The sequence below is a fragment of the Agromyces sp. NPDC056389 genome (genome assembly GCF_042262385.1).
Classification (GTDB): domain Bacteria; phylum Actinomycetota; class Actinomycetes; order Actinomycetales; family Microbacteriaceae; genus Agromyces.
This window is the reverse complement of the sequence record NZ_JBHJPN010000001.1, coordinates 2,430,008-2,654,641: the sequence shown is the minus strand read 5'-3', so window position 1 is coordinate 2,654,641 and position 224,634 is coordinate 2,430,008. Positions and strand designations below refer to the sequence as shown.

At 71.3% G+C, this 224,634-nt stretch carries 208 protein-coding genes (2 of these 208 only partly in view); 90 read left to right on the top strand and 118 right to left on the bottom strand.

Annotated elements, in window-relative coordinates; genetic code table 11:
* The 4 genes from ACFCVM_RS12415 to ACFCVM_RS12400 form a co-directional block, all read left to right on the top strand.
* Positions 1-75 carry the final stretch of an NYN domain-containing protein gene (locus tag ACFCVM_RS12415; RefSeq protein ID WP_375836496.1) on the top strand. 1,092 nt of this gene lie to the left of the window's left edge, so only the last 75 of its 1,167 coding nucleotides appear in the window; its start codon lies beyond the left edge, outside the window; its stop codon occupies positions 73-75.
* A gap of 103 nt (positions 76-178) precedes the next feature.
* A complete protein-coding gene (locus ACFCVM_RS12410) occupies positions 179-1,213 on the top strand; it encodes an NAD(P)-dependent alcohol dehydrogenase (protein WP_375836495.1) in 1,035 nt (344 codons plus the stop codon).
* Between the two features lie 84 nt (positions 1,214-1,297).
* Positions 1,298-2,053, top strand: a complete 756-nt coding sequence (locus ACFCVM_RS12405) for a FadR/GntR family transcriptional regulator (RefSeq protein WP_375836494.1) — start codon at positions 1,298-1,300, stop codon at positions 2,051-2,053.
* Between the two features lie 75 nt (positions 2,054-2,128).
* A complete protein-coding gene (locus ACFCVM_RS12400) occupies positions 2,129-3,505 on the top strand; it encodes an alpha-hydroxy-acid oxidizing protein (RefSeq protein WP_375836493.1) in 1,377 nt (458 codons plus the stop codon).
* Here the strand turns inward: ACFCVM_RS12400 and ACFCVM_RS12395 are convergent.
* From ACFCVM_RS12395 to ACFCVM_RS12375, 5 genes are all read right to left on the bottom strand, one after another.
* The gene (locus tag ACFCVM_RS12395) at positions 3,495-3,860 is read right to left on the bottom strand and encodes a hypothetical protein (RefSeq protein ID WP_375836491.1); all 366 of its coding nucleotides are present in this window, start codon (positions 3,858-3,860) and stop codon (positions 3,495-3,497) included. The genes ACFCVM_RS12400 and ACFCVM_RS12395 overlap by 11 nt on opposite strands.
* 90 nt (positions 3,861-3,950) lie before the next feature.
* Positions 3,951-5,657, bottom strand: a complete 1,707-nt coding sequence (locus ACFCVM_RS12390; protein WP_375836489.1) for a LuxR C-terminal-related transcriptional regulator — start codon at positions 5,655-5,657, stop codon at positions 3,951-3,953.
* An 83-nt stretch (positions 5,658-5,740) separates the two neighbouring features.
* Positions 5,741-6,664, bottom strand: a complete 924-nt coding sequence (locus ACFCVM_RS12385) for a transglutaminase-like domain-containing protein (protein ID WP_375836488.1) — start codon at positions 6,662-6,664, stop codon at positions 5,741-5,743.
* A 32-nt stretch (positions 6,665-6,696) separates the two neighbouring features.
* On the bottom strand, positions 6,697-7,266 hold the full coding sequence (locus ACFCVM_RS12380) for a hypothetical protein (protein ID WP_375836487.1): 570 nt from the start codon (positions 7,264-7,266) through the stop codon (positions 6,697-6,699).
* Between the two features lie 107 nt (positions 7,267-7,373).
* Positions 7,374-7,958 (bottom strand): dihydrofolate reductase family protein, encoded by a 585-nt coding sequence (locus ACFCVM_RS12375; RefSeq protein WP_375836486.1) that lies wholly within the window; start codon positions 7,956-7,958, stop codon positions 7,374-7,376.
* A gap of 71 nt (positions 7,959-8,029) precedes the next feature.
* On the opposite strand from ACFCVM_RS12375, the gene ACFCVM_RS12370 reads away from it, so the two are divergent.
* Entirely contained in the window at positions 8,030-8,602 is a 573-nt protein-coding gene (locus ACFCVM_RS12370; protein ID WP_375836485.1) for a TetR/AcrR family transcriptional regulator, read from the top strand.
* Positions 8,603-8,606: 4 nt separating this feature from the next.
* On the opposite strand, the gene ACFCVM_RS12365 is transcribed toward ACFCVM_RS12370, so the two are convergent.
* The 4 genes from ACFCVM_RS12365 to ACFCVM_RS12350 all read right to left on the bottom strand — a co-directional run bounded on the left by ACFCVM_RS12365 (position 8,607) and on the right by ACFCVM_RS12350 (position 14,059).
* Positions 8,607-9,599, bottom strand: coding sequence for an endonuclease/exonuclease/phosphatase family protein (locus ACFCVM_RS12365; protein ID WP_375836484.1), 993 nt, complete (start codon positions 9,597-9,599; stop codon positions 8,607-8,609).
* A gap of 107 nt (positions 9,600-9,706) precedes the next feature.
* On the bottom strand, positions 9,707-12,004 hold the full coding sequence (locus ACFCVM_RS12360; RefSeq protein ID WP_375836483.1) for a glycoside hydrolase family 3 C-terminal domain-containing protein: 2,298 nt from the start codon (positions 12,002-12,004) through the stop codon (positions 9,707-9,709).
* On the bottom strand, positions 11,991-12,785 hold the full coding sequence (locus tag ACFCVM_RS12355) for a phosphatase PAP2 family protein (RefSeq protein WP_375836482.1): 795 nt from the start codon (positions 12,783-12,785) through the stop codon (positions 11,991-11,993). The genes ACFCVM_RS12360 and ACFCVM_RS12355 overlap by 14 nt, the downstream gene beginning before the upstream one ends.
* Positions 12,785-14,059: an MFS transporter gene (locus ACFCVM_RS12350; RefSeq protein WP_375836481.1), complete on the bottom strand. Its 1,275-nt coding sequence runs from the start codon at positions 14,057-14,059 to the stop codon at positions 12,785-12,787. Before ACFCVM_RS12350 ends, ACFCVM_RS12355 begins: the two co-directional genes overlap by 1 nt.
* A 98-nt stretch (positions 14,060-14,157) precedes the next feature.
* Between ACFCVM_RS12350 and ACFCVM_RS12345 the strand changes: the two genes are divergently transcribed.
* The 6 genes from ACFCVM_RS12345 (at position 14,158) to ACFCVM_RS12320 (ending at position 21,209) form a co-directional block, all read left to right on the top strand.
* Positions 14,158-14,736, top strand: a complete 579-nt coding sequence (locus ACFCVM_RS12345) for a TetR/AcrR family transcriptional regulator (RefSeq protein ID WP_375836480.1) — start codon at positions 14,158-14,160, stop codon at positions 14,734-14,736.
* A 4-nt stretch (positions 14,737-14,740) separates the two neighbouring features.
* Entirely contained in the window at positions 14,741-15,955 is a 1,215-nt protein-coding gene (locus ACFCVM_RS12340; protein ID WP_375836479.1) for an ROK family protein, read from the top strand.
* Positions 15,956-16,120: 165 nt separating this feature from the next.
* On the top strand, positions 16,121-17,434 hold the full coding sequence (locus ACFCVM_RS12335) for an MFS transporter (RefSeq protein WP_375836477.1): 1,314 nt from the start codon (positions 16,121-16,123) through the stop codon (positions 17,432-17,434).
* A gap of 9 nt (positions 17,435-17,443) precedes the next feature.
* A complete protein-coding gene (locus ACFCVM_RS12330; protein ID WP_375836476.1) occupies positions 17,444-18,934 on the top strand; it encodes a carboxylesterase/lipase family protein in 1,491 nt (496 codons plus the stop codon).
* 85 nt (positions 18,935-19,019) lie between these two features.
* Positions 19,020-20,276: an ROK family protein gene (locus ACFCVM_RS12325; protein WP_375836474.1), complete on the top strand. Its 1,257-nt coding sequence runs from the start codon at positions 19,020-19,022 to the stop codon at positions 20,274-20,276.
* A gap of 84 nt (positions 20,277-20,360) precedes the next feature.
* Positions 20,361-21,209, top strand: coding sequence for an AraC family transcriptional regulator (locus ACFCVM_RS12320; protein ID WP_375836473.1), 849 nt, complete (start codon positions 20,361-20,363; stop codon positions 21,207-21,209).
* 354 nt (positions 21,210-21,563) lie between these two features.
* On the opposite strand, the gene ACFCVM_RS12315 is transcribed toward ACFCVM_RS12320, so the two are convergent.
* From ACFCVM_RS12315 to ACFCVM_RS12305, 3 genes are all read right to left on the bottom strand, one after another.
* The gene (locus ACFCVM_RS12315) at positions 21,564-22,784 is read right to left on the bottom strand and encodes an MFS transporter (protein ID WP_375836472.1); all 1,221 of its coding nucleotides are present in this window, start codon (positions 22,782-22,784) and stop codon (positions 21,564-21,566) included.
* A gap of 120 nt (positions 22,785-22,904) precedes the next feature.
* Complete coding sequence (locus ACFCVM_RS12310; RefSeq protein ID WP_375836471.1) at positions 22,905-23,681, bottom strand: glycosyltransferase; 777 nt, start codon at positions 23,679-23,681, stop codon at positions 22,905-22,907.
* Between the two features lie 73 nt (positions 23,682-23,754).
* Positions 23,755-25,233, bottom strand: a complete 1,479-nt coding sequence (locus ACFCVM_RS12305; RefSeq protein WP_375836470.1) for a peptide MFS transporter — start codon at positions 25,231-25,233, stop codon at positions 23,755-23,757.
* Between the two features lie 101 nt (positions 25,234-25,334).
* Here ACFCVM_RS12305 and ACFCVM_RS12300 point away from each other — a divergent pair, with 101 nt between their 5' ends.
* Both ACFCVM_RS12300 and ACFCVM_RS12295 read left to right on the top strand, forming a co-directional pair.
* The gene (locus ACFCVM_RS12300; RefSeq protein WP_375836469.1) at positions 25,335-26,168 is read left to right on the top strand and encodes an alpha/beta fold hydrolase; all 834 of its coding nucleotides are present in this window, start codon (positions 25,335-25,337) and stop codon (positions 26,166-26,168) included.
* A 99-nt stretch (positions 26,169-26,267) separates the two neighbouring features.
* A complete protein-coding gene (locus ACFCVM_RS12295; RefSeq protein ID WP_375836468.1) occupies positions 26,268-27,014 on the top strand; it encodes a DUF4097 domain-containing protein in 747 nt (248 codons plus the stop codon).
* Between the two features lie 39 nt (positions 27,015-27,053).
* On the opposite strand, the gene ACFCVM_RS12290 is transcribed toward ACFCVM_RS12295, so the two are convergent.
* The 3 genes from ACFCVM_RS12290 to ddaH form a co-directional block, all read right to left on the bottom strand.
* Positions 27,054-27,602: a histidine phosphatase family protein gene (locus tag ACFCVM_RS12290; protein ID WP_375836466.1), complete on the bottom strand. Its 549-nt coding sequence runs from the start codon at positions 27,600-27,602 to the stop codon at positions 27,054-27,056.
* A 117-nt stretch (positions 27,603-27,719) separates the two neighbouring features.
* Complete coding sequence (gene rocD, locus ACFCVM_RS12285; RefSeq protein ID WP_375836465.1) at positions 27,720-28,964, bottom strand: ornithine--oxo-acid transaminase; 1,245 nt, start codon at positions 28,962-28,964, stop codon at positions 27,720-27,722.
* On the bottom strand, positions 28,961-29,746 hold the full coding sequence (ddaH, locus tag ACFCVM_RS12280; protein WP_375836714.1) for a dimethylargininase: 786 nt from the start codon (positions 29,744-29,746) through the stop codon (positions 28,961-28,963). Before ddaH ends, rocD begins: the two co-directional genes overlap by 4 nt.
* Positions 29,747-30,202: 456 nt before the next feature.
* Between ddaH and ACFCVM_RS12275 the strand changes: the two genes are divergently transcribed.
* Together ACFCVM_RS12275 and ACFCVM_RS12270 are read left to right on the top strand one after the other, a co-directional pair.
* The gene (locus ACFCVM_RS12275; RefSeq protein WP_375836464.1) at positions 30,203-31,072 is read left to right on the top strand and encodes a hypothetical protein; all 870 of its coding nucleotides are present in this window, start codon (positions 30,203-30,205) and stop codon (positions 31,070-31,072) included.
* A complete protein-coding gene (locus ACFCVM_RS12270) occupies positions 31,069-31,866 on the top strand; it encodes a hypothetical protein (RefSeq protein WP_375836463.1) in 798 nt (265 codons plus the stop codon). Before ACFCVM_RS12275 ends, ACFCVM_RS12270 begins: the two co-directional genes overlap by 4 nt.
* Here ACFCVM_RS12270 and ACFCVM_RS12265 read toward each other — a convergent pair.
* Complete coding sequence (locus ACFCVM_RS12265; protein ID WP_375836462.1) at positions 31,863-32,663, bottom strand: LLM class F420-dependent oxidoreductase; 801 nt, start codon at positions 32,661-32,663, stop codon at positions 31,863-31,865. The two genes, ACFCVM_RS12270 and ACFCVM_RS12265, sit on opposite strands and share 4 nt — an antisense overlap.
* Positions 32,664-32,753: 90 nt before the next feature.
* On the opposite strand from ACFCVM_RS12265, the gene ACFCVM_RS12260 reads away from it, so the two are divergent.
* From ACFCVM_RS12260 to ACFCVM_RS12250, 3 genes are read left to right on the top strand one after another with little or no spacing between them, the layout of a single operon-like run.
* The gene (locus tag ACFCVM_RS12260) at positions 32,754-33,191 is read left to right on the top strand and encodes an Lrp/AsnC family transcriptional regulator (protein WP_056655238.1); all 438 of its coding nucleotides are present in this window, start codon (positions 32,754-32,756) and stop codon (positions 33,189-33,191) included.
* Positions 33,192-33,246: 55 nt separating this feature from the next.
* Entirely contained in the window at positions 33,247-34,239 is a 993-nt protein-coding gene (locus ACFCVM_RS12255) for a hypothetical protein (RefSeq protein WP_375836461.1), read from the top strand.
* Entirely contained in the window at positions 34,239-34,601 is a 363-nt protein-coding gene (locus ACFCVM_RS12250) for a GntR family transcriptional regulator (protein WP_375836460.1), read from the top strand. Before ACFCVM_RS12255 ends, ACFCVM_RS12250 begins: the two co-directional genes overlap by 1 nt.
* A 22-nt stretch (positions 34,602-34,623) precedes the next feature.
* Here the strand turns inward: ACFCVM_RS12250 and rimK are convergent, their stop codons facing one another.
* Positions 34,624-35,814, bottom strand: a complete 1,191-nt coding sequence (gene rimK, locus ACFCVM_RS12245; RefSeq protein ID WP_056006453.1) for a 30S ribosomal protein S6--L-glutamate ligase — start codon at positions 35,812-35,814, stop codon at positions 34,624-34,626.
* 25 nt (positions 35,815-35,839) lie between these two features.
* On the opposite strand from rimK, the gene ACFCVM_RS12240 reads away from it, so the two are divergent.
* Together ACFCVM_RS12240 and ACFCVM_RS12235 are read left to right on the top strand one after the other, a co-directional pair.
* Positions 35,840-36,331, top strand: a complete 492-nt coding sequence (locus tag ACFCVM_RS12240) for an ATP-dependent zinc protease (protein WP_375836459.1) — start codon at positions 35,840-35,842, stop codon at positions 36,329-36,331.
* Entirely contained in the window at positions 36,328-37,359 is a 1,032-nt protein-coding gene (locus ACFCVM_RS12235; protein WP_375836458.1) for a hypothetical protein, read from the top strand. The genes ACFCVM_RS12240 and ACFCVM_RS12235 overlap by 4 nt, the downstream gene beginning before the upstream one ends.
* Before the next feature lie 22 nt (positions 37,360-37,381).
* Here ACFCVM_RS12235 and ACFCVM_RS12230 read toward each other — a convergent pair whose 3' ends face one another.
* Positions 37,382-40,999, bottom strand: coding sequence for a proline dehydrogenase family protein (locus ACFCVM_RS12230; RefSeq protein WP_375836456.1), 3,618 nt, complete (start codon positions 40,997-40,999; stop codon positions 37,382-37,384).
* A 154-nt stretch (positions 41,000-41,153) separates the two neighbouring features.
* Here ACFCVM_RS12230 and ACFCVM_RS12225 point away from each other — a divergent pair, with 154 nt between their 5' ends.
* Entirely contained in the window at positions 41,154-42,077 is a 924-nt protein-coding gene (locus tag ACFCVM_RS12225) for a LysR family transcriptional regulator (RefSeq protein ID WP_375836454.1), read from the top strand.
* Between the two features lie 25 nt (positions 42,078-42,102).
* Positions 42,103-42,843, top strand: a complete 741-nt coding sequence (locus tag ACFCVM_RS12220; protein ID WP_375836453.1) for an META domain-containing protein — start codon at positions 42,103-42,105, stop codon at positions 42,841-42,843.
* Position 42,844: 1 nt separating this feature from the next.
* Here ACFCVM_RS12220 and ACFCVM_RS12215 read toward each other — a convergent pair whose 3' ends face one another.
* Both ACFCVM_RS12215 and ACFCVM_RS12210 read right to left on the bottom strand, forming a co-directional pair.
* Positions 42,845-43,693: a hypothetical protein gene (locus tag ACFCVM_RS12215; protein ID WP_375836452.1), complete on the bottom strand. Its 849-nt coding sequence runs from the start codon at positions 43,691-43,693 to the stop codon at positions 42,845-42,847.
* A complete protein-coding gene (locus tag ACFCVM_RS12210; RefSeq protein ID WP_375836451.1) occupies positions 43,693-47,025 on the bottom strand; it encodes a DUF5107 domain-containing protein in 3,333 nt (1,110 codons plus the stop codon). The genes ACFCVM_RS12215 and ACFCVM_RS12210 overlap by 1 nt, the downstream gene beginning before the upstream one ends.
* 91 nt (positions 47,026-47,116) lie before the next feature.
* Between ACFCVM_RS12210 and ACFCVM_RS12205 the strand changes: the two genes are divergently transcribed.
* Positions 47,117-47,983 carry a helix-turn-helix domain-containing protein gene (locus ACFCVM_RS12205; protein WP_375836450.1) on the top strand — a complete coding sequence of 289 codons (867 nt, stop codon included), beginning with the start codon at positions 47,117-47,119 and terminating at the stop codon, positions 47,981-47,983.
* A 13-nt stretch (positions 47,984-47,996) separates the two neighbouring features.
* Here the strand turns inward: ACFCVM_RS12205 and ACFCVM_RS12200 are convergent, their stop codons facing one another.
* Positions 47,997-48,989: a helix-turn-helix transcriptional regulator gene (locus tag ACFCVM_RS12200; protein WP_375836449.1), complete on the bottom strand. Its 993-nt coding sequence runs from the start codon at positions 48,987-48,989 to the stop codon at positions 47,997-47,999.
* A gap of 60 nt (positions 48,990-49,049) precedes the next feature.
* Between ACFCVM_RS12200 and ACFCVM_RS12195 the strand changes: the two genes are divergently transcribed.
* Positions 49,050-50,051: an ATP-binding cassette domain-containing protein gene (locus ACFCVM_RS12195; RefSeq protein ID WP_375836448.1), complete on the top strand. Its 1,002-nt coding sequence runs from the start codon at positions 49,050-49,052 to the stop codon at positions 50,049-50,051.
* A gap of 27 nt (positions 50,052-50,078) precedes the next feature.
* On the top strand, positions 50,079-50,861 hold the full coding sequence (locus ACFCVM_RS12190) for an ABC transporter permease (RefSeq protein ID WP_375836447.1): 783 nt from the start codon (positions 50,079-50,081) through the stop codon (positions 50,859-50,861).
* A gap of 70 nt (positions 50,862-50,931) precedes the next feature.
* Here the strand turns inward: ACFCVM_RS12190 and ACFCVM_RS12185 are convergent, their stop codons facing one another.
* Positions 50,932-53,370 (bottom strand): adenylyl cyclase, encoded by a 2,439-nt coding sequence (locus ACFCVM_RS12185; RefSeq protein ID WP_375836446.1) that lies wholly within the window; start codon positions 53,368-53,370, stop codon positions 50,932-50,934.
* Between the two features lie 209 nt (positions 53,371-53,579).
* Between ACFCVM_RS12185 and ACFCVM_RS12180 the strand changes: the two genes are divergently transcribed.
* Both ACFCVM_RS12180 and ACFCVM_RS12175 read left to right on the top strand, forming a co-directional pair.
* Positions 53,580-55,220 carry a phytoene desaturase family protein gene (locus ACFCVM_RS12180; protein WP_375836445.1) on the top strand — a complete coding sequence of 547 codons (1,641 nt, stop codon included), beginning with the start codon at positions 53,580-53,582 and terminating at the stop codon, positions 55,218-55,220.
* Positions 55,221-55,262: 42 nt separating this feature from the next.
* Positions 55,263-55,826: a TetR family transcriptional regulator gene (locus ACFCVM_RS12175; RefSeq protein WP_375836444.1), complete on the top strand. Its 564-nt coding sequence runs from the start codon at positions 55,263-55,265 to the stop codon at positions 55,824-55,826.
* Between the two features lie 13 nt (positions 55,827-55,839).
* Here the strand turns inward: ACFCVM_RS12175 and ACFCVM_RS12170 are convergent, their stop codons facing one another.
* The 3 genes from ACFCVM_RS12170 to ACFCVM_RS12160 form a co-directional block, all read right to left on the bottom strand.
* Entirely contained in the window at positions 55,840-56,199 is a 360-nt protein-coding gene (locus tag ACFCVM_RS12170; protein ID WP_375836443.1) for a DoxX family protein, read from the bottom strand.
* Between the two features lie 60 nt (positions 56,200-56,259).
* Positions 56,260-56,619, bottom strand: coding sequence for a DoxX family protein (locus tag ACFCVM_RS12165; protein WP_375836442.1), 360 nt, complete (start codon positions 56,617-56,619; stop codon positions 56,260-56,262).
* Between the two features lie 129 nt (positions 56,620-56,748).
* Entirely contained in the window at positions 56,749-57,180 is a 432-nt protein-coding gene (locus tag ACFCVM_RS12160) for a hypothetical protein (protein ID WP_375836440.1), read from the bottom strand.
* Positions 57,181-57,263: 83 nt separating this feature from the next.
* Between ACFCVM_RS12160 and ACFCVM_RS12155 the strand changes: the two genes are divergently transcribed.
* Positions 57,264-57,773 carry an SRPBCC domain-containing protein gene (locus ACFCVM_RS12155; RefSeq protein WP_375836439.1) on the top strand — a complete coding sequence of 170 codons (510 nt, stop codon included), beginning with the start codon at positions 57,264-57,266 and terminating at the stop codon, positions 57,771-57,773.
* Positions 57,774-57,848: 75 nt separating this feature from the next.
* Complete coding sequence (locus ACFCVM_RS12150; RefSeq protein ID WP_375836438.1) at positions 57,849-58,946, top strand: AI-2E family transporter; 1,098 nt, start codon at positions 57,849-57,851, stop codon at positions 58,944-58,946.
* A 6-nt stretch (positions 58,947-58,952) separates the two neighbouring features.
* Here the strand turns inward: ACFCVM_RS12150 and ACFCVM_RS12145 are convergent, their stop codons facing one another.
* The 7 genes from ACFCVM_RS12145 to ACFCVM_RS12115 form a co-directional block, all read right to left on the bottom strand.
* A complete protein-coding gene (locus ACFCVM_RS12145; protein ID WP_375836437.1) occupies positions 58,953-59,516 on the bottom strand; it encodes a thioesterase family protein in 564 nt (187 codons plus the stop codon).
* A gap of 103 nt (positions 59,517-59,619) precedes the next feature.
* Positions 59,620-60,264, bottom strand: a complete 645-nt coding sequence (locus ACFCVM_RS12140; RefSeq protein ID WP_375836436.1) for a dihydrofolate reductase family protein — start codon at positions 60,262-60,264, stop codon at positions 59,620-59,622.
* Between the two features lie 4 nt (positions 60,265-60,268).
* On the bottom strand, positions 60,269-61,402 hold the full coding sequence (locus ACFCVM_RS12135) for a bifunctional 2-methylcitrate synthase/citrate synthase (RefSeq protein WP_375836435.1): 1,134 nt from the start codon (positions 61,400-61,402) through the stop codon (positions 60,269-60,271).
* Between the two features lie 67 nt (positions 61,403-61,469).
* Complete coding sequence (gene prpB / locus ACFCVM_RS12130) at positions 61,470-62,381, bottom strand: methylisocitrate lyase (RefSeq protein WP_375836433.1); 912 nt, start codon at positions 62,379-62,381, stop codon at positions 61,470-61,472.
* Positions 62,381-63,919, bottom strand: coding sequence for an MmgE/PrpD family protein (locus ACFCVM_RS12125; RefSeq protein WP_375836432.1), 1,539 nt, complete (start codon positions 63,917-63,919; stop codon positions 62,381-62,383). Before ACFCVM_RS12125 ends, prpB begins: the two co-directional genes overlap by 1 nt.
* A gap of 29 nt (positions 63,920-63,948) precedes the next feature.
* Entirely contained in the window at positions 63,949-64,614 is a 666-nt protein-coding gene (locus tag ACFCVM_RS12120) for a GntR family transcriptional regulator (RefSeq protein ID WP_375836431.1), read from the bottom strand.
* Between the two features lie 83 nt (positions 64,615-64,697).
* Positions 64,698-65,822 (bottom strand): enoyl-CoA hydratase/isomerase family protein, encoded by a 1,125-nt coding sequence (locus ACFCVM_RS12115; RefSeq protein ID WP_375836430.1) that lies wholly within the window; start codon positions 65,820-65,822, stop codon positions 64,698-64,700.
* 101 nt (positions 65,823-65,923) lie between these two features.
* Here ACFCVM_RS12115 and ACFCVM_RS12110 point away from each other — a divergent pair, with 101 nt between their 5' ends.
* Positions 65,924-66,562 carry a LysE family translocator gene (locus ACFCVM_RS12110; RefSeq protein ID WP_375836429.1) on the top strand — a complete coding sequence of 213 codons (639 nt, stop codon included), beginning with the start codon at positions 65,924-65,926 and terminating at the stop codon, positions 66,560-66,562.
* A 148-nt stretch (positions 66,563-66,710) separates the two neighbouring features.
* Positions 66,711-67,139, top strand: a complete 429-nt coding sequence (locus ACFCVM_RS12105; protein ID WP_375836428.1) for an ArsR/SmtB family transcription factor — start codon at positions 66,711-66,713, stop codon at positions 67,137-67,139.
* Positions 67,140-67,638: 499 nt separating this feature from the next.
* On the opposite strand, the gene ACFCVM_RS12100 is transcribed toward ACFCVM_RS12105, so the two are convergent.
* The 6 genes from ACFCVM_RS12100 to ACFCVM_RS12075 form a co-directional block, all read right to left on the bottom strand.
* On the bottom strand, positions 67,639-69,267 hold the full coding sequence (locus ACFCVM_RS12100; RefSeq protein ID WP_375836427.1) for a sodium:solute symporter: 1,629 nt from the start codon (positions 69,265-69,267) through the stop codon (positions 67,639-67,641).
* 89 nt (positions 69,268-69,356) lie between these two features.
* Positions 69,357-71,033: a thiamine pyrophosphate-binding protein gene (locus ACFCVM_RS12095; protein ID WP_375836426.1), complete on the bottom strand. Its 1,677-nt coding sequence runs from the start codon at positions 71,031-71,033 to the stop codon at positions 69,357-69,359.
* Entirely contained in the window at positions 71,026-71,985 is a 960-nt protein-coding gene (gene speB, locus ACFCVM_RS12090) for an agmatinase (RefSeq protein WP_204461645.1), read from the bottom strand. Before speB ends, ACFCVM_RS12095 begins: the two co-directional genes overlap by 8 nt.
* A gap of 211 nt (positions 71,986-72,196) precedes the next feature.
* Complete coding sequence (locus ACFCVM_RS12085; protein ID WP_375836425.1) at positions 72,197-72,775, bottom strand: helix-turn-helix domain-containing protein; 579 nt, start codon at positions 72,773-72,775, stop codon at positions 72,197-72,199.
* 60 nt (positions 72,776-72,835) lie between these two features.
* On the bottom strand, positions 72,836-73,582 hold the full coding sequence (locus tag ACFCVM_RS12080) for a TetR/AcrR family transcriptional regulator (protein WP_375836424.1): 747 nt from the start codon (positions 73,580-73,582) through the stop codon (positions 72,836-72,838).
* A gap of 46 nt (positions 73,583-73,628) precedes the next feature.
* Positions 73,629-74,387 carry an SDR family NAD(P)-dependent oxidoreductase gene (locus ACFCVM_RS12075; protein WP_375836423.1) on the bottom strand — a complete coding sequence of 253 codons (759 nt, stop codon included), beginning with the start codon at positions 74,385-74,387 and terminating at the stop codon, positions 73,629-73,631.
* Between the two features lie 151 nt (positions 74,388-74,538).
* Between ACFCVM_RS12075 and ACFCVM_RS12070 the strand changes: the two genes are divergently transcribed.
* Positions 74,539-75,462: a rhodanese-related sulfurtransferase gene (locus ACFCVM_RS12070; RefSeq protein ID WP_375836421.1), complete on the top strand. Its 924-nt coding sequence runs from the start codon at positions 74,539-74,541 to the stop codon at positions 75,460-75,462.
* On the opposite strand, the gene ACFCVM_RS12065 is transcribed toward ACFCVM_RS12070, so the two are convergent.
* Positions 75,432-76,325, bottom strand: a complete 894-nt coding sequence (locus tag ACFCVM_RS12065) for a serine hydrolase domain-containing protein (protein WP_375836420.1) — start codon at positions 76,323-76,325, stop codon at positions 75,432-75,434. The two genes, ACFCVM_RS12070 and ACFCVM_RS12065, sit on opposite strands and share 31 nt — an antisense overlap.
* A 47-nt stretch (positions 76,326-76,372) precedes the next feature.
* The gene (locus ACFCVM_RS12060) at positions 76,373-76,966 is read right to left on the bottom strand and encodes a TetR/AcrR family transcriptional regulator (RefSeq protein ID WP_375836419.1); all 594 of its coding nucleotides are present in this window, start codon (positions 76,964-76,966) and stop codon (positions 76,373-76,375) included.
* Positions 76,967-77,071: 105 nt separating this feature from the next.
* Between ACFCVM_RS12060 and ACFCVM_RS12055 the strand changes: the two genes are divergently transcribed.
* On the top strand, positions 77,072-78,334 hold the full coding sequence (locus ACFCVM_RS12055) for an FAD-dependent monooxygenase (RefSeq protein ID WP_375836418.1): 1,263 nt from the start codon (positions 77,072-77,074) through the stop codon (positions 78,332-78,334).
* On the opposite strand, the gene ACFCVM_RS12050 is transcribed toward ACFCVM_RS12055, so the two are convergent.
* The 3 genes from ACFCVM_RS12050 to ACFCVM_RS12040 all read right to left on the bottom strand — a co-directional run bounded on the left by ACFCVM_RS12050 (position 78,331) and on the right by ACFCVM_RS12040 (position 82,569).
* Positions 78,331-79,785, bottom strand: a complete 1,455-nt coding sequence (locus tag ACFCVM_RS12050; RefSeq protein WP_375836417.1) for an aminobutyraldehyde dehydrogenase — start codon at positions 79,783-79,785, stop codon at positions 78,331-78,333. The genes ACFCVM_RS12055 and ACFCVM_RS12050 overlap by 4 nt on opposite strands.
* A gap of 70 nt (positions 79,786-79,855) precedes the next feature.
* Positions 79,856-81,271: an NAD(P)/FAD-dependent oxidoreductase gene (locus tag ACFCVM_RS12045; protein ID WP_375836416.1), complete on the bottom strand. Its 1,416-nt coding sequence runs from the start codon at positions 81,269-81,271 to the stop codon at positions 79,856-79,858.
* Complete coding sequence (locus tag ACFCVM_RS12040; protein WP_375836415.1) at positions 81,268-82,569, bottom strand: glycosyltransferase; 1,302 nt, start codon at positions 82,567-82,569, stop codon at positions 81,268-81,270. The genes ACFCVM_RS12045 and ACFCVM_RS12040 overlap by 4 nt, the downstream gene beginning before the upstream one ends.
* A gap of 133 nt (positions 82,570-82,702) precedes the next feature.
* Between ACFCVM_RS12040 and ACFCVM_RS12035 the strand changes: the two genes are divergently transcribed.
* Positions 82,703-83,314, top strand: coding sequence for a TetR/AcrR family transcriptional regulator (locus ACFCVM_RS12035; protein ID WP_375836414.1), 612 nt, complete (start codon positions 82,703-82,705; stop codon positions 83,312-83,314).
* Here ACFCVM_RS12035 and ACFCVM_RS12030 read toward each other — a convergent pair.
* The 4 genes from ACFCVM_RS12030 to ACFCVM_RS12015 are packed head-to-tail and all read right to left on the bottom strand — an operon-like array spanning position 83,293 to position 87,247.
* Positions 83,293-84,411, bottom strand: coding sequence for an ABC transporter ATP-binding protein (locus ACFCVM_RS12030; RefSeq protein ID WP_375836413.1), 1,119 nt, complete (start codon positions 84,409-84,411; stop codon positions 83,293-83,295). The genes ACFCVM_RS12035 and ACFCVM_RS12030 overlap by 22 nt on opposite strands.
* Positions 84,408-85,250 (bottom strand): ABC transporter permease, encoded by an 843-nt coding sequence (locus tag ACFCVM_RS12025; protein ID WP_375836412.1) that lies wholly within the window; start codon positions 85,248-85,250, stop codon positions 84,408-84,410. Before ACFCVM_RS12025 ends, ACFCVM_RS12030 begins: the two co-directional genes overlap by 4 nt.
* Complete coding sequence (locus ACFCVM_RS12020) at positions 85,243-86,139, bottom strand: ABC transporter permease (protein WP_375836411.1); 897 nt, start codon at positions 86,137-86,139, stop codon at positions 85,243-85,245. Before ACFCVM_RS12020 ends, ACFCVM_RS12025 begins: the two co-directional genes overlap by 8 nt.
* A gap of 4 nt (positions 86,140-86,143) precedes the next feature.
* Positions 86,144-87,247, bottom strand: coding sequence for a spermidine/putrescine ABC transporter substrate-binding protein (locus ACFCVM_RS12015; RefSeq protein ID WP_375836410.1), 1,104 nt, complete (start codon positions 87,245-87,247; stop codon positions 86,144-86,146).
* Positions 87,248-87,367: 120 nt separating this feature from the next.
* Here ACFCVM_RS12015 and ACFCVM_RS12010 point away from each other — a divergent pair, with 120 nt between their 5' ends.
* Together ACFCVM_RS12010 and ACFCVM_RS12005 are read left to right on the top strand one after the other, a co-directional pair.
* Positions 87,368-88,543, top strand: coding sequence for a hypothetical protein (locus tag ACFCVM_RS12010; protein ID WP_375836408.1), 1,176 nt, complete (start codon positions 87,368-87,370; stop codon positions 88,541-88,543).
* Positions 88,507-89,475: an SIS domain-containing protein gene (locus ACFCVM_RS12005; protein WP_375836407.1), complete on the top strand. Its 969-nt coding sequence runs from the start codon at positions 88,507-88,509 to the stop codon at positions 89,473-89,475. The genes ACFCVM_RS12010 and ACFCVM_RS12005 overlap by 37 nt, the downstream gene beginning before the upstream one ends.
* Positions 89,476-89,519: 44 nt before the next feature.
* On the opposite strand, the gene ACFCVM_RS12000 is transcribed toward ACFCVM_RS12005, so the two are convergent.
* The 3 genes from ACFCVM_RS12000 to ACFCVM_RS11990 all read right to left on the bottom strand — a co-directional run bounded on the left by ACFCVM_RS12000 (position 89,520) and on the right by ACFCVM_RS11990 (position 91,689).
* On the bottom strand, positions 89,520-90,191 hold the full coding sequence (locus ACFCVM_RS12000; protein ID WP_375836406.1) for a DUF2306 domain-containing protein: 672 nt from the start codon (positions 90,189-90,191) through the stop codon (positions 89,520-89,522).
* 92 nt (positions 90,192-90,283) lie between these two features.
* Positions 90,284-90,793 (bottom strand): hypothetical protein, encoded by a 510-nt coding sequence (locus tag ACFCVM_RS11995; RefSeq protein ID WP_375836405.1) that lies wholly within the window; start codon positions 90,791-90,793, stop codon positions 90,284-90,286.
* The gene (locus tag ACFCVM_RS11990; RefSeq protein WP_375836404.1) at positions 90,790-91,689 is read right to left on the bottom strand and encodes an LssY C-terminal domain-containing protein; all 900 of its coding nucleotides are present in this window, start codon (positions 91,687-91,689) and stop codon (positions 90,790-90,792) included. The genes ACFCVM_RS11995 and ACFCVM_RS11990 overlap by 4 nt, the downstream gene beginning before the upstream one ends.
* A 48-nt stretch (positions 91,690-91,737) precedes the next feature.
* On the opposite strand from ACFCVM_RS11990, the gene ACFCVM_RS11985 reads away from it, so the two are divergent.
* The 5 genes from ACFCVM_RS11985 to ACFCVM_RS11965 all read left to right on the top strand — a co-directional run bounded on the left by ACFCVM_RS11985 (position 91,738) and on the right by ACFCVM_RS11965 (position 96,786).
* Positions 91,738-92,952 carry a cysteine desulfurase-like protein gene (locus tag ACFCVM_RS11985; protein WP_375836403.1) on the top strand — a complete coding sequence of 405 codons (1,215 nt, stop codon included), beginning with the start codon at positions 91,738-91,740 and terminating at the stop codon, positions 92,950-92,952.
* Between the two features lie 35 nt (positions 92,953-92,987).
* Positions 92,988-93,761, top strand: a complete 774-nt coding sequence (locus ACFCVM_RS11980; protein WP_375836402.1) for an isocitrate lyase/phosphoenolpyruvate mutase family protein — start codon at positions 92,988-92,990, stop codon at positions 93,759-93,761.
* A 177-nt stretch (positions 93,762-93,938) separates the two neighbouring features.
* Entirely contained in the window at positions 93,939-94,835 is an 897-nt protein-coding gene (locus tag ACFCVM_RS11975) for an ATP-binding cassette domain-containing protein (RefSeq protein ID WP_375836401.1), read from the top strand.
* Complete coding sequence (locus ACFCVM_RS11970; protein WP_375836400.1) at positions 94,832-95,662, top strand: ABC transporter permease; 831 nt, start codon at positions 94,832-94,834, stop codon at positions 95,660-95,662. Before ACFCVM_RS11975 ends, ACFCVM_RS11970 begins: the two co-directional genes overlap by 4 nt.
* Positions 95,663-95,664: 2 nt before the next feature.
* On the top strand, positions 95,665-96,786 hold the full coding sequence (locus tag ACFCVM_RS11965; protein ID WP_375836399.1) for a winged helix DNA-binding domain-containing protein: 1,122 nt from the start codon (positions 95,665-95,667) through the stop codon (positions 96,784-96,786).
* Positions 96,787-96,807: 21 nt separating this feature from the next.
* Here the strand turns inward: ACFCVM_RS11965 and ACFCVM_RS11960 are convergent, their stop codons facing one another.
* Positions 96,808-97,197: a winged helix-turn-helix transcriptional regulator gene (locus tag ACFCVM_RS11960; protein WP_375836398.1), complete on the bottom strand. Its 390-nt coding sequence runs from the start codon at positions 97,195-97,197 to the stop codon at positions 96,808-96,810.
* 165 nt (positions 97,198-97,362) lie between these two features.
* Between ACFCVM_RS11960 and ACFCVM_RS11955 the strand changes: the two genes are divergently transcribed.
* The gene (locus ACFCVM_RS11955; protein WP_375836397.1) at positions 97,363-98,013 is read left to right on the top strand and encodes an FMN-dependent NADH-azoreductase; all 651 of its coding nucleotides are present in this window, start codon (positions 97,363-97,365) and stop codon (positions 98,011-98,013) included.
* Between the two features lie 40 nt (positions 98,014-98,053).
* The gene (locus ACFCVM_RS11950; RefSeq protein ID WP_375836396.1) at positions 98,054-98,434 is read left to right on the top strand and encodes a DUF1304 domain-containing protein; all 381 of its coding nucleotides are present in this window, start codon (positions 98,054-98,056) and stop codon (positions 98,432-98,434) included.
* A gap of 55 nt (positions 98,435-98,489) precedes the next feature.
* On the opposite strand, the gene ACFCVM_RS11945 is transcribed toward ACFCVM_RS11950, so the two are convergent.
* From ACFCVM_RS11945 to hemB, 3 genes are all read right to left on the bottom strand, one after another.
* Entirely contained in the window at positions 98,490-98,864 is a 375-nt protein-coding gene (locus ACFCVM_RS11945) for a hypothetical protein (protein WP_375836395.1), read from the bottom strand.
* A 98-nt stretch (positions 98,865-98,962) separates the two neighbouring features.
* Positions 98,963-100,288, bottom strand: coding sequence for a glutamate-1-semialdehyde 2,1-aminomutase (hemL, locus tag ACFCVM_RS11940; protein WP_375836394.1), 1,326 nt, complete (start codon positions 100,286-100,288; stop codon positions 98,963-98,965).
* A complete protein-coding gene (hemB, locus tag ACFCVM_RS11935) occupies positions 100,285-101,283 on the bottom strand; it encodes a porphobilinogen synthase (RefSeq protein ID WP_375836393.1) in 999 nt (332 codons plus the stop codon). The genes hemL and hemB overlap by 4 nt, the downstream gene beginning before the upstream one ends.
* 96 nt (positions 101,284-101,379) lie before the next feature.
* Between hemB and ACFCVM_RS11930 the strand changes: the two genes are divergently transcribed.
* Complete coding sequence (locus ACFCVM_RS11930; protein WP_375836391.1) at positions 101,380-102,279, top strand: SDR family NAD(P)-dependent oxidoreductase; 900 nt, start codon at positions 101,380-101,382, stop codon at positions 102,277-102,279.
* Positions 102,280-102,388: 109 nt separating this feature from the next.
* On the opposite strand, the gene ACFCVM_RS11925 is transcribed toward ACFCVM_RS11930, so the two are convergent.
* From ACFCVM_RS11925 to hemQ, 4 genes are read right to left on the bottom strand one after another with little or no spacing between them, the layout of a single operon-like run.
* The gene (locus ACFCVM_RS11925) at positions 102,389-103,183 is read right to left on the bottom strand and encodes a uroporphyrinogen-III synthase (RefSeq protein ID WP_375836713.1); all 795 of its coding nucleotides are present in this window, start codon (positions 103,181-103,183) and stop codon (positions 102,389-102,391) included.
* A gap of 14 nt (positions 103,184-103,197) precedes the next feature.
* Positions 103,198-104,151 (bottom strand): hydroxymethylbilane synthase, encoded by a 954-nt coding sequence (gene hemC, locus ACFCVM_RS11920; RefSeq protein WP_375836390.1) that lies wholly within the window; start codon positions 104,149-104,151, stop codon positions 103,198-103,200.
* A complete protein-coding gene (locus ACFCVM_RS11915) occupies positions 104,148-105,221 on the bottom strand; it encodes a ferrochelatase (protein ID WP_375836389.1) in 1,074 nt (357 codons plus the stop codon). The genes hemC and ACFCVM_RS11915 overlap by 4 nt, the downstream gene beginning before the upstream one ends.
* Positions 105,221-105,958: a hydrogen peroxide-dependent heme synthase gene (gene hemQ, locus ACFCVM_RS11910; protein ID WP_375836387.1), complete on the bottom strand. Its 738-nt coding sequence runs from the start codon at positions 105,956-105,958 to the stop codon at positions 105,221-105,223. The genes ACFCVM_RS11915 and hemQ overlap by 1 nt, the downstream gene beginning before the upstream one ends.
* Before the next feature lie 113 nt (positions 105,959-106,071).
* On the opposite strand from hemQ, the gene ACFCVM_RS11905 reads away from it, so the two are divergent.
* Positions 106,072-106,539 carry a pyrimidine dimer DNA glycosylase/endonuclease V gene (locus tag ACFCVM_RS11905; RefSeq protein ID WP_375836386.1) on the top strand — a complete coding sequence of 156 codons (468 nt, stop codon included), beginning with the start codon at positions 106,072-106,074 and terminating at the stop codon, positions 106,537-106,539.
* Here ACFCVM_RS11905 and ACFCVM_RS11900 read toward each other — a convergent pair.
* A complete protein-coding gene (locus ACFCVM_RS11900) occupies positions 106,530-107,081 on the bottom strand; it encodes a MarR family winged helix-turn-helix transcriptional regulator (protein ID WP_375836385.1) in 552 nt (183 codons plus the stop codon). The genes ACFCVM_RS11905 and ACFCVM_RS11900 overlap by 10 nt on opposite strands.
* A 75-nt stretch (positions 107,082-107,156) precedes the next feature.
* On the opposite strand from ACFCVM_RS11900, the gene idi reads away from it, so the two are divergent.
* Genes idi through ACFCVM_RS11865 form a run of 7 tightly spaced genes read left to right on the top strand, consistent with a single transcriptional unit; the run spans position 107,157 to position 112,795 of the window.
* The gene (gene idi / locus ACFCVM_RS11895) at positions 107,157-107,744 is read left to right on the top strand and encodes an isopentenyl-diphosphate Delta-isomerase (protein ID WP_375836384.1); all 588 of its coding nucleotides are present in this window, start codon (positions 107,157-107,159) and stop codon (positions 107,742-107,744) included.
* Positions 107,741-108,805: a polyprenyl synthetase family protein gene (locus ACFCVM_RS11890; RefSeq protein ID WP_375836383.1), complete on the top strand. Its 1,065-nt coding sequence runs from the start codon at positions 107,741-107,743 to the stop codon at positions 108,803-108,805. The genes idi and ACFCVM_RS11890 overlap by 4 nt, the downstream gene beginning before the upstream one ends.
* A complete protein-coding gene (locus ACFCVM_RS11885; protein ID WP_375836382.1) occupies positions 108,802-109,728 on the top strand; it encodes a phytoene/squalene synthase family protein in 927 nt (308 codons plus the stop codon). The genes ACFCVM_RS11890 and ACFCVM_RS11885 overlap by 4 nt, the downstream gene beginning before the upstream one ends.
* Positions 109,725-111,290: a phytoene desaturase family protein gene (crtI, locus tag ACFCVM_RS11880; RefSeq protein ID WP_375836381.1), complete on the top strand. Its 1,566-nt coding sequence runs from the start codon at positions 109,725-109,727 to the stop codon at positions 111,288-111,290. The genes ACFCVM_RS11885 and crtI overlap by 4 nt, the downstream gene beginning before the upstream one ends.
* Entirely contained in the window at positions 111,287-111,619 is a 333-nt protein-coding gene (locus tag ACFCVM_RS11875) for a lycopene cyclase domain-containing protein (protein ID WP_375836380.1), read from the top strand. The genes crtI and ACFCVM_RS11875 overlap by 4 nt, the downstream gene beginning before the upstream one ends.
* Positions 111,616-111,921, top strand: a complete 306-nt coding sequence (locus ACFCVM_RS11870) for a lycopene cyclase domain-containing protein (protein WP_375836379.1) — start codon at positions 111,616-111,618, stop codon at positions 111,919-111,921. The genes ACFCVM_RS11875 and ACFCVM_RS11870 overlap by 4 nt, the downstream gene beginning before the upstream one ends.
* Complete coding sequence (locus ACFCVM_RS11865) at positions 111,911-112,795, top strand: prenyltransferase (protein WP_375836378.1); 885 nt, start codon at positions 111,911-111,913, stop codon at positions 112,793-112,795. Before ACFCVM_RS11870 ends, ACFCVM_RS11865 begins: the two co-directional genes overlap by 11 nt.
* Positions 112,796-112,818: 23 nt before the next feature.
* Here the strand turns inward: ACFCVM_RS11865 and ACFCVM_RS11860 are convergent, their stop codons facing one another.
* From ACFCVM_RS11860 to ACFCVM_RS11820, 9 genes are all read right to left on the bottom strand, one after another.
* On the bottom strand, positions 112,819-113,931 hold the full coding sequence (locus tag ACFCVM_RS11860; protein WP_375836377.1) for a class I SAM-dependent methyltransferase: 1,113 nt from the start codon (positions 113,929-113,931) through the stop codon (positions 112,819-112,821).
* 35 nt (positions 113,932-113,966) lie between these two features.
* Positions 113,967-114,692 (bottom strand): GntR family transcriptional regulator, encoded by a 726-nt coding sequence (locus ACFCVM_RS11855; RefSeq protein WP_375836376.1) that lies wholly within the window; start codon positions 114,690-114,692, stop codon positions 113,967-113,969.
* A 45-nt stretch (positions 114,693-114,737) separates the two neighbouring features.
* Entirely contained in the window at positions 114,738-115,049 is a 312-nt protein-coding gene (locus ACFCVM_RS11850) for a DUF3618 domain-containing protein (RefSeq protein ID WP_375836375.1), read from the bottom strand.
* A complete protein-coding gene (locus ACFCVM_RS11845; RefSeq protein ID WP_056006637.1) occupies positions 115,033-115,440 on the bottom strand; it encodes a phage holin family protein in 408 nt (135 codons plus the stop codon). The genes ACFCVM_RS11850 and ACFCVM_RS11845 overlap by 17 nt, the downstream gene beginning before the upstream one ends.
* Positions 115,441-115,459: 19 nt before the next feature.
* The gene (locus ACFCVM_RS11840; protein WP_375836374.1) at positions 115,460-115,945 is read right to left on the bottom strand and encodes a hypothetical protein; all 486 of its coding nucleotides are present in this window, start codon (positions 115,943-115,945) and stop codon (positions 115,460-115,462) included.
* Positions 115,946-116,045: 100 nt separating this feature from the next.
* Entirely contained in the window at positions 116,046-117,599 is a 1,554-nt protein-coding gene (locus tag ACFCVM_RS11835) for a protoporphyrinogen/coproporphyrinogen oxidase (protein ID WP_375836373.1), read from the bottom strand.
* Positions 117,596-118,753 carry a uroporphyrinogen decarboxylase gene (hemE, locus tag ACFCVM_RS11830; protein WP_375836372.1) on the bottom strand — a complete coding sequence of 386 codons (1,158 nt, stop codon included), beginning with the start codon at positions 118,751-118,753 and terminating at the stop codon, positions 117,596-117,598. The genes ACFCVM_RS11835 and hemE overlap by 4 nt, the downstream gene beginning before the upstream one ends.
* 83 nt (positions 118,754-118,836) lie before the next feature.
* The gene (locus tag ACFCVM_RS11825; protein ID WP_375836371.1) at positions 118,837-119,661 is read right to left on the bottom strand and encodes an SGNH/GDSL hydrolase family protein; all 825 of its coding nucleotides are present in this window, start codon (positions 119,659-119,661) and stop codon (positions 118,837-118,839) included.
* On the bottom strand, positions 119,658-120,470 hold the full coding sequence (locus ACFCVM_RS11820; RefSeq protein WP_375836370.1) for a hypothetical protein: 813 nt from the start codon (positions 120,468-120,470) through the stop codon (positions 119,658-119,660). The genes ACFCVM_RS11825 and ACFCVM_RS11820 overlap by 4 nt, the downstream gene beginning before the upstream one ends.
* Before the next feature lie 52 nt (positions 120,471-120,522).
* On the opposite strand from ACFCVM_RS11820, the gene ACFCVM_RS11815 reads away from it, so the two are divergent.
* From ACFCVM_RS11815 to ACFCVM_RS11785, 7 genes are all read left to right on the top strand, one after another.
* Positions 120,523-121,014 (top strand): MarR family winged helix-turn-helix transcriptional regulator, encoded by a 492-nt coding sequence (locus ACFCVM_RS11815; protein WP_375836369.1) that lies wholly within the window; start codon positions 120,523-120,525, stop codon positions 121,012-121,014.
* Between the two features lie 133 nt (positions 121,015-121,147).
* Entirely contained in the window at positions 121,148-121,636 is a 489-nt protein-coding gene (locus tag ACFCVM_RS11810) for an ATPase (RefSeq protein WP_375836368.1), read from the top strand.
* A complete protein-coding gene (locus tag ACFCVM_RS11805; protein ID WP_375836367.1) occupies positions 121,633-121,953 on the top strand; it encodes an ArsR/SmtB family transcription factor in 321 nt (106 codons plus the stop codon). Before ACFCVM_RS11810 ends, ACFCVM_RS11805 begins: the two co-directional genes overlap by 4 nt.
* Before the next feature lie 259 nt (positions 121,954-122,212).
* Positions 122,213-122,935 (top strand): hypothetical protein, encoded by a 723-nt coding sequence (locus ACFCVM_RS11800; protein WP_375836366.1) that lies wholly within the window; start codon positions 122,213-122,215, stop codon positions 122,933-122,935.
* Positions 122,936-123,015: 80 nt separating this feature from the next.
* The gene (locus ACFCVM_RS11795) at positions 123,016-124,479 is read left to right on the top strand and encodes a glutamyl-tRNA reductase (RefSeq protein WP_375836365.1); all 1,464 of its coding nucleotides are present in this window, start codon (positions 123,016-123,018) and stop codon (positions 124,477-124,479) included.
* A 66-nt stretch (positions 124,480-124,545) separates the two neighbouring features.
* Positions 124,546-125,238: a GNAT family N-acetyltransferase gene (locus ACFCVM_RS11790; protein WP_375836364.1), complete on the top strand. Its 693-nt coding sequence runs from the start codon at positions 124,546-124,548 to the stop codon at positions 125,236-125,238.
* A gap of 70 nt (positions 125,239-125,308) precedes the next feature.
* A complete protein-coding gene (locus tag ACFCVM_RS11785; protein ID WP_375836363.1) occupies positions 125,309-126,805 on the top strand; it encodes a DUF222 domain-containing protein in 1,497 nt (498 codons plus the stop codon).
* Positions 126,806-126,880: 75 nt separating this feature from the next.
* On the opposite strand, the gene ACFCVM_RS11780 is transcribed toward ACFCVM_RS11785, so the two are convergent.
* On the bottom strand, positions 126,881-128,266 hold the full coding sequence (locus tag ACFCVM_RS11780; RefSeq protein WP_375836362.1) for a glycine--tRNA ligase: 1,386 nt from the start codon (positions 128,264-128,266) through the stop codon (positions 126,881-126,883).
* A gap of 122 nt (positions 128,267-128,388) precedes the next feature.
* Here ACFCVM_RS11780 and ACFCVM_RS11775 point away from each other — a divergent pair, with 122 nt between their 5' ends.
* Both ACFCVM_RS11775 and ACFCVM_RS11770 read left to right on the top strand, forming a co-directional pair.
* Complete coding sequence (locus ACFCVM_RS11775) at positions 128,389-129,723, top strand: alpha/beta hydrolase (RefSeq protein ID WP_375836361.1); 1,335 nt, start codon at positions 128,389-128,391, stop codon at positions 129,721-129,723.
* 5 nt (positions 129,724-129,728) lie between these two features.
* Positions 129,729-132,311: a rhomboid family intramembrane serine protease gene (locus ACFCVM_RS11770; protein ID WP_375836360.1), complete on the top strand. Its 2,583-nt coding sequence runs from the start codon at positions 129,729-129,731 to the stop codon at positions 132,309-132,311.
* A gap of 4 nt (positions 132,312-132,315) precedes the next feature.
* Here the strand turns inward: ACFCVM_RS11770 and ACFCVM_RS11765 are convergent, their stop codons facing one another.
* Entirely contained in the window at positions 132,316-133,629 is a 1,314-nt protein-coding gene (locus ACFCVM_RS11765) for an alpha-hydroxy-acid oxidizing protein (RefSeq protein WP_375836359.1), read from the bottom strand.
* Positions 133,630-133,704: 75 nt separating this feature from the next.
* On the opposite strand from ACFCVM_RS11765, the gene ACFCVM_RS11760 reads away from it, so the two are divergent.
* Entirely contained in the window at positions 133,705-134,112 is a 408-nt protein-coding gene (locus tag ACFCVM_RS11760; protein ID WP_375836358.1) for an NUDIX domain-containing protein, read from the top strand.
* 61 nt (positions 134,113-134,173) lie between these two features.
* Entirely contained in the window at positions 134,174-134,992 is an 819-nt protein-coding gene (locus tag ACFCVM_RS11755) for an esterase/lipase family protein (RefSeq protein WP_375836357.1), read from the top strand.
* Positions 134,993-134,996: 4 nt separating this feature from the next.
* Here the strand turns inward: ACFCVM_RS11755 and ACFCVM_RS11750 are convergent, their stop codons facing one another.
* The 4 genes from ACFCVM_RS11750 to ACFCVM_RS11735 form a co-directional block, all read right to left on the bottom strand.
* A complete protein-coding gene (locus ACFCVM_RS11750; RefSeq protein ID WP_375836356.1) occupies positions 134,997-135,515 on the bottom strand; it encodes a GNAT family N-acetyltransferase in 519 nt (172 codons plus the stop codon).
* A gap of 4 nt (positions 135,516-135,519) precedes the next feature.
* Positions 135,520-136,428, bottom strand: a complete 909-nt coding sequence (locus tag ACFCVM_RS11745) for a serine hydrolase (protein WP_056006693.1) — start codon at positions 136,426-136,428, stop codon at positions 135,520-135,522.
* A gap of 83 nt (positions 136,429-136,511) precedes the next feature.
* Positions 136,512-138,560 (bottom strand): M13 family metallopeptidase, encoded by a 2,049-nt coding sequence (locus ACFCVM_RS11740; protein ID WP_375836355.1) that lies wholly within the window; start codon positions 138,558-138,560, stop codon positions 136,512-136,514.
* Between the two features lie 99 nt (positions 138,561-138,659).
* Entirely contained in the window at positions 138,660-139,862 is a 1,203-nt protein-coding gene (locus ACFCVM_RS11735; protein ID WP_375836354.1) for a D-alanyl-D-alanine carboxypeptidase/D-alanyl-D-alanine-endopeptidase, read from the bottom strand.
* A gap of 201 nt (positions 139,863-140,063) precedes the next feature.
* Here ACFCVM_RS11735 and ACFCVM_RS11730 point away from each other — a divergent pair, with 201 nt between their 5' ends.
* Entirely contained in the window at positions 140,064-141,479 is a 1,416-nt protein-coding gene (locus ACFCVM_RS11730) for an MATE family efflux transporter (protein ID WP_375836353.1), read from the top strand.
* A 36-nt stretch (positions 141,480-141,515) separates the two neighbouring features.
* Here the strand turns inward: ACFCVM_RS11730 and ACFCVM_RS11725 are convergent, their stop codons facing one another.
* The 5 genes from ACFCVM_RS11725 to ACFCVM_RS11705 form a co-directional block, all read right to left on the bottom strand.
* Positions 141,516-142,742 carry an amidohydrolase gene (locus ACFCVM_RS11725; protein WP_375836351.1) on the bottom strand — a complete coding sequence of 409 codons (1,227 nt, stop codon included), beginning with the start codon at positions 142,740-142,742 and terminating at the stop codon, positions 141,516-141,518.
* A 32-nt stretch (positions 142,743-142,774) separates the two neighbouring features.
* On the bottom strand, positions 142,775-143,242 hold the full coding sequence (locus ACFCVM_RS11720) for a GbsR/MarR family transcriptional regulator (protein ID WP_375836350.1): 468 nt from the start codon (positions 143,240-143,242) through the stop codon (positions 142,775-142,777).
* A 55-nt stretch (positions 143,243-143,297) separates the two neighbouring features.
* Positions 143,298-144,944, bottom strand: a complete 1,647-nt coding sequence (locus ACFCVM_RS11715; RefSeq protein WP_375836349.1) for an ABC transporter permease — start codon at positions 144,942-144,944, stop codon at positions 143,298-143,300.
* Positions 144,941-145,882 carry an ATP-binding cassette domain-containing protein gene (locus ACFCVM_RS11710; RefSeq protein ID WP_375836348.1) on the bottom strand — a complete coding sequence of 314 codons (942 nt, stop codon included), beginning with the start codon at positions 145,880-145,882 and terminating at the stop codon, positions 144,941-144,943. The genes ACFCVM_RS11715 and ACFCVM_RS11710 overlap by 4 nt, the downstream gene beginning before the upstream one ends.
* A gap of 109 nt (positions 145,883-145,991) precedes the next feature.
* On the bottom strand, positions 145,992-147,062 hold the full coding sequence (locus tag ACFCVM_RS11705; protein ID WP_375836347.1) for a LacI family DNA-binding transcriptional regulator: 1,071 nt from the start codon (positions 147,060-147,062) through the stop codon (positions 145,992-145,994).
* 86 nt (positions 147,063-147,148) lie between these two features.
* On the opposite strand from ACFCVM_RS11705, the gene ACFCVM_RS11700 reads away from it, so the two are divergent.
* Positions 147,149-147,913 (top strand): SDR family NAD(P)-dependent oxidoreductase, encoded by a 765-nt coding sequence (locus ACFCVM_RS11700; protein ID WP_375836346.1) that lies wholly within the window; start codon positions 147,149-147,151, stop codon positions 147,911-147,913.
* A gap of 12 nt (positions 147,914-147,925) precedes the next feature.
* On the opposite strand, the gene ACFCVM_RS11695 is transcribed toward ACFCVM_RS11700, so the two are convergent.
* Entirely contained in the window at positions 147,926-149,116 is a 1,191-nt protein-coding gene (locus ACFCVM_RS11695; RefSeq protein ID WP_375836345.1) for a glycine C-acetyltransferase, read from the bottom strand.
* 2 nt (positions 149,117-149,118) lie between these two features.
* Positions 149,119-150,162 carry an L-threonine 3-dehydrogenase gene (gene tdh, locus ACFCVM_RS11690; RefSeq protein ID WP_375836711.1) on the bottom strand — a complete coding sequence of 348 codons (1,044 nt, stop codon included), beginning with the start codon at positions 150,160-150,162 and terminating at the stop codon, positions 149,119-149,121.
* A gap of 347 nt (positions 150,163-150,509) precedes the next feature.
* Between tdh and ACFCVM_RS11685 the strand changes: the two genes are divergently transcribed.
* The 4 genes from ACFCVM_RS11685 to ACFCVM_RS11670 all read left to right on the top strand — a co-directional run bounded on the left by ACFCVM_RS11685 (position 150,510) and on the right by ACFCVM_RS11670 (position 156,087).
* Positions 150,510-153,068 (top strand): collagenase, encoded by a 2,559-nt coding sequence (locus ACFCVM_RS11685; protein ID WP_375836344.1) that lies wholly within the window; start codon positions 150,510-150,512, stop codon positions 153,066-153,068.
* A gap of 187 nt (positions 153,069-153,255) precedes the next feature.
* On the top strand, positions 153,256-154,557 hold the full coding sequence (locus tag ACFCVM_RS11680) for an MFS transporter (RefSeq protein ID WP_375836343.1): 1,302 nt from the start codon (positions 153,256-153,258) through the stop codon (positions 154,555-154,557).
* A gap of 58 nt (positions 154,558-154,615) precedes the next feature.
* Positions 154,616-155,311, top strand: a complete 696-nt coding sequence (gene nucS, locus ACFCVM_RS11675; RefSeq protein WP_375836342.1) for an endonuclease NucS — start codon at positions 154,616-154,618, stop codon at positions 155,309-155,311.
* 68 nt (positions 155,312-155,379) lie between these two features.
* Positions 155,380-156,087, top strand: a complete 708-nt coding sequence (locus ACFCVM_RS11670) for an HAD hydrolase-like protein (RefSeq protein WP_375836341.1) — start codon at positions 155,380-155,382, stop codon at positions 156,085-156,087.
* A 20-nt stretch (positions 156,088-156,107) separates the two neighbouring features.
* Here ACFCVM_RS11670 and ACFCVM_RS11665 read toward each other — a convergent pair whose 3' ends face one another.
* Entirely contained in the window at positions 156,108-156,527 is a 420-nt protein-coding gene (locus tag ACFCVM_RS11665; protein WP_375836340.1) for a hypothetical protein, read from the bottom strand.
* A gap of 312 nt (positions 156,528-156,839) precedes the next feature.
* Here ACFCVM_RS11665 and ACFCVM_RS11660 point away from each other — a divergent pair, with 312 nt between their 5' ends.
* On the top strand, positions 156,840-159,722 hold the full coding sequence (locus ACFCVM_RS11660; protein WP_375836339.1) for an immune inhibitor A domain-containing protein: 2,883 nt from the start codon (positions 156,840-156,842) through the stop codon (positions 159,720-159,722).
* A 63-nt stretch (positions 159,723-159,785) separates the two neighbouring features.
* Here ACFCVM_RS11660 and ACFCVM_RS11655 read toward each other — a convergent pair whose 3' ends face one another.
* From ACFCVM_RS11655 to ACFCVM_RS11625, 7 genes are all read right to left on the bottom strand, one after another.
* The gene (locus tag ACFCVM_RS11655; protein ID WP_375836338.1) at positions 159,786-160,910 is read right to left on the bottom strand and encodes a zinc-dependent alcohol dehydrogenase family protein; all 1,125 of its coding nucleotides are present in this window, start codon (positions 160,908-160,910) and stop codon (positions 159,786-159,788) included.
* The gene (locus ACFCVM_RS11650; RefSeq protein WP_375836337.1) at positions 160,903-161,208 is read right to left on the bottom strand and encodes a putative quinol monooxygenase; all 306 of its coding nucleotides are present in this window, start codon (positions 161,206-161,208) and stop codon (positions 160,903-160,905) included. The genes ACFCVM_RS11655 and ACFCVM_RS11650 overlap by 8 nt, the downstream gene beginning before the upstream one ends.
* An 82-nt stretch (positions 161,209-161,290) precedes the next feature.
* The gene (locus ACFCVM_RS11645; protein ID WP_375836336.1) at positions 161,291-161,872 is read right to left on the bottom strand and encodes a glycerol-3-phosphate responsive antiterminator; all 582 of its coding nucleotides are present in this window, start codon (positions 161,870-161,872) and stop codon (positions 161,291-161,293) included.
* Positions 161,873-161,918: 46 nt separating this feature from the next.
* Entirely contained in the window at positions 161,919-163,448 is a 1,530-nt protein-coding gene (locus tag ACFCVM_RS11640) for an FAD-binding oxidoreductase (RefSeq protein WP_375836335.1), read from the bottom strand.
* Positions 163,445-165,118: an FAD-dependent oxidoreductase gene (locus ACFCVM_RS11635; protein WP_375836334.1), complete on the bottom strand. Its 1,674-nt coding sequence runs from the start codon at positions 165,116-165,118 to the stop codon at positions 163,445-163,447. The genes ACFCVM_RS11640 and ACFCVM_RS11635 overlap by 4 nt, the downstream gene beginning before the upstream one ends.
* Positions 165,119-165,131: 13 nt before the next feature.
* Positions 165,132-166,652, bottom strand: coding sequence for an FGGY family carbohydrate kinase (locus ACFCVM_RS11630; RefSeq protein WP_375836332.1), 1,521 nt, complete (start codon positions 166,650-166,652; stop codon positions 165,132-165,134).
* Positions 166,653-166,670: 18 nt separating this feature from the next.
* Entirely contained in the window at positions 166,671-168,125 is a 1,455-nt protein-coding gene (locus ACFCVM_RS11625) for an MFS transporter (RefSeq protein WP_375836331.1), read from the bottom strand.
* A gap of 239 nt (positions 168,126-168,364) precedes the next feature.
* Here ACFCVM_RS11625 and ACFCVM_RS11620 point away from each other — a divergent pair, with 239 nt between their 5' ends.
* Positions 168,365-169,405: a DUF2804 domain-containing protein gene (locus ACFCVM_RS11620; protein WP_375836330.1), complete on the top strand. Its 1,041-nt coding sequence runs from the start codon at positions 168,365-168,367 to the stop codon at positions 169,403-169,405.
* A gap of 44 nt (positions 169,406-169,449) precedes the next feature.
* On the opposite strand, the gene ACFCVM_RS11615 is transcribed toward ACFCVM_RS11620, so the two are convergent.
* Together ACFCVM_RS11615 and ACFCVM_RS11610 are read right to left on the bottom strand one after the other, a co-directional pair.
* A complete protein-coding gene (locus ACFCVM_RS11615; protein WP_375836329.1) occupies positions 169,450-170,409 on the bottom strand; it encodes a DUF389 domain-containing protein in 960 nt (319 codons plus the stop codon).
* Positions 170,410-170,510: 101 nt separating this feature from the next.
* Positions 170,511-171,179 (bottom strand): TetR/AcrR family transcriptional regulator, encoded by a 669-nt coding sequence (locus ACFCVM_RS11610; RefSeq protein WP_375836328.1) that lies wholly within the window; start codon positions 171,177-171,179, stop codon positions 170,511-170,513.
* 88 nt (positions 171,180-171,267) lie between these two features.
* Between ACFCVM_RS11610 and ACFCVM_RS11605 the strand changes: the two genes are divergently transcribed.
* Positions 171,268-172,209 carry a PfkB family carbohydrate kinase gene (locus ACFCVM_RS11605; protein WP_375836327.1) on the top strand — a complete coding sequence of 314 codons (942 nt, stop codon included), beginning with the start codon at positions 171,268-171,270 and terminating at the stop codon, positions 172,207-172,209.
* Positions 172,210-172,225: 16 nt separating this feature from the next.
* Here the strand turns inward: ACFCVM_RS11605 and ACFCVM_RS11600 are convergent, their stop codons facing one another.
* From ACFCVM_RS11600 to ACFCVM_RS11590, 3 genes are read right to left on the bottom strand one after another with little or no spacing between them, the layout of a single operon-like run.
* Positions 172,226-172,759, bottom strand: coding sequence for a GNAT family N-acetyltransferase (locus tag ACFCVM_RS11600; RefSeq protein WP_375836326.1), 534 nt, complete (start codon positions 172,757-172,759; stop codon positions 172,226-172,228).
* A 16-nt stretch (positions 172,760-172,775) separates the two neighbouring features.
* Positions 172,776-174,335, bottom strand: a complete 1,560-nt coding sequence (locus tag ACFCVM_RS11595) for an SLC13 family permease (RefSeq protein ID WP_375836324.1) — start codon at positions 174,333-174,335, stop codon at positions 172,776-172,778.
* Between the two features lie 27 nt (positions 174,336-174,362).
* Positions 174,363-176,093 carry a threonine/serine exporter ThrE family protein gene (locus ACFCVM_RS11590; protein ID WP_375836322.1) on the bottom strand — a complete coding sequence of 577 codons (1,731 nt, stop codon included), beginning with the start codon at positions 176,091-176,093 and terminating at the stop codon, positions 174,363-174,365.
* A 112-nt stretch (positions 176,094-176,205) separates the two neighbouring features.
* Between ACFCVM_RS11590 and ACFCVM_RS11585 the strand changes: the two genes are divergently transcribed.
* Positions 176,206-177,927 (top strand): MFS transporter, encoded by a 1,722-nt coding sequence (locus ACFCVM_RS11585; RefSeq protein WP_375836321.1) that lies wholly within the window; start codon positions 176,206-176,208, stop codon positions 177,925-177,927.
* Positions 177,924-179,447 carry a leucyl aminopeptidase gene (locus ACFCVM_RS11580; RefSeq protein WP_375836320.1) on the top strand — a complete coding sequence of 508 codons (1,524 nt, stop codon included), beginning with the start codon at positions 177,924-177,926 and terminating at the stop codon, positions 179,445-179,447. Before ACFCVM_RS11585 ends, ACFCVM_RS11580 begins: the two co-directional genes overlap by 4 nt.
* Positions 179,448-179,503: 56 nt before the next feature.
* On the opposite strand, the gene ACFCVM_RS11575 is transcribed toward ACFCVM_RS11580, so the two are convergent.
* The 3 genes from ACFCVM_RS11575 to ACFCVM_RS11565 form a co-directional block, all read right to left on the bottom strand.
* Positions 179,504-182,494 carry an AAA family ATPase gene (locus ACFCVM_RS11575; RefSeq protein WP_375836319.1) on the bottom strand — a complete coding sequence of 997 codons (2,991 nt, stop codon included), beginning with the start codon at positions 182,492-182,494 and terminating at the stop codon, positions 179,504-179,506.
* A gap of 116 nt (positions 182,495-182,610) precedes the next feature.
* A complete protein-coding gene (locus tag ACFCVM_RS11570; protein ID WP_375836318.1) occupies positions 182,611-182,793 on the bottom strand; it encodes a hypothetical protein in 183 nt (60 codons plus the stop codon).
* A gap of 326 nt (positions 182,794-183,119) precedes the next feature.
* On the bottom strand, positions 183,120-183,758 hold the full coding sequence (locus tag ACFCVM_RS11565; protein ID WP_375836317.1) for a pyridoxamine 5'-phosphate oxidase family protein: 639 nt from the start codon (positions 183,756-183,758) through the stop codon (positions 183,120-183,122).
* Positions 183,759-183,889: 131 nt separating this feature from the next.
* Here ACFCVM_RS11565 and ACFCVM_RS11560 point away from each other — a divergent pair, with 131 nt between their 5' ends.
* The 3 genes from ACFCVM_RS11560 to ACFCVM_RS11550 are packed head-to-tail and all read left to right on the top strand — an operon-like array spanning position 183,890 to position 186,425.
* Complete coding sequence (locus ACFCVM_RS11560; protein ID WP_375836316.1) at positions 183,890-185,494, top strand: PLP-dependent aminotransferase family protein; 1,605 nt, start codon at positions 183,890-183,892, stop codon at positions 185,492-185,494.
* 50 nt (positions 185,495-185,544) lie between these two features.
* On the top strand, positions 185,545-186,021 hold the full coding sequence (locus tag ACFCVM_RS11555; protein WP_375836315.1) for a LysM peptidoglycan-binding domain-containing protein: 477 nt from the start codon (positions 185,545-185,547) through the stop codon (positions 186,019-186,021).
* The gene (locus ACFCVM_RS11550; RefSeq protein WP_375836314.1) at positions 186,018-186,425 is read left to right on the top strand and encodes a hypothetical protein; all 408 of its coding nucleotides are present in this window, start codon (positions 186,018-186,020) and stop codon (positions 186,423-186,425) included. The genes ACFCVM_RS11555 and ACFCVM_RS11550 overlap by 4 nt, the downstream gene beginning before the upstream one ends.
* Before the next feature lie 17 nt (positions 186,426-186,442).
* Here ACFCVM_RS11550 and efeB read toward each other — a convergent pair whose 3' ends face one another.
* The 3 genes from efeB to efeU are packed head-to-tail and all read right to left on the bottom strand — an operon-like array spanning position 186,443 to position 189,959.
* Positions 186,443-187,837 carry an iron uptake transporter deferrochelatase/peroxidase subunit gene (gene efeB / locus ACFCVM_RS11545; RefSeq protein ID WP_375836312.1) on the bottom strand — a complete coding sequence of 465 codons (1,395 nt, stop codon included), beginning with the start codon at positions 187,835-187,837 and terminating at the stop codon, positions 186,443-186,445.
* Positions 187,837-189,042: an iron uptake system protein EfeO gene (efeO, locus tag ACFCVM_RS11540; protein ID WP_375836311.1), complete on the bottom strand. Its 1,206-nt coding sequence runs from the start codon at positions 189,040-189,042 to the stop codon at positions 187,837-187,839. The genes efeB and efeO overlap by 1 nt, the downstream gene beginning before the upstream one ends.
* Before the next feature lie 47 nt (positions 189,043-189,089).
* Positions 189,090-189,959 (bottom strand): iron uptake transporter permease EfeU, encoded by an 870-nt coding sequence (gene efeU / locus ACFCVM_RS11535; protein ID WP_375836310.1) that lies wholly within the window; start codon positions 189,957-189,959, stop codon positions 189,090-189,092.
* Between the two features lie 153 nt (positions 189,960-190,112).
* Between efeU and ACFCVM_RS11530 the strand changes: the two genes are divergently transcribed.
* Positions 190,113-192,248, top strand: a complete 2,136-nt coding sequence (locus ACFCVM_RS11530; protein WP_375836309.1) for a S9 family peptidase — start codon at positions 190,113-190,115, stop codon at positions 192,246-192,248.
* 42 nt (positions 192,249-192,290) lie between these two features.
* On the opposite strand, the gene ACFCVM_RS11525 is transcribed toward ACFCVM_RS11530, so the two are convergent.
* Positions 192,291-192,896, bottom strand: a complete 606-nt coding sequence (locus ACFCVM_RS11525; RefSeq protein WP_375836308.1) for a dihydrofolate reductase family protein — start codon at positions 192,894-192,896, stop codon at positions 192,291-192,293.
* 113 nt (positions 192,897-193,009) lie between these two features.
* Between ACFCVM_RS11525 and ACFCVM_RS11520 the strand changes: the two genes are divergently transcribed.
* From ACFCVM_RS11520 to iolD, 5 genes are all read left to right on the top strand, one after another.
* Entirely contained in the window at positions 193,010-194,329 is a 1,320-nt protein-coding gene (locus tag ACFCVM_RS11520; protein ID WP_375836307.1) for an FAD-binding oxidoreductase, read from the top strand.
* A gap of 148 nt (positions 194,330-194,477) precedes the next feature.
* Positions 194,478-195,539, top strand: coding sequence for a 5-dehydro-2-deoxygluconokinase (iolC, locus tag ACFCVM_RS11515; protein ID WP_375836306.1), 1,062 nt, complete (start codon positions 194,478-194,480; stop codon positions 195,537-195,539).
* On the top strand, positions 195,529-196,437 hold the full coding sequence (locus ACFCVM_RS11510) for a class I fructose-bisphosphate aldolase (RefSeq protein ID WP_375836305.1): 909 nt from the start codon (positions 195,529-195,531) through the stop codon (positions 196,435-196,437). The genes iolC and ACFCVM_RS11510 overlap by 11 nt, the downstream gene beginning before the upstream one ends.
* A 23-nt stretch (positions 196,438-196,460) precedes the next feature.
* Entirely contained in the window at positions 196,461-197,444 is a 984-nt protein-coding gene (iolB, locus tag ACFCVM_RS11505; RefSeq protein WP_375836303.1) for a 5-deoxy-glucuronate isomerase, read from the top strand.
* An 11-nt stretch (positions 197,445-197,455) separates the two neighbouring features.
* Entirely contained in the window at positions 197,456-199,351 is a 1,896-nt protein-coding gene (gene iolD, locus ACFCVM_RS11500; protein ID WP_375836302.1) for a 3D-(3,5/4)-trihydroxycyclohexane-1,2-dione acylhydrolase (decyclizing), read from the top strand.
* Between the two features lie 54 nt (positions 199,352-199,405).
* Here iolD and ACFCVM_RS11495 read toward each other — a convergent pair whose 3' ends face one another.
* The 10 genes from ACFCVM_RS11495 to ACFCVM_RS11450 form a co-directional block, all read right to left on the bottom strand.
* Positions 199,406-200,167 (bottom strand): GntR family transcriptional regulator, encoded by a 762-nt coding sequence (locus tag ACFCVM_RS11495; RefSeq protein WP_375836301.1) that lies wholly within the window; start codon positions 200,165-200,167, stop codon positions 199,406-199,408.
* 55 nt (positions 200,168-200,222) lie between these two features.
* The gene (locus ACFCVM_RS11490; protein ID WP_375836300.1) at positions 200,223-203,030 is read right to left on the bottom strand and encodes a hypothetical protein; all 2,808 of its coding nucleotides are present in this window, start codon (positions 203,028-203,030) and stop codon (positions 200,223-200,225) included.
* A gap of 64 nt (positions 203,031-203,094) precedes the next feature.
* Entirely contained in the window at positions 203,095-204,351 is a 1,257-nt protein-coding gene (locus ACFCVM_RS11485) for a CehA/McbA family metallohydrolase (RefSeq protein WP_375836299.1), read from the bottom strand.
* Positions 204,352-204,355: 4 nt separating this feature from the next.
* Entirely contained in the window at positions 204,356-205,429 is a 1,074-nt protein-coding gene (locus tag ACFCVM_RS11480) for an ABC transporter ATP-binding protein (RefSeq protein ID WP_375836298.1), read from the bottom strand.
* Entirely contained in the window at positions 205,429-206,286 is an 858-nt protein-coding gene (locus tag ACFCVM_RS11475) for a carbohydrate ABC transporter permease (RefSeq protein WP_375836297.1), read from the bottom strand. The genes ACFCVM_RS11480 and ACFCVM_RS11475 overlap by 1 nt, the downstream gene beginning before the upstream one ends.
* Positions 206,283-207,215 (bottom strand): carbohydrate ABC transporter permease, encoded by a 933-nt coding sequence (locus ACFCVM_RS11470; RefSeq protein WP_375836296.1) that lies wholly within the window; start codon positions 207,213-207,215, stop codon positions 206,283-206,285. Before ACFCVM_RS11470 ends, ACFCVM_RS11475 begins: the two co-directional genes overlap by 4 nt.
* Before the next feature lie 3 nt (positions 207,216-207,218).
* Positions 207,219-208,628: an extracellular solute-binding protein gene (locus ACFCVM_RS11465; RefSeq protein ID WP_375836295.1), complete on the bottom strand. Its 1,410-nt coding sequence runs from the start codon at positions 208,626-208,628 to the stop codon at positions 207,219-207,221.
* 92 nt (positions 208,629-208,720) lie between these two features.
* The gene (locus tag ACFCVM_RS11460) at positions 208,721-209,953 is read right to left on the bottom strand and encodes a Gfo/Idh/MocA family protein (protein WP_375836294.1); all 1,233 of its coding nucleotides are present in this window, start codon (positions 209,951-209,953) and stop codon (positions 208,721-208,723) included.
* Positions 209,950-210,858, bottom strand: coding sequence for a TIM barrel protein (locus ACFCVM_RS11455; protein WP_375836293.1), 909 nt, complete (start codon positions 210,856-210,858; stop codon positions 209,950-209,952). The genes ACFCVM_RS11460 and ACFCVM_RS11455 overlap by 4 nt, the downstream gene beginning before the upstream one ends.
* Positions 210,859-210,967: 109 nt before the next feature.
* Positions 210,968-211,327, bottom strand: coding sequence for a metalloregulator ArsR/SmtB family transcription factor (locus ACFCVM_RS11450; RefSeq protein WP_375836292.1), 360 nt, complete (start codon positions 211,325-211,327; stop codon positions 210,968-210,970).
* A 101-nt stretch (positions 211,328-211,428) separates the two neighbouring features.
* Here ACFCVM_RS11450 and ACFCVM_RS11445 point away from each other — a divergent pair, with 101 nt between their 5' ends.
* From ACFCVM_RS11445 to trxB, 4 genes are all read left to right on the top strand, one after another.
* The gene (locus ACFCVM_RS11445) at positions 211,429-212,769 is read left to right on the top strand and encodes an NAD(P)-binding domain-containing protein (RefSeq protein ID WP_375836291.1); all 1,341 of its coding nucleotides are present in this window, start codon (positions 211,429-211,431) and stop codon (positions 212,767-212,769) included.
* A gap of 61 nt (positions 212,770-212,830) precedes the next feature.
* Complete coding sequence (locus ACFCVM_RS11440) at positions 212,831-213,730, top strand: metalloregulator ArsR/SmtB family transcription factor (protein ID WP_375836290.1); 900 nt, start codon at positions 212,831-212,833, stop codon at positions 213,728-213,730.
* A 90-nt stretch (positions 213,731-213,820) separates the two neighbouring features.
* The gene (locus tag ACFCVM_RS11435) at positions 213,821-214,237 is read left to right on the top strand and encodes an arsenate reductase ArsC (protein WP_375836289.1); all 417 of its coding nucleotides are present in this window, start codon (positions 213,821-213,823) and stop codon (positions 214,235-214,237) included.
* Entirely contained in the window at positions 214,234-215,229 is a 996-nt protein-coding gene (gene trxB, locus ACFCVM_RS11430; protein ID WP_375836288.1) for a thioredoxin-disulfide reductase, read from the top strand. The genes ACFCVM_RS11435 and trxB overlap by 4 nt, the downstream gene beginning before the upstream one ends.
* Before the next feature lie 54 nt (positions 215,230-215,283).
* On the opposite strand, the gene ACFCVM_RS11425 is transcribed toward trxB, so the two are convergent.
* Positions 215,284-216,486: an MFS transporter gene (locus ACFCVM_RS11425; RefSeq protein WP_375836287.1), complete on the bottom strand. Its 1,203-nt coding sequence runs from the start codon at positions 216,484-216,486 to the stop codon at positions 215,284-215,286.
* A gap of 79 nt (positions 216,487-216,565) precedes the next feature.
* On the bottom strand, positions 216,566-217,231 hold the full coding sequence (locus tag ACFCVM_RS11420) for an asparagine synthase (RefSeq protein WP_375836286.1): 666 nt from the start codon (positions 217,229-217,231) through the stop codon (positions 216,566-216,568).
* A gap of 103 nt (positions 217,232-217,334) precedes the next feature.
* Between ACFCVM_RS11420 and ACFCVM_RS11415 the strand changes: the two genes are divergently transcribed.
* On the top strand, positions 217,335-217,913 hold the full coding sequence (locus tag ACFCVM_RS11415) for a GIY-YIG nuclease family protein (RefSeq protein WP_375836285.1): 579 nt from the start codon (positions 217,335-217,337) through the stop codon (positions 217,911-217,913).
* On the opposite strand, the gene ACFCVM_RS11410 is transcribed toward ACFCVM_RS11415, so the two are convergent.
* Genes ACFCVM_RS11410 through ACFCVM_RS11400 form a run of 3 tightly spaced genes read right to left on the bottom strand, consistent with a single transcriptional unit; the run spans position 217,910 to position 219,261 of the window.
* The gene (locus ACFCVM_RS11410; protein WP_375836284.1) at positions 217,910-218,557 is read right to left on the bottom strand and encodes a class I SAM-dependent methyltransferase; all 648 of its coding nucleotides are present in this window, start codon (positions 218,555-218,557) and stop codon (positions 217,910-217,912) included. The genes ACFCVM_RS11415 and ACFCVM_RS11410 overlap by 4 nt on opposite strands.
* An 11-nt stretch (positions 218,558-218,568) precedes the next feature.
* Positions 218,569-218,997 (bottom strand): cupin domain-containing protein, encoded by a 429-nt coding sequence (locus ACFCVM_RS11405; protein ID WP_375836283.1) that lies wholly within the window; start codon positions 218,995-218,997, stop codon positions 218,569-218,571.
* Positions 218,998-219,033: 36 nt separating this feature from the next.
* Complete coding sequence (locus ACFCVM_RS11400; protein WP_375836282.1) at positions 219,034-219,261, bottom strand: hypothetical protein; 228 nt, start codon at positions 219,259-219,261, stop codon at positions 219,034-219,036.
* Positions 219,262-219,308: 47 nt separating this feature from the next.
* On the opposite strand from ACFCVM_RS11400, the gene ACFCVM_RS11395 reads away from it, so the two are divergent.
* Positions 219,309-219,833, top strand: a complete 525-nt coding sequence (locus ACFCVM_RS11395; RefSeq protein WP_375836281.1) for a MarR family winged helix-turn-helix transcriptional regulator — start codon at positions 219,309-219,311, stop codon at positions 219,831-219,833.
* A gap of 29 nt (positions 219,834-219,862) precedes the next feature.
* On the opposite strand, the gene ACFCVM_RS11390 is transcribed toward ACFCVM_RS11395, so the two are convergent.
* Together ACFCVM_RS11390 and ACFCVM_RS11385 are read right to left on the bottom strand one after the other, a co-directional pair.
* Positions 219,863-220,780 (bottom strand): NAD(P)-dependent oxidoreductase, encoded by a 918-nt coding sequence (locus tag ACFCVM_RS11390; RefSeq protein WP_375836280.1) that lies wholly within the window; start codon positions 220,778-220,780, stop codon positions 219,863-219,865.
* A gap of 144 nt (positions 220,781-220,924) precedes the next feature.
* Positions 220,925-224,017, bottom strand: coding sequence for an efflux RND transporter permease subunit (locus ACFCVM_RS11385; RefSeq protein ID WP_375836279.1), 3,093 nt, complete (start codon positions 224,015-224,017; stop codon positions 220,925-220,927).
* Positions 224,018-224,142: 125 nt separating this feature from the next.
* On the opposite strand from ACFCVM_RS11385, the gene ACFCVM_RS11380 reads away from it, so the two are divergent.
* Positions 224,143-224,634, top strand: partial view of a MarR family winged helix-turn-helix transcriptional regulator gene (locus ACFCVM_RS11380; protein ID WP_375836278.1) — the 5' portion only. Its footprint extends 15 nt past the window's final position; 492 of the gene's 507 nt are visible here — the first part of the coding sequence; it begins with the start codon at positions 224,143-224,145; the stop codon falls past the right edge of the window.

Genomic DNA, 224,634 nt, shown 5'->3' with positions numbered 1-224,634 from the left:
AAGTCGCGTGGCGGCGTGGTCGAACTCGATGAGACGGGCCGGGGCCGGGTGCGCATCCGGCCGACGAAGGACTGACCCCGCGGCATCCGCTCGCCGTCGTTCACCGGCACCGCTCAGGCCCGGGGAGAAGACTGGGTGGTCCGACGTACTGGACGCCGGACTCGAACGGGAGGGTGCCATGAAAGCGGTGCAGTATCGGACCATCGGCGGATCACCGGAGGTCGTCGAGATCGACGTTCCCGAACCCGGACCCGGTGAGGTGCGGCTGAAGGTGACCGCCGCCGGCGCGTGCCACTCCGACAGCTTCGTGATGGGCCTGACCGAGGAGCAGTACACCTACGGCCTGCCGCTCACGCTCGGCCACGAGGGCGCCGGCATCGTCGACAAGCTCGGCGACGGCGTGACCGGTGTCGCGGTCGGCGACTCGGTCGCGGTCTACGGCCCGCAGGGCTGCGGGCGCTGCTACCACTGCGCCCAGGGCAAGGAGAACTACTGCGAGCGCGCGGCCGAACTCGGCATCGCCCCTCCCGGGCTCGGCGCCCCCGGCGCGATGGCCGAGTACATGATCGTGCGCAGCGATCGGCACCTGCTGCCGCTCGGCGACCTCGACCCGGTGCAGAACGTCGCGCTCACCGATGCAGGGCTCACGCCGTACCACGCGATCAAGATGTCGCTGCCGAAGCTCGTACCGGGCACGACCGCCGTCGTCATCGGCGCGGGCGGGCTCGGCCATGTCGCGATCCAGATCCTGCGGGCGATCACCCCGTCGACCGTCATCGCGCTCGACCTGGGCGAGGAGAAGCTCGCGCTCGCCCGCGAGGTCGGGGCGCACCACGCCTTCGCCTCCGACGCGGACGCCGCGGAACGGATCCGCGAGGCCACGGGCGGACGACCGGTGACCGCGGTGTTCGACTTCGTCGCGATCCAACCGACGATCGACCTCGGCCGCAGTGTCGCAGGGGTCGAGAGCGATCACGTGATCGTCGGCGTCGGCGCGGGCATGCTGCCGGTCGGCATGCTCGGCGCCCCCTACGACTCGACCGTGCGGGCGCCCTACTGGGGATCGCGCGCCGAGCTCTTCGAGGTGTTCGACCTGGCCCGCGCCGGGCTCGTGAAGGTGGAGACCGAGGTGTTCCCGATCGATGAGGCCCCCGAGGCGTACCGCCGACTGCACGACGGCTCGCTGCGCGGCCGGGCCATCATCGTGCCGTAGCCGCACCGCAGCGGCTGCCTCCCTGTGGTCTGACCACACATGCTACTGTGGTCGGACCACAGGCACGCGGAGAGGACGATCGGCATGGGCGCTGAGACATCCGACACCCCGCGCGCCTGGCGCACCGTGCTCGAGCACATCGAGACGCAACTCCTCGAAGGCGCCCTGCGCCCCGGCGATCGCCTGCCCGGCGAGCGCGCCCTCTCGGCCGAACTCGGCGTCGGCCGCTCGAGCGTGCGCGAGGCGCTGCGCGTGCTCGAGGTGCTCGGCCTCATCCGCACCGCTGCGGGCTCGGGCCCGAGCTCGGGCGCGATCATCATCGCGACCCCCGGCGGCGGCATGTCGGCGCTCATGCGCCTGCAGGTCGCGGCGAGCGGGTTCCCGGTCGCCGACATCGTGCGCACGCGCCTCATCCTCGAGACGTCGGTCGCCGGCGACCTCGCCGAAGCCGAAGCCGCCGCGGGCGCCGACACCAGCGCGACCGGCGCACCCGACCTCGCTCCCGCCGAGCTCCTGCTCGACGCCATGGACTCCCCCGACCTCGCACCGACCGAGTTCCTCGCCCTCGACGCCGCCTTCCACCTCGCCCTCGCCGAGGCCTCCGGCAACCAGGTGATCACCGCGACGATGGCGGGGCTCCGGAGCGGCATCGAGGGGTACGCCCTCGAGGGCGTCGCCGCGATCGCCGACTGGCACGCGACCTCCGCTCGACTGCGCAGCGAGCACCGCGGCATCGTCGAGGCCATCCAGCGGGCGGATGCCGCATCCGCCCGCACCAGAACGCACGACCACATCTCGGGCTACTACGCCGAGACGTTCGTCGATCCCCCACTGAGATGACGTGAATCGACCCTCTCGACACCGGGAAGGTCGATCCTCGTCACCTCGTCGTCACGAAAGAGAGCAGCACCGCCCATGGTCCAGCGCCAGTTCCCGAACCCCAAGGAGCTCGCAGAGCTCATGCGCTTCAAGGCGCCGACGCTGAACGCGAAGCAGCGCCGCCTCGACAAGGCGCTCACGATCGCCGACCTCCGGGACATCGCGAAGCGGCGCACGCCGAAGGCGCCGTTCGACTACACCGAGGGCGCCGCCGAGGGCGAGATCTCCCTCGCCCGCGCCCGCCAGGCGTTCGAGGACATCGAGTTCCACCCGGCGATCCTCCGCAACGTGCCCGAGGTCGACATGAGCCGCGAGGTGCTCGGCGGCCCGACGGCGCTGCCGTTCGGCATCGCGCCCACGGGCTTCACGCGCATGATGCAGACCGAGGGCGAGACCGCCGGCGCCGGCGCAGCGGGCGCGGCCGGCATCCCGTTCACCCTGTCGACCATGGGCACGACCTCGATCGAAGACGTGAAGGCGGCGAACCCCACCGGCCGCAACTGGTTCCAGCTCTACGTGATGCGCGACCGCGAGAAGTCGTACGAGCTCGTGCGCCGTGCCGCCGCCGCCGGTTTCGACACCCTCTTCTTCACCGTCGACACCCCGGTCGCCGGCGCTCGCCTGCGCGACACCCGCAACGGCTTCTCGATCCCGCCGCAGCTGACCCCCGCGACCGTCGTCAACGCGATCCCCCGCCCCGAGTGGTGGATCAACTTCCTCACGACCCCGAAGCTCGAGTTCGCCTCGCTCTCGTCGACCGGCGGCACCGTCGGCGAGCTCATCGACGGCATGTTCGACCCGACCATCTCGTTCGACGACCTCGAGACGATCCGCGCCATGTGGCCCGGCAAGATCGTCGTCAAGGGCGTGCAGACCGTGCAGGACGCGCAGATCCTCGCCGGCAAGGGCGTCGACGGCATCGTGCTCTCCAACCACGGCGGCCGCCAGCTCGACCGCGCGCCGATCCCCTTCCACCTGCTGCCGCACGTCGTGCGCGAGGTCGGCTCCGAGATGGAGGTGCACCTCGACACCGGCATCATGTCGGGCGCCGACATCGTGGCATCCGTCGCCCTCGGCGCCCGCTTCACCCTCATCGGCCGCGCCTACCTCTACGGACTCATGGCGGGCGGGCGCGAGGGCGTCGACAAGACGATCTCGATCCTCGGGGGCCAGATCGCCCGCACGATGAAGCTGCTCGAGGTGTCGACCCTCGACGAGCTCAGCCCACAGCACGTCACGCAGCTCTCGCGCTTCACGGCGCTGCCGAAGCCCATGACGGATGCCGCGGAGCAGGCGGTCGAGGCAAAGCCCAAGACGGTGCGCGCACCGCGGGCCACCGGCTCGACGACGAAGGCCGCCGCCACGAAGGCGTCCGCGGCGAAGCCCGCCGCGCGGAGGACCGTCACGAAGTAGCTCCCGGCGCCATGCGGCGGGGCGGGCCGACGGCCTCGTCCACCCGTTCCGCCGCATGCCCGAGCGAGCCCTCGTGCCGCCCCGATGCGCCACGCAGGCCTCCGCGGTAGCGCAGGAACCACACCAGCATGAGCGCCGAGGCGATCAGATAGAAGCCGTGCAGGACCCAGATCGGTCCGAACGGCAGGCTGAACACGTAGGCCGAGTGCACCGCGTTGCCCACGTTCGTGATCGCGAGGTTGCCGAGACTGTACGACGCGAGATCCTTCGTGCGCGCGGCCTTCACCAGCATGGGCAGGTAGCTCATGGCGAAGAGACCGGTCGACACGACGCCGGCGAACACGGCGAGATCCATGGAACCGACGGTACGGAGCGCGCTCGCTCGCGGCATCGGGAGAATCACCCATTCGCGGCGCCCGAATGGAGCGCCCCGCCCGACCCGTCGCTACCGCGAGATCAGGGTGTGCTCGTAGGCGTACGCCGTGGCAGCCGCGCGCGACGAGATGCCGAGCTTCGCGAACACGTTGCTGAGGTGCCGGTCGACCGTCTTCTCACTGAGGTAGAGCTGACCCGCGATGGCGCGATTCGTCTTGCCCTCTGCCACGAGGCGGACGACCTCGACCTCCCGGGCCGTCAGCGGCGTCGACCCGGCGCGTGACGAGCGGCGTGCCAGCTCGTCCACGCGCAGCACGTCGGGAACGGCGCCGAGCGCGGCGAACACCTCACGTGCCGCCTCCAGGTCCATCGCGGCCGCTGCGTCGTCGCCGAGCGCGAGCGCCGCCCGCGCGGCGAGCACCCGGCATCGGGCAGCCTCGTACGGCGCGTCGAGCTCGTGCCACAACGCCCAGGCGGCGCGGAGCGCTGGGAGTGCACCGAGGGCATCACCCTCTTCGAGGCGCACGGCCGCCTCGCATCCCGCGGCGACCGCCCGCATCATCGGGATCTCCGCGTCGGCGGCGGCCGCCGCGAGTTCGTCGGCGACCTGCCGGGCCGCCGAGTGGTCGCCCACGGCGAGGTCGATCTCGACGAGCGCGGCGAGCAGCGCCCGCCGGGTCGCGGGGTCGGCCGTCGCCACCGCGTCGTCGATGCTCGACCGCGCGAGACGCGCCCTGCCCTGCGCGAGTCGCAGCAGGGCGAGTCCGGGCTGCGCCGGATACCCGGTCTCGGCAGCGCGGTGGAACGCTCGCTCGGCCGCGTCGAACTCGCCGCGCAGGCGATGCACCTCGCCCTCCTGGTACCAGGCACCGAACGACCCGGTCCAGTCGCCGAGTCGCGCCCGATCCTGGGCCACCCGCGCCGCCGTGATGGCGTCGCCCCACGCACCGTGCAGTCGGTAGAGCTCGGCGCGATGCACCTGGCACTGCCCGCTGAACATCACCATCTCGGGCCGGTCGCCGCACCAGCGATCCAACGCGATCGTCCACTGCTGGGCCCGGCGCACGTCGAAGGCCAGGTGACAGGTGGTGATGACCGAGCAGTACACGACGCCGGATGCCACGGGCGAGATCTCGCCCGCAGTGACGGCGACCATCGCCTCGTCGAGGAGCGCGAGCCCGCGGACCGCATCGCCGAGCATCAGTTGCGCCTGGCCCTGCCCGAGTTGCGCCAGCGCGGTCGCATCCCGATCGCGCACGCGTTCGGCGATCGCGAGCGCCTCGGCGAAGGTGCGCGCGGCCCGAGCGGGCTCTCCGGCGTAGAGGTCGTCGAGGGCGGCGGCGACGAGCAGGAGCGCCGCCGACGATTCGGCACCCGTCTCCGTCGTGCCGGCGATCCGCCGCGCGCGGGCGAGCCAGCCGTTGCCGAGGGCGTCGTCGCCCTTGCCCATGAGGTAGATGCCGATCCAGGTCGCGATGCGGGCGGCGCCGGCGGCATCGTCGACCTCGAGGTAGGCCTCGTGCGCTCGAGTGGCGCAGTCGATGCCCTCGGCGTCGCGCCCGAGGAGCAGCGTCGTCGTCGAGAGCCGCTCGAGGTCGGTCGGGGCGAGTCCTCGCTCGTGTTCGACGCGCGTCAGCAGGTCGAACGCTGCGCCCCAGCGGTGTTCGGCGAACGCTGCTCGACCCTGATCGAGCGAAGCGGAGGTCACATGGCCCGTCCAACCCGAGGCTGCGCGGCTCGCACCCGACGGCGCGCCGGCATCCGTCGTCGGAATCACGGTAACCCCGCGCCGCAGCGCCCACAAGGGCGCGCTCGCGTCGCGCTCCGGTCCCGTCATGTCGCGTCGGGCCCCGGCCGCGGTCAGCGGGTGCGGAGCGTCACCCGCCTCGTCGAACCGTCGAGGGGCGAGTGGTTCGTGACGGCCTCCGGCACCGCGAAGCGCGGGTCTTCGGCGAGCGCGCGCACCTCGTCGATCGTGGTCGCCGGGTCGGCGAGCCGAGCGGCGATGCGATCGAGATCGGCGGTGATCGCGGCATCCGGTGCCTCGTGCATGAAGTCGTCGAGCACGCCCCAAGTCTCCCAGAGCAGCGCTTCATGCCCCGCCCGGGAGACGAGGTCGAGCACGAGGTTGTGCGCGAGGTACGGCCACGACCGCAGGGCCGGCAGCTCGAGCTCGGATGCCACGACGCAGCGCTCGGGGTCGATGCGCCCGGCGCGGGCCGCGAGCCAGGCCTCGTCGCCTGTGAGGAAGCGGTCGCGCGGCACGTCGATCAGGTCGAGCGGCGCGCCCGTCGCCGAGTCGACGAACCCCTCCCGAAGCTGCGGCTCGACGAGGCGCCAGCGCTCGGCGTCGGCGTCCCAGACCTCTGCGACGACATGGTCGATCCACCAGCCGTCGTCGAAGTAGCCCGCGAAGCCCACCCGCGACCTGGCGGGGATGCCGGCGCGACGCGCGAGCGAGACGAACAGCAGGGTGAAGTCGCGGCAGCAGCCGAGGATGCGCTCGGTCGGCGTGCGCTGCACCTCGAGCGGGCCGGCGTGCAGCTCGGCGAGGCGCGCGAACTGCTCTTCCGCGTAGCGGAGGTCGATCTCGGCGAATCGGTCGCCGCCGAACCCGTGCCGCGTCAGGTCGCCGTTCGCCCGGTAATGGAACAACAGGCCCGAGACGAGGCGACGCAGCTCGGCGAGGTCGCCGGACTGCTCCCCGATCCACTCGGCCATGCGCCCGGGGTCGCTGCAGACGGTCTGGGCTCGGTACGCGGCGAGTTCGTCATCGAAGGGCACTCGACAGGTCTACCGCCCGGGCCCGGGCGATTTCAAGATCCGGGCGCGGCAGGCGGCGCACTCCCCGGCGGTGCACTCCCCTGCGGCGCACTCCCCTGGGGCGCACTCTCCTGGGGCGCACTCCGCCGCGTGCTGCGCTTCGCCGCTTTCTCGCGATGCTCAGCATCAGTGGGCGTCGTGGCTGCGGCGACCGCCACGTGCGCCGCGACGATCTTCGCCATCTGCTGCGCCTGCTTGGCCTCGGCGCGGCGACGCTTGATCAACTTGGCACGCGCCTTCGCGGCATCCGCCGGGGCCGCGCCCGCACGCCCACTGCCGGTGCCACGGCGCGTGCCACCCGGGATCGCGCGCGCTGCGCGCTCGAGACGGGCCTCCGCACGTCTTGCGCGCCGGCGCGCTCGACGGGGTCGTCGCTCGACGTCACGACCCGCCTTGAGAATCGCCTCGTGCGCCGAGGCGGCGACCACCTGAAGATCAGCGCGCGCCGCAGGCGAAACCGCGCGCGCGAGCTTCTGCGTCTCGCGCTCGGCCGCCTTCGCCTCTGTGACCGCCATTGCGGCGCGGTGCCGACGGTCGCCTCTCATGCGGATTCCCCCGGTCATGTCGTCTCCCTCCGGTGTTCGCCCGGCACGCCTTCGAGCCGAGCCGGGCGAACCACGTCATGACCGGTCTACGCGCGTCGGTGCCGCACGTCAACGGGTTGCGCAGGTCAGCGGCTCCGCACGTACTCCGACACCACGACACCCGAGTCGAACGCCGTCGTGCCGACCTCCGTGAAGGCCTGCGGGCGGTACGCACCCGGCGCGAACAGCGGGATCCCGTCGCCGAAGAGGAGCGGATAGCGCTTCAGCACGAGACGGTCGATCTCGTCGGCGAGCACGGTGGCGAGCGATCCGCCACCGCAGAGCCAGATCGACGCGCCGGGCTCGGCCTTCAGGCGGCGCACGACCTCGACCGGGTCCTCACCGGTGAGGGTGAGACTCGGGTGCTCCCCCGGGATGTCGGCCTCGCTGCGCGTTCGCGAGAACACGAATTGCCGCAGGTGCCGGTACGGACTCGGCGCCATCGGCAGGCCCACCGCATAGGTGTTCCAGCCCATCACGACGGTGTCGAAGGTCTCGCCGTCGTGTTCGATGCCGATGGCCTCCGCGATGTGCGTCGGCACGGCGTCGGCGAATCGCGCGTTGAGGTGATGCATGTGATCGCCCTCGACCGGGAAGGCGTCGAACTCACCGGCGGGGCCGGCGATGTAACCGTCGATGCTGACGGCGGCGTAGTACACGAGTTCTCGCAAGATGCTCCAATCACGACTTCTGTAGTGGTTGGAAGACTACATCACCTGTAGTGGTTCCGCTAGCATGAAGCGTGGCGAAGAACGATGAGCGACGACGATCCCTCGCCGATGCGGGCCTGGGCGTGCTCGCCAGGGAAGGCTCGCGGGGCCTCACCCATCGGGCGATCGACGAGGCCGCGGGCGCGCCGACCGGCACGACGTCGAACTACTTCCGCAGCAGGGAGGCGCTCATCGCCGGCCTGGTCGAACGCATCGGCGAGCGCCTCGCCCCCACCGAGGAGGACCTCGAGCGGCGAGCCGTCGAGACGCCGAGCCGCGCCCTCTTCGCCGACTACCTGCGCGACATCGTGCGACGACTCACCGACGAGCGGGAGGTGACGCTCGCGCTCTTCGAGCTTCGCCTCGAAAGCAGCCGGCGCCCCGAGCTCGCCGCCGTGCTCGGAGCTTGGCAGCGTGCGGGATTCGACGGCGACGTCGCATTCAACACGGCGGCGGGCCTGCCCGGCGGCCGACGCGAGATCGCCCTGTTCCACTACGCGGTCGACGGCCTGCTGCTCGATCGACTCACGACTCCGCTCGACCCCGACACCTCGACCGACGAGGTCGTCGACGCGCTCGTCGACGGTCTCCTGCCGGCCGAGTAGGCCATCACCGCCCGGTCTCCTGCAGGTTCAACGTCGAGACGACCGCGAGGTGGTCGCTGCTCCCGGCCGGCACGGTCGTGTTCGACACGACGTCCATGCCCCGCTGGAACACGTGGTCGAGTCGCACCACCGGCGCGGCGGCCGGCCAGGTGAACCCGAAGCCGCCGTCGCTCTGGCTCGCCTCCGAGAGCTGCGCGGTGACGTCGCCGAGCGCCCGATCCGACGAACCCGCGTTGAAGTCGCCGATCGCGATCACGCGGGTGTTCTCGTCGCGACCGAGGTGGTCGGCGAGGTTCGCCAGCATCGCGTCGCGCTCATCGTGCGCTGCCGGTCGAGCGGATGCCGCGTGCACGACATAGATGCTCACCGGCCCGCTCGGCGTCTCGAGGTCGGCGGCCAGCCCGCGCTTCCAGCCGAGCCCGAGGTCGAGCATCTGGGCGTTCTCGATCGGGAAGACGCTCCAGACGCCGACCGTGCCGACGCCGTAGCGGTGCGGGTACACCTCGTCGAGCACCGAGCCGGCCGCCTCGCGGGACTCTGCGTCCATCTCCTGGAGCGCGACCACCTCGGCCCCGGTGGCGGCCAGCGCCGCGGCCGAGTCCGCGGCCGTGCCCGAACCCGCCTCGACGTTCTGGCTCGCCACGGTGAGCTGCGAGTCCGACGCCGGCCCCGCCGTCCACGACAGCGGAACGACCGACGGCACGAACATGACGCACCAGACGATCGCCGCGAGCACTGCGGAGGCGATCGCCGCCCGGCTCCTCGCTGCGAACGCACCGACGAGCAGCAGCGGCACTGCGAGCCCGAACCACGGCAGGGCCGTGTCGATGATGAGGCCGAGGCCCGCGACATCCGGCACCGTCGTGTGGAACACGAGCACGAGCGCGAGCACCGCGCCGAGCATCGCGGTGACCCGCGCGAGCCCGACCCGGCGACGCCGCACGGGCCTCGGCCGCGGGGAGACGGCGGCACGTTCTGGGGGCGCGATCACGGTCATCGGCCCATCCTCGCCGCCGAGCCTGTGCGATCGCCCATCGCGCCGCCCGCCCGGCATGACGAACGGCCGCCCCCGAGGGGACGGCCGTTCGCAGTCGATACGGTCGACTACGCGCGCTGCGAGTTCGACAGGTCGATCAGCTGCTGGATCTGCTCGGGCGTCACGGGCACGCCCGGGAAGCCGGCGAGCTTGCCGATCGGGAACGACGCCATCATCTTGTCGAGGCCGCCCTCGTCGAAGACATCGGTGTCGGCCATGCCCGACGCGAACGAGCCCATCGCCTGCATCACGATCGGGCCCGCGATCGGGTCCGCAGCGAGCTCGGCGATCGACGACTCGAGCGAGAGCGGGAGGCGCACCTTCTCTCCCTCGACCTCGACGACGGCGCTGAGACGGATGTCGCGGCTCGACGCACCGACCTCGACGCTGTAGGCGCCGGGCTCGACGACCCAGCGGTCGACGCGGATGTCCCAGTACGCGAGATCCTCGCCGCGCACCGCGATCTCGACCTGACGCGACTCGCCGGCGTCGAGGGCGACGTTGGCGAAGGCCTTGATCTCACGCGGCGCGCGCTGCACGCCCGAAGCGGCGAGGCCCGTGTAGACCTGCACGACCTCGCGGCCGGCACGGTCGCCGGTGTTCGTCACCGTGAGGCGCACCGTGAGCCCCGACCCGGCCACCGTGGGCTCAGTCGCTGCGACCGACAGCTCGGAGTACTCGAACGTCGTGTACGACAGTCCGTGGCCGAACGGGTAGCGCACCTCGGCATCGCGCGCGTCGTACCAGCGGTAGCCCACGAAGAGGCCCTCGCCGTAGCGCACGTGGCCGAAGTCGCCCGGGAAGTTCAGGTACGCGGGGGTGTCCGCGAGCTTCACGGGGATGGTCTCCGCGAGGCGACCCGACGGGTTGACGGCGCCGTAGAGCACGTCGGCGATGGCCGAACCGCCCGCCTGGCCGCCGAGCCAGCCCTCGAGGATCGCGGGAACGTCATCGGCGAACGGCAGCTCGACGACGCCGCCGTTGGCGAGCACGACGACCGTGCGCGGGTTCGCCGCGACGACGGCCTCGAGCAGCCCGAGCTGCTCGGCCGGGAGGTGCAGGTCTTCGCGGTCGAAGCCCTCGGACTCGTACGAGCCCGGCAGGCCGAGGAAGAGCACCACGACGTCCTTCGACGCGGCGAGCTCGGCTGCGGGGGCCACGAGTGCGGCGCCGTCGGAGCCGTCGGTCGTGAAGCCGGCGGCGAACGCCACGTTCTCCTGGCCCGCATACGAGACGATGCCGTCGAGTGCGTTGTCGAGCCTCGTCGGGTTGATGAGCGACGAGCCGGCGCCCTGGTAGCGCGGCTTCTCGGCGAACGCGCCGATCACGGCGACGGAGGCCCCGCCGTCGAGCGGCAGGATCGCGTCGTCGTTCTTCAGGAGCACCGCGCCGCGACCCGCGGCCTCGCGGGCGAGGGCGTGGTGCGCGTCGACGTCGTATCCGACGCCAGATGCGCCGGCGACCGCCTTCTGCACGAGCTCGACGACACGGCGTGCGCCGAGGTCGAGCGCCGACTCGTCGAGCGAGCCGTCGGCGACGGCTGCGACGAGCTTCGCCGCCGAGCGGCCGTCGGACGACGGCATCTCGAGGTCGAGTCCTGCGGGGAGGCCCACGACGCGGTCGTTGACGGCTCCCCAGTCGCTGACGACGAGGCCCTCGAAGCCCCAGTCGTCGCGCAGCACGGTGTTCAGCAGCCACGGGTCCTCGCTCGTGTACACGCCGTTCAGGCGGTTGTACGAGCACATGACGGTCCACGGCTGGGCGTCTTCGACGACGCGCTGGAAACCGCGCAGGTAGATCTCGCGCAGCGGCCGCGGGTCGACGTCGCTCGACGACGACATGCGCTCGTGCTCCTGGTTGTTCGCCGCGAAGTGCTTCAGCGAACCGCCGACGCCCTGCGACTGCAGGCCGTTCACGAGGGCTGCGCCGAGCACGCCCGAGACGATCGGGTCCTCGGAGAGGTACTCGAAGTTGCGGCCGCAGAGCGGCGACCGCTTGATGTTGACGCCCGGGCCGAGCAGCACGCCGACGCCTTCGGCGCGGGCCTCCTCACCGAGGGCGGTGCCGACGCGCTCGAGCAGCTCGGAGTCGAAGGTCGAGCCGAGCGCCACGGCCGGCGGGAAGCAGGTGGCCGGCACGCTGTCGCCGATGCCGAGGTGGTCGGCGCTGCCCTTCTGCAGGCGCACGCCGTGCGGGCCGTCGGTGAGCACGATCGACGGGATGCCCGCGCGCTCGACGCCCTGCGTCGTCCAGAAGCTCGCGCCGCTCGTGAGCGCCGCCTTCTCCTCGAGCGTGAGCTGCGCCACGATGTCGGCGGCGGGGGCTTCGAGGCCGGTGCCGGTACTGGTCAGGTCAGTGGTGTCCAAATGATGCTCCTTCGATTGCCGGTGCGTCGATACTCCGCCGGAAGAGTGGCTTTCCGTAGTCCTTCTGCAGCAGGTTCGCGAACGCCCACCAGAGGATGAGGGTCGCGGACGCGCCGCCGATGATGCCGAACAGCGCATCCGAGAGCCAGTGCGCGTTGATGAGAGTGCGCTGCCAGATCATGCCGACCACGAGCAGCGCGCCGATGATCCACCAGACGAGTCGCTTCGCGGGCGGGAACAGGGCGGCGACCGCGACGAGCAGGATGCCGGTGCTCACGGCGTGCCCCGAGGGGAACGAGCCGTGGTCGACCTCGAACAGCGGCCCGAAGAGCCCGTTCGCGAGGTCGTCGGCCGGACGCGGCCGGTCGACGAGGTTCTTCGTGAGCTGCGAGACGCCGAAGTTGCCGACGATCTCGGCGGCGAGGAAGAACAGCGCCGAACGCCAGCGGCGGATCACGAACAGCCAGATCGGGATGAGCAGCAGCGTCAGCACCGCGCCGGGGATCTGGCCGAGGTGCTGGAAGAGCATCGGCAGCGCCCAGGCCTCGCCGCCGGTGCCGGGCTCGAGCCCGACGAGGGAGCGCCAGGCGTCGTCGACGGCCTGCGTGAACGGGCTCGCGGGGTTCGCGGCCACCGCGAACCCGAAGATCACGAACAGCGCCAGGCCGATGAGGCCGGTCACGAGCAGCCAGCGGGGCCTGCGGGCAGCGGATGCCCCCGGCCCGCCCGCCACGGGAGCGGTCGCGTCGATCGAGGTCGAAATGGCGGCGGCATCCGACATCACTTCACCGCCTTGATCGGCCAGACGGCGAACGCGCCGAGGATCGAGAGCACGATCGCGACGGGGAACAGGGCCGCGTAGCCGCCGAACGTGAGCACGATCGCACCGCCGACGGCGGGCGCGAGGGTCTGCGGCAGGGTCGCGGCGATGTTGATGACGCCGAGGTCCTTCGCAAAAGAGTCCTTCGACGGCAGAACCTCGCTCATGAGCGCCTGGTCGACCGACTGGAACATACCGAATCCGATGCCCGAGATGAGCGTGAAGATCATCCAGCCTTCGTAGGTCGGCATCACGAGCGGCACGATGAGGCCGATGCCGACGAGGACCGAGGAGCCGAAGACGAAGATCTTGCGACGACCGACCTTGTCGGAGAGCGGGCCCGAGATGACCATCGCTCCGATCATGCCGACGAGGCTGAGCAGCCCGAAGATCGGGATGGCGCTGGTGGCGCCCTTCTCCCCCAGACCGATGTAGTCGGCGAGGATGAGCAGTTGGAAGCCCGCGACGGCAAAGTAGCCCGTGTAGAGCAGGAGGCGCCCCGTGAACGCCCAGAAGAAGTCGGGGTTCGCGACGGGGTTCACCCAGAACGTGCGCAGGAACGCCCCGAGTGAGAACGGCGGGTTCACCTGATCCTTGCTCGAGTGGTCGGGGTTGAAGACGACGAACAGCACGGTGACCACGAGTGCGAGTCCGGCGAGCAGCAGATACGCCGCCGGGATGGTGCTGCTGAGCGCCGAGCCGATCACCTGTCCCCCGAGCGCACCGAGCATGGCGCCCATGCCCGCGAGTGCGGCGAAGGTTCCGCGGGCGGCACGCGGCACACGATCGGGCAGGATGGCGCTGAGCGGGCCCTGCGCGAAGTTGTAGGCGATCTGCACGATGGTCCAGGCGATCGCGATCTGCACGATGGTGTTCGCGAGGGCCATTCCGACGAGCGCGAGTCCGCCGACCAGCACGCCGCCGACCATCCAGCCCGCGCGGCGGCCGAAGCGGCTGCGCGTGCGGTCGGAGAGCATGCCGGCGAGCGGTTGCGCGATCATGGACGCGAACGCCCCGATCGTGGCCACGATGGTGATGTTGGCGACCTTGTTCGCCGGGTCGATTCCAGTGATCTGCAGCTGGAGCAGCACGGCGGGCACCGCACCCCAGATGACGAAGATCGAGAAGTTCGCCGGGATGATCCAGCCGAGCAGTCGCTTGACCGTGCCCTTGACGAGGGGTCGGGGTTCTTCCGCACCGTCGGGCTCGACGGTGGGCGCGGGGGCAGACGCCATTGTCATGTCTTCGTGATCCTTTCGGGGCCTCGTCGTCGAGGCGAGTGGCAAAACCATACATCGCTCGGTTTTCATCTGCAAGCGACTACCATGCAGATATGGCACGAAGAGGTTCGTACGCGAAGGGCGTCGCGAAACGCGAGGAGATCCTCACGACCGCGCTCGACGTGATCGCTCGCAACGGCTACCGCCGCACGAGCGTCCGCGAGCTCGCCGATGCCGTGGGTCTCAGCCAGGCCGGACTGCTGCACTACTTCTCGTCGAAGGAGGAGCTCTTCCAGGAGATCCTCCGCAAGCGCGACGAGGTCGACTCGGCCGCGTTCGACGTCGAGATCGCGCAGCCGATCGAGGCGTTCTTCGGCGTGATCCGGCACAACAGCGAGGTGCCCGGGCTCGTGCAGCTCTACGCCCAGCTCTCGACCGAGGCCGGCGACCCCGAGCACCCCGCCCACGAGTTCTTCGTCGAGCGGTATGTGCAGTTCCGGGCACTCTTCGGCGGCATGCTGCGCGACGAGCAGGCCGCGGGCCGCATCGACCCCGACATCGACATCGAGCGTGTGGCCAACCTGTTCCTCGCCGCCGCCGACGGCCTGCAGACCCAGTGGATGCTCGATCCCTCGATCGACATGGCCGAGCACGTCGCCTACCTCTGGCAGCTCGTGACGCGCAAGGCCTGAGCGGATGCCTCGCCTGGCCCGCTCGCTCGTCTCCGGCGACGTCCGCCGGCACAACCTCACCCTCGTGCTCGAGCACATCGTGGGTTCCGGGCCGAGCGCTCGCAGCGAGATCGCCGAGGCGACCGGGCTCACCCGGGGCGCGGTGACCGCGCTCGTCGGCGCGCTGACGGGGGCCGGCGTACTGCGCGAGCAGGCACCGGAACCCGGCACGGCGGGCCGCCCGGTCACCCGCCTCGAACTCGACGCAGGCACCGTCGCCATCGTCGTGGCCCAGCTCGACGCCGACGCGGCGACCGCGCTCGTGACGAGCGTCGCGGGCGAAGAGCTGTTCCGCGTCGTCGAGCAGCACGGTCGCCCCATGGGCGACCCCGATCGCGTGCTCGACGTGCTCGCCCTGGTCGTCGCCGAGGCCCTCGAGCACGCGCGGGCCGTCGGGCGACGGGTCACCGAGCTGCCCATCGTGATGTTCGCACCGGTGGGCGGCGAGCCGCCGGTCGTCCTCGCCGACACCGACCTCGGCTGGGGCGTGGTCGACGTCATGAGCGAGCTCCGGGCCCGCCTGCCCCAGCTCGGCGCAGAGGTGCCCATGAGCCTCGTCTCCGACGGCTGGCTCGCCGCACTCGCCGAACGCGCCCTGGTTCCCGGCACCGACGCGATGCTGTACCTGAAGAGCAACTCGGGCATCGGCGGTGCCATCGTCTCGAACGGCCTCGCCCTCGAGGGCGCACACGGCGTCGGCGGCTCGCTCGGGCACCTGCCCGTCGTGCCCGACGGAGCGCCGTGCGAATGCGGCCAGCACGGATGCCTCGTCACGGTCGCGGGCCCCGACCGCCTGCTCGCCCTCGCCGGCCTCGACGACCTCGTCGCCGAGCGCGGGCTCTCGGCGGCGCTCGACGAGCTCTCCGCCCGCATCACCGCAGACGAGCCGCTCGCCGCAGGCGCGTGGCGCGAGGCGCTGCCGTGGATCGCGCGGACGCTGCAGATCCTCTCGCTCGCGACGGACCCCGAGCTCATCGTCATCGGCGGCTTCTGGGCCAGCCACGCCGCGTCGATCGAGGTCGTGTACCGGGCGAACCGCCCGAACATCCCCGCGGCCGCCGGGGGCATCGCGATCCCCCCGCTCGTGGCAGGTCGGCTCGGCGACGACGCCGCCCTGATCGGCGCCGTGCAGGCGGCGCGAGCGCGTCTGCTCGCCGACCCGAGTCGGCTCGGCCGGTAGCGAGCCCGCCCGAGGCACGCGCGCGATCAGGCGCTCGCTTGCCCGCCGCGAGCCGAGTTCAACGGTTGAAGTTCAAACGTCGAACGTGCATACTCATTCCCAAGCGTCGTTCGGTTTTTCGGCGTGCCCCAGATCCCCGGCCAACTCGACGAAGAGGAGCCCCCTGTGTCCCTGCACCCGCCCACCCCCGATCCCGCCAGTGAACTCGCCCCCACCGGCGCCATCTCGGCGATGGAGCCGATCCCCGGCGAGGCCCCGGCGAGCCCGCCGCCCACGAAACGCACGCTCCCCGGCATCCTCGGTGTCGCCCTCGCCCTGTTCGCCACCTATGCGGGCCTCATCGCCATCCTGCTGCCGATCCAGGTCGCGCTCATCGACGAGGCGAACAAGGTCGCGAACCTCGCGATCATCATGACGACCTCGTTCGTGTTCACGCTCTTCGCCCAGCCGATCGTCGGCGCGATCAGCGACCGCACCCGATCGCGCCTCGGCCGTCGGGCTCCGTGGATGGTCGGCGGCGCGCTCATCGGCGGCGTGCTGCTGATCGGCATGGGCTTCCTCGACTCGATCCTCTGGCTCACGGTCTTCTGGGTGCTCATCCAGGTCTCGCTGAACGCCCTGCAGGGCCCGCTGTCGGCGATCACGCCCGACCGCTTCCCGCGCGACAAGCGCGGCGTCGCGAGCGCCATGTTCGGCCTCGGCATGCAGATCGGCGCGACCCTCGGCATCATCGTCGCCGGCCAGTTCGGAACGAACTTCGGCGTCGGCTACTCGGCGTTCGGCGTCATCGTCATCGTCGTGACGATCGCCTACGTGATCGTCGACCGTGACTGGTCGTCGAAGGAGGCGACCGTCGCGCCGTGGAGCTGGAAGCAGTTCTTCGGCGGCTTCTGGATCAACCCGAAGCGGCACCCCGACTTCGCGTGGGCGTTCACGGCCCGGTTCCTCTTCATGCTCGGCTACTTCGTCGTCTCGGCGTACGGGCTGTACATCCTCACCGACTACATCGGCATGTCGCTCGGCGAGGCGGCCGGGGCCCAGGCCATGCTCGCGTTCGCCGCGCTCGTGCCGACGCTCGTGGCGGTCGCGATCTCGGGCTGGTGGAGTGACCGGATCGGGCGCCGCAAGGTATTCATCTACGTCTCGTCTGCAATCATGGTCGCGAGCCTCGCGTTCCCCCTGATCATGCCGAACATGACCGGCATGCTCATCATGAACATCATCATCGGGTTCGGATTCGGGTTCTACATGTCGGTCGACACCGCCCTCATGACCGAGGTGCTGCCCGGCGGCGGCGCAGCGGCCGGCAAGGACCTCGGCATCCTGAACATCGCCACCAACATCCCGCAGGCCATGAGTGCCGCGATCGCCGGTCTCATCATCAGCACGCTCGGCGGGTATCCGATGCTGTTCGTCTTCGCCATGGTCTTCGTCGTCATCGCGGCGATCGCCGTGGCACCCATCAAGAGCGTTCGTTAGGAGAACAGCATGACCCAGACCGGCACCGACACCCTCGTCGAGGTCGCCACCCGCGCCGGCCGAGTCCGCGGCGCGTGGCGCGGCGAGCCCGGAACGGCCGAGGCATCCGCTGCGTTCCTCGGTATTCCCTTCGCCGAGGCGCCCGTCGGCGAACTCCGGTTCGCCGCCCCGGTGCCGAAGGCGCCGTGGGAGGGCGTACGCGATGCGCTCGAGTTCGGCGCGACCGCGCAGCGCGGCGACCCCGGCGTGACGCTCATCCCCGAGCCCAGCGTGCCCGGCGAGTCGACCCTGAACGTCAACGTGTTCACGCCGTCGCCCGAGACGGCCGAAGGCGGCACCGGCCTGCCGGTGCTGGTCTGGATCCACGGCGGAGGCTACTTCGCGGGCTCCCCCGCGAGCCTCTGGTACGACGGCGGGCGCTTCAACCGCGACGGCGTCGTGACCGTGACGCTCTCGTACCGCCTCGGCTTCGACGGCTTCGGCTGGATCGCGGATGCGCCGTCGAACCGCGGCATCCGCGACTGGTTGCTCGCGCTCGAGTGGGTTCAGGAGAACATCGCGCAGTTCGGCGGCGACCCCTCGCGCGTCACCATCGCCGGCCAGTCCGCCGGCGGCGGCGCGGTGCAGACCCTGCTCGGCATGGAGGCGGCGCAGCACCTCTTCCACGCGGTCTACTCCATCTCGGGCGCGACCGCCGATGTCGCGCCCGAACGCGCCGAGAAGTTCGGCCGCGAGCTGGCCGCGACGCTCGGCGTCGCACCCACCCGCGCCGGATTCGGCTCGCTGGGCGAGGACGTGATCCTCGAGGCGCAGAAGAAGGCGACCGAGATGACGCCCGACTCGTTCACGAGCTTCATCGACGAGGGCCTGGGCCTCGGCCCGACCATCGACGGCGAACTCCTGCTGCGCCCGACGAACGAGTCGTTCGCGGCCGGCGTCGGCGCCGACAAGCCGCTCGTGCTCGGCGCGACCGACGACGAGTTCTCGATGATCTTCGCCGACGCCGAGAAGAAGATGCGGTGGATCCCGAAGTCCTTCATCCTGAAGAAACTCGGCATGCCGAAGGCGAAGATGAAGGCGTACCTCACGGCGAACGCCGACGTCGCAGCCAAGGGCACGGCACGCATCGGCGGCCGGTTCCTGACCGACCGCATGTTCCGCACTGCGCTGCTGAAGACCGTCGCCCAGCGCGGGGACGCGCCGACCTGGGTGTACCGGTTCTCGTGGCCGTCGGGCACGTTCGGCTTCGCCGAGCACTGCCTCGACGTGCCGTTCTTCTTCGACTGCCTCGATTCGATCGCGATCGAACCGCTCGCCGGCCCGAACCCGCCGCAGCGGCTCGCCGACGAGGTGCACGGCGGCGCCGTCTCCTTCATCACGACGGGCGAACCCGGCTGGCCCCGATACACCGAGGCCACGCGCGAGACGCGGGTCTACGACACCCCGTCGACCGTCGTGACCGACGGCTACGCGAGCGTGCGTCCGATTCTCGACATCTGAGCCGAGGACCGGAACGGGGCCTCCGGGTCGTGTACCCCGAATGGGGTACGTGACCCGGAGGCCCCGTTGCACGCATGCTTCTCACATGACTACGGCCGGCGAGACCTCAGTTCCCACCACGACCGGCCCGCTCGACGAGGTGCACCGCGAGCAGTCCGCGCGGCTCGTCGATCACCTGGTCGACCACGGTCCGGCGACCCGCAGCGAGCTCGCCGCCGCGACGGGCCTCGGTCGCGGCGCCATCGCGGGGCTCACCTCGCGACTGCTCGACGCCGGCGTGCTGCGACCTGAGGCAGCGGATGCCTCGGGCGATCACCGCACCGCACCGCTGACGCTCGCCGCAGCCGACCACGTGCTCGTCACCGCCCACCTCGGGCCCGACGACGCGGTCGCCACGCTCGCCACGCTCGGCGGCGTCGAACTGGCCCGCTTCACCGCACCGCTCCGCCAGGATGCCGCACCCGACGGCGAGACCGGCATCGCTCCGAGCCCGCTCGAGCTCCTCTCGGTCGTACTGGGCCGCGCCGTCGCCCGCGCCGAACGGGCCGATCGGGCGATCGCCGACGTCACCGTGCTCGTCGACGGGGCTGTCGCCGGAACCCCCTCGATCGTGCTCACCGACGAACGGCTCGGCATCGAACCGGTCGACGTGCTCGGCGAACTGCGCGCGCGCACGCCGGGCCTGGCCGAGGTCGAAGCCGCACTGCCCATGCCGATCACGCTCGTGCCCGCTGCGGTGGCCGCGGCATCCGTCGAACTCGGCGGGGCCACCTCCCGCGACCTGTTCTACATCGCCGGCGACACCGGCATCGTCGCCGCCGCCGTCATCGGCGGGCGGCCGATGCGCGGCGCCCACGGCCTCGCGGCCACATTCGCGCACCTGCCGATCGTGCCGGGCGGCGTGCGCTGCAGTTGCGGGCAGCGCGGATGCCTCGCCACCGTCGCCTCCCCCGAGATCGTGCTCGAGCGGGCGGGCCTCACCGAGTTCGCCGCCTCCCACGGCCGTCTCGCCGCACTCGACGAACTCGTCGTGCTCGTCGACGCCGCCGATGACCGAGCCCGTTGGTCATGGCTCGATGCGGCGCTCTGGATCGGCCGGTCTCTGCAGCTCGTCGCACCGACCCTCGACCCCGCGTACATCGTCGTCGGCGGCTACTGGGCGGCCCTGGTGGGCGACATCGAGACCGCGTTCCGCGACAACCGGCCGACCATCGGCGGCGGCGCGCTCGAGTCGATCCCCACGATCGTGGCCTCGCAACAGGGCGGTGAGGCAGCCGTCGCCGGCGCCCGCCGTCAGGCTCGGGAGCGCTTGGTCTCCGAGCCGTTGCTGCTCGCGGGCTGACGTAGCCCGCCGTCATCGGGGAATGATCGGCGCCTCGAGGCGATTGCACCTCACATGCGCATGATCACGTCGTCGCCACGGGCCATGGTCCGGGTCGACGACGACGCCACGATCGGTCGGTTCCTCGAGCACCTCAGGTGGTCGGTGATCGAGACCACCCGACACGATCTCGCCGCGGGCACGACCCGACGCGACCGGCACGAGACGACCCGGCTCCACGTCGTCCTCTCCGGGACCATCGAACTCGAGCGGGGAGACGAGGTGGTCGACCTCGACCGCGGGGACATCGCGCTCCTGCCTCAGGGCGGACCGACACGACTGACCGCGTCCGCCGACGCTCGCGTGCTCAGCGCGACGATCGAGCTGGTGGTTCCCCACCCGACCATGACCCGGGCGATGCCACCTCTGCTGGCCGCTCGTGGGTTCGGTCGGACTGAGCCCGGGTTCTCGAGCCTGCTCGACACGATGCACCGCGAGGCATCCGACGCCCGACCGGGCTCGAGCACTGTGCTGGCCGGGCTCACCGACGTGGTCACCTCCGCGGCGGTGCGCTTCTGGCTCGAACACGGCTGCGGCACGGCGCGCGCCTGGCTGGCCGCTGCGCAGGATCCGAACGTCGGCGACGCCCTCGCTGCGATCCACGAGAGCCCCGGGTCGCGGTGGACGGTCGCCGCTCTCGCCCGCGTCGCGCGCGCGTCCCGCTCGCAGTTCTCCGAACAGTTCCGCGAGACGGTCGGCGACACCCCGGCCCGGTATGTGACCCGGGTCCGGATGGCGCAGGCCGAGCGGATGCTCCGCAACGGCGAACCGGTCGCGGGCATCGCCTATCGCCTCGGCTACGACAGCGAGGACGGGTTCAGCCGAGCGTTCCGCCGCCACAGCGGTATCGCACCGAGCCGGTGGCGGCGGACCGCCCTCCGGCCCGTCGCCTGACCCCGACTCCCACGGCACCGGTCACGACAGCCCGGCCGACTCGGACGACTCGATCGTCCAGCTCAGCTCCTCGTGCAGTGCGTCGAGGAAGCTCGCCGGATCGAACATCGCGCCGGCCGGCGCGACCCCGTCGTCCACGTCCGCCCGGAGAGGATACGGTCGACGGCTTCGGCTGCGAGCGGACCCGTGATCGCGTAGATGTCCTGCCCTGAGGCGGATGCGCGTCGCTGCTCCGCACCCCGGCGCACCACGACATCGACCACGAAGGTCTGCTCGGATCGGCCGTTCTCATCGACGTGAAGCCGCCCGTGGCGTGCACACGCCGCGGTCGCCTGCGGCATCCGCGGGCTCCCCTCACCGCCGCCGCGCCGTAGCGAGCACCATGCCGCCGAGCACGGCGGAGATCCCGCCGCCGAGGAAGGCGACCTGCACGCCGACCGAATCCACGAGCAGCCCGCCGACGGCCGCACCGATCGTGATCGCGGTCTGGAAGGCGGCCACGATGAGTCCGCCCGCGCTCTCGAGCCGATCGGGGGCGACGCGCGCCATCCAGGTCTGGATCATCGTCGGAACCGCACCGAACCCGGCACCCCACACGCTCACCACGACGACCGCGACCACCGGGTTCGCTCCCCACAGCGCGTACAGCACCATCGAGGCACCCATTGCGGTCGGCGCCGCGACGAGGAGCACCCCCAGTCGCCGATCGGCCAGCGGGCCGGCCGCCAGGTTTCCGACGAACGAGGCGAGCCCGAAGACGGCCAGCAGCAGTGCGAGCGTCCCCGGCGTGACCGCGCCGATCGACTCGAAGGCGGGGCGCAGGTAGGTGAAGCCGGCGAAGTGGCCCCCGGCGATGAGCACGACCGAGAGGATCCCGAGCGCGACGACGGGCCGCGCGGCCGTCCGCACGAGGGTGCCGAAGCCGGGCGCCCCCGTCGGCGGCACTGACGGCAGCGTCACCATCTGCACCGTGAGGGCGATGACGCCCACCGCTGCGGCGCCGAGGAACACCGTGCGCCAGCCGAGGAGGTCGCCGAGGACGGCGCCCGCGGGAACCGCGGCGATCGTCGCGAGCGACAGCCCGGTGTTCACGATCGTCATCGCGCGCCCCAGCCGATCGGCCGGCACGAGCTGCGAGGTCACAGCGAGGGACATGGCCCAGAATCCCGAGATCGCGAGGCCCAGCAGCAGGCGTGAGGCCATCATGAGCCCGAACACCGGAGCGATTGCGACGAGCACGTTCGAGACGACGGCGAGCGTGGTGAGGCCCACCATGACCGTGCGGCGATCGACCCGCGGCAGTGCCGACACGACCAGCGGGCCTCCGACGATGCCGACGATGCTCGTGGCGGTCACGAGCTGTCCGGCGACACCCTCGGTGATGCCGAGGTCGGCCGCGATCGGCGAGAGCAGGCTCGCCGGAAGGAACTCGCTCGCCACGAGCGTGAAGATGCCGAGGCCGAGCGAGACGACGCCGGCCCATGCGGCCCTGCCGGGGGCCGGGGCATCCGCGCCCGGTGCCGCGTCGGCGGGTGAGAGCGAGATGGCACTGGTGCTCGCGGTATTCGTGGACATGTCGCTCCTTCAGGTGGATCTCCACCCTCTCGGAACGACCGCGCCGGCGCCCGACCGTTCGTCGTCGGTACCCGACGGATCGTCCGGTTGAGGCGTCGCGGCCGTCGCCGGCGCCCGCCGTCAGGCTCGGGAGCGCTTGGTCTCCGAGCCGTTGCTGCTCGCGGGCTGAGGCAGCCCGCGACCGATCCTGCTGCGGATCCCCCAGCCGGTCACGCGCATCATCGCTTCGACCACGATGCCGGCGCTCATCTTCGATCGACCGCGCTCGCGTTCGACGAAGGTGACGGGCACCTCGACCACCACGAGGCCGGCCTCACGCGCGTGCCAGAGCATGTCGACCTGGAATCCGTAGCCGCGCGTGTGCACGTCGTCGAGCCGGATGCGTCGCAGGGCATCGGCCCGGAAGGCCCGGTACCCCGCCGTCGCATCACGGGTGGGCAGCCGCAGCACCCAGCGCGCGTAGGCGCTGCCGCCGCGCGAGAGCCACTGACGACGGCGCGGCCAGTTCTCGATCGAGCCGCCGTCGATCCAGCGCGACCCGATGACGAGGTCGACCGGCGGCTCGGCGGTGAGCGCGTCGAGCAACCGTGTGAGCTGTTCGGGCTGGTGCGAGCCGTCGGCGTCCATCTGCACGATCGGGTCGAACCCCTCGGCGAGCGCCCACGCGAACGCGTCGAGGTAGGCGGCGCCGAGGCCGTTCTTCTCAGTGCGGTGCAGCACCTGCACCGAGGCATCCGCCGCCGCGATCTCGTCGGCGATCACGCCGGTGCCGTCGGGAGAGGAGTCGTCGACGACGAGCACGGATGCCGCGGGCACGGCGGCGCGCACGCGCGCCACGATCGCAGCGATGTTCTCGCGCTCGTTGTAGGTGGGAATCACCACCAGGGCTCGGGTCATCACTCGAATCGTAGTCGCCTCGAGCATCGCGCTCGTGCCAGCGGCCCGACGCTGGCGTCGGGGCGGGCCCGCGTCAGCGCACGCCGGCCATGAGCTTCAGCACGCCGCGGCTGCCGACCGCGAGGGCGATGCCGAGCACGATCGCGATGCCGCCGAGCACGCCGAAGTAGACCACCTCGGTGTCGGCCGAGTAGAACGTCGCGAGCTGGCCCGAGATCGCCGTGCCGAGCGACACCGACAGGAAGAAGAGCGCCACCATCTGCGTGTGGAACACCTTCGGCGCGAGCTTCGTCGTCACCGAGAGTCCGACCGGCGACAGCAGCAGCTCGGCCACCGTGAACACGAACAGGATGCCGATGATCGCGAGCAGCGGCGTCGAGTTCGCCGCACCGCCGGCGAACGGGATGAACAGCAGGAACGCCACACCCATGATCGCCGTGCCGAGCGCGAACTTGATCGGCGTCGACGGCTGCCGGTCGCCGAGCTTGGTCCAGATCGCCGCGAACACGCCCGACAGGATGATGATGAAGATCGGGTTGATCGACTGCACCCACGAGACGGGCATCTCCCAGCCGAAGAGGTCGCGGTTCAACTGCTTGTCGGAGTAGATCGTGAGCACCGTGAACTGCTGCTGGTAGAGCGACCAGAAGGCGACGCTCGCGACGAACAGCGGCATGAAGCCGAACACCCGGCTGCGCTCGACGGTCGTGATGCGCTTGCTCGAGAGGATCACCGCGAAGTACGCGACCGCGGCCACGATCACCGAGGCGATGACCCAGGTGACGAGGTTCGTCGCGGTGATGAGGCCGGTCAGGACGAGCACGACGACGGCGACGATGGCCGCCGCTGCGATGCCGATCACGAGGCCGAGCCGGTCACGCGGCAGCGGGTTCGGCACGACGGATGCCTCGGCCGGCAGTCGCTTGCGACCGAACGAGTACTGGATCAGGCCGATCGCCATGCCGACGGCGGCGAGGCCGAAGCCCCAGTGGAAGCCGAGCGTCGACGCGAGCAGTCCCGTGAGGATCGGGCCGAAGAAGGCGCCGAGGTTGATGCCGAGGTAGAAGATCGAGAACCCGGCGTCCCGGCGCGGGTCGTGCTCCGAGTAGAGCGTGCCGACGACGCTCGTCGCATTCGCCTTGAGCCCGCCGGAGCCGAACGCAACGAGGATCAGGCCGACCCCGACGCCGAAGAAGCCGGGGAGGAGCGCGAGCGCGATGTGACCGGCCATGATGACGATGGCGCTGAAGAAGAGCACCTTCTCGCTGCCGAGCACGCGGTCGGCGAGCCACGCACCGAGGATCGTGGAGAGGTACACCCCGCCGCCGTACGCGCCGACGATGCCGGCCGCCGCAGTCTCCTCCATGCCGAGGCCGCCCTCGGCGACCGTGTAGTACAGGTAGATGAGCAGGATGCCCTGCATGCCGTAGAAGCTGAACCGCTCCCACATCTCGACGCCGAAGATGTTCGCGAGCGATCGCGGCTGACCGAAGAATCCGCGGTCGCGCTTGATTTCACTCGGCTCCGAGACCGGCTCGGTGACACTGCCCATGGAGGTTAACCCTACCGGAGCGCCTTGCGGCGGCCCGAGCTGCGGTGGTGGACTGGGCACACGGGCGCACCGCGACATCCGTCAGCCGCATCGGAGGAACCATGGCCTACATCACCGTCGGAGCCGAGAACTCGACGCCCATCGAGCTCTTCTACGAAGACCACGGCTCGGGGCAGCCGGTCGTGCTGATCCACGGCTACCCGCTCGACGGGCACTCATGGGAGAAGCAGTCGCGAGCACTGCTCGACGCCGGGTACCGCGTCATCACGTACGACCGCCGTGGATTCGGTCAGTCGAGCCAACCCACGACCGGGTACGACTACGACACCTTCGCCGCCGACCTGAACACGGTGCTCGAGACCCTCGAGCTCAGCGAGGTCGTGCTCGTCGGGTTCTCGATGGGCACCGGCGAGCTGGGCCGCTACCTCGGCACCTACGGCAGCGCGCGCATCGCGAAGGCCGCGTTCCTCGCCTCGCTCGAGCCCTTCCTGCTGCAGACCGACGACAACCCGACGGGCGTGCCGCGCGAGGTCTTCGACGGCATCGAGCAGGCGGCCACGGGCGACCGCTACCAGTGGTTCGACGACTTCTTCCAGAACTTCTACAACCTCGACGAGACGCTCGGCTCGCGCATCAGCGAGGGGGCGGTCCGCGGCAGCTGGAACGTCGCGGCCGGCTCGTCGTGGTTCGCCTCGTCGGCCGTGGTCGAGACATGGCTCACCGACTTCCGCGCCGACATCGAGAAGATCGACGTGCCCGCGCTCATCCTGCACGGCACCGCCGACCGCATCCTGCCGATCGACGCGACCGGGAGGGAGTTCACGAAGCGCCTCCCCGCCGCCGAGTACGTCGAGATCGAGGGGGCACCGCACGGCCTGCTGTGGACCCACGGCGAGGAGGTCAACCGGGCGCTGCTCGCGTTCCTCGCGAAGTAGGGCGAAGGCGCGCCGCACCCGGGGGCTTGCCCCCGTGCGGGCGCGGCGCCGACCTCGTTAGGGTCGGTGACGGGCGAGAGGGTCGCCCGAGGGGGAATCATGATTCGCACATCACGCACGATCGCCACGGGAGCCGTCGCAGCAACGGCGCTCCTGCTCCTGCTCCTGAGCGGATGCGGCCTGCTCACCCCACCCGAGCGGTTCAGCGACGAGTCGACGCTCGACGATCAGGTGCACACGATCGAGATCGACGAGCCCGCCGGCAGCGTGACGGTGCGCGGCGATGAGGATGCCACCGAGGTCGAGGTGTCGCGAACGGTCTCGTACCACGGCGACCGCGAGGTCGGGTCGACGTTCGAGGTCGACGACGGCGTGCTCGTGCTGAGCGGGTGCGGCAATCGCTGCACGGTCGACTACACGATCGAGCTGCCGCCCGGCGTCGACGTGCGCGGTGCCACCTCGAACGGCGCCATCGAGCTCACCAAGGTGGCCGAGGTCGACGTCTCGACGAACAACGGCAGGATCGAACTCGACGACGTCACCGGCGCGATCGAAGCCGAGACGAGCAACGGGCGCATCGAGGGGCGCGGTCTCGCCGGCACGGGCGTGCGGGCGACGACCTCCAACGGCGCGATCGAGCTGCGCCTGTCGGCAGCGCAAGACGTCGACGCACGCACCTCGAACGGCGGGATCGACCTCGCGGTGCCGACCGACGAGGTCGGGTACCGGGTCACGACCGACACGTCGAACGGCTCGGTCGACGTCGACATCGACGAGGACTCCGACGGCGAGTTCGCACTCGACCTCGCGACCTCGAACGGGTCGATCCGCGTCACCGGTCGCTGATCGGTCGCGACGGGGTTCCGTCGCTGCGGATCGCTCGGCTCAGTTCGATTCGGCGATCAACGCGGGCGCGAGTTCGAGTCGGCCGTCGAGCACCTCGAGTTCGCTGATGGACCCGTTGGCCACGGGGCCCGGGCGCTGATCCCGATGCCGAACAGCGTGGGCGGTGATCGCGTTGATCAGGGCGCCATGGCTCACGACGACCACGTTCCCGCCTTCGTGGATGCTCGCGATGCGCGCCAGCGCGGCTACGGCACGTTCGACCAGTCGTGCGTGCGGCTCGATGCCGGGAATCACGCCGCCCGGAAAGGCCTCCTCGAGCTCCGCCCAGGGCGTGCCCTCCGCCGCACCGAGCTCCTGCTCGACGAGGCCCCCCTCGAGCTCGACACTCGCGAGGCCGAGCTCGGCGGCGATGATCCGCGCGGTCTCAGCGGCTCGGGCCAACGGGCTGCTCACGACGGCCGAGTACCGAAGCCCGTCGAGCCGGCCCGCCGCCGCCAGGGCCTGCTCCCGCCCGACGTCGTTGAGCGGGATGTCCTGTCGGCCCTGGATGAGGCCCTGGGCGTTCCAGTCCGTCTGGCCATGTCGCACGAGTCGCAAGCGAGTGATGAGCGCACCTCCGAAACCGGTCGATCGCCGATTCCGCGATGCGCGGACGATCGGCTCGAAACCAACACTCCCATCGCACGGGCCGGACTGCGAAATCGTTCACGAGCGTGCGGCGAGCTCCTCGAGTACTGCGGCGAGCTGGTCGACCGCCCAGTCGAGATCGGCCTGCTCGACCACGATCGGCGGCGCCAGGCGGATGGTCGAGCCGTGCGTGTCCTTCGCGAGCACCCCGAGGCGCATGAGCACCTCGCAGGCCTCGCGGCCGGTCGCGAGCTCGGGATCGATGTCGATGCCGGCCCAGAGGCCCGCGCCGCGCACCTCCACCACACCGTGCCCGACGAGTGAGCCGAGTCGCGACTGCAAGTGGGCGCCGAGCACGCGTGCCCGCTCCTGCGGCCGACCGCTCGCGAGCATGCGCACCACCTCGAGGCCCACGGAGGCCGCGAGCGGATTGCCGCCGAAGGTGGATCCGTGCTCGCCGGGGCGGAGCACCCCGAGCACGTCCCGGTCGCCGACGACCGCGGAGACCGGCACGATGCCGCCGCCGAGCGCCTTGCCGAGCAGGTAGAGGTCGGGGACGACGCCGACGAGGTCGCACGCGAACGTGGCCCCCACGCGGCCGAGCCCCGACTGGATCTCGTCGGCGATGAGCAGCACCTGCCGCTCGGTGCAGAGCGCGCGGAGCGACGGCAGGAACTCGGCCGGCGGCACGACGATGCCGGCCTCGCCCTGGATCGGCTCGACGAGCACGGCGACCGTGCGATCGTCGATCGCGGCGGCGACGGCAGCCGCGTCGCCGTAGGGCACCGTGCGGAAGCCCGGCGTGTACGGCCCGAAGTCGTCGCGGGCGTCGGGGTCGTCGCTGAACGAGATGATCGTCGTCGTGCGGCCGTGGAAGTTGCCGGCCATCACGACGATGTTCGCGGAATCGGCGGGTACGCCCTTCACCCGGTAGCCCCACGCGCGCGCGACCTTGATGCCCGACTCGACGGCCTCGGCGCCAGTGTTCATCGGCAGCACCATGTCTTTACCGCAGAGCGCGGCGAGCTCGGTGACGAACGGGCCGAGCCGATCGTTGTGGAACGCGCGGCTCGTGAGCGTGATGCGGCCGAGCTGCTCGCGCGCGGCCTCGACGAGGCGCGGGTTGCCGTGGCCGAAGTTCACCGCGGAGTACGCGGCGAGGCAGTCGAGGTACCGGCGCCCCTCGACATCCGTCACCCAGGCGCCCTCGCCCGAGGCGACGACGACCGGCAGCGGGTGGTAGTTGTGCGCGGCGTGCTCGTCTTCGAGCAGGATCGCATCGGCGGTACGGTCCGTGGTCGCGGCGGGTGGGTTCAGGGTCATCGGCGCAGCTCCAGGGTGCAGCATTTGACGCCGCCCCCGCCGAGCAGCAGCTCCGAGAGGTCGACGCCGATCGGGTGGTATCCGTGTTCGCGCAGTTGTCGTTCGAAGTCCGTCGCGCGCGAGGCGATGACCACGTGGTAGCCGTCGCTGAACGAGTTGAGGCCGAGCACCGCGGCATCCGTCTCGTTCACGATGATGGCGTCGGGGAAGCGCGCCCGCAGCACTGCGACGGATGCCTCGTCGAACGCGCTCGGCAGGTAGGCGATGTGCTCCTGGCCCGGGGTCGGGTCGAGCACCGCGACCGCCGTGTCGAGGTGGTAGAAGCTCGGGTTCACGAGTCGCAGGGTCACGACCTCGCGCCCGAAGACCGCGGCGAGCTCCTCGTGCGAGCGCGAGTCGCTGCGGAACCCCGTGCCCGCGAGGATCGCGTCGCCGACGAGCAGGAAGTCGCCTTCGCCCTCGTTGACCTCCACCGGCTCGCGCACGTCGAGGCCCGCACCGCGGAACCACTCCATGTACGCCGGCCCCTCGGGCTGTCGCTCGGGGTAGGTGAACTTCGCGCCGTAGGCGACGCCATCGATCACGAAGCCGCCGTTCGCGGCGTAGACCATGTCGGGGAGGCCTTCGATCGGATCGATGAGCTGCACCTCGTAGCCGAGGCCGACGAAGGTGTCGTGGAGCACTTGCCACTGCGCGAGCGCGAGGGCCGTGTCGGTCGGCTCGGCCGGATTCATCCACGGGTTGATGCGGTAGACGACGGTGAAGTACTCGGGGCGGCACATGAGCACGCTGCGAGCGGTGGGGCGGCGCTCGGGGCGCACGGCCGCCTGCTCGGCGGGGTATTCGCCGGGGTGGCCGTCGGTTGCGATCATCGTCGACATCTCGCTCCTTCGAGAGGGGAGCGGATGCCGCTTGGGGGCCTGCGGCATCCGCTCCGTGCATCGTCGGCGCACCGACCCGCTGTTCGCGAGTCCGGCGGCGGCGTTCGGGTTCGCCGCCGTCGGGTTCGCCTGTTTCAAGTGTGCGGGCAATTGCAGCGCGGTTGGTGGCGTGCTGCGCAATTTTCGTGCTCGTTCAGCGCCGTCGCGCGGCATCCGTGCGTGAACGAGCGAGCGGATGGCGCGTCTGGCGCGTTCGCCCGTCCGGTTGCCGTCGGCGCGTCCCTGAGGCATGCTGAAATCGACCCGGATTCGTGCGACCCGATGCACCCGAGCCGGGGCGGAGCGACGGAGACCGGCATGGCTGACGTGAATGACCGTGCCGGCGCGAACTCCCCCGGACCCGATTCCCGAGCGGCGACCGATGCTGCCGAGACTGCCGCGCGCATCACACGACTTCAGCGCATCGCGTTCGGCGCCGACGCCTCGGAGTCGGAGCGGAATACGGCCGCCGCCGAGCTCGAGACCCTGCAGCGCGCGGAGGCGGACGCCGCAGCGGCGCGCGCCGAACTCGCGGCCGTCGCCGGCCGCACGGCCGGGCAGACGCACGACGACCACCCCGATGACGGGCCGGACTCGTCGACGGCCTTCGCGGCGCCCGCGCCTGCGCCGACGGACGCCCGCGGCATCCGCTGGGCGATCGCGGCCGGCACCGTCGCGCTCGCGCTCGGCCTGGGCGTCGGGTGGCAACTCGGCGGCCGTTCGGTGACACCGTATGCAGACGGGGTGTCGACGGCGGCTCCCGATGTCCTGGCCGCCGTGCCGACCGCTTCAGCCACCACCGTGCAGCTCGCCGAGACCTCGTTGCCGGGTGTGCTCTCCCGTCCGCCGGTCGAGTCCGACGTCCTGGATCCCGCCTGGCAGCGGACGTACGGCATCGACCTGTCGAGCGCGCGCCGACTGCTCAGCCTGCCCGACGGACTCGTGGTCTTCGGGGCGCTCCGAGACGGCGACGTCTGCCTGATCGCGAGCTACTCCGCCGCCGACGGTGCACCGGCCTGTTCCACCTACGGCATCGTCAACAGCGAGGGGCTCCGCACGGCGGTCATGAGCGAGACGACGGCGACGACCGTGCGGTGGCGACCCGACGGCACGGTGGAGCTGACTCCGGCGGGCTACCGGCTCGCCGAGCCCGCCGTCGCGGATGATGACGAGGGGAGCGCGAAATGACCGCCGATCGCGTCGCCGACCTCGAACGGATCGTGTACGGATCCGGCGCGAGCGACGAGGAGCGCGAGCAATCCGCTCGCGAGTTGCTCGAGCTGCGAGCTGCGCTGGCGGCGGCGGAGGAGCGCACCGACGAGGCAGGCACGACGGCCGAGACGGCCGACGTCGAGGCGGCCGATGCCGACTCCGCCCCGGCCCCGCACACGGACGACCCGGTCGCCGCCGCCGATCCGCGACGCCGCCTGCGGCGCGTGATCATCGCCGCGACCGCGGCCCTCGTCATCGGCGTGCTCGCCGGTTGGCAGCTCGGCGCTCGCGAGGCCGAGCAACGGGCCGAACTCGCTTCCGCTGCCGGCTCGGCGTTCCCCGGCCCGCGGACGCAGGCCGAGTACCTGGCGGCACTGCCGCCCGCGGCCGACTCCCCCGCAACCGAGGTGTTCGACCGGCCGGCGACGGCCGCCGATGCACCCGAGGCGTCGTGGATGCCCGATGTCGGAGGAGCGGGCGCCGACTCCCGACTCCTCGCGATCCGCGGCGACGGCACCTCGATCTACGCGGTTCACGACGGCGATGAGTACTGCGTGTACGTCGTCCTCCCCGTGCTGGAGGCCGGCACGATCAGCTGCACCGAGGGGGGCCGTTTCCCAGCGGAGGGCCTGCAGGCCGGCATGAGCGTCGAGGGCTCGCCCGAGGCGACCGTGGGCGTGACATGGCGACCCGATGGGTCGCTCAGCGTGCTCGTGCCCCGCACGGAGCCCGCGACCCTGCCGCTCGACGAGAACCCGGGCCCGCGCTAGCCGTTCTTCGCGTCCCGCCAGGCGAGCCAGCGACGCACCGGGTCCAGGTCGTAGGCCGGACCGCCGATGCCGATCGTGAAGAGGCGCACGCCGCCGGCGAAGAGCGCCTCCGCGTGCTCGACGTCGTGGCCGGCCCGGTCGAGCTCGTTGGAGACCGTGATCTCCGAGACGTCCCGCCCGACCTCGTCGCCCCAGCGGGCGAGCACGTCGAGCTTGTGCCGCAGCTCGTCGGGCGCGACGAAGGAGTGCCAGATGTCGGCGTGCCGGGCGACGATGCGCAGCGTCTTCTGCTCGCCCTTGCCGCCGATCATCACGGGGATCCGCCGGGTCGGCGGCGGGTTCAGCTTCGCCCAGCGGGCCTCGATGCGCGGCAGGGCGCCGGCGAGCGCGTTCAGTCGCGAGCCCCGCGTACCGAAGTCGTAGCCGTACTCGTCGTAGTCGCGCTCGAACCAGCCCGACCCGGTGCCGAAGATGAACCGGCCGGTGCCGCCCTTCGCGCTGATGTGGTCGAGGGTGCGGGCCATGTCGGCCTGCAGGTCGGCGCCGCGGTACGAGTTGCAGTTCACGAGCGTGCCGAACTCGATCCGCTCGGTCTGCTCGGCCCAGGCGCCGAGCATGGTCCACGCCTCGAAGTGCAGCCCGTCAGGGTCGCCCGTGAGCGGGAAGAAGTGATCCCAGTTGAAGACCACGTCGACGCCGAGCTCCTCGAGTCGCAGGACGGTGTCGCGGATGGCGGGATATTCGGCGTGCTGCGGCTGCACCTGCACGGCCAGACGTACGGGGGAATCGAGAGGCATCCCGCCAGCCTAGGGCGGGAATCCGCGCGGGGCGCAGGAAATGTGCGCCATGTCATGCGAGAACGCAAAGGATCGACATACAATCCGAGAATGGACAACCTCGATCGCGCCATCCTCGATCTGCTCCGGCAGAACTCCCGGGCTGGGTACGGCGACATCGGATCGTCGGTCGGCCTCTCCGCCTCGGCCGTCAAGCGACGCGTCGACCGGCTCGTGGCCGACGGGGTCATCCGCTCGTTCACCATCCAGGTCGACCCGACCGTCGACGGCATGTCCACCGAGGCCTACGTCGAGCTCTTCTGCCGCGGCACCGTGGCGCCCGACGAGCTCCAGCGCATCCTGCAGGGTGTGCCCGAGGTCGTCTACGCGGGCACCGTGACCGGCAGCGCCGACGCGATCGTGCACATGCGGGCCCGCGACATCGCCTCGCTCGAAGACGCGCTCGAGCGCGTGCGCATCGCCCCGAACGTCGACCACACCCGCAGCGCGATCGTGCTGTCGCGCCTCGTGAACCGCAACCGGGACTGACCACGACGCGCCGCGGGCGCTTGACGCCATGACTTTGTAGTAATACATTCTTGGCATGTCCCTCGAATGGCCCGAATGGTTCCTGCTCGGCCTGCTCACTGCGTTCGCCGTCCTCATCGCTGTCTCCCCCGCGTGGATGTCGCGGCCGTCGGCGGTCGGACGGTTCGCCCGCGCCGTCGGGCTTCCGCTCGACGGCGACGTCGAGCTCGAGCAGACGATCCGCGAGCGGCTCCGATCGCGCGCCCGCTGGGGTGCACTCGGTTCCATGGTCGGTGCCGTGGCGAGCGCCCTCGTGGTCGTGAGCGGTGCACTGACGACCCACGACGACTGGGGCACGGGCGTCGCACCGTTCGCCGGGCTGGCGCTCGCGTGCCTGCTGCTCACCGGGCGCGGCATCGGCACGGCCATCTCGATCCTGCCCGCCCCGCCCGAGGTGCGACGCAACGGACCGCGACTCGCGCGTCTCCCCCGCCCGGTCGCGAGCGACTACGTCGCGCCGATCGAGCGCGTCGGAGCCCGTGTCCTCGTGGCCGTGAGCTCGGTTCTCGCGCTCGGCACCGTTCTGCTGCCGGTGCCGGTGCCGGTGCCGGTCGGGTCGCGGGTGCTCGTCGGCGCGTCGGCCCTGGGAGCGATCGCGGTGCTCGTCGTCGTGGGGTGGGTGTCGTCGGCGCTCGTCGCTCGGCCCCAACCCGCGGTGAGCGAGCAACTGCTCCGATGGGATGATGCGCTTCGCGCGCAGACGCTGCGCGATCTCGTCTCGGTTCCGCTCATGTTCGGCGCACTCGCCCTGATCACCTCGACCACGACCGGACTCGGCTGGGTCGCGGCGAGCGGCGACCTCGGCTTGATCGTCATGAACGTGGCGATGAACGTGCTCATCCTCGCCGGCATCGTGGTCGTCGCGATCTCGATCGCGGTGAAGCCGGCCCGCTACTACCTCAAGCGGCTCTGGCCCGTGCAGTACTCCGAGACGGAGCCGCCCGCGTACGGCTCTCCGGAGGCGGCCGCCCCGACCGTGGCCGAGAGCGCCGCGGCACGGGGCGCATGATGCTGCTCGAACTCGATCCCGAATCCTCCGTTCCGCCCTACGAGCAACTGCGGCGGGCGGTCATCGACGGCGTCCGCGGCGGCACCCTCGTCGCCGGCACCCGGCTGCCGCCCGTGCGCACGCTCGCCACCGAGCTCGGCCTCGCAGCGAACACGGTCGCCCGCGCCTACCGCGAGCTCGAGCGCGACGGCGTCATCGAGACGCGCGGTCGCAACGGCTCGTTCATCTCGGCGACCGGGGATCCGACCGAGCAGCAGGCGCAGCTCGCGGCATCCGCCTATGCCGATCGCATCGCGCAGCTCGGCCTCGACGCGGAGCAGGCCCTCGCGATCGTGCGGGCCGCCCTGCAGAGCCGCGGCTGACCGACGCCGGGCAGAGCGCGGCTCACTCCTCGGGGATCGGCTGCTTCGGGAGCTTGCGCACCTTGGAGCGGCGACGACGACGCTCGGGGATCATCGAGCGCATCTCCTCCAGCTTGCCGAAGCAGAGCAGGCGGTCTTCGCCCTCGAGCACGACGCCCTTGCGCGGATTCGGGATGACGGTCGTGCCGCGGTGCAGCGTCAGCACCGTGATGTCGCGCTCCCAGAGCCCCGATTCACCGAGCGTGGTGCCGACGAGGTCGGCGCCGCCGTGCACCATGAGCTCGGCCACGCCGTAGCCCGTCGAGACGGTGAGCCGCTGGCGCACGTCGATCTCGGGGAAGGCGACCTGGTTCGCGATGTGGTCGATGATGGCGCCGGCGACGTCGAGCTTCGTGGCCGTCTCGATGCCCTCGAGCCCCGGCGAGGAGTTGACCTCCATCACGAGCGGGCCGTCGTCGCCCTCGAGCATGTCGACGCCCGCGACCCGGAGGCCCATGATCTGCGCCGAGCGCACGGCCGCCTGCTCGTACTCGGGCGTCAGCTCGACCGCCTCGACGGTGCCGCCGCGGTGCACGTTCGAACGGAACTCGTCGCCGCTCGCGCTGCGACGCATCGCCGCGACGACGCGGTCGCCGACGACGAGGGCACGGATGTCGCGGCCCCTGCTCTCCTTGATGAAGCGCTGGATCAAGACGTTCTGCTTCGTCGAGTGCAGCGTCTCGATGATCGCCTCGGCGACCTTCACCTCGGGCGCGAGGATGACGCCGATGCCCTGCGTGCCCTCGAGCAGCTTGATGACGACCGGCGCTCCACCGACGCGTTCGATCGCGGGACGCACGTCGGCGCGGTTGCGCACGAACGCCGTCGCCGGCATGCCGATGTTGTGGCGCGAGAGGATCTGGTTCGCCCGCAGCTTGTCGCGCGAGTTCGTGATGCCGTTCGCGGTGTTCGGCGTGTAGACGTCCATCTGCTCGAACTGGCGTACCACGGCGGTGCCGAAGTACGTGACCGAGTTGCCGATGCGGGGCAGCACGGCGTCGTAGTCGGAGAGCCGACGACCCCGGTACTGCAGGTCGGGCTCGGGCCCCGAGAGGTCGATCGCGAAGCGCAGGGTGTCGAGCACCTTGACCTCGTGACCGCGCTGCTGGGCGGCCGTGCGGAGTCGTTGGGTGGAGTACGCCTGCGGGGCGCGCGAGAGGATCGCCAGTTTCATCGTGTGCCCCTGCGAAGATGGTGGAGTGACAGAGCCCGTCTATTCAAACACCATCGCGGGATGGCGCGAATGGGTGAGCCTGCCCGGAGCCGGAGTTCCCTGGATCAAGGCGAAGCTCGACACGGGTGCGCGCACCTCGTCGTTGCACGCGTTCGACCTCGAAGAGGTACAGCGCGGCGCGGAGTCGATCGTGCGATTCGGGGTGCACCCGTGGCAGAACTCCGATGAAGACGCCGTCATCGTCGAATGCCCCGTGCACGACCGCCGCTCGGTGCGAAGCTCCTCGGGCCACACCGAGGAACGCATCGTCGTGCTCATGGACGTCGTGCTCATGGGCCGCACGATGACGGCCGAGGTGACGCTCACGAACCGCGACGAGATGGGCTTCCGCATGCTCATCGGGCGCGAGGCGCTGCGGCAGGGCTTCATCGTGGACTCCGCGCGCTCCTTCGTCGGCGGTCGTGCGCCACGCGGCATCCGTCGTCGGAATCGCGGCCGCACCGCCGCGCGCGCGTGAGCCGCACACGCCAGGGAATCGATCCGACGGCCGCACCCGTCGCACCGACGACCACCCGTCCCCCGCTCTGGCGGCGGCTCGTGGGCAGCCCCCTCGTGTGGGCGGCCGCCTGCCTCGCGCTGGCCGTGCCGTGGGCGGTGTCCGGTCAGGCGACCGAGATGATCCCGTACCTGCTCATGCTCGTCGGGGGCTGGTTGTGCGGCTTCTCGTTCGTCAACGCGACGTTCCGCATGACGCCGGTTCGGCGCGGGGTCGTCAACCACGTGATCGGCGCGGTCGTCTCGGCGGCGCTCGTCGTGACGGCGGCCGAATTCGACGGCTCGCTGCTGGCCACCGCGCCCGAGCCGGCGCGGATCTCGCTCGCGATCGTGCAGTTCGCCGCGATCCCCGCAGCGGGGTGGATCTGGCTCGCCCTCATCGGGCGCGTCTCCGCCGCCGTGGGCACGCCGAAACAGCCCGCCCCGATCGCGCCGGAGTGGGTGCGCGCCGAGCGCGGCCGCGGCTCGGAGGTGCGATTCGCCGCGGTGCCGATACCCGTGCGCACCCTGACCATCGCCATCATCGTGATCGTCGTCGTGATGAGCGGCGTCGCGACCCTGGCGCTCATCTTCGTCGGCGATCTCGTCTACGCGCTCGGCGCCCGACTCACGATCATCGTCGTCGGCGTCGTCTTCGCCCTGCCCGTATACCTCGCCGGCCGCGCGGTGGCGCGACGACGAACCCTCGCCTGCACCGTCGGCTTCGGGAACGATCGTCTGTGGCTCACCGCGGGGTCGACGACGACGATCGTCCTGTTCCGGGACCTCGAGCTGCTCGTCTGGCGGCGCAAGAGCGACTACGCGCGCGTCGAGGTGCGCGGCGCGGACGTCGAAGCCTCACTCGTCACGGGCATCGCCGCGCCGCCACCCGGCGCCACCGCCGAGCTCCCTGCGCTGCCCCGGCGCGTGCTCGGCCGGCTGCACGACGAGGGGTTCGCGCTCGAGCGTTCGCGACGGGGCGAGGTCCTGACGTTCCGGCGCGCCGGCTGAGCCGACGCGCCGGTCCACGCCGTCAGATCACGCCGTCGGACAGCGTCGTCGGGTTGCCGAAGCGGTGGTTCGTGATCGAGATCGCCTGCTCGTGCAGGAACGGCAGCAGCTCGACGCGGCCCGACGGGGTGACGGGGTGCGACCACACCGCGACATCGGGAGAACCGCCGAGCGCCTCGGCCAGGGCGGTCGCCCCGCCGCCGACGAGACGGACACGCGGCGTCGTGATGCCGCGCTTGGCCGCACGCCCGAGCCATGCCGCGTCGCCCTCGCACACGATCTTCACCTCGCGCGCGGCCAGCAGGGTTCGCACGCCCTTCGGCAGCTCGACCGCGGTCGAGATCGCGAGCGGCGACTTCGCGAGGAGACCGGCCGCGATGACGCGAAGCCCCTCTGCGAGGCTCGCCTGCTCGCCGACGCGCACCGTCACGGGCAGCGGCCGGTAACGGAAGAGGTTGCGCTCGGCGCCGACGCCCGAGACGTCCTTCACGACGCCGTACTCCTCGGCCCATGCGAGCTCGTCGGAGAGCGCCGAGCGGCGCAGCACGTCGAACGAGTCGTAGTCGAGCGCCGGCTGCGATGCCTCGATGAGCTCGGCGACGCGCTTCTCGAGTCCTCGCAGGTGCAGGGTGCTCGAGGAGGTTCCGTGCTGCGGCAGCCACTCGCCGAGGCCGAACAGGTAGTTCGGTCCGCCGGCCTTGGCGCCCGCGCCGACGGCCGAGCGCTTCCAGCCGCCGAAGGGCTGGCGCTGGACGATCGCGCCGGTGATGCCGCGGTTGACGTAGAGGTTGCCGGCCTCGACCCGGTCGAACCACGTGGCGAGCTCATTCGCGTCGAGCGAGTGCAGGCCGGCGGTCAGGCCGTAGTCGACGGCGTTCTGCATGCGGATCGCCTCGTCGAGGTCCTTCGCGTGCATGATGCCGAGCACGGGGCCGAAGAACTCGGTGAGGTGGAAGTACGAGCCGCCCGCGACGCCCGTACGGATGCCGGGCGACCAGAGCCGGCCGGTGTCGTCGAGCTGCTGCGGCTCGACGAGCCATTCCTCGCCGATGCCGAGCTGGGTGAGCGCGTGCAGCAGCTTGCCGTTCGCGGGCTCGACGATCGGGCCCATCTGGCTCGTCGCCTGCTCGGGCCAGCCGACGCGCAGCGAGCGGGTGGCGTCGACGAGCTGGCGGCGGAACCGCTCGGACTTCGCGACCGAGCCGACGAGGATGACGAGCGAGGCCGCCGAGCACTTCTGGCCGGCGTGCCCGAATGCGCTCTTCACGACGTCGGACGCCGCGAGGTCGAGGTCGGCCGACGGCGTCACGATGATCGCGTTCTTGCCGCTCGTCTCCGCGAGCAGCGGCAGGTCGTTCCGGAACGAGCGGAACAGCTGGGCCGTCTCGTAGGCGCCGGTGAGGATGACCCGGTCGACCGCGGGGTGGGAGACGAGCTCCTTGCCGAGTTCGCGCTCGCCGATGTCGACGAGGGTGAGGAGCTCGCGCGGGATGCCGGCCTCCCACAGCGCCTCGACCATGACCGCGCCCGAGCGCTGCGCGAGCTTCGCGGGCTTGATGATGACGCCCGAGCCCGCGGCGAGCGCGGAGAGCACGCCGCCGGCCGGGATCGCGACCGGGAAGTTCCACGGCGGCGTGATGACGGTGAGCTTCGATGGCACGAAGACGGCGCCCTGCACGTGGTCGAGCTCGCGGGCGCGCTCGGCGTAGTAGTGCGCGAAGTCGATCGCCTCGCTGATCTCGGGGTCGGCCTCCGCGATGGTCTTGCCGGTCTCGGCGGCCATGACCTCGATCAGGCGGTCGCGGTTCGCGGCGAGCGCGTAGCCGGCGCGGTGCAGCACCGCGGCGCGCTCGGCGCCGGGCAGCTCGCCCCATGCCCGGCCTCGGGCGGCGACGGTCTGGATGATGCGCTCGAGCGTCGCCGCGTCATCGACGCGGGCTCCGGCGATCGTCGCGACGCCGAGGGTCGAGCCGGGCACCCGCTCGAGGATCCGGCGGCCCCACTCGCGGTTCGGCGCGAGGGCGGGGTCGGTGTCGGGCTCGTTGCGGAAGCCCGGCGTGACGCCGGAGCCGGCAGGGGCGGCGGATGCCGCGGCATCCGTCAGCTCGGAGCCGTCGATGCCCGCGGACCCGCGGGTGATGCCGAGCACGACGCCCGTGAGCGACGGGTCGAGCTCGTGCTCGGTTCCGGGCGCCGGAGCCGCGGGCACCGTCATCGCGGCGGCGAGGGTCTCGTCGGTCCACTCGGTGTGGCGGTTCTGGGTGCGGTTCGGCGCGGGTGCCGCCGCGACCGACGGCTCGAGTGCGGCGAGCGAGGCCAGGTAACGTGCCTGCTCGCGCTGGAACAGCGGCTCGCTCGAGGTGAGCTCGAACACGGCCGACATGAAGTTCTCCTGGCTCGCGTTCTCTTCGAGACGGCGGATCAGGTAGGCGATGGCGACGTCGAACTCGCTGGGGTTCACGACCGGCGTGTAGAGCAGCAGGTTGCCGACGTCGCGGCGCACCGCCTCGGCCTGGCCGGTCGCCATGCCGAGCAGCATCTCGAACTCGACGCGCGCGTCGACGCCGCGCTCGCGGGCGGTGAGCCACGCGTGGGCCACGTCGAACAGGTTGTGGCCGGCGACGCCGAGCTTGACCGCGTCGGTGCGCTCGGGGGTCATCGACCAGTCGAGCACGCGCTTGTAGTTCGTGTCGGAGTCCTGCTTGGAGTCGTAGGTCGCGAGCGGCCAGCCGTGCACGGCCGCGTCGACGTGCTCCATCGCGAGGTTCGCGCCCTTGACGACGCGCACCTTGATGGGGGCGCCGCCCTGCGCGCGACGGTCCTTCGCCCAGGCCGTGAGCTCCTGCATCGCGCCGAGCGCGTCGGGCAGGTAGGTCTGCAGCACGATGCCGGCCTCGAGGCCGCGCAACTGCGGCTGGTCGAGCAGGGTCGTGAAGACCGCGATCGTCAGGTCGAGGTCGCGGTACTCCTCCATGTCGAGGTTGATGAACTTCGGCGTGCGGCTCTTCGCTGCGAGCTCGTACAGCGGGGTGAGCTTCGCGACGACCTTCGCGACGGCCTCGTCGAACGACCACATCGAGAGCTGGCTGACGACGCTCGAGACCTTGATCGACACGTAGTCGACATCGTCGCGCGCGAGGAACTCGTAGGTGCCAGAGAGACGGCGGTCCGCCTCCTCCTCGCCGAGCACGGCCTCGCCGAGCAGGTTCAGGTTCAGACGATTGCCCGACTCGCGCAGGGTCGCGATGGCCGGGCCGAGCTTCTCGGGCGTGGCGTCGAGCACGAGGTGGCCGACCATGGCGCGCAGCACCCGGCGGGCGATCGGGATGACGATCCAGGGCAGCACGGGCGCGACGACACCGCCGACGCGGATGGCGGCCTTCAAGTACCAGGGCAGGAACTTCGGCGTGAGCCTGGCGACCTGCTCGAGGTTGCGGCCCGCGACGCCGAGGTCTTCGGGGCGCATGACACCGTCGACGAAGCCGACGGTGAAGTCGAGGCCGCGCGGGTCCTTCAGCACGCCGGCGAGACGCTCGGCGGCGGGGTCTGCGGGGTGCTCCGAGCTCTCGGCGAGCCAGCGGCGCACGAGGGCGACGACGTGATCGGTGTTCGGCCGGGCGTCCGTGGCGGCGTTCGACATGGTCACGAGGGTACTGTCCTTTGCTTCGGGCGTGCCGGGGGTCGCCCGCCTGTCGGGTTCAGTATGCGCTGCGGCATCCGTTCGGTAAAGCGAATGAATCTGAACGATACTGTTCGGAAGAACCGAATGATCAGCGGATGTCCCGGAGGTGCACATGCTCGACGTGCGACGGCTGCGCCTGCTCGTGGAACTCAGCGACCGCGGCACGCTCTCCGCAGTCGCCGAAGCCCTGTCGTACAGCCCCTCCTCGGTGTCGCAGCAGCTCAGCCAGCTCGAGCGCGAGGCCGGAGTGCCGCTGCTCGTGCAGGTCGGGCGCCGCGTGCAGCTGACGCCGCAGGCCCAAGTGCTCGTGGGCCACGCCCGCGCCGTGCTCGACCGGCTCGAGGAGGCCGAGGCCGAGGTCGCTCGCTCGCTCACCGCGGTCGGAGGCACCGTGCGCATCGCGGTGTTCCAGTCGGCGGCGCACGCCGTGGTGCCGCAGGCGCTCACCCTCCTGCGCGCCGAGCACCCGGCCCTCAGGGTCGAGGTCACCGAACGCGAGCCCGACGTCGGGCTCTTCGAGGTCTCGGCGCGCGACTTCGACCTCGTGATCGCCGAGCAGTACCCGGGCCACACGCGCGCCCACCGCGAGGAGCTCGACCGCGTGCACCTCGTCGCCGACGCGATCCGGCTCGCGCTGCCGCCGCACCCCGCCTCACGTCGCGTCGCGGCATCCGATCGCTCGCTGCTCGCCGCGGCGACCATGCCGTGGGTGCTCGAACCCGAGGGCACGGCCTCCCGCGACTGGGCGGAGCAGCTGTGCCGCGAGGCGGGGTTCGAGCCCGACGTGCGGTTCGAGACCGCCGACCTGATGGCCCACATCCGCCTGATCCGCTCGGGCAACGCCGTCGGGCTCCTGCCCGACCTCGTGTGGGCGGGCGAGGCGCCGAGCGTGACCATCGTCGACCTGCCCGGGCATCCCGAGCGCGAGGTGTTCACCTCCACGCGGCACGCCGCCGCCGCCCGGCCCGCGGTCGTCGCGTGCCGCGACGCCCTTGCGCGTGCCGCACGCGCGACGGCGACGCCTTCGGCTCGCTGAAGCGTCCGCTCGATACGCTGTGCCCATGTCACGAACGCTGCAGCGCCTCGCCCTGTCCGGCACGATCCTGCTCGCGGCGACGGTGCTGACCGCATGCGCCGGAAACCCCGCCGAACCGGCGGAGACCGTCGACCCCGTCGGCACCTGGGGCGATGTCGCCGCGACCGGCGAACCCTCGCTCGTGCTCGGCGACGACGGCTCGCTGACCGGCACCGATGGCTGCAACCGCCTGATCGGCACCTGGACCGCCGAGGCCGACACGGTCACTTTCGTCGAGGTCGCCTCGACGCGCATGCTGTGCGAGGGCGTCGACACGTGGCTCTCGGCGCTCGCGACCGGCACGATCGAGGGCGACACCCTCACGGTGCAGGACGAATCTGGTGAGGAGATCGGCACGCTCGAACGGGCGAGCGACGACGCGGCCGCGCCCTCCGCGGCTCCCTCGACCGCGCCCGACGCCGACCCGGCCCTGTTCATCGGCACATGGGGCACCGAGTCCGCCGACGCGGCCCCCGGAGCGCCGTTCATCGTCATCGCCGCCGACGGCACCGCGAGCGGCAACGACGGGTGCAACGGATTCGGCGGCTCGACGTGGACCCTCGACGGCGCCGCGATCGCGTTCACCGGGGGCGCGACGACGCTCATGGCCTGCGAGGGCGTCGACCAGTGGCTGAATTCGATGTCCACGGCGACGGTCGACGGCGACACCATGACCTTCTACGACGAGTCCGGCGCCGAGATCGGCACCCTGCCCCGCACGGTGTAGCTCAGTCGGCGTCGTCGGCCTCGGCGTCGTCGACCGAGAGTTCCAGCCACCACCGCAGCGGCCGGCCCGGCGACACCACGGGGAGCTCGTCCTCGACGGCCGAGGCCGCGTCGCGACATCCGGTCGTCGGTTCGATCGCGACGACCGGCTGATCGGTGAACATGCCCGTGTCCCAGAACAGCCCGAGATGCGGCAGGATCCGCGCGTCCCAGCGCATGGTGAGGCCCTGCCCGTCGGCGTGCACGATCCGGGCGCGGTCGAGCCCGGCGGTGAACGCCTTCAACGCGCCGCCGACGCCGTCGATTCCGCCGCGACCGGTCGCGCCGCCGGGCCAGGCGAGTGGGGAACCCGCCTCGGGGAACTCCCCCACGAGCCGCGGCTCGGGCTCGCCCGTGACGATGCGCGTGCCAGGAGGCGCCGCGAACAGCGGGTGCGCCGCCCACAGGAGCGGGACGCCGGCGGGGCCGGTCGCGGTGGCGACGTACTCCGCTCGCAGGCGCCCCGCCTCGACCGTCAGCGCGCGCGAGAGCTGCAGGGGGACGCTCCGGAGCGAGACCACCACGGTCGACGTCGCCGGCCCCGACGAGACGACCGACCACTCGAGCCGCCAGGCGTCACCGTGGTCGGGCAGTACCGTGCCGTCGGCCATGGTGCACGCGGCTACCGTCGGGACGACCTCGTCCCAGCCGCCGGTGCCCGAGGCGGTGAAGTCGCGCTCGGGGTCGCGCGGCGGCGACGGGGCGAGCCACTCACGGCCCGCAGCCACGAGGCTCGTGATGCGGGCGCCGTCGAGCGGATCGAACTCGACGGCGACCCGGTCACGGCTTCGCCCGGCCGCGATGCCGACCATCAGTGGGAGTCCTCGGCGAGCGCGACGAGCCGGCTGCGGAGGTCCTCGACCTCGCGATCCCGCGCCTGCTGCAGGTCGTCGTGGAAGAGGAGCATCGTCGGCAGGGAGGTCGCGAAGTAGTCGATCGTCGCGGGCGTCGCCGCGAGCTCGTCGACGAACACGGCGAACGCCGCGAGCTGTGCGCCGGCCTCCTCGTGTCGTGCGAGCGCCCTGAGCGCCCGGATCGAGAACTCCGACTGCGCACTGAACGCCCGGGTGCTCATGTCGAGGAAGTCGCCCGACGACGCGGCGGCACGCTCCCACGCCGCCTCGGCGGCGAGTCGGTCGCCGCTCAGGTCGTGGGCGCGGCCGAGCAGCCAGAAGAGTTCGGCGCAATTGGCGAGCGGATGCCGTGCCTCGCCGAGCGATGCCGGTGGCTCGAGCGCGCTCCGGATGAATCCAGCGGCCGACTCGCCATCGAGGTCGTCGAGTGCCGCAGTAGCTAGCGCGATGTTCGCCTCGTCCCACGCGGAGAGCGCCTGGCCTTCGCCGCCCTCCCACGGCTGGAACCGCCGTGAGAGCAGGCGTTCGCGGGCGGCGGCGGGCCGGCCGAGCGCGGTGAGCAGGCGGGCGTGCACGATGCTGAGGTCGTCGCGCTCGGCGATGAGGTGCGCATCGGCCTCCTGTCGGTCGAGCCGCTCGAGCGGGCCGCGGCCGACCCGTGCCAGGAGCTGGTCGAGCTCGAAGAACAGCTTCGCGTCGTCGGGCGCGAGCGCACGGGCGGCCTCGAAGTGCGCGACCGCGAGATCGGGATCACCGAGCACGTTGAACACGGCGATGCCGAGGTTGCGATGGGCGACGATGCGCACCCGCGCCGCCGCCTCGGGCGCGGTGCCGTGCGACCAGGCTTCGATCGCGTCGAGGTGGCGACGACGGTCGTAGTACCAGTTGCCGAGCATGAGCGAGGCGCGGTGGTCGGCCGGGTCGGCGGCGAGGGCGAGCTTCAGCACCGCGACGTCGTCGAGACGGGCGGCGTGACCGTTCCGTTCGCTGTTTCCGGCGGCTGCGTGCCGCGCCGCAGTTGCCTGCTCGGGCTCGCCGAGGCGATCGAGCACCGCGGCGCGATGGTAGTCGACGAGGGCGCCCACCTGCACCTGACCGGTCGGCGCCGACGGCGCGGCCTCGCGCGCAAGGTCGAGGAGGCGGAGAGCCTCCCGGTCGGCCCCGACCCCCGTGTACTCCAGCGCGACATCGAGCAGGGTGGCCGCGTCGCGCGTGAGGGCTGCGCCCGCGAGATCGCGCGCCCACTGATCGAGCGGGTCGGCGGCGAGCAGGCGCTCGAGGAGGTCGGCCGCCTCGGCCTCCCTGCCGGTGCGGCGGAGCACGAGCGCGAGCAGCACTCCCGCCTGCGAGTGGCGGCCATCGATCGCGAGCACATCGCGCAGGGTCGATTCGGAGGCGGCGACATCACCGAGCCGCACCTGCAGCCGGCCGAGCGCGTAGCCGGCGGCGGCTCGCCAGGCGGAGTTCCACATCGCCTTGGTGAGCGCGAGCGCCGCCTCGGCGTTCCGCCCGCGGCGGGCGAGGTTCACCCCGAGGCGATAGGACGCCTCGCCGTCGGCCGGGTTCGGCACCCACTGCGTCAGGCGGTCGATCGCCGCGCGGAGGTGACGTTCGGCCCCCTCGTCGTCTCCCGTCCGTTCGAGCTCGGCGGCCAGGGCGACGTGCGACCGGGTGTGGCCCGGGTCGCGCCGGAGCGCCTCCTCCCAGTACGGCTCGGGGCGGCGCGTCGCATGACGGTACTGCTCGAGGTACTGGCCGATGAGGAAGAGCTCCTCGACCGACGCGACGTCCGACGGAGCCGGCGGCTCGACGGCCGCGAGTGGAGGCTCGGGCGACGCATCCGCTGTTCGATGACCGAAGCGGATCACCTCGCGGCCGTCGGCGTCGACGGCGACGAGCACGAGTCCGTCGACGGCGTGCGCACCGTCGAGAACGACGTCATCGACGTACGCCGAGCCGGGATCGACCGCGGCACTCGTGGCATGCACGACGGCGCCGGCGCGATCGCGGAGCTCGATCACGAGCCGCTCGTGCCGGCGGGTGGTGCCCACCCCGATCCGCACCCGGGTTCGGCCGTTCACCGCGTCGACGTCGAGACGAACAGCGGCCTCGGTGTTCGCCCGGTGCGCGGGCCCGATGGCCCGGATCGGGTACCAGTACTGGCTGAACGTCTTCGTCTCGCCGGGTATGAGCCAGGAGAAGTCGGGCTGGTTGTCGGTGTACGCGCCCGCCATGAGCTCGACGTACGGGCCGTCTCCATCGGTGAGGTTGTCGTCCCAGGCCCGGCCGAACGGCGCGTCGCCCCATGTCCACTGCTTCTTGCCGGGCGCGAACCGATGGTCGGCGACGTAGACGAAGCCGGCCCCCTTCGCGTGGTCGTAGCCACCGAAGAAGTCGTCGTCGGTGCCGAGGATCATGTACGAGGTCGGCACGGGGATGTTGCGGTACCAGTCGAGCCGATCGCCGTCGGGGCGATCGGCGGTCGCCTGCGCCGGGTAGTCCACTCCGTAGTACCGACCGTCGACCTCGGGGTAGCTCGCGATCGCGCGCTTGGCGTGGTCGGCGACGAAGTGCACGTCGGTCGGGAAGAACGACTGGTACTCGTCGTGCGCGGCACCGGCGACGTTCGCCCACCAGAGGAAGGTCTGGGTGTCGTCGGTGCGGTTCGTCAGCCGCACTCGCGCCTCGATGAGGGCGGAGCCGGGGCGCAGCCGGATGCCGTGCATGCCCTTCATGCGGGCGAACGGGTCATGATCGCTGCACCACACCGTCACGGCGCCGTCGGCCTCGAGCTCGATCTCCCAGTCGGTGGGAAGGAACGTCGCCGGCCGGTGGTGCTGCGGCCAGTTGAACTCGACGCCGCCCGAGATCCAGGGCCCGGCGAGTCCGACGAGGGCCGGCTTGATGACGTTGTTGCGGTAGAAGAAGTCGTAGTCGGCCGACTTGTCGTACCCGATGTGGATCCGCCCGCCGAGCTCGGGCAGGATGACGAGTCGCACCCACTCGTTCTCGAGGTGGATCGCCTGCCATTCGTGCGGCACCTTCTGCTGCGAGATCTTCTCGTGGAACGGCAGGGGGTAGACCCGCCCCGACGAGCCCTGGTACACGCGGCGGTCGAGGAAGGCCGGGTAGTCGGCGGGCGCCTCCGGCAGGTAGGTGTCGATGACGATCGGCTGGGCCCACGCGGCCACGGAGGCGTCGGCGAGCTGCTCGGGTACGTCGGGGAGCACGATCCTCGACTCGCGTTCGTGCAGCCGGTCGCGCATCGAAGGCGCCGCGTTGTTGAGCATACGACGACGGTACGCATCGTCGTCCGCCCGATGTGAGCATGTTCCGGCGGCGTATCTGGACGAAACGCTGAGAGTCCGCCACACTCACGGCATGACGATCTCCGACGGGTTCCCGGGACAGCGCATGCAGGTGCTGCCCCGCCCTCGTGTCCTCGAGGCGCTGCGCCTGCCCGGCGTCTCGCATCTCGTCGTGACCGATTCCGGCTACTTCCCCGAAGCTCGGCATCACGGGCGCGAGCGCCGCTCCCCGATCGACCAGGCGGTCGTGATCGTGTGCGCGGCCGGTCGCGGCTGGTGCGAGACGGCCGCCGGCCGGTTCGACGTCGCGGCCGGCGAGGCCGTCATCCTGCCCCCGGGTCATCCGCACGCCTACGGCGCCGACCCGCACGAGCCCTGGTCGATCTGGTGGCTGCATCTCACCGGCCGGGAACTCGCCGAGTTCCTCGAAGCGACCGGTGCGACCGTCGAGCAGCCGGTGCGCACCGTCTCCGACCGCTCCCGGGTGACGGCGCTCGCGAGCGAGGTGCTCGCGTGGATGGAACGCGACACGACCACGGCGAGCATCACCGCGGCGTCGGGCGCGGCCTGGCACCTCCTCGCACTCCTCGTCGCCCGCCCATCGGCGGGCGACGACCGGAGCGACTCGATCGACGAGGCGGCGGAGTACCTGCGAACGCACGTCGGGGAACGCATCGAGGTCGCCGAGCTCGCGTCGGCGGCGAACCTCAGCCCCTCGCATTTCGCCGCCCTGTTCCGGCAGCGTCTCGGCGTGCCCGTGCTGCGGTACCAGACGCAGTTGCGCATGGCACGGGCGCGCGAACTCCTCGACCAGACGTCGTTGTCGATCGCGCAGATCTCGGAGCGCGTCGGGTACGCGGACTCGTTCTACTTCGCGCGGCGGTTCCGGGCGACGCACGGCACCACGCCGACCGCGTACCGCGCGCAGCGCAAGGGCTGAGCGCGACGACCGGTCAGCCCCGAGCGGATGCCTCCGCGAAGCGCTCGGCCTGCATCGCGAGGAAGTCGAGCACCTCGGGTGCCCCCTCCACGCGGTAGCGCACGCCGCGCGGCATCCACATGAGCGCCATCGAGAGGTTCTCGACGGAGTCGGCCTCGATCGGCCACGCGCAGTGCCCCGCATCGACCGCCACGACCTCTCGGCCGTACCACCCGAGGTGCTCGACGAGGTCCGCCTGCGGCAGGTCGGCGACGACTCGGGCCTTCACGCTCCGGTCGCGCCAGCGCACCGACGCCTCGACCCGCGCCCTGGCGTCGTCATCGCTCATCGGCCGGGGCTCGAACCGCACTCGCGTCGGGAACACATCGCTCATGCGATCGAGGCGGAACGTGCGCCAGTCCTCGCGCTGGCGATCCCACGCGAGCAGGTACCAGCGCCGCGCGACGGGCACGAGCCGGTACGGCTCGACCACTCGGGCCGACGCCTCGCCCGCGGCATCCGTATAGGTGAAGCGCAGCCGCTCCGAGTCGCGGCAGCCGAGCGCGAGCAGGCCGAGCAGTTCGGCGTCGACCTCGGGGGTCGGTCGACCCGAGCGCGCCGAGCCTGGCCCGCCGGCACCCGCCGCCGCGTGCGACTGCAGCGCCTCGATGCGACGCCGCAGGGCGGGCGGCAGCACCTGCTCGATCTTCGCGAGGGCGCTGAGCGTCGTGTGCTCGGCGCCGCGCAGGCCGGCCGTCGCCTGAGACCTCAGGCCGATGGCGATCGCGACCCCTTCGTCGTCGCTGAGGAGCAACGGGGGCAGGCCGGTGCCCGCCTCGAGTCGGTAGCCGCCGGTCGAGCCGCGGGCCGACTCGATGCCGTAGCCGAGCTCCCGCAACCGGTCGACATCGCGCCGCAGGGTGCGGTCGGAGACGCCCAGCCGGTCGACGAGTTCGCGCGCCGACCAGTGCCGGTGGCTCTGCAGCAGGGAGAGCAGTTCGAGGGTTCGCGAGGTCGTTGCGGCCATGCTCCAAGTTTCCCATCGATCCGGACGGAAACTGACCGGATGGCTCGGAAGACTGCAGATATGACGAACCAGATGATCTCCGCTCAGGGCCTCACGAAGACGTTCCCCGCCAAGGGGAAGGTCGTCGAGGCCGTCCGTTCCGTCGACCTCGAGGTCGACGCCGGCGAGCTCGTCGCCTTCCTCGGCCCGAACGGCGCCGGCAAGTCGACGACGCTTCGCATGCTCACCACGCTGCTGCCGCCGACGAGCGGCGAGGCGATCGTCGCGGGCTCCGACATCCGTCGCGACCCGGCCGGCGTGCGCCGCCGCATCGGCTACGTCGGTCAGGGCAATTCGGGTGGGCACACGCAGCGCGTGCGCGACGAACTGCACGCGCAGGGCGCCTTCTACGGCATGGGCCGCCGCGAGACGCGGTCCCGCGCCGCCGAACTGATCGAGTCGCTCGAGCTCGGCCAGGTGGCGGGCCGCCAGGTGCAGTCGCTCTCCGGCGGCCAGAAGCGCCGCCTCGACATCGCGCTCGGTCTCATCCACCGGCCCGAGCTGCTCTTCCTCGACGAGCCGTCGACGGGCCTCGACCCGCACAGCCGCGCGAACCTGTGGGAGCACATCGTCGACCTCCGCCGCGAGACGGGCACGACGATCTTCCTCACGACGCACTACCTCGACGAGGCCGACCAGCTCGCCGAACGCGTCATGGTGATGGATCACGGCCAGGTGATCGCCGACGACACGGCGTGGGCGCTCAAGGAGTCGCTCGCGGGCGACCGGGTGAGCCTCACCTTCGAATCGGCGGCGGATGCCGCGGCAGCCGCCGCCCGCATCGGCGGGGAGGCATCGGGGCAGGTCGTCACGGTGACCGCTCCCGGCGGCGATCGGGCGCTACCCCGATACATCCGCTCGCTCGGCGATGCCGGACTCGACGTCGTCGCGGCGACGCACCGGCAGCCGACCCTCGACGACGTGTTCCTCGCGCTCACGGGGCGCACGCTCCGCGAGGAGGCCGCCCACGCCGAGTCATCCGACGCCGATGGCGCCGCTTCCCCCGTCCACGCCACCGCCTGACCCCGTCACGACACGAAGGATCCCCTCATGACCACCATCGACACCACCGCCCGCCCGACGGGCTTCATCCGCGACACCGCCTCGGTGTTCGTCCGCGAATCCCGTCCGCTCGTGCGCGACCCGTTCAGCGTGATGTTCTCGCTCGTGCAGCCGCTCGTCTTCCTCGGCCTCTTCGGCCCGCTGCTCATCGGCGCCTCGGGCGGCGACGCAGCCGGCACGTTGCAGTGGTTCGTCCCCGGCATCCTCGTGATGGTCGCGCTGTTCGGCACGGCCTCGACGGGCGCGAACCTGCTCTTCGAGATGCAGACCGGCTCGCACGAGCGCACGCTCGTCGCGCCGCTCTCGCGCAGCGCCCTGCTCGTGGGTCGCGCGCTCAAGGAGGTCGTGCCGCTCGTCATCCAGGGCACGATCGTCGTGCTCGTGGCCGTGCCGTTCGGCTTCTCGCTCCATGTGCCGGGCCTCGTCGCCGGCCTGGCCGTGCTCGCCGTCTTCGGCATCGGCTTCGGCGCCCTGAGCTACTCGCTCGCGCTCGCCTGCCGCAACCGCGACTGGATGTTCTGGATGGTGCACCAGACGCTCCTGTTCCCGCTCATGATCCTCTCGGGCATGCTGCTGCCGCTCGAGGACGGCCCCGGCTGGATGCAGGTCGCCGCGGCGATCAACCCGCTGAGCTACCTCGTCGGCGCCGAGCGCGCGCTGCTCGCGGGGGACTTCGGCGCACCGGCGGTCATCGGCGGAATGATCGCGGCCGCCGTGACGTGCGCGATCGGCATCGTGGTCGGCGTGCGGGCGATGAAGCGCGCGGCCTGACGACGGCACGACGAGGGCGAGCGGATGCCGCATCCGCTCGCCCTCTCGCGCGCCCGTCAGGGCGCCTGCACTACTTGCAGGTGCTGCCCGGGTACGGGGCGGGATAGGTCGAGTACCTGCCGGCTCCGGCATCCCACGTGTAGCCGGCCACCGTGGCCGTGCCGGCGGCCGCCTTCTTGCCCGCCTTCCACATGTAGGTCACCGTCGCCCCGGGGGCGACCTTGGTGAACTTCACCGTGCCCTCGTCGCTCGTGAGGCGGATGTCCGCGGCGAGCGCGGCCCGGTTCACGGCCGAGACGACGATGTACGCCTTCCCGTCGAGGCACTGGGTGTGCGCCGTCACCTCGAGCGGCACGTCGGGCACGACGACGATCGCGACCGTGCCGGTCCAGGATGCCTCGGTCGAGACGTTGCCCGCAGCATCCGTGGCCCGGGCGAGCACGGTGTGGGCACCGTTGCCGAGCTCGATCGGGCCGGTGACGGCCATCCACGCCGCGGCGTCGACCTTGACCTCGACCGTGGGCGGCGGCGTGTAGTCGTCGGCGCCCGAGATGGTCAGCACGACCTTCGAGGTGTACGTCCCGCCTGGGCCGGGTGCACCCGGCTCCGCGGCGATCGCGACCGTCGGCGCGGTGGTGTCGACCGGCGGGTAGGACACGAGCTGCGGCGACGCGAACGATCCGACCGCGGGTGCACCGGCGTCGTTAACGATGCGGTTGATGCCGCCCGTGCCGTTCAGGAACACGCTCGTCATCGACTCGAACCGCACGTTCGCCGACTTCGGCGTCTGGATGCCGCTCTCGACGCGGATGTCCTGACCGCCGTTGATCGTCTGGTCGAAGAAGGAGTAGACGCCGAGGCCCTGTGCCAGGTGCGAGGTGACCCCGTCGCCCACGCGGTACGACGCGTACCCGAGCCGGTCGCCGTCCATGTACGCCGCCTGGGTCGGCGGGTCGTAGGGGATCTCGCTCTGGTAGAAGATCGTGCGTCCGCCGTCGCCGTTCCAGACGACCTGGTTCTTCTGGTAGTGCTCGACGAAGAGGCCGAGCGCGGTGACATCGTCGCCGTTCACGACGACGCCGTGGTCGCCGGTGTTGCTGGCCCACGCGACCCCGTCGCCGTGATCGGCGCGCCAGGCCCAGATGTGGTCGAGCAGCGTGTTCGGGCTGTTGACCTCGATCGAGGTCGTCGCCTTGCCGGCCCACGGGCCGCCGACGCGGATGAACACGTCGGTCAACGTCGTCGGGTCGGCTGCGTCTGAGGCGGTCGCCCCCGTCGGTCCGACCTTCACGAGCACGTCGGAGTTCTCGAGCCCGGCGTCGACCGTGAGGCCGGCGATCTTCACGCCCGGGACATCCGCGATCTCGATGGCGACGTTGCCCGCGGTCGGCACGAGCGACGCGTAGCCGAGTCCGAGCACGACGGTGCCGGCGTCGTCCACCTGCAGGGCCTCGTCGAGTTCGTACACACCCGGCGTGACGAGCAGGTTGCGGCCGCTCGCGAGCGCCGCGTTCAGCTCGTCCGCGGTGTCACCGGGCTTGGTGATGAAGAACTCGGAGAGGTCGAGGCTGTCGCCGGCCGCGGCATCGGTCGACCAGTCGTGGCCGCGCGTGTCGGCCTTCGCCTTCGGCACGAACACCTTGTAGTCGTCGCCGTCGAGGTAGAGGAACGGCGACTCTCGGTTGATCGGCGTCTCGTCCACGACGGTCTTGTTGCCGGTGCCGGTCGGCGTCGGACCGAAGTCGTGCGCGGGAGCACCCTCGACGCCCGAGAACACCATGTTCCAGACACCGCCCTCCCACGTGCCGACGGTCGAATTGCGAGTGAACCACTGCTGCTGCGAGCCGGTGACGATCTTGCCGTCGACCTTGGAGTTGGCGAGGTATCCCCCCGAGGCGAACTCGCCGACCCGGCCGAAGAGCGTCAGGTCGCCCTGAATGTGCACGCGGCGGAGCGGCGCCGCCTGCGAGACGGCGAACCGCATCTGGTGCGGGTCGGTCACGCCGCTCGGGAAGGGGCGCGTGGCGTCGACGCCGACGGGCCGCTGGATGGGATTGATGGCGACGTTGCTGAGCGAGCGCCAGAACCGGGTGAGCGAGCCGGGCTGCTGGCAGTCCCACGGGTTCGCCTCGCACTGACGCACGGGCTCGACGTGGATCGCGCCGTTGATGGTCACATCGTCGGGCGAGGCGCCGAGGCCAGCGACGGCCTGGTAGTACCCGAGCTCGGAGTTCACGATGCCCGTCGCGGTGGACGGGTCGTTCTGCCCGGCAGCGCTGCCGTAGGTGCCCGGCTTGAAGAAGAACTGGTGCCGGTCGGCACTGAACTCCTCCTCCTGCGAGGCGGCCATGAGCGCCGCGTTGATGTCGTCGACCGACCAGGTCTCGTCGAAGATCGTCACGTTGGGGCCGAAATCGGGCTCCGCTGCGGTGGCGGCGGATGCCGTCATGGTCACTCCCCCGGCGACCAGGGCCGCGATGGCGACACCCGATCCGATTCGTCGAGTCACGCCGGCGACCCCGGAGTGACGCGTTCGTTGCGTCGTCACATGTTCTCCTTTGAACGGCGGTCGGCGGTGCCCCGCGATCGACCGGTGGATCTCTTGCGATGGTGCACGCCGCCGCCATCATCGGCACGGTCGCATTCGTCACCATAGCGAAAAGTTACTTACATGTCAGTAACTTAATTGGGGCGAGGCCGTTCGCCTACGCTCATCACATGCCCCTCACCAGCACCGAGCACGACGTCGTGATCCTCGGCGGTGGCCACAACGGCCTCACCGCAGCCGCCTACCTCGCCCGCGCCGGCAAGCGGGTGCTGCTGCTCGAGCGCAGCGACCACCTCGGCGGCGCCGCCGTCTCCGCCGACGCGTTCGAGGGCGTCGACGCGCGCCTCTCGCGCTACTCGTACCTCGTGAGCCTCCTGCCGCAGCGCATCATCGACGACCTGGGCCTCGACGTGCGCCTCGTGCGGCGCCGCTTCTCGTCGTACACGCCCGACCCGGCCGACCCCTCGCGCGGCCTGCTCGTCGACAACGAGGCCGACGCCGCCTCGACCGATGCCGCCTTCGCCCGCGTCGACGCCGAGCCCGACGCCGCGGCATGGCGCTCGTTCTACGCCGACACCGCACGCCTGGCGGAGCGCCTGTTCCCGACGCTCACCGAACCCCTGCCGACCCGCGACGAGGCGCGCGAGCTGATCGGCGACGAGCGACTCTGGCGGGAGTTCGTCGATCGGCCGCTCGGCGAGGCCATCGACGCCCGCTTCACGAGCGACCTCGTGCGCGGGGTCGTCGCGACCGACGGCCTCATCGGCACGTTCACCGAGCTCGACGACCCGTCGCTCGACGCGAATCGCTGCTTCCTATACCACGTCATCGGCGGCGGCACGGGTGACTGGGACGTGCCGGTCGGCGGCATGGGCGCCGTCACCGGCGAGCTCGCGCGAGCGGCCCGCGAGGCCGGCGCCGAGCTCGTGACCGGGGCGGAGGTCGTCGCGGTCGATCCGTCGGGCGAGGTGCGCTGGCGGCAGGGCGACGAGCCCGGCGAGCGGACGTCGCGGGCCGACGTCATCCTCGCGAACGTCGCCCCCGCCGTGCTCGACCGGCTGCTCGCGGCCGGTGCACCTGCATCGTCGGCGACGACCGGCGGCGTGCCCGCGGTCGTGCGCGAGCGGCTGCGCCACCTGCACGCTCCCGAGGGCGCGCAGGTCAAGGTGAATCTGCTGCTCACCCGGCTGCCGAGGCTCCGCGACACGGCCGTCGCGCCAGAGGCCGCGTTCGCGGGCACGTTCCACATCAACGAACTCGAGTCGCAGCTCGCGACCGCCTACGGCGAGGCCGCCCGCGGCCGCATCCCGTCGCAGCTGCCGTGCGAGATCTACTGCCACACCCTGAGCGACCCGTCGATCCTCTCCCCCGCGCTCGCGGCATCCGGTGCCCACACGCTGACCGTCTTCGGCCTGCACGTGCCGCACCGACTGCTCGAGCGCTTCGGCAACGACGAACTGCGGGGACTCCTGCAGTCGGCGGTGCTCGCCTCGCTGAACTCGGTGCTCGCCGAGCCGATCGAGGGCGTCATCGCGACGGATGCCTCCGGCCGACCGTGCATCGAGACGAAGACGACGCTCGACCTCGAGGAGGCGCTCGCGATGCCGGGCGGCAACATCTTCCACGGTCCGCTCTCGTGGCCGTGGGCCGAGTCGGCCGCCGCCCTCGCGACGCCGGCCGAGCGCTGGGGCGTCGCGACCGCTCACCCGGGCATCATGCTGTGCGGATCGGGCGCAGTACGCGGCGGGGCCGTGAGCGGCATCGGCGGTCACAATGCGGCGATGGCGGTGCTCGAGGCATCCGTCGGCTGAGGCTGCCGTGGCCGCGGCCATACCCTCCGGTATGGTGACGGCATGGCGACCTCGCGCACCGATTGGCTCGACGAAGGCCTCGACGTGCTCGCGCACGAGGGCGCCGATGGGCTGCGCATCGATCGCCTCGCGAGCCGCCTCGGCGTCACCAAGGGCTCGTTCCACCATCACTTCGCCGGCGCAGCGGGCTACCGCGCAGCGCTGCTCGAGCACTACGAGCAACTGAGCCTGCAGGCGCTCGACGCCGCGGTCGGCGCTCGCAGGGAGCAGGGCACCCGGGCGACCCTCGAGTGGCTCGTGGAGCTCGCGACCGACGAGCAGTCGTCGATCCGCCGCGCCGAGCTCGACCGCGCGGTGCGCGCGTGGGCGAACGCCGACGCCGAGGCGCGCGCGACGCAGGCCCGCATCGACGCCCGTGTGATCGGGCTCCTGCAGTCGGCTTGGCGCCCCGCGAGCGAATCGGATGCCGCGGCGCGCACGGCCGCGCTCGTGCCCTATCTCGTGTCGCTCGGAGCGGCCGTCACCGTGCCGCCGATCTCCGCCACGGAACTGCGAGCGGTCTACGAGCTCCTCCTCGGCGCCGTGCCCGGCAGCGGCCTCGACTGAGCCGCCGTCACGCTCAGAGCACGAAGCAGCACAGCCCGACGGCGACGCAGATGACGAGCATGCCCGCGGCGTTCACGAAGAGGTTGCGCCCGAAGTCGCGTGCGGCGATGTGCATGCCGATCGCGACCACGAAGTAGGCGACGAGCGCCGCGCAGGTGACGAGCCCGAGCCAGGGCACCCAGATGCCGAGGATGAGTCCGGCCGCCGCCGCGAACTTGATGGGCGCCAGCACCCACCACCATCGTCGCGGAAAGTGCACGTCATCGAAGCACTTCGCGATGAACGGCAGCGGGATCGCGCTCATCACGCCGTCGGCGAGCTGGATGAGGGCCAGGACCACCACCGGCCACACGGGGTCGGGCAGGTTCTCCATGGGGCATACCATACCGTATGGTATGCCCCACCACAGCCCCCTCGAGGGAGGCCGAACAGATCAGCCGAGCGCGACCCAGCCGACACCCACGACCACGGCGACGAGGCCGAGCACGAGGCTCGGAACGAACGCCTCCTTGCGCTTCACGTGCAGCGCGACGGCGAAGACCATGGTGATCGCGAGCGCGAAGGCGGCCACGGGCGTGAGCCACGGCACGATGCCGGTCGCGGCGGGCAGCACGAGCCCGATCGCGCCGAGCACCTCGAGCAGGCCGATGGTCTTCAGCTGGACGGCGCTCACGTCTTCGACCCAGGGCATGTTCGCGAGCACCGCCTCGCGCGACCTGGTGGCCTTCATGGCGCCGGCCATGCCGAACAGGAGGGCGAGCAGCCCGGTGACGATCCACAGTGCGATGAGCATTTGTTCTCCGAAGTCTTAGTTACTGTCAGTGCGTAACGCACGAACGGTGACTCTAACTCACGGAAGCCGCGCACTTCACCGTGCGTTACGCACCACGAGGTGCGTAACGGGACACGGAGACGACCGGGTCTAGAAGACGAAGATCTGGCCGAGCACCATGATCGCGATCACGAAGAGCACGATCACCGCTCCGACGATCGCCACCGACTTCACCGAGAGCTTCGCGACGCCGAAGCCGACGAGGAACGGCAGTGAGAGCAGGAAGATCGTGACGATCCACCAGAAGAACTGGTAGCCGCCCTGCGTCGCCTCGGAGAGCCGACCGGCGAAGAGCTGCTGCGAGTGCGGGGTCGTCGCGAACGTGAACGCTGCCGAGAGGGGGATCGCGATGAGCGCGAACACGATGAGGCCGGCGAGGGCTCCCCAGAGCCCGGCCTTGTTGTTCTCGGGGTCGATGTCGAGCGCTTCTTCTCTCCCCGTCGACTGCCCGCCCGACGACGCCTTCACGCCCGACGACGCCTGCCCGCTCGACGCACGCTTGCGTCCACCACTCGATCCCATGGCCACACTCTAGTGCGCGGCGCACCGCTCTGGCGGTTGACGCGCAGCGGGATTAGCCTGAGTTCACGAGCGAACGGGGGCCGATGATGACCGCGAGACCGACCGGGCACTACGTGCTGAAAGACGACGGCCTGTACCTCCAGTTCGACCGCCTCTTCTACGCCCCCATCGAAGACGTCTGGTTCAGCCTCACGAATCCGAACGCCATGCGCGCCTGGATCGGCACCTACACCGGCAGCCCGGCGACGGGCGGCGTGCGGTTCCGCATGGAGGCCGAGGGCGAAGGCGAGTGGCAGAACGTCTCGATCCTCGAGTGCGCGGCGCCGCACCGGTTCACGGCAGACTCCGGCCCCGGCCCGAACGGCATCCGGGTCTTCTGCCACCTCCTCGAAGGAGGCGGCATGACGACGCTCACGCTCGGCCAGCGGCTGCACGACCCGTCGGAGGCCGCCGACATGGGCCCCGGCTGGGACTACTACCTCGACCGGCTCGCGGCGGCACGGGCCGGCACGCCGCAACCCGAGTGGGAGACCTACTACCCGGCCTTCTCGCCGCACTACCGCGAACTCGCGGTTCCCGGCGGCGTGCGCTGAGCGCACCGTGACGCCGACCGCGACGGTCCGAGGATGTCGCGTGCCCGCGGCATCCCGAACCCTAGACTGTGCCCCGTGAACTCGGCAGACCGACTGCGGCGACGCTCCGCAGAACCCGAACCGCGACACGGGCTCTTCGTGAACCACCCGTTCCGATGGGGCTTCATCGTCACGCTCGGCGTGCTGCTCGCGGTGCTGCTCGCCATCATGGTCGTGAATCTGCAGAGCGTGCTGATCTCGGTGTTCATCGCGGCGTTCGTGGCACTCGGCCTCGACCCGCTCATCCGCTGGTTCCAGCGCCGCGGCCTGCCGCGCGGCACCGCGATCGTGATCGTCATCATCCTCTTCGTCGCGGTCGTCGTGGGCATCATCTGGATCGTCGTGCCGCCCGTGATCGGCCAGGCGGTGTCGTTCGCGAAAGCCCTGCCGAGCGAGGTCAAGCAACTGCAGGACTCGGGCTGGTTCGACCAGGTCAACGAGACGACGAACGGCCTGCTCTCGACCGTGGTCACCTGGATCAGCGGCATCCTCGCCGACCCGAACACCTGGGCGGCCATCGGCGGCGGCGCACTGCAGTTCGGCGCGTCACTGCTCGACGGCATCTCGACGAGCGTGTTCGTCGTCGTGCTCTCGATCTACTTCATCGCGACCCTCGACACCACCAAGCGCGCCTGCTACACGCTCGTCGCGGCGAGCCACCGAACCGAGGTCGAGGGCTACGCCGAACGCATCATGCAGTCGATCGGCCGCTACCTCAGCGGCATGGTCGTGCTGGCGTTCGCCAACTCGGTCTTCTCGACCATCCTGCTCATCGCCGTCGGCGTGCCGTACGCCCTGTTCATCGGCGCGATGGCGTTCTTCATCACGTTGATCCCGCTCATCGGTACCGTCATCACCACCGTGATCATGACGATCATCTCGCTGCTCGTCTCGCCGGTGGCGGGCATCATCGTGCTCATCGCGATGCTCATCTACATGCAGATCGAGGCGTACATCCTCACGCCGAAGGTCATGGGCAAGGCGGTGCAGGTGCCCGGCACGATCGTGCTCATCTCGGCGCTCGCGGGCGGCACGCTCATGGGGCTGCTCGGCGCGCTCGTCGCGATTCCGATCTCGGCGGGCATCCTGCTCATCATCCGCGAGGTCGTGATCCCGCAGAAGGCTCGGAGCTAGGCCGGGTCAGGCCCAGATCGACGGCGCCGCCGCGCGAGTGGCGGGCAGTGCGACATCCGTGCCCCAGCGCTCCATCCAGTCGGGGATCTCGTCGGCGCCCGAGACGCCGAGCACCTCGACGATCTCGGCCATCGGCACCGTGCCGCCGCCCTTCTTGAGGAAGCGTGCGCGGATGAAGCCCTGCGCGTAGATCTCGAGCTCGCCGTCGGGGCCGGGGCGCACGTAGCGGTGCTCCACGTAGACCGCCTTGTCGTCGTGGCCGACGAGACGCGACTCGATCGTGAACCGGTCCCAGAGCTGCAGTGACTTGCGGAACGTGACCGTCTCGCTCGCGACGACGGGGTACCAGTTCTTCTCGCGCATCGTCGCCCAGACGCCGTTGCGCACGAGCATGTCGAAGCGGGCGACATCCATGATCGAGAAGTAGACGCCGTTGTTCATGTGCCGATTGATGTCGAGGTCGGTCGGCAGGGTGATGAAGTTCGTGCGTGCGACATCCCAGTGACCGAGGTCGGGCTTGCGCCGCGAGAGGAACAGCACGTGGAGCAGGGTGCGGAAGAACATGTGCATGATCCACGACTGTATGACGAAATCGTGGTGGATCATCCAACATTGGCGGAAGCCACAGTCGAGCGACGGATGCCGCCGCTCTCGTTGTGCGAGCCCGCGATGCCTACTCGCCGGAAACGGTCGGCAACCGGTACCGCAGGTGCGTCGCCCGTGCGCCTTGAACGGCCGCGATCGGCTCGAGCTCCACCCGGTTCGGAGCCGAGTCGGGAAAGAGCCGGTCACCGCCCCCGAGGAGCACCGGCACGATGTGGAGACGCGCCTCGTCGACGAGCCCGAGGGCGAGCGCCTGCCTCGCGACATCCGCACCGCCGATGACGCAGACGGATGCCGCACTCGCGGCCACGCTCGCACGGGCGATCGCTTCGGCGACTCCACCGGTGACGAACTCGTATCGCGAGCCTCCGCGCACGTACGACTCGTGGGGTCGACTCGTGACGACGAAGCACGGGCGCCCTTGGAACACCGGCTCGTCGCCCCAGACGGCCTGCCGGACATCGAGCGTGCGGCGGCCGACCACGAATGCGCCGGTCGTCTCGTAGAGGTGCGACACGGCGTCGCGATCGACCCCCTCACCGACCTCGTCGACGACATCGTCGCGGTCGTCGCCGAGTGAACCGGAGAACACCGAGTCGTGCATCCACTCGTGCACGCGCTCCCCGTCGAGCCCGAACGGATGCTCGAGGCTCACGCCCACCGCCGCGGTGAATCCGTCGACCGTCATCGTCATCTCGAGGAAGACGTGGGTCATCGGGTCAGCCCTTGACGGGCACGTGCCGCTCGTCGACGCCGTTGTAGACCGACAGCGGTCGGATGAGCGCGTTCGACGCCGCCTGCTCCATGATGTGCGCCGTCCAGCCGGTGATGCGACTGGCGACGAACAACGGCGTGAAGGTCAGGGTGTCGAAGCCCATCAGGTGGTACGCCGGGCCCGCCGGGTAGTCGAGGTTCGGCTTGATGCCCTTGCGGTCGGCCATCGCCTGCTCGAGGCCGACGTACAGCTCGAGCAGGTCGGGCCGTTCGTAGTACTCGACCATGCGCTCCATCGCGTCGCGCATCGTCGGAACGCGGGAATCGCCGTTCTTGTAGACGCGGTGCCCGAAGCCCATGATCTTGCGCTTCTCGGCGAGTGCGGCGTCGAGCCAGGCCGCGGCGCGCTCGGCGCCGCCCGGGCCCGTGCCGATCTCGTCGAACGCGTGCATGACGGCCTCGTTGGCACCGCCGTGCAGCGGTCCCTTGAGTGCGCCGATCGCACCCGTCACCGCCGAGTAGAGGTCGGCGAGCGTCGAGGTGATGACCCGCGCGGTGAACGTCGAGGCGTTGAACGAGTGCTCGGCGTAGAGGATCATCGACACGTCGAAAGCGCTCACGACCGGCAGCTCGGGCAGCTCGCCGAACGTCTGCCAGAGGAAGTTCGCCGAGAAGCCGAGGTCGGCGCGCGGCTCGACGAACTCGAGCTCGTGCCGCCGCCGCTGGTCGTAGGAGACGATCGACGGCAGCTTCGCGAGCAGGCGGATCGACTTGTCGAGGTTGGCCTCGACGCTGTCGTCAGGGGTCATCGGGTCGCTCGCGCCGATCACGGAGACGGCGGTGCGCACGACGTCCATCGGGTGGGCCGTGAGCGGCAGCTCGTCGATGATGCGCTTCACCTCGTGGTCGAGGCCCCGGAGCGAGCGCTCGCGTTCCTCGAACTCGGCCAGCTGCACGTCATCGGGCAGCTCGCCGTTCCACAGCAGGTAGGCGACCTCCTCGAACGTCGCGGAGGCCGCGAGTTCCTGCACCGGGTAGCCGCGGTAGAGCAGCGAGTTCGACTCGGGATTCACCTTCGAGATCGCGGTGTAATCGACCGGCACGCCGGCCAGGCCCTTGTAGATCTCCTGCTCAGCCACGGATGCTCCTTTGCGTTGACGGGTCTGGTGGTCCCCGGGCCCCGAGGCCCGGGTTCGGGACTCTCGGCTATTCGATCGGCGTATCGCCGACGGTGAAGTTGAAGATACTCGTATCGAAGCGGTTGTAGCCCTCGTAGTCGATGAGTTCGTAGAGATCGGCACGGTGCTGCATCTCGTCGAGCTTGCCGACGAGCGAGCCCGTGGCCTCGATCTCGTCGAGCCCGCGCACCGCGGATCCCATCGCGAGGCGCAGCAGCGACACCGGCCAGATGACGATGTTCATGCCGACGTCGGCGAGCTGCTGCACGGTGAACAGCTCGCTCTTGCCGAACTCCGTCATGTTCGCGAGGAGCGGCACGTCGACCGCGGCGCGCACCGCCTCGAACTCGGCGAGCGAACGCATCGCCTCGGGGAAGATGGCGTCGGCGCCGGCGTCGACGAGTGCCTTCGCGCGGTCGACCGCGGCGGCGAGCCCGTCGACCGCGGCGATGTCGGTGCGCGCCATGACGAGGAAGTTCGGGTCGCGGCGGGCGTCGACGGCAGCACGGATGCGCTGCAGCGCCGTCGACTCGTCGACGACCTGCTTGCCGTCGAGGTGGCCGCATCGCTTCGGGTTGACCTGGTCTTCGATGTGGAGGCCGGCGAGGCCGGCGTCCTCCATCTCCTGCACGGTGCGGGCGACGTTCATCGGCTCGCCGAATCCGGTGTCGGCGTCGATGATCGCCGGCAGCTCGGTCATGCGGGTGATCTGCTTGCCGCGGCCCGCGACCTCGGTGAGCGTCGTGAGGCCGATGTCGGGCAGGCCCAGGTCGGCGCTCAGCACCGCGCCCGAGATGTAGACGCCCTCGAAGCCCTTCTGCTCGATGAGCCGCGCCGAGAGCGGGTTGAATGCGCCGGGGAACCGCATGATCTCGCCGGTGGCGAGCCGCCCGCGGAAGAGCCGGCGCTTCTCGGCGGGGGTCGTCGTCGAGTACAGCATCAGAACAGTCCCTCGGGGACCTCGACGCCCACGAGTGCGCCGGGCGCCACGTTGAACGTGAGGCCGCCGAGCTCGTCGGGGCCGAGCTCGGGCAGGCGCTGCGCGACGTCGAGGAAGCGCTCGATCTCCTCGGGCGTCAAGGCCCACTCGGCGAGCGTGCGGAACTTCTGCACGTACTGTTCGCGGGCGAACGGCCGGGCCCCGAGCGGGTGCGCGTCGGCCACGGCGATCTCGTCGACGATCTCGCCGCCGTCGGCGAGCTTGATGACCACGCGGCCGCCGAACGCCTTCTCGGCGATGTCGTTCGAGTGGTAGCGGCGGGTCCACTCCTCGTCTTCGACGGTCGTGACCTTCTTCCACAGCTCGACGGTGTCGGGGCGGTGGGCGCGCTCGGGCGAGTACGACTCCGCGTGGTCCCACGTTCCGTCTTGCAGGGCGACCGTGAAGATGTACGGGATCGAGTGGTCGAGCGTCTCGCGCGAGGCATCGGGGTCGTACTTCTGGGGGTCGTTCGCCCCGGAGCCGATCACGTAGTGCGTGTGGTGCGAGGTGTGCAGGGTGATCGACTCGATGCGCGACGGGTCGTCGAGGATCAGCGGGTACTCGTCGTGGAGCTTGCGGGCGAGGTCGATCCACGCCTGCGCCTGGTACTCGGCCGAGTGCTCCTTGGTGTACGAGTCGAGGATCGCCCGCTTGGCCTCGCCGACCTCGGGCAGCGGCACCTCGTACGAGGCATCCGGCCCGTCGAGAAGCCACGCGATGACGCCGTCTTCACCCTCGTAGATCGGCACGGGGCTCGTCTGGCCGCGCATGGCGCGGTCGACCGCCTCGACGGCCATCTTGCCGGCGAACGCGGGGGCGTGCGCCTTCCACGTCGAGATCTCGCCCTTGCGGGACTGCCGCGTCGCGGTCGTCGTGTGCAGCGCCTGGCCGATGGCCTGGAAGATCGTCTCCTGGTCGAGGCCGAGCAGCGTGCCGATGCCGGCGGCGGCCGACGGGCCGAGGTGGGCCACGTGGTCGATCTTGTGCTTGTGGAGCGAGATCGCCTTCACGAGGTCGATCTGGATCTCGTAGCCCGTCGCGATGCCGCGCACGACGTCACGACCGGTGAGGCCGCGGTTCGCTGCGAGGTGCTGGGCGACGGCGACGATCGGCGGGATGTTGTCGCCGGGGTGCGAGTACTCCGCTGCGAGGAAGGTGTCGTGGAAGTCGAGTTCGCGCACGGCCACGCCGTTGGCCCACGCGGCCCACTCGGGGCTCGTGCGGCGTGCGGCATCCGCACCGAAGACGGTCGCGCCGTCGCCGCCGATCGAGACGGGGTGCGCGAGCGCCTGGCTGCGCGCCGAGACGACCGGACCGCGGGCGATCGAGGCGGCCGCGACGGCCGCGTTGTCGATCACCCGGTTCACCACCATGTCGACGACGTCGTCGTCGAGCTCGACCGGGTCGGTCGCGACGCTCGCGAGCTTCCAGGCGAGCTGGCCCTCGCGAGCGAGGTTCTCGTCGCTGCGGTGCGTGCGAAGGTGGTGGAGGTGCATGGGTGGACCTTTCTGAACTGTTCCAACGGTCAGGCTACGCGGTGCCCGTCGGGCTGACGAGACTCGATGGATGCGAGTGCGTGACGAAGACTCATGTGCAGGTGCACGTGACTGGCATGGGCGGCGAGCGACGCGTCGCCCGCGATGATCGCCTCGACGATCAGGAGGTGCTCGGATGCCGCGGCGCGGAGCCGCTCGGGATTGTGGCGGGCCAGTCGACGCACTCGAGCGGAGTGCAGGCGCGCGCTGCGCAGCGCCGCCACGAGCATCGGGTTGGCGGTCGACGCGTCGATCTCCTCGTCGAGCGCATCGACGGTGTCGTAGTAGGTGCGCAGGCCCTCGTCACCGCCGTCGAGCAGCTCGGGCGCTGCGGCGAGCCGGTCGTGGAGCACGGTGAACCGGGCCGGGTCGCGCCGGGTCGCCGCGAGCCGCGCCGCCTGCTCCTCGAGCGCCTCGCGCAATTCGTACAGCGAGGTGATGCTCGCGGGCGAGAGCTCGCTCACCTGCAGCACCCGGGCGGAGGCTGCGGTCGCGAGGCCGTCGGCCTCGAGGCGGGCGAGGGCTTCGCGCACCGGCGTGCGCGAGACGCCGAGCCGGTTCGCCTGCTCGACCTCGGCGAGCGCGGTGCCCGGTGCGAGCACGCCGTCGAGGATCTCCTCGCGGAGCACCTGATACGCGCGTTCGCCGGCTCTCATGCTCACCCCTCCCCACTTATGTATACGCTGCGGTGGAGGATTGCGCAAACTGTCGCTCAGTGCACGCTGGATGTATACAAACGTTAGGCAGGCCAGACCGGGTCGAACCGCGCATCGTCGATCACGCGCGCCGCGAGGCCCGGATCGACCTCGGCGAGCGTCGACGGGTTCCAGCGCGGGTTGCGGTCCTTGTCGATGACCTGGGCGCGGATGCCCTCACGCAGGTCGTGCTGCTCGATGAACCAGGAGACGAGACGGAACTCCTGCTCGAGGGCGTCCTCGAGGCTCCGCAGCGTGCGGGCGCGACGCACCGATTCGAGTGTCACGGTGAGCGCGGTCGGCGAGAGCGTCTCGAGCTCGTCGGCGGCAGCGGCAGCGTAGGCGGTGGCGCCGGGGTCGAGCGGATGCTGCGGGAACGAGCTCGACGGTGCACCCTCCGTGTGCGCCGTCGCTCGCCCCTCGGCGAAGGCGCGCAGGCGCTCGATGATCTCGCCGACCGTCGGCGCCGAGTAGCAGGCGTCGACCCAGTCGCGGGCGAGCGCGAGGGCCGACGGGCCGGGCGTCTCGTCGAACAGCATGACGATCTCAGCCGGGCTGCCGGGGTCGGCCCGCTCGGCGAGCGCCTGGATGACGTGCGGCAGCCGCTCGGAGGGCACGAACGAGTCGGCGAATCCGGCGTGGATCGCGTCGGCCGCGTCCATCGTGCGCGAGTTGAGGGCGAGGTGCACGCCGAGCTCGCCCGGCGCCTTGGCGAGCAGCCAGCTGCCGCCGACATCCGGGGTGAAGCCGATGCGGGTCTCGGGCATCGCGATGCGCGAGCGCTCGGTGACGATGCGGATCGAGGCGTGACCGGCGAGGCCGATGCCGCCGCCCATCGTGATGCCGTCCATGAGCGCGACGACGGGCTTCGGGTAGCGCGCGATCATCGCGTCGAGCCGGTACTCCGCTCGGAAGAACTGCCGCGCCTCGGCATGGTCGTCGTTCGAGGCGTACGTGTAGAGCTCGCGGATGTCACCGCCCGCGCAGAAGCCGCGCTCCCCCGCACCGTCGAGCACGACGACGCCGACCTCGGAGTCGTTTCGCCAGAGTTCGAAGATCGCGGTGAGCTCGAGGATCATCTGGTAGCTCAGGGCGTTCAGCGCCTGCGGACGGTCGAGCGTGACGTGGCCGACACCGTCGGCGACGCTCGCGGAGATGTGGTCGCTCACGAGTGCCACCGTAGCCGCATCCCGCTCGACGTGCGGAGCAGCGTGCGGGGACGGACCCCATGGAGGCCCATCCCGCTTCGAGTGCGGGGTAGCATGCGGGGATGGTCCCCATGGAGAACCTCTGGGCGTTCGTCGTCGCGTCGGTCGTGCTCATCGTCATCCCCGGCCCGAGCGTGCTGTTCGTCATCGGGCGCTCGCTCGCGCTCGGGCGGCTCGGCGGGCTCCTCAGCGTGGTCGGCAACGCGCTCGGCATGGTGCCGCTCGTCGCCGCCGTGGCACTCGGCGTCGGCGCGATCGTCGCCCAGTCGGTCGTGCTCTTCACGATCATCAAGTTCGCTGGCGCCGCATATCTCGTCTACCTCGGCGTGCAGGCCATCAGGCACCGAGCGGATGCCGCGGCATCCGCCGACGGCAAGGCCGCGCCGCGCTCGCACTGGCGCCAGCTCGGCGAGGGGTTCATCGTCGGCGTCACGAACCCCAAGACGATCGCGTTCTTCGTCGCCGTGCTGCCGCAGTTCGTCTCGTTCTCGGCGGGGTCGATCCCGTTGCAGCTCTTCGAGCTCGGCGTGGTCTTCATCGTGCTCGCGCTGCTCTGCGATTCGGTGTGGGCGCTGGCCGCGAGTGCGGCGCGAGGCTGGTTCGCCCGCTCCCCCAAGCGCCTCGAGCACCTCTCGGCCACTGGCGGCGTCATGATGATCGGCCTCGGCGGCGTGCTCGCGCTCAGCGGCAACAAGCACTGAGCACGGTCGTCAAGCGCTGAGCACGGTCGCCGCGGCTGCCGCTCGAGGCCCGGCTGCGCAACGTTGAGACCCGTCTGCTGCGGGCCGAGATCCGAGCGCCTGTGGACAGCCGAACCACCACCCGCTGCCCGCTCGATACGCTGCCGCGATGATGCATCCGTTCGAGATCGTCGCCGAGCCCGTGCGTCGCCGGATCATCGAGGTGCTCGCAGTCGGGGAACACCCGGTCGGGATCCTCAACGAGGTCATCGCGATGGAGTTCTCGATCTCCCGATCGGCCGTCTCGCATCACCTGCGGATCCTGCGAGACGAGGGCGTCGTGAGCGTCGCGACCGACCAGGCGCTGCCGCAGTCACGGCTGTACGTGGTGAACGGGGAGTACCTCGAGCGGCTCGATGCAGCGGTCGGGCAGCTCTTCGCACTGTGGGAGCAGCGATACGGCACCGGCGTCGGCCGAGCACCTGCGTTCCCGGCACGCGCGGCGCCACCGGTGCGAACGCCGCACGCGCATCGAGCCGGTCGACGGGGTCAGCGCGGCCGCCGGTCCGGCTGGTCCGACGACCCTCTCGAAGCCTGACGATCGTCGCTTGCTGCTTGCTGCTTGCTGCTTGCTGCTTTCGTCTCATCCGATACCGCACATGCTCGCCCTGATCCGTATGCCAGTTCCCCCTCATCGCACCAGAGGGCCCCGTTCCTCGAAAGCGCCCGGCACGCTCTCGCAACAGGTCCGCTCCACGCATGCCAGTTCCCCCTCACCACGCATGCCAATTCCCCCTCATCGCTGAGGAGGAACTGGCAGACCGGCGGAGAGGAACCGGCAGAGCGACTGAGCATTCGAGGACGAAGTCGGTGCACACGATCCACAAGCAGTGAGGGGGAACTGGCATACCCCGCACGGGAAGACGAGTCGGCCGCGAGGGCGACCCGACACGGGGGACGAGTCGGCCGCGAGGGCGACCCGACACGGGGGACGAGTGGGCCGCGAGGGCGCCGTACCGAGCTCGCCCCCACGGGATCTCGATACGGCTGCCTCGCGGCCCACTCGGCGGCGGGGCCGATGCCCCGCCGCCGTACGCCTACTCGGCCGCGGGGCGGGTCGAGCCCGGTGCCGTGATCGGCGCGGCAGCGGTGGCGGTGGGGGCGGCAACCGGCGCGGTAGCGGCAGCGGGCGTGGCAGCATCCGTCGCGGTCGCAGTCGCAGTCGCAGTCGCGTCGACGTCAGCAGCCGCGTCGACGCCAGCTGCCTCGTCGGCCGCCTCGTCCTCGCAGCGACCGGCGAGGCGGTCGTTCCAGATCTTCAGCACCGAGGCCGGGGTCTTCGGCGTGAGCAGGCTGACGACGATGTAGACGAGCAGGCTGGCGCCGAGGCCGAAGTAGATCGGCTCGTTCGCGAGCACGTTGCCCATGACGGCCATCGTGCCGAGGGTGACGACCGTTCCGACGCCCATCGACCAGAGCGCGCCGGCGCCCGTGGCTCGCTTCCAGACGAATCCGCCGAGGATCGCCACGAGCAACCCGCCGACGAGGATGTCGTAGGCGACGGTCAACGCGGCGACGACGTCGTTCAGCAGGGCCGCGACGATGATCACGGCGATGCCGAGCACCATCACGTAGAGGCGGTTCGAGCGCACGTCGTGCTCGGGGTTGGCGTTGGCCGCGGCATCCGCTGCGCTGCGACCGAAGAGTCGCTTGACGAGCGGCATGACGTCGGCGCGTGCCACCGTCGCGGTCGCGATGAGTGCGCCCGAGGCCGTCGACATCATCGCGGCGACGGCCGCGGCGAGCACGATGCCGCTGAGGCCCACCGGGAGGATCTGCTGCGTGATCGCGGCGTACACGTCGTCGCTCGCCTCGATGCCGGGCAGGAACGCCGCGGCCGACATGCCGATGACGGCTCCGGCGACGCCGTAGAGCAGGCAGTAGACGGCCGCCGCCGTGCCGCCCCACCTGGCGACCTTCGGCGAGCGCGCGGTGAACACGCGCTGCCAGATGTCCTGGCCGATGAGCATGCCGAAGGTGTAGATCACGAAGAAGGTGATGATCGTGTCGACGCCGATCGCGCCGAGGTCGAATGCCGCGGCGCCGAGGCGGTCGACGATGCCCTCGTACCCGCCCGCGTTGGCCCACGCGAACGGCAGCAGGAGGAAGAAGACGCCGATGGTCTTCAGCACGAACTGCACCATGTCGGTGAGCGTGATCGACCACATGCCGCCGATCGAGGAGTACAGCATGACGATGCCGCCGCCGATGATGACCGAGATGGTGCGGTCGGTGCCGAAGAGCACGTTGAAGATCGTCGCGTAGGCGATGGTCGACGTCACCGAGAGCATGAGCGTGTACGCCATCATCACGATGCCCGACGAGCTCGTGGCGTTCATGCCGTACCGGAGCTTCAGCATCTGGGCGACGGTGTACACCTTCAGCTTCTGGATGCGCGAGGCGAACAGGATGCTGAGGAGGAACAGGCCCACGGCGATCGAGACGACGAGCCACATGCCCGAGATGCCGTACTTGTAGCCGAGGCCCACGCCGCCGACGGTGGAGGCGCCGCCGAGCACGACCGCGGCCATGGTGCCGGTGTAGAGGCCGGGGCCGAGGCGGCGGCCGGCGACGAGGAAGTCGGCCGAGTTCTTGGTGCGGCTCTTGCCCCACCAGCCGAAGAGCAGCATCGCTCCCAGGTAGATGATGATGATCGCGATATCCATCGTTGGATCCTTTGCGTCAGGTTTCGGTCGGGTGTTGGGTCGGGTGGTTCAGTCGGATGCCGCGGCACGCCGCAGAACCGGGGTGCGCGTCAGTCCAGGTGCGTCGCCGCGAACATGCGCAGCAGTGCGGGCACGACCACGACGGCGGGGCCGGGCTCGGTGAAGGTGCGGGCGATGGTCGCGCCCACGTCCTCGAGGGTCGACTCGTGGGCCGTGACGCCGAAGGAACGGGCGAGGGCTGCGAAGTCGGGGCGGGCGAGTTCGGTGGCGGTGGCCTGTCCGAACTCCTCCGTCATGTACTCGCGGAGGATGCCGTAGCCTCCATCGTCGATGATGAGCCAGGTCACGTCGGCGTCGTGCTGGCGTGCGGTGGCGAGTTCGGCGATGGAGTACATCGCCCCGCCGTCGCCCGAGACCGCGAGCGTGCGACGGCCGGAGCCGATCGACGCTGCGAGCGCCGCGGGGAACGCGAAGCCGAGGCCGCCCGATCCCTGCGCGGAGTGGAACTCGCCCTGCTTCGGGTCCCATGCCGACCACGCCCAGTAGCCCGCGATCGTCATGTCCCAGAATGTGTGGGCATCGGCGGGCACGGCCGCCCGTAGGTCGGCCATGAGCGAGAGCTCGGGGCCGAGGTCCTGTGCGGCGAGTCGCGCCTCGACGTCGGCGCGGAGCCGGGCGGCGATGTTGGCGCCGCGCGCCGGGGCATCCGACGGCCTCGCCGGAAGCCGGTCCGCGATGGCCGACAGGGCGAGCGCGGCGTCGGCGTGGATGCCGAGGCCGGGGTGGTTCGACTCGAGCACGCGCGCCTCGGCGTCGACCTGGATGAGCCGCCCGCGCGGCGCGAACGTGAAGTAGTTGCTCGTGACCTCGCCGATCGAGGTGCCGACGGCGAGCAGCACGTCGGCCTTCTCGAGGAGCGACGTCGTGTGCCGGTCCTCGATCCAGGACGCCGCGGAGAGCGGGTGGTCGAAGGCGATCGCGCCCTTGCCGCCGACGGTGGAGACGACCGGGGCGTCGAGCGACTCGGCGAGCCGGCGCAGGGCGGCTCGCCCGCCCTCCGAGCGCCGCACGCCGCCACCCGCGAGGATCACGGGCATGCGCGCAGCGGCGAGGAGCGCGGCCGCCTCGTCGACGAGTTCGGCGCGCGGCATCCGCTCGGCGATCGAGGTGACCTCTGAGCGGACGGGCGGGACGTGCGTCGCCTCGAGCAGCACGTCCTCGGGGATCTCGACCCAGGTGGGACCGGCCGGAGCCGCCTGGGCGAGCGCCCACGCATCGGCGAGCGCCGACGGGATCTGCACGGCCTCGCGAACGACGGCCGTGCTCTTCGTCACGTTCTGCGCGCTGCGCTGCTGGTCGTCGAGCTGGTGCAGCAGGCCCTTGCGGGTGCCGCCGAGGCCGCGGCGCGGCACCTGGCTCGTGATGACGAGCAGCGGCACGGCCGTGGCGTACGCCTCCTGCAGGGCGCCGAGCGCGGTGAGCGCGCCGGGCCCGGTGGAGAGGAACAGCACGCCGACCTCGCCGGTTGCGCGCGTGTACCCGTCGGCGCCGAATGCCGAGTTGTTCTCGACGCGCGAGCTCACGAACTCGAGGTCGCTGCGGCGGATCGCGTCGAAGAGGCCGAGCGCATGCTGGCCCGGGATGCCGAAGACGTGCGAGACGCCGAGTGCCTCGAGCGTCTCGACGACGACATCGCCGCCGTTGCGCACGTGCTCGCCGGTCGCGCCGGCCACGCCGGCCGTGGGCTCGGTCGTCGACTCAGGCATGAGCGGATGCCTCGTGGCGGAGGGCGAGGAGCGACACGAGGTCGTACCCGAGGTGCGATGCCGCGACGCCCGTGATCTCGGCGTGGTCGTAGGGCGGTGAGACCTCGACGACGTCGGCGCCGATGAGGTTCAGGCCGACGAAGCCGCGCAGGATCTCGAGCAGCTCGCGGCTCGTGATGCCGCCGGCCTCGGGCGTGCCCGTGCCGGGAGCGTGCGCCGGGTCCATGACGTCGACGTCGATGGAGATGTAGAGCGGGCGGTCGCCGATGCGGTCGCGGAGCTTCGCGACGACCTCGTCGACGCCCTGACGGTAGACGTCGGCGCTCGTGACGATGCCGAAGCCGAAGCGCCGGTCGTCTTCGAGGTCCTTCTTGCCGTACAGCGGACCACGGGTGCCGACGTGGCTGAGCGCCTCGGTGTCGATGATGCCCTCTTCGAAGGCCCGGCGGAACGGCGTGCCGTGCGTGTACTCGGCACCGAAGTAGGTGTCCCACGTGTCGAGGTGGGCGTCGAAGTGGAGGAGCGCCACCGGGCCGTGCCGCTCGGCCGCGGCGCGGAGCAGCGGGAGGGCGATCGTGTGGTCGCCGCCGAGCGTCACGAGTCGGGTGCCGCCCTCGGTCAGTTCGAGCGCCGCGGCCTGGATCGAGTCGATCGCCTCGCCGATGTTGAACGGGTTCACCGCGATGTCGCCGGCGTCGGCGACCTGGGCCACCTCGAAGGGCGAGACGTCGAGGGCCGGGTTGTACGGGCGCAGCAGGCGCGAGGCCTCGCGGATGTGCGTCGGCCCGAAGCGCGCCCCCGAGCGATACGAGACCCCGCTGTCGAACGGCACACCCGCCACGACGATGTCCGCGTGCTCGACCTGGTCGAGCCGGGGCAGGCGCGCGAACCCCGCGGGGCCGGCGTAGCGCGGCGTCTTGGAGCTGTCGACGGGACCGATCGGCTGCGTCATCTCGCAACCTCCTTGTTGCTTCGTGGGAATCTTTTGTTTCTTCCTAGGCATCTAGGACTGGATGACAAGATAGCGCCGTCGGGAGGGCGCGTCAAGCGGATGATGAGCGGATGTCACGAGCGCGCGGCATCCGCTCACCTCAGGGACGAGGCGTCGATCACCTCGAATGCGAGGCGCCGATCACGTCACGGGCGAGCCGTGGGAACCGGCCTCAGGCGCTCCAGAGCGCGGGTGCGAGCACCCAGATGACTTCGGCGCCGGAGTCGCCGAGGGCCCGCCAGCTATGCGGCTCGTGGCCGTTGAACGTCAGGCTGTCGCCGGGACCGAGCTCCCAGTCCTGGTCGGAGAACCGCACCTGCATCGTGCCCGACAGCACGTGCAGCACGTCGACCTCGGCCGCGACGGCGTAGAGCTCGTCGCCGCCGTGCCCGCCGGGCTGGATCACCGATCGGATCACCTGCACCTTCGACTCGCCCCGCGCCGAGAGCAGTCGCTCCTCGGTGTCGACGCCGCCGAGGTTGATGCGGGGGCCGGTGCCCGCCGGCACGAACTGCACGTCGGGCGCCTCGAACAGCGAGCCGACCGAGATCGACAGCACGTCGCAGAGCGTGATGAGCGAGGAGACGCTCGGCGAGGTCATGTCCCGCTCGACGCGAGAGAGGAACCCCTTCGTGAGGCCCGTGACACGGGCGACCTCGTCGATCGTGAGCTGCTGCGCCTGCCTGGCCGCACGCAGGCGGGAGCCGATCGCGACACGGCGACTGTTGGGCTCGAGCGGCATCGGGCGCATGATGCTCACACGCTACCCGATCACGTTCGGGCCACTGGGTCGGCCGGTGTCAGGCCGGCCTCAGGCCGACCGGCCGAGATAGTCGGCGACGCCGTCGAGCAGCCGTGCGAGGCCGAAGTCGAAGCTCTCGAACGAGCCGTCGACCAGCGCGCCGCTGCCGAGCGTGGCATGGAGCTCGGGGAACCGGTCCGCGGTGACCAGCCGTCCGAGCAGGCGAGCCTCGGAGACCACCACGCCCGAGAGCGACTCGCCCGCCTCGCCCGCGCGGTCGGTGTAGCCGCGCTCGACGAGGGCGCGGAAGCGGGCATGACCGCTGACCTGGAGCACGACGGCGACCCGCTCGTGCCGCGACAACACGGTGCCCGCGAGGGCTGCGAGCCCGGCTTCGAGCCATGCGAGGTTGTTGGGCGTGCTCGCGACACCCATGATCGCGATGTCGAGCATCCATGGGTGGCGTCGGTACACGGCGCCGGATGCCGCGGCGTACTCCTCGAGTCCGGGCCGCCACCCGTTCGCCGCCGCGATGGAGGCGGGTGGGAGACCCATCCCCCGCTCCTGGAGGAGGAGGAGGAGGGTGTCCTTCGAGGACACGTACCGGTAGAGCGACATGGCCGTGAGTCCGAGCACCCGGGCGACCGCAGGCATCGTCACGGCGTCGATGCCGTCGGCATCGGCGAGCACGACGGCGGCCTCGAGCACCTGGTCGAGGCTGAACTCCCGCTTCGGCCCGCGCTGCGGCGTCGGTACTTCACCCCACGCCAGCGCGATCCCCGTCGGCAACTCCGGACCCGCCGCGTCGTCGGCCACTGCCGCCCCTTCCACTCGATCCAGCCAGCCTAGGCGCGGGCATCGGTCAGACCGCGGACCAGCCGCCGTCCGATGCGAGGATCACGCCGTTGATGTTGGCGGCTTCGTCGCTGGCGAGCCAGGCCACCGTGCCGGCGATCTGCTCAGCGGAGGCCGGAGCCGACATCGTCGCCTGCAGCACCGGGCCGGTGCGAGCCGCACCGTATTCAGATCGCCACGACACGTCGAGCCCCGTGACCACTGCCCCCGGTGCCACCGCGTTCGTGCGGATCCCCTGTGGTCCGTACATGAACGCGCTGCTCTTCGTCAGACCGGCGACGGCGTGCTTGGACGCCGTGTATGCGGCGCCGCCGACCGAGCCGCGGAACGATGCCTCGGAGGCGATGTTGACGATCGCACCCGCCCCTCGCTCGCGCATGAGCGGCACCACGGCCCGCGTCGTGCGGAGCACGGCGGTGACGTTGACGTCGAACACCCGCTGCCACGTGTCGTCATCGACCTCGTCGGCGGGGAGGACGCCGTCCATGATGCCGGCGATGTTGGCGAGGATGTCGACCCCGCCGTCCGCCGCCTCGACGAGTTCGCGCACCGTACGTTCCTCGGTCACGTCACCGACCACGGCGCGCACGTCGAAGTCGCCCAGCTCCTCTGCGAGATCGCGCAGCCGGTCGGCGGCGATGTCCGAGGCGATCACCGTCGCCCCATCGGAGGCCAGGATCCGGGCCACGGCTCGGCCGATGCCCGAGCCGGCGCCGGTGATGATCGCGGTGCGGCCGTCGAAGCGGCGTGCATCGGTGCCAGTCATGTTCATGCTCCTTCGCAGGGGTTTAATTACTCGTACTCACGTAAACAGTATATGAAGATACGAGTTAATCAAGCCCCGTGGCGCGCTCGCGCTCAGCTCGACTGCAGCATCCCCACATGCGTCCCCGATCGAGCGCCCGTATGATCTCGGGGTGGCCCTCGCCAAGATCCTCCTCTACTACGTCTTCACTCCGCTCGCCGACCCCGGGGCCGTGCGGCTGTGGCAGCGCGACCTCGCCGAGTCGCTCGGGCTGCGCGGTCGCATCCTGATCTCGGAGCACGGCCTGAACGGCACGCTCGGCGGCGAGCTGAAGGCGCTGAAGCGCTACGTGCGCAAGACCCGCGAGTATCCCGCCTTCAAGCACATCGACTTCAAGTGGAGCGAGGGCACCGGGCTCGACGAGCACGGCGCGAGCGCCGACTTCCCGAAGCTCAGCGTGAAGGTGCGGGGCGAAATCGTCTCGTTCGGCGCACCCGACGAGCTCTCCGTCGACGAGCAGGGCGTCGTCGGCGGCGGCACGAAGCTGAGCCCCGAGGCGCTGCACGACCTCATGGCCGAGCGCGGCGACGACGTCGTCTTCTTCGACGGGCGCAACGCCCTCGAGGCGGCGATCGGCCGCTTCGCGGGCGCGGTCGTGCCCGATGTCGAGACGACCCGCGACTTCGTCGGCGAACTCGACTCCGGAAAGTACGACGAGTTGAAGGGCAGGCCCGTCGTCACGTACTGCACCGGCGGAATCCGCTGCGAAGTGCTCTCGAGCCTCATGACGAGCCGCGGATTCGGCGAGGTCTACCAACTCGACGGCGGCATCGTGCGCTACGGCGAGCGGTTCGGCGACGACGGACTCTGGCAGGGCTCGCTCTACGTCTTCGACCAGCGCGGCTCGATCGACTTCAGCGACCATGCCGCCGTCATCGGCGAGTGCGCGCGCTGCGGCACCGCGACCAATCGCACCGCCAACTGCACGGATGCCTCGTGCGACGCCGAGTTCGTGCTGTGCGAGTCGTGCGGCGCCGCGACGTGCGAGGCGCACGCCGACGCGGCTCAGTCCTCGTTGTCGGCCTCGACGAGGTAGCGCAGCGCGAGTTCGTGGATATCGCGCTGGGAGTTCGCGAGCACGATCGAGGCGATGCCGGCATCCCGGTCGATCATGAGCGCGCTCCGGAAGCCGCCCGTCTCTCCGCCGTGCCCGGTGATGGTCCGGGGGCGTTCCTCGCTGATCCACCAGAAGTAGCCGAACTGCTCGAACCGGTTGTAGCCCGGCGCGACCGGCTCGAGCGCCGCGCTGTCGCTGAGCGGCCCGTCGAGCACCGACTGGGCGAGTGCGACGAGATCGTCGAGCGTCGCATGCACGAATCCGGCGGGCGCGAACCCCTCCCCCGACCAGGGTGCGATCGGATCGCCGGACACGTCGGTCCCGCCGGCATGCCCCTCGGGCACCTCGTCGGGTGTCGTGACGAGCACCGCGTCGTCCATGCCGAGCGGCTCGAACACGCGATCCGCGAGCAGCGCCTGGTACTCGGTGCCGGCTGCGGCGGCGAGTGCATGCCCGAGCAGCGCCGCGCCGAAGTTGCTGTAGACGGGCGCCTCCGACGGCACCACGGGCTCGACGCGCGCGAGCGCGAGCAACTCCTCGAGCGAGGCCGTGTAGGGATTGCGACCGGCCTCGAACTCGGCCGTCGCCTCGGCCACCCATGCCGGATCGGTCGGTTCGAAGGGCAGCCCGCTCCGGTGCGTGGCGAGCGACTCGAGCGTGACGGATGCCGCGGGGGCGTCGCCGAGGGGCAGGTAGGCACCGAGGGGGCTCTCGGTGCCGGCGCCGGCCCCCGACGGATCGCCGACGGGGGCGATGCAACCGGTGAGCGAGACCGCGAGGAGGCCCGCGAGGAGGATCGCGAACCTCCGGGCGTCTCGAATCGACACCAGCCGCGCGGGCATAGCCGTATCGTACGCCCGGGCGGGCGCCGCGTCGACGGCTTCCGCCGTCAGGCTCCGGTCGACCCGGCGGGTGCCTCGGCGCCCGCGATGACGGCCACCGCCCGGGCGAGCTCGTCGCCGCTCGGCAGTCTGTCGGGCGCGAGCAGCCACAGGATGCCGAGGCTCTGCACGAGCGCGAAGTCGAGCTTCGCGACCGCGTCGACCTGCTCGTCGGAGAGCTCCGGGCGTGCGGCACGGAGCTGCTCGGCGATGCCCAGGTAGCCCTCCCCCGCCGCCGCGGCGAGATGCCGACTGGCCTCGGGGTCGCGCAGCACGCGCACGGTGTTGTCGAGGCTCGCGAGCAGTGGTTCGCGATTCGCCGCGAAGACCTCTGGCATACGATTCCAGAGCTCGGCGAAGCCGTCGAGCAGCGGGAGCGCCGCGGTCTCGCCGACCACGGCCTCCATGCCGTCGCCGATGCCGTCGCCGAGCGACTCCATGAGCGCCTCGGTGATGAGCTGCTCCTTCGAACCGAAGTGATAGCCGATCGCGGCGAGGCTCACACCGGCGGCGGTCGCGATGTCGCGCGCCGTGGCCTTCGCGACCCCGCGCTCGACGATCACCCGGCGCGCGCCGGCCAGCAGGTCTTCACGATTGCCCATGCGTCGATCGTACGCGAACGATTCAGACATCTGTACTAGACATTCGTCTCAATCGTTGTTAGACATACGTATGAGACATTTGTCTGAATCGAGAAGGGCACGGCGATGACCACCACCGGCACCACCCCGCACATCCTGATCTCCGGCGGCGGCATCGCCGGGCATGCGCTCGCGCTGCAGCTCGTGCGCAGCGGCATCCGCACCACCGTCGTCGAGCGCGCCGACGCTCCCCGCCCAGGCGGCCAGGCCGTCGACCTCCGCGGAGCGAGCCGCGAGGTTGCCGAGCGCATGGGACTCATGCCCGGCATCCGGGCGCGGCTGCTGCACGAGCTCGGCCTCTCCTACGTCGACGGCGCCGGCCGCGTGTTCGGCCGCATGTCGATGGAGGACTTCGACGGCAAGGGAGCGGTCGCCGAGATCGAGATCGCGCGCGGCGACCTCGACGAGGTGCTGCGCGATCGGCTCGCGGCCGCGAGCGCGGCGGCGACCGGACTGCTCGATCTCCGCTACGGCGATCGCATCACCGCCATCGCGCCCGACGCCGACGGCGTCGACGTCGCCTTCGAGCACGCGGCCGACGAGCGGTTCGACCTCGTCGTGGGCGCCGACGGCGTGCACTCGGCGACCCGGCGCCTGGCCTTCGGACCCGAGGCCGACTACTCGACCCACCTCGGCGGCTACGTGGCGTTCTTCACGCTGCCCACCCCCGCCGATGTGGAGCCGGGCTGGTTCTCGATGCGATTCGTGCCGGGCGCGACCTTCGGCATCCGGCCCGACTTCGACCCGTCGACCTCCAAGGCGATCATCACGCTCCGCATCGACCGCGATCCGTCGCTCCGGGGCGACCGGGCGGCGCAGGAGGCGCTCATCCGCCGGGCCCTCGACGGCGCAGGATGGCACGCGCCCGCGGTGCTCGCCGCCATGCCCGAGGCGTCCGACTTCTACTTCGACGAGCTCGCGCGCATCGACGTCCCCGAGGTCGCGAACGGCCGGGTCGTGCTCATCGGCGACGCCGGCTCGTGCGGCTCGCCGATGTCGGGCATGGGCACGGCGACCGCGCTCATCGGCGCGTACCTGCTCGCCGCCCGCATCGCCGAGACGCCCGATGACCCGGCCGCCGCCGCCGAGCGGTACGCCCGCGACATCGTGCCGTTCGCCGAAGCGGGCAAGCACCTCATGGGCGGTGGTATCCGGCGCATGGTGCCGGCGAGCCGGTTCGAGGCGCTGATGACGCGGGCGATGACGGGGATCATGCTCTCGCGGCTCGCCCGGCCCCTCGTGAAGCGCATGTTCGCCGCGAACCAGGAGGAGCTGCCGCTCCCGGTCGCGGCACCGCTGCCCTCGGCCTCGGCCTCGGCTCGCGCTTAGGCCGGGCGGAAGCCCGTCGTCGCGGGCGGCGGCGCGTGACGGATCATGAGGTGGCGGGTGACCGAGTAGTCGAGCATTGGTTCGATCGACATGTCCTTGCCGAAGCCCGAGCCCTTCACGCCGCCGTGCGGCGCTTCCGATGCGATCGGCAGGTGGTCGTTGACCCACGTCACGCCGACGTCGAGCGACTGGCTGACGCGCAGTGCGCGCGAGACGTCCGAGGTCCACACCGATGACGCGAGCCCGTAGGCGCTGTCGTTCGCGAGCGCGATGCCCTCGGCCTCACCGTCGAACGGGAGCACGACGAGCACGGGGCCGAACACCTCACCCTGCACGATCTCGGAGGACTGCGCGGCTCCGACGAGCAGGGTCGGCGCGAAGTACGAGCCGACGCGGTCGATCGCGTGGCCGCCGGCGAGCGCCTCGGCGCCCTCGGCGACGGCGCGCGAGACGAAGCCCGACACGCGCTCGAGGTGGCCCTTCGAGATGAGCGGGCCGATGTGAGTGTCGGCGTCCATCGGGTCGCCGGCGACGATGCCCGAGATGGCGGCGCGAAGTGCGGCGACGCCGTCGTCGTAGATCGAGCGCTCGAGGTAGACGCGTGTGGCCGCGGTGCAGTCCTGGCCGGTGTTGTACGTCGCGCCGAGCGCCACCGCGTGCGCCATCGCGCCGAGGTCGGCGTCGTCGAACACGATCACGGGTGCCTTGCCGCCGAGCTCGAGGTGCACGCGCTTGACCCCCTCGACGGCACCGCGCATCACGGCCTTGCCGGTCTGGGTCGAGCCGGTCACGCTCACCATGTCGACCTCGCGGTGCGTGACGAGGGCCTGCCCGACCTCGGCGTCGCCCGTGACGACGTTGAAGAGGCCGGCGGGCAGCCCCGCCTGCAGCGCGAGCTCGGCGAAGCGCAGGGTCGTGCGCGGTGTCGCCGGAGCGGGCTTCACAATCACGGCGTTGCCCGCGGCGAGCGCGGGACCGGCCTTCCAGATCGCCATGATGAGCGGGAAGTTCCAGGGCGTGATGCCCGCGACGACGCCCACCGGACGGCGGGTCATGATCGAGGTGTAGCCGTTCGAGAGCGTGCCGGCACCCGTGCCGTCGAGCGAGCGGGCTGCGCCCGCGAAGAAGCGCAGGTTGTCGATGCCGAACGGCAGCTCGCCGTCGAAGGCCGTCGTCCACGGCTTGCCCGAGTCCTCGACCTCGAGTCTCGCGAGGTGCTCGGCGTCGGCTTCGAGCGCGTCGGCGAGACGGAGCAGGGCGAGCGAGCGCTCCCCCGGGGTCTTCGCGGCCCATTCGGGCTGCGCTGCGCGCGCGGCGGCCGCGGCCTCGTCGACGTCGGAGACGCCCGAGGCGGTGAACGACGCGACCTCCTGCTCGGTCGCGGGGTTCGTGATGACGGTGTCGCCGCCCGATCCGCTGCGGTACTCGCCGATGAAGGTGCCGGTGGTCATGGTGTTCCTTTCAGGCCGCGACGAGTTCGCGGGCCGGTGCTGCTCGAGTGCGGGAGCTCGGGGGTGGCGCTCAGGAGTTGAAGCCGAGCCCGAAGCGGTCGAGCGTGCGGAGCCAGAGGTTCCGCCGCCCCTCGTGCGCGTCGGCGGCGAGGATCGAGTGCCGGGTGAATTGGACGATGGGATTGCGGAACGGCTCGGGCGGGATCGGGAACGGCCGCCGCCGCACGATGTCGTAGCGCAGCCGCGACGTCGGCTCGCCCGACAGCAGGTCGAGCGCGACATCCGCCGAGAACCGCGACGCGCCCACGCCGAGGCCGGTGTGCCCGACCGCGTACGCGACCCGGCCGCCGCGCGCGGTGCCGTAGGCCGCGGTGAACCGGGTGGTCGAGTCGATCGGGCCGGCCCAGCGGTGCGTGAACCGCAGCCCGCCGAGCTGCGGGAAGGTCTCGAAGAAGTGCCGGGCGAGCAGCTCGTGCGAGCTGTCGCGCTGCTCGAGGCTCGCGTCGACCCTGCCGCCGCGGTAGTACACGGCATCCCACCCGCCGAAGAGGATGCGGCCGTCGGCGGTCGGCCGGTAGTAGTGGAACTGGTTGCCCGCGTCGGTGAGCCCCTGCCCCTCCGCCCAGCCGATCGACGCCTGCTGCGTGCTCGTGAGCGGCTCGGTCATGAGCACGTGGTCGTAGAGCGGCATGATGTACGAGCCGAGGCGCTTGAGCGGCGCCGGGTAGGCGGCCGTCGCGATCACGGCGTGGCGGGCGTCGACGTGGCCGAGGGCGGTGCGCACGCGCACGCCGGCGCCGTTCGTCTCGATTCCGGTGGCGGCGGATGCCTCGAAGATGCGCACGCCGCGACGCCGGAGGTCTGCGGCCATCCCCCATGCGAGCCGGGCCGGGTCGACGAGCACGGTTCCCGTGCGGTCGCGGAGACCCCCGAGGTAGCTCGGCGAGTGCACGTCGGCCTGCACCTCGTCGCGTGACTGCAGCTCGAGCTCGACGCCGTGCCGGGCGCCGAGCTCCCGGGCCTCGCGGAGGCCCGCGAGCTGCCACTCCTCGACCGCGAGCGTCGTCTTGCCCGAGCGGCGCAGGTCGCAGTCGATGCCCGCCGCCTCGATCGTGGCGACGAGCTCGGCGAGGTTGCGGTCGCCCTCCTCCGCGAGGGCACCGACCTGGTCGGGCCAGATCGCGGTGCCGTGCGTGAGGCCGTGCGTCAGCGAGCTCGCGACGAAGCCGCCGTTGCGCCCGGTGGCGCCGTGCGCGACGCGATCGGCTTCGAGCACGACGACGGATGCCCCGGGGTCGCGTTCGAGCGCACGCCACGCCGTCCACAGCCCCGTGAAGCCCGCACCGATCACGACGAGGTCGACGTCGACGCGGTCGCTGAGCGGCGCGCCGAGGTCGGGCGCGTCGGCCCGGTCCATCCAGTACGGCTTCGGTGCGGCGCCCGCGAGGGCGGACACCGCGGCATCCGTCACCTGCTGCCCGCTCACACGCGCTCGGAGACGGCGACGCGTTCGATCACGTCAGCGGCGCTCGCGAGCCCGCGTCGCGAGCGGATGTCGGCGCCGACGGCGGCGATGCGCTCGCGGAGCGCGGCGTCGCCGAGCAGGGCCTGCACGGCACCCGTGAGCTCGTCGGGGGTGAAGCGGTACGGGTCGAGGCGAAGCCCGAAGCCGCGCTCGTGCACGCGCTGGGCATTGTCGTACTGGTCCCAGAAGAGCGGCAGCACGATCATGGGCTTGCCGAAGTGCAGGGCCTCGGTGGTCGTGTTGTTGCCGCCGTGGGTGATCACGAGGTCGGCGAGCGGCAGCAGCTTCGTCTGCGGCAGGAACTCGGCACCCCACATGTTGTCGGCGAGCTCGAACTCGTCGTGCAGCGGCCCCTTCGAGACGATGACGTTCACGGGGGCGTCGGCGAGCGCGGCGATGACCCGGCGCATGAGCTCGACATCGGCCGAGCCGAGCGAGCCGAGGCTGAAGTAGACGAGCGGTCGTGAGCCGTCGGTGAACGAGGCCGGGAGCTCCGGCATCTCGGTCTCGGTCTCGCGCACCGAGGAGTCGACGCGGTGCCAGCCTTCGGGAAGCGGGCGCTCGGCGTCGTAGTCGAGCGCCTCGGGGTAGACGTAGACGTTGGCATCGCCGTGGTGGATGAACTCGAGCTCCGGAAGGGGCGCTGCGCCCTGCTGCTGCACCCAGGCGTCGTAGGCCTGCCAGAGCGCTCGGTGCGTGCGATCGTACTCGGCGCGGAACTCGGCCCAGCCGGAGCGGTCGTCGTCGGCGAGCCCCGAGAACGCCGGCGCGACGCCCGCTCCCGGCACCTCGAGCGGGTTGCACGAGACGATGCGCACGAACGGCCGCCCCGCGGTCTCGAGCGCGGGAAAGCTCAGCACGTTGTCTTCGATGATGACGTCGGGCTGCACCCGCTCGATGATCGCCTTCAGCTGCGGTTCGCAGAACTTCGCCCCGTCGACGAGCGCCTCCCAGATGGGCAGCACCACGCTCTCGAGCTGCTCGGCGGTGGTCTTGCGGAACTCGGGAGAGATCTCCTTGATGTAGTCCTTCCAGAACTGGCCCGCGTCCTGCTCGACCTCCTCCTCGGGTGCGGGGGCGAGGTCGACGAGGTCCTCCTCGAAGCCGAGGGCGGTGAGCTTGCCCTCCCACGAGCGCTCGGCGGCGAACACCACGCGGTGCCCGCGGCGAAGCAGCTCGTCGCCGATGCCGATGCAGTTGTTCGTCGGACCGTAGGCGCTCTCGGGCATGAACAGGAACGTGCGGCGCTCTTCGGTCATCGGTGACTCCTTCGACAATTCCTTGCAGGTGGATAGAGAGAATTCTTCCGGGCTCAGCCCATGTGTTTTCAAGTCAGTTCGGCCTAATATTGACCATCGATGCAGACAATCTGTCTGATCTGGAAGGAGCACGATGGCCAGGCCGAAGCGCCAGGAGGAGCGACGGAGCCAGTTGGTGGCTGCGGCGCAGCGCGCCATCGCAGCGCACGGCCCCGACGGGGCGCGCCTCAATCGGGTCGCCGAGGAGGCGGGCCTCACCTCTGGCGCCGTGCTCTACTACTACCCCGACATCGACGAGCTCATGTTCGAGGCCAACCGGGCCGGCATGGAGCGCTTCTACGAAGAGCGCGTGCGCATGCTCGAGGCGCTCGACGACGACCCGGTCGCCCGGCTGCTCGCCCTGGCCAAGTCGGGCCTGCCGAGCGGCGCCGGCGACACCGAGGTGCGCCTGCTCTGCGAGCTCGGCGGCTCGGCCGGCCGCAACCCGCTCATGGCCTCGCTCCTCACGACGCTCTACGACCGCCAGGTCGGCATGTACCAGGTCGTGCTCGAGCAGGGCGCGGCCCGTGGCCACTTCACCCTCGCGCAGGCCTCGCTCGTGATCGCACGCAACCTCGTCGCGCTCGAAGACGCCTACGGCTACCGCATCATCGCTCAGCACCCGACGATCGACCACGACGCGGCGCTCGAGCTCATCGTCTCGTACGCCCGGCTCGCGACGGGTCACGCGCTGACCTCCTCCTGAGGCGCCGTCGAGGCCGGCCCGTCGGCGGCCTGGTCGCCCGAGTCCACCCGGTCGGCCTCGCGGGTGACGGCCGTCGCCCGGCCGAACCGCACTCCGACGAGCGTGCCGCGCTCGAGCCGGGTCGCCCCGTGCACGGTCGCGAGGAGCGGATCGGCGTGACCCGCCACCTCGATCGAGATCGTCGTGGCTCCGCCGAGGAAGTAGGTGTCGACGACGGTGCCCGAGAGCACGGCCCCGGCGTCCGTCGTCAGCTCGACGTCTTCGGGGCGCACGACCGCGGTCGCGGGTGCTCCGGCCCGGAGGCCGTGCGATGCGGCGACCCCGCCGAAGCCGGGCACCTCGACTCCGTCGGCGGTGGCCGTGCCGTCGAGCAGGTTCGCCGTGCCGATGAACGAGGCGACGAAGCGGGAGGCCGGGTGCGCGTAGAGCTCCTGGGGCGAGGCGAGCTGCTCGAGCCGCCCGTCGCGGAGCACCGCGATGCGGTCGGCCATCGACATGGCCTCCTCCTGATCGTGCGTGACGACGACGAAGGTGAGGCCGACCTCGTGCTGCAGGCGCTTCAGCTCGAGCTGCATCGAGGCGCGCACCTGCCGGTCGAGCGCCGAGAGCGGCTCGTCGAGCAGCAGCAGCTTCGGCCGCTTCACGATCGCACGGGCGAGCGCCACGCGCTGGCGCTGGCCGCCTGAGAGCTGGGTGGGGCGGCGCTTGGCGAGCGGGCCGAGGCCGACGACATCCATCACGTCGGCGACCCGCGAGCGCACCTCGGCCGCGCCGACGCCGTCGGCCTCCAGGCCGTACGCGACGTTCTTCTCCACGCTCATGTGCGGGAACAGCGCATAGCTCTGGAACATCATGTTGACCGGCCGCTTGTGCGCCGGCAGGCGCAGGAGGTCTTCGCCGTCGACCTCGATGCGGCCCGCCGCCGGCGTCTCGAATCCGGCGATCGAGCGCAGCAGCGTGGTCTTGCCGCAGCCCGACGGGCCGAGCAGGGCGAAGAACTCGTTGTGGGCGATGTCGAGCGAGACGCCGTGCAGGGCGACGGTGTCGCCGTACACGGCGCGAACGCCGTCGACGCGGAGCAGGGGTGCGGAGCTCATCGGGTGGTTCCTGTCAGTCGGGTCAGTCGTTGCGCCGCGATCACCGTCACGATGCTCACGAGCAGGAGGATGGAGGCGAGGGCGTTGACCTCGGGCGTCACGCCGAACCGCACCATCGAGTAGATGACGATCGGCAGGGTGGGCTGCGTGGGCGCGGTCGTGAAGAACGCGATCACGAACTCGTCGATCGAGAGCGTGAAGGCGAGCAGCGCGCCCGCGACGATGCCCGGTGCGAGCTGCGGCAGCGTCACCCGCATGAAGGTGCGCACCGCCCCTGCGCCGAGGTCGCGCGACGCCTCCTCGAGGCTCGGGTCGAGGTTCGCCATGCGGGCGAGCACGATCGCCGTGACGAACGCCGTCGCGAAGACGCCGTGCGCGAGGATCACCGAGTGCAGTCCGAGCGTCACGCTCGCGAGCGAGAACAGCGTGAGCAGGCCGATGCCGAGCAGCAGGTCGGGCAGGATCGCGGGGGCGATCGCGAATGCCCGGATGAGCCCGCCGCGCGTGTAGTGCTGGATGCCGTAGGCGAGCAGCGTGCCGAGCACGGTCGCGATCGCGGTGGCGCCCGTCGCGACGATGAGCGTGTTGCCGAGGCCCTGCATGATCTTCTCGTCGGCGAAGAGCTCGGGGTACCAGCGCAGCGAGAAGCCCTTCCAGACGAAGAGGTTCTCGGAGGCGTTGAAGCTCATGATCACGACGATGAGGATCGGCAGGTACAGGAACACGTAGCCGAGCCAGAGGGGCACGAGGATGCCGCGGGGCCTCCGCACGGCCCGAGGGCGGGCCGTCGGCTCGAGCTCTCGCATCGCCGTGGTCGTCGGCGCAGTCGTGTCAACCACGGCGCGGTCCTTCCGTGAGGCGGCGCGACACCGCGGTCTGCACGACGATGACGAGCACGAGCAGGATCGTGAGGAGGAGCGCGAGCGTCGCGCCGAACGGCCAGTCGCGAGCCTCGAAGAACTGGTCGCGCACGAGGTTGCCGACCATGATCGTCTTGCCGCCGCCGATGAGCTCGGGGATCACGAAGTTCGACATCGCGGGCACGAACACGAAGATGCATCCCGTCAGCGCGCCGGGGATCGAGAGCGGCAGGGTGATCGTGCGGAACGCCCGCCACGGCGTGGCGCCGAGGTTCGTGGCCGCCTCGCGGAGCGAGGGATCGAGCTGCTGCAGCGAGGCGTAGAGCGGCAGCACCATGAGCGGCAGGTACATGTACAGGAGTCCGACGACGATCGCCTGCGGCGTGTACAGCATGCTGATCGGGGCATCCGTGATGCCGAGGCCCTGCAGCCACTGGTTGACCCAGCCGGCGTTGTTGAGCAGCAGGATCCAGGCGTACGTGCGGATCAGGAAGTTCGTCCAGAACGGGAGCACCACGGCGATGAGCGCGACCGTGCGCCACTTCGGCGAGAGACCCGCGATCGCGTACGCCATGGGGTAGCCGATGGCGAGCGCGAGCAGCGTCACGATGCCGGCGAGCACGATCGACTGCAGGATCACGCCGACGTAGAGGGGTTCGAAGAGCTTCACCCAGTTGTCGAGGGTGAACTCGAACACGATGCCGCCGAAGCGCCCGCGCTTGAAGAAGGTGTAGAACGCGAGGAGGCCCACGGGCAGCGCCATGAACAGGATCAGGTAGACCATGCCCGGCGCGAGGAACGGAACGGGCGCGAGCCCCCGCCGCACGGTGCGTGCGGCGGGGGCGGCCGGGTGGTTCGTCGAGGTCACGGCGCTAGTTCGTGGCGAGCACTTCGGCGTTCAGGTCGACGTACTTCAGCGAGTCCTCGCCGAGGTCGACGATGCCCTCCTGCTCCATGAGCTCGTCGACCGTGATGCCGAGGGTCGGGTACGCCTCGACGAGCGCGGGGTCGAGGGCCTCCATGGCGGCCTTGTTCGGCACCTTGTAGAGGATGTTCTCGGCCACCCAGGTCTGCACCTCGGGGTCGAGGATGTAGTTGATGAAGGCCATCGCGGCCTCCTTGTTCTTCGACGACTGGAGCACCGTCATCGTGTCGGTCCAGAGGTCGGAACCCTCTTCGGGAACGACGAACTTGATCGACGGGTCTTCGGCGATGCCGTAGTTGCACCAGCCGTCCCATGCCTGCACCATCGCGGCCTCGCCCGAGACGAGCTTCGAGTAGAAGGTCGTGTCGTCGTAGGCCAGCAGCGTCGACTTGCTCGTCAGCAGCTGCTCCTTCGCGGCGGCGAGCTCGTCGTCGTCGGTCGTGTTGATGGAGGCGCCGGCGGCCTTGAGGGCGGGCTCCGCGAGCCAGCGGTCGGTCGAGAGCATGGTGGTCTTGCCGACGAGCTCGGGCTTCGGGTTCAGCAGGTCGTTCCACGACGTGGGGTCGTAGCCGGTGAGGTCGGGGCGGTAGCAGAGACCCGTCGTGCCCCAGGCGTAGGGCTCGGAGTAGACGTTGCCCGGATCGTAGGCGAGCTCGAGCGCCTCGGGGTAGAGGTTCTCCTCGTTCGGGATGAGCGACTTGTCGAGTTTCGCGAGAAGCCCCTGCTCGCCGAGCGCCTGCGCGTACTGGCCTGAGACGAAGGCGACGTCGATGCCCGAGTCGGCGCTGGCGGTGAGCTTGGCGACGATGTCCTCGTTCGTCGTGTGGTTGACGATCGTGGTCTTCACGCCCGTCTCGGCCTCGAACTTCTCGGCGAGGTCTTCGGGCGAGTAGTCGGCCCAGATCGAGACGGTGAGCGTCTGCTCGCTGAGGTCGGCGTTCGGATCGAGCGTCTCTGCAGCGCCGCCGCCGCCGGAGGAGCAGGATGAGACGGCGAAGGCGAGGGCGATCGTGCCGGCCGCCGCCGCCACGAGACGTCGCGTCGTGGTCATGAGGTACCTCCAGGACAGTCGGGAAAGGTTGAGCGATTGTTGCACCACGAATCAAGAAACCGCAATGGTTCAGTGAACAGGCTGGAATGACGGTTGCGGAATAGTTACAATCCGAATTCAATGAACTCGATACTGAGTGGTGAACGCATCGTCGCCGGCGACCATGCGCTCGTCGTCGACGCCGACGGCCGGGTGCTCGTGGGCGATGAGCGCCCGACGGCGGGCGACGGCATCGCGCGCTCCCTCGCACGACTCGTCGACGACACCGTCGCGGCGGATGCCCCCGAGCGCGCCATCACCGTCGACCAGACGAACACCTCGGTGATCGTCGGCGAGCGGCTCATCGTGAAACTCGTCGGCAGGTGGAGCGCCGCCGACCGCGCCTCGGCACTGCTCGAGCGGCTCGCGGCAGCCGGCTCCGACGACGTCGACCGCTTCGTGGGTCGCGTCGAGTGGCGGCATCCCTCACTCGGCACCTCGACCCTCGCGATCGTGACCGAGTACCTGCCGGGCGCGGTCGATGGGTGGACCTGGGCCGTCGACGACGTCGTCGCGGCACTCGACGGCGGGCCCGAGCCCGCCTGGCCGGCCCTCCTCGGCGGGCGCGTCGCACGCATCCACGGCGTGCTCGGCGAGGGCGCCGTCCGATCCGAACCCGAGGCGCCCGCGGCCAGGGCCGACCGCGCATCCACCGCACTCCGCTCGGCGCTCCGCCTCGCGACCGGCGATGCCGGGGCGCGCCTCCGCAATCGCCACGAGTCGCTCGCCCGCGACATCCGCTCGCTCGGCACGACCGCCCCCGGCCTCGAGTTCCCGCTCCACGGCGACCTGCACGTCGGACAGGTGCTGCGCTCCCCCGGCCTCGCCGCCGACGAGCCCCGGTACACGGTGATCGACTTCGACGGCGACCCGCAGCTGGCCGCCGACGAGCGCGAGGCACCGGATGCCGCGGCGCGCGACATCGCCCACATGCTCGTCTCGTTCGACCTCGTCGCAGCCGTCGTGCAGAAGCGGCTGCAGCGGGCCGATGCACGCGCCTTCGCGTGGGCCGACCGCGCACGAATCGACTTCCTCGACGCCTACCGCGCGCAGGTGCCGAACGGCGAGCTGCTCGACGAGGCGCTGCTGCCGGGCTTCGAGGCCGAGCAGCTCGTCGCGGAGCTGCGCTACGCCGACCGCTTCCTGCCCGCGTGGACCTACGCCCCCGACGCCGCGATCGCGCACCGTCACCCGTCGACGAACGAACACCCGGAGGAACCGTGGACACCGCCGCTTTCCGAGCCGATCTCGAGCTGATCCCCGAGACGCTCGACGCGCTCGCCGATGCCGTCGATGCGGGCCTGCCGGGCCTCGAGCGCCTGCCCGTGCTCGGCGCCTCGCGCGTGCTCGTGCTTGGCATGGGCTCGAGCCGCTACGCCGCCGACGTGGTCGCGCGTCGCTTCCGCGCGGTCGGCGCGAACGTCGTCGTCGAGCTCGCGAGCGCCGAGCTGCTCCCGCCGGCGGCGCCCGACCTCGCCGTCGTGGCCGTCTCGGCCACGGGCGGCAGCGCCGAGGTGCTGCGCGCCGTCGAACGCTACCGCGGCACCGGGCGACTCGTCGCCGTGACGAACCGGCCCGATTCCTCGCTCGGCCGGCTCGCCGACGTCGTCGTGCCGCTCCTCGCCGGGGTCGAGGCATCCGGTGTGGCCTGCCGCACGTTCCGCGCGACCTTCGCCGTGCTCGACGCGGTGCTCGAGGCCCTGCTCGGCACTGCGCCGAGCACTCGCTTCGACGCGGCATCCGTTCGTGCCGCCGCCGCCGCGACCCGAACGCTGTTCGAGTCCTCGCCCGAGTGGCTGCCGCCGCTCGCCGAGCTGCTCGCGGCGCCGATGGGCACGTGGGCGCTCGCTCCCGCCGAACGCGCCTCGAGTGCGCAGCAGGCGGCGCTCATGCTGCGCGAGGTGCCGCGCCGCGCCGCCTACGCCTCGGAGACCGGCGATTGGTCGCACGTCGACGTGTACCTCACGAAGACCCAGGACTACCGGGCGCTCGTGTTCGCCGGCTCGGCCTGGGACGCCCAGGCGCTCGACTGGATGGAGCAGCGGGGCTCGCGATTCGCCTCGATCGGCCGCGACCTGCCGGGGGCTGAACTCACGATCCGCTTCCCCGGCGACGAGCGCGACGAGGTCGCCGCGCTCACCGAAGTGCTCGTCGGCGAGCTCGTCGCCGATCGGTGGCTGCGGGCCTGAGCCCGGAACGGCTCGACCCTCGCCGCGGATGACTCCGTCGCGGGTCACGCCGTGGCGCGCGCACGAATGGTGCGAGGCAGCCCGTCCTCGTTCGGCCGCCACCAGAGCCAGAGCTCTCCGGCGACGACGTGCATCGAGAGCCCGAGCCAGAACCCCGGCGCGAAGCTCTCCTCGAGCGAGAGGAGCTGGAAGCCCGCGAAGATGCCGACCCACACGCGGATCATGCCGACGCCGAGCCCGACGGCGAACGCGCGGATCATCCAGCGCCGGTGCATCCGCACGTCGCCTCCGCGGATCGCCCGGAATGCGAGCGCGAGCGTCACGAGGAACCAGCTGCCGAAGACGGCCGCCGCGAGCGACTGCCACGCGCCGCCGTAGGAGAAGGGCACTCCGAACGCGAGGGCGAACACGCCGCTCACGATTCCGAACGAGAGGAGCACCCGCCCGAACCGGCGGTGGAACGTGAAGTGCCGCTCTCGGAACCGCCGCCAGAGCTGCAGCGGCGCACCCACGAGGTAGATCACTCCGGGCACGATGTGCAGGTAGGCGAGCCAGGGGTTCTCGACATAGCGCAGTTCGAAGCTGTCGCCTTCTGCGGCGGTGCCGGTCACGATCAACGGCCCGTCGGTGCCGAACCGGATGCCGGCGAAGACGAGCACGATCGCGATGAGCAGGAAGATGACCGACCACATCGAGATCGCCACCGCACGCGACATCCGGTCGCCCCCTCGCCGGCTCGCGATCGCGGCCTGTCGGCGCTCAGGCTACTCCGCGACGGGACGCGCGCACAGCGTATTACGAGGATTGCTCATCGCTTGCGTCGGCGCGCGTAGGCGCGGGCATTGCGACTCGAGAGCGCGAGCATCACGAGGATGTCGAGTGCGAGCGTGATGAGCGTCGTGCGCAGGGTGATCTCGGCGTCGGCGCCGAAGTAGTCGAACGCCGACCCCGTGATGCTGAGCGTCGCGAAGACCATCACGGTGATGCGCGCCCAGTTGCTGCCTCGGAAGATGAGGAGGGCCAGCACGAGCTCGACCACGAGCACGATGCCGCCGACGACCAGCACGAACGTGAGCGCGGCGTTCGAGCCGGCATCGGCCTCGGCATCGGAGTCGAGCGGGATGCCGAGGTCCTCGACGAGCGTCTTCCGCCACAGGAGGGCGAGCGAGATGAGCCAGACGACACCGGCCAGCACCCTGAGCACCACGAGCACGGCACCGAAGGTCGTCGCGACCGGGCGCCGCATCACGGGCGGGTCGGGCGCGGGGCTCGCGAGCACGATCGGCGACTCGAACGCGGGCCGCTTCTCGCCGCTCATCGTGCTTCCTCCGTCTCGCTCGGCACTGCGCCGACGGCGACGACCGGCAGGTCGCCGTCGGTGCTGATCGTGTCGCCGCCGCCGTTGCGCGAGTGGTATCCGGTCGAGAAGTCGGCGAGCAGGTCGACCCGGGCCTCGGGGTTCGCGGCGAGCACGGTCTCGACGATGTGGTCGCGCTCGATGTCGATGTCGGCGTCGATCTTGTGGGTGATCTGCAGGGTGAAGAGCGAGAAGCCGACGGCTCGGTCGAAGGTGCCGGCCGCGAGCCAGTCGACGCGGCGTCCACCGGGCAGCAGCCAGCCGTCGGGTGTGCGCCAGAACCGCACGTGGTGGCGCTTGGCTGGGTTGCCCTCGACCTCCTGCTGGTAGGCGAAGTCCTGCTGGCGGCCGAAGAGGAAGAGCGGACTGACCGGCGCCTCGTCGTAGCTGCGACGGGTGATCGTCGAGGCGATGATGCGCCAGCTCGACGCCCCGTTCACGTCGTCGGCGCGGGTCCACCCGGCGCGCGCCATCGCCGCGTGCAGCGACTCCTCGTCGCCGTCGAAGGCGAGGTTCACCGGGTCTCCGAGCAGGCCGTCGCTCGTGCGGGCCCGCCCGATGAAGTAGTCGGGCACGTAGATGGTCGTCAGGATTCGGTGCAGTCGCGGCAGCACGAGGTAGGCGAGCACGAGCCAGAAGGCGACGAAGAACAGGATGCCGAACCATCCGAACGCGAAGGTCTCGGTGAGCACGAGCCAGGCGAGCCAGATCGCGGCGATGCCCGCGAAGACGAAGAAGAAGCCGTCGAGGAGGGCGTTGAACGAGACCCGGCGTCGACGCGCGACGGGCATCGGCGCGGCACCGCTCGGCGCCCCGCCGATCAGGTCGCCGGATGCCTCGGCCCCCACCTCACCCATGTCTGCATGCTATCTGCGCCGGGTGCCCCGAGTGGCTATCCTCGCTCCATGGCCTACGACGTCGCGCGCATCCGTTCGGAGTTCCCGTCGCTCGAGAGCGGTTGGGCGCAGTTCGACGGCCCGGGCGGCACGCAGACGCCGCGATCGGTCGGCGACGCCGTGGCATCCGTGCTCACCGGCCCGCTCTCGAACCGCGGCACGACCGGCGTCTCCGAGGAACGCGCCGAGGCCGCCGTGCACGGGTTCCGGCTCGCCATGGCCGACCTCGTCGACGGGCATCCGCGCGGCATCGTGCAGGGCCGCAGCGCCACGCAACTCGCCTACGACTTCTCGCGCCATCTCTCGAAGCAGTGGGCCGCGGGCGACGAGGTCGTCGTGACGCGGCTCGACCACGACTCCAACGTGCGCCCGTGGGTGCAGGCCGCCGAGCGCGTCGGCGCCACGGTGCGCTGGGCCGACTTCGACCCCGCCACCGGCGAACTCCCGGTCGAGGCCGTCGCCGCCGTGCTGTCGGATCGCACCCGGCTCGTCGCCGTCACCGCGGCGTCGAACCTCATCGGCACGATGCCCGACATCCCCGCGATCGCCGCCGCCGCGCACGCCGCTGGCGCCCTCGTCTACGTCGACGGCGTGCACTACACGGCGCACGAACTGCCGGCCATCGGCGCCCTCGGCGCCGACTTCTTCACGTGCTCGCCCTACAAGTTCCTCGGTCCGCACTTCGGCGTGCTCGCGGCCGACCCCGAGCTGCTCGAATCCATCGCGCCCGACAAGCTGGCGCCGTCGACGAACGTCGTGCCCGAGCGGTTCGAGTTCGGCACGCTGCCCTACGAACTGCTCGCGGGCGGCACTGCGGCGGTCGACGCACTGGCAGGCCTCGCCGACGTCGCCGAAGCGGATGCCGCGAGCTCTCGTCGTGCGCGACTCGTCGCGTCGTACGCGGCGCTGCACGAGCACGAGGAAGTGCTGCGCGCCCGCATCGAAGCCGGGCTCGCCGAGCTGCTGGGAGTCACCGTGTGGTCGCGTGCGGAGCGCCGCACCCCCACGCTGCTCCTGACGTTCGACGGCCACGAGGCATCCGAGATCACGAAGCGCCTCGCCGAGGGCGCGGTGCTCGCGCCGAGCAGCAACTTCTACGCGCTCGAGGCCTCTCGGCGTCTCGGGCTCGGCGACGCCGGCGGCCTGCGAGTGGGGCTCGCGCCGTACAACGACGCGAGCGACGTCGAGCGACTGCTCGACGGGCTCGCCGCCGCACTCGGCTGAACCCTCGGCAGCGCGGGTCGCCATACGCTGGAACCATGACCCTCGCCGAGACCGCCGCCGAACTCCGCCGCCTGCACACCGACCCCGAGCTGCTCCAGGTGGTGAACGTCTGGGACGTCGTGAGTGCGACCGCGGTCGCCGCGCTGCCCCAGACCCGAGCGCTCGCCACCGCGAGCCACTCGATCGCCGCGACGTTCGGGTACGCCGACGGCGAGCAGATCCCGGTCGACCTCATGCTCGACATGTGCGGGCGCATCGCGCGCGCCGTCGACGTGCCGGTGAGCGCCGACCTCGAAGCGGGCTACGGGGATGCCGGCGAGACGATCCGCCGCGCCATCGGCGAGGGGATCGCCGGTGCGAACCTCGAAGACCAGCTGAAGCCGCTCGCCGAGTCGGTCGCCGAGGTCACCGCGGCCGTCGCCGCCGCCGAGGCCGAGGGCGTGCCGTTCGCGCTCAACGCCCGCACGGACGCGTTCCTCCGCGGTCGCGTGCGCCCGCTCGACGTGAACATCGCCGACGCGATCGAGCGCGGTCGCGCCTACCTCGACGCCGGAGCGACGAGCGTGTTCGTGCCCGGCATGTTCGGCGAGGAGGTCGTGGCGCAGCTCGTGGCGGGCATCGGCGAGCTCAGGGTGACGCTCATCGGCCTGCCCGGGGTGCCGCCACCTGCACGACTGCAGGAGCTCGGCGTCGCGCGCGTCTCGTACGGGCCCACCACGCAGCGCGTCGCGCTCGGCGCCCTGCAGGACCTCGCGACGAGCCTCTACGACGGCGGCGTACTGCCCGAGGGCATCCGACCGCTCAACTGAGCGCGATCCGGCCCGGGACCGCCGCGGGCGCCCCGGGCCCGAATCCGCGAATCCCCCGCGCGACGGATGCATCCGGCCCCGCTTGCTCGCTAGGGTGAGCGTGAGGCGGCCTGGCTGCCCGGGTCGTGCGGGGGTGCGACCTGTGCGACCGAGCTCGCCCCCACGTGAGGAGAGCGCATGAGCGGCATCCCCATCGAGATCTCGGGGCTCAGCAAGCACTTCGGCCCCGTGACCGCGGTCGATGACCTGACATTCACGGTGCAACCGGGCAAGGTCACCGGATTCCTCGGTCCGAACGGGGCCGGCAAGACCACGACGCTGCGGGTGCTGCTCGGGTTGGAGCACGCGAGCGCCGGCACCGCGACCTTCGGGGGAACACCGTACTCGGCACTGCCACGGCCGCTCGAGACCGTGGGCGCTGCACTCGACGCGAACTTCCACCCGGGGCGCACGGCACGCAACCACCTCAAGGTGTACGCGACGGCCGCCGGCCTCTCGTCGGCGCGCGTGCCCGCGGTGCTCGAGCAGGTGGGCATGTCCGAGTACGCCGACCGTCGCGTCGGCGGCTACTCGCTCGGCATGCGGCAGCGACTCGCGCTCGCCTACACGCTGCTCGGCGACCCCGGCGTCTTCGTGCTCGACGAGCCGATCAACGGCCTCGACCCCGAGGGCATCAAGTGGATCCGCGGGTTCCTGCAGAACCTCGCCCGCGAGGGTCGCACGGTGCTCGTCTCCTCGCACCTGCTCAGCGAGGTGCAGCAGAGCGTCGACGAGGTCGTCATCATCGCGAAGGGCCGGCTCATGAAGAGCGGCACGCTCGCGAGCCTCGAACTCGACTCGGCGCCGCGCACGATCGCGGACTCCCCCGATCGTCCGGCGCTGGCCGCCGCGCTCGAGGCGGCCGGTCTCGAGTTCACCGAGGGTCGGAGCGGGTTCATCGTCGATGAGCCCGACCCCGCCAAGGTCGGTCATGCCGCGTTCGTCGGCGGCGTCGAACTCGCAGCCCTGCATCGCCTGAGATCGGGGCTCGAAGAGTCGTTCCTCTCGCTCGTCGGCGGCGGTGAGGAGTCGTGAACCTCGTGCGCGCGATCGGCGCCGAGTTCCAGAAGGTCTTCACGACGCGCATGTGGTGGCTCCTCGCGATCCTCCTCGCCGTCTACGTCGCGTTCATGGCGGGCGGGTTCGGCGCCTTCCTGGGGTGGGCGACCGAGAATCCGGATGCCGCCGCATCCGCCGGCGGCACGACCACGGTGCCGCCCGGCACCGAGCTCGCACCGCTCATCTACAGCTTCGCGTCCTCGGTCGGCTATGTGTTCCCGGTGCTGCTCGGCGCGCTCGCCGTCACCGGCGAGTTCCGTCACAAGACCCTCACGCCGACCTTCCTCGCCGAGCCCCACCGCACGGTCGTGCTGAGCGCCAAGTTCGTCGCGCAGCTCGTGATCGGGGCAGGGCTCGGCGTCGTCGCCTTCGCCGTCTCGGTCGGCGCGGGTGCGGCGGCCCTCGCCGGCTTCGGCCTCGACACCGGGCTCGACTCGAGCGACACGTGGGCGCTCGTCGGCCGCGGCGTGCTCGCCATGGCACTCTGGGGCGCGATCGGCGTCGGCCTCGGCGTGCTCGTCGTCAACCAGGTGGCCGCGATCGTCATCGTCATCGCGTTCACCCAGTTCGTCGAGCCGATCCTGCGGGTCGTGGCCTCGCTCAGCGACGTCACGGCCTCGATCGGCCGCTTCCTGCCGGGTGCTGCGAGCGACGCGCTCGTCGGCGCGTCCTTCTACAACCTCGCCTCGCTCGGTTCGACCGAGACCCTCGAATGGTGGCAGGGCGGGCTCGTGCTGCTGGCCATTGCGGCCGTCGCGACGGTGATCGGCGGGGCGACGACCTGGCGGCGGGACGTGTCGTAGGGGTGGACCTCGCCGACCTCCGTCGAATCCGCCTGCACGTGCAGGGGCTGCGCGAGGTGCGCGCGGCGTCGGCCGCCGGCGTCGTGCGCGACTTCGTCGCGGTGCAGTCGCAGGAGTTCGTCCCCGCGCAGTGGGGGCTCGCGATGCGGGTGCCGGCCGAGCGCCGCCCCGATCTCGCAGCGGTGACCGCGGCGCTCGATCGCGGCGAGATCCTGCGCACGCACGTGCTGCGACCGACGTGGCACTTCGTCGACCCGGCGGATGCCCGGTGGCTCATGGAGCTCTCGGCCGAGCGGGTGCATCGGGCGAACGCGACGTACTACCGCCGCACGGGCGTCGACGGCGACGCCGGGGCACGAGCCCTCGGCGTCGTCGCCGCGTCGCTCGCGGGCGGCCACCGCACGCGGGCCGAACTCGCCGCTGCGCTCGAGGCTGCCGGGCTGCCCTCGACCGGACTGGGCTTCACCTACGTGCTCATGCTCGCCGAGCTCGAACGGGTCGCGATCAGCGGGGCGAACGTCGGCAGGCAGCGCACCTATGCGGCGTTCGACGAACGGGTTCCCGCGTCGGCCCCGAAGGCGCGCGAGGCGGCGCTCGTCGAGCTCGCGGCACGATTCATCCGCTCGAGGGGGCCCGTGACCGATCGCGACTTCGCCGCGTGGTCGGGGTTCACGCTCGGCGACACCAGGCGGGTGTTCGCGATGCTGGCCGAGGAACGCGGCGGGCTCATCGAGACCCTCGAGGTCGACGGCGCGACGCACTGGCACGACGCCGAGGCGACGGCGGCTGCGACGGATGCCCCGCGGCCGCCGGCCGGTGCCGTCGACCTGCTGCAGGCCTACGACGAGTACATCATGGGCTACGCGGCGCCTCGCGCGTTCCTGCAGCCGCCCGGACGCGACGACCCCGTGCACCCCGAGTTCCCGCTGCACGCGCTCATGATCGACGGCGTGATGGTCGGCCGTTGGGCGCCCGTCACCTCCGGGCGGAACGCGGTCGTCCGGCTCGTGCCGTGGCGCTCGTTCTCGGCACGCGAGGAGCGTGCGCTCGAGGCATCCGTCGCCGAGGTCGAGGGGTTCCTCGGCGTGCCGGTGACCGTCGAGCGCGAGCCCGCGGCCGACTGACCCGAGGCCTGCCGCCCGCCATCACGGCCCGGCGGCGCGACGGTGCCATTCGACCTCCGCCATGTTGGCGTCAGCCCAGTCCTTCATGTGGTGCACGATCGGCATCAGGCTCTCGCCCAGCGCGGTGAGCGAGTACTCGACGTGCGCCGGGTAGACCTGCTTCACCTCTCGTGAGACGAGGCCGTCGCGTTCGAGCAGCCGCAGGGTCTCGGTGAGCATCTTCTGGCTGGCGCCGGCGACGCGGGCGCGCAACTGCGAGTGCCGCTGGGGTCCCTCCGAGAGCGGCAGGAGCACGAGCGTCGTCCATTTCGCGCCGAGGATGTCGAGCACCTGTCGAGACGGGCACTCGGCGAGGTACGCCGCGAAGGCGTCCTTCGCGGCGGCGCGCTGCTGGTCGGCGGTCAGGGTCACGGGGTCTCCAAGCTCTCGGTCGACGACGGCTGATGGGCACCTGCGGCATCCCACGGCACTCTGAAGTGCCTGCTGGTGCCGGCGCTCAGGGCGATGTGACGATCGAAACCGCACGGCGACGCGATCCATTCCCGGACCGCGCAGAACACCAGTGAAGGAACCCAGATGACCCACCTGCTGCATGTCAACGCCTCCGCCCGGGGCGACGCCAGCCGCTCCCTCGAACTCGCGACCCGCTTCATCGGCGCGCTCGAGGCGAGCGACGACGGACTGGCGGTCGACCGCCTCGACGTCTTCGACGGGTCGCTGCCCGAGTTCGGCACGGTCGCGGCCGGCGCCAAGATGGCGACGTTCGCGGGGCAGGGCCACAACGCCGCAGAGGAACGAGCCTGGTCGGAGGCGCGCGCCGTGTTCGAGCGGTTCGATGCCGCCGACGCCTACGTCTTCAACGTGCCGTTCTGGAACGCGGGAGTGCCGTATCCGCTGAAGCAGCTCGTCGACGTGATCACCCAGCCGGGCTGGGCCTTCGCCTTCTCGCCCGAGTCGGGCTACCGCGGCCTGCTGCAGGGCAAGCGGGCCTTCGTCGTGTACACGAGCGGGGTCTACGCCGAGGGGCTGCCGCCGTCGTTCGGCGCCGACTTCACGACCACCTTCTTCCGCGACTGGCTGGGCTTCATCGGCATCACCGATGTCGACGAGGTGCATTTCGCACCGACGGTCGTGAATGACGACGTCGAGGGCACCCATCGGGCGGCACTCGGCGCCACGCTCGAGGCCGCGCAGCGGTTCGCGTCGGCTGAGCGGTTCGCGGCGTGAGCTGACCATGCCCCGGGGGCTCGCCCGCTACGATCACGGCATGGCTGTCATCGGAAGCGTGTTCGTCGCCCTCGCCGCGCTGCTGCACGGCTACATCTTCCTCATGGAGAGCGTCTGGTGGACGAGGCCCTCCACCTGGAAGCGCTTCGGCGTCGCCGACCAGGCAGCGGCCGACGTGACGAAGCCCATGGCCTACAACCAGGGCTTCTACAACCTCTTCCTCGGCATCGGCGCCGCCCTCGGCCTCGCGCTGTACTGGGCCGGCGCGATGCCGGTCGGCAAGACCCTCGTGCTCTTCACGACCGCGTGCATGGTGCTCGCCGCCGCGGTGCTCACGACCACGGGTCGCGGCTACCTGAAGCCCGCGCTCGTGCAGGGCACCCTGCCGCTCATCGGCTTCGTGCTGTTCGCCTTCGCCTGAGCCCGACGAGGAGCAGAGCGGAGCGGATGCCGCAGCGTGCGGCGCGAGGGATCGGTCAGTCGCCGTCGACGACGTCGGGCGTCGCCGTGAGCTTCAACCGGTCGATGAGCTCCGCGGCATGATTGGTGCTCAGGATGATGCGCGTGAACTCGCCCGCGGCGAGCTCGAGCACGACGGCCTGGCGCTTGCCCTTGACGATCACGAAGTCGCTGCCGCCGTGGTACTTCCAGACGCCGACGGCGACGACGAGCGGCACCTCGGTGCCGCGCCGACGGATGCCGCGGATCCAGATCCACGGGTCGGAGGTGATGGTCGCGGACCGGATGTCGTCGCGCTGCACCACGAGGTCTGCGCCACGGAGCGCGAGCGACTTCTCGGCCGGGGTGAGGTGTACCTCGATCCGGTCGGTGTGCACGCGCAGTTTCGCCATGCTTCCATCCTGCCCGAGTCGCGCGTCGGGCGTCGTGTCGACGCCCCACAAAGCGATAACGGTTTGCTGCAGGAAACGTTGCGTACCGGCTCAGCCGGTTACGCAGGTCGAGCGGATGCCGCGGCGCGCGCCGCCCCCGGAAGGGCCTCGAACACCCGGGCGATCGCCGAGTCGTCGTGCGCCGCCGTCACGAACCACGCCTCGAAGACGCTCGGCGGCAACGAGACGCCGGCGTCGAGCATCGCGTGGAAGAACGGGGCGTAGCGCCACGACTCCTGGCGCTGCACGGTCGCGTAGTCGCGCACCGGGCCGGCCGCGGCCTCGTCGCCGAACACGAAGCTGAAGAGGTTGCCGGCGTGCTGCACGCGGTGCGCGACCCCCTCGGCATCGAGGGCGGCGGAGGTCGCGTCGCTGATCGCCTCGGCGGTGGCGTCGAGCTTGCGATACACCGAGGCATCCGCCGCCCTGAGGGTCGCGATGCCGGCGGCGACCGCGACGGGGTTCCCCGAGAGCGTGCCGGCCTGGTAGACGGGGCCGAGCGGCGCGAGCTGCTCCATGATCTCGGCCCGACCGCCGAGGGCGGCGACCGGCATGCCGCCGCCGATGACCTTGCCGAACGTCATGAGATCGGGCGTGTACCCGGTGTCGGTGCCGTCTTCGAGACCCCACCAGCCGGCGGCCGAGACGCGGAAGCCCGTGAGCACCTCGTCGGAGATGACGAGCGAGCCGTGCGCGTGGGCGAGTTCGACGACCGCGCGGTTGAACCCGGCGGCAGGGGGCACGACGCCCATGTTCGCCGCAGCCGCCTCGGTGATGACGGCCGCGATGCGGTCGCCGTGCTCGGCGAACACCGCAGCGAGCGCGTCGAGGTCGTTGTAGGGCACCACGAGGGTGAGCGCCGCGATGTCGGCGGGCACGCCGGCGGAGCCCGGCAGGGCGAAGGTCGCGAGGCCCGAACCGGCCTCGGCGAGGAGTCCGTCGGAGTGGCCGTGGTAGTGCCCGGCGAACTTCACGAGCAGGTCGCGGCCCGTGAAGCCGCGAGCCAGGCGGATGGCGCTCATCGTCGCCTCGGTGCCCGTGGAGACGAGCCGCAGCCGCTCGATCGGGCCGACGCGCTGTTCCACGAGCTCGGCGAGCTCGGTCTCGACCGGGGTCGATGCGCCGAACGAGAGGCCGCGCGCTGCGGCATCCGTCACCGCCTCGATGACCCGCGGGTCGGCGTGACCCAGGATCGCGGGGCCCCAGCCGGCCACGAGGTCGATGTACTCGCGACCCTCGACGTCGGTGACGTACGGGCCGCGGGCGCTCACGAGGAAGCGCGGCGTGCCGCCGACCGAACGGAAGGCGCGCACCGGCGAGTTCACGCCGCCCGGGATCGCGGCCTGCGCACGGGCGAAGAGCTCGTCGTTCGTGGGGGCGTTCATGCCGCGTCTCCGTTCCGGATCCACTCGGCCAGTTCGACGGCCCAGTAGGTGAGCACGGCGTCGGCGCCGGCGCGGCGGATGCCCCGCACCGACTCGATGACGGCGCGCTTGCGGTCGATCCAGCCGTGGGCGGCGGCGGCCTCGATCATCGAGTACTCCCCCGACACCTGATATGCCCACACGGGCACCTCGGATGCCGCGGCGACGTCGGCGAGCACGTCGAGGTAGCTGCCCGCCGGCTTCACCATGACGACGTCGGCGCCCTCGTCGATGTCGATCATCGCCTCGCGGAGCCCCTCGCGGCGGTTGCCGGGGTCGAGCTGGTAGGTGCGGCGGTCGCCCTCGAGGGTCGATTCGACGGCCTCGCGGAACGGGCCGTAGTAGGCGCTCGCGTACTTCGCCGAGTAGGCGAGGATCGCCGTCTCGTGGCGGCCCGCGTCGTCGAGCGCCTCGCGCACCGCGGCGACCTGGCCGTCCATCATGCCCGAGAGGCCGAGCAGCTCGGAGCCCGCTCGCGCCTGGGCGAGCGCCATCGACGTGTAGCGCTCGAGCGTGGCGTCGTTGTCGACTCGGCCGCGCTCGTCGAGCACACCGCAGTGCCCGTGGTCGGTGAACTCGTCGAGGCACAGGTCGGTCTGCACGACGAGCCGGCCGGCGGATGCCTCGGCAGCGACGCTCGTCGCGACGTTCAGGATGCCGTCGGGGTCGGTGGCACCCGAACCGCGCGCGTCGCGCACCTCCGGCACGCCGAACAGCATCACGCCGCCGACGCCCACGGCCGCGGCCTGCTCGACGGCCTCGGGCAGGCTCGACAGGGAGTGCTGCACGACGCCCGGCATGGAGCCGATGGGCACCGGGGCGGAGACCCCCTCGCGCACGAAGATCGGGAGCACGAGCTCGGCGGGGTGCAACCGGGTCTCGGAGACGAGGCGGCGCAGCGCCGGGGTCTCACGCAGTCGGCGCGGGCGGACACGGGGAACGGGCGTGGAGCTCACCGGTCAAGCCTACGTCGGCCCCGCTGGATGGTCGCTGACGTGATAGATTCCCGGATCGAACCGGCGCCGAGGTCGTCGCCACGAAGGAACCCGACCATGCCACGCATCACCCCCGCCTACCGTTCCCGCCGCGCGCGTCTCGAACTGCGTGACGCCGTCTGCGTCGTCACTGGCGCGGCGAGCGGAATGGGGCTCGAGTCCGCCCGCCTCCTCGCCCAGCGCGGCGCCGAACTCGTGATCGTCGACCGCGATGGCGCGGCGCTGCACGACCTCGCCGTCGAACTGCGCGCGGGCGGCACCACGGTCAGCATGCACGTCATCGACCTGCGCGAAACCGACGCGATCGAGGCGCTGCCGGCCGCGGTGCTCGCCACCCACGGTCGCGTCGATGTCCTCCTGAACTGCGCCGGAGTCTCGATGCTCGGGCGCTTCGAGCAGTTGAGCCTCGACGAGTTCCGCTGGGTCGTCGACATCAACCTCTGGGGCACGGTCGCGATGAACAAGGCGTTCCTGCCAGCGCTCGCGCGGCGGCCCGCGGCGCACATCGCCAATGTCGCGAGCCTCTACGCGCTCGGCGCTCCGGCCGGTCGGGTGCCGTACGTCACCTCGAAATTCGCCGTGCGCGGCTTCACCGACGCGCTGCGCCACGAGCTCGAGCGCACCGGCATCACGATGTCCGCCGTCTACCCGGGAGGAGTGCGGACGGCCATCATCCACAACGCACGGGTCGCGGAGGGAGTGCCCGCCGACATCGCAGCGCGAGCCGCCGACGCACAGGCATCGCTGTATCGCACCACGGCGCAGGAGGCCGCCGCGCGCATCGTCGACGGCATCGAACGACGCCGGCCGCGGGTGTTCATCGGGCGCGACGCACGACTCGCCGACATCGCGACGCGGCTCGCCCCCGTCTGGTACTGGTCGGTGATGCGCGGCGTCGTCGCGAAGGCTGGCGACACGGAGACGGCATCCGGGGCCTCCGCGGCACATGCGCGGTGACACGGCTCACGCTGTGTGACCCGGCTGCCGGTCGGGCGCCGACGACCCGGCTGCGGGTCGGGCGCCGATGACCCGACTGCCGGTCGGGCGCCGATGACCCGGCTGCGGGTCAGGCCTTGGCGGTCGCGGCGTCGACCACTGCGTCGATGAGCGACTCGGCGGTGCGCTCGCGCGCGACGACGTCGACGCGGAGGCCGACCTGGGCCGCGTCCTTCTTCGTCTGCGGGCCGATCGCGGCGACGAGGATCGACTCGGGAATCGGTCCGAGCTGCTCCTGCACCTGCTCGGCCACGCTGCCCGACGTCACGAGCACCGCGTTGACGCGGCCGGAGCGCACGTCGTCGGCGACCTTCGCAGAGACGGGAACGCCGATCGTGCGGTACGCCACGACGGCCTCGACGTGATGGCCCATGCGCTCGAGGCCGATCGAGAGCACCTGCTTCGCGATCGCCGAACGCAGCGCGAGCACCTTCAGCCCGGGTGCGCCGTCGGTCGCGGCCTCCCACTCCTCGAGCATGCCGCGGGCGGAGTTGTCTTCGGACGGCACGATGTCGGCCTGGTACCCCGCCGCGATGAGCGCGGCTGCGGTGGTCTCGCCGACTGCAGCGACCTTCGTCGTCTCGGGGATGACGGCGTGGTACGTCGAGAGCACGTCGACCGTCGTCGCGCTCGTGACGGTGAGCCAGTCGAAGCCGCCGGCCGCGAGCTTCGCGAGCGCCGCCTCGAGGGCGGGCTGGTCGTCGCTCGGCGCGAAGTTGATCAGGGGGGCGACCACGGGCGAAGCGCCGCGGGCGCGCAGGGCGGCGGCGACGCCGTCTCCCCAGGGCCCACCGCGCGGCACGAGCACCCGCCAACCGGCGAGCGGCTTGCCGGCGGAGGCAGGCAGGTTGATGGCACCCGTCATCGATTCGAATTCGCTCACAGCGACTCCTCTGGTGGTGCAAGATCAGCGGCGCCGTTGCCGAGGAGTTCCGCGACGACGCGTTCGGCGACGTCTCGTGCCGCGTCCGCCAGGTCGGCGGCCGAGCGGCTTTCGGGGGTGGCCGCGTGCGAACTCATGAGTCGCCGGGCCCCGTCGGCACTGTACACGTTCGCCGACAGGAACAGAAGTTCGTCCTCCATGAAGGCCGTGGCGCCGATGGGGGCCGAGCAACCGGCCTCGAGGCCGGCGAGCACGAGCCGCTCGGCGAGCACCGTCGCACGGGTCATGGTGTGGTCGACGGCCTCGAGTGCACGTTCGAGCGAACGGTCGCCGACTTCGCGGCGCACCTCGATCGCGAGCGCACCCTGACCCGGTGCCGTCGGCCAGTCGCCGAGGGACAGCAGGTCGGTCACGGCGTCGGAGCGGCCGAGCCGGCCGAGGCCGGCGGCGGCGAGCAGCACGGCGTCGAGCTCACCCGACTCGACCTTGCCGAGGCGGGTGTCGATGTTGCCGCGCAGGTCGACGGCCACCACGTCGGGACGCGCGGCGCCGAGCTGGGCGATGCGACGGGGCGACCCCGTGCCGACCCGCGCGCCCTCGGGCAGGGTCGCGATCGTGAATCCGTCGCGTGCGCAGAGCGCATCCCGGGCGTCGGCGCGCTTCGGCACCGCGCCGAGGCGCAGCCCCTCGTGCTCGGCGGTCGGCAGGTCTTTCAAGGAATGCACGACGACGTCGCACTCGCCGGCGAGGAGCGCCTCGCGGAGTGCGGCGGCGAACACGCCCGTGCCGCCGATCGACGCCAGCGATGCGCGGGACGTGTCGCCCTGGGTCGTGATCGGCACGAGCTCGATCTCGGCCTTGGCGGCCTTCGCGAGCCGCTCGGAGATCTGACGGGTCTGGGCCATCGCGAGTGCGCTGCCCCGGGTGCCGACACGGATGACGCCGGTCATCGCGGAGTCGCCTCCTGCGCCGCGGCGACCGAGCCTTCGACCTCGGCTCCACCGGCGATGCGGGCGTGGTCGGGCCACGGGCCGAGCGCGGTGAGGTGCGGGCGCTCGGCGTCGGGCACGTCGTTCACGCGCTCGAGCACGAGGTCGACGAGCCCCGAGACGTAGGCGGGGTGCACCCCGGGGGTCGGGGCGCGGCGCACCTTCAGCCCGTGCTCGCCCGCCGTCTCGACCGCCTCGTTGTCGAGGTCCCACATGACCTCCATGTGGTCGCTGACGAAGCCGAACGGCACGATGACGATCGCCTCGGTGAGGCCCCCTGCTGCGAGCTCGCCGATCGCGTCGTTGATGTCGGGCTCGAGCCACGGGGTGCGCGGGTCGCCCGAACGCGACTGGTAGACGAGCGACCACGGCGACGCGGGCGCGGCGGCGTCGTTGATGACGGATGCCACGGCCAGGTGCTGCGCGACGTACGCGCCGCCAGGGCCGAACGACGGCCCCGAGGCATCCGCTGCGCTGTTGGGAATGGAGTGGGTGACGAAGAGCACGTGGATGCGCTCGGGCGCGACACCCTCGGCGACGAGTTCGGCGGCGGCCGTGCCGACGCCCTCGATGAAGGGCTGCACGAAGCCGGGGTGGTCGAAGTACTCGCGCACGCGGTCGATCGCGACGCCGGTGCCGGCGGTCGCCTTCTCGAAGTCCTCGCGGTACTGGCCGACACCCGAGTAGCTCGTGTAGGCGCTCGTGACGAGCCCCAGCAGCTCGGTGTGGCCGTTGGCCTCGGCCTCGCGCACGACGTCGCCGAAGTAGGGCGCCCAGTTGCGGTTGCCCCAGTAGACCGGCAGGTCGATGCCGCGCGCGGCGAGCTCGGCCTCGAGCGCGACCTTCAGCTGCCGGTTCTGCTCGTTGATCGGGCTCACGCCGCCGAAGTGGCGGTAGTGGTGGGCGACCTCTTCGAGCCGCTCGTCGGGGATGCCGCGACCGGCGGTGACATTGCGGAGGAAGGGGATGACGTCGTCTTGACCCTCGGGGCCGCCGAACGACGACAGCAGGATCGCGTCGTAGTGCGCCATTACTGCAGCACCTCCACGAGCTCGGCGGTCGTGATGCGGCGGCCCGTGTAGAAGGGCACCTCTTCACGCACGTGACGGCGGGCGTCGGTGTCGCGGAGTTCGCGCATCAGGTCGACGAGCTCGGTGAGCTCGTCGGACTCGATGGGCAGCAGCCACTCGTAGTCGCCGAGCGCGAAGGCGCTGACGGTGTTCGCGATGGCGCCGCGGAACGCCGCGCCCTTGCGACCGTGGTCGGCGAGCATGCGGCTCCGCTCCTCAGCGGGCAGGAGGTACCACTCGTAGCTGCGCACGAAGGGGTAGATCGTGAGCCACGACTTGGGCTCGATGCCGCGGAGGAACCCGGGCACGTGCGACTTGTTGAACTCGGCGTCGCGGTGCACGCCCATGGCGTTCCACGTCGGCAGCAGGTGCTTCAGGATACGGGCGCGGCGGAGCTCGCGGAGCGCCCACTGCAGGCCCTCGGCGGTCGGACCGTGCAGCCACAGCATCACGTCGGCGTCGGCGCGAAGGCCCGAGACGTCGTAGATGCCGCGAAGGGTGACCCCCTCGTTCTCGACGAGCGCGATGACGCCGTCGAGCTCTTCGACGACGCGGCGCACGTCGTGGCCGTCGTAGTCGTCGGGCCTCGCCGGATCCCGGCGGAACACGGCGAATACCGTGAAGCCCTCGGGAGAATCGGCGGTTTCGGATTCGGGACGGAGCGCGTCGGCTGCCGCTTCGGCAGCGGGGGAAGACATGCCTCCAGTCTCCCCCTTTCGGCGTGATCGGCCAAAAGGGACTCCACCGCGCCGAGGTCGTCGGCATCCGCGCCTGCGAACGTGCGGACGAATCGGGCACGTACGCTCATCGGATGAGGATCTGGTCGCTGCATCCGCGCTACCTCGATCGCCAGGGGCTGACCGCCTGCTGGCGCGAGACGCTGCTCGCGCAGGCGGTGCTCGAGGGCGCCACGCGCGGATACACGCAGCACCCGCAGCTCGAGCGGTTCCGCGCGGCACCCGACCCCCTCGGTGCGATCGGCGACCACCTCGCCGGCATCGCCGAGGAGGCGACCGCCCGCGGCTACCGCTTCGACGGGAGCAAGGTGCATCGACGGAGCACGCCTCCGGTGCAGCTCGAGGTCACGAGCGGTCAGCTCGCCCTCGAGTGGGAGCACCTGCTGCGGAAGCTGTCGCTGAGGAGCCCCGAACTGGCGCTGCGGTGGGCCGTCGTCGAGTCGCCCGACGCGCATCCGCTCTTCGCCGTCGTCGACGGGCCCGTGGCGTCGTGGGAGCGCGCGACCCGGCCCGCCGCCGGAGGAGCGCCGCCTCAGTCCTGAGCGAGCTCGGTCGCACTGAGCGCGTCGAGGAACCTGATGACGACCTCGCGCTCGTCGGAGGTGAGGGCCGCCGCGGCGTCGAAGCGCCGGGCGTGCAGGCGCCCGACCGACTCGCGCGCAACGAGGCGCGTGGCGTCGGTGACCGAGATGGCGAGCGCACGCCGATCGCTCGGATGCGGTGCGCGCACGATGTGACCGCCGCGTTCGAGGCGGTCGAGGAGCTTGGTCGTCGATGCGCTCGAGATGCCGAGGTACTCGCTGATCGCACCCGGGGTGGCGATCTCGCCCTGGTTGCGGGCGGCGATGAGGAAGCGCAGCGCCCGCATGTCGGTGGCATTGAGCTTCATGTACTTGCTCGACGCCTCGCTCATCCGACGCTCCGCCTCATGCCAGCCGCGAAGGCTCTGCATCACGCGCACGATCTGGTCGAGCTGTTCGTCATCGAGGCCGGCCCGGTTCACGAGCTCCTCGTCGTGGTCGGAGATGCGGGGATCGTGCATCGCGGCGGCGATGTCGTGCCGCGTCTCCCGCTCACTTGCCATGGAGTGATTCTAGCCAGTCATGTATATTTCTCGCTAAGCTAACTACTAGCCAAAGCAGATAAGACTGGAGTCACCATGACCCTCAGCGACATCGAAGAGGTCGTGCTGCTCGACGCCGACGACCGCGCCATCGGCCGCGCGCCGAAATCGAGCGTGCACGGCGCCGACACCGCGCGCCACCTCGCCTTCTCGTGCCACGTGTTCAACGAGCGCGAGGAACTCCTCGTGACCCGCCGCGCCCTCTCGAAGCAGACCTGGCCGGGCGTCTGGACCAACTCGTTCTGCGGCCATCCGGCACCCGCGGAGACCCTGGTCCACGCGATCCGGCGCCGCGGCGAGTTCGAGCTCGGACTCCTGCTCGACGGCATCGAGCCGGTGCTCCCGTTCTTCCACTACCGGGCGACGGATGCCTCGGGGCTCGTCGAGAACGAGCTCTGCCCCGTGTACACGGCGTATGCGGCCTCCGAACTCGAGCCGCATCCCGGCGAAGTCATGGACTACGCGTGGGTGGCGCCGCAGCGACTCGCCTCGGCGATCGAGCACGCGCCGTGGGCGTTCAGCCCCTGGTTCGTGCTGCAGTCGCGATTGCTGCCGTTCCTCGGCGGTTCCCTCGACCACTCCCTCGCCCGCCCCGTCGACGGGCGCGAGGCCATCGCATCATGATCGGCGCCACCCTCGATCGGCGGATCGACCGCGGCGGGGTCGCCGTCGCGGAGTTCCTCGACGACTTCTTCGCCCGACAGCTCGAACGGGCGGCGACGCACGGCGACGACTACGTGCGGCTCTGGGCAGCGGCACGTGACGGCGCCGCCGGCGGCAAGCGCATCCGACCCGAGCTCGTGCTCGCGGCACACGCCGCATTCGCCGGGTCGAGCACAGCGGAGTCGGTGCGGCTCGCCTCGGCGTTCGAGCTCCTGCACACGGCGTTCCTCGTGCACGACGACGTGATCGACCACGACCTCGTTCGCCGGGGCGCACCGAACATCGCGGGGCGCTTCGCACTCGACGGCGTCGGCCGCGGCCTTCCGGCCCGCCGGGCCGATGACTACGGCGAGGCATCCGCGATCCTCGCCGGCGACCTGCTCATCGCCGGCGCGCTGCGAGTGGTGGCCGAGCTCGAGGCGCCGCCTTCGGTGCGCACCGCCCTGCTCGGAATCGTCGACGAGTGCGTGTTCGTCGCGGCGGCGGGCGAGCACGCCGACGTGCGCCAGGCCGGCGCGGCCCCTGGCGAGCGCGACATCCTCGCCATGATCGAGAACAAGACCGCGTCCTACTCGTTCAGCGCCCCACTCCAGGCGGGGGCGGTGCTCGGCGGGGCATCCGACGCGGTGGTCGCACGACTCGGCGAGATCGGCCGCCATCTCGGCGTCGCATTCCAGCTGCGCGACGACCTGCTCGGCGTGTACGGCTCGCCGGAGGCCACCGGCAAGTCCGTGCTCTCGGATCTCCGCGAGGGCAAGGAGACCCTGCTCATCGCCTACGCCCGCGTGCACCCCGACTGGACTCGGGCCGCCGAGGGGTTCGGGAACCCCGAGCTCGATGACGCCGGTGCGGCGCGGCTCCGCCGGGTGATCGAGTCGAGCGGGGCTCGTGCTCGCGTGGAGCGCCTCATCGATGCGCGATGCGCGGCCGCCGTCGCGGCGATCGCGGCATCGGATCTGCCGCACGGCCTGCACGAGGCGCTCACCGTCACCGCCGGCACCTGCACGGAGCGTGCACGATGACCGCGGCACCGACCGGGCTCGCGCTCTACGACCGCACCGCACACCTCGGCTCCGCCCAGGTGATCTCGCACTACTCGACGTCGTTCGGACTCGCGAGCCGCTTGTGCTCGCGCCCGGTGCGCGACCACCTGGCCGACGTCTACGCGCTCGTGCGCATCGCCGACGAGATCGTCGACGGCCCGGCCGAGGAGGCGGGGCTCGCGCCGGATGAACGGCGTGCGATGCTCGATGCGCTCGAGGTCGAGACCGAGCAGGCGATCCTCCGCGGCTACAGCTCGAACCTCGTCGTGCACGCCTTCGCGCGCACCGCACGCACCACGGGGTTCGGGCGGGAGCTGACCCGCCCGTTCTTCGCATCGATGCGGCGCGACCTCGACCCGGTGGACTTCGACGAGGCCGAGCTCCGCGAGTACATCCACGGCTCGGCCGAGGTCGTGGGGCTCATGTGCCTGCGCGCCTTCAGCGCGGGAGTCCCCGACAACGCCGAGCGCGACGCGCGCTGGCAGCGCGGCGCCCGCCACCTCGGCGCCGCGTTCCAGAAGGTGAACTTCCTGCGCGATCTCGCCGACGACTACGGTTCGCTCGGCCGCCGCTACTTCCCCGGCATCGACCCCGCTCGCCTGAGCGAGGCCGACAAGCTGCGGCTGCTCGACGACCTCGATCGCGACCTCGCGATCGCCGGCGAGGTGATCGCCGAGCTGCCGAGCGGATGCCGCAGGGCCGTCGCCGCCGCGCACGCCCTGTTCTCCGCCCTGTCATCGCGGCTCCGCCGAACGCCGGCGCGCGAACTGCTCACGACGAGGGTCAGCGTGCCGACGCCGTTGAAGCTCGTGCTGCTCGCGAGGGCCGCCGGGGGGCGGTCGCGACGCCCGTCCGCCGTGACCGCGAACGCTCGCGTCCCGCTGCCCGGAGCGCCCGCATGAGCCGGGTCGCGATCGTCGGAGGCGGCATCGCCGGCCTCGCGACGGCGGCGCTGCTCGCTCGCGACGGGCACGAGGTCACGGTCTACGAGGCTCACGGGGTCGTCGGCGGTCGCGCCGGCCGGTGGGACGCCGAGGGCTTCCGGTTCGAAACCGGTCCGTCGTGGTACCTCATGCCCGAGGTGTTCGAGCACTTCTACCGGCTGATGGGCACGAGCGCCGATGCGGAGCTCGACCTCGTGCGGCTGGAGCCCGGCTATCGGGTGTTCTTCGAGCACCGTGCGGAACCGCTCGACCTCGTGGCCGATCGGGCCGCGTCCGCTGCGGCGTTCGAGGCGATCGAACCCGGCGCAGGGCGACGCCTCGAGCAGTACCTCGACTCCGCAGAGGAGACGACGCGGCTCGCACTCGACCACTTCCTCTACAACGACTTCTCCTCACCGGGCACGCTGCTCGTGTCACCGGTGCTGCGGCGTCTCGGCCGACTCGGCCAACTGCTGCTGCAGCCGCTCGACCGCTTCATCGCGGGCAGGTTCCGCGACGAACGCCTGCGCCAGGTGCTCGGCTACCCCGCCGTGTTCCTCGGCACCTCTCCATCGGCCGCGCCGAGCCTGTACCATCTGATGAGCCACTTCGACCTCGACGACGGGGTCTTCTACCCGCAGGGCGGCTTCCGCGAGGTCATCGACAGCGTCGCGCGACTGGCTCGGCGGGCCGGGGCGCGCATCGTGACGGACGCCCGGGTCACGAGCATCACCGTCGAGTCGGGTGCTGCACGCGGCGTCGTCTACGTCGACCGACGGGGCGCGGAGCACGAGGTCGAGGCCGATCTCGTCGTCTCGGCGGCCGACGTGCACCACACCGAGACGGCCCTGCTGCCGCACGCGTCGCGAAGCCGATCGGATGCCGCATGGCGCCGAGCAGATCCCGGGCCGGGCGCGGTCCTCGTGATGCTCGGCGTTCGCGGCGAGCTCCCGCAACTGCTGCACCACACGCTGCTGTTCACCGACGACTGGGCGGAGAACTTCGACCGCATCTTCGGCAGCACGCCCTCGGTGCCCGATCCGGCGTCCCTCTACGTGTGCCGGCCGAGCGCGACCGACCCGTCGGTGGCGCCGCCGGGCCACGAGAACCTCTTCGTGCTCGTGCCGGTGCCCGCGGACCCGGCGATCGGCCGCGGCGGCATCGCCGGCAGCGGCGACGACTCCGTCGAGCGCATCGCCGACGCCGCGATCGCCCAGATCTCGGCATGGGCGGGCGTGCCCGACCTCGCGGACCGCGTGGTGGTGCGCCGCACCATCGGCCCCGGCGACTTCGAGTCCGACTTCAACTCGTGGCGGGGGTCCGCGCTCGGACCGGCGCACGTGCTGCGCCAGAGCGCGTTCCTGCGCGGGCGAACGGCTTCGAGCACGGTGCGGGACCTCTACTTCGCCGGAGCGACCACCGTGCCCGGCATCGGCCTGCCGATGTGCCTGATCAGCGCCGAGCTCGTGGCGAAGGCGCTGCGCGGCGAGCGCGGCGCCGGCCCGATGGCCGAGCCCGAGGTCCGGAGCGTGGCGGCATGAGCCTCGTCTACCTCGGCGTGCTGTTCGCCGGCATCGCGTGCATGGCGTTGCTCGACGCCCGATTCCACCTCGTGTTCGGCGCCCCCGGTCGACGCGTGCAGGCGATCATCGTGCTCGGAGCTGGACTCGTGTTCTTCCTGGCATGGGATGTCGCGGGCATCGGCCTCGGCATCTTCCACCGTGGCGAGAACGCGGTGAGCACCGGCATCCTGCTCGCCCCGGAGCTGCCGCTCGAGGAGCTCGTGTTCCTCGGGTTCCTCTGCTACCTGACACTCGTGCTCTACACGGGCACGCTGCGCCTGGTCGCGATGAGGCGGGTGCGCCGGTGACCTACCTGCTGCTCTCGGGCGCGTTCCTCGCGGTGGCGGCCGTCGTCGCGGCGATCGGGTGGCGACGCGCGCCGCGCGGCCACGGTCGCGCCGTCGCGATCTCGGCACTCGTGCTCGTGCTGCTCACGATCGCGTTCGACTCGATCATGATCGCGACGGGCCTGTTCGACTACGCCGATGCGCACATCTGGGGTGTCCGCCTCGGCCTCGCCCCCGTCGAGGACCTCGCGTACCCGATCGCCGGCGTCCTGCTCCTCAGCGGGATCTGGAACCTCATGGGGGAACGCGTCGATGCCGACTGAGACCCGCCGCAGCGCGATCGCCGACCTCCTCACCGCCTCGCGGCCGCTGAGCTGGGTGAACACCGCGTTCCCCTTCGCAGCCGCGTACCTGCTCACGACCCGCGAGATCGACATCGCGTTCGTCGTCGGCACGCTCTTCTTCCTGGTGCCGTACAACCTCGCGATGTACGGCGTGAACGATGTCTTCGACTACGCCTCGGACGCAGCGAACCCGCGCAAGGGCGGCGTCGAGGGAGCACTCCTCGTGCCGGATCGGCACCGGTCGACCATCGTCGCCGCGATCGCGAGCTGCGTGCCGTTCGTCGTCGTGCTGCTCGTACTCGGCGACCCCGCGTCGTGGGCGGTGCTCGCGGTGAGCCTGTTCGCGGTCGCGGCCTACTCGGTGCCGGGTCTGCGCTTCAAGGAGGTGCCGTTCCTCGACTCGCTGACCTCGAGCGTGCACTTCGTGAGCCCCGCGGTCTACGGTCTCGTGCTCGCGGGTGCCGCATTCACCCCTCCCCTGCTCGCGCTGCTCCTCGCCTTCCTCGCCTGGGGCGTCGCCAGTCACGCCTTCGGCGCCGTGCAGGACGTCGTGCCCGACCGTGCCGCCGGCATCGCCTCGATCGCGACCGCGCTCGGGGCACGCAGCACGGTTCGGTTCGCGATCGCCATGTGGGCGGCCGCGGGCGTGCTCATGCTGGCGACGTCATGGCCCGGCCCGATCGCGGCGGTGCTCGTGGTGCCGTACATCGCCACGGCCGCACCGTTCGCGAGCGTTACCGACGCGTCGTCGGGTCGCGCGAACGCCGGGTGGCGGCGCTTCCTCGCCATCAACTACGTCGTCGGATTCCTCGTGACGATGCTCCTCATCTGGTACGCCGCCCTCACGGCGTGACCTCGCGATGCCGCAGCATCCGCTCAGTGGAGCAGCCGCGTGAAGCGGAAGAAGGCGAACCCCTCGATCGGCAGCAGCTCGATGCCCGAGAACCCCGCCTCTCGGGCGTACCGCTCGAGCGTCGACCGGCGCATCACGGTCCCCGTACCGACCGAACCGGGCGTCGACAGCCCATCGGGCAGGCACATGAAGATGCTGTACCCGTACATGATGCGCTCGACATCGTCGCCGTCGGGTGCGAACGCCTCGGCCACCGCCTCGTCCATGATCACGACCTCGCCGTCGCGCTTCACGGCCCGCCTGATCGAGGTCAGCACCTCGACTGGGAACGGCATGTCGTGCAGCGCCTCGAACACGAACGCCGCGTCGAAGACGGCCTCCTGCGGCATCCCCTCGCCTGCGACGTGGTGGAACCGCACTCGGTCGCCGACGTGCGCCTGGTCCGCGTGCCTGCGTGCCGCGATGACCGACTCTGCGTCGACGTCGAAGCCCTCGACCCGCGCAGACGGGTATGCCTGCGCGAGGGCGATCGACGACCAGCCGTGCCCCATGCCGATGTCGGCGATGCGGGCGCCGTCCTGCGAGAGCACATCGTGCAGCGACGGGACGCTCGCGAGCGCGTCGCCGAGCCGGTGCAGGAACCACGGCCGGTTGACATCGCCCTGCGCCGATCGCGCCTCCTCGCCGAGCTGCGCCCACGAGACGCCCCCGCCTGATCGGTACGCCTCGAGCAGCGGCCCGAGTTGCGCGCCGACCGCGGCGACGAAGCGTCCGAGGGGAGTGACGTAGTCGAGCGAGTCGCGATTCACGAGGGCATCGGCATGTGCCGGCGGCAGGGCGAATCGGCGAGCGGATGCCCCGGGCTCGGCGTCGTCGGCGGTGAGGATGCCGTAGACGGCCTGCTGCTCGAGCCACTCGCGGGCGTAGCGCTCGTGGGTTCCCGTGCGCTCGGCGAGCGTGGGCGGGTCGAGCGGCCCTCCGTCGGCGAGCGCACGGTACCAGCCGAGCCGATCGCCGAGGTGGATGCTGAGCAGTTCGAACGCGCCGAGCATGTCGCCGAAGACACGTTCCGCGAAGGCCGTCGTCGCATCGCCGTCTCCGGGCGCAGGCGTCGTGTCGGACTGTTCCGTCGCCATCGACGGCCCCTTCCTTCCGGCCCGGCGCGGTCGCGTCAGGCGCCGATGAGGAGTTTCGTGGAGTGCTCGAGATGCTCCCGCACGGCGTCGCCGCCGCGGGTCGGGAGCTCGTCGAGAAGGGCGCGGTGCTCCTCGATGAGGCTCTCGAGGGTGTAGTGCGGTCGCACGTGCAGCAGGAAGAGCAGCAGTTCGCTGCCGAGCGCCGAATGGGCCTCGATGATGCGAGGGCTCGCAGACGCCGCGACGATCGAATGATGGAACTCGGCGTGCAGGCGCTCGACCTCGAGCCAGTCGATGCCCTCGCCTGCGTCGTCGGGGTCGCCGTCGCGGTCGGCGAGCCGATCGAGCGCGTCGAGCGTCGCTCGCGCCGGCGCGAGCACCTCGTCTGGCCAGACCTCGCCATGACGCTCGCCCGCGATGCGCACGGCCTCGACCTCGAGCGCGGCGCGCAACTGCTGCAGCGCGATCACGTGGGCGCGATCGAAGCTCGCCACGCGGACTCCGCGGTACGCCTCGGCCACGGCGAGCCGCTCGGCGACGAGACGCTGGAACGCGGCACGCACGGTGTGTCGGGAGACCCCGAACTGCTCGGAGGCCGCCTCTTCACGGAGGGGCGTGTCGGGCGCGAGCACCCCGCTCAGGATCTCGGCCCGGATGAGACCCGCGACACGGTCCACGGTGGTGCCGGCGCCCGCTGCCACGAGCATCCCGGCGGCCCCGCTCATTCCCCTGCGGCCCGGGTCATGTACTGAGGTCGACATCGCGGCATCCGCTCGCTCTGGTTCCGTACGGGCTCGTCGGCGCGATCAGTCGAGCTTCGAGCGCACGATGAGCCACACCCCGATGCCGACGACGGCCACGACGCCGACGGCGGCGACGACCGCCGCCACCGGCTGCTCGTCGGCGAAGCGGCGCAGCCTGCGCTTGGCTCGCTCGGTGCGGATGCCGACCTGCTTGGGCACGTTGAGCTTGTCTTCGAGGGCGTTCAGCGTCTCGGCGAACTCGGCACGCGCCTGCTGCGACGCCTGCTTCGCCTGCAGGCGGGTGAGGTTGCGTTCGCGAGTGGCGGCGTCGCGCTTGGAGGGGCGGGGGCCGGAGGCGTCAGTAGCGGCGGTCATAGTCACCCGTTCCCTTCAGGGCGTCGAGATCGGCCTTCAGGCTCTCGACCGACTCGAGGGGCTCCGAACCCCGCTTGAAGTTGACGTAGGCGATCCACAGCAGGACCGCGATGATCAGGAGCAGCACTCCCGACACCGTGAGCGCGGCGGCCCACGCGGGCATCACGAGCGCGAGGGCGAAGATCGCGGTGGTGATGAGCGTGAAGAGCAGGAACACGCCGACCACGGCGGCGCCGGCGACGAGCCCCGAGCCGATGCCGAAGTGCTTGACCTTGTAGGAGATCTCGGCCTTGATCTGGTCGATCTCGGCGCGAACGAGCGACGAGATCGTGTCGGGCAGGTCGCCGATCAGCGTGAAGAGGGAGCGGTCGTCGTTCGAGGGCGCGGTCATCGCGTGGTCACCTCCACGGTCATGAATCGGATGCGGCGGGCTTGGCCTTGCCCGTCGTGCTGCGCTTCGCCGGAGCGTGCTTCGCGGTGCTCTTCGCGGTGCTCTTCGCACCGGACGCGGCCGACGAAGCGACGTCGGCGGCGTCGTCGATCGCGTCGCCGAGCGCGGAGGCCGCGTCGTCGACGGCGGACTTCGCTGCCGCGGCGGTCTTCGAGACGTTCTGCTTCGCGTTCTTCGCCGCGCTCGAGACGTCGCTCTTGGTGGCGCCGGCCCCGCGGGTCGCGTTGCCGATGAACGACTTCACGCCGTCGAGCACGGTGTCGGACAGGTCGCCGACCTTGTCGGCCGCGAACCCCTTCACGGTGTCGACGCCCTGCTGCACGGCCGGCGTGTTCCACACGCCCTCGGCCGCCTTGCGGATCTGCTCGTAGCGCTCTCGACCGGCGCGCGTACCGAGTACGTAGCCGACTCCGAGCCCCACGACGAAGAGGATCTTGCCTTTCATGTGCACCCCATCTCCCCCTGTGGTTCACCACAGCGACGGTTCCAGCGTAGACCCCGGGGCAAGCGGCGCAAGGGGGTTGCGTCGAAATATTCCGTTCCGGCTATGCGTCGCCGTCGGGCTGCACGCGGCGGTGCCGGACCCGACGTGCCACCTCGAGGGCGTGCGGCACGACCGAGGCGAGACCGGTGCCGGCGACCCATGATCCGGTCGCCTCGATGCCGGGCTCCGCGGCGAGCGCGTCCTCGAGGGCGTGCACGCGCTCGTGCTGGCCGATGGTCGCCTGCGAGAGGGCGTCACGCCACACGGTGCGACCCGAGGCGCGGAGCATCCGCTCGTCGAGGGGAACGCCGAGGAGCAGCGCCGCATCGGCGAGCGCGAGCTCGGCGACCTCGGCGTCCGAGCGCCCGTCGAGCGGGTTCGCAGCGCCGGCGCGACCGTAGGAGAGGCGCACGACGTGACGCCCGCCCGCCTGCTCGGCGAGCCACGACCACTTCGCGGTCGAGTGGGTGAGGGCCTTCGCCGTCACCCCGGGCGCGTCGGCCGCGACGAGCACGCCGGTGCCGCGCGGGGCGGAGTCGAGCTCTGGCGCATCGAGCACGAGGGTGACGAGTTCGACGGAGGCCGCGGCGGGCCATGCCCCGCCGTCGGTGTCGCTCGTGCTGGTCCACCCGTCGAGGGCGTCGTCGACGAGGGCGAGGGCCGCATGACCAGAGGCGGCGAGCACGACGTCGGGAGCGGTCACGAGCAGCCGGCCGGCCTCGGTCGTCGCGGTGACGAGCCATCCGGATGCCTCGGCCGATGACGCGGCGTCGCGCTCGCGGGTCTCGGCATCGCGCTCGAGGCCCGTGACCTCCGCGCCACGCACCACCGTGACGCCGAAGTGGGCGAGCTCGCGCTCGAGGGCGTCGACGAGACGGTGCATGCCGCCGCGGAGACCGCGAACGGCTCCCCCGGCCTTGCGCTCCTCGACGAGCTGACCGACGCCGCCCGAGAGCGAGCCGGTGCGGGTCATCGCCTCGTTGAGCCCGGGCGCGACGATGTCGAGGTCGAGGTCGACGGGGTCGGTCGAGTAGACCCCTGCGGAGATCGGCGTGACGAGCCGGTCGAGCACCGCCTGTCCCATGCGCTCGCGCACGAGTTCGCCGAGGCTGCGGGCGCGGCCGATGCGGAGGATCGGCTTCACGCGATCGAGGTAGGCGCGGGTCGCACCGCTCCAGCCGATGATGCGCCGCACGTCGTCGCCGAGCGGGTTCGCCGGGATGCCGAGGATTCCCGTCTTCGGCAGCGGGGCGGCGTCGAGGCCCTGCTTGCCGGGCATGACGAGCCAGGCGCCGGCGGGGTTCGGGTTCTCGATGTCGGCGTCGAGCCCGAGCGAGCCGAGCAGTTCGGCGACGGCGCCACCGCGGGTCGCGAACGACTCGGCGCCGCTGTCGAGGCTGAGGCCGTCGAGCTCGATGCGGCCGACGCATCCGCCCAGGTCGTCGCGACGCTCGAGCACGGTGACCTGCAGGCCGACCTTCGCGCACTCGAGTGCGGCGACGAGGCCGGCGACGCCGCCGCCGACCACGACGACATCGGCGGTCGCGCGTTCGACGACGGGCTCCGCGGCCGGGCCGGGCAGCGAGTCGGGCCCGGGCGTCATCGCGTCGCTCATGCCGAGGCCTCGTGCACGAGCTCGGCGACGCGCGTCAGCACGGTCGGGTCGGTCTCGGGCGGCACGCCGTGGCCGAGGTTGAAGACGTGGGCGGGGGCCGCCTGACCGCGGCGCAGCACGTCGCGCACGGCGGCCTCGAGCACGGGCCACGGGGCGGCGAGCAGTGCCGGGTCGAGGTTGCCCTGCAGCGGCACCCCCTCGCCCACGCGCTCGACGGCGACGTCGAGCGGGATCCGGTAATCGACGCCGACCGTGTCGACGCCGATGCCGTGCATCGCGCCGAGCAGCTCGCCGGTGCCCACGCCGAAGTGCACGACGGGCACGCTGCGGGTGGTCGGGGCGGCGACGCCGCCCGAGGCATCCGTGGTCTCGTACGCGAGGTCGTGCACGTGGGCGAGGGCCGCCGCCGAGGCGGGGGCGACGTGCGTCTCGTAGTCCGCGAGCGAGATGGCGCCGGCCCACGAGTCGAAGAGCTGGGCGGCGGATGCCCCGGCGAGCACCTGCGTGCGCAGGAATCGGCCGGTGAGCTCCGCGGTCCAGTCCATGAGCGCGCGCCAGGCGCCGGGGTCGGCGTGCATGAGGGTGCGGGCGGCGAGGTGGTCCTTCGAGGGGCCGCCCTCGGCGAGGTAGGCCGCAAGGGTGAACGGCGCGCCGGCGAAGCCGATGAGCGGGGTCGGGGTGCCCGAGCCGTTGTCGGTCGTGTTGAGCTCGGCGACCGTGCGCGCGACCGCCTCGGTGATGGGGCCGGATGTCTCGTCGAGCCGTGCAGGGTCGATCGCCGTGAGCTCGGCGACGCCCGCGGCGTCCGCGTATCCCCTGCCGAAGACCGGGCCGCGACCCGCCTGGATCTCGACGTCGACGCCCACGAGCTTCAGCGGCACGACGATGTCGCTGAAGAAGATGCCGGCGTCGACCTTGTGCCGGCGCACCGGCTGCAGCGTGATCTCGCTCGCCATCGCGGGGTCGAGGCACGCGTCCAGCATGCGCGTGCCGACGCGCAGGTCGCGGTACTCGGGCAGCGAGCGCCCCGCTTGCCGCATGAACCAGACGGGCGCGGCGTCGGCGCGCTCTCCTCTATATGCGCGAACGAGGCGCGAGTCGGAGGTCAGGCCGGCGGAGAGCGGATGCTGCGGGGAGAGGATCACGCCTGACATTGTCGCGCATCGGGCTGAGTGAAGATCGATGTCTGGCTGAGCCGGGCGCTGCCCGGATGTGCAGCGCGGTGCCCGGCTGCCGCTCAGCGGTCGGGGCCCGCCAGCTGCTCGAGCACGTGCGCCGCGAGCGCCACCTGGGCATCGAGCTGCGGGTGCAGGCCGTCGTCGAGGAGCGGCATGGGGCCGGCGGCATCCGCCGGGTCGATGACGAGGTCATCCGAGCCGGCCGTCTCGTGCAGGAACGCGGCCGTGGCGCGCACGTCTGCGCCGGTCCAGGCGAGGCCGACGCCGCCGAGGTAGGGGTGGGCGGCGATGCGCCGCTCGTCGATGGGCGTCGGGGCGATCCAGACCCATCGCGCGCCGGGCACGCTTGCGGCGCCGCGACGGATGAGCCGCAGGTTCCGGGTGGTCTCGGCGGCGCTCACGAGTCGGTCGCCCTCGGCGCCGGGGAAGCGACGGGCGTCGTTGGCCCCGAGCATGCAGAAGACGACCTCGGCCTGCCCGCGCCGGAGAGCGGGCAGGTTCGCGAGGGCCTGCGTCGTCGTCGACCCCGAGATCGCGAGGTTCTCGAACTGCAGCCCGAGGTCGGGCCGCTCGGCGGCGAACAGCGCGGCGAGCAGCTCGAACCACGAGAGTCGGTCGGCGGTGGTGCTCTCGCCGATCGCGGTGACGCGACCGCCGGTCGCGAACGGAGCGCGCCCGAGCGCCGACCGCACCGCCGGCATCGCCGCGAGGCGGCGCACGGCATCGGCCCGCTGGGCATCCAGCGCGTGCACGGCTGCCGCATAGCTCGCAGGGTCGGTCCCGAAGACGCCCGCGCGGGCGGCGTCGTCCATCGCCCACGCGTACGGGAGCGAGCGTTCGGGCCGCTCGAAGCGTACGAGCTTGTCGAGCATCGCGCCGCTCACGAGCGCGACCCCGCTGCGGTGGCGGAGGCGGCGTCTGCGGGAGCTGTGACAGCTCGGGCACGCCCCGGCCGCGCGGCATCCGCTCGCCGGAGCGGCAGCAGGAAGGCGCACAGCACGATCCACGCGAGCGACGGGAAGCGCACGATCGGCAGCAGCACGGCGAGCTCGGGAATCGCGACGACGAGCGTCGCGACCATGGCGAGACCCGCCAGCGCGAGACCCGCCCACGCGTGCCAGCGCGGCAGCAGGCCCGCCAGCAGGCCCGGCACGGCGAGCCCCGCGATGAGCAGCCCGAGCGGCACGACGAACCCCGGGCCGCCGGCGAAGAAGGCGAGGTCGTGCAGCAGTCGCACGATGCCGGGCTCCTCGAGCAGCTCGGGTCGCGTGAGCGCCCAGCTGAAGCCGGCCGACAGCGCCATCGCCGCCGAGGCGAGGATGCCGCCGGCGAAGCCGATCGACACCCCCGGCGCACGTACGCCGAGCTGGGTGAGTCGCGTCGTGGCGGCCGCGGCGAAGATCGCGAGGGGCACGGATGCCGCGAACTGCAGCAGCGCGGTGATGAGCACCGAGAGCTGGTGGTCGCGGAAGTAGGCGACGATCGCGTCGCCATCGCCGAACGGCGAGGGGTAGGTCGCGCCGCCGGCGATCACGGCGGGCAGCACGATCGAGGCCATCGAGAGCGCCACGACGACGATCGCGAGAGGCGGCAAGGGCGGCCCGGCGGGCGGGCGCCGCGAACCCGCCGACGGTGCGGAGTGCTGGGACTCGGCCGCGGCGGTTCCGACCGCCGCATCATTCGTTCTGTTCATGGAATCATTCATAGCACAGAATGATTCAGCCGCAACTGGTAGAGTCGGCGACATGGAGACGAGCGCACACGAGGCACCCTTCCGGCCGCCCGCCGAACGCGTAGGTTTCCTGCTCTCCCAGGTGGGCGCCTACGCCTCCGCCCGCTTCGCGGAGCGCCTCGCCGAGCTCGACGTGCAGCCGAGCGACGTCGGGCTGTTACGCATGATCGCGACCGAACCGGGCCTCAGCCAGCAGGCGCTCGCCGGCAAGCTCGGCGTGGTGCCGAGCCGCGTCGTCGCCCTCGTCGACGCCCTCGAGCGCAAGGAGCTCGTCACGCGCACCCGGAGCACCACCGATCGGCGCACGCACGAGCTGCACCTCGCCGATCGCGGACGAGACGTGATGACGCAGATGCGCCGCATCGGCCGCGAGCACGAGAACGACCTCGTCGCCGAACTCAGCGACGAGGAGCGGCAGACGCTCGGCCGCCTGCTCGCGCGCATCGCGGCGGCCCACGACCTCGACCCCGGGGTGCACCCCGGCTACCGCGCGACGCGCGGCTGAAGCCCTCGACGTCGCGACGACGTCTCGGTACGTCGCGAGTCATCTCGATAGTGCAACACGAAGGTTGCACTTCTTGCACAATGGTGCAACTATTGTGTTGCACATCATCAGGCACGGCAATCGAGGAGGACGCATGAACGGCACCACCGGATCACTCGACCGGATCGAACAGCAGATCGACATCGACGCCTCGGCGGAGCGCGTGTGGGAACTCGTCTCCACCGCCGGTTGGTGGATCAACGACGACCGCATCGTCGAGCACCGCATCGAGGAGCAGGGCTCGCGCGTCGTCGTGCACGACGAGAAGCACGGCGCGTTCACGCTCGCGGTCGAATCGCTGGATGCCCCGCGGTACGCCGCCTTCCGCTGGTTCAACACGGCCCCGGCTTCGGCGGAACCCGACTCCGAGCGGGACCCGCTCGTCTCGACGCTCGTCGAGTTCTGGGTCGAGGATCGCGCCGACGGCGGTGTCGTGCTGCGCGTCGCGGAGAGCGGCTTCGAGGGCCTCGACCGCAGCGCGGAGGAGCGCCGTCGCATGTTCGACGGCAACACCGAGGGCTGGGCGATCGAGCTCGGATTCGCGCGCGACCACCTCGCGAACGAGCTCGCGGCGGGCCGATGACGATCGGCACCGAGAGCCTCCCCGCCGCGTTCGCCGCCCTGGGTGACGACACGCGGTGGGAGCTCCTGCAGCGGCTCGGCACCGCGCCCGCGTCGGCGACGACGCTCGCGGCCGATCGACCGATCAGCCGACAGGCCGTCGCCCGGCACCTCGAGGTGCTGCGCGAGGCCGGACTCGTCGAGACCGAGATCCACGGCCGCGAGGTGCGCTACCGCGCGATCGGATCGCGCCTGAGCGCCCTCGCCCGCGACCTCGACCTCCTCGCCCAGGGCTGGGAGCGCCGGCTGCGCACGATCAAGGCGGCCGCCGAGGGGTAGCGCCACCGCGGTGGCGCGCGGAGGCGGGCCGGCCGCCCGCGGCGGCGCGCGGGCGAGCCGGGCCGCCGATTCGTTCGGAAGCCTTACATTCCCGCGCCCATCAGCGCTAAGGTCGAGACGTTGTGCGCCCCCGAGCACGACGACGCGCGGGTTCCCGAGCCCGTGCGCCTCCGCATCCCACGGAGAATCACATGCCCCCACTGCGCCCGTCCCACCCGTCGTGCCCGTCTCTCTCCACCCCGTTCTCGCGAGCCACACGATGAACGCGGCCGCACCGCATCGCACCGGCGTCACCTTCATGGTCGCCGCCGCCGCCGCGATCGTCATCGGCGCGCTCATCGCCGGTTCCGGTTTTCTCGAGCGCTTCATGCTGCGCCTGCCCGAAGTGCCCAGCAGCGGGGCCGTCATGCTCGCACTCGCCTCGGGCCTCGCGCTCACCGGCGTCGTCTGGATGATCGTCCGCCTCGGCGAGCGCGCCCGCGCCCGCTCCCGACGTCGCGCGCTCGAGGCCAGCGTTCGCGGTGAGGTGAGCTGCGGCATCCGTCGCCGTGAACTCGTCGCCCGACTCAACGAGCTGACGGCCGACGCCGGCGAGCAGATCACCCTCGCCGCCCGCTACTCGATCGTCGCCGACGAACTCGGCATCGCGCTCTGGAACGGCGGTCGCCGGCCCCGACGTGCCGCGCACTTCGCGTGGCGCGAGGTCCGCGGCATCCGCAGCGACTCGCTCATCGCCGGCGAGACGGTGCTCTCCGTGCTCGTGCTGCGCGTGCGTCGCGGCGGCGTGAGCGTCGAGCTGCCGATCGTGCTCGCCGCAGAGCGGCCGGGCCGCTACGCCCTCTCCGACGCCCCCTTCTTCGCCGTCGTGCGCAGCTGGAAGGCCAAGCACCGCGAGGCGCTCGCAGCCGAGGGCCTCGAACTGCCGCCGCTCACCGCGCCGATCCAGATCATCCCGCAGAACGCGGTGTTCGCCGGTCGCTGAGTCGCCCCCAGGGCCACCCCCGAGTCGCCCGCGGTGTCACTCTGGGCGAACCCTGATTCGACGGCGAGTAGAATCCCATCGTGCTCATCTGCCTCACCGCGAGTCACAAGAACGCCGGGTTCGACATGCTCGAACGCCTCTCAGTGACCGCGGACACCGCCGGCCCCCGTCTCCGCGAGGGTCACCCCTCCGTGCAGGGCGCCGTCGTCGTCGCCACCTGCAACCGCTTCGAGGCGTACCTCGACCTCGACGCCGCAGAGGGCGACTCACCCGTGCCCGCGGTGCACGAGGCGATCCGCGCGGTGGGCGCCGTCGCGGGCCTCGAGCCCGAAGAGCTGCGCTCGACGTTCGGCTTCGTGCACGGCAACGCCGTCGCCGGCCACCTCTTCGCCGTCGCGTCGGGCCTCGAGTCGGTCGTCGTCGGCGAGGGCGAGATCGCGGGCCAGGTGCGCCGCTCGCTCGAACGCGCCCGCAGCGAGGGCACCACGACTCCCGACCTCGAACGGCTCTTCCAGCGCGCCTCGCAGATCTCGCGCCGCGTGAAGAACGAGACCGGCATCGGCAACGAGGGCCGCTCGGTCGTGCGCCTCGCGCTCGAGCTCGCCGAGAGCCGCGTCACCGACTGGGCCGCCACCCGCGTGCTGCTCGTCGGAACCGGTCGCTTCGCGGGGGCCTCCCTCGCGGCACTGCGCGACCGCGGCGTCACCGACGTGCGCGTCTTCTCCCCCTCGGGTCGCGCGGCGAAGTTCGCGACGAACCACGGCATCGAGGCGGTCGGGCGTCGCGAGGTCGCCGCAGCGGCTGCGACCTCCGACGTCATCGTCACGTGCACCACGGCCGAGCACCACGTCGTCGACCGCGCCCTGCTCGAAGCGGGCAGGGCGGGCTTCGAGGCATCCACTGCCGGTGCGTCTGTCGCTGGTTCGCCTGCAGTCGGTTCGTCTGCTGCTGTTGCGCCTGCTGCCGTTCGATCGCTCGGTCTCGTCAGCGAGCCCGTCGCGGCACCCGTCGAGCGCCAACTCGTGATCGACCTGGGGCTGCCCCGCAACGTCGCGCCCGACGTCGTCGAGGTGCACGGCGTCGAACTGCTCGACCTCGAGACGATCCGCATCCACGCCCCGCTCGAGGAGTTCGGTGCGACGGATGCCGCGCGGGCGATCGTCGGCGGAGCGGCCCGGGCCTTCGGCGAAGCGCGCGAAGAGCAGGACCTCGCGCCGGCCGTCGTCGCCCTGCGACGCCACGTCTTCGACCTGCTCGACGGCGAGATCGAACGCGCCCGCTCGCGCGGCGACGCCGACGGACGCACCGAAGAGGCCCTGCGCCACATGGCCGGCGTGCTGCTGCACACCCCCATGGTGCGCTCGCGCGAGCTCGCACGAGCGGGCGAGCAGCAGGCCTGGATCGACGGCATCGCGGCGATCTTCGGCGTCGACCCCGAAGCGGATGCCGGGGCGCGCGCGATTCCCGGCACGAGCGCGGGTCGCGCGGCTCGCTCGACTGGCGCCACCACTGCCGGCGGTTCCGGCGCGGCCGCCGCCTCCTGACTCCCGGCCTCGCCGGGTCGCACGGCCAGCCGTTCAGCCGTCCGAGGTGGGCGATACGCTCGATCGATGCACGAGAACACCGGCCCTGACGGTTCCACCATGCCTTCGCCCGAGCGCGCCGCCGCGGCTGCCGCCGACGGTCCGCCTGCGCTGCGGTTCCCCTTCGATGCGGCGGCGCTGACCGAGGCGCCGATCATCACGGAGCGACTCGTGCTGCGGCCGCTCGAGGCATCCGATGCCGCCGACGTCTTCGAGTACCAGCGCATCCCCGAAGTGCTCCGGTACCTGCCGTGGCCCGAACGCGACCGCGCCGAGGCCTACGAGCACACGGCGAAGCGGGCCGCTGCTCGCGTGCTCGCCGACGACGGCGACTTCTTCGTGCTCGCGATGACGCTGCCGGGAACGCCGTCGGTCGACGACGTGTCGGGCGACCGCGTGATCGGCGACATGATGGTGCGCGTCTCGAGCGCGAAGCACGCGCAGCTCGAGCTCGGCTGGGTCGTGCACCCCGACTTCCAGGGCAAGGGCTACGCCCGCGAGGCGGCGACCGCGATCAGGGACTTCGCCTTCGAGACGCTCAATCCGCACCGCATCCAGGCGTTCCTCGACGCCCGCAACGCTGCATCCGCCGCTCTCTGCGAACGCCTCGGCATGCGACGCGAGGCGACGATCCTCGAAGAGCAGTACAACGACGGCGAGTGGCAGGACACCGCCCTCTACGGCGTGCTGCGCCGTGAGTGGGCGGCAGCCAAGGGCTAGTTCTCCACAGAGTTATCCACAATCTGTGGAACATACGTTCGAATGTCGGCGTTCCGCGAGACCATGGATCATGGCCCAAACGCTCCCCGACTTCAGCGGTCTGACCGCCCTGATGTCGTCGTGCGCACCGTCATCGAGCAGCTTCAGCGCCCTCGACGACCGTGCCCTCCTCGAGGCCGTCGAGGCGATCACGGCGCTCAGGCACGAGGTCGAGCGAGCACAGGCACTCGCGGCCGCCGAGGTCGTGCGCCGATCGAAGGTCGCCTTCGGACTCCAGGGGCTCGCGCAGCGTGCGGGCCATTCGAACGCGGGCGAGTTGCTGCAGTCGATCACGCACTCGTCGAAGCGCGAGACCGCGACGCTGGTCGGGGTCGGGCAGATGGTGGCCGAGACCGAGGCCGCGGCGGTGTTCGAGACCGCGCGGCACGATGATCCCGAGCTCACCGCCCTCGTACCGGCACCGGTCGCGCCGTGGTTCCGCGAATTGAGCCGTGCCGTCACGAGCGGCCGACTGACCGTCGGCGTCGCCGATGCGATCCGTTCAGGGCTCGGCGAACCCGGCGGCGATGCCGACGACGCCGTGCTGGCCTCGGTGCTCATGAGGGTCATCGCCGAGTGCGAGGGCCTGCATGCCGACGCTGCTCGGCGTCTCGCCCGACAGGCTCGCGATCGCATCGATGCGGCCGGGGTGGCCGTACGTGCCGAGCGGCAGCGCGAGCAGCGGTTCTGGCGGGTCTGGGTGAAGCCCGACGGCATGGTGCGCGGCGAGTTCGAGCTCGACGCCGAGAGCGGCATGCTCGTCAAGGCGGTGTTCGATCAGCTCAGCCACCCTCGTCGCACTGCCGCACCGGTGCGACGCGGCTTCGGTGACCCCGTTCGCGGCGATACCGCCTTCGTCGACGCACGGGCGGCTCGTGAGTGCGACGCGGCCGAAGGGCTCGTGCAGCTGCTCCGTGCCGGAGCGAGCGTCGACCCCACGCGGGTGCTCGACGACAAGAAGCCGTCGGTTCGGCTCATCGTGAATGCCGCCTCACTCGGCTCGGGCGACGGCTCGGGAGCCATCGAGGGGCATCCCGATCGCATCCCGCTCGTCGACATCCACTCGGGGCTCTGCGAGGGCTACCTGCCGATCCTCTTCGATGACGACGGCGCCTGCCTCGATCTCGGCCGCGACGAGCGGCTCTTCACCGACAGGCAGAAGATCGCGCTCGCGGTGCGCGACGGCGGCTGTCTCGATCCCGACTGCACGCGTCCTCCGTCGTGGACCGAGGCGCACCACATCGACCACTGGCAACGAGACGGCGGGCGCACCGACCTGGCCGACGGCATCCTGCTGTGTCGCAGAGACCATCTCAGGTACCACAACCAGGGGTGGGAGGTCCGGCGCACCGGTGCGGACTACTGGCTCATCCCGCCGGCCGGCGTCGATCCAGCGCAGACGCCGAGGCTGATGCGTCCGAAGACGCCCGCAGACATCGTCGATCCGGTCGATCCGGCGCGGCTCACCCCGACACATGTCGGAGCGAGGCCGGCCGAATCTGAACCTGTCTTCTCCGTCGCGGGGTAGAGCTCTGCCCGCATCACGCTTCTGGCCCAGCCAGCGTCGCGCATCGCGCCAGCGCTGGAGCTCTGGCCGGTCGCGCTAGGCGCCGATGAGACGCGCGGCGAGGAACCCTTCGAGCTCGGCGAGCGGCACGCGCACCTGCTCCATGCTGTCGCGCTCGCGCACCGTCACCGCGTTGTCGTCGAGCGAGTCGAAGTCGACCGTGATGCAGAACGGCGTACCGATCTCATCCTGACGCCGGTAGCGACGACCGATGGCACCGGCGTCGTCGAAGTCGACGTTCCAGTGCTTGCGCAGCGATGCGGCGACCTCGCGAGCGAGCGGCGACAGCTTCTCGTTGCGGCTGAGCGGCAGCACGGCGGCCTTCACCGGAGCGAGACGCGGGTCGAGACGCAGCACCGTGCGGGTGTCGACGCCGCCCTTCGCGTTCGGCACCTCCTCGACGTCGTACGCGTCGACGAGGAACGCCATGAGCGAGCGGGTCAGCCCCGCCGCGGGCTCGATCACGTACGGGATCCAGCGCTCGTTCTTCGACTGGTCGAAGTACGACAGCTCCTTGCCGGAGTGCTCGGAGTGCGTCTTGAGGTCGAAGTCGGTGCGGTTGGCGACGCCCTCGAGCTCACCCCACTCGCCACCGGTGAAGCCGAAGCGGTACTCGATGTCGACGGTGCGCTTCGAGTAGTGCGAGAGCTTGTCTTCGGGGTGCTCGAAGCGACGCAGGTTCTCGGGGTCGACGCCGAGGTCGACGTACCAGGCCCACCGATAGTCGAGCCAGTACTCGAACCACTCGTCGTCGGTGCCGGGCTCGACGAAGAACTCGAGCTCCATCTGCTCGAACTCGCGCGTGCGGAAGATGAAGTTCCCGGGCGTGATCTCGTTGCGGAATGACTTGCCGATCTGGCCGATGCCGAACGGCGGCTTCATGCGTGCGGCCTGCAGCACGTTGGCGAAGTTCGTGAAGATGCCCTGCGCCGTCTCGGGGCGGAGGTACTGCAGCCCCGACTCATCCTGAACCGGACCCAGGTAGGTCTGCAGCATCATGTTGAAGTCGCGAGGCGGGGTCCACTGACCGCGGGTGCCGCAGTTCGGGCAGGCGATGTCGCCCATGCCGTTCTCGGGGGCGCGACCCTTCTTCTCCTCGAAGGCCTCGAGCAGGTGGTCTTCGCGGAAGCGCTTGTGGCAGTGCAGGCACTCGACGAGCGGGTCGGTGAAGACGCCGACGTGCCCGGAGGCGATCCAGACCTGCTTCGGCAGGATGACGCTCGAGTCGAGGCCGACGACATCGTCACGGCCGGTGACCATGTACCGCCACCACTGACGCTTGATGTTCTCCTTGAGCTCGACGCCGAGGGGTCCGTAGTCCCACGCGGAACGGGATCCGCCGTAGATCTCGCCGGCCTGGAAGACGAAACCCCGGTGCTGGGCGAGGGCGATGACGGATTCGAGACGGCTGGGTGCGGCCACGGTGGCTCCAATGGTCCTGGGGGGATCTGGCGGACGCCGCATCGGGCGAATGCCGGAAAACGACACGGTGTCACCATCCTACGGGCGGGCGCGACCGCGAACGAGCGCACGGTCGGTACGCTGTGCCCATCACGACCATGGCCGAGGGGGCGACGGTGTGGGATTTCATCTGGGAACTGAACGTGATCGACGGGCCGGGCGTCATCGCGGTGTATGCGCTCGCTGCGCTGGTCTTCCTCTACCTGCTGTTCAGGGGTTCGGGCTGGGCGTGGGTGCTGACGGTGATCGTGCTGCTCATCATGGGCGCGCTCGTCGGCGTCGCGGTGCTCTGGATCGGCGTCAACGTGCTCGACGCGTTCGGCGGCCCGGTCGATGATTCGGCGTGGCTCTGGGTGTCCGCGGCATTCGCCGGCATCACCGTCGCGATCTGGAACCTCTGGCACTCGCGATGGTGGCGGAAGCTCGTCGCGCTGCTCGCGATCCCCCTGTTCTCGGCGACCGCCGCGTTCGGCGTGAACGCCGCCTACGGGCTGAATCCCACGCTCGGGTCGATGTTCCACATCTCGACTGCCGACACGATCGACCCGCCGGTGCCCGACCCGGCGACGATCGTCGACCCGGTCGAACCGCTGTACGCGATGTGGACGCCGCCGCCCGACATGCCCGCGACCGGTGAGGTCGGCATCGTGCAGGGCGGGGTGCCGAACGCGGTGTCGGGTTTCGCGGCACGGCCCGCGCAGATCTACCTGCCGCCGGCGGCGCTCGTGACGGATGCCCCGCGCCTCCCCCTCGTCGTCATGATGATGGGCCAGCCCGGTGACCCCGACGCGAGCTTCATCGGCGGCGTGCTCGACGACTTCGCGGCCGAGCACGACGGGCTCGCCCCGATCGCCCTCGTGATCGACCAGCTGGGCGACCCCTCCGACGATCCACTCTGCCTCGACAGCAAGCTCGGCAAGGTCGAGAGCTACGTCATGCAAGACGTCGTGCCGTGGGCGAAGCAGCGACTCGGCGTATTGCAGGGGCGGCAGTTCACGACCATCGCCGGGTACTCGAACGGCGGCGGCTGCGCGGCCTACTTCGGCGCCAAGTACCCCGAGGTGTTCGGCAACCTGCTCGCCGTCTCGCCCGTCGAGTACGCGGGCGCCGAGAACCCCGACGAGGTGCTCGCAGAGATCTTCAACGGCGACCAGTTCGCCTACGACCTCGTCAAGCCCGCCAACATCATGGCGGCGAAGGCGCCCTACCCCGACTCGGTCGCGATCTTCACGGTCGGCGAGAACGACTTCGCGTTCGTGCGCGGCACCGAACGACTGGCGGATGCCGCGACGGCGGCCGCCATGCAGACGACGCTCTTCCTCGTTCCCGGCGCCGATCACGACGTCGTGGCGCTGACAGGCGGCCTCGAGAAGGGCTTCGACGTGCTCTCCCCCAGACTCGGGTTGTCGGCACCATGAGCGGGATGCAGGAACACGGCGAACGAACGGCCGATCGCGCCGGAGGTCTGGAGGACTCCGAGCCGAGCGGCCGACTGCGCTCCACGGCCGAGGCGCTCGGCGGATTCATCCGTCGCGTGCCCTTCAGCATCGCCGTGGCGGTGCTGCTCGTGGTGACGGCGCTCGTGACCGGCACGTTCTTCGGCGCCGCATCGGAGGAGACCGCGACGACGTGGGCGGCCGGGGTGATCACGACGGTCGACGGCCGTCAGTGGTGGACCGTCGCGACCGCGCTCGTGATTCCGTTCGACCCGTTCCAGCTGGTGTTCGGCGTGCTCGCGGCGCTCGTGCTCCTCGGCGTCGCCGAGCGGCGCATGGGCACCTGGCGCACCATCGTCGCGTTCCTCGTCACCGGCGCGCTCGGCGTCGCGATCGGCACCGTGCTGCAGTGGACCGGCTCACTGGCCGGCGAGTGGTGGGCATCGGGCACCGCCGCCGACCTGACCCTCGACCCGCTCGCCGGCATCGTGGGCGCGCTCATCACGGCGACGGCGTTCATGGGCAGGCTCTGGCGCCGACGCATCCGTGTCATCACCATCGCCTTCATCCTCGTGTTCGTGCTCTACGACGGCGACTCGTCGAATGCCTACCGCCTCGTCGCGGCGATCGCCGGCTACCTGCTCGGCGCCGTGTTCACCCGCGACCCCTCGACCCTCTCGGCCAAGCGCAGCTCGCACCGCGAGACCCGCACCCTCGTCGCCGCCGTCGTCGCCGTGACCGGGGTCGGCCCGATCGTCGCCCTCGTGAACCGCTCGGAGCTCACCCCCTTCGCCTTCGGCTCGTACCTGTACGCCGACGAGCCGCTCGAGCGCGCGGCCGTCATGGCGAACTGCGGCGGTGACGCCGCCGCAGCTGCCGCCTCCGAGTCGTGCACCGCGCAGCTCGCACTGCTGAGCGCCCAGGGCTTCGGCATGTTCCTGCTCTCGTTCGTGCCGGTGCTGCTCCTGCTCGTCGCCGCATGGGGACTCCGGCACGGCCGCCGCTTCGCCCGCTGGCTCGCGATCGCGGTGAACGCCGCCATCCTGCTCTTCGCCCGCACCGCGTTCGACGTCACGGTGACGACCGCCGACGTCGACGACGGCACGTGGACCGTGTTCGACTTCGGCGAGCTGCTCGTCTGGATCCTCGCGGTGCTCGCGCTGCCGATCGGCATCATCGTCATGCTCATCGTCACGAGACGGCACTTCCAGATCCGGGCACCGCAGGGCGCGTTCACGCGATTCGCGGCGATCGTGAGCGGCGCCTTCGTCGTGCTCGCCGGCCTGTACCTGGCGGTGGGCCTCGCGACCGTCGGCGAGTACTGGCCGGCGGCGACCGGATGGGACGTGCTGCTCGACACGTTCAAGCGGTTCGTACCGCCGCACTTCCTCGCCGTCGTCGACCCGATCGTGCTGCCCGGTCACGACCTCGCGAGCTTCCTCGCCCAGGCCGTCGGTCCGGTGTTCTGGGTTGTGTTCATCGCCGCGGCGATCCGGCTCATGTCCCGCACCGGCACGGCAGCGAAGACCGCCGACGACGCGCGGCTCCGCGAGCTGCTGCACCGCAACGGCGGCGGCACGCTCGGGTTCATGGCGACGTGGCCCGGCAACGTCGCGTGGTTCAGCGACGACGGCGACTCCGCCGTGGCGTACCGGGTGATCAACGGCGTCGCGATCACGATGTCCGACCCGATCTGCGCAGCGGGTGCGGGCGGCCGGGTCATCCGCGAATTCGCCGCCTTCTGCGACGCGAACAGCTGGGTGCCCGTCTTCTACAGCGTGCACCCCGAGTACCTGCCCGTATTCGACGAGCTCGAGTGGGAGCACATGTCGGTGGGCGAGGAGACGCTCGTGCGCACGAAGGGACTCGAACTCGCCGGCAAGCCCTGGCAGAAGGTGCGGCAGGCGCTGAACCGCGGCATCAAGGAGGGCATGACCACGGTCTGGACCAGCTGGGACGAGCTGCCCCTCGCGACGGTCGCCCAGATCAACGCGATCTCCGAGGAGTGGATCGCCGAGAAGGAGCTGCCCGAGATGGGCTTCACGCTCGGCGGCATGGAGGAGCTGAAGGACCCGGAGGTGCGGCTCATGCTCGCGGTCGGTCCCGACGGGCGGTTGCAGGCCGTCACGAGCTGGCTGCCCGTCTCCCGCGACGGCGCCGTGATCGGCTGGACCATCGACTTCATGCGCCGCGCCGACGGCAGCATGAACGGCATCATGGAGTTCCTCATCGCGTCGGCGGCGCTGCACATGAAGGAGACGGGGGCCGAGGTGCTGAGCCTCTCGGGCGCCCCGCTCGCGACGAAGCCGCTCGCGCCGGGCGAGACGCCGCCGGAGCCGACGGTCATGACACGGCTCCTCGACTTCCTCGCAACGACCCTCGAACCGGCCTACGGCTTCTCGTCGTTGTTCAGGTTCAAGGCGAAGTTCAACCCCGAGTACGAGACGATCTCGATGGCCTACCCCGATCCGCTGGCCCTGCCCGCGATCGGGCTCGCGATCGGCAAGGCCTACCTGCCCGAGGTGTCGCCGGCCGAGGCCGTCGCGCTCGTGAAGACGCTCACGAGGTAGCGGCTCACGCCTCGCGCAGCGAATCCGGCCCGATCTCGGCGACCGAGCTGTGACCGGCGAGCCCGAGCGTGAGGTCGAACTCGGCGATGTGGTTGCGCACGACCTCGCGCACTCCCGCCGCCCCGGCGACCGCGAGCCCGTAGACGTACGGGCGACCGATGCCGACGGCCGTGGCGCCGAGCGCGAGGGCGATGAACGCGTCGGCACCGCCGCGCACGCCGCTGTCGAGGATGACGGGCACGCGCCCGCCGACTCGCTCGACGAGGCCGGGCAGCGCGTCGAGGCTCGCAACGGAGTCGTCGAGCTGACGGCCGCCGTGGTTCGAGACGACGATGCCGTCGACGCCGTGATCGAGGGCCTGCGCCGCGTCATCGGGATGCAGCACGCCCTTCAGGAGCACCGGCAGCTTCGTCCACTCGCGCAGCTTCGCGAGGTCGCCCCAGGTGAGGGCGGGGTTCGAGAACACGTCGAGGAAGGTCTCGATCGCCGCCCGCGGCAGCGGCGAGCGCAGGGCCGCTCGCACTCCGCCGTCGACGAGCGGGGTGCGAGCTCCGGCGCGGGCGATCGAGAACGCCGAGGCGAGCAGCTTCGGGGTGACCTTCGGGCGCGCTCCGCCGCCCGCCCCCGCGGTGACCCGCTGCCGCACGAGCTCGGCGAAGACGGGGTCGCTCGTGTACTGCGCGATGCCCTGCCCGCGCGTGAACGGCAGGTAGGCGGCGTCGAGGTCGCGCGTGCGCCAGCCGAGCAGGTGCGTGTCGAGCGTCACCACGATCGCCTCGCAGCCGGATGCCTCGGCGCGACGCACGAACGAGGCGTTGAGCTCGTCGGAGGCGCTCCAGTAGAGCTGGAACCACCGCGATCGCGCGCCCATGGCTGCGGTGACCTCCTCCATCGGGCGGGAGGCCTGGTTCGACAGGATGTACGGCACGTCGAGGGCAGCGGCGGCCCGACCCACCGCGACATCCGCTTCGGCGTGCGCCATCTCGGCGACGCCGATCGGCGAGAGCACGAACGGCGTCGCGCGGCGCCGACCGAGCAGTTCGATCGAGAGGTCGCGCTCGGAGACGTCGCGGAGCACCCGGGGCCAGATCTGCCGGCGCGCGAAGGCCGCTCGGTTCGCGGCCATCGTCGCCTCAGCCCCCGCGCCGCCGGCGAGGTAGGCGAACGCCTCGGCCGACACGGCCTTGCGTGCGGCGCGCTCGAGCGCGGCGAAGTCGACCGGCACAGAGGGGCGGATGCCGGACAGGCCCGCCCGGTACACCTCGGACTGCACGTCCCTCGCGAATCCACGTGGACTGGTCATCGGCTCGGTGGCCATCTGCTCGCTCCTTCGCGATCGTCTCGGGTGCGAGCCAGCGTAGCCGTGCCGAAGCGACGACGTATGGTGGAACGGATGCCTCAGCTCACCGACATCCGCGTCGCCGCCATCGCCCTCGTGCGCGATCGCCGCGTGCTCATGGTCACCGCGCGCGACCGCGACGTCTACTACATGCCCGGCGGCAAGATCGACGACGGCGAGACCGCGGCCGAGGCCGCGGCACGCGAGGCGCTCGAAGAGGTCGCCCTCGTGCTCGACCCCGCCGAACTCATGGAGCTCTTCGAGGTCGTCGTGCAGGCGCACGGCGAGCCCGACGGCCGCCTCGTGCGCATGCGGGTCTTCCGCGCCGAGACGGATGCCGCGCCCTTCGCGTCGGCCGAGGTCGGGAGCCTGCACTGGGTGACGACGGCCGAGCTCCATCGCTGCCCGCCCGCCGGCGCCGAGGTGCTGGAGCGGCTCGCCGCGGCCGGTCTCATCGACTGACGGGCGACGGTTGACGGGCGACACCGGCACCGCTTCGCTCACGCCCTCGTAGACTGCGGGCATGTGGTCTCCCGCACGGATCGGGGTGCTCGCCCTCTGGTGGGCGCTCGACTACCTCGACGCGGCGAAGCAGCAGCTGCGGGTGCTCACCGTGCCGAAGCCGCCGAAGCGATGGACGATGGGCGATGCCGGCAAGCCGACGATCCTGTTGCTGCCCGGGGTCTACGAGCACTGGTCGTTCATGGAGCCGCTCGGCGATGAGCTGAACGCCCACGGCTACCGCGTGCAGGTCGCCCACGGGCTCGGCGCGAACCTGCTCGCCATCCCCGAGACGGCCGAGCGCGTTGCGCGCGCCCTGTCGCGGAACGCGGTGCCGACGGCGGGTCGCGTGGTCGTGGCGCACTCGAAGGGCGGCCTCGTCGGCAAGCGGCTGCTGCTCGCCGACATCGACCACGGGCTCGACCTCCGCGGGCTCGTGGCCATCGCCACCCCGTTCGGCGGGGCACGGCTCGCGCGCTACCTGCTCGATCCGAGCCTTCGCGAGTTCGACCCCGACAGCGCCACGATCGTGGAGCTCGCGAGCGCGGCATCCGTGAACTCGCGCATCGTGTCGATCTTCGGCGTCTTCGACCCGCACCTGCCGGAGGGCAGTTCGCTCGCGGGCGCGACGAACCGGTTGCTGCCGGTGGCCGGCCACTTCCGCATCCTCTCGGCGCCAGAGACGGCGGTGGCCGTCGTCGCCGCGGTCGAGTCGCTCTCGGCGACACCGGAGGCGGTCGCAGATGCGGCCGCAGCGACCGTGGCGGCTGCGGCGGACGCGGGCGAAGCCGAAGCCACCGACGCCGCCGACGCCCCGAGCCAGGCCGACGCCCGGGCGTGATCGTTCAGAGCTCGTCGAAGGGGCGCGCGTAGCGGAACCTACCGCGATGCGCGTCGGTCGCCGCGGCCAGTCGGAGCGCCTGGAAGTACTCGCGCCACCCGGCATCCGGTGCCGTGATGCCCAACTGCGAGCCGGCGACGAAGCCGAACCTGCCGTAGTAGGCGGGGTCCCCGAGCAGGACGATGACGGCCTCGCCGTGTTCATCGGCCACGCGCACGGTCTCCGCGACGAGCGCCGCACCGATGCCGCGCCCCTGATGCGAGGGGAGGACGCCGATCGGGCCGAGGCCGAGGGCCTCCGCCTCGCCGATCGTGGCGCGAGTGCTGATGCAGTAGCCGACGACCTCGTCGTCGATCTCGGCCACGAGGGTGAGGTGCGGGATCAGGGCGTCGGAGCCGAGCAGCGCCGTGTTCAACCCAACCTCGATGGGCGGCGCGTCGGCGGTGGTCGCGGGCGTCTCGAACGCGGTGGCGAGCAGTCGCTCGACGACGGCGCGATCGCCTGGCCGGAACGGGCGGATCACCACGTCAGTGCACGTACTCGAGCAGGTCGAGGCCGACCTGGCGCATGCCGTCGAGCACCGCGAGGCGCGAGGAGATCATGGTGTCGGCGTAGTACATCGACACGGCGTACGAGACGCTCGCCCGCGGACCGCGGAGCACGCCCACCTCGCTGCGCACGCCGCCGTCGGTGCCGGTCTTGTTCATGAGCAGCACGTTGTGGTCGGGGGTGCGATGCGCGAGCGGGTCGAGCCCGAACGCGCTCGCGACCATCGAGAGGTCTGCGTTCAGCGAGAGCCAGCCGACCACGCGCTGCGACACCTCGGGCGAGACGATCTCGCCGCGGGCGAGCGAGGCGAACAGCCACGTCAGCTCCTTCGCCGAGCCGATCGAGAGCTGCGGGGCGTCGTCGGGGCCGCGGTGGTCGCGCACGAGGTCGAGCAGCGCCGTTCGGGTCAGGCCGAGCGCCTCGGTGCGGGCGCGCACCGCCTCGAGGCCGACGTGACGGATCAGCACGTTCGTCGCGAGGTTGTCGCTCGTCGCACCGATGAGCGCCGCGAGATCGGCGAGCGGCAGCGACGGCGACTGCATGTGCTGCCAGATGCCCGAGTCGCCGACGGCGTCGCGCGGCGCTCGGTCGAGCACCGTGAACGACTCGCTGCTGTCGCCCGCGAGCCGCGAGGCGACCTCGACGAGCAGCAGCACCTTGCCGATCGACGCCGTGGGCATGACGACGTGGTCGTCGACGGAGAAGAGCACCTTGCCGGTCGCGAGGTCGGTCGCACGAGCGGAGACCTGCACCCCGGCGAGCGCGAGTTCGCCGAGCGCGTCGAACCCGCGGGCGAAGTTCTCGCCCGGCTCCTCGGTGCGGTGCTTGCCGCGCCGGAGGTCGCTATGCCGCGCACGCCGCTCCGAACCCTGCGACGACGTCACCACGGTGATTCCACGGCCTTCCTCTGACAGTCGGCGCTCCCCCACCGCAAAGCGGCGCGCTCGAAATTGCTCGGTTGTACTTGCGACTACCAGATCGTCACGCGCTCGGCTGGTTCGAGCCAGAGGTCGTCATCGGGAGTCACTTCGAAGCTAGCGTAGAACTCGTCGATGTTCCTGACGATCTGGTTGCAGCGGAACTCGTTCGGCGAGTGCGGGTCGATCGCGAGCAGGCGCACGACCTCCTCGTCACGGCCCTTCATCTGCCAGGCCTGCGCCCACGACAGGAAGAAGCGCTGGGCGGCGGTGAGGCCGTCGATCACGGGCGCCGAGTCGACATCGCCGCCGAGCGAGATCACGTACGCCTTCCACGCGATCGCGAGGCCGCCGAGGTCGCCGATGTTCTCGCCGATCGTGAGGGCTCCGTTGACGTGCGGCGCGCCGTTCGAGGCATCCGCTTCGCCGTCGATCTGCTCGTCGCCGGCCGCGGCGTCGCCCTCGCCGGCCGCACCAGGCTGCGCGGTCGCGAGCTGCGACGGCACGAGTGCGTCGTACTGGGCGATGAGCGCCGTCGTGCGCTCCTCGAACGCGGCGCGGTCGGCCTCGGTCCACCAGTCGGTGAGGCGGCCGTCGCCGTCGTACTTCGAGCCCTGGTCGTCGAAGCCGTGCCCGATCTCGTGCCCGATGACGGCCCCGATCGCACCGTAGTTCGCGGCGGCATCGCGCTCGGCGTCGAAGAACGGGTACTGCAGGATCGCCGCAGGGAACACGATCTCGTTGAACCCGGGGTTGTAGTAGGCGTTGATGGTCTGCGGCGTCATGAACCACTCGTCGCGATCGAGCGGCTTTCCGATCTTGCCGAGCTCACGGTTGAACTCGAACTCGGCCGTCGCCCGCACGTTGCCGACGAGGTCGTCGGTGATCTCGAGCGAGGAGTAGTCGCGCCACTTCACCGGGAAGCCGATCTTCGGCGTGAACTTCGCGAGCTTGTCGAGCGCCTTCGCCCGGGTCTCCTCGCCCATCCACTCGAGCGCGTCGATCGACTGGCGGTACGCCTCGACGAGGTTCGCGACGAGGTCGTCCATCGCCTCCTTCGCTGCGGGAGGGAAGTGCCGCTCGACGTAGATGCGGCCGACGGCCTCGCCCATGGCGCCCTCGACGAGCGAGACGCCGCGCTTCCAGCGCTCGCGCATCTGCGGGGTGCCCGTGAGCGTGCGGCCGTAGAAGTCGAAGTTCGCCTCGACGAAGTCGTTCGAGAGGTAGGCGGCGCTGCCGCGCACGACCTGCCAGGCGAGCCAGTCCTTCCAGGCCTGGAGGCGGTCGTCGGTGAGCAGCGCGCCGAGCCCCTGCACGAACGAGGGCTCGCGCAGCACGATCTCGTCGAATGCGCCGGCGGGCACGCCCATCGCGTCGCGCCAGATGTTCAGGTCGACGGATGCCTCGGCGACGGCGTCGCTCCACGAGAACAGGTTGTACGTCTTCTCGCTGTCGCGGGTCTCGACGTTGCTCCAGTGCGCTGCGGCGATCGCCGTCTCGAGCTCGAACACCCGGGCGGCACGTTCGCCCGGCGCTTCGAGCTGCGCGAGCCGCAGCATCCGCTCGAGGTGCGCCCGGTACGCCTCGCGAACGGGCTCGAAGCGCTCTTCGCGGAAGTAGCTCTCGTCGGGCAGGCCGATGCCGCCCTGCTCGACGAAGACGAGGTAGCGCTCGGGGTCGCCCGGGTCGTTGTCGACGTAGAGCTGCAGGAACCCCGGCACCCCCTGGCGCTCGAGACGCCCGAGGGTCTCGAGGAACGCGTCGACCGAGTCGATCAGGTCGACCTCGACGAGCTGGCCCGCGATGGGAGTGGCGCCCAGCAGGTTCGCGCGCTCCTCGTTCATGAAGCTCGCGTACAGGTCGCCGACCTTGCGCGCCTCGGTGCCGGGCTCGGCGTCCTGCGACTCCTCGATGATCTCGCGCACGGCGTGCTCGGCCTCTTCGTGCAGCACGAGGAACGAGCCGTACCTGGCCTTGTCGGCCGGGATGTCGGTGCGCTCGATCCACTTGCCGTTGACGTGTCGGAAGAGGTCGTCTTGCGGGCGGATGCCCGCGTCGAGTTCGTCCTGCTTGATTCCGGAGGGCAGCGCGACATCGGTCATGCCCTCCACCCTAAACGCGGGTGCCGACGATCGGGCACTCGGGATGCGGGCGACGCGCGGGCGTCCGGCGACCTCGCAGCTTTCCCGATCTCCGGGGGGTCAGGCCGCGTCGGCGCCCTCGAGATAGAGGCTCGCGACGAACGCGTCGATCGCGGCTCGCGCCGGGTCGCCCATCATCTCGCCGACCGCGTAGACCGCGAATGCGAGCTCGGTGCCGTCGGCGGCCCGCACGATGCCGCCGAGCGAGCACACGATGTTGATGTAGCCGGTCTTCGCGCGCACCGCGTCGCCGACGATCGCGTCGTCGCCCGTGAAGCGACGGCGGTTGAAGGTGCCGTTCGGTCCGGTGGCCGGCAGCATGTCGTCGATCACGCCGAGCCCGTGCTCGCGGCGATGCGCCAGCACCAGCAGTTCGGCCACGAAGCGCGCGGGCACCGAGTTGCGGTCGCTGAGGCCCGAGCCGTCGCGGATGGTCAGCTCGTCGACCGGCAGGCCGCAGCGCGCGAGCAGTGCGGGGATCGCCCGCGAGACCCCGGCGAAGTCGGCCGACTCGCCGACCGCGATCGCCGACAGCCGCGCGAGCGATTCCATGAGCGCGTTGTCGGAGGTCTCGAGGCCGAAGCGGATGAGCTCGGACAGCGGCGGGGAGAGGACCTCTGCCAGCACCGCGACGGACGGGAGGGCGCGACCGCGGGAGATGCGAATGTCGCGGCCACGACCGATGAGGTCGGCGAACGCCGTGCCGACGCGCCCCACCGGGTCCTCGCTCCTCGGCGTGTCGTCGATCGTCGGGTCGTCGCGATCGCCGTCGACCTGGAGCGCCGTGATGAAGGGGATGTACCCCTCGGGGCTCCGGCCCTCGACGTCCCATTCGGGCAGCCAGGGCTCACCCGCGAACAGGGAGTCGTCGAGCACGAGGCGGTCGATCACGCCGTCGCCGATCGCCGCGAGCACGGCGTCGGCGAGGGTCTCGAGATGCGCCGACTCGCGGTAGAACGAGGCGGTTCCGACGGGAAGCCGGGTCAGGGTGACGTCGCCCCCGCCCACGAGCACGATCTCGCCGGGCTCGGAGCCGGCGACCACCCTCGTCGCGATGCGGTGATCGGGGCCGAGGGCGGCGAGGGCCGCGGCGGAGGTGAGGAGCTTCAGGACGCTCGCGGTCGGACCGGGAAGGTCGCCGTCGCGATCGAAGACGACCCGGCCGTCTGCGACGTCGATGACGTGGATACGCGCTGCGCCGAGTCTCGGATCGGCACCGCTCGCCGTCGTGCGCGTCGCCACCGCTCTCGTCTCCGCCGTCATCGGTCATCCCCTCACCACGCCACTCGGGCGCAACATACGAAACGTATCTTCACTGACTGGCCAGAAGCCTACGGCACTGAGACCGTCGGTGGCCATGGCATTCGGAGCGGATCGCGGTGAGTGGGCGAGGCCGGGCCGCTCCCGGTCGTCGCGTCATCGCGGACACCGCAGTCGGCGGGCGCCCGTAGGCTCGAGACGCCCATGAACGAGCACCGCAACGAGCCGCCGAGCACGTCCCCTTCCGCCTCGAAGGACGCGTCCGCCCCGAAGGACGCGTCCGCCCCGGCGACCGAGCCACGAGCCGGCGTCGACCGCGAGATCCTCCGGCTCGCGGTGCCCGCGCTCGGCGCGCTCATCGCCGAGCCCCTCTTCCTCCTCGCCGACACCGCGATGATCGGCCACCTCGGCGCCACTCCCCTCGCCGGCCTCGGCCTCGCGAGCGCGGTGCTGCAGACGATCATCGGCCTCATGGTCTTCCTCGCCTACGCCACCACGCCCGCCGTCGCCCGCCGGGTCGGGCTCGGCGACGTGCGGGGCGCCGTCGCCTCCGGCATCGACGGGCTCTGGCTCGCGCTCGGCATCGGCATCGTGCTCGCCGTCGCGGGGTGGTTCGCCGCGCCGGCCCTCGTCGGGCTCTTCGGCGCCTCCGAGGCGGTGACGGCCGAGGCATCCGTCTACCTGTCGATCTCGATGGCCGGGCTGCCCGCGATGCTCATCGTGTTCGCGGCCACGGGCCTGCTGCGCGGCCTGCAGGACACGCGCACACCGCTCTGGGTCGCGGGCATCGGCTTCGCGGTGAACATCGCGCTGAACTACGTCTTCATCTACGTCGCCGGCTGGGGCATCGCCGGGTCGGCCCTCGGCACCGTCGTCGCGCAGTGGGGCATGGTGGCCGTCTACCTCGTCGTCGTCGCCCGGCACGCCGCTCGCGCCGGCGCGAGCCCCTGGCCGCATCATGCGGGGGTGCTGCGCGGCGCGGCATCCGGCGGCTGGCTGTTCCTCCGCACGCTGAGCCTGCGGCTCGCACTGCTGTTCGCGACGTGGGCGGCCACGTCGCTCGGCTCGAACGAGCTCGCGGCCTTCCAGGTCGCGATGACGATCTACTTCACGATCGGCTTCGCACTCGACGCCCTCGCGATCGCGGCGCAGGCGCTCATCGGCCGCGACCTCGGGGCGGGCGACGTCGCCGGCGTGCGCGCGGTGCTGCGCCGCTGCCTGCAGTGGGGCGTCGGCAGCGGCGCCGTGATCGGCGGCCTCTTGCTCGCGACGGCCTGGGTGCTGCCCTCGCTCTTCACCAGTTCAGCGGATGTCGCGGCGCTCCTGCCCCCCACGCTCGTGGTGCTCGCGCTCTCGGCCCCGCTCGGCGGCATCGTGTTCGTGCTCGACGGCGTGCTCATCGGCGCCGGCGACGCCCGCTACCTCGCCTGGACGGGCATCGTGAACCTCGTCGTGTTCGTGCCGCTCGCGCTCTGGGTGGTCGCCGTCGCGCCGGCCGGTGCCGCCGGGCCGGCGTGGCTCATGGCCGCGTTCGCGATCGGCTACCTCGGGGCGCGGGCGGTCACGCTCGGCCTGCGAGCACGAGGCGCGAGCTGGATGGTGGTCGGCGCCGGTCGCTGAGGGCGCCGGGCCGGCGCATGCTCAGGCGACCGGCGTTCAGTCGCCCGGCTCGCCCAGCCACTCGCGCGCCGCGGCGACGAGCGCATCGACGCCGGCTCCGAGCGTGGGATCGATGAGTGGGGCGAAGTACGGCGAGTGGTTCGAGGGGATGTCGTCGGGCATGCGACCGGTGGCGAGCGCGTCGCCGAACAGCGAGGGGTCCGAGCCGCCGAGGAACCAGTACACGAGCGGCACGCCGGCGGCGGTCGCGAGCACGCCGACGTCTTCGCTGCCCGAGATCACGCCGGGGTCGATGACCCGCTGCTCACCCAGCACCCCGCGCAGCGCCGCAGCGGTGCGCTCGGTCGCGGCCGGTTCGTTCACCGTGACCGGGAAGCGCTCCTCGTAGTCGAACTCGGGCTCGCGCGGCGCACCGGAGGCCGCGGCCTCTGCGCGGGCGATGCGCTCGATCGCCGAGATCACCTTCGTGCGCACGGTCTCGTCGAAGGTGCGGATGCTGAGTCCGAGGGTCGCCTCCGCCGGGATGATGTTGTTCTTCAGGCCCGCGTGGATCTGGCCGACGGTCACCACCGCGGCATCCGTCGCCGCCAGCTCGCGCGCGACGATGCCCTGCAGGCGCACGACCGTCGATGCCGCGAGGTAGGCCGGGTCGACCGTCGTCTCGGGCCGGGAGCCGTGCCCGCCGGTGCCGTGCAGGCGGATCGTGAGCGAGTCGGCGCCGGCCATCGCGACCCCGCCGCGCACCGCCGCGAACCCGGCGGGGAACGGGGCGACGTGCTGGCCGAGCACGACGTCGGGCTTCGGAATCCGGTCGTAGAGCCCGTCGACGATCATCTCCTCGGCGCCGCCGCCCCACTCCTCGGCGGGCTGGAACAGCGAGACGAGGGTGCCCGACCATGCGGCGCGGTCGGCGACGAGTCGCTCGGTGGCACCGAGCAGGCACGTGACGTGCACGTCGTGGCCGCACGCGTGCATGACCGGCACGTCGTGCCCGTCGGGGTCGGTGCCCCGAGCGGTGCTCGCATACGGCAGGCCGGTGGCCTCGAGCACGGGCAGGCCGTCCATGTCGGCGCGGAGCAGCACGACCGGGCCGTCGCCGTTCTCGAGCACGCCCACGACGCCGGTCCGTCCGATGCCCGCCGTCACCGTCAGCCCGAGCGCTTCGAGCGTCTCGGCCACGATGCCGGCGGTGCGGTGCTCCTGGAACGAGAGCTCGGGGTTGGCGTGCAGGTCGCGGTAGACGGCAGCGAGGTCGAGGGTCATGCCGTCAGCCTAGGGGCGGGGAACCGGCGGGCTCACGCCCCGCGCTCGGCGCGCCACTCGACGAGCAGCTCGGGCATGCGCCGCTGGATGAAGAGGAAGAAGTCGCTCATCTCGGCGATGCGCTGCGAGGCGAGCGAGTCGGGGTCGTCGATCGCGGCGACGGCCTTCGACGCGAGCACCTCGAGATGGTCGTACAGCGGGTTCTTGCCCATCGTCACCGTGTACCAGGCGTGCTCGGGCAGCTCGTAGAGCACGCGTCGCGACCCGGGCTGCGAGACCCGGCGCACCATCCGCAGGGTCTGCAGGTAGCGCACCGCACCCGAGATCGCGGCGGCGCTCGCGACGAGCTGGTCGCTCAGCTCCCGCGCAGTGAGCCCGGTGGACTCTGCGGCGATGAGCGCCATCAGCACGCGCGCCGGCATACGGGGGAAGCCCGCCTCGGCCATCGCCGCGGCGGACTGCTCGACGAACTCGTTCATCGCCTGTTCGTCTCGCGCCATGCTCCCCATCCTCACAGAACCGGCGGGGCGTCCGGCGGATGCCCCGCGCCCCCGTTCACCCGCCGAGTGCCAGATCCCGTCGCCGCACGAGGGCGGTGGCCCCCGCCGCCACGACGACCGCGATGCCGGCCATCACCCACGCGGCGGTCCAGTCGATCGTGTCGGCCGTGACGATCGGCGTGTGGCTGAACGGCGAGACGTCGCGCAGCCACTCCGGGAATCCGAAGAGCCCGCCGAACTGGCCGAGCACGATCGCGACGAGCAGCACCGCCCAGCCGAGGGCGATCGAGGCTCGCGGCACGAGGGCGAACACGAGGGCGGCGACCGCGACGATCACGAGGCAGGCGGGCAGCTGGGCGAGCCCGGCCTCGGCGACGGTCGACATGCGCTCACCGGCATCCGGTGAGCCGATGAGGCCGACGAAGGCGCCGAGCACCGCGAAGGCGAGCACTCCCGCGACCGAGACGGCGCCGATCAGGAGGTAGGCCGAGAACCAGCGGAAGCGGGAGACGGGTGCGGCGAGCACGAGCTCGGCCGTTCCGCCCGCCTCGTCCTGTCGGGCGCGCATGACCGCCTGCACGCCGCCGACCGCGGCGAGCACGCCGACGAGGCCGAAGAGTCCGGTCGTGAAGAGGTCGATCAGCCCGCCCTCGGCGTTCGGCCCGGCGAGCGAGGCGAGGGTGTCGCTGATCGCCTGCCCGGCCTCCTCGCCGTCGGGCGTGTTCACGAGGTCGACGACCGTCTGCCCCACCGCGCCGAGCACGAGGCCGAAGAGCGCGCCGCCGACGACCCAGCCGATGACCGGGTTGCGGAGCGTGCGCCAGACGAGGCCGATCGGGCCCGAGAGGCTCAGCGGGGCGTGCAGGCGCCCGGCTCGCTCGGGAACGATGCTCGAGTCGAGGTCGCGGTGCGACTGCAGCCACGCCGAAACGGCGAAGAGCACGCCCCCGAGCCCGACGCAGAGCGCGAGCGGCCAGACGAGCTGGTGCGTGTAGGGCGCGACGGCCTGCCCCCAGCCGATGGGACTCAGCCAGCTCCACCAGCCCGCCTCCATGCTGAGGCCGTCGGGCTGCACGGTGCCCGTGGCATCGCCCATCGCGCGAAGGGCGTAGCCGAGGGTGACGATCGCGGCCGCGAGGCCATTGGCGCCGCGCGAGGTGCGCATGAGCTGGGCGCACGCGAGTCCGACGCCGAGGTAGGCGATGCCCACGGCCGCCATGGCCGCGCCGTAGAGGAGGGCGCCCGAGGCATCCGCGCCGTACGCCCAGGCCACGCCGCCCATGATCGCGCCGACGAGCGCGCTCAGGATGACGCCCTCGAGCGCCGTCGCGAGGAGCGGCGCGATGCGACCGGCGGGCGTCGAGCCGACGAGCTCGGTCCGACCCGCCTCCTCGTCGCCGCGCGTGTGGCGCACGGCGAGGAACGTCATCATCAGTCCGATCATGAGTCCGAGGAAGCCGAACAGCAGGAAGAACTGGAACGCGTCGGGCGCGGTGCCCTGCGGAGTTCCGCGCAGCATCAGGATGGCCGGACTCATGATGACGAGCCGGATGACGCTCGCTCGCTCGGCCTCGTCGCCGTAGGTCTCGGTGACGGCGGCGTGGCCGACGACCTCGAGCAGCGCGAAGAGGGCGAGCCACACGATGATCTGCACGCGGTCGCGGCGGAACCGCGCGAGCAGCAGGGTGGGCAGGGTGTTCATCGCACGCCCTCGAGGCTCGAGCGAGCGGGCTCGTCGACCTCATCGTGGTAGTGCCGCATGAACAGCTCCTCGAGCGAGGGCGGGTTCACTGTGACCCCCGTCGCGCGCAGGCGACCGAGTGCCGCGAGCACCTCGGGCATGGTGTCGGAGTCGGCGGTGAAGCGCACGCGAGCACCGTCGACCACGAGGTCGTGGGCGCCGGGGATGGCCGCGAAGCCGGCCGGATCGAGCCCCTCGCCGGCGAAGGAGATCTCGGTGCGGGTGAGGTGGCGCAGCTCGGCGAGGGTGCCCGTCTCGACGGTGCGCCCGGCGCGGATGATGCTCACGCGGTCGCACAGGTGCTCGACCTCGGAGAGGATGTGGCTCGACAGCAGCACGGTCGCACCGTCGCCGAGGAGCGCCGCGATCTCCTGCCGGAAGACCGCCTCCATGAGGGGGTCGAGGCCCGAGGTGGGCTCGTCGAGGATGTAGAGGTCGGCGGGCGTCGCGAGGGCGGCGATGAGGGCGACCTTCTGCCGGTTGCCCTTCGAGTAGGTGCGGCCCTTCTTCGTCGGGTCGAACTGGAAGGCCTCGGCGAGGTGCTCGCGCCGCGCCGCGTAGGCGCGCTTGTCGGTCGTGCCGCCGCGCAGGCGCGTGAGCAGGTCGATCGACTCCCCGCCCGAGAGGTTCGACCAGAGGTTCACGTCGCCCGGCACGTAGGCGATGCGGCGGTGCAGCTCGACGGCGTCGCGCCAGGGGTCGCGGCCGAAGAGCGTCGCGTGGCCGCCACTGGACCGGATCAGGCCGAGCAGCACGCGAATGGTGGTGGACTTCCCCGCGCCGTTCGGGCCGAGGAACCCGTGCACCTCGCCGGCCTCGACACTGAGGTCGAGCCCGTCGAGTGCACGCACGCGGCCGAAGCGCTTCTCGAGGCCGCGTGTTTCGATGAGGGTGTTCATGCGGCCGAGACTACGCCTGATTCACAAATTTGTGAATCTTCCTAACGGAACCCTAACGGCCGGGTACGACGGATGCCGCGGGGCCGGTCAGTCCGCCGCGGGGCGGGGGTCAGTCCGCCGCGGATCGCGGCGGCGCCGTCGTGTCGCCGACGTGCAGCGTGCTCGTGAAGCACCTCGACTCCGGCGGTTCGCCCGCGAGCATCTGCACGACGGCCTCGCCTGCCGCGCGCCCCTTCGCGACCGACGGCTGCGCGAGCGTCGTGAGGTCGTGCTGCAGGCCGTCGACCCGGATGCCGTCGAAGCCGAGCACGCTGAGGTCGGCCGGCACCTGCATGCCGAGCTCCTCCGCCGCCTGAATGACCCCCGCGGCGAGCAGGTCGCTCTGGGCGATGATCGCGGTCGGACGGTCGGTCGCGTCCGCGAGCAGCGCCCGCGCGGCCTCGAGCCCCTCCTCGATCGAGCTCGCGCCGGCGACGCGCCCCGTCGCCTCGGGGAACACCTGGCGGACTCCCGCGAGACGCTGGCTCGCGGTGGCGGCGGTGCTCGACCGCAGCAGATCGTCGGTGAGCGGCCCACGGGTGCGTGCCGCATCGAAGGGCAGGGTCACGACCGCGACATCCGTGTGACCCAACTGCCGCAGGTACTCGGCACCGCGCCGGGTCGCCTGGAGGTTGTCGATCGAGATCTCGGGGATGTCCTCTCCCGTCTCCCCCTCGATGGCGACGGCCGGGATGCCGCGGCGTCGCAGCGCCTCGATCGAGACGGCGAGACGAGGGCTGCAGCCGATGAGCACGACCGCGTCGACCGGCGCACTCTCGATGCTGACGGCGTTCTCGCCCGCCTCGCCGGTGTCGGTGAGGAGCAGCAGGCCCGCGCCGAGCGGCGCGATGCCCTCGGAGATGCCGTCGAGCATCTGGATCTTCACGGGATCGAGGAACGCCGCGCGCACCCGCTCCTCGAGCACCACGCCGACGATGCCCGACCGCCCGCGGCGCAGCGACCGGGCGCGAGGGTCGGGGCCGGCGTAGCCGAGTTCGGATGCCGCGGCGAGCACCCGCTCCTTCGTGGCATCCGAGACCGGGCCGGAGCCGCTGAAGGCGAGCGAGGCGGTCGACTGCGAGACTCCGGCGCGCGCCGCGACATCGGCGAGCGTCGGGCGGGGAGCTGCATCGGGCTGCATGCGCCCGAGTCTAGGCGAATCGATTCGATCCGGCACTCGCGGGGCGGAGGGCGGCCGAGTGCGCGGCATCCCCTAGGCTCGGCCGCATGTCGAGAACCGCCCTCATCACCGGTGCGAGCTCAGGGCTCGGCGCCGAGTTCGCCCGACAGCTCGCCGCCACCGGCGCCCACCTCGTGCTCGTGGCGCGCGACCGCACCGCCCTCGACGAGCTCGCCGTGCGGATCCGTCGCAAGCACGGCGTCGAGGTCGAGGTGCTGCGCGCCGACCTGCTGAAGCCGCGGCACCTCGATCGGGTCGTCGCGCGCCTCTCCGACCCCGAGCGCCCGATCGACCTGCTCGTGAACAACGCGGGCTTCGGGCTGCCGCTCGACTTCGCCGGCAATGACATCGACGACGAGGTGCGCCACCTCGAACTGCACGTCGAGGTCCCCATGCGCCTCAGCCACGCAGCGCTCCGCGCGATGCTCCCCAGGAAGCGAGGCCGCATCATCAACGTCGCCTCGGTCGCCGCGTTCATCCCGCGATCGACGTACGGGGCGTGCAAGGGCTGGCTCGTCACGTTCAGCGAGTGGGCGAACGGCCGGTACGGGCCGCAGGGGGTCACGACGACCGCGGTGTGCCCGGGCTACACGCACACCAACTTCCACGAGCGACTGGGGCTGCCGCCGGGGCAGGAGGGCATTCCTGGCTGGATGTGGCTCGACGCCCGAACGGTCGTCGCCGAGGGCCTGCGCGACGCCGCACGCGGCAAGGCCGTCTCGGTGCCCTCGTTCCGGTATCGGGCGATCGTCGCCCTCAGCCGCTTCGCGCCCCGCTCGCTCGGCGCCCGGGTCGGCGCGCGAGGACGCTGACACCGACCGCCGCTACTCGACTGCCCCGGCCACCTCGTCGCGAGCAGCCACGAAGGCCGCGACGCAACGCCGGATCTCGTCGTCGGAGTGCGCGGCCGAGAGCTGCACGCGGATGCGAGCGGCGCCTCGGGGCACGACCGGGAAGCTGAACGCCGTGACGTACACCCCGTGCCGCTGCAGCGCGTCCGCCATGCGGGCCGTGAGCGCGGCGTCGCCGAACATGACGGGCACGATCGGGTGCTCGCCGGGCAGCAGCTCGAACGAGGCATCCGCCATCAGGGAACGGAACAGCGCGGCGTTCGCCCGCAGCTTCTCGCGCAGCTCGCCCGAGGAGGCGAGCAGTTCGAGCGCCTGGATCGTGCCCGCCACGATCGCGGGCGCGAGCGTGTTCGAGAAGAGGTACGGCCGCGCGCGCTGGCGGAGCAGGTCGACGATCTCCTGGCGGGCGGCGACGTACCCGCCGGATGCCCCGCCGAGCGCCTTGCCGAAGGTGCCGGTCGTGATGTCGACCCGGCCCTCGACGCCGCAGTGCTCGGGCGTGCCGCGCCCGTGCTCGCCGACGAAGCCGACGGCATGCGAGTCGTCGACGAACACGAGCGCGCCGTACTCGTCGGCGAGGTCGCAGATCTCGGCCAGGGGTGCGATGTAGCCGTCCATCGAGAAGACGCCGTCGGTCACGATCACCCGGCGACGGGCATCGGATGCCGCGATCAGCTGCGCCTCGAGGTCGGCGAGGTCGCGGTTCTTGTACCGGTACCGCCGGGCCTTCGAGAGGCGGATGCCGTCGATGATCGAGGCGTGGTTCAACTCGTCGGAGATGATCGCGTCGTCGGGTCCGAAGAGCACCTCGAAGACGCCGCCGTTCGCGTCGAAGCACGAGGAGAAGAGGATCGTGTCGTCGTAGCCGAGGAACTCGGAGACGCGCCGCTCGAGCTCGAGGTGCAGCTCCTGCGTGCCGCAGATGAAGCGCACGCTCGCGAGGCCGTAGCCCCACTCGTCGAGGCCGGCGTGCGCCGCCGCGACGATGCGCGGGTCATTCGCGAGCCCGAGGTAGTTGTTGGCGCAGAAGTTCAGCACCTCGCGCCCCGCGACCTCGATCTCGGAGGACTGCGGTCCGTGGATGCCGCGCTCGCGCTTCGTGAGGCCGGCGGCCTCGATCTCGTCGAGCTCGGCGCGCAGCTGCTGCTTCACCGTTCCGTACATGTCTACAGCTCCGTCCAGTCGAGGATGACTTTGCCCACGCCGCCCGAGGCGGCCGCATCGAACGCCGCGCGCCACTCGCGCGCCGGGTAGCGGTCGCTGATGATCGAGGCGACGCGCGAGCGCAGCTGCGGGCTCGTCTGCAGCATCGCGCTCATGGAGTTCCACGTCTCGAACATCTCGCGCCCGTAGATGCCCTTCATCGTGAGCATGTGGGTGACGACCTTGCCCCAGTCGATCGCGAACGGCTCGGCGGGCAGGCCGAGCAGCGCCATGCGCCCGCCGTGGTTCATGTTCTCGATCATCTCGGGCAGCGCCTTCGCCGATCCCGACATCTCGAAGCCGACGTCGAAGCCCTCGCGCATGCCGAGGCGCTCCTGCGCCGAGCGCACGCGCTCCTTCGACACGTCGACCGCGGCATCGGCGCCCATCGCGAGGGCGAGCTCGAGACGGGCGGGCGAGACATCCGTCGCGACGATGAAGCGGGCGCCGACGTGCCTGGCCACGGCGATCGACATGAGCCCGATCGGGCCGCAGCCCGTCACGAGCACGTCTTCGCCGACCACCGAGAACGCGAGCGCCGTGTGCACGGCGTTGCCGAAGGGATCGAAGATCGCCCCGACCTCGGGCTCGATCGAGGCGTGGTGCACCCACACGTTCTCGCCCGGGATGACGATGTACTCCGCGAACGCGCCGTCGCGGTGCAGCCCCACGCCCTTCGTGCGGATGCACATCTGGCGGCGGCCGGCGCGGCAGTTGCGGCACATGCCGCACACGATGTGGCCCTCGCCGGAGACGCGGTCGCCGACGGCGACGTCGTGCACGAGCGGCCCGACCTCGACGACCTCGCCGAAGAACTCGTGGCCGGGGATGAGCGGCGCGGCGATCGTCGACGCGGCCCAGTCGTCCCATTTCTCGATGTGCAGGTCGGTGCCGCAGATGCCGGTGCGGAGCACCCGGATCTTCACGTCGGCCGGACCCGTCTCGGGCTCCGGTCGTTCGACGTACTCCAGGCCGGCGCCGGGGGCGGGTTTGAAGAGGGCCTTCATCGCAGGAAACTCCATTGTTCAGAACATGAACCGCTGGGTGCGGCGGCTCATGCGAGTGGTCCGGTGGGTGCGCCGGATGACTCAGCCATCGTACCGGCGATGCGACGGATGCCTCGGTGCCGCGGTGCGCCGACGCGCTCCCGGCGGCCCGTCGACGTCCGGCACGCGGCACGAGGCTCGGCGCGATCTTCGTACAGATTGTAGCGCGTGACGTGTGATATATGACACTATGACCGCGGTGCGTCGACGACGATGCACCGCCCCGGTCCAAGACCGGGGATCGCACAGGGTCGGGGAACCTGCAGCGCCGGTTCGCTCGATCCGAAGCAGATGATCAGGAGTCGACGATGACCCAACCCATCCGACGACGCGCCGCCGGCACAGCCATCGCGCTGTCGCTCGTGCTCGCATTCAGCCTCGCAGCCCCGCTCGGGGCCAACGCGGCGGCACCGCCCGATCCGGTTCCGTCGGGCTCCGGCCCGGCGGCCGACACCGGGTCCCGCGACGCGCTCCCCCCCGAGCCCGATGCCGAGCCCGCGGCACCGCTCACGGCCAACGCCGCCGTGCACCGCACCGAGGCGGGCGACGAGGTCGCCGTTCCCGAGCGACCCTCAGCCGGCAGCCCCGGCGCGGCCGGGCGACAGGCGGCCTCCGCCGACACCTGCTCGACGGCGGACTTCGCCGCAGCCGGCGGCCAGTCGCTCGTCGACCTCGTCACCGCGAGCCCGATCGACTGCGTCAACGCGCTCTTCCTCGTCAAGGGCGCCGACGCCAAGGCGATCTTCGCGGAGGCGCAGATGATCACGATCGCGAACGCGCTCCGCGCCGTCGCCTCCTCCTACCCGGGTGACAACACCACGTCGGCGGGCCAGCTCGTGCTCTTCCTCCGGGCGGGCTACTACGTGCAGTACTACGACGCGGAGAATGTGGGCGACTACGGGTCGGCGCTGTCGCAGGCGGCGGCCGGTGCGCTCGACGCCTTCTTCGCCAACCCGCGCTCGCGCGACGTCACCGACGCCAACGGCGAGGTGCTCGGCGAGGCCGTCATCCTCATCGACAGCGCGGTGCTCAACGACCGCTACCTCGACGTCGTCGAGCGACTGCTCACCGAGTACGACGCCGAGTACGAGGCGTCGTGGTGGATGCGCAACGCCGTGAACAACGTGTTCACGGTGCTGTTCCGCGGCCACCAGGTGCCCGAGTTCGTCGCCGCCGTGGCAGCGGATCCGTCGATCCTCACCACCCTGCACGACTTCGCCGTCGCCCATCTCGACCGGCTCGGCGGCGACTCGGCCTTCCTGCCGACGAACGCGGGGCGCGAGCTGGCACGCTTCCTCGGCGACGACGCGGTGCGCGCCGCGGCGAAGCCGCTCGTGGTCGACCTGCTCACGCGCACCTCGCTCGACGGACCGACCGCTCAGCTGTGGGTCGCGCTCGGCCAGATGGCGAACTACTACGACCCCGAGGTGTGCGCCGACTACGGCACCTGCGACCTCCCCGAACGCGTCGCCGACGCCGTGCTCGTCACCGAGCACGAGTGCTCCTCGAGCATCACGATCCGCGCCCAGGAGATCAGCGCCGAACAGCTCGCCGCGAGCTGCTCCAGCCTGCTCGCGCAGGACCGGTACTTCCACGCGGTGGCGAAGGATCCGGGGCCGGTGCCGAACGACGTGAACTCCAGCATCGAGGTCGTCGTGTTCGACTCGAGCAGCGACTACCAGAGCTACGCGGGGGCCGTCTTCGGCATCGACACGAACAACGGCGGCATGTACCTCGAGGGCGACCCCTCGGCCGCCGACAACGTGGCGCGCTTCATCGCCTACGAGGCGGAGTGGCTCCGGCCGGCGTTCGCGGTGTGGAACCTGAACCACGAGTACACCCACTACCTCGACGGCCGGTTCGACATGCACGGCGACTTCGAGGAGGGCATGCAGACGCCCACCATCTGGTGGGTCGAGGGTTTCGCCGAGTTCATCTCGTACCACTACCGGGGTGAGGACTACACGGCCGCGCAGACGGCGGCCGCGCAGGGCACCTACACGCTCAGCCAGCTCTTCGACACGAACTACGACCACGGCCAGGAGCGGGTCTACCGCTGGGGGTACCTCGCCGTCGCCTTCATGCTCAACGAGCGCCCCGGCGAGCTGCAGACCATCCTCGGCTCGTATCGTGCCGGCGAATGGGACGCGGCCCGCACCTACATCACCGATACGATCGGCACGCGGTACGACGCCGACTTCGCCGCCTACCTCGCGCGGTGCGCGGCGGGCGAGTGCAGCGCCGATCTCGGCGGCGGCACCGACCCGGTCAACCGCGTGCCGGTGGCGTCGTTCGGCATCTCGGTCGACGGCCTGAACGTCGGCTTCACCGACACCTCGACCGATGAGGACGGCACGATCGCCTCGCGCCGCTGGCAGTTCGGCGACGGACAGGAGTCGACCGAGGAGAACCCGTCGATCGCGTTCGCCGCGGCCGGCACGTACTCGGTCACCCTGACGGTGACCGACGACGACGGGGCGACCGGCACGGTCACCCTTCCCGTCGCCGTCGACGACGACGGCGGCCCAGCACTCCCCGAGTGCACGGCGTCCGACCTCCGTCAGCTCGACGACGGATGCAGCCGCTCGGGGCGTTCCGCCGCACGCGGCGACAGCGACGGCCTGTTCATCTGGATTCCGGCGGGCACCGCGCAGGTGACCGTCACGACGACGGGCGGCACCGGGGACGCCGACCTCTACTACAACTGCTACGGCTGGGCCGACGCGAACGCGCACGTCGCGCGCTCGACGACCCGCGGCAGCAACGAGGAGAGCGTCGTGGTCGCCTGGCCCGCCGCCGGATGGAATTACGTCGGCCTGACGGGCGTCGAGGACTTCGCGGGGGTGAGCGTCACCGCCAGCTACTGATCGAACGACCGGCGGCCGTGCGATCCGGGGATTCCGGGATCGCACGGCCGCCGCGGTTGCGGTCCGCCGTCACGCCGGATATCGTTCACTGATCGTGGAATCGAATCGATTCGATTCCTTCGTGGAAGACCGAAGGTCCGATCCACGACACCGCACACGCCACGACACCGACGACAGAAGCCGAACGATGACCGATCCCCTCCAGGCCACCTCGACCGCCACCCGCGCCCGCCGCGAGCTCTTCGCCTGGCGCAACGCCGTCTTCGCGATCTTCTTCCTCTCCGGGCTCAGCCTCGCGAGCTGGGTCGCCCGGCTTCCCGAGGTGCGCGACGAGACCGGGCTCAGCACGCAGGGCGTCGGGCTCGTCATCCTGGCCGGGTCGATCGCGGCGGTGCTCGGCCTCGTCGCCGCCCCGCCGCTCATGGCCCGCGTCGGTGCCCGCGCGGGCATGGCCGGCGCCCTCATCACCGTCTCGCTCGGGCTCGTGCTCATCGGCATCGGCGGCTCGCTGCTGCCGTCGATCCCCCTCATCGCGATCGGGCTCGCATTCGCCGGCTTCGGCAACGGCGCGGTCGACGTCATGATGAACGTCGAGGGCGCAGAGGCCGAGCGCGAGATCGGCCGGACGCTCATGCCGCTCATGCACGCGTTCTTCTCGTTCGGCACGGTCGCCGGGGCGGGCATGGCGGCCGCGGCCGCGGCGCTCGCCGTCCCCGTCGTCGTGCACCTCTCCGCGATCGGCGCGGTCATCGCAGTGGGAGCGATCGTGTCGGTGCGGTTCGTGCCGAAGCGCAGCGAGCTCGGCGACCCGGCGGCCGCCGACGAGCGAGCGGATGCCGCATCCGCACGCCCGTGGACCGAGCGGTTCCGCGACGGCCTCAGGGTCTGGGGCGACGTGCGGCTGCTCCTCATCGGCGTCATCATGCTCGGCATGTCGTTCGCCGAGGGATCGGCGAACGACTGGCTCACGCTCGCGGCAGTCGACGGCCACGGGTTCGACCCCGCCGTGGGCGCCGCGATCTTCACGGTCTTCGCGGTGTCGATGACCACCGCCCGCGTGCTCGGCGGCCCCCTCGTCGACCGCTTCGGCCGGGTCGCGACGCTGCGCGTGCTCGCCGCCACGGGCGTGATCGGGCTGAGCCTGTTCATCTTCGGCACCGAGGTGTGGGTGATCGTCGTCGGCACCATCCTGTGGGGGGTCGGCGCCTCGATGGGCTTCCCGGTGGGCATGTCCGCGGCCGCCGACGTGCCCGACCGCGCCCAGGCCGCCGCCCGCGTGAGCGCGGTGGCGATCATCGGCTACTGCGCCTTCCTCGTCGGCCCGCCGTTCATCGGCTTCCTCGGCGAGCACTTCGGGCTGCTGAACGCCCTGCTCGTGATCCTCCTGCTCATGGTCATGGCCGGGCTCGCGGCACCCGCGGCGCGCGAGCGCTCGCGCATGCCGGGCGCCACGGGTGGCGAATCCGACGGCCCCGCCACCGGAGCCTGACGCCCGCGCCAGACCGTCGCTCGCCCTCGAGCTCCGTCGCTCGCCGTACACTCGACTGGTGCGTCTCGTCATCGCCCGCTGCTCCGTCGACTACGCCGGACGCCTCGCGGCACATCTCCCGCTCGCCACCCGCCTGCTGATGGTGAAGGGCGACGGAAGCCTCCTCGTGCACTCCGACGGCGGCAGCTACAAGCCGCTGAACTGGATGAGCCCCCCGTGCACGCTCACGACGCTCGAGCCCGACGACGACCAGCGCTCGGCCGGCATCGTCGAGCTCTGGAAGGTCGTGCACCAGAAGACCGCCGACCAGCTGATCGTCTCGATCCACGAGGTGCTGCACGACTCGAACCACGAGCTCGGCATCGACCCCGGCCTGCAGAAGGACGGCGTGGAGGCGCACCTGCAGAAGCTGCTCGCCGAGCAGATCGAGCTCCTCGGCGACGGCCACCGGCTCGTGCGCCGGGAGTACATGACGGCCATCGGCCCGGTCGACATCCTGGCGACGGATGCCTCGGGCGCCTCGGTCGCCGTCGAGCTCAAGCGCCGCGGCGACATCGACGGCGTCGAGCAGCTGACCCGCTACCTCGAGCTCATGAACCGCGACCCGCACCTCGCGCCCGTGACCGGTGTCTTCGCGGCGCAGGAGATCAAGCCCCAGGCCCGCACCCTCGCAGAGGACCGGGGCATCCGCTGCGTCGTGCTCGACTACGACGCGATGCGCGGCGTCGACGACGGGCACTCCCGACTGTTCTGAGTCGGGACCGATCCACGCAGGATCCGAACCTGAGTGTCTCTCGGATTTTCGCGCCCTAGGATGACACGGTGACTACCGAGCCCCTGACGACGATCCCGCCGGCGACCGCGCCGACGACCACGCCGACCCGCGCCTGGTCGGCCGTGCTGTTCGACCTCGACGGCACGATCGTCGACTCGGCATCCGACATCACCGGGTCGCTCGCGCACATGTTCACCGAGCTCGGGCTGCCCGTTCCGAGCGACGAGGTGCTGCGCGCCTACGTCGGCCCGCCGCTGCTCGACAGCCTTCGCCTGAGCGCGGGCTTCGACGACGCCGAGGCGTGGGAGGCGCTCAACATCTACCGCGACCACTACGGCGAGCACGTGCTGCGCTCCCCCGTCTTCCCGGGCGTGGCCGGCGTGCTCGAACGCCTGCATGCGGCGGGCATCCCCGTCGCGCTCGCGACCTCCAAGCCCGAGTCGATGGCCGTCAAGGTGCTCGACCACCAGGGCCTCAGCCAGTACTTCACCGTCATCGCGGGCGCGAGCGATGACGAGCAGCGCAGCACGAAGGCCGATGTCGTCGCCGAGGCGCTGCGTCGCCTGAACGAACTCGGCATCAGCACCGAGCACGCCGTGATGGTCGGCGACCGCGGCTACGACACGCTCGGCGCGCTCGCGAACGGCGTGCCGACGATCCTCGTCGAGTGGGGCTACGGCTCGCCCTCCGAAGCCGCCGACGCCATGGCGGTCGTGCACTCGGCCGACCAGCTGCGGAGCCTGCTCCTCGGCTGAGACCCGCCGGGCAGCGGTCGTCAGTAGCCGGATGTCGCCGGCACGACCTCGACGGTGAACGAGACCGCCTCTCCGGTCGCGCCGTTCTCGAGCTTCACCGCGGTCGAACCGACCGCCGTCGCCGTGAGGCCGGGGTTGAACTGAGCGCTCCCGCCGTCGCGCCCCGGCGTGAACTCGACGATCGCCGGGTCGTCGACCTCGGCGTCCCACTCGGTGTACGTCTCGTCGTCGCCCGCCAGGTCGATCACGTTGCCGTCGACGACCTCGATCGTCTCGCCGTCGATGTCGTCGAGCTGCACGACGACCGGCGCGGGCAGGGTGTCGGAGCCCGTGGTGCACCCGGCGAGCGCGAGGCCGGCCGCGACGAGGAGCAGCAGTGACAGCCGTGCGCGGCGCCTGGTGCGGGGCATCCGCTCGTTCGCACCAGTTCGATCGTCCATCGCGGCCCCCTCCGCCACGCGGCGCACGGCCGCTCCGCTCAGCGTAGCCCGACAGGACTCATGGCGGATTCATATCCTGACGAATGCTCACACCCTGACGAGCGCAAGAATCTCCCCCATTCGGGTGACGTGCGCGCATGATCGGCATGAATGGCGACACAGACGCAACAGACACGCGTGGTGCTGAGCGAAAGCCCGCACAGCTCTTCCATAGGGAGCGCTGTGCACGGCAGTATTCCGAGTACGTTCGCCCACCGACGAACGTCGTTTGCGCCCCGCGGTCACCACCACGGGGCGTTCGAAGGGAGAAGCATGTCTGGATTCACGGGCCGCGCGCGGAGGCGCGCGGTTGCGGTCATCCCGGTGTTCGCGCTCGCTGCCACCGGTCTGGTGACATTCGGCGCATCGGGAGCGGCTGCTGCTGAATCGCCGGTCTCACCACCGGTGATCAGCGATTCCGAGTACTACATGAACTACGCGGCACCGCGCATCGAGGGCAAGTTCGACACCGACGGCGAAGTCCTCGTCGATGCCGGCGGCCAGCTCAGGGCAGCGACGCCCGAGGCTGCGCAGGCCGAGGCGATCGAACGGGCCGAGGCGTTCGACCAGAAGTACTCGCAGGGCAATCCGGTCGCAGCGAAGGGGCTGGCCACGCTCGAGGCGTCCTCGATGGAGACCGGCAAGAGCCCACGCCAGCTGAAGCAGGAGCGCGACAAGGGCCACAAGGGCAACAAGGGCAACCACCACAAGAAGCCCGAGTACAAAGAGGCCGAGACGACGCAGGAGGCGAAGCTCCTCACGATCCTCGTCGAGTTCAACGCGAACGCCAATGACGACTTCTCCGGCACCTACGTGCCGACCGAGTTCGGCTCGAAGGAGTGCAAGCCCGGCGACGTGCAGAACGGCCCGGTGCACAACAACATCCCGAACCCCGCCGACTACGAGCTCGAGGACAACAACTCGATGTGGGTGCCCGACTTCTCGTCGGAGCACTACAACACGATGCTCTTCTCCGAGAAGGGCATCACCGAGCGGGTCCGGAAGGACCTCAGGGGCCCCGACGGCCGCCGTGGCATCGACATCTCGGGCTCGACGATGAAGAACATGTACGAGGAGATGTCGCGCGGCGCCTACACGGTGACCGGCGAGGCGACGCCGTGGATCACGGTGCCGCACTCCGAGGCCTGGTACGGCGCGAGCACCTGCTTCCAGAACGCCGAGGGCGTCTACGAAGCCGGTGAGATCCAGGACCAGCAGGGCCACCCCGACAACCCCCTCGGCGCGGGTCAGCTCCCGATCGACGCCGTGACGGCACTGGCCGATGCCCAGCCCGACTTCCCGTGGGCCGACTACGACATCGAAGACCAGGGCGACCGCGACGGCGACGGCGACTTCAACGAGCCCGACGGCGTGATCGACCACGTCGTGCTCGTGCACGCCGGCGAAGACAAGTCGGGCGGCGGCGGCGAGCAGGGAACGTACGCCATCTGGGCGCACTCCTCCGCTGTCGCAGGCGGCGCGGACATCCCGGGCACCGACCTCCAGCTCTCGAACTACATCGTGCAGCCCGAGGACTCGGGCGTCGGCGTGTTCGCGCACGAGTACGGCCACGACCTCGGCCTGCCCGACCTCTACGACACCTCGAACCAGGGCAACTCCGACATCGACTTCTGGGACCTCATGTCCTCGGGATCGCACTCGGGCCCCATCTTCCAGTCGATGCCCACCCACATGGGCATCTGGGACAAGTGGGTGCTCGGCTGGGTCGACCCCGTCGAGATGAACCCGGGCGACGCGGCGAAGACGCTGAAGATCGGCCAGGCCTCGCGTTCGCCGAAGGGCACCGAAGACGGCGTGAAGATCAACCTCCCGCCGAAGCACATCACGCTCGCCGAGCCCGCCAGCGGTGAGGAGATGTGGTACTCCGGCGCCGACCAGGACTGGGGCGACATCCGCATCTCCCGTACCGTCGACGTGCCCGCCGACGCGAAGTTCTGGATGAGCAACAACTTCGTGATCGAGCAGGACTGGGACTTCGGCTTCGTCGAGGTCTCCACCGACAACGGTGCCACCTGGACCGACGTGAAGGTCTACAACGAGGACGGCAGCGAGGCCACCACGCCCGACGGCTACCCCGACCCGAACGGCAACCTCGCCACCTTCGGCAACAAGAAGTACGGGCTCACGGGCACCTCGGGTGGTTGGGCGCGCCAGTACATCGACCTCGCCGAGTACTCGGGCACGACGATCGGCGTACGCCTGCGTCAGGCCACCGACGCCGCGTTCCAGGAGCGCGGCTGGTTCGCCGACGACTTCGCCGTCACGAGCGGAGCGACCGAGGTCTGGGCCGACGACGTCGAGAACGGCGAGAACGGCTGGACCGCGGAGGTCGCATCGTTCACCGACACGACCGGCCCCGGATGGCGCATCGACACCGGCTCCTCGGAGAAGGCGCAGTACTACATGGTCGAGTGGCGCAACTTCGACGGCTTCGACGAGGGCCTGAAGTGGGGCTACAACTCGGTCTACAGCGCCGGCGCGTGGAAGGTCGAGCGCGTCTCCTACAACGCGCCCGGCGCCCTCGTCTGGTACCGCGACACCACCTACGGCAACACCAACCACGTTCGCACGAACGAGACGGCGCTGCCGAGCTACGGTGCCAAGGGCGGCCTGCTGCTCGTCGACAGCCACTTCGACCCGCTGCGCCGCACCGGCGACGCGGCAGCGGCCGACGGCACCCTGCAGCACAACCTGCCCTCGCGTTCCCAGTCGTCCGACGTGGCCTTCGGCCTCGGCAAGACGTACAAGTTCACCGAGTGCATCACGGGCGAAGAGCTGACCGACGAGTTCTGCACCAAGGTGCCGGCTCGCAAGGGCGTCTCGACGTTCACCGACGACCTCGGCTGGACCTCGGGTCTCGAGGTGCTGCCCGACGGACGACTCGCTCGTCGCTTCCGCGACGGCTCGGCGGTCGTGCCCTCGTTCGGCAACTCGCCGTACACGACGCGGATCGTCGACTTCGACGGCAACCCGCTGACCGACCTGTACGGTCAGGCGAGCCCGCTCGGCGGCGAGTTCGGCACGGGCAACCCGGCCGACTCCGGCGTCGGCTTCGGCACGAAGATCGAGGTCAAGAAGGCCGAGAAGGGCAACATCGCCGCGCAGATCAAGATCACCCCGCCGCGCGCGGGCTGATCGATCGGCAACGCACACGACGAGGCGTCGGCTCCCTTCGGGGGGTCGGCGCCTCGCCGCGTCTCAGGCCGCGTTCGGCACGAAGAGCCGGCGGATGACCCGGCCGGCAGCCAGCGCGTCGAGGCTCTCGTTGATGTCGTCGAGCGGCACGGTGTCGGTGTGCAGCAGCTCCATCGGCAGGCGCCCGGCGCGCCACAGCTCGACGTAGCGCGCGATGTCCCGAGCGGGCACGGCGTCGCCCATGTACGAGCCGAGCAGGCGCTTGCCCGCGCCCGCGAACTGCAGGGCGGGCACTGCGAGCTCCTGCTCGGGGTGCGGCAGCCCGACCGAGACGAGGGCGCCGCCGCGGGCGAGCAGCTCGAGGCACGCGGCCATCACCCGCGCGCTGCCGACCGCCTCGATCGCGACGTCGACCCCGCCGCTGGTGAGCGCCGCGACGAGTTCGGCGGCTCCGTCGGGCGTGGCGACCGCGTTCGCGCCCGCGCGGAGCGCGAGCTCGTGCTTGTCGACGTTCGGATCGACGGCGATCACCGTGACGTCGTCGATCTGCGCGGCGGCCATGACTGCTGCGAGCCCGACGGCGCCGAGCCCGAAGACGATCACCGACTGCCCGGGCTGCACGGCCGCAGTGTTGAACACGGCGCCCATACCGGTGAGCGCGGCGCAGCCGAACATCGCGGCGATGTCGAACGGCACGTCGCGATCGACGACGACGAGCGACTCGGCGGCGACGACGGCGTACTCGGCGAACGCCGAGACCCCCAGGTGATGGTTCACCGTGCCGCCGGCGGCATCGCTGAGGACGGATGCCCCGTGCAGCAGCTCGCCCGAACCGTTGACCTCCGCTGCGCGCGAGCACAGCGCGGGCCGGCCCGAACGGCACTCCCGGCAGTCGCCGCAGCTCGGCACGAAGACGAGCACGACGTGGTCGCCGACCTCGATGCCGTCGACGCCGGCGCCGACCGCCTCGACGACGCCGGCCGCCTCGTGCCCGAGCGCCATCGGCAGCGGCCGGGGCCGGGAGCCGTCGACGACCGACAGGTCGGAGTGGCAGAGACTCGCCCGCTCGATGCGCACCCCGACCTCGCCGGCACGAGGTGCGGCGACGTCGAGGGACTCGATCGCGAGCGGCCGGCTCTCGGCGTACGGGCGGGCGGCGCCCTGCGCGCGGAGGACGGCGCTACGCATCCGTCGCCTCGACGTAGCGCTCGATGACCCGGTCGGCGAGCAGCGGGATGATGCGGCCGACGCCGATGCGCTGGAAGTGCGGGGACTCCCGATGGGCGGCGAAGCCGGCCTCGTCGTCGTAGCGCTCGAGGATCACGATCTCGTCGGGGTTCACGACTCCGCGATAGAAGTCGTAGGCGCGGTTGGCCGGCTCGGTGCGACTCGCGGCCGCCAGCTCGCCGAGCAGCTCGAGCACGGTCTCGGTCTCGCCGGGCAGTGGGAAGTAGCGGGCGACGACCTGGAACTGGGGTGCGGACATGTTGGTCTCCTGTCGAGTGGTGCAGCAGGGCCGGTGGGAGCGACTGGTGCCCATGGCCGAAGACCGGCCACGGGGCATCCGCTCAGCGCCGGGTGATCGACCAGAGCTCGACGTCGCTCGTCGAGACGGCCTTGGCGCCGCCCTTGAGGGCGGCGATCACGTCGTCGCGGCTCTGCACGAAGCCGGCCGCGACGTAGGGCGTGAGCTCGGCGAGCTCCTGCTGCTTGATGTAGGGGATGACCGGCCACGGCATGAGCTGCACGAGGTGCGGGCGGTTCTGCCGCACCGCGTTCGTGCTGCGCGGGAGCGTCGACCGGTCGGTGACGAAGACCTTCTGCATGGTCACCATGCCGAGCTGGTTGGCCTTCTGGATGAGCATCGTGCGGGTCGTGATGAGGCCCTGCGTGCCGATCTTGCGCAGGTACTCGACCCCGCCGCGGTCCTGGGCGAGACCGTCGCTGTTGTCGATGTTGACGAAGACGAACTTGCCCGCAGATGAGAGCGTCGAGACGATTCCCTCGAGGTCTGGGAGCGCCACGTTCGCGGCGATCGCGACCTGGCACGGACCGGCGAGGAAGGCCTCGACCGACTCCATGCCGTAGAGCGAGGCGACGACGGGGTTCCGGTAGAGCCGCTCGTCGAGCGAGCGGGGAAACTCCAGCACGTTCACCGCATTCCTGCCCTCATCTGCGGACCCGTTCACCGCAGCATCAGGCGTCGAGCCCGAGTTTACCGGGGTTCAGCAGGTTCTTCGGGTCGAGCGCCGCCTTCACGGCGCGCAGCACCTCGAAGCCCGCGCCGAGCGATTCCGCCATGTACGGCGCGCGCAGCAGGCCCACGCCGTGGTGGTGGCTGAGGGTCGCGTCGTGCTTCAGGATCACGGCGTTCGCGGCATCCCACGCCGCCCGGTACCACTCGGCGCGCCGGTCGACCTCGACGTCGCCGCGGAGTGAGAAGTAGAGGCAGGCGCCGTCGACGTAGGCGTGCGACTGGTGGGCCGAGCCGGCGAGCGTGCCGGGCACGGCGTCGATCGCCGCGACGACCTCGTCGTAGATCGCCGGCAGGTCGCGCCAGCGGCCGATCATCTCGAGGGTGTCGGCGACGAAGCCGGGGCTGCGCTTGAACCCCTCGGCGCTCTTGCCCGTGAGGTAGCGGGTGTCGAGCCAGCGCTCGAAGATCGCCTCGTGGTCGAGCTCGACGCCCGTCTCGGCGCAGATGCGCTCGCTGATCACGAGGCCGGCGTCGACGAGTTCCTGCGTGCCCTCGTCGGCGATGAGCAGCACGTTCTGCTCGGGCAGGTCGAACTGCACGCCGCTCTCGAGCTCGTCGTAGAGACGGAGCGCAGCGGGGTTCGCGCCCTGCTGCATGATCTGGCGGCAGGCCTCGAGCCCGGCGGCGAACGTCGGGAAGCCGTAGGCGATCGCGCGGCCGTACGAGGGCAGACGGTGCAGCTTGAATCGGATCGTCGTGATGACGCCGAGGGTGCCCTCCGAGCCGATGACGAGCTGCAGCAGGTCGGGCCCGACGGCGGCGCGAGCGCTCTCGCCCACCGTGATGAGCGAACCGTCGGCCAGCACGACATCCATGCCGTAGACCATGTCCTCGATCTTGCCGTAGCGGGTCGACAGCTGGCCTGCGCCGCGGCAGGCCACCCACCCGCCGACGGTCGAGATGCCGTACGACGAGGGCCAGTGGCCCATGGTCATGCCGTACTCCGACTGGATGAGCTCCTCGAAGACGTCGCCGAACATGCCGGCCTCGACCTCGATGATCTGGCTCTGCTCGTCGAAGCTCACGAAGCGGTTGAGCTCGCAGACGTCGAGCACGATGCCGCCCCGCACGGGCAGCGCGGCGCCCGTCACGTTGCTCCGGCCCGCCGACACCGTCACGGGCAGGTCGTTGGCGTTCGCGATGCGCATGACGGCCTGCACCTGCTCGGTCGTCGAGACCTTGACGATCACGGCGTTCGGCGTTGCGGGCCGGCCCCCGGTCTCGCCGATCATGGTGCCGGCCCACCAGTCGCGAGTGCCTTCGACGACGGATGCCGCGTCGGTGACGACCTGGTCGGCCGCAGCCTCGAGCTCGGCGACCACGGCCGCCGGCACGGCGACGACGTCCGCCTGGAAGGACGCCTCCTCGCCGATCGTCTCGATGCTCGCGGCGTAGTGCGGCTGGGTGGGCGCGCCCACCACGTAGTTGCCGCGGTTGTAACCGCGCTTGACGGCTTCCTTGCTGATCATTCGGACTCTCCCATCAGGATGGCGCGTTCGTGCGCCGTGGCGGTCTGGTAGGCGGTCACCTGGGCGGTGACCGCGGCGTCGCTGAGGCCGAGCTCGGCCTGCAGCAGCTGACCCACGCGGGGCGCGGCGGCAGCTGAGGCGTCGCGGGCCATGAGGCGCGCGCGGGTGCGACGGCTGAGCACGTCGTCGACGCTGCGGGCCATCTCGTGGCGGGCCGAGTACACGACCTCGGCCTCGAGGTAGGGCAGGCCCTCGACGATCGGCGTCGCGAGCGACGGGTCGTTGCCGAGGATGTCGGTGATGAACGGCGCCTCGTTGCCGTAGCGCTCACCGAGGTGGGCGGCGAGGCCGCCCGAGGCGGTGACGGCCTCGGGGTCGTAGCCGGCGGCACCGAGCAGGTAGGCGTCCTTCGTGACGCAGCGACGGCGTTCGCCGAGCACCTTCTGCGCGGCGTCGATCGTCTGCTGGGCCATGTGGCGCGAGGTCGTGAGCTTGCCGCCGACGACGGTCACGAGGCCGTCGCGGTCGGTGCGGATCTCGTGCTTGCGCTTGACGTCGATGGTCTTGCCGCCGGGCGGCGCGACGAGCGGTCGGCAGCCGCCGATGCTGCCGACGACGTCGGAGGCCTCGAGGTCGGTGTTCAGCGCGGTGCGCGCCCCCGAGATGAGGAAGTCCATCTCCTCGCGCGTGCAGTTCACGTCGTCGAGGTCGCCCGTGTAGTCCTCGTCGGTCGTGCCGAGGTAGGCGGTGTCGCCCCAGCGGGTGATCGTCGCGCGGCGGTTGCGGCCGGGGATCGGGATCGTGACCGTGCAGTCGTTGCGGATCTTGGTCCACGGCACGGCGATGTGCACGCCCTTGGCCGGGCGGATGTTCGGGGCATCCGCATCGGCGCCCGCGCCGTTCCAGTCGCGCAGCCACGCGCCGGTCGCGATGACGACGACGCTCGCGAGCGCGGCGATCTCGCGGCCGTCGACCTCGGCGACGATGCCGTCGACCCTGCCCCGGCTGCGCGTCACCTCGGTGACCTTCGCGCCGTTCAGGATCGTCGCGCCGTGATGCGCCGCAGTGCGGGCGAGGGTGAGGGTGAGGCGGGCGTCGTCGGCGCGCGCGTCGTAGTACATGAAGCCGCCGTCGAGGTTCTCGGCCTTGAAGGTCGAGCAGTGCGCGAGCACCTCGTTCTTCGAGAGCTTCTGGTGCAGCACGCCCTCGCGCCAGCCGCCCGCGAGGTCGTAGGTCCAGAGCAGGCTCTCGAAGCCGGCGGCGAGGCGGCGGTCGAAGACGCCGTCGTGCGAGAGCACCGGGAAGAGGAACGGCAGCCGCTGCACGAGGTGCCTGGCGTTCTTCCGCAGCCGCTGGCGTTCGAGCAGCGAGTGGCGCACGAGCGGCAGGTTGCCCTGCTCGATGTAGCGGAGGCCGCCGTGGATCATCTTCGACGACTTCGAGGAGGTGCCCGACGCGAAGTCGTCCTTCTCGAGGAGCGCGACGCGGTAGCCGCGAAGCGCGGCGTCCATCGCGGCGTACGCCCCGGTCACGCCGCCGCCGACGATGATCATGTCGAAGCGACCGCCTTCGACGCTCGCCACCTGCTCGGCTCGGCTGAGCTGCAGGGGCTCGACCCTGGTCATGCGCTCGCGCGCGGTGTCGGTCTTGCGGGCTGGCAGTCCTACCATCGTGTGGTTCTCTCTACTTCCGTGTTGCACGGCTCGTGGTGAGCCGGAGTTCGTTGTCGATGCGTTCGTTCCACGCCGCTCGGCGCTCGGCGCGCTCGTCGCCGCTGATCAGGGGCTCGAAGACGTCGCCGTCGCCCATCGAGGCCGCGGCCTCCTCGAGCGAGTTCCAGAGCAGCCCGTCGGAGCCGGCGAGGAAGGCGGCGCCGCGCAGGCTCGCGCCCTCCGAGGCGGGCAGGCGCCGCATCGGCACGCCGACGAGGTCGGCCTGCATCTGGATCAGCGGGTCGCTCGCCGACATCCCGCCGCCGACGACGATCTCGGTGATCGCCGTGCCGGCGACCTGCTCGTCGGCCTCGGCGCTCGAGGCGACCGAGTGCGCGATGCCCTCGAGCACCGCGTAGGCGATCTCGGGCAGCGTCGTCGACATCGAGAAGCCGGTGAGCGAGGCCTTCGCCCGCGGCTCCATGACGGGCATCCGGAGGCCCGTGAGGGCGGGCACGAACATGACGCCCTTCGCCGAGGAGACGGTCGCGGCGAGCTCGCTGATGCGCTTGGACGACTCGAACCAGCCGAGCGTGTCGCACACCCAGTCGAGTGCCGAGCCGGTCGTCGCCGTGAACGTCTCGATGGCGAAGACGGATGCCCCGTGCCGCCGCCACGCCGTCAGCGTGAGCGCCCCGTCGTAGAGGCCCGGGTTCGCCGGCTCCTCGCTGCCGATCACGAGGTCGACGAAGCTCCCCGTGCCGTGCACGCACATCGCCTGTCCCTTGCGGAGGCAGCCGAGGCCCACGGTGCCGGCGTGCTGGTCGCCCGCTGCGGAGAGGATCGGCACCTCGATGCCGAGCACCGAGGCATCCGTCACGCCGAAGTCGTCGGCGTCCTGCCGCAGCTCGGGCAGGAGCTCGCCCGGGAAGCCGAGCGCCTCGATCCAGTCGCGCTCGTACTCGTGGCGGGCGAGCACGTAGGCGCCCGCCGAGGTCGCGTTCGTCGAGGTCGCGGCATAGGTGCGATCACGCGAGAGACTCCAGAGGAGCCACGTCTCGATCGTGCCGAAGCCGAGCCGGCCGGCCCGGTGCGCCGCCGTGACCTCGGGGGTCTCCCGCAGGTGGTGCGCCGCCCAGAGGTAGGGCGAGCGCACCCCCGTCGGGCGTCCGACCGTGCGGATCAGCCGCTCGTTCCACTCGGGACCGAGGGCCGCGAGCTCGTCGGCGTAGCGGCTGTCCTGCCACACCATCGCCGGCACGAGGGCCCGGCCGGTGGAGGTGTCCCAGAGCACGGTCGTCGCGCGCTGGGTGGCGATCGCGAGCCCCACCAGGGAGACCCCGTCGCCTGCCGCGCGGGCGATGACCGCGCGGCAGGCGTCGATGGTCTTGTCGAGGATCGCGTTCGCATCCTGTTCGACCACGCCCGCGACGGGAGTGCTGACACGGAGCGGGCGGTACTCGAGCGCGTGCACGAGTCCGTCGGCCGTGACCCACGCCGCACGAGTGCCGGTGGTTCCTTCGTCGATCGCGAGGATCGCGGGTGTCGTCATGTCGGATGCCGCTTCGCGTTACTTGGCGGCCAGGACGGATGCCTCGGCGGCAGCTGCCTGCGCCGCGGCATCGCTCTTGAACTGCGGGGCGTTCTGCTCCTCGTCGGGGCTGATCGCCGTGCGCGTCGGGTCCCACTTGATGATCGAGCAGATGATGAAGGCGAGGAGCGGCACGACCGAGAGGATGAGGAACGTCGGGCCGAGGCCGATGCCCTCCTTCAGCAGCGGGAAGACGAGCAGGCCGAGGGCCGCGCCCGCACTTCCGATCGCCCCGATGATGCCGTTGGCGCCGGCACGCAGCTCGCTGCGGAACGAGAGCGTCGAGAGGCTCTTGCCGTTGGCGCCCGGGCCGCCCGAGTGGAACAGGATGAACAGCGAGGGCACGACGAAGGCGAGCCACAGCGGCATCGACTCGTAGAAGAAGCCGAGTACGACGAGCATCAGGAAGACCGCGCCGAAGCCGATCGCCGATGCCCGGCGCAGGCCGAAGCGCTTGCCGATGACGGGCGACATGAAGCCGCCGATAATGCCGAAGACGTTGAACACGAGCGCGCCGAGCGTGGCCACCACGAAGTCCTCGCCGAACAGCGCGATGCTGATGATCGGCAGGTACCAGCCGACGGCGAAGTACTGGATCGACTGGGCCATCTGCACGGTCGCCGCGAGCACCGTGCGCGGCAGGTAGATGCCGCGGAAGATGAGCGCGACGTTCGCGAAGCCCTTGGTCGCCTGGTTCGTGACGGGGATGCGGTCCTCGACGGGGGCGGCCGTGAAGCGCTCACCGTAGATCTTCGTCATCGAGGCGGCGGCACGGGTGAGCTTCTCCTTGCGGGCGAGCCAGGTGGGGCTCTCGACCATGAAGGTCGCCTGCATCACGAAGAGCACGAGGGCCACGAGACCGGCGGTGCCGACCGAGTAGCGCCAGATCGAGTCGCCGACGTTCAGGTTGTAGAACATGATCGCGAGCACGAGGTTCGAGCAGACCGCGACGTACCAGATGCCCTGCCAGGTGTTCAGGCGGGCCTTGAAGCGGGCCGGCGTGAACTCCGCGAGCAGCGCCATCGCGATCGCGAAGTCGATGCCGTAGGCGGCGCCGACGAAGAAGCGGCCGGCGAGCACCATCTCGAAGCTCGGGGCGAAGGCGGCGAGCATCGCTCCGGCGAGCGCGAGCACCTTGGCGATGAGGAGCGGCGGGATGCGGCCCCACTTGTCGGCGAGCCATCCGCCGATCGGGTTGAACGCGATCGCGACCCACGAGGCCATCGAGGTGAGGATCGCGACCTGGGTGGCACTGAGTTCCATGTCCCTGGTCATCGGTCCGAGCCCGGCGGAGAGCGCCGAGTTCGAGAACGCGTCGAGGAACAGCCCGCTGAGCGCGAGCCACCAGATCAGGCCCGCTCGACCGCCGATGCGCGAACGTGCATCGATAAAGGAGATGACGTCGCTGACGCCTCTCAGAACATGTTGTGCCACGTGTCCGACCTCTCTGTCGGGAAACCCTGTCAGAGACGCGCACAAACCAAAAAAGGGCAGACGAAAACCTCCAACAGGAGGTCTCCATTCTTACCCTATTGCTCCCGACCGTAGCCGACGCGGGGGCGTCCGTCAAACCCCGCGGAGACCCCGCCGCTCCCGCAGTCGCGCGCGTGCCGCGCGTGCGCCACTCCCCCGTCGGCGGCCGTACACTGGCCGACGACGCACGAGGAGGTGCCGTGGACGACGCCCGAACCGCACTCACGCACGAGCGCGAGATCACCGAACCCGTCTCGCTGACGCTGCCGAACGGGAGGCTGAACCCGGCGGCCGTCGGGTGGACGCGGCATCCGCTGCACGACACCTCCGGCATCCGGCCCGGCGGCACGGGCACGGGCCGCAACAAGCGCTGGGAGTACTGGGGCATCACGACTCCCGACCACATCGTCGCGGTGACGGTCGCGATGCTCGACTACGCGACGCTGAACCAGGTGTGGGTGTTCGACCGGGCCACCTCGACCGACATCGACGCGAGCGCGATCACGCCGCTCTCGCGCGGTGTCGACCTGCCGGGTTCGCTCGGCGAGGGCGATGGGGCGCAGCCCGCCACCGCACGGGTTCCCGGCATCGAGACGACGATCACCGACTCGAGGGCCGGCACGCGCATCGTCGCCACGACGAAGCGCGTCGCGATCGACATCGTCGCCGAACGGCCCGAGGGTCACGAGGCGCTCGGCGTCGTCGTGCCGTGGAGCGAGACGAGGTTCCAGTACACGGTGAAGGATGTCGCGCGGCCCGCCCGAGGCACGGTCACGATCGACGGGGTGACGCACGAGCTGCCCGCCGGCGAGAGCTGGGCGGTGCTCGACCACGGGCGCGGGCGCTGGCCGTACTCGATGCGCTGGCACTGGGGCGCGGCGTCCGGCAGCGAGCACGGGCGACGCCTCGGACTGCAGCTCGGCGGGCTCTGGACCGACGGCACCGGGTCGACCGAGAACTCGCTCTCCGTCGACGGCCGGCTGCACAAGCTCGGCGCCGAGCTCGACTGGCGCTTCGACCCGAGCGACTGGCTGCGGCCGTGGACGATCGCCGGCGACCGCGTCGAGCTGACGTTCACGCCGTTCCACGACCGGTACACGAAGACGGCGCTCGGGGTCATCCACTCCGAGACGCACCAGTGCTTCGGCACGTACCGCGGCACCGTGACCGACGACTCGGGTGCCGCGGTGCCGGTCGAGGCCCTCCTGGGTTGGGCGGAGTTCGTGAAGAACCGCTGGTAGCGGAATCCGCTCGACCGGCCCGCTCGATGGGCAGAGTGTTCGGCTCAGCCTCGCGGTGTGAGCAGCCGCCGCTGCCGCCGACGATACGCACGGCGCTGCACCATGAGCTGCACCGAGAGCGTGAGCACGCCGCCCGTGACGATGGCGACGAGGTTCACGATGAGCTGCACGGCGGCGCTGCCGGCCGGTCCCCACTCGCCGGCGGCGATGCCGACCGCGATCGCGCCGGCCGCGGGGATCGTCGTGACCGAGATGAGCACGCCGATGAGCGCCCCCGACTTCGCCGAGGTCAGTGAGAGCACCCCGGCGATGCCCGCGAGGAAGCCCACGATGTAGCTGAGCGGGCCGGGCTCCCAGATGAACTGGGTGAGCGGGTGACTCGCCGCGAGCGGAGCCGCCGGGAACACCCCGATCGCCTGCTGCAGGAGCGCGAACCCGATCGTCACGACGATGGCGCCGGTGTAGCCGATCAGCAGCGTTGCCCCCGAACGCCAGACCACACGGGGGCGACGTCGGACGATGCCGACCGCGATCGCGGCGAGGGGCCCGAAGTCGGGCCCGACCACCATCGCGCCGACGATGAGGATCGGCTGGTCGGTCACGACGCCGACCGCGGCGATGAGCGTCGCGACCGTCATGAACACGAGGAACGTCGCCGACAGGCGCACCTCGTCGTCGGTGCGCGCCTCGACCTCCTCCCACACGACCGCGTCGTCGTCGTTGCCGAAGACCGCCGCAGCGCTCCGGCGGCGCCGGCGGCCGAGCTCGAGGTCGACCGACTCGATCGCGATCGATCCCTGCTGGTCGAGGCCGACCCCGTGCAGCTGGGCGAGCAGCCCGCTCGCGGCATCGCGATCGACGTCGCAGAGGAGCACGTCGCCCGCGGGGTCGATGCCGGCGCCGGGCAGGGCGATGAGATTCGAGACGGGCGAGTCCTCGGCGCGCAGCACGCCGTCGACCTCGGCGCGCAGCAGCGGCGGAACGATCATCCTCAGGTGCAGCACCGTGCCAGTCTGGCGCGATCGGATGCCGCGGCGGCCGCGCCGCGCTGCGTCGCCCGCGTCTGGCCGCGGCGGTGCGGCCTCTGGCCCCTGACGGTGAGACGTCAGGCCGTGGCGGTGCGTCCCGCTGCCGCGCCCGCGAGGATGCCGTCGAGCAGGCGGTCGAGTCCCCATGCGAACGCCGACGGCTCGGCGCCCTCCGCGACGAGATGCTCGGTCGCCTCGGTGAGCGGGTGGCTCGCGGCATCTGACCAGAGCGCACCGGCCGTGCTGGGCGCGGCGGCATCGGCCTCGACGGCACGCTCGGCCGCATCGAGGGCGGCGACCCCGAGCACGTGGGCGCGAACGGCGTAGGCGGCGCGAGCGGCGTCGGCCTGCGGCATCCCCTCGGCCATGAAGCCGGCGATGAGGGTCTCGTTCAAGCCGAGCGCGTGACGCCCGTCGAGCGGGCCGCTCGTGACGAGCACCATGGCGCCCGTGTGCTCGGCGATGCGTGCGCGCAGCGCGGCGGCGAGCGCATGCACTCGGGAGCGCCAGTCGACTGCGGCGTCACCGGCAGCGGCGAGGTCGAGGCTCGACAGGAGCTCCTCGACCATCGCGCGCAGCAGCGCGTTCTTCGAGGGGAAGTAGGTGTAGATCGCCGTGGGCGTGAGACCGAGCGCCGCGGCGACGCCGCGCACGGAGACGGCGGCGAAGCCCTTCTGCTCGAGGATCTCGAACGCCGCGTCGACGATGTCGACCTGGCTGACGCTGCGCCTCGGTCCGGGTTTCATGGTGCTCCTCGTGGGTCGACCCTCAAGGCTACCGGCGCGGCGCACCCGCGGCCGACGGGTCGGCGTCACGACGCGTACGATCGTGCGCATGACTCGACCCGCCCACGTGACCGTCATCGGCGACGCGCTCATCGACGAGCTGCGCGATCCACGCGGGGCTCGCGAGTTCGTCGGCGGCGCCGCCCTCAACGTCGCGGTCGGGCTCGCCCTCCTCGGCGAGCAGGTGACGCTCGTCGCGATGCTCGGCGACGACGAGCCGGCGACGCGCATCCGTTCGTACCTGCGCGACTACGGCGTGCGCCTCGTCGAGAGCCCCTCGGAGCACGGCACCTCGCGCGCCGTCTCCGACCGCACCGACGGCGAGCCCCGATACGAGTTCAACGAGGCCGCGCAGCGGCGCCGCATCCGCTTCGACGACGCGACGCGTGCCGCGATCGACGAGGCCGACCTCGTCGTCGTCAGCTGCTTCCCGTTCGACGACGCCGAACAGGCCGCCGAACTGCGCACCGCGATCGCGCGCCCCGGCGAACGGCTCGCGGTCGACGGCAACCCGCGTGCCGGCATGCTGCGCGACCGCGAGGCGTTCCTCGCGAACTTCACCGACGCGGCTCGCGATGCGCTGCTCGTGAAGGTCGGCGACGAGGACGCCGAGCTGCTGCTCGGCGCTCCCCTCGCGGACTTCGTCGAGCGACTGCGCACACCGGCGACGGGCGAGGCGACGGATGCCGCGGCACCCCGTTCCCCGGCTGTGCTCGCCACGGCGGGACGAGACGGCGCGACGCTGCACGACGGCGCCGACGAGGTGCACGCGGGCATCGTCGACCTGCCCGGAGCCGTCGTCGACACCATGGGCGCCGGGGACGCCACGCTCTCGGCGGTCGTGCACCACCTCGCGGTGCACGGGGTGCCGAGCGATGTGAGGGGCTGGGCCGCCGCGCTCGAGTCGGCGATGGAGATCGCCGCCGCGACCGTGCGTCACGAAGGAGCGCTGCTGCGGGTGCCCGCGCACCGGTCGGAGGGCGGGAGCTGACGAACCGGCCGGCCGCTCAGCGCACGAACCGCGCCTCGAGCACCTGCCAGAAGTCGTCGAACTTCGAGGTGCCGTCGAGCTCGAACCCGTTCCGTCGGTAGAACGCGTGCGCCCTCGGGTTGTCGGCGAGCGCCCACAGGTAGGCCGGCCGATCGCCGATCGCCGTGTCGAGCAGCGCCTGCCCGACACCCCCGCCGTGGAACTCGTCGAGCACGTAGAGGCCCTCGAGCTCGAGGTCGCGCGGCCGGTCGGTGTCGCGACCGGTGCTGGTGTTCGCCCAGCCGACGACCTCGCCACCGTGCTCACCGCCGACGACGGCGACCCAGATGCCCATCCGGTGGAATCCCTCGGGCGGCGGGAACACGTCGTTCGCGATCGCGAGGTTCGTCGTCCAGGCCCTGCTGCGGTCGGCGTACGTCCACCCTTCGACCTTGTCTCGCGGCACGCGGCCGGGCTCGACGTACGTCGTCTGGTGGCTGCTCCAGTGCACGCGGGTGATGCCGGGGGCATCGGCGATGACGGCTGGGCGGATGAGGTACCGATCGGGCATGGGCTCCATCCTGCCGTCAGAACGGCCAGATGAGCGGAACGTAGAACACCCCGACGACGAGGAACAGCAGGAGCAGCGGCAGCCCGAGCTTCCAGTAGTCGCCGAAGCGGTAGCCGCCGGGCTCGAGCACCATGGTGTTCGCCGGCGTCGCGACCGGCGTGAGGAACGACGCCGCTCCCGCGACCGTGAGCGCCATCAGGAACGGCAGCACCGAGACCCCGAGGTCGGCCGCCACGACGACCGCGACGGGTGCCACGATGAGCACGGTCGCCGTGTTCGAGATGAGCTGGCCGAGCACCATCGTGAGCGCGCAGATCGCGAACAGGGCGAAGTACGGCGAGCCGTCGCCGACGAGACCGAGCAGGCCGTCGGCGATCAGCGCAGCGGTGCCGGTCGAGATGAACGCCGTCGACAGCGGGATCATGCCGGCGACGAGCACGACCGTCGTCCAGGAGATGCTGCGGTAGGCCTGCGTCGGGGTGACCACCCGGGTCAGCACGAGAGCGGATGCCGCTGCGAGCCCCGCGATCGCCGGGGGCACGAGTCCCGTGGCGAGCAGCACCACCATCAGGGCGAGGATCGCGATCGCGCGCTTCGCGCCCGCGCCGAGGGGCACCGCGCGGCGCATCGTCGCCGGGTCGTCGACGACGAGCACGTCGGGGCCGGCGGTGTTGCGCTCGAGCTCGCCCCACGGGCCGGTGACGAGGAGCGTGTCTCCGGCCTGCAGCAGCGAGTCGGTGCCGAGGAGGTCCTCACCGCCGCGCTGGACTGCGAGCACGACGAGGTCACCGCTCGGCGTGCACATGCCGGGGAAGAGGTGCAGCCCGATGAGCGACGAACGCGGCGCCACGACGACCTCCGTCACCCCCTCGCGCACGCTGATGAGTTCGGTGCCCTCGGGCAGGTGGTACTGCTCGCGCAGCGTGCGCGCGTGCGCGCTCACATCCTGCGGCAGGCTCGTCGCGACCCGCTCCGGCAGCAGGCGGCGGCCGATGAGGGAGATGATGAGCAGCGTGCCGACGACGAGCGGCACTCCGACGAGACCGAACTCGAAGAAGCCGAACGGGCGCGCGCCCGCGTCGACGGCCGCCTCGCTGACGATGATGTTCACGGGCGTTCCGGTGAGGGCGAGGAGCGACCCCGCGTGCGCCGAGAACGCGAGCGGCATGAGCATCTGCGACGGCGCGATGCCGGCGCGGGTCGCGACGACGACGACGACCGGGATGAGCGCGGCGACCGCGCCGTTGACGCTGATGAGGGCCGTGACACCCGCGACGAGGAGGCACACGACGAGCAGCAGCGGCCCGCGCTTCGTGCCGGCCCGGCCGATGACCTGCTGCCCGGCCCAAGCGGTGACGCCCGTCGAATCGAGCGACTCGCTCACGACGAAGAGGGCGGCGATGAAGATCACCGTGGGGTCGCCGAACCCGGCGAGCGCCTGCCCGAGATCGAGGATGCCCGTGACCCACAGCGCCACCGAGACGCCGATCGCGACGATGCCGAGCGGCACGCGGTTCGACATGAACGCGATGATCGCGAGCGCCAGGATGACGAGCGTCGTCGCGACAGGGTCCATGGGCAAAGACTAGCCGCGAGGCATCCGCTACAGGAGTGGGCCGCGCGACGAGCGCAACCGGGCCGTGACGGCGGAGCCGGCGAGGATGCCGAGCGCGATCGCGACCATCGTCGACGCCGTCGTCACGAGGGTGTCGGCACCGGCCTGGTCGCCGCCGAGGATGGTGGCGACGCCGACGAGCCCGATCGCCCCCGGAACGAGCAGCCAGAACGCGGGCAGGAAGCTCACGACGGCGGGCGGGCCGGTGCGCTGCCTGGCCACGAGCACGGCGACCGGCGTCATCACGAGGGCTCCGACGAAGGCCGAGAGCACGCCGCCGAGGAAGACGTCGCCGATCACCTGCGCGCCGTAGGCAGAGTAGAGCACCAGCAGGATCCAGATGATCGAGTCGCGGCGACCGCAGTTGTAGACGATGATGCCCACGCCGAACACGGCGACGGCGATCCACGGCGCGATCGGACCGATCGGCTGGGTCGCCGTCGTGAAGTCGATGCGCGGCACCCCGACGAGTGCGGCGGCTCCGACGATGCCGACGGCGAGCAGCACGAGCTGCATCGTGCCCGCCGCGAGCCGGCCCCCGCCCGACATCATCTGGCCCGTCGCGAGCTCGATGACGCCGGTCGTGAGGAGCGAACCGGGCAGCAGCGTCACGAGCGGTGCGATGAGCGCCGGCAGCACGCCGGGGTCGAGCCCCGCCCTGATGAGCAGGAACACCGCGATCGAGACGCCGAACGCGATCGCCACGGTCACGAGTGCCTGGTAGTCGCGCGGAGCACGGGCGGAGAGGAGCTGGGCGGCGCCCGCGAACACGCCGAGCACGGCGGCGACCCCCGCCCCCGCCCACGAGGCCCCGAGCAGCACCGAGAGCCCGGCCGAGAGCAGCGCGTACGCCACGACCCGTTGCACGGGCGAGTACGGCAGCGGCTGCTCGCGAAGCCGGCGGATTCGGTGCTTCGTCGTCGCCGGGTCGATCGCACCGGTGCGGGCGGCCTCGACCGTGCGGTTCAGCTCGTCGATCTGCGAGAGCGTGAGCTTGCTGTTGCCGCTCGCGACGGCACCCGTGCTGAGCTCGCCGACGCCGCGGGCCGAGACGATCAGGGCGGTCGGGAAGACGATGATCTCGGTCGCCGGCGCGGCGTTGACGGTGGCGATGTCGAGGAGGGCGGTGTGCACGGTCGTCACCGAGTACCCCGCGTCGATCATCGCCTCGCCCACCGATTCCATCGCGGCGAGCGTGGCCGCGGGCGGCGGGGTGGTGCCCGGTGCGGGGCCGCCCGGCGTGAGCACCCCCGTGGTGAGCGGGCCGGTCTCCGTCGCCGCCTCCGTCGCACCGGGCCTGCGGATCGTGAAGAGCACGGCGGCACTCGCGAGCAGCACGAGCGCCGCGATGATCCACGACCACGGTGAGCCGCCGTCGTCGAGCACCGCGGGCGGGACGGGTTCGAGCACCGGCGCCGGTGACGGCGTCTCGGTCGGCGGCGGCGGCGTCTCGGTCGCCGGCGCCTCGGTGGCGGGTGGCTCCTCGGTCGGCACCGGCTCCTCGGTGGGCACCGGTTCGACCGTCGGGGTCGGCTCCGGTTCGGGCTCGGTCGCGGGTGGCGTCGACTCGACGGGTTGCTCCGTCGGCACCGGCTCCTCGGCGGACACGGTCGCCCACGCGGCAGTCGGCGCGGCCACGAGGCAGCCGAGGCCGAACCAGGCGGTGACGGCGACGCCGACGATCGCGATGACGACCCGCACGCGCCCCCCGGCTGACATGTCGCTCACTGTAGTCTCGGCCGGCGAGAGGTCTCAATGCCCGTGCTGTATCGCCGATGACCGTTGTGCCGCTACGGTGAGCACAAGCAGCCGGGAACTCGAGGGGACGTTCATGAGCATGCAGGCCGAAGCATCCGTCGCCGCTCCGATCGCGAAGACCTCGTGGCTCGCGCTCATCGTCGTCGTGATGACGCAGATCCAGGCCTCGTTCGCCGTGAATGCGCTCACCGTCTCGATGGCCGGCATCACGACCGACCTCGACACACCGGCGAGCTCGGTCGGCACGGCGATCACGGCCGGCACCTTCGCGATGGCCGCCTTCATCCTGCTGGGAGCCAAGGTCGGCTCCCGGTTCGGCAGCCGCGGCGTGTTCCAGATCGCCGTCGCGATCCACGGGGTGGCCATGCTCGGCGTCGCCCTCAGCGTCTCGCCCGCCATGCTCTTCATCGCGCAGGCCTCGTCGGGTGCGGTCATCGCGCTCATCGCACCCGCGCTCACGGTCTTCATCGCCACCAACTACCACGGGCCGCAGCAGGGCAGGGCGATCGGCCTCCTCGCCGCGGCGATCCCCGCGGCGGGCGTGCTGGCGCTCCTGCTCGCGGGCTGGTTCGCGAACACGATCGGCTGGCGCTGGTCGTTCGTGCTCATGGTCGTCCTCGCGGTCGCCAACCTGCTGCTGAGCTTCAAGCTCAAGCGCGTGCCCGCCCAGCCCGGACTCTCGATCGACTGGACGGGCGCGATCCTCGCGGCCGTCGCCGTCATCCTGCTGAGCTTCGGCTTCTCCGGCCTCTCGACATGGGGCGTGTGGCTCGCGACGAGTCAGGCGCCGTTCGACATCCTCGGCATCTCGCCCGCGCCGCTCCTCGTCATCGCCGGACTCGTCGTCGGCCAAGTCTTCTTCTCCTGGCTGCGGCGCCGCGGGCGCGAGGGAAAGCCGAGGATCTTCGACCTGCGCGTGCTCGCGACCGGCTCCGAACGGGCGATCACGGCGTGCATGGCGATCATGCTGTTCGTCGGCACCGCGGCGAACTTCCTGATCCCGCTCTACATCCAGGTCGTGCAGGGCCGGTCGAGCATCGAGACCTCGTTCTCGATCATCCCCTACACGCTGTCGATCTTCCTCGCCTCGACGTTCGTCGCCTCGCTCTACGGCCGGTTCACGCCGCGGGCGATCGCGAGCGCGGGCTTCGTCGTCGTGGCGTCGGCGCTCACGCTCCTCGCCTTCACCGTGCGCGGCGAGTGGAGCCAGGGCTTCGTCGTCGCCGGACTCATCCTGCTCGGCCTCGGTCAGGGCGCGATCGTCGCACTCGTCTTCAACACGCTGCTCTCCGCCGCACCGAAGCAGCTCGCCGGCGACGTCGGCGCCTGGCGCGGCCTCGTGCACAACCTCTCGGGCAGCGTCGGCATCGCGGTGGCCACGGCCTTCGCCGTCGGCATGCTCTCGACACTGCTGCTGAGCGGCGCGCAGGAGCACCCCGAGATCTCCGACGAGCTCATCGCGCAGGTGAACATCAACGAGGCCGACTTCCTCACGAACGAGCAGCTCGCGGCCGTGCTCGAGTCCCGGGCGAGCGGCCCGCAGCTCGATGCCGCCATCGTCGTCAACGCCGAGGCCCGCCTGCAGGCGCTCAAGGTGTCGCTCCTCGGCCTCGCGGCGCTGTCGCTGCTCGCGATCGTGCCGGCGACCCGCATGCCCGGGCGCCGCCGCGACGAGCTGCCCGAGAAGCTCGAGCCCGACGACGACGATCCGATCGACCCCGTCGACCTCGACGACGTCAACGATCTCGACGGCCTCGGCCTCGATGACCTCGACCGGAAGGAGGCGCTGCAATGACCCGCAGCGCGAACAAGCTCATCCCCGACGACTTCGATGCGGTGTCGTCGCTCGCCGACTCCCCCGCGGTCGCGCTCGACGAGACGCTCACCGATGTCGAGGCGACGGGCGTGCTCGTCACCACTCCGGTGGCCGCCGCCGAGTCGATCGGAGGACTCGACCAGGCGGCCCGGGAGCGCGCCGGATTCGAGGCGAAGCCCGGGCAGGCCCTCTTCATCCCGGGCGACGACCCGGTCGTGCTCGTCGGCGGCGGGCCCGCCGCCGAGCTGACGATCAACGGGCTGCGCGACGCGACGGCGGCCCTCGTTCGCGCGGCAGCCAAGTTCTCGCGCATCGGGTTCGAGATCCCGGCGCTCGGCGCGCTCGATCGAGCCGCAGCGGGCCAGGCGATCGCCGAGGGCGCCGCCCTCGCGCGGTATCGCTACACGGGCCGCTCGACGACGCCTCCGGGTGCATCGCTCGAACGGCTCGCACTGCGCATCGGCGACGTGCAGCCGTCAACCGGCGATGCCGCGGAGCTCGCGGCCGGCATCGAGGTGGGTCTCGTCACCGCCCGCGCGGCGAATGTGGCTCGCGACCTCGCGAACACTCCCCCGGGCCACCTCACCGCGACCGACCTGGCCGACGTCGCGGTGTCGCTCGGCGCTCGATTCGGGTTCGACGTCGAGGTGTTCGACAAGCAGCAGCTCATCGAGCTCGGCTGCGGGGGCCTCCTCGGCGTCAACCGCGGCTCGACCGAGGAGCCGCGCATGGTGAAGCTGCGGTACACGCCCGCCGGCGCCTCGACCGGGCACCTCGGGCTCGTCGGCAAGGGCATCATGTACGACTCGGGCGGCATCAGCCTGAAGCCCTCCGACCCGATGCACCTGCTCATGAAGATGGACATGGGCGGCGCGGCATCCGTGCTCGGAGCGTTCACCGCGCTGCGGGCGCTGCGGGCCACCGCGACCGTGACCGGCTGGCTCATGTGCACCGACAACATGCCGTCGGGATCGGCGTACCAGCTCGGCGATGTGCTGACCGCCCGCAACGGCACGACCGTCGAGGTGAAGAACACCGATGCCGAGGGGCGGCTCGTGATGATGGACGCCATCGCCCTCGCGAACGAGGAGGGCGTCGACACGATCATCGACATCGCGACGCTCACGGGCGCCGCCCTCATGGCGCTCGGCACCTCGACCGCCGCGCTCTTCGGCAACGACGAGACGACGCTGGCCTCGGTCGAGCGGGCCTCGGCGGCGACCGACGAGCTGGTCTGGCGGATGCCCCTCGAGCGCCGGTACCGCAAGCAGCTCGACTCGGAGGTCGCCGACCTCTCGAACCTCGGCGGCACCTTCGCCGGCGCAACGACGGCGGCGCTCTTCCTCGACCACTTCGTGGGCACGACGCCCTGGGCGCACCTCGACATCGCGGGCACCATGCAGTCGGATTCCGACGACTCGTGGCGTTCGAAGGGCGCCACCGGCTTCGGCACCCGCATCCTCATCGACGTGGCGCGGGGCTTCCAGCCGGCGCGCTGACACGGAACGGATGCCGCACCGGGTCGCTGCCTCGCGTCAGTGAAGCACGCCGTGGGTCAGTGGAGCACGCCGGCGCGGTACGCCGCTTCGGTACGGGTCGCCGCGCCGAGCTTGCGGAGGATCGCCGAGACGTGCACGCTCGCCGTCTTGCCGCTGATGAAGAGCCGCTCGCCGATCTGGCGGTTGCTGAGCCCCTCGGCGATGAGCTCGAGCACCTGCCGCTCGCGGGCGGTCAGCTCGGCGGTCGCGTCGGCATCGGATGCCGCGGGGCCCGCGATGCCCGGCCCGGCACCGGCCTTCGGCCGGCCCGACCCCATGCCGCCGTCGAGCGCGAGCGCGGCGGCGGCGGCGACCTGTTCGACACGGTCGCGCACCGCGCCGACCCCGCCGCTGAGCGCGAGGTCGAAGGCGCTCTGCAGGGTGATCTTCGCCGCAGCACGGTCGCCGGCCGCGAGCTCGGCCTCACCCTGGCGAACGAGGGCGTAGGGCGCGAGGTAGCCGGGGGCCTTGGGCGCCGCCGCAGCCTTCGCGGCCGCCTGCCATGCCACGGCGTCGGAGCCCGGCACCCCCTCGGGCGATTCGGCGAGCTCGGCCTCGAAGAACGCCGCCCAGAGCGGCTGCGTCGGCCACGGATGCATGCGCTCGAGCACCGTGCGAAGCGCCGGCTCGGCCGCGTCGATCTCCGCCGTCAGCGTGTCGGGCAGCCCGCCGGCACGCTCGACGGCGCCGGCGCGGGCGGCGGCGACCACCCGGGCCGCGACCCAGATGAGCGGCAGGCCGTACCCGGGCAGCGGCACGTCGCGCGCCTCGAGCACCCGCTTGGCCTCGTGCCAGGCCTCGGCGACGTCGCCGCCGGCGAGGGCGACCTCGGCCGTGACGCGACTCACGCTGAGGCGGGTCTGCACCTCGACCTCCATGATCTCGGTCATGATCGATCGCGCCCCGCGCAACTGCTCGGCGGCGCGCACGGGGTCGCCGAGCCAGAGCGTGGCCCAGATGCGAGCCCGCTGCAGGTAGACGCCGAACGGACCGGGAGGGTCGAGGGCGAGCGCCCGCACGATGAGCGCCTCGGCGCGATCCCATTCGCCGAGCGCGAAGAGCGGGTCGACGGCGTTCGAGGCGAGGATGACGCCCGAGCTGCGCTCGACGCCCTGCGCCCGCGCCTGCTCGAGACCCTCTTCGGCGAGGCGCACGGCCTCGGCGTGGTCGCCGACGAGGAAGTACAGGTCGGAGGCGTTGACCCAGTAGCGGAGCATCGCGGCCCCGTCGCCGTGCGCCAGCCGACGCGCTCGCTCGAGCCCGGCGAATCCGGCCTCGACCTCGCCGCGGCTCGCCCGGCTCACCGCGGCGACGTTGGTCGCGATCGACGCGTAGCGGGGCGATTCGATCTCGGTCGCCACGGCGAGGGCGCGCTCGGCGGTGTCGACGGCCTCATCGAGCCGGCCCTCGATCATGAGACGGCCCGACAGGGCGGTCAGCGTCGTCATGCGGAGTTCGCTCGACCCGTCGCCGAGCACCTCGAGCGCCTCTTCGAGCACGGGGATCGACCCCGGTCGCCCCACGTTGGCGAGGTACATCGCCTTGTCGCGCAGGAACCTCGGATACTGCGGGTCGTCGCGCGGGCACTCGGCGAGCGCGGCCTTCACGAGCGTGAGACTGCGCTCGCCCTCGCCGGCGTTGCGCAGGTGCGACGCCGTGCGCCCCATGAGCTCGAGCTTCGTCATGCCCGCCGACCGCTCGGCGTCGGGCACGACGTCCCACAGCCCGAGCGCCCGCTCGCCGAGCTGCGCGGCGGTCGCATATGCGGCCGCGGCCCGCGCTTCGCGCATCGCGTGGATCGTGGCGGGGAACGCCCGCGTCGCGTCGTGCGCGCCGAGCCAGTGGAACGAGATCTCGGCCGCGAGTCGCCTCGTGCCCGCGACGGCCGCTGCCTCGTAGGCCTCGGCGTACCTCGCGTGGAATCGCGCCCGCTCGCCGGGAAGCAGGTCGGCGAGGATCGCCTCGCGTACGAGGGCGTGCCGGAACGCGTAGTCGTCGCCGTCGACCGTGAGCACGCCGGCCAGCACGCTCTCGCGTGCCGCGGCCTCGAGGTCGCCCGCGCTGCCGTCGAAGACGGCCTCGAGCAGCGCGTGCGAGATGCGCACGCCGCCGACGCTGACGACGCGCAGCAGGGCCTGCGCCGACTCGGAGAGCCGCTCGTACCTGGCCAGCAGCAGCTCGCGGAGGGTGTCGGGCAGGTCGCTCTCGTCGCGGCAGCCGTCGAGGCCGACGAGCTCCTCGATGAAGAACGGCACGCCGTCGCTGCGACGGAAGACCGTGTCGATGACGGCGTCGGTCGGCGACTCGCCGACGAGCGACTTCGTGAGCTTGCGCACCTGGGTGCGGGTGAGACGGGACAGGTCGCGGCGCTCGACCCAGCGGTCGCGTTCGGCCTCGGTGAGGAACGTGCGGAGCGGATGCCCCCTGGTGACGTCTTCGCTGCGGTAGGTGAGCACCGTGAGCACGCGGCTCGAACCGAGCGCGCGCATGAGGAACCTGAGCAGCGCGAGCGTCGCCGCATCGACCCAGTGCAGGTCTTCGATCGCGAAGACGATGGGCCGCTCTCGCGAGAAGGTCTCGAGCAGCACGGCGATGCCCTCGTGCAGCTGACCCGTCGCCGCGCCGACTCCGGCGGGCGCGGCGGTCGCGGCGGCGGCCGGGTCGGACGCCGTGAGCTCGGGCAGCAGTGCCGCGAGCGCCGGGCGACCGGGGCCTGCGGCTTCGAGCACCCGCTCGGGCCCGACATCGGCGATCAGGGTGCGCAGCGCCGCCTTCACGGGCGCGTAGGGCGCAGCGACGCTGCCGAGGTCGACGCACTGCCCGGCGAGCAGGCGCACGTCTGACGGCAGCCCGCGCTCGAACTCGCGCACGAGCCGCGTCTTGCCGATGCCGGCCTCGCCGCCGATGACGACGGTGAAGGGCGCGCCGGCGCGCACCTCGTCGAGGCGCTCGTTGAGCCTCGCGAGGTCGGCGTCACGGCCGACCATGGCCGCCGCTGACGTGGTCACGATCTCATCGTGCCACGTCCCTCCGACAGCGTCAGCCGCTGCGGGCCCCGTGATCGCGGAGGGCGGAATCAGCGGTGCGATCGAGCGCGCGATCTCCGCCGCCGTCGTCGCCGTGCTCACCGCAGGGCGAGGCGCGGTGCCCGGTGCATGCGGCGGTGACGACGAGCCGGTTCCGGCGACGACACCGCGTCGTCGGAACCGGCCTCGTCGATGCCCCGCTGCAGGCCGAGCTGGCGCTCGGCACGGTGCACGTCGTTCTGGTGCGCGTGCAGTGCCATGAAGTCTGCCGAGAACTGCATGTTGCCCTCCTGGGTCGTTCCGATCGTTCGACCGGATGCCTCCAGCGTGCGCTCTGAGGCACCTGGGGCTCATCGGGCGATCGCCCTACTTTCCTGCCGCGGCACCTCAGATCCACCTGAGGCGGCAGGAGCACGCGCCGCAGTCGCGATCGCGATCGCCGGCGCTCAGCCGAGGATCGTGGGCGTCCGGCGGTAGCCGTCGCGGCCGAACTGGACGACTGCGGCGGAGATCGCCACGACGGCGACCATCGCGAGCACGGCGAGGAACAGTATCGAGAACATGGCGCACCTCCCTTCTGCGGATCTCCATGGAATCTGACGAAACCTCAATGAAGCCTGCCGTCGAGTGATGACGACGTCGTCAGGGCGGCCACCGAATCCGGTGTCGGGGTGCCCGCCGGGGTCAGCACCGAGGGCTCGGGTGCACCCCATCGGCGGCCGAGCGGCACGACGCCCGCCCAGACGGCGTGGTCCTCCCCGTCGTCGGCCGCCTCCGACGCCCCCGCCGCCCGCGTCTTCATGACGACGTCGTCGAGGCGGAGCCGGAGCACGCGCGTCGCGGCGACCTCCTTGCGGGTCATCGCGCGCACCTCCTCGGAGCGGCCCGGCATGAGCCGCTCCGAGAGCGCGAGGAGTGCGGCATCCGCTCGCTCGCCCTCGACGGGCTCGAGCACGCCGTACGCGACGGCGCTGCGGTAGTTCATCGAGCTGTCGAAGAGGGAGCGGGCGAAGACGAGTCCGTCGAGCGCGGTCACCGCGAACGCGACCGTCTGCCGCTCGGCTGCCGCGCGCAGCGCGAACCCGCCGCCGGTCGAACCGTGCACGAGCACGTACTCGCCGTCGCGGGCGAAGCCCATCGGCACGACGATCGGCACGCCGTCGACGACGGCGGCGAGGTGGCCGACGAGCTCGGTGTCGAGCAGTTCGAAGATGGCGTCTCGGTCGGTCGTCTGGCGCTCGGACATGCGTCGGATACGGCGGGCCGCTGGGGCGGGGGGTGTCTGGTCGATCGTGGTCACCCTTCGAGTCTCGGCAGTACACTGGTCGCACTCATAGTCCAGTTCTCGCAGAATCGACCAGTCCAGTCAGGAGTCCCGTGGACGGCCCGATCATCGACATCGATCGCAGTTCCACAGCGCCGCTCGGCGCGCAGCTCGTCGACGAACTGCGACGGCGCGTGCTGAGCGGCAGCCTCCGCCCCGGCGACCCGGTGCCGTCGACCCGGGCGCTCGCGAGTGCGATCGGCATCTCGCGGAGCGTCGTCGTCGCCGCCTACGACCAGCTGGCGGGCGAGGGCTACCTCGACTCGAGGCAGGGCGCGGTCACCCGCGTCGCCGAGCTCCAGCCGCGAACCGAGCGGGCAGCGGATGCCGCGGCCTCCGGCCCCGGAGCGACTGCCGCACGGTCGGATGCGCCATCGGGCCCGGCCGGCCCCGCCGAGCCCCGCATCAACCTCCTGCCCGGCCGCCCGTCGACCTCGCGCATCGACACGCGCTCGTGGCGCACGGCCTGGCGTCGCGCCGCGGCGCTCGAGATCCCCGCCGACTCCCCGCCCCCGTTCGGCGTCCCGCAGCTCCGGGCCGAGATCGCCGACCACCTGCGTCACGCGCGCGGGCTCGACTGCTCGCCCGACGACATCGTCGTCACCGCGGGCACGAGCGAGGCGCTCGGGCTCCTGGCATCCGTGCTCGGGCGCCGCACCGGGCGTGCTCCAGCGCTCGGGCGCGGCACCGGGCATGCATCCGTGCTCGGGCGCGGCACGGGGCGTGCTCCCGCGCTCGCGATCGAAGACCCCGGCTACCCCTCGGCACGGCGCCTCTTCGAACGGCGCGGCGTGCGCACGCACCCGATCGGCGTCGACGGCGACGGGTTCGACGTCGATGCCCTGCGGCGCCTGCAGCTCGCACCCGACGCCGTCATGGTCACGCCGAGTCACCAGTATCCGCTCGGCGGGCGCCTGCCGGTCGCGACCCGGCTCGAGCTGCTCGCCTGGGCCGGGGCGCACGACACCCTCGTGATCGAAGACGACTACGACAGCGAGTTCCGCCACCTCGGGCCGCCCCTGCCCGCGCTCGCCTCGCTCGACCGCAACGGCCGCGTCGTGCTCGTCGGCAGCCTCTCGAAGGTGCTGACGCCGTGGATCAGGCTCGGCTACCTCGTGCTGCCGCCGACGAACCACGGGCTGCGCGAGGCGATCAGGGCCTCACGCGACGACGAGGCCTGCCCCGTTCCCGGCATCGCCCAGCACGCGATCGCCGAACTGCTCGCGAGCGGCGCCGTGCGCCGGCACATCGCGGTCGCCCGGCGCGAGTACGCCCACCGGCGCGGACTCGTGCTCGCCGCGCTCGACGGCATCCGGGGCGCGCCGCTCTCGGGTCTCGACGGCGGCCTGCACGCGGTCGTCGAGCTGTCGGATGCCGCGGCATCCGCTGCCCTCGTGACCCGGCTCGAAGGCGAAGGCGTGGCCGTCGCGCCGCTCTCCGACTACTCGGCGGCCTCCGGCCCCGGGCGTTCGGGCATCGTGTTCGGCTACGCCGCCCCGAGCGACACGCAGCTCGTCGAGGGGCTCGCGCTCATCCGCGGCGCGCTCCTCGACCGGCTCGATCCACCCGCTCGGCGAGTCGACGCGAGCGCTCGGAATCCCGCCGGGAATACGACGAAGGTCGACCTGTCGACGACCCGACCCCACCCGGTAGGGTGAACCGACCGGCGCGCCGTAGGGCGGCGCGCCGCCCTACGGTTGGAGGCCCGATGCCGCGCGCAATCGGTCGAAGCGGGGCATCCGTCGCCCTCGGATCGCTCGCCATCTCGGCGACGCTCGTGCTGAGCGGGTGCGTCGCAGCCCCCACCCCGCCGCCGGTCACGATCGTCGCGACCGTCACTGCGACGCCGACGCCGAAGCCCACTCCGACGCCGACCGCGGCCCCGGTCGAACCCGCCCCTGCCCCCGCGCCCGAACCGGTGCCGAACGCCCCCGCGCCGGTCTACGAACCCGGCCCCGCCGTCGACCTCGGCGCGATCGACGGGGCGAGCGGCACGCCGGTGCTCGACGGCACCGGCATGCCCGTCAGCTACACCGTCGTCTCGGGCGACCACTTCTTCGACATCGCGCAGCGCTTCGACCTGCCGCAGCAGCAACTGCTGCGCATGAACCCGCAGGTGCACGACTTCGGCGAGAACGTCTACATCGGCGACGTCATCAACCTCGACTGGACGAAGACCGGATGATCCTGGCCGCCGAGGCCGATGTCATCGTCACGATCGCGCCGTGGAACCCCTGGCCGATCGCGATCCCGTCGGTCGTGCTCGTCGCGGGTGTCGTGGTCTCGTTCATCGGCACGCGGCGCCGCTCGAAGCCGCTCCGCGAGCTCGGGTTCGTGCTCTTCCTCGTCTCGGCGCTCACCGCAGGAGCCATGGCGTGGGTGCTGTCGGGCATCTGGGACACCCAGGCCCGCGAGCAGGCGCTCGAGGAGCTCGGCTACGTCTCGCCGACGTTCAGCGGCGGGATGGCCCTCTCGGCGACCGGCCTGCCGCCGATCGACTTCTCGGCCGAACGTGCCGACGGCACGCGGGTCAGCGGCAGGCTCATCGACCAGGGCGGCGGTCGCTGGCTCGTGAAGGTCGGCGACTAGCGCCCGACCGCCGGGCCTCAGGCGAAGAGCGCCTGACCGACGAACTCGCCCTCGGCGACGCCGCCCGGCACGGCGAAGATGGCCGAGCCCACGTGCTTCAGGTACTCGTTCAGCCCGTCGCTCGCGAGACTCCGCTGCACGTCGATGAATTGCTGCGGCGAGCGTTGGAACGACAGGAAGAAGAGCCCGGCGTCGAGCCGCCCGAGCGAGTCGTTGCCGTCGACGAAGTTGTATCCCCTGCGGAGCATACGTGCGCCGCCGTTCGTCGTCGGGTGGGCGAGTCGCACGTGCGCGTTGGGGTCGATGAGCGGGGCATCCGTCGCACCGGTCTTCTCGAAGTCGGGCTCGGTGAACTCGGTGCCGCCCGAGAGCGGCGCGCCCTCGCCCTTCGACCGCCCCACGAGCATCTCCTGCTCGCCGAGCTGCACGCGGTCCCAGTTCTCGATGATCATGCGGATGCGACGCGCCACGAGGTAGGAGCCGCCTTCGAGCCACGCGGGCTCGTCGCCCCCGCCCACCCAGATCTGCTCGTCGACTGTTGCAGTCTCTTCGGCCTTGACGTTCGCGGTGCCGTCCTTGAAGCCGAAGAGGTTGCGGGGTGTCGCCTGCGTCGTCGAGGTCGACGAGGTGCGACCGAAGCCGAGCTGCGACCAGCGCAGGCTCGCCCGGCCGAACGCGATGCGGCTGAGGTTGCGGATCGCGTGCACGGCGACCTGCGGGTCGTCGGCGCACGCCTGGACGCAGAGATCGCCGCCCGAGATCTCGGGCACGAGCGCGTCGCCCTGGAACCGCGGCAGCGGCTCGAGCAGCTCGGGCCGCCGGGTGGCGATGCCGAAGCGGTCGGCGCCCGCGGCGTCGGCGAAGAGCCCCGGGCCGAATCCGAAGGTGATCGTGAGCCCGCTCGCGGGCAGGCCGAGCGCTTCACCGGTGTCGACCGGCGGCGCGTAGTCCGAGCCGCCGACGGCACCGCCCTCGGCGACCTCGAGGCCCTGGGTCAGGCGAGCCGCTGCATCCGTCCACTCCGTGAGCAGTGCGATCAGGCCGTCTCGGTCGAGCGTCTCAGCGACATCGAAGGCCGCGAAGTGCAGGCGGTCCTGTGCGGGCGTCACGATACCGGCCTGGTGCGTACCGAAGTACGGGTACACGGATGCCGCGGAGCCCGAGGCATCCGCCCCGCCGGTCGCGGCGACCGCGACGCCGGCACCGGCGGCTGCGCCGACGACGGCACCGGCCGCGCCCGCACCGAGGAAGCCGAAGAGCTGGCGACGGCTGACACCCGAGGCGGACGCCACGCCGTCATCGGCCGCGGAACCGGCCCCGGCCCCGGGCTCGGCCCCGGGCTCGGCGTCGGGGTGCACCTCGGCCGGCGGCGCGCCCTGCGCGTCACCGGCCGTCGAGCGGGATTCGTTCATCAGACCCCGAGCACCGTTGCGGTGAGCTGCGAGAGCGGCTCGGCGAGCGCGTTGACCTCGTCGCTGAGCGTCTTCTTGTCGGCGTCGGTGAGGGTCCCGTAGTCGACGAAGCCCGACTCGAGGGAGCCGTACTCGGCGAGCGCGGCCTCGAGGGCCGTGAACTGCTCGTCGATCTCGGTGGCGAGGGCCGCACCCTCGTCGCCCTTCGACTCGGCGAGCGCGCGCACCGCGCCGAACGCGACGCCGGCGCCCTGCACGTTGGCGGCGAAGTCCGAGAGGTCGGTACCCGACCACCAGTCCTCCTCACCCGTGATCTTGCCGGATGCGACCTCGTCGAGCAGGGCGATCGCGCCGTTCGAGATGTCGGCGAGCGAGACGGTGAAGTCCTTCGCGGTCACGAGGTCGTGGAGCTCCGTGACATCCGCGACGAGGCCGTCGGCGTAGGCCCGGCGCTCCTCGGGCGTCGACGGCGCCCAGTCCTTCAGGGCGTCCTGCCCGTCGGAGTTCAGGTCACCTGCCGCCGGCGGCCAGAGGTCCTTCTCGATGCGGTGGAAGCCGGTCCACTCGAGGCCGTCGGCCACGGCGTCGACCTCGCGGAAGTCGATCTTCGGGTCGAGGTCGCCGAACGCCTCGGCCGTCGGCTCGATGCGCTCGTAGGGCACGCGGGTCGCGGCGAAGAGCGAGCGGGCGGTCTCGTCGTCACCGGCGGCGTAGGCCGCGGCGAAGGCCTCGACGAGCGGCAGCAGCTCGGCCGACTGCGACCGCACGTAGGCGAGGTACTCGGTGACGGCCTGGTCGCTGAGCGCCTGCTCGTCGGCCGACACCGCGGAGGCCTCGCCCGTCACCGTGAACTCGGCGAGGCCGATCGGGGCACCGACCTGCTGGAACTTGCACGCCGTGTAGTAGGTGCCCGGCTCGAGCTGCGCGGTGAAGTCGATCTCCTGTCCGGGAGTGACGTTCTCCTTCTCGCCCACGATGCGCAGCTGGTCGTCGGCGAGGATCTCGAACTCGTTCACGTCGGTGCCGTTGTTGGCGAGCGCGAATGTCACTGCACCCGCGGGCGCGGTGGCGGCGGCCACGGCGCATCCGTCGTCGGTGATGTCGACGGCGATCGCGGCGGCGAGGTCGGCTTTCGCGACGCAGCCGGTGAGGGCGAGCGCGAGTGCGGTCGCGGCAGCGGATGCCGCGAGGGCGCGTCGGGTCATGAAGGCTCCTGGATTCGAGGTGGGGTGAGACGGGGGGTGATCGTTGGTCAGTTCGCCGCAGCGGGTGTGGTCGTGGGCGAGGCGGGGGCCGCAGCCGCCGCGGGCGACGGCCGGCGCCGGCGGTGCAGCATGCCGAGGTAGAGCGTCGTCGTGATGGCGACGTAGAGCACCCACCCGATGACCTGCGCCCAGGTCGGCTCGGGGGTGAAGTTGAAGATGCCGGCGAGGAGCGTGCCGTACCAGCTGCCCGGCGGCACGAGCTCGACGAGGCTGAACGCATGAGTGCCCCAGCCGGGGATGACCGACGCCTCCTGCAGGTCGCCGATGCCGTACACGAGCACGCCGGCGGCGACGAGGATGAGGAAGAGCCCGGTCCAGGTGAAGAACTTCGAGAGGTTGATGCGCACGAGGCCGCGCGAGATGCCCCACGAGATGACGATCGCGGTGACGATGCCGAGCAGCGCCCCGACGGTGCCGAGCACGGGGTCGTTGCCGCCCGACACGTTGGCCCAGACGAAGAGGGCGGTCTCGATGCCCTCTCGGCCGACGGCGAGCGCGCCGAGCAGCACGATCGCGAACCACGAGCGGTCGACCGCGGCATCGACCTGGCCGCGCAGCTCCTTCGAGAGGCCGGCGCCGTGCGTGCCCATCCAGAAGATCATCCAGGTGACGAGCGCGACCGCGACGAGCGAGAGCACGCCGCCGAGCACCTCCTGCGCCTGGAAGGTCATCGCGTACGGGCCCCAGGTGAGGAGCGCGCCGACGCCGAGCGAGACGGCGACCGCGATGCCGATGCCGAACCAGAGGCGGCCGAAGAGGTCGCGGCGGCCGATCTTGCCGAGGTAGGCGATGAGGATGCCGACGATGAGCCCTGCCTCGAGGCCTTCGCGAAGGCCGATCAGGTAGTTGGCGAGCACGCGCGTCTCCCGGTACGAACGGAGTGGATTGAGCTAAGGCTAACCTAAGTCTCCCGATCCCGCGAACCCCGATCATGGCGCCCGATTCCCGTGCTGAACGCGGTTTTCGTCGGCGGTCGACACCGGCCCGGCTCGGGGGCGTAGCGTGGGAACGTGCTGACTCCGCCGAAGACCGACAAGCGACCCATCGAACGCGTGCACCACGGCGACGTCGTCGTCGACGACTACGAGTGGCTGCGCGAGAAGGACGATCCCGAGGTGCTCGCGCACCTGCACGAGGAGAACGCCTACACGAAGGCGAGGACCGAGCACCTCGCGATCCTGCAGGAGCAGGTCTTCGAGGAGATCACGACCCGCACGAAGGAGACCGATCTCAGCGTGCCCACCCGCGAGGGCGACTGGTGGTACTACACCCGCACCGTCGAGGGCCGAGAGTACGGCATCCACTGCCGGGTGCCCGCCGCCGGCGCCGACGACTGGGAACCCCCGGCGACGGATGACTCCGGCTCGCCCCTGCCCGGCGAGCAGGTGCTGCTCGACGACAACGCCGAGGCCGAGGGGCACGACTTCTACTCGCTCGGCAGCTTCGACGTCACCGCCGACGGGTCGACCCTGCTCTACGCGACCGACGTCGAGGGCGACGAGCGGTACACGATCCGGTTGCGCGCGCTCGACGGCTCGGGTCGCGAGTACGACGACGTCATCGAGGGCACCTCGAGCGGTGCGACCTTCGACCCCAGCGGGCGCTACGTCTTCTACGCGACGGTCGACGAGTCGTGGCGGCCCGACACCATCTGGCGGCACGAGATCGGCACCGCGGCATCCGACGACGTCTCGGTCTTCACCGAACCCGACGAGCGCTTCTGGCTCGGGGTCGGCGTGACCCGCAGTCGCAGCTTCCTCGTCATCGAGGCGGGCTCCAACGTCACGAGCGAGACCTGGCTGCTCGACGCCGCTGAGCCGACGGGCTCGTTCTCGGTGGTCTGGCCGCGCAAGGACGGCGTGGAGTACGACGTCGAGCACGTCGTCGCGGGCGGCAAGGACCGCCTGCTCATCGTGCACAACGACGAGGCCGTGAACTTCGAGCTCGTGAGCGTCGCGGCATCCGACCCGCAGGGCGAGCGCCGCATGCTGTTGCCGCACGACCCCGCCGTGCGCCTCGAGGGGGTCGACGCGTTCCGCGACTTCGTCGCCGTCGAGTACCGGCGCGAGGGGCTGCCGCGCGTCGCGGTCGCGAAGGTGCCGCCCGCCGGCCTGCCCGCCGGGGCGACGCCCGACGACACGCTGCACGAGCTCGCCTTCGACGAGGCGCTCTTCTCGGTGGGCCTCTCGGGCAACCCCGACTGGGCGCAGCCCACGCTCCGCATCGGGTACACGAGCTTCGTGACGCCCTCGACCGTGTACGACGTCGTCGTCGCGACCGGCGAGCGGCGGCTCCGCAAGCGCCAGGCCGTGCTCGGCGACTACGACGCGACCCGTTACTCGCAGCGCCGCGAGTGGGCGACGGCCGACGACGGCACGCGCATCCCCGTCTCGCTCGTGTACCGGCACGACCTCGTCGACCTCGGCACGCCCGCACCGACCCTGCTCTACGGCTACGGCTCGTACGAGCACTCGATCGACCCCGGCTTCGGCATCCCCCGCCTGTCGCTGCTCGACCGCGGCATGATCTTCGCCGTGGCGCACGTGCGCGGCGGCGGCGAGATGGGCCGGCTCTGGTACGAGCACGGCAAGAAGCTCGAGAAGCGCAACACCTTCACCGATTTCGCCGCGGTCGCCCGCCATCTCATCGACGAGGACATCACGGCGCCCGACCGGCTCGTCGCCCAGGGCGGCAGCGCCGGCGGCCTCCTCATCGGGGCCGTCGCGAACCTCGCGCCGAAGTACTTCTCGGGCTTCCTCGCCGAGGTGCCGTTCGTCGACCCGCTGACCTCGATCCTCGACCCGTCGCTGCCGCTCACGGTCATCGAGTGGGACGAGTGGGGCAACCCGCTCGACGACGAGGAGGTCTACTCCTACATGAAGTCGTACTCCCCCATCGAGAACGTGCACAGGAACCACTACCCGCCGATTCTCGCGGTGACCTCGCTGAACGACACCCGCGTGCTCTACGTCGAGCCGGCGAAGTGGGTCGCGAAGCTGCGCGACGTCGGCGCCGACCCGCTGCTGAAGATCGAGATGGCGGCCGGCCACGGCGGAGTGTCGGGCCGGTACTCCGCCTGGCGCGAGCGCGCCTTCGCGTACGCGTGGGTCATCGACGCGGCGGGCGCGCACCCGAGCGGCGAGTGAGCCCCGAGTGAGCGGATGCCGCGGCATCCGCTCACCGCGCCGTCAGCGCCGCTCGTAGGTGATGTGCGTCGCGAGCGGCGTGTTCAGCACCTCGACCGGCGTGAGGCCGGGGTCGTCGATGCCGTCGAAGAGGCGTTCGCCGCCGCCGAGCATCATCGGCGAGATCGTGACGATGATGCGATCGATGAGGCCGGCGGCGAGGTACTGCCGCACGGTGCTCGCGCCGCCCGCGATCGAGATGCGCCCGTCGCCGACCGCGGCCCTCGCCTGCGCGAGCGCGTCGTCGATGCCGGTCGTGACGAAGTGGAACGTCGTGCCGCCCTCCATCGGGATCGGCTCGTGCGCGTGATGCGTGAGCACGTAGACCGGCCCGTGGTACGGCGGGTCGTCGCCCCACCAGCCCTTCCACTCCTCATCGGTCCACTCGCCGCGGATCGGCCCGAACATGTTGCGGCCCATGATGTACGCCCGCGGCGCGAGGATCTGCTCGACGATCGCGGCATTCTCGTCGGGCTGCTCGAACATCCATCGGTGCAGGTCCTCGCCGCCCGCGCCGAGGGGGTCGGCGAGGGTCTGGTTCGGACCGGCGACGTAGCCGTCGAGCGAGATCGACAGGTTGGCGGTGACGAGGCCGTCGTTGAAGGTCATGCGCGACACCGTACGCCGCTCCGCCGACGCTCGCATCGGTGCATGCGAACGCACCGATTCAGCGCTGAGCGAGCACCGTTCCGGATGTCGCATGCCGCTGCAAGACTGCAGAAATGTCTCTTCTCTCCGAATTGAGTGAGCGAATCCCAGGTCGGGCCCATGGTCCCGGCGCATCAGAATACGACGCCGGCCGCACCGTCTTCGCCGGCGTCGGCGAACCCGACGCGGTCGTTCGGCCGCACACCGTCGACGAGGTCGCGGCGGCCGTCGGCCTCGCCGCGGCGGCCGGAATGCCGATCGCCGTGCGCAGCGGCGGCCACGGGCTCCTCCCCGTCGAGGGCGGCCTCGTCGTCGACCTCGCCGAGTTCACCGCGATCGAGGTCTCAGACGACGGTCTCGTCTCCGTCGGCGGCGGCGCCCGATGGGGCGACGTCGCCGCGGCCCTCGCGCCGCGCGGGCTCGGCATCAGCTCGGGCGACACCCGCGACGTCGGCGTGGGCGGCCTCGCCCTCGGCGGCGGCATCGGCTGGCTCGTGCGCGGGCAGGGCCTCGCCATCGACGCACTGCGCGAGGTCGAGCTCGTGACCGCTGCGGGCGAGGTGCTGACCGTGAACGAGACCTCGCACCCCGAGCTCTACTGGGCGGTGCGCGGCGGCGGCGGCAACTTCGGCGTGGCGACTCGGTTCGTCTTCCAGGCGATCCCCGCAGACGGACTCGTGGGCGGACTCGTGCGATTCGACCGCTCCGACGTGCCCGCGGTGCTCCGCGCGTGGCGCGACGTCATGCGCGCCGGACCCGACGAGCTGAACTCGTCGCTCATGCTGCTGCCGCCGTTCGGACCCGAGATGCCCGGCGGCCCGCAGCTCGGCGTCGCCCTGCAGGGCACCGAGGCGCAGCTCCGCGAGCTCCTCGCCCCGCTGCTCGCGCTGCCCTCGGTCGTCGAGGTGTCGCTCGCCCCGACCTCCTATGGCGACCTGCTCGAAGACGCCCCGCCCGGTCGCCCGCCGTTCCTGTTCGTGGGCGGCAACGGCTTCGTGCCAGAGGTGTCCGACGCGGCGCTCGACGCGGTCGCGGCCGCGTACGCCCGCGAGGTGCCGACGATGGTGCTGCTCCGCGCGCTCGGCGGCGCGTTCTCCCGCGTCGCGCCCGACGCGACGGCGATCGCCCACCGCGATGCCGAGGCGCTGCTCATCGTCAACGGCGTGCTCGCCTCCGACGCCTCGCCCGAGCAGCTCGCTGCCGTGAAGGCGGGCAGCGATGCCGCCCTCGCGTTCACGAGCGGCACCTACGGCAACTTCTCGGTCGAGTACGGCGACGAGGTCACGGCGGCGATGTACCCGCCCGCGACGCTCGAGCGCCTGCGCCGCATCAAGGCGCAGGTCGACCCGGGCAACGTGTTCCGTCGGAACCACAACATCACGCCGGCGAGCTGAGCACGGTCGGCTGAGTTCGGTCGAGCGGATGCCGCGGCGCACGCCACGCGGCATCCGCTCGATCGCGGATGGCACTACTTTGTCAGGACATTCTGTGTAAACTGAGGGCAATCGCCCACGGCACCGGCAGAAAGTTGTACGACGCAGTATGACCATCACGACAGCATCGCCATTCGACGTCATCACCATCGGACGCGTGGGCATCGATCTCTACCCGACGCGTGACGGCGTGCACCTCGAAGACGTCGACACGTTCACCAAGTCGGTCGGCGGCAGCGCCACGAACGTCGCGATCGCAGCGGCACGCCATGGGCGGCGCAGCGCGGTCGTCACCCGCACCGGCGACGACGCGTTCGGCCGGTACATCCGGCGGGAGCTCGACGGATTCGGGGTCGACCCCCGGTTCGTGGGAACCGAGCCCGAGCTCCTGACGCCCCTCACCTTCTGCGAGATCTTCCCTCCCGACGACTTCCCGATCACCTTCTACCGCAAGCCCAAGGCGCCCGACCTCGAGATCACGGTCGAGAGCCTGCCGCTCGACGACATCCGCTCCGCCGCGGTCTACTGGTCGACGGTCACGGGGCTGAGCGAGGAGCCGAGCCGCGGCGCCCACCACGCCGCGTGGGCCGCGCGGGGCCGTCGCCCCGGCACCGTGCTCGACCTCGACTACCGGCCGATGTTCTGGAGCTCCGTCGACGATGCGCGTCGCGAGGCCTCGGCAGCCCTCGACTCGGTCACGATCGCCATCGGCAACCTCGACGAGTGCGAGGTCGCCGTCGGCGAACGCGATCCGTACCGGGCCGCCGATGCGCTGCTCGACCGCGGCGTCGAGATCGCCGTCGTCAAGCGCGGCCCGGTCGGCGTGCTCGCGAAGACGCGTGAAGAGACCGTCGAGCTGCCCGCGCTCGCGGTGCAGGTCGTCAACGGGCTCGGAGCGGGTGACGGCTTCGGCGGTGCGTTCTGCCACGGCCTCCTTGCTGGATGGTCGCTCGAACGCATCCTCACCTTCGCGAACGTCGCGGGCGCGATCGTGGCCACCCGACGGGAGTGCTCGACGGCGATGCCGACGAGCGCCGAGGTCGCCAGCCTTGCCGGCGAGCGCGGCCTCGGGGGCTTCGACGGCATCGACCCGGCCACGCACGAACCGGTCACCGCGGGTGCTCCGGGTGCCCGGCACGGGCGCGACGAAGGAGACGTCGATGCATCCTGAAGCTCCTCTGCGATTCCTCGACGACGAGCGGTTCGCCCGACTCCGCGATCGCCGTGCCGTCGACCCGACGGCCATCGCCGAAGGGCTCGCCGCGCGAACCCGACGGCCGGTGCTCGGCGACAACGGCCGGCTCTTCATCATCGCCGCCGACCACCCGGCCCGGGGAGCACTCGGCGTCGGCGACGAGCCGATGGCGATGGCCGACCGGTACGAGCTGCTCGACCGCCTCGCCCTCGCACTCAGTCGTCCGGGTGTCGACGGCGTGCTCGCGACTCCCGACATCATCGACGACCTCGCACTGCTCGGCGCACTCGACGGCAAGGTCGTTGTCGGGTCGATGAACCGCGGGGGGCTGCGCGGCTCGAGCTTCGAGATGGACGACCGGTTCACCGGCTACGACATCGACGGCATCGTGCGCGACCGGCTCGACTTCGCCAAGGCCCTGCTGCGCATCAACCTGCAGGATGCGGGCTCGATCGCGACGATCGAGGCCTGCGCGGCAGCCGTGACCGCGGCCGCCGCGGCCGGCGTGCCGATCATGATCGAGCCGTTCATGAGCACGCACGGCGCGACCGGCGTCGTCAACGACCTCACCGCCGATGCCGTGATCACCTCCGTCGCGATCGCGTCGGGGCTCGGCACGAGCTCGGCCTACACCTGGTTGAAGCTCCCCGTCGTCGACGAGATGGAACGGGTGATGGCGGCGACGACCCTGCCGACGCTCCTCCTCGGCGGCGAGCGCGGCGGCGACCCCGAGGCCACCTACGCGAGCTGGCAGCGCGCACTCGCACTGCCCGGCGTGCGCGGGCTCGTGGTCGGGCGCACGCTCGTCTATCCTCCCGACGGCGACGTTGCACGAGCCGTCGACACCGCTGCGGCGCTCGTGCACGCCGGCTGACCGACGAGACCGAAGGAGCATCCGTGACGGAGCGGACGACGGCGACCGGCCGTGAGACCTGGTTCCATCCCCGGGCGAGCCTCGCCCGAGACGGCTGGGACGTCGTGGTCGACGCATCCCTCGACGGCTGGCAGCACACCGGGCTCCGCACGGCGGACCTCCGCGGTCGAGAGCTCGAGCTCCCCGCCGGCGAGGTCGAGCGCCTCATCGTGCCCCTCGAGGGCGGATGCCTCGTGCGCGCGATCACCGAAGACGGCGCGGTGCACGAGGTCGAACTCGAAGGTCGCGCCTCCATCTTCGACGGTCCGACCGATTGCCTGTACCTGCCCCCGGGGGCGAGCGCGACCCTCAGCGGCAACGGCAACGGCAACGGCAACGGCAACGGCGACGGCCCCGGCTCGAGCCGAGTCGCGGTGGCGGAGGCGCCGGCAACCACGCGGCATCCGCTTCGGCGCATCGGCCGCGACGAGGTGCCCGTCGAACTCCGCGGCCGCGGCCGCGCGAGCCGGCAGGTGCACGACCTCGGGACGCCTGCGGTGCTCGACGCCGAGCGGCTCATCGTGTGCGAGGTCATCACCCCGGCCGGCAACTGGTCGAGCTACCCGCCGCACAAGCACGACGAGGAGCTGCCGGGCCGCGAGTCGCGGCTCGAGGAGATCTACTACTTCGAGCTCGCGCCGGCACCGGGCGCACCCGACGCCGCAAGCGGGGCCGGGGCCGACCCGTACGCCCTCTTCGCCGCCGCGTCGTCGGCGGCGACCGAGATCGAGCTCGACGAACGGGTGCGCAGCGGCGACACCGCCCTCGTCCCCGGCGGATTCCACGGCCCCGCCGTGGCGCCGCCGACCCACGACCTCTACTACCTCAACGTCATGGCGGGGCCCGGCGATCGGGTCTGGCGCATCACCGACGAACCGGCGCACGAGTGGGTGCGCGAGGCCTGGCAGCACGAGGCGGCCGACGACCGCCTGCCCTACATCCGCACGACGAATGGAGCTCGCCCGTGAGCCGGAACCCGATGACCAGACGCATGACCGTCGGGCAAGCGCTCGTCGAGTTCCTCGCCCGCCAATGGACCGTCGACGGCGAGATCCGCGAGCGCACGATTCCCGGCATGTTCGGCATCTTCGGCCACGGCAACGTCGCCGGACTCGGGCAGGCCCTCATGGAGTCGAACGCCTCGTCGCCCGATCTCATGCCGTACCACCAGGCGCGCAACGAGCAGGCGATGGTGCACCAGTCGGTGGGCTTCGCCCGCATGCGCCGCCGCCGCGCGACCTTCGCGAGCACCGCGTCGGTCGGCCCCGGCGCGGCGAACATGCTGACGGGTGCCGCACTCGCGACGAGCAACCGACTGCCCGCGCTGCTGCTGCCGAGCGACACCTTCGCCACCCGCGTCGCCGACCCGGTGCTGCAGCAGCTCGAGCTGCCCCACGACCCGAGCCTGCAGGTCACCGACGCCTTCCGTCCGCTGTCGCGCTTCTTCGACCGCGTCGAACGGCCCGAGCAGCTCTTCTCGATCGCGCTCGGCGCCATGCGCGTGCTGACCGACCCCGCGGAGACCGGGGCCGTCACGATCGCACTGCCCGAAGACGTGCAGGCCGAGGCGCTCGACGTGCCGCTCGCCTTCCTCGCCGACCGGGAGTGGCACGTGCGGCGGCCGCTCCCCGAACCCGGTCCGCTCGCCCGAGCGGTCGCCGCCATCCGCGCGGCCCGCTCGCCCATGATCATCGCGGGCGGCGGGGTGATCTACTCGGGCGCCGAGGAGGTGCTGCGACGGCTCGTCGAAGCCACCGGCATCCCGGTCGGCACCACCCAGGCCGGCGGCGGGGCCATCGCCTGGGACCACCCCGCCTCGCTCGGCGGCGTGGGTGCCACCGGCACGACCGCGGCGAATCGATTCGCCGCGGAGGCCGATGTCGTCATCGGCATCGGCACCCGGTACAGCGACTTCACGACGGCGAGTCGCAGCGCCTTCCAGCACCCGGATGTCACGTTCGTGAACGTCAACGTCGCACCGTTCGACGCGTACAAGCACGGCACCGAACTGCCCGTGATCGCCGACGCCCGCACCGCGCTCGAAGCGCTCGAGGTCGAGCTCGCGGGGTACCGCGTGACGCCGGCGATGTCCGAGCTCGTCGCCGCAGAGCAGCAGTCGTGGAACGCCGTCGTCGACGCCTCGTTCGTGCCGTCGGGTCTCGACCGGCCGGCGCAGGCCGAGATCATCGGAGCCGTGCAGGCGGCGAGCGAACCGCGCGACGTCGTGGTGCAGGCGGCCGGGTCCCTCCCGGGCGACCTGCACCGGCTCTGGCGCGTCCGCGACGCGCTCGGCTACCACGTCGAGTACGCCTTCTCGTGCATGGGGTACGAGATCGCGGGCGGTCTCGGCGTGCGTCGCGCCGCGCCCGATCGCGACGTCATCGTGATGGTCGGCGACGGCTCGTACCTGATGCTGCACACCGAACTCGTGACCGCGGTCGCCGAGGGCCAGAAGCTCATCGTCGTGCTCGTGCAGAACCAGGGCTACGCCTCGATCGGCAACCTCTCCGAGTCCGTCGGCAGCCAGCGCTTCGGCACGAGGTACCGCCGCTACGACCCGGTGACCCGCAACTTCCAGGGCACCGAGCCGTTGCCCGTCGACCTCGCCGCCAACGCGCGCAGCTACGGCATCGATGTCATCGAGATCGCCCCGGGCCCCGATGCCATCGCCGATCTCGGCCGCGCGATGGCGACCGCGAAGGCGTCGCCGACCTCGACGCTCATCCATGTCGAGAGCGACCCGCTGCTCGCCGGCCCCGACGGCGGCGGATGGTGGGACGTGCCCGTCGCCGAGACATCCGAGACGCCGACCGTGCAGGCCGCGCGTGCGGAGTACGAGGAGGCCAGGCAGGCGCAGCGACCGCTGCTCGGCTGAGTCGAGCGTGCGAGCTGCGCTCGGCGACCGGCCGCGCCCGGAGACCGGCCGCGCTCAGCGGTCGACGAGCGTGACCTCGAACGAGTAGCGGTCGGGCCGGTAGCAGTGCTGCCCGAACTCGACGGCGACGCCCGAGTTGTCGAAGGCGGTGCGCGCCATCGTGAGCACCGGCGCGCCGCGCGACAGGTCGAGCAGCTCCGCCTCGCGAGCGGTCGCCGCCCTGGCCCCGATGCGCTGCTTCGCGACGCGCATGGTCACGCCACGCGCCCGGAGCAGCTGGTACAGCCCGTGCTTCTCGAGCGCCTCGCGGTCGAGATCGGTGAACTGCTCCGGCAGCACGTTGTCGAGGATCGCGAGCGGCACGCCATCGGCACTGCGCAGCCGCTGCACATGGAGCACCGGACTACCGGCGGCGACCCCGAGCGCCTCGACCGCCGCCTCGTCGGCGGGCACGACCTCGACCGAGAGCACCCGCGTCTCGGGCTTCTGGCCCGAGCGTTCGAGGTCCTCGTAGAGGCTCGTGAGCTCGACGTTGCGCGTCACCTTGCCGTGCACGACCTGCGTGCCGATGCCGCGGCGCCGCACGAGCAGTCCCTTGTCGACGAGGTCCTGGATGGCGCGCCGGATCGTCGGCCGCGAGAGGCCGAGCCGGGCCGCGAGGGCGACCTCGTTCTCGAGGCGCGCACCCGCGGGCAGCGTCTGGTCGAGGATCGCCTGCTCGAGTCGACTCGCGATCTGGTAGTACAGGGGCACGGGCCCCGAGCGATCGAGGTCGAGGAACAGCTCGACGGGGAGGCGATGCTCCGACTGCGCCATGGATTCTCCAGTTGTCCGGTTGTTCTGACAGTAGAGGGTCGAGGCCCCCTCGGCGTCACCCGTGATCGGGGGGCGTGTCGGCGACGCGCTGCCGGAAGGTCTCGATACGGCTCGCTCCGATGACGGTCGTGGCGAGATCGACGTCGCGCTCGACGACCTCCCCGGCCAGGTCGGTGCGATCCCAACGGCCGGATGCCCCGGCGCCGAGCACCTGCGGCTCGGCCCGGTAGTTCACGAACCGCACCTCGACGACGAGGGCACCGGCGGCATCCGTCGTCGTGCGCAGCGACTCGAGCACGACGTCGCCCGCGACCTCGACGACCGGCGCGGTCGGCAGCTCGGATGCCTCGGCCGCTCCGCCGGCACCGGCGACGCCGCCGACGACGGTCGGACCGCCGCGCGTGCCGCGCGCCACCTCGGGCTCGACCCGCACGAGCTCGGCCCAGCGGGCTGCGCCCGAGTCGGCCCATCCAGATGCCGACGGCAGGATCGCGAACTCGGTCGAGACCCGGGTGCCGAGGTACTGCGCGCCCGGCACGGCGAACTCGGCGCCGGCGGGCTCGTCGCGGAGGGGATGCACGTTGACGCTCATCATGCCGACGGCGCGCACGAGCGTGAGCGCGATCGCGTCGACGCCCGCCTGCGGGTGGTCGACGACCTCGTACTCCGAGTGCTTCGTGACGATGACGCTCGCCCGCCCGGCATGCACGAATCGGGCGACGGGGTAGGTGGGAAGCGGGAACTCGCCGACCGGACCCCCTTCGCCGACACGTCCGCGCTCCGTGACGGCGTACTGACCGGCTGCCGATGAGCCCGGCAGCGCGGCGACGCCGGTGGGCACGAGCACCCGCAGCCGGTGATCGGCGGCCGGGTTCACGAAGTCGACCTGCACGCGCAGCATCGGCTCGCCCTCGCGGAGCTCCAGCACGGTGTCGACGACGAGGTCGACGGATGCCGCTGCACGCCGATCCCGGTCGACCGGGTCGAGCGCTGCGGGCACGGCGTAGCGGCGGCGCACGAGCAGGCGGCCGCGGATCGGGCCGGCCTCGAGCACGGTCACCTCGACCGACGTCGGGTCGGTCACCGCCGATGCCGGGTCGACCGGCCCGTAGTTGTACGAGTCGCCGCGGTCGCCCTCGTCGACGAGTCGCAGCGCATCGGCCAGCACCGTGCCGTCGGCGGCCTCGATGCGCACGGCACCGAGCTCGTCGACCGTGGCGGTCAGTGCACGGTTGGAGAGCGAATCGGACGACACCGTCACCTGGTCATCCGTCGCCCGTGCGGTCGCGGGGTCGAGGCTCGCGACCCCGATGCCGCCGACGTCGATGCCCACCACGGCTCGCCGGCGCGGATCGGCGATGATCTCGACGCGCCAGACCCGCTCGCCCGAGGCATCCGAGGCGATGCGCCGTTCGAGCTCCTCGGTGAACGCGGCCAGGTCGAAGTCTCCGACCGGCGCCTCGGCGACCTCGAACCGAAGCCCGTCGTCGCTGAAGTGCCAGGCGTTGATGAGCTGGCCGAAGAGCTCGCGGCCGTGGATGCGGTTCAGCAGCTTCGGCAGTTCGGCGGTCGTGAGCTGTTCGTCGCCGAGCACTTCGGGCAGGGCGTCGAGCAGCTGCACGCCGTCGCCGAGCTCGAGCCGCTCGGGGTCGTGCAGGCGGATCTCGACGTGCGCCCGCCGTGCGAAGCCGGTCGGGTTCGCGACGACGTGACGGTCGGGGGCGACGGATGCCGCGAGCCGCTCCATCGTGCGCAGGATCACGCCGCGCGCGACATGACCCGCCGTCGCGAGGCGGCCCTCGACCTCGACGGCGGTCGCGTCGACCCCGCAACCGGTGACCGAGTCGTGCGCGGTGCTCTCGACGAGCCGGTACCAGGCGGTGTCGAAGAACGCGCGGTGGTCGTCGGCGCCGAAGGCGGCGTCGAGCCGCTCCGCGGTGGAGAGCCGGCGTTCGGCGTCGGCCATCGCCTGCTTGAGGTTCGTGCGGATCGAGAAGACGCCCGGCAGGAGGTTGCCGCGGGTGTGCGCCCGGAGCTCCCCTGCGACGACCGGCAGGTCGGCGAGTGCGCCGTCGTCGCCCGCCGCCCACTCTGGCGCGACCGTTCTCACGTACCCCTCGATGGTGTCGACGGTCAGGCCGACGGCGCCGCCCGATGCGTTCGCCGCCTCGACGAGCGGCATGAGGTCGGCGGGCGGCGCGCTGTGGTCGGTGCCGAGCATGCCGAGGATCGGGTCGGATCCGTACCAGCTCGCGACCGACTGCCCGTACTCGGCGACGAGTGCGCCCAGCTGGCCGGGCAGGGCGAAGAGGTCGAGCGCATTGCCGTAGCCGTCGAGGAGGTACTCGGTGCGCACCGTCGAACCGTCGGGCGCCGTCCAGGCGAACGCGTGGCGGTCGATCCGTGCGGGGACGCCGCGCCAGAGCGCGGCGTCGCGCAGGCCGAACCCGCGCAGCAGCTGCGGCATCTGCTCGGCGTGGCCGAACATGTCGGGCAGGTAGCCGACGCGCATCTCGGGCCCCAGTCGCCGACTCGACCGGAGGCCGAGCTCGAGGTTGCGCACGATCGTCTCGCCGTCGCAGAGGAACTCGTCGAGCAGGATGAGGAACGGGCCGATCGCGAGCTGCCCGCGTTCGATCACCGCGACGACGCGCTCGCGCTGCTCCGGCCGGATCTCGAGGTAGTCGTCGATCGCCGCGGCCTGCCCGTCGAGGGTGAAGCGGTACCCGGGATTCTCCTCGAGCGTGCCGAGCAGCCGGTCGACCATGTGCACGAGTCGCAGTCGGAACACGTCGTGCGGCTCGTACCACTCGCGATCCCAGTGCGTGTGCGGCACGATCACGAGTTCGTCGGGGGTGTCCATGGTCAACTCCAAGCGGTGTTCCAGCGTGCGGTGGTTCAGGGTGCGGTGGTTCAGGTGGCGCCGGCTACGCGCAGAGAGCCATGATGCGGCGGTCGGCGAGCACGAGGTGGAACGGCCCGTCGGCGGGGTCGGCCGCGAACGCCTCGCGCGCCGAACGCACCGACCGACGCCGCCCGAAGCCGTCGACGAGCACGAGGCCCTCCGCGTCGACCGCGACGACCTCGTCGCCGAGCCGCACGAGCGCCGGGGCGCGCATGAGCTCGGGCATGAGCACCGTGCCGTCGAAGCTGCCGCTGCCCGTGATCGCCGTGCGTCCGGCGCGGACGCCGTCGAGGATCGCCTCGACCGAGTCGTCCGCCGCCGCGACCCACGTCGTCGGCGTGCCGGGGCGCTGCGGTTCCTCGACCATGTGCGTGTCGCTGCCGCCGAGCAGCGTCGCGCCCTCGGGCCAGGTGCGGAACCATGCGAAGGGCGCGGTCGAGATGAGCTCGAGGTACCAGGTCGAGTGCCAGAGCTCGACGGCGGCGGGCCGCCGCTCGAGCCGGTGCAGCCAGGAGCAGTCGCCCGAGATCGGGTGGTTGATGCTCAGGATGCCGCCGCGCCGCTCGACCTCGTCGACCCAGTGCTGCGCGGGCTCGCGGAAGTCGATCCAGCCGATGTCGCCGAACGCGTTCGCGTGGCCGCGGTGGGTCGTCACCTCCTGGCCGGGCAGGAGCGTGATGCCGTGCCTGGCGCCTTCGGCCGGAAGGTGGGCGTGATGGCTCACCGTGTTGTGGTCGGTGACGGCCATGAAGTCGAGGCCGCTCGCCACGCCCAGGGCGGCGAGTCCGCCGATCGGCAGGCGCCCGTCGGAGTGGAGCGTGTGGCCGTGGAAGTCGCCCGCGAACCAGGTGAGGCCGGGTTCGGCCGGCAGCCCGCGATCGCTGCCGCGCACGGTGCGCGTCGCCGGCACGGCCTCGGGAACCGGCGGCACCGCGCGCGATGCCGGGATGGTGACCTCGACCTCGACCTCGACGCCCTCGGAGGGGACGCGGTGCAGGCCGAGCACGACGTTCCACTCCCCCGCCTCGGGCGCACCCGGCAGGTAGCCGGGCGTGGCGTCGGCCGGGTGGATGAGGAACTCGGTGCGGGCGCCGCCCGACCAGCCGCGCCATCCGCTCGCCCCCTCGCAGCCGAGGTCGATGCCGGCGTTCGAACCGTCGTAGCGGATCGCGACCTCGAGGGAATCGGTGCCGGACGGCACGTCGAACGGCACGTTGAAGAAGCGGTGCTCGTTCTGCGTGTCGACCGTGATGCGAACGGTGCGGCGGATCGTCGTCATCGCGTCAGCCGATGCGCTGCGTCGACTCGGCGTCGAAGAGCAGGGTCTTCGCACCCTGCGGCACGAGCCACCCGCGGTCGCCCGGAGCCGGCTCGTGGTCTTCGGGCACGACGACCTGGAACTTGTGCCCGCTCGCGTTCACGGCGATGAGCACGCTCGCGCCGAGGTTCTCGACGACGCTCACCTCCGCAGGGATCGCGCCCGGCTCCTCGCTCGTGACCCAGCGCAGGTACTCGGGCCGGATGCCCCAGATCACCGACTGACCGTCGTGCACGAGCGCCTCGGTGCCGGCCGGCACGGGCACCGACGTCTCACCGATCGAGATCGCACCGCCCGTGACCGTCGTCTCGACGAGGTTCATCGGGTTCGAGCCGATGAAGCCTGCGACGAAGGTGTTGTTCGGTCGCTGGAACACCTCGCGGGGCGTGCCGATCTGCTGGAGCTTGCCCGCCTTCATGACCGCGATGCGGTCGGCGAGCGCGAGCGCCTCGGCCTGGTCGTGCGTGACGAACACGGTCGTGACGCCGAGGTCGCGCTGCAGCTCCTTCAGGAAGGTGCGCGCCTCGAGTCGGAGCCGGGCGTCGAGGTTCGACAGCGGCTCGTCGAGGAGCAGCACGTCGGGCCGCGTCGCGACCGCGCGGGCGAGCGCCACGCGTTGCTGCTGCCCGCCCGAGAGCTGGCCCGGCCGGCGCTCGATGAGACCCTGGAGCGAGAGGCCGTCGCCGACCTTCTCGGCCGTGGCGCGTCGCTCGTCGCGCTTGACGTGCTTGATGCGCAGCGGGTACGCGATGTTGTCGCCCACGTCCATGTGCGGGAAGAGCGCGTAGTCCTGGAACACCATCGCGACCCCGCGGGCGCCGGGCTCGGCGTTGGTGACGTCGCGGTCGCCGATGACGAGGGTGCCGGCGGTGATCGCCTCGAGGCCGGCGATCGAGCGCAGCAGGGTGGTCTTGCCGCAGCCCGAGGGGCCGAGCAGGGCGAAGAACTCGCCGTCGTCGATCTGCACGTCGACCTCGTCGACGCCGCGGACGCCTCCGGGGTACTCCTTGACGAGTTGAGTGGCGTTGATACCGGCCATCAGGACTTGATACCTCCATGGAAGCGGAAACCGTAGCGACGGTTGACGACGAAATAGATGATGAGCACGGGAGCCGAGAAGAGCAGCGCGAAGGTCGAGATGAGCCGCAGGTCGGCCTGTCCGCTCTCGGTGTAGAAGGTGTACATGAGCACCGCTGCCGGCTGCAGGTCGGGGCTGCGCAGCAGGATGAAGGGCACGAGGAAGTTGCCCCAGACCTGCACGATGGTCCAGATCGAGATGAACGCCAGGCCGGGCCGCGCGATCGGTGCGACGACGTCGCGGAGGATGCGGAACGGGCCGGCGCCGTAGAGCCTCGCCGACTCCTCGTACGACTTCGGGATCGAGTCCATGAAGTCCTTGAGGATGAAGATCACGGTCGGCAGGATGCCGCCCGCGAGCACGAGGAGCACGCCGACGTAGGAGTTGATGAGCCCGAGCTGCGTGATGATCTGGAACGTCGGCACCATCGCCGCCGTGCCCGTCACGATCGAGGAGAGCAGCAGCAGTCCGTAGAGGATGCCGTCGCGCCCCGGGATGCGGATGCGGCTCATCGCGTAGGCGGCGAGTGCGCCGAGCACGACGACGATCACCATCGTGCCGATGCCGAGCAGCAGCGAGTTGCCGATCGAGCGCAGTGCATAGGGGTTCTCGGCGAGGCGCGCGAAGTTGTCGAGCGTCCAGTCGGGCCACGACAACGACAGCGACGGCGTCGCATCGAACGGTGCGAGCACGAGCCAGACCATCGGCAGGGCGAAGAGCACGCCGACGATCGTCATGATCACGGCGAAGGCGACTCGCGAGAGGAAGTGCCGCACGGTCGAGTTCGACGCGACCTTCCGCACGGGGGTGGCGGTCATCGCTTCTTCCTTCCCTTCGACACGCGCACGTAGGCGAGCGCGATGACGAGGTTGATGAGCAGCATGATGAGCGAGATCGCGGCGCCGAGGCCGAGCTGGCCGCCGGGGATCGCCGTCTCGTAGATGTACACCGAGAGGATCTCGGTCTTGCCGTTGGGGCCGCCGGCCGTCACGAGGTAGGGCGTGAAGGTGTTGAACGTCCACAGCGTGATGAGCAGGGTGTTCGTGAGGATGTGCCCCTTGATGTTCGGCACGATCACGTCGCGGAGCTGCTGCCACCCCGAGGCGCCGACCATCTTGGCGCTCTCGATCTGCGACGGCGGCACGGCGCTGAGCGCCGAGGAGAAGAGCTGCATCGAGAAGGCGGTGCCGACCCAGATGTTGAAGATGATGATCGCCTGCATCGGGTGGTCGATCAACCAGGCGGTGCCCTCGGTGCCGAGCAGGCCGTTGATCGTGCCCGACCGCCGGTCGAGCAGGACGAGCCAGAGGAACGAGGCGACGGATGCCGGGATGACCCAGGCGGCCAGCACGAGGCCCTCGATGAGCCCCTTCGTCCAGCCGTGGATGTTGCGCACCGACCAGGCGAGCCCGAAGCCGATGAGCGTCTGGCCGATGATGCCCGAGAAGAGCACGAAGATGAGCGTCAGCCAGAGCGAGTTCCAGAACGACGGGTCGGTGAGCGCCTCGACGTAGTTGTCGAGGCCGACGAACTCCGGCGACGCGGCCTGCAGGCCGGTGAGCCGGTAGTCGGTCATGCCGAGCCAGATCGTCCACACCGCTGGGAACAGCAGGAAGATGCCGATGAGGATCAGGGCCGGCGCGACGAAGATGCCGGCCCTGACCGTTCCGAGGCCGGCGACGTCGTCGGCCCGCCGCCGGCGGGGAGCGATCGCGCTCCCCGCCGGCGTCGTGGTGCTGGTGGTCATCGCCTAGCCACCCGAGACCGCGTCGTCTCCGACGATGTCCTTCGCGGCGTCGGCGTACGTGCTCGCGGCGTCGGCGACGCTCGTGCCCGAGACCACGTCGAGGCTCGCCTGCTGCAGTGCAGTGGACACCTGCGGGTAGGCGGCGAGCGGCGGACGGTACGCGGTGATCGGCAGCACCTCTTCGCTGACGTACGTCAGCATCGGGTCCTCGGCGAGCATCTCGTCGTTCACGTCGGTGCGCGGCGTGATCGCGAGGGTGCCGGCGTTCCGGGCCTCGTACGCGTCGGCCGAGTTCATGAACGCGAGCAGCTCCCACGCGAGCTCGGGGTGGTCGCTGTTCGGGTTCAGCACGCGGCCGGTGCCACCCGACATCGACACGAAGTCCTGGTCGTTGACGCCGGAGCCCGGCTTCATGGCGGGGATCTTCGTGTAGCCGACGACGTCGTCGCGGTTCGCCATCGGCGCGGTGCCGACGCCCTCTGCCGGGTTGATGACGCTCCGCCAGAAGTAGTCGCCCTCGAGGAGGATGCCGATCTGGTTCGACGCGAACAGCTGGAACGAGGTGTCGCGGCCCGCAGCCTCCTGCTGGAGCACGGCGTCACCGAGGCCCTCGTCGATGTAGATCGTCTTGTAGAGGTCGAGCACGTCGTTCAGGCCGTCGGTGTCGCCGACCCACTTGCCGTCCTCGTAGACCTGCTCGCCCGTGCCGACGAGCAGCGGCAGCAGGCCCTGCATCGTCGTCGCCTCGCCCATCGCGGTGCCCGCGTTGAGCTGGATCGGCGTGACGCCGTCGAGCTTCTTCAGGTCGCGCGCCGCGTCGAGCACGTCGTCCCAGCTCTCGGGCTGCCAGTCGGCGGGAAGGCCGGCCTGCTCGAAGAGGTCCTTGTTGTAGTAGAGCACGCGACCGTCTGCGCCCTGCGGCACGCCGTAGCGCTCGTCGTCGAACGAGAGCGCGTTCTGCACGGCCTCGGGGATCTGGTCCCAGCCCTCCCACGAGTCGACGGAGTCGCCGCCCACCTCGGCGAGCGGCTTGATGTACCCCGCCTCGGCGAACTCACCGACCCAGATGCCGTCCATGCCGATGATGTCGGCGCCCTCGCCCGACTGCAGATCGAGGGCGATCTTGGTCTTGTAGTTCTCGTCGTCGACGCCCTGGGGCTCGAACTCGACGGTGACGTCCTTGCCGTCCTCCTCCATCGCGGCTTCGAACTCGGGGATGACCCAGTCCGCGAGCCAGTCGGCCTCAGCGGCGTTCTTGCCGCCGGTGATGGCGTTCGCCGTGATCGTGAGGGTCACCGGGCCGTCGTCCTCCGACGCCTCGGGTGCCTCGCCGGAGCAACCGGCGAACACGAGGGCGCCGGCGGTCGCGACGGCGAATGCCGCCAGAACCCTGCGCTTGCTGTGATTGATCATCTTCGACCTCTCTCATCGATTCGCCCGCCGAGCCTCTCGTCGGCAGGGTGCTGCTGTGTTCTCGTGGTGCGGTAGTGGTGGTGCGGTGGTACTCAGGCCCGCCGGTCGCCGGCGGCACCCGCCTCCGACGACTCGCCGAGCGGTGCGCCGATCGAGTCGGCGAGGGTGCGGAGCATCCGCTGGCCGACGATGATGTCGGCGACTCCCTCTGCGACCGATGGGCCGGGCTCCGGATGCCCCGCGGCGAGTGCCGCGAACGATCGGAGCTCATGCTCGAACGCCTCCTCCTGCATCCATCGCGTCTCGGAGCGTCGCGACCCGAGGGGTTCGGCGTTCTCCACGACGGTGAGCACGGTGGGGACGTTCAGCACGTAGGGCACCGCGAAGGTGAGGGCGATCGTGCCCGTCTCGTGGTGGAAGGTGACGGTCTCGCGGTACTCGGGGTAGCGCGGGATGAAGTGCCAGTCGATCGACCACGGCACGTCGGTGCGCTCGGCGAGGAACCCGCCGAGGCTGAGCGAACCCGGGAACGCCGGGCCCGTGTGGCGGGCGCGGTCGACCGTGCCGATGCCGCCGACGAGATGCCGCAGGAGCCCGATGTCGTGCACGATCGAGCCGAGCACGACGTTCGTGTAGAGCTTGGGGAGCGGGTCGGCGGCGTCGCCGCCGATCGCCGTGGCGACCGTCGCGTCGGTCGCGGCGACGAGGGTCGCGAGCAGCTCGGGCGGCACGTCGGACGGCGGGGCGGAGAGGTTCGCGAACGCGAGCTGCGCCCCGTCGGCGGGGTGCAGCACCTCGACGCTCACGGCGCGCACGTCGACCTCGGCGAGCAGGGCCTTCGCGGCGGCCGATGCCGGGTCGTGCTCCTTCATGTAGCCGACCCGCACCCACTCGGCGAGGTCGATGCCACGAGCGTCGGCGAGCGCCTGGAGCGACCGGACCTCGGCGATCGAGAACGCGAGCGGCTTCTCGGCGAGCACGCGGATGCCGGCGCCGACGAGCCGCGCGACATCCGGCGCGTGCGAACCCGCGGTCGCGAGGATCGCGCCGTCGACGCGAAGGGTGCCGGCGGCAACGGCGTCGATGAGCTCCCCGACGGAGTCGAAGGGCGCGACTCCGGTACCGGATGCCTCGGCGATCTCGCGTGCTCGCGAGATCGAGAGGTCGACGACCGCGACGAGCTCGATGAGGTCGGCGATGCGTCGGATGAGCGGCAGGTGCACGCTCTGGCTGATCGCGCCGAGGCCGATCACGGCGACGCGCACGCGTTCGCCACGGGGCGCGGCGTCGTCGCCGGCGACGGGCTGCTCGTCGAACCCGGTCATGCGAACCACCGCCGCAGGCGCTCGCGGTTCGCGACTTGATCGGCGCGTGCGCGGGCGACGTCGGCGGCGTCCTGCAGGATGACGTCCTGCTCGACGACGATCCAGCCGTCGTACCCCGAGTCGACGATCGTGTCGACGATGCGATCGACCTCGAGGTCGCCCTCGCCGAGCGCCACGAACACGCGTCGCTCCCAGATGTCGCGCATCGGATCGGCCGAGCCGGCCGCGGCTGCGAGCACCGAACGGTCGGCGTCCTTCAGGTGCACGTGGTTGATGCGCTCGGCCCAGCGCGGGAAGTCGGTGACGGGGTCGCCGCCGCCGACGAGCAGGTGCCCGGTGTCGAACGTCAGGTCGACGTCAGTGTCGGCGAGGAACCGGTCGATCTCGCGCGGCGTCTCGATGTAGGTGCTCGCGTGGTGGTGGAAGGTCGGTTCGAGGCCCGCCGCGCGCGTGAGGTCGGCTGCGCGCTGCACGCGTGCGGTGAAGACGGCCCAGCGTGCGTCGTCGAGTTCGAGTTCGAGGGCGCCGCCCGGGCGCGCCTTGCGCTCGGGCGAGCCCGAGTCGGCGAGCGTCGGCTTCGGGGCGCGGTCGGGGGCGACGGCGGCGGCCGCGGCGAACAGCTCGAGCGTGGGGGCGAGCGCGGCGAACGCGTGCTCGAACTCCTCGTCGGTGCCCGCGAAGGGCAGGTCGACCCAGCCGCCCGCGAGCGCGAGACCGTGGCGCTCGAGGAGCTGCGGCAACCCGTGTCGATCACCGAACAGGCCGACCGGGCCGAGGTCGATGCCCTCGTAGCCGGCCTCGGCCACCCACGTCGCGAGCTGCTCGCCATCGGGCAGCGGCACGACATCGGGGCGGGAAAGTTCGAAGACGCCATAACTGACCGGCGCGTTCGCAGTTCGGATCACCGAGAGTCCTCTCAACCGTTGGGACGCTCCTGTGCGTCTCCGCGGTCAAGGGTAACTAAGTTCGGACATACTTACAACCGTACGAAGCGGGCTCGCCGGCAGTGACGATTCAGACGCCGACGAGCGGTGCCGCGATCGCCTCGAGGGCGCCGGGCACCAGGCGGTAGTAGGCCCACGTGCCGCGCTTCGAGCGCGAGAGGATGCCGGCCTCGGTGAGGATCTTCAGGTGGTGCGACACCGTCGGCTGACTGAGGCCGACCGGCTCGGTGAGGTCGCAGACGCATGCCTCCCGACCTTCGGATGCCGCGACGATCGAGACGAGTCGCAGCCGCACCGGGTCGGCGATGGCCTTCAGCGTTCGCGCGAAGGCCTCGGCGTCTTCGGCGGTGATCGTCGCGCGGGTCAGCGGTGCGCAGCACGAGACCGGGGCGGCTTCGGCGTTCACCAGGGGGAGCTCGACGATCGTCATGCAGAACAGTCTCGCATATATTGACATCCATCGATATAGGCGCGACACTCTGTATCGACGAACTTCAATGAATGCGCCCCTCCGACGAATGGAGCACCCGGATGACCCTCATCGACCTCACCGCACCGCGAACCCTCCCCTCGCGCCTGCACTCCCTCCCCGTCGCGATCATCGGAGCGGGCCCGATCGGCCTCGCCGCCGCCGCGAACCTCGTCGAGCGCGGCATCGACTTCGTGCTGCTCGAGGCGGGCGACCGGGTCGGGGCGAGCGTCGCCCAGTGGGGCCACACGCGCCTCTTCTCGCCGTGGAAGCACCTCGTCGACCCCGCGTCGCAGCGGCTCCTCGCCGACACCGGCTGGGTCGCCCCGACGGCGGAGTCGCTACCCTCGGGCTCCGAGCTCGTCGAACGGTTCCTGGCACCCCTCGCCGCGCTGCCGGCGATCGCCGACCGAACGCGATTCGGGGTCGAGGTCACCGCCGTCACCCGCGAGGGCATGGACCGCACGCGCACCACGGGTCGAGCGCAGACGCCGTTCCTGCTGCGCATCAGCACCGCCGACGGTGTCGAGGAGCTCACCGCGCGCGCCGTGATCGACGCCTCGGGCACCTACCGCACCCCGAACTCGCTCGGTTCCTCAGGGCTCGACCCGCTCGGCCTGCCCGAGGTCGAGCACCTCGTGAGCCACGCCCTGCCCGACGTGCTCGGTCGCGAGCGGGCGCAGTTCGCCGGCCGGCACACGGTCGTCGTCGGCGCCGGGCACTCGGCCGCGAACACCCTGCTGAAGCTCGCCGAGCTCGCCGAGCAGGAGCCCGGCACCCGCATCACCTGGGTCATCCGCAACGCGACGGCCGCCCGGGTCACGACCTCGCCCGACGACGAGCTGCAGGCGCGCGCATCGATCGGCGCTCGCGTCGACGCGCTCGTCGAAGCCGGCCGCATCGAGCTCGTCGATCGCTTCGAGATCGTGCGGCTCGCGCGCGGCACGGGCGCCGAGGCATCCGCCGCCCTCATCACCGGCCGTCGCGGCGACGGGCTCGAGACGATCTCGGCGGACCGCATCGTGAACGCCACGGGGTTCCGGCCGAACCTCGAGATGCTCCGCGAGATCCGCCTCGAACTCGACGAGATCGTCGAAGCGCCGCGGCGGCTCGCCCCGCTCATCGACCCGAACGTGCACTCCTGCGGCACCGTCGAGCCGCACGGCTTCGGCGAGCTCGAGCAGCCCGAGCGCGACTTCTTCATCGTCGGCATGAAGAGCTACGGCCGGGCGCCGACCTTCCTGCTCGCGACGGGCTACGAGCAGGTGCGGTCGGTGACCGCGTGGCTGGCCGGCGACGCGGCCGCCGCCCGCAACGTCGAGCTCGTGCTGCCGGCGACCGGCGTGTGCTCGACGGGCGGCGACTCCGGCTCGGACTCCGCCGCCGGGAGCTGCTGCGGCTGATCGCGCGCCTCCGCTCGCCGCAACCGGCCCGGCACGCCCAGCGGTGCATAGACTCTGATCTATGGATGCAACGGACACGGCGCGCAGTCTTCGGCTGCTCACCGATCCGACGCGGCTGCGCATCCTGGGGCTCATCCGCGAGGGTGCCGACGGGCGGGCGCTCGTCGGCCGCCTCGCCGACGGCCTCGGCCTCACGCAGCCCACGGTGAGTCACCACGTGAAGGCACTCCTCGACGATGGGGTCCTCGAGCGCACGCCCGACGGCCGACGGGTCTGGTACTCCATCGCGCCCGGCGCGGCCGAGCGCGTCGACGAACTGCTGCAGACGGATGCCGCGATCCGCATGCCCGACGAGGTGCTCGCTCGAGTGGCATCCGATCTCTCGACCCGTTTCGCCGGCGTCTTCTCGCCCGAGACGGTCGAACGGTACGTGCGTGAGAGTCACGACCTCCTGGCCGAGCGTTCGAAGATCACGCGCTTGCTGCCCTCGCTCACCGCGCGGTTCGCCGCCGAACGCCTCGGCGCGCTCGCGGCGCAGCGGAACCCCGGCGCCGACGGGCCGCCCGAGGTGCTGTTCGTGTGCGTGCAGAACGCCGGGCGCTCCCAGATCGCCGCCGCGATCCTGAAGCACCTCGCCGGCGACCGGGTGCGGGTCCGAACCGCGGGATCGGAGCCGGCGAGCGCGGTGAAGTCGACGATCGTCGCGGCGCTCGACGAGATCGGGGTGCCGATCGGCGGAGAGTTCCCGAAGCCCCTCACCGACGAAGTGGTGCGGGCCGCCGACGTGGTCATCACGATGGGCTGCGGTGACGCCTGCCCGGTTTACCCGGGGCGACGCTATCTGGACTGGGAGCTCGACGACCCGGCCGGACTCCCGGTGGCGCAGGTGCGGGGAATCCGCGACGACATCGAACTCCGGGTCCGCGGTTTGCTCGACGAGCTCGGGATCGCGTCGTCGTGATGCCCTGCACGGGCTGACAGGCGTCCGCTTCGCCGCTCGCTTAATCAATAGATGGCGATCTATGATTAGTGCGATCGAAGGAGCAACGCCATGACCGAGAAGCCCACCGTCCTGTTCGTCTGCGTGCACAACGCGGGCCGTTCGCAGATCGCCGCCGGGTACCTGCGGGCGCTCGCGGGCGACCGCGTCGAGGTGCTGTCGGCGGGATCGGAACCGAAGGACCGGATCAACCCCGTGGCGATCACCGCGATGGCCGAGGAGGGCATCGACATCGCCGACAACACGCCGAAGGTGCTCACCGTCGACGCCGTGCGCGAGTCCGATGTCGTGATCACGATGGGCTGCGGCGACGCCTGCCCCATCTTCCCGGGCAAGCGCTACGAGGATTGGGAGCTCGAGGACCCCGCGGGCAAGGAGCTCGAGACCGTACGGCGCGTCCGCGACGACATCCGCGCCCGCGTCGAGGCACTCATCGCCGAGATCGCGCCGGCCCCGGCCGAATCATGAGCGACATCGAGAACGTCGTCGTCATCGGCTCGGGCCCTTCGGGCTACACGGCCGCGGTCTACCTCGCCCGCGCCGGACTCGCACCGGTCGTGCTCGCCAGCTCGGTCGAAGCGGGCGGCGCGCTGGTCACGACGACCGAGGTCGAGAACTACCCCGGCTTCGCCGACGGCATCATGGGCCCCGAGCTGATGGAGCAGATGCGGCAGCAGGCCGAGCGCTTCGGCGCACGCGTCGTCTACGACGACGCCACCGAGGTCGAGCTCACGGCCGACGTCAAGACCATCCGCACGATCAACGGGGTCGAGTACCGTGCGCACGCCGTCGTGCTCGCAATGGGCTCCGCGTACCGCAAGCTCGGCGTCGAAGGCGAGGAACGGCTGACCGGTCGCGGCGTCTCGTGGTGCGCGACGTGCGACGGCTTCTTCTTCAGGGGCAAGGACATCGCAGTCGTCGGCGGCGGCGACTCCGCGCTCGAAGAGGCGATGTTCCTCACCCGCTTCGCCGACTCCGTCACGCTCGTGCACCGCCGCGACTCGCTGCGGGCGTCGCGCATCATGCAGGAGCGCGCGCTGTCGAACCCGAAGATCCGCCCCTACTGGAACGCCGAGGTCGTCGCGGCCGAGGGAGACGACGGGCTCGAGCGCCTCCGGTTGCGAGACACCACGACGGGTGAGGACGCAGCGCTCGACGCGACCGGCCTCTTCATCGCGATCGGCCACGACCCCCGCAGCGCGCTCGTCGCGGGCCAGGTCGACCTCGACGACGACGGCTACGTGCTGGTGCGTCATCCGTCGACGCAGACGAATCTCGAGGGCGTGTTCGCCTGCGGCGACCTCGTCGACAAGCGCTACCGCCAGGCCATCACCGCGGCGGGCACCGGATGCGCGGCCGCGCTCGATGCCGAGCACTACCTGGCGGCGCACGGCCTCGCCGACCCGGTCGAGGAGCAGCCGGCGATCATCCTCGAGACGCCCGAGGAGCCGGCCGCCTGACGCACGCCGCAGGCGCGGCGACCGCCGAGCGACAGGCTCGCGTGCGTCGAGCGATCAGCTCGAGCGTGCCGTGAACATCGCGACGAACGCGAGCGCCGCCATGACCGCCGCCATCGCGGCGTAAGAGCCGACGCCCGCGGCCACCGCCGGTCCGATCGCCGGCGAGAGGGCCATCGCGATCGTGATCGGCGCGGCGAAGGCGCCGTTGATGGCGCCGTAGTTGCGCGTGCCCCAGCGATCGGCGACCGCCGACGCCTGCACGAGCGTGTACGCGCCGCGTACGGCGCCCGCGACGATGCCGATCGCGATGAGCAACCAGATCGGGCCGGGAACGAGCGCCAGGGCGGCGAGCGAGACCGCGGTGAGCGCGCAGACGACGGCGACGGGCACCCACGGCCTGGCCCCTCGCGGCAGCACGAGGAACAGCAGCCGGCCGATCACCTGCCCCGCGCCGATCAGGCCGAGCGCGAGGGCCGCGAACTCGAAGGTCAGGCCCTTCTCGATGTACAACGGCACCGCGGCGAGCGTCGTGCTCATGAGCGCCACGCTGACGGCGATCATCGTGATCTCGAGCATCCAGAAGCGACGCGTGCGCAGCACCGAGGAGACCGTGTGCACGGCTTCCTCGTGCGCGACCGGTCGATGAGGCCATCGGCGTTCGAGCGAGAGCAGATGCAGCGGCACGGTGACGATGGCGAGCACCGCGGCGAGCACGAGGAAGCTCGCCCGCCAGTCGAGCACCGAGAGCAGGGCCGCGACGATCGGGGCGAAGATCGTCGAGGCGAGTCCGCCGGCCAGCGTCAGGATCGTCATCGGCACCTGGCGGCGTGCACCGTAGCGGCGGGTGATCACGGTGAAGGCGGCCTGGTAGAGCACGGCCGATTGCGCGATGCCGCACACGATCCAGGCCGTCGCGAAGAGCACGAGGTCGGGCGCGGAGGCGACGCCCACGAGTCCGACCGCACCGACGAGCGATCCGAGACTCATGACGGTGCGCGGCCCGCGCTCGTCGAGCAGGCGCCCGACGAGCACTCCGGCGAACGCCGAGACCACGAGCCCGGCCGAGAAGGCGGCCGTGATCGCGACGAGCGACCACCCCGTCTCGCGCGCCACCTCGGGCGCCGCGACGATCATCGCGTAGTAGAGGATGCCCCAGCTGAAGACCTGCCCGGTCGACAATGCGGCGAGCCGAAGACCCGGCCGGCCGGCCGGCACCGGCGGCGCCTCGATTCCGTCGATGCGGTCGGTGCGGCTCATCTCCCCCACGCTAGCGCGGAGCACGGATGCCCGGATCCGCCTGCCGTGAAGGCTCGATGAAGTCCCGGTGCCTGCCGGCCTAGCCCACGAACCCGCGGAACGGGTCGTTCGCCTCGGCACGGCGTGCCCGCTCGGCCTCGGCGGCGGCGACACCGCGGTCGAGGTCGGCCAGCAGGTCGTGGAGACGATCGTCGCGCTCGGCCTCGTAGGTCTCGTCGACCTCGATCTCGGGCCACTCGCCCCACTCGCGGTCGAGGCGCGTCTCGATCGCGCCCGAGACCTCTTCCCAGGCCTCCTCGCGCGCTCGCTCGGCGAACGCCGTGAGGTACTCGGGGTCGTTGCGGCGCGTCCAGAGTTCTTTCGCCACGGCGGCGTAGACCTGCTCGCGCCGGCGCAGGTTCGCGGCATCCGCCCGTCGGTAGTCGTGTTCGTGCGAGGATCGGCCCTCGCGCTTCGCGGCGGCCGAACGCGCGTCAGCGGTGATCTCGGCGACCTCGTCGGCCTCCTGCACGAGCTCGTAGAGCACTTCTCGGGCGGCCGCGGCCGCCCGCTCGGGCGCGAACGGCTCTTCGCCGCGCAACGCCTCGACGATCAGTCGGTTCTTCAGCGCCATGCGCCCGGCGGACTCGGCGACGAGCACGCCTTCTGCGAGCATCTCGTCGAACGTCGGCATCGGGGCCTCGGGCAGCGCCGTGCGATCGAACGGCTTGAACCGCCGTCGCTCCCGCTTGCGCCACAGGGGCATGCCGATCGACCTCCGAACCTCGGCGTCCGCCGCCGTTCGGCGGTCGGGAATCGAGCCTATCGCGGCCCCCTGTCGCGTCGGTGGTCGCGGCTAGCCTTCCGGTATGAGCCGAGCGGATGCCGCAGGGCGGGTGTGCAGCATCCGCCTCGACGACGGCCCGTGCCCGGCGCCGGTCGCGGCGGGCGCACCCCTCGACCTCTGCACCGGGCACCTGCTCGAGGCCCACGACTGGGTGGCCGGCGAGGTCGGCGTGACCGACCTGCTGCCCGAGCCCTGTCTCGTCTGCGGCTCGAGGGTCGGGGTCGTCTACCCGTCGGGCCGCATCTGCGCGATCTGCGAGTGGCGCGTGGGCGACGCGCCCGATCACGGGGTGGCCGACCCCCGGGTCGACGTCGTCTACTACCTCGGCTATCGCGACCAGATCAAGATCGGCACCTCGGGCAATCCGCGCGTCCGGTTCGCGAGCCTGCCGCACGACGAGGTGCTCGCCTTCGAGCTCGGCGATCGCCTGCTCGAGCAGCGTCGCCACGCGCAGTTCGCGGCCCACCGCTTCGCAGGCACCGAGTGGTTCGGCGTGCACGACGAGCTCCTCGCCCACATCGCCGAGCTGCGCCTCGGCGTCGCCGACCCGTGGGCGCAGTACGACCGCTGGGTGAGCCGACGGCTCGCCGCGCAGAGCTAGGCGGCCGGTACCCCCGCACCGGCGCCGGCGGCGGTGCGCCGCGCCACGATCGCCGCCTGGGGTCGACTGCCCGCTTGGGCGCGGGTGTGTACCTCTTCCACCGCGAACCCGGCTGCCTCGAGACGCTCGGCCATCGCCGACGGAGGCCAGAAGTAGGCGGTCACGACCTTGTGCGCGAACGGCTCGAGCCTCGCCCCGTCGAAGAAGCCGAGCAGCAGGGTTCCGCCGGGGGCGATGCACCGTGCGAACTCGTCGAGGGCCGACGGCACCCGGTCGGGCTCGAGGTGGATCAGCGAGTACCACGCGAGGATCCCGCCGAGGGCGGCGTCGGCGACGCCGAGGTCGTCGAACGAGGCAACGCGATACGGCACCTCGGGGAATCGCTCGCTCGCTCGAGCCACGAACGCGGGAACGAGATCGACGCCCTCGACCTCATGGCCGAGCCGGCGGAGGTGGTCGGCCCAGTGGCCCGGCCCGCACCCGGCGTCGAGCACGGCTCCGCCTAGGCGCTCGGCCCATCGAGAGATGAGTGCACGGTCGAGTTCGTGCAGGTCGGCGACCGAGCCGAACAGCGAGATGTACTCTTCGACGCGCTCGGTGTATGCCTCGCGCACCGCGGCGGTCGGCGAGTCGTCGGTCGTCACACTGCCGCCGGCTACCAGGGCGACGGGCGGTCGTTGTCGCGCGAGCTGTCGTCGGGCAGGTGCGGCAGTTCGGAGCCGCCGGCGCGGATGCACAGCCACCGCAGCTGCTCGGAGCCGTCGGGCGCACAGCGCCAGGTGCGCCAGACGCCCTGCCCCACGCGCACGACACTGCCGGAGCCGACCTCGACGACCTCGTCGTCGAGGCCCATCTGCCCGCGCCCGCCGAGGAACACGTAGAGCTCCTCCACACGCGAGTGCGTGTGCCAGTAGCCGGCCTCTTCACCGGGTTCGAGCGCATTCGCCGTCATGCCGATGTACTGCATCTCGAGGTCGTGGTCGACGACCCGTCGCCCGTCACGCGAGCTCTCGGGGCGGAAGCCGCCGAAATGCTCCCGCCACTCGTCGAGTCCGCCCATCTCCAGCACTTCGTAGTCGCTCACGTCGTCAGAGTAGCGGGCGGCACCGACACCTCGACGTCAGGGGCAGTGCAGCTGCGTGCGCTCGAACGAGCGGTCGATCGTGTGGCTCGACATCGGGGCACCGCAGAGCGGGCATGTCGGAGGCGCGGCCGGCACCGGCTCCTCGTCGTACGGGCCCAGGGGCGGCGGCCCGATGTAGGGCAGCAGCTTGGCGTTCAGCCGGTCGATGAAGCCGGCGTAGCCGCGCTGGGCCCCGGGTGGCGTTTCCCGCTTTCTTCGTGTCACAATCATTAGTGTACTAATGATTTGCCGCCACGTCATACTGGAAGCCCATGAACGCCAGCAGCGCACTCCCCGACACCGCCGACGAGACGGTCACCGCAGACCCGGCGTCGGCCGCGCCATCCGCGGCCGCACCCGGCGATGCCGACGACCTGCTCGCCCTCGAGAACCAGGTCTGCTTCGCCCTCGCCGTCGCCGCGCGCGGCGTGATCGGCGTCTACCGGCCGATCCTCGAACCCCTCGGCCTCACGCACCCGCAGTACCTCGTCATGCTCGCGCTCTGGCAGCGGAGCCCGCGCACCGTGCGCGACCTCGGCGAGGCGCTGCAGCTCGAGCCGGCGACGCTGTCACCGCTGCTCAAGCGACTCGAGGCGCAGGGCTACCTCACCCGCGAGCGCAGCGCCCGCGACGAGCGCGCCCTCGACGTCGCGCTCACGCCTGCCGGGCGGGCGCTGCGCGAGCAGGCGCTCGCCATTCCGCCGCAGGTCGTCGACCGGCTCGGCATGAGCCTCGACGAGCTCGGGCGCCTCCGAGACCGGCTCACCGAGGTCATCACGGCCGTGCAGCACGGCTGAGACCGCCGCTCACGCAAGGGCCGAGCCGCTCACGCCTCGGGGTCGAACCCCGCGACGCTGCCGTCGGCCGAGGCGTACTTCACGATGAGGCTCGCGTCCTTGCCGCCGAAGCCCTCGCCGATCAGCCGCTCGAACTGCTCGAGCGCGATGCGCGATGCCGGCATCGGCAGCCCGGCGGCGTCGCCTGCGGCGAGCGCGAAGGAGAGGTCCTTCTGGGCGAGCACCGCCGAGAAGGTGGCGTCGAACCCGCGATTGGCGGGGCTCGTCGGCACGACGCCCGGCGCCGGATACCAGGTGCGCAGCGGCCACGACTCCCCCGACGAGACGGAGGCCACCTCGAAGAACTTCGCCGGGTCGAGCCCGAGCTCGGCGGCGAGCTGCGACCCCTCGGCGACGCCGAGCAGCGAGACGAAGAGCATGAGGTTGTTCGCGAGCTTCGCGGCGATGCCCATCGTGGGGCCGCCGAGGTCGAAGACGTGCGCGGCGAGCGGCTCGACGAGACGCGTGGCCTCGGCGACATCCGCCGGATCGCCGCCGAGCATGAAGGTGAGCGTCGCCGCTTCGGCTCCCGCGATGCCGCCCGAGACGGGCGAGTCGACGAAGCGGAACCCGCGTTCGACGGATGCCTCGTGGCAGAACCTCGACGTCGCGACGTCGACGGTCGAGGTGTCGAGCAGCAGCGCCGAGGCGGGTGCAGCGGCCCACACCCCGTCTTCTCCCCCGTAGACCTCGCGCACGTGCTCGCTGCGCGGCAGCGAGGTGAAGACGGCATCGGCGTCCCGCGCCGCCTCCTCGACGGTCGCGACGATGCGCACCCCGCGCTCGGCGGCGGCGGTGCGCGCCGCGGGCACCGGGTCGATGCCCCGCACGATGTGTCCGGCCGCGACGAGATTGCCCGCCATCGGCCCGCCCATGTGACCCAGACCGATCCACGCGATGGTGGCCATGGTTCCTCCCGACACGTCGATGTGCAGCACGCCCTCGCGTCCACGATACGGTCGGGGCCACTGGCGGGCAATGAGCCGGCCGACATGCGAGCAGGGAGCGGGCACCCGTGTCGGGGTGCCCGCTCCCTGGTCTCGATGCGCGGGTCAGGCGCCCTTCGCCGCCCGCTTCGCCTCGCGCCGCTCGCGACGCCCCTCGACCAGCAGGTAGAGCACGGGCACGAGCACGAGCGTCAGCAGCGTCGACGAGACGAGGCCGCCGATCACGACGATCGCGAGGTCCTGCGAGATGAACCCGCTCGACCCGGTGACGCCGAACGCCATCGGCATGAGGGCGAAGATCGTCGCGAGCGCCGTCATGAGGATCGGACGCAGGCGCTGACGGGCTCCGTTGAAGACGGCGTCGGCCACCTTCTGCCCCTGGGCGCGGTACTGGTTCACGAGGTCGATGAGCACGATCGCGTTCGTCACGACGATGCCGATCAGCATGAGCATGCCGATGAGCGCCGAGATGCCGAGCGGTCGGCCGGTCGCGAGCAGCAGGGCGATGGCGCCCGTCGCCGCGAACGGGATCGACACGAGCAGGATCAGCGGCTGGCGGAGCGACCGGAACGTCGCCACGAGCAGCATGAACACGATCGCGATCGCCACGAGCATCGCGAGGCCGAGCTGTTCGAACGACTCGGTCTGGGTCTCGGCGAGGCCGCCGATCTCGGCGGTGACGCCCTGCGGCAGCTCCAGTTCGGCGAGGCGCTCCTGCACCGACGCGGTGACGGCGCCGAGTTCGCCCTCCTCGGGCGTGATCGAGATGGTCGCGACGAGATCGCCCGCCTGACGGGCGATCGAGGTCGGCACGGCGACTTCCTCGACCGTCGCGATCGCCGACAACGGCACGAAGCCCACGGGGCTCGCGGTGCTCGGCACCACGACCTGCTCGAGCTCGGCGATGCTCTGCGGAGCCGGGGCGCCGTCGACGTAGATGCGGTACTCCTCGCCGTCGAGGCCGATCGAGCCGATCGACTGGGGCGAGAGCGTGCCCGCCACGATGCCGAGCACCTGCACCTCGGTGAGGCCGTTCTCGAGCGCGGTCGTGCGATCGACGGTCACCTGCACGATGGGCTGTGCGGGAGCGCGATCGCTCGTGATCTCCGCGGCGTTCGGCGTGCCCTCGAGGGCGTCGAGGACGTCATCGGATGCCGCGGCGAGATCGCTCTCGTTCGCGGCCTGCACGATCACGTCGACGGTGCCGCCGAAGCCGCCCATCGCGGCCGAGTCGGCGATGCCGATCTCGCCGGCGTCCTCGATCTCGGCGAGGCTCGCCCGGAGCTCGTCCTGCAGCGCGGCCTGGTCGACGTCCTTCGACGTGTTCACGATGTAGGTCGCGGTGCCGCCCGCGCCGCCGAGCATCGACATCATGCCGCCGCCCGATCCGGCGGTGAGCATGACATCGTCGACGCCCTCGGTCTCGAGCAGCACGTCCTCGACCTTCTCGGCGCCCGCGGAGATGGTCTCGAGGTCGGTGCCTGCCGGGAACTCCTGCGACACCATGACCATGTTCTGGCCGGTGGAGCCGAGGAAGTCGACCTTCAGGAACGGCACCATCGCGAAGGTGATGACGAGCAGCAGCACCGAGGAGACGAGGGTGATCACCGGATGCCTCTGCGTGCCGCGCAGCACCGGGGCGTAGCCGCGCTGCAGCCAGCCCGTGCGCTCCTTCTCCTCCGCGACGAGGCGCGTGGCCTCGATGTCGTCGAGGTTCTTCGGCTGCCGCAGGAACCAGTACGAGAGCACGGGCACGATCGTGAGCGAGACGAGGAGCGAGGAGAGCATCGCGATCGTCACGGTGAGGGCGAACGGCGCGAAGAGCTCGCCCACCATGCCGCCGACGAGGGCGATCGGCAGGAACACCGCGACCGTCGTGAGGGTCGACGAGGTGATCGCACCCGCGACCTCGCGCACGGCGCCGAGGATCGCCTGCACCTTCGCCTCGCCGTAGGCGAGATGCCGCTTGATGTTCTCGATGACGACGATCGAGTCGTCGACCACGCGTCCGATCGCGATCGTGAGCGCACCGAGGGTGAGCATGTTGAGCGAGTAGCCGCCGAGGTTCAGCCCGATGAAGGTCACGAGCACCGAGAGCGGGATGGAGATCGCGGTCACGAGCGTCGAACGCACCGACATGAGGAAGATCAGGATGACGACGATCGCGAAGAGAAGGCCCAGCAGGCCCTCGATCGCGAGATGCTCGATCGACTCCTCGATGAACGGCGCCTGGCTGAAGACCACGGTCAGCTCGATGCCGTCGAGCTCGTCGGAGAGGTCGGCGAGTGCGTCGTCGACCGCGTGCGAGACGGCGACCACGTCGGCGCTCTGCGTTGCGACGATCGAGAGCGAGAGCGCCTCGACGCCGTTCGTGCGGGTGATCGAGGTCTGCGGCTCGGTCTCGAGCTCGACGGATGCCACGTCGCCGAGCAGCACGACCGTGCCGGGCTGCGTCGTCGACGCGAGCGGGATCTCGCGGAGCGCGTCGAGCGAGTCGATCGACTCGCCGCCCTGCACGGGCAGGAGCTGGCCGTCCTCGGTGATGCTGCCGAGCGGCATCGTGAGCCCGTTGGCCTCGAGGGCCTCGGAGATCGCCATCGGCGAGATGCCCTGCGCCGCGAGCGCCGCCTGGTCGGGAGTGATCACGACGCGCTCGGTCTCGCCCCCCGAGACCGTGGCTGAGCGCACACCGTCGATGGCTTCGAGGCGGGGCACCACGACGTCGTCGAGGGTCGCGGAGAGCTCGCTGAGCGAGACATCCGTCGCCCCCGCCGTCAGGAACATGATCGGGAGCGACGAGGTGCTGCCCGCGAGCACCTCGGGTTCTGCGCTCTCCGGCAGCGTTCCGTCGAGCCCCGCGAGGGCGTCGTTCAGCGATGCCGTGAACTCCTTGGCGTCGGTGCCGTACGCGTAGGCGACGGAGACCGTCGACACGCCGCTCGACGAGCTCGCGAGCACGGACTCGACGTCGTCGAGGTTCGACAGCGCGTTCGAGATCGGCAGGCTCACCTGCTCGTCCATCACCTCGGGGCTCGCTCCGGGCACGACCGTGACCACGGTCGACTGCGGCAGCTCGATCGACGGGATGAGCTCCTGCTTGAGCTGGGTCATCGAGAAGAGGCCGAAGCCGGCGATGACGAGCGTCACGAGCGCGACGAGCGCCCGGTTGGCGAGACTGAATCGGGCGAGTCTGTGCATGGCCGTCCTGGGGGTCGGGGCGTGGTCGTACCGAGGCGGATTTGCTTCGTGTGATACGAAGCTTCGCCTTAGGCTACGTATTCCTCCCTGTGTTGCGGCTGAGAACACCGGGGTACGGTAATCGAGTGGAGAGCTTCGAAGTCGCCAGCGCCGGCCAGGGCGAACTCCTCGACGAACTCCTCCGCTTGCAGGCGGCGATGGAGACCATCGTGGTGCCCGAACTCGTCGAACCGTTGCTCTCGATCCGGCTCACGATGCAGCAGCTCAAGGTGCTCGGCATCATCCTGACCGACCCCGACGGCAGCACCGTGCAGGGCCTCTCGAAGACGCTCGGTGTCTCGCTCGCCACCATGTCGGGCATCGTCGACCGGCTGACCGGCCAAGACATGACCACGCGTGTCGACGACCCCAATGACCACCGGGTGCGCCGGGTGCTCGCCACCGCCAAGGGGCGCGAGGTGATGCAGGAGCTGCTCGCCGCGCGGCCGCAACTCAGCCGCCCGCCGCTCGAACGGCTCGACGTCGAGGATCTTCGAGCGCTCACGCGCGGCGTGGGCGCGCTGCTCCGTGCACTGGAAGCGGAGGCGGCGGCCGCCGCCGCCGCCGAGAGCGAGCAC

Coding starts and splice junctions, on each gene's coding strand:
- ACFCVM_RS11790 (WP_375836364.1), top strand. CDS start 124,546: ATGCACGAGAACACCGGCCCTGACGGTTCCACCATGCCTTCGCCCGAG.
- ACFCVM_RS12125 (WP_375836432.1), bottom strand. CDS start 63,919: ATGCACCTCCACCACCTTCGCACGCACCGCAGCGACGAGAACCTCGCT.
- ACFCVM_RS11390 (WP_375836280.1), bottom strand. CDS start 220,780: ATGGCCACCATCGCGTGGATCGGTCTGGGTCACATGGGCGGGCCGATG.
- hemE (WP_375836372.1), bottom strand. CDS start 118,753: ATGTCAGGCGTGATCCTCTCCCCGCAGCATCCGCTCTCCGCCGGCCTG.
- ACFCVM_RS12040 (WP_375836415.1), bottom strand. CDS start 82,569: ATGACCGAAGAGCGCCGCACGTTCCTGTTCATGCCCGAGAGCGCCTAC.
- ACFCVM_RS11740 (WP_375836355.1), bottom strand. CDS start 138,560: ATGACCGATGTCGCGCTGCCCTCCGGAATCAAGCAGGACGAACTCGAC.
- ACFCVM_RS11445 (WP_375836291.1), top strand. CDS start 211,429: ATGACCCTCATCGACCTCACCGCACCGCGAACCCTCCCCTCGCGCCTG.
- iolC (WP_375836306.1), top strand. CDS start 194,478: ATGACCATCACGACAGCATCGCCATTCGACGTCATCACCATCGGACGC.
- ACFCVM_RS12010 (WP_375836408.1), top strand. CDS start 87,368: ATGAACTCGATACTGAGTGGTGAACGCATCGTCGCCGGCGACCATGCG.
- ACFCVM_RS11475 (WP_375836297.1), bottom strand. CDS start 206,286: ATGACCGCCACCCCCGTGCGGAAGGTCGCGTCGAACTCGACCGTGCGG.
- ACFCVM_RS11710 (WP_375836348.1), bottom strand. CDS start 145,882: ATGAACACCCTCATCGAAACACGCGGCCTCGAGAAGCGCTTCGGCCGC.
- hemL (WP_375836394.1), bottom strand. CDS start 100,288: ATGAACGCCCCCACGAACGACGAGCTCTTCGCCCGTGCGCAGGCCGCG.
- ACFCVM_RS12395 (WP_375836491.1), bottom strand. CDS start 3,860: ATGGATCTCGCCGTGTTCGCCGGCGTCGTGTCGACCGGTCTCTTCGCC.
- ACFCVM_RS11470 (WP_375836296.1), bottom strand. CDS start 207,215: ATGACCACCAGCACCACGACGCCGGCGGGGAGCGCGATCGCTCCCCGC.
- ACFCVM_RS11460 (WP_375836294.1), bottom strand. CDS start 209,953: ATGACCGGGTTCGACGAGCAGCCCGTCGCCGGCGACGACGCCGCGCCC.
- ACFCVM_RS12295 (WP_375836468.1), top strand. CDS start 26,268: ATGATTCGCACATCACGCACGATCGCCACGGGAGCCGTCGCAGCAACG.
- ACFCVM_RS12075 (WP_375836423.1), bottom strand. CDS start 74,387: ATGACTGGCACCGATGCACGCCGCTTCGACGGCCGCACCGCGATCATC.
- ACFCVM_RS11885 (WP_375836382.1), top strand. CDS start 108,802: ATGACCGCGGCACCGACCGGGCTCGCGCTCTACGACCGCACCGCACAC.
- ACFCVM_RS12035 (WP_375836414.1), top strand. CDS start 82,703: ATGGCCAGGCCGAAGCGCCAGGAGGAGCGACGGAGCCAGTTGGTGGCT.
- ACFCVM_RS12190 (WP_375836447.1), top strand. CDS start 50,079: ATGACCACCATCGACACCACCGCCCGCCCGACGGGCTTCATCCGCGAC.
- ACFCVM_RS11900 (WP_375836385.1), bottom strand. CDS start 107,081: ATGGCAAGTGAGCGGGAGACGCGGCACGACATCGCCGCCGCGATGCAC.
- ACFCVM_RS12355 (WP_375836482.1), bottom strand. CDS start 12,785: ATGTCGGATGCCGCCGCCATTTCGACCTCGATCGACGCGACCGCTCCC.
- ACFCVM_RS12000 (WP_375836406.1), bottom strand. CDS start 90,191: ATGTCGCGTGCGGTGGCGATCTCGATGTGGTCGGTCATCTTCCTGCTC.
- hemQ (WP_375836387.1), bottom strand. CDS start 105,958: ATGTCTTCCCCCGCTGCCGAAGCGGCAGCCGACGCGCTCCGTCCCGAA.
- efeB (WP_375836312.1), bottom strand. CDS start 187,837: ATGAACGAATCCCGCTCGACGGCCGGTGACGCGCAGGGCGCGCCGCCG.
- ACFCVM_RS11860 (WP_375836377.1), bottom strand. CDS start 113,931: ATGGCGACGGAACAGTCCGACACGACGCCTGCGCCCGGAGACGGCGAT.
- ACFCVM_RS12155 (WP_375836439.1), top strand. CDS start 57,264: ATGATGACCGCGAGACCGACCGGGCACTACGTGCTGAAAGACGACGGC.
- ACFCVM_RS12310 (WP_375836471.1), bottom strand. CDS start 23,681: ATGACCCGAGCCCTGGTGGTGATTCCCACCTACAACGAGCGCGAGAAC.
- ACFCVM_RS11720 (WP_375836350.1), bottom strand. CDS start 143,242: ATGGCGCGAGACGAACAGGCGATGAACGAGTTCGTCGAGCAGTCCGCC.
- ACFCVM_RS11845 (WP_056006637.1), bottom strand. CDS start 115,440: ATGACCGCGCCCTCGAACGACGACCGCTCCCTCTTCACGCTGATCGGC.
- ACFCVM_RS11950 (WP_375836396.1), top strand. CDS start 98,054: ATGGCTGTCATCGGAAGCGTGTTCGTCGCCCTCGCCGCGCTGCTGCAC.
- ACFCVM_RS12105 (WP_375836428.1), top strand. CDS start 66,711: ATGATGCATCCGTTCGAGATCGTCGCCGAGCCCGTGCGTCGCCGGATC.
- ACFCVM_RS12170 (WP_375836443.1), bottom strand. CDS start 56,199: ATGGAGAACCTGCCCGACCCCGTGTGGCCGGTGGTGGTCCTGGCCCTC.
- ACFCVM_RS11630 (WP_375836332.1), bottom strand. CDS start 166,652: ATGACGACACCCGCGATCCTCGCGATCGACGAAGGAACCACCGGCACT.
- ACFCVM_RS11835 (WP_375836373.1), bottom strand. CDS start 117,599: ATGAGCGACGCGATGACGCCCGGGCCCGACTCGCTGCCCGGCCCGGCC.
- ACFCVM_RS11985 (WP_375836403.1), top strand. CDS start 91,738: ATGGCCTACGACGTCGCGCGCATCCGTTCGGAGTTCCCGTCGCTCGAG.
- ACFCVM_RS11915 (WP_375836389.1), bottom strand. CDS start 105,221: ATGGCGCACTACGACGCGATCCTGCTGTCGTCGTTCGGCGGCCCCGAG.
- ACFCVM_RS12330 (WP_375836476.1), top strand. CDS start 17,444: ATGACCCAGACCGGCACCGACACCCTCGTCGAGGTCGCCACCCGCGCC.
- ACFCVM_RS11995 (WP_375836405.1), bottom strand. CDS start 90,793: ATGAGCGGCGAGAAGCGGCCCGCGTTCGAGTCGCCGATCGTGCTCGCG.
- ACFCVM_RS12230 (WP_375836456.1), bottom strand. CDS start 40,999: ATGTCGAACGCCGCCACGGACGCCCGGCCGAACACCGATCACGTCGTC.
- speB (WP_204461645.1), bottom strand. CDS start 71,985: ATGACGCAGCCGATCGGTCCCGTCGACAGCTCCAAGACGCCGCGCTAC.
- ACFCVM_RS11605 (WP_375836327.1), top strand. CDS start 171,268: ATGACTCGACCCGCCCACGTGACCGTCATCGGCGACGCGCTCATCGAC.
- ACFCVM_RS11665 (WP_375836340.1), bottom strand. CDS start 156,527: ATGGACGATCGAACTGGTGCGAACGAGCGGATGCCCCGCACCAGGCGC.
- ACFCVM_RS12325 (WP_375836474.1), top strand. CDS start 19,020: ATGACTACGGCCGGCGAGACCTCAGTTCCCACCACGACCGGCCCGCTC.
- ACFCVM_RS11415 (WP_375836285.1), top strand. CDS start 217,335: ATGAGCCGAGCGGATGCCGCAGGGCGGGTGTGCAGCATCCGCCTCGAC.
- ACFCVM_RS11450 (WP_375836292.1), bottom strand. CDS start 211,327: ATGACGATCGTCGAGCTCCCCCTGGTGAACGCCGAAGCCGCCCCGGTC.
- ACFCVM_RS12210 (WP_375836451.1), bottom strand. CDS start 47,025: ATGCTCAACAACGCGGCGCCTTCGATGCGCGACCGGCTGCACGAACGC.
- ACFCVM_RS12195 (WP_375836448.1), top strand. CDS start 49,050: ATGACGAACCAGATGATCTCCGCTCAGGGCCTCACGAAGACGTTCCCC.
- ACFCVM_RS12140 (WP_375836436.1), bottom strand. CDS start 60,264: ATGACCCACGTCTTCCTCGAGATGACGATGACGGTCGACGGATTCACC.
- ACFCVM_RS11865 (WP_375836378.1), top strand. CDS start 111,911: ATGCCGACTGAGACCCGCCGCAGCGCGATCGCCGACCTCCTCACCGCC.
- tdh (WP_375836711.1), bottom strand. CDS start 150,162: ATGAAGGCCCTCTTCAAACCCGCCCCCGGCGCCGGCCTGGAGTACGTC.
- ACFCVM_RS11695 (WP_375836345.1), bottom strand. CDS start 149,116: ATGTACGGAACGGTGAAGCAGCAGCTGCGCGCCGAGCTCGACGAGATC.
- ACFCVM_RS11520 (WP_375836307.1), top strand. CDS start 193,010: ATGTCTCTTCTCTCCGAATTGAGTGAGCGAATCCCAGGTCGGGCCCAT.
- ACFCVM_RS12345 (WP_375836480.1), top strand. CDS start 14,158: ATGGCACGAAGAGGTTCGTACGCGAAGGGCGTCGCGAAACGCGAGGAG.
- ACFCVM_RS12165 (WP_375836442.1), bottom strand. CDS start 56,619: ATGCTCATCGCACTGTGGATCGTCACCGGGCTGCTCGCCCTCCTGTTC.
- ACFCVM_RS12365 (WP_375836484.1), bottom strand. CDS start 9,599: ATGACCGTGATCGCGCCCCCAGAACGTGCCGCCGTCTCCCCGCGGCCG.
- ACFCVM_RS11640 (WP_375836335.1), bottom strand. CDS start 163,448: ATGATCAGCAAGGAAGCCGTCAAGCGCGGTTACAACCGCGGCAACTAC.
- ACFCVM_RS11755 (WP_375836357.1), top strand. CDS start 134,174: ATGTGGTCTCCCGCACGGATCGGGGTGCTCGCCCTCTGGTGGGCGCTC.
- ACFCVM_RS12015 (WP_375836410.1), bottom strand. CDS start 87,247: ATGACCACGACGCGACGTCTCGTGGCGGCGGCGGCCGGCACGATCGCC.
- ACFCVM_RS12260 (WP_056655238.1), top strand. CDS start 32,754: ATGGACAACCTCGATCGCGCCATCCTCGATCTGCTCCGGCAGAACTCC.
- ACFCVM_RS11785 (WP_375836363.1), top strand. CDS start 125,309: ATGGCCCAAACGCTCCCCGACTTCAGCGGTCTGACCGCCCTGATGTCG.
- ACFCVM_RS11635 (WP_375836334.1), bottom strand. CDS start 165,118: ATGGTAGGACTGCCAGCCCGCAAGACCGACACCGCGCGCGAGCGCATG.
- ACFCVM_RS12030 (WP_375836413.1), bottom strand. CDS start 84,411: ATGAGCTCCGCACCCCTGCTCCGCGTCGACGGCGTTCGCGCCGTGTAC.
- ACFCVM_RS12255 (WP_375836461.1), top strand. CDS start 33,247: ATGTCCCTCGAATGGCCCGAATGGTTCCTGCTCGGCCTGCTCACTGCG.
- ACFCVM_RS12400 (WP_375836493.1), top strand. CDS start 2,129: ATGGTCCAGCGCCAGTTCCCGAACCCCAAGGAGCTCGCAGAGCTCATG.
- ACFCVM_RS11815 (WP_375836369.1), top strand. CDS start 120,523: ATGGAGACGAGCGCACACGAGGCACCCTTCCGGCCGCCCGCCGAACGC.
- ACFCVM_RS11930 (WP_375836391.1), top strand. CDS start 101,380: ATGCCACGCATCACCCCCGCCTACCGTTCCCGCCGCGCGCGTCTCGAA.
- ACFCVM_RS11395 (WP_375836281.1), top strand. CDS start 219,309: ATGAACGCCAGCAGCGCACTCCCCGACACCGCCGACGAGACGGTCACC.
- ACFCVM_RS12380 (WP_375836487.1), bottom strand. CDS start 7,266: ATGACCGGGGGAATCCGCATGAGAGGCGACCGTCGGCACCGCGCCGCA.
- ACFCVM_RS12320 (WP_375836473.1), top strand. CDS start 20,361: ATGGTCCGGGTCGACGACGACGCCACGATCGGTCGGTTCCTCGAGCAC.
- ACFCVM_RS11440 (WP_375836290.1), top strand. CDS start 212,831: ATGGATGCAACGGACACGGCGCGCAGTCTTCGGCTGCTCACCGATCCG.
- ddaH (WP_375836714.1), bottom strand. CDS start 29,746: ATGTGCCGCCCCGAGTACTTCACCGTCGTCTACCGCATCAACCCGTGG.
- ACFCVM_RS12405 (WP_375836494.1), top strand. CDS start 1,298: ATGGGCGCTGAGACATCCGACACCCCGCGCGCCTGGCGCACCGTGCTC.
- ACFCVM_RS11550 (WP_375836314.1), top strand. CDS start 186,018: ATGATCCTGGCCGCCGAGGCCGATGTCATCGTCACGATCGCGCCGTGG.
- ACFCVM_RS11925 (WP_375836713.1), bottom strand. CDS start 103,183: ATGACGGGTGCCATCAACCTGCCTGCCTCCGCCGGCAAGCCGCTCGCC.
- ACFCVM_RS12410 (WP_375836495.1), top strand. CDS start 179: ATGAAAGCGGTGCAGTATCGGACCATCGGCGGATCACCGGAGGTCGTC.
- ACFCVM_RS11660 (WP_375836339.1), top strand. CDS start 156,840: ATGTCTGGATTCACGGGCCGCGCGCGGAGGCGCGCGGTTGCGGTCATC.
- ACFCVM_RS12065 (WP_375836420.1), bottom strand. CDS start 76,325: ATGCCCGCGCGGCTGGTGTCGATTCGAGACGCCCGGAGGTTCGCGATC.
- ACFCVM_RS11715 (WP_375836349.1), bottom strand. CDS start 144,944: ATGAACACCCTGCCCACCCTGCTGCTCGCGCGGTTCCGCCGCGACCGC.
- ACFCVM_RS11495 (WP_375836301.1), bottom strand. CDS start 200,167: ATGGCGCAGTCGGAGCATCGCCTCCCCGTCGAGCTGTTCCTCGACCTC.
- ACFCVM_RS11485 (WP_375836299.1), bottom strand. CDS start 204,351: ATGACGACGATCCGCCGCACCGTTCGCATCACGGTCGACACGCAGAAC.
- ACFCVM_RS11480 (WP_375836298.1), bottom strand. CDS start 205,429: ATGGCCGGTATCAACGCCACTCAACTCGTCAAGGAGTACCCCGGAGGC.
- ACFCVM_RS11975 (WP_375836401.1), top strand. CDS start 93,939: ATGAGCGGCATCCCCATCGAGATCTCGGGGCTCAGCAAGCACTTCGGC.
- ACFCVM_RS11490 (WP_375836300.1), bottom strand. CDS start 203,030: ATGGACACCCCCGACGAACTCGTGATCGTGCCGCACACGCACTGGGAT.
- ACFCVM_RS12220 (WP_375836453.1), top strand. CDS start 42,103: ATGTCACGAACGCTGCAGCGCCTCGCCCTGTCCGGCACGATCCTGCTC.
- ACFCVM_RS11685 (WP_375836344.1), top strand. CDS start 150,510: ATGACCCAACCCATCCGACGACGCGCCGCCGGCACAGCCATCGCGCTG.
- ACFCVM_RS11955 (WP_375836397.1), top strand. CDS start 97,363: ATGACCCACCTGCTGCATGTCAACGCCTCCGCCCGGGGCGACGCCAGC.
- ACFCVM_RS11465 (WP_375836295.1), bottom strand. CDS start 208,628: ATGATCAATCACAGCAAGCGCAGGGTTCTGGCGGCATTCGCCGTCGCG.
- ACFCVM_RS11855 (WP_375836376.1), bottom strand. CDS start 114,692: ATGTCGACCTCAGTACATGACCCGGGCCGCAGGGGAATGAGCGGGGCC.
- ACFCVM_RS11585 (WP_375836321.1), top strand. CDS start 176,206: ATGAGCATGCAGGCCGAAGCATCCGTCGCCGCTCCGATCGCGAAGACC.
- ACFCVM_RS11765 (WP_375836359.1), bottom strand. CDS start 133,629: ATGGCCACCGAGCCGATGACCAGTCCACGTGGATTCGCGAGGGACGTG.
- ACFCVM_RS12180 (WP_375836445.1), top strand. CDS start 53,580: ATGCCCCTCACCAGCACCGAGCACGACGTCGTGATCCTCGGCGGTGGC.
- ACFCVM_RS11730 (WP_375836353.1), top strand. CDS start 140,064: ATGAACGAGCACCGCAACGAGCCGCCGAGCACGTCCCCTTCCGCCTCG.
- rimK (WP_056006453.1), bottom strand. CDS start 35,814: ATGAAACTGGCGATCCTCTCGCGCGCCCCGCAGGCGTACTCCACCCAA.
- ACFCVM_RS12120 (WP_375836431.1), bottom strand. CDS start 64,614: ATGAGAGCCGGCGAACGCGCGTATCAGGTGCTCCGCGAGGAGATCCTC.
- ACFCVM_RS12160 (WP_375836440.1), bottom strand. CDS start 57,180: ATGGGATCGAGTGGTGGACGCAAGCGTGCGTCGAGCGGGCAGGCGTCG.
- ACFCVM_RS11735 (WP_375836354.1), bottom strand. CDS start 139,862: ATGACGGCGGAGACGAGAGCGGTGGCGACGCGCACGACGGCGAGCGGT.
- hemC (WP_375836390.1), bottom strand. CDS start 104,151: ATGACCGGCGTCATCCGTGTCGGCACCCGGGGCAGCGCACTCGCGATG.
- ACFCVM_RS12055 (WP_375836418.1), top strand. CDS start 77,072: ATGACCACCACCGGCACCACCCCGCACATCCTGATCTCCGGCGGCGGC.
- ACFCVM_RS11385 (WP_375836279.1), bottom strand. CDS start 224,017: ATGCACAGACTCGCCCGATTCAGTCTCGCCAACCGGGCGCTCGTCGCG.
- ACFCVM_RS11590 (WP_375836322.1), bottom strand. CDS start 176,093: ATGTCAGCCGGGGGGCGCGTGCGGGTCGTCATCGCGATCGTCGGCGTC.
- ACFCVM_RS11980 (WP_375836402.1), top strand. CDS start 92,988: ATGACCCTCGCCGAGACCGCCGCCGAACTCCGCCGCCTGCACACCGAC.
- idi (WP_375836384.1), top strand. CDS start 107,157: ATGACCCTCAGCGACATCGAAGAGGTCGTGCTGCTCGACGCCGACGAC.
- ACFCVM_RS11990 (WP_375836404.1), bottom strand. CDS start 91,689: ATGGGTGAGGTGGGGGCCGAGGCATCCGGCGACCTGATCGGCGGGGCG.
- ACFCVM_RS11875 (WP_375836380.1), top strand. CDS start 111,287: ATGAGCCTCGTCTACCTCGGCGTGCTGTTCGCCGGCATCGCGTGCATG.
- ACFCVM_RS11700 (WP_375836346.1), top strand. CDS start 147,149: ATGTCGAGAACCGCCCTCATCACCGGTGCGAGCTCAGGGCTCGGCGCC.
- ACFCVM_RS11680 (WP_375836343.1), top strand. CDS start 153,256: ATGACCGATCCCCTCCAGGCCACCTCGACCGCCACCCGCGCCCGCCGC.
- efeO (WP_375836311.1), bottom strand. CDS start 189,042: ATGACCCGACGCGCCCTCGCGGCATCCGCTGCCGCGACCGCACTCGCG.
- ACFCVM_RS11810 (WP_375836368.1), top strand. CDS start 121,148: ATGAACGGCACCACCGGATCACTCGACCGGATCGAACAGCAGATCGAC.
- ACFCVM_RS11840 (WP_375836374.1), bottom strand. CDS start 115,945: ATGAAAGGCAAGATCCTCTTCGTCGTGGGGCTCGGAGTCGGCTACGTA.
- ACFCVM_RS11770 (WP_375836360.1), top strand. CDS start 129,729: ATGCAGGAACACGGCGAACGAACGGCCGATCGCGCCGGAGGTCTGGAG.
- ACFCVM_RS11580 (WP_375836320.1), top strand. CDS start 177,924: ATGACCCGCAGCGCGAACAAGCTCATCCCCGACGACTTCGATGCGGTG.
- ACFCVM_RS12110 (WP_375836429.1), top strand. CDS start 65,924: ATGGTCCCCATGGAGAACCTCTGGGCGTTCGTCGTCGCGTCGGTCGTG.
- ACFCVM_RS11510 (WP_375836305.1), top strand. CDS start 195,529: ATGCATCCTGAAGCTCCTCTGCGATTCCTCGACGACGAGCGGTTCGCC.
- ACFCVM_RS11655 (WP_375836338.1), bottom strand. CDS start 160,910: ATGCGTAGCGCCGTCCTCCGCGCGCAGGGCGCCGCCCGCCCGTACGCC.
- ACFCVM_RS11890 (WP_375836383.1), top strand. CDS start 107,741: ATGATCGGCGCCACCCTCGATCGGCGGATCGACCGCGGCGGGGTCGCC.
- ACFCVM_RS12085 (WP_375836425.1), bottom strand. CDS start 72,775: ATGCGCCCGATGCCGCTCGAGCCCAACAGTCGCCGTGTCGCGATCGGC.
- ACFCVM_RS12300 (WP_375836469.1), top strand. CDS start 25,335: ATGGCCTACATCACCGTCGGAGCCGAGAACTCGACGCCCATCGAGCTC.
- ACFCVM_RS11650 (WP_375836337.1), bottom strand. CDS start 161,208: ATGTCCGCACCCCAGTTCCAGGTCGTCGCCCGCTACTTCCCACTGCCC.
- ACFCVM_RS11800 (WP_375836366.1), top strand. CDS start 122,213: ATGAACGCGGCCGCACCGCATCGCACCGGCGTCACCTTCATGGTCGCC.
- ACFCVM_RS12315 (WP_375836472.1), bottom strand. CDS start 22,784: ATGTCCACGAATACCGCGAGCACCAGTGCCATCTCGCTCTCACCCGCC.
- ACFCVM_RS11805 (WP_375836367.1), top strand. CDS start 121,633: ATGACGATCGGCACCGAGAGCCTCCCCGCCGCGTTCGCCGCCCTGGGT.
- ACFCVM_RS12215 (WP_375836452.1), bottom strand. CDS start 43,693: ATGGTCGGCATCGCGGCCGGGCGAAGCCGTGACCGGGTCGCCGTCGAG.
- ACFCVM_RS11725 (WP_375836351.1), bottom strand. CDS start 142,742: ATGACCCTCGACCTCGCTGCCGTCTACCGCGACCTGCACGCCAACCCC.
- ACFCVM_RS11435 (WP_375836289.1), top strand. CDS start 213,821: ATGACCGAGAAGCCCACCGTCCTGTTCGTCTGCGTGCACAACGCGGGC.
- ACFCVM_RS11565 (WP_375836317.1), bottom strand. CDS start 183,758: ATGTCCGAGCGCCAGACGACCGACCGAGACGCCATCTTCGAACTGCTC.
- ACFCVM_RS12265 (WP_375836462.1), bottom strand. CDS start 32,663: ATGCCTCTCGATTCCCCCGTACGTCTGGCCGTGCAGGTGCAGCCGCAG.
- trxB (WP_375836288.1), top strand. CDS start 214,234: ATGAGCGACATCGAGAACGTCGTCGTCATCGGCTCGGGCCCTTCGGGC.
- ACFCVM_RS11610 (WP_375836328.1), bottom strand. CDS start 171,179: ATGAAACCCGGACCGAGGCGCAGCGTCAGCCAGGTCGACATCGTCGAC.
- ACFCVM_RS11595 (WP_375836324.1), bottom strand. CDS start 174,335: ATGGACCCTGTCGCGACGACGCTCGTCATCCTGGCGCTCGCGATCATC.
- ACFCVM_RS12095 (WP_375836426.1), bottom strand. CDS start 71,033: ATGCCTGAGTCGACGACCGAGCCCACGGCCGGCGTGGCCGGCGCGACC.
- crtI (WP_375836381.1), top strand. CDS start 109,725: ATGAGCCGGGTCGCGATCGTCGGAGGCGGCATCGCCGGCCTCGCGACG.
- ACFCVM_RS11570 (WP_375836318.1), bottom strand. CDS start 182,793: ATGCAGTTCTCGGCAGACTTCATGGCACTGCACGCGCACCAGAACGAC.
- ACFCVM_RS11820 (WP_375836370.1), bottom strand. CDS start 120,470: ATGAACAGAACGAATGATGCGGCGGTCGGAACCGCCGCGGCCGAGTCC.
- ACFCVM_RS12100 (WP_375836427.1), bottom strand. CDS start 69,267: ATGGATATCGCGATCATCATCATCTACCTGGGAGCGATGCTGCTCTTC.
- ACFCVM_RS12270 (WP_375836463.1), top strand. CDS start 31,069: ATGACCGCCGATCGCGTCGCCGACCTCGAACGGATCGTGTACGGATCC.
- ACFCVM_RS11760 (WP_375836358.1), top strand. CDS start 133,705: ATGCCTCAGCTCACCGACATCCGCGTCGCCGCCATCGCCCTCGTGCGC.
- ACFCVM_RS12275 (WP_375836464.1), top strand. CDS start 30,203: ATGGCTGACGTGAATGACCGTGCCGGCGCGAACTCCCCCGGACCCGAT.
- ACFCVM_RS12200 (WP_375836449.1), bottom strand. CDS start 48,989: ATGGCCGCAACGACCTCGCGAACCCTCGAACTGCTCTCCCTGCTGCAG.
- ACFCVM_RS11555 (WP_375836315.1), top strand. CDS start 185,545: ATGCCGCGCGCAATCGGTCGAAGCGGGGCATCCGTCGCCCTCGGATCG.
- ACFCVM_RS12250 (WP_375836460.1), top strand. CDS start 34,239: ATGCTGCTCGAACTCGATCCCGAATCCTCCGTTCCGCCCTACGAGCAA.
- ACFCVM_RS12060 (WP_375836419.1), bottom strand. CDS start 76,966: ATGGGCAATCGTGAAGACCTGCTGGCCGGCGCGCGCCGGGTGATCGTC.
- ACFCVM_RS12175 (WP_375836444.1), top strand. CDS start 55,263: ATGGCGACCTCGCGCACCGATTGGCTCGACGAAGGCCTCGACGTGCTC.
- ACFCVM_RS12205 (WP_375836450.1), top strand. CDS start 47,117: ATGACGATCTCCGACGGGTTCCCGGGACAGCGCATGCAGGTGCTGCCC.
- ACFCVM_RS12340 (WP_375836479.1), top strand. CDS start 14,741: ATGCCTCGCCTGGCCCGCTCGCTCGTCTCCGGCGACGTCCGCCGGCAC.
- iolD (WP_375836302.1), top strand. CDS start 197,456: ATGACCAGACGCATGACCGTCGGGCAAGCGCTCGTCGAGTTCCTCGCC.
- ACFCVM_RS12145 (WP_375836437.1), bottom strand. CDS start 59,516: ATGCACATGTTCTTCCGCACCCTGCTCCACGTGCTGTTCCTCTCGCGG.
- ACFCVM_RS11425 (WP_375836287.1), bottom strand. CDS start 216,486: ATGAGCCGCACCGACCGCATCGACGGAATCGAGGCGCCGCCGGTGCCG.
- ACFCVM_RS11905 (WP_375836386.1), top strand. CDS start 106,072: ATGAGGATCTGGTCGCTGCATCCGCGCTACCTCGATCGCCAGGGGCTG.
- ACFCVM_RS11945 (WP_375836395.1), bottom strand. CDS start 98,864: ATGGCGAAACTGCGCGTGCACACCGACCGGATCGAGGTACACCTCACC.
- ACFCVM_RS11850 (WP_375836375.1), bottom strand. CDS start 115,049: ATGACCGCCGCTACTGACGCCTCCGGCCCCCGCCCCTCCAAGCGCGAC.
- ACFCVM_RS12305 (WP_375836470.1), bottom strand. CDS start 25,233: ATGGGCAGTGTCACCGAGCCGGTCTCGGAGCCGAGTGAAATCAAGCGC.
- ACFCVM_RS12050 (WP_375836417.1), bottom strand. CDS start 79,785: ATGACCACCGGCACCTTCATCGGCGAGTACCGCAGCGGATCGGGCGGC.
- rocD (WP_375836465.1), bottom strand. CDS start 28,964: ATGACCCTGAACCCACCCGCCGCGACCACGGACCGTACCGCCGATGCG.
- prpB (WP_375836433.1), bottom strand. CDS start 62,381: ATGCTGTACTCGACGACGACCCCCGCCGAGAAGCGCCGGCTCTTCCGC.
- ACFCVM_RS12350 (WP_375836481.1), bottom strand. CDS start 14,059: ATGGCGTCTGCCCCCGCGCCCACCGTCGAGCCCGACGGTGCGGAAGAA.
- ACFCVM_RS12225 (WP_375836454.1), top strand. CDS start 41,154: ATGCTCGACGTGCGACGGCTGCGCCTGCTCGTGGAACTCAGCGACCGC.
- ACFCVM_RS11705 (WP_375836347.1), bottom strand. CDS start 147,062: ATGCAGCCCGATGCAGCTCCCCGCCCGACGCTCGCCGATGTCGCGGCG.
- ACFCVM_RS11600 (WP_375836326.1), bottom strand. CDS start 172,759: ATGCCCGATCGGTACCTCATCCGCCCAGCCGTCATCGCCGATGCCCCC.
- ACFCVM_RS11525 (WP_375836308.1), bottom strand. CDS start 192,896: ATGACCTTCAACGACGGCCTCGTCACCGCCAACCTGTCGATCTCGCTC.
- ACFCVM_RS11420 (WP_375836286.1), bottom strand. CDS start 217,231: ATGCCCCTGTGGCGCAAGCGGGAGCGACGGCGGTTCAAGCCGTTCGAT.